At 61.2% G+C, this 170001-nt stretch carries 150 protein-coding genes, 2 tRNA genes and 5 pseudogenes; 76 read left to right on the top strand and 81 right to left on the bottom strand.

Annotated elements, in window-relative coordinates:
- Positions 1-98: 98 nt before the first annotated feature.
- Together F2S13_RS14275 and gltX are read right to left on the bottom strand one after the other, a co-directional pair.
- Positions 99-174 (bottom strand) — tRNA-Ala (locus tag F2S13_RS14275).
- Between the two features lie 328 nt (positions 175-502).
- Positions 503-1984: a glutamate--tRNA ligase gene (gltX, locus tag F2S13_RS14270; protein ID WP_166361824.1), complete on the bottom strand. Its 1482-nt coding sequence runs from the start codon at positions 1982-1984 to the stop codon at positions 503-505.
- Between the two features lie 231 nt (positions 1985-2215).
- Between gltX and F2S13_RS14265 the strand changes: the two genes are divergently transcribed.
- Both F2S13_RS14265 and F2S13_RS14260 read left to right on the top strand, forming a co-directional pair.
- Complete coding sequence (locus F2S13_RS14265; RefSeq protein WP_166361822.1) at positions 2216-3271, top strand: HlyD family secretion protein; 1056 nt, start codon at positions 2216-2218, stop codon at positions 3269-3271.
- Positions 3261-4811 carry an MDR family MFS transporter gene (locus tag F2S13_RS14260; RefSeq protein WP_484573266.1) on the top strand — a complete coding sequence of 517 codons (1551 nt, stop codon included), beginning with the start codon at positions 3261-3263 and terminating at the stop codon, positions 4809-4811. Before F2S13_RS14265 ends, F2S13_RS14260 begins: the two co-directional genes overlap by 11 nt.
- Positions 4812-4953: 142 nt before the next feature.
- Here F2S13_RS14260 and uvrB read toward each other — a convergent pair whose 3' ends face one another.
- On the bottom strand, positions 4954-6969 hold the full coding sequence (uvrB, locus tag F2S13_RS14255) for an excinuclease ABC subunit UvrB (RefSeq protein ID WP_166361820.1): 2016 nt from the start codon (positions 6967-6969) through the stop codon (positions 4954-4956).
- 340 nt (positions 6970-7309) lie between these two features.
- Between uvrB and F2S13_RS14250 the strand changes: the two genes are divergently transcribed.
- Positions 7310-8506, top strand: a complete 1197-nt coding sequence (locus F2S13_RS14250) for an amino acid aminotransferase (RefSeq protein WP_166361818.1) — start codon at positions 7310-7312, stop codon at positions 8504-8506.
- 65 nt (positions 8507-8571) lie between these two features.
- Positions 8572-8647 (top strand) — tRNA-Asn (locus F2S13_RS14245).
- A gap of 52 nt (positions 8648-8699) precedes the next feature.
- Here F2S13_RS14245 and F2S13_RS14240 read toward each other — a convergent pair.
- The 3 genes from F2S13_RS14240 to F2S13_RS14230 all read right to left on the bottom strand — a co-directional run bounded on the left by F2S13_RS14240 (position 8700) and on the right by F2S13_RS14230 (position 9872).
- Positions 8700-9170, bottom strand: coding sequence for a DUF2442 domain-containing protein (locus tag F2S13_RS14240; protein ID WP_166361816.1), 471 nt, complete (start codon positions 9168-9170; stop codon positions 8700-8702).
- Positions 9158-9388, bottom strand: coding sequence for a DUF4160 domain-containing protein (locus F2S13_RS14235; RefSeq protein WP_166361814.1), 231 nt, complete (start codon positions 9386-9388; stop codon positions 9158-9160). The genes F2S13_RS14240 and F2S13_RS14235 overlap by 13 nt, the downstream gene beginning before the upstream one ends.
- Positions 9389-9470: 82 nt before the next feature.
- A complete protein-coding gene (locus F2S13_RS14230) occupies positions 9471-9872 on the bottom strand; it encodes a cupin domain-containing protein (protein ID WP_166361812.1) in 402 nt (133 codons plus the stop codon).
- Between the two features lie 246 nt (positions 9873-10118).
- On the opposite strand from F2S13_RS14230, the gene F2S13_RS14225 reads away from it, so the two are divergent.
- Complete coding sequence (locus F2S13_RS14225) at positions 10119-11129, top strand: PI-PLC domain-containing protein (protein ID WP_166361810.1); 1011 nt, start codon at positions 10119-10121, stop codon at positions 11127-11129.
- A 34-nt stretch (positions 11130-11163) separates the two neighbouring features.
- On the opposite strand, the gene F2S13_RS14220 is transcribed toward F2S13_RS14225, so the two are convergent.
- The 4 genes from F2S13_RS14220 to F2S13_RS14205 all read right to left on the bottom strand — a co-directional run bounded on the left by F2S13_RS14220 (position 11164) and on the right by F2S13_RS14205 (position 14140).
- Positions 11164-11727 (bottom strand): DUF1285 domain-containing protein, encoded by a 564-nt coding sequence (locus tag F2S13_RS14220; RefSeq protein WP_166361808.1) that lies wholly within the window; start codon positions 11725-11727, stop codon positions 11164-11166.
- 10 nt (positions 11728-11737) lie between these two features.
- A complete protein-coding gene (locus F2S13_RS14215; RefSeq protein WP_166361806.1) occupies positions 11738-12340 on the bottom strand; it encodes a DUF4823 domain-containing protein in 603 nt (200 codons plus the stop codon).
- Positions 12341-12404: 64 nt separating this feature from the next.
- On the bottom strand, positions 12405-13373 hold the full coding sequence (locus F2S13_RS14210; protein WP_166361804.1) for a GTP 3',8-cyclase MoaA: 969 nt from the start codon (positions 13371-13373) through the stop codon (positions 12405-12407).
- 128 nt (positions 13374-13501) lie between these two features.
- Positions 13502-14140 (bottom strand): TetR/AcrR family transcriptional regulator, encoded by a 639-nt coding sequence (locus tag F2S13_RS14205; protein WP_166361802.1) that lies wholly within the window; start codon positions 14138-14140, stop codon positions 13502-13504.
- A 73-nt stretch (positions 14141-14213) separates the two neighbouring features.
- Here F2S13_RS14205 and F2S13_RS14200 point away from each other — a divergent pair, with 73 nt between their 5' ends.
- Positions 14214-15347 carry an aminotransferase class V-fold PLP-dependent enzyme gene (locus tag F2S13_RS14200; RefSeq protein WP_166361800.1) on the top strand — a complete coding sequence of 378 codons (1134 nt, stop codon included), beginning with the start codon at positions 14214-14216 and terminating at the stop codon, positions 15345-15347.
- A 243-nt stretch (positions 15348-15590) separates the two neighbouring features.
- On the opposite strand, the gene F2S13_RS14195 is transcribed toward F2S13_RS14200, so the two are convergent.
- The 12 genes from F2S13_RS14195 to F2S13_RS14140 all read right to left on the bottom strand — a co-directional run bounded on the left by F2S13_RS14195 (position 15591) and on the right by F2S13_RS14140 (position 25461).
- A complete protein-coding gene (locus F2S13_RS14195; RefSeq protein WP_166361798.1) occupies positions 15591-16370 on the bottom strand; it encodes a TatD family hydrolase in 780 nt (259 codons plus the stop codon).
- A 55-nt stretch (positions 16371-16425) separates the two neighbouring features.
- Positions 16426-17412: a DNA polymerase III subunit delta' gene (locus F2S13_RS14190; protein WP_166361796.1), complete on the bottom strand. Its 987-nt coding sequence runs from the start codon at positions 17410-17412 to the stop codon at positions 16426-16428.
- The gene (tmk, locus tag F2S13_RS14185) at positions 17405-18037 is read right to left on the bottom strand and encodes a dTMP kinase (protein WP_166361794.1); all 633 of its coding nucleotides are present in this window, start codon (positions 18035-18037) and stop codon (positions 17405-17407) included. The genes F2S13_RS14190 and tmk overlap by 8 nt, the downstream gene beginning before the upstream one ends.
- Before the next feature lie 19 nt (positions 18038-18056).
- Complete coding sequence (mltG, locus tag F2S13_RS14180) at positions 18057-19295, bottom strand: endolytic transglycosylase MltG (RefSeq protein ID WP_166361792.1); 1239 nt, start codon at positions 19293-19295, stop codon at positions 18057-18059.
- 3 nt (positions 19296-19298) lie between these two features.
- Positions 19299-20114, bottom strand: coding sequence for an aminodeoxychorismate lyase (gene pabC / locus F2S13_RS14175; protein ID WP_166361790.1), 816 nt, complete (start codon positions 20112-20114; stop codon positions 19299-19301).
- Positions 20114-21358: a beta-ketoacyl-ACP synthase II gene (gene fabF / locus F2S13_RS14170; protein WP_166361788.1), complete on the bottom strand. Its 1245-nt coding sequence runs from the start codon at positions 21356-21358 to the stop codon at positions 20114-20116. Before fabF ends, pabC begins: the two co-directional genes overlap by 1 nt.
- 112 nt (positions 21359-21470) lie before the next feature.
- On the bottom strand, positions 21471-21707 hold the full coding sequence (gene acpP / locus F2S13_RS14165) for an acyl carrier protein (protein ID WP_010165887.1): 237 nt from the start codon (positions 21705-21707) through the stop codon (positions 21471-21473).
- A gap of 195 nt (positions 21708-21902) precedes the next feature.
- Positions 21903-22643 carry a 3-oxoacyl-ACP reductase FabG gene (fabG, locus tag F2S13_RS14160; RefSeq protein ID WP_166361786.1) on the bottom strand — a complete coding sequence of 247 codons (741 nt, stop codon included), beginning with the start codon at positions 22641-22643 and terminating at the stop codon, positions 21903-21905.
- Between the two features lie 15 nt (positions 22644-22658).
- The gene (fabD, locus tag F2S13_RS14155; protein ID WP_166361785.1) at positions 22659-23597 is read right to left on the bottom strand and encodes an ACP S-malonyltransferase; all 939 of its coding nucleotides are present in this window, start codon (positions 23595-23597) and stop codon (positions 22659-22661) included.
- A gap of 126 nt (positions 23598-23723) precedes the next feature.
- Positions 23724-24734 carry a phosphate acyltransferase PlsX gene (plsX, locus tag F2S13_RS14150; protein WP_166361783.1) on the bottom strand — a complete coding sequence of 337 codons (1011 nt, stop codon included), beginning with the start codon at positions 24732-24734 and terminating at the stop codon, positions 23724-23726.
- A 3-nt stretch (positions 24735-24737) separates the two neighbouring features.
- Positions 24738-24920: a 50S ribosomal protein L32 gene (gene rpmF / locus F2S13_RS14145; RefSeq protein ID WP_008375086.1), complete on the bottom strand. Its 183-nt coding sequence runs from the start codon at positions 24918-24920 to the stop codon at positions 24738-24740.
- 13 nt (positions 24921-24933) lie between these two features.
- Positions 24934-25461 (bottom strand): YceD family protein, encoded by a 528-nt coding sequence (locus F2S13_RS14140; protein WP_166361781.1) that lies wholly within the window; start codon positions 25459-25461, stop codon positions 24934-24936.
- 97 nt (positions 25462-25558) lie between these two features.
- On the opposite strand from F2S13_RS14140, the gene F2S13_RS14135 reads away from it, so the two are divergent.
- Together F2S13_RS14135 and F2S13_RS14130 are read left to right on the top strand one after the other, a co-directional pair.
- Complete coding sequence (locus F2S13_RS14135; RefSeq protein ID WP_166361779.1) at positions 25559-26137, top strand: Maf family protein; 579 nt, start codon at positions 25559-25561, stop codon at positions 26135-26137.
- 277 nt (positions 26138-26414) lie between these two features.
- Positions 26415-26816: a hypothetical protein gene (locus F2S13_RS14130; protein ID WP_166361777.1), complete on the top strand. Its 402-nt coding sequence runs from the start codon at positions 26415-26417 to the stop codon at positions 26814-26816.
- Between the two features lie 11 nt (positions 26817-26827).
- On the opposite strand, the gene F2S13_RS14125 is transcribed toward F2S13_RS14130, so the two are convergent.
- Both F2S13_RS14125 and F2S13_RS14120 read right to left on the bottom strand, forming a co-directional pair.
- Positions 26828-27868: an alpha/beta fold hydrolase gene (locus F2S13_RS14125; protein WP_166361775.1), complete on the bottom strand. Its 1041-nt coding sequence runs from the start codon at positions 27866-27868 to the stop codon at positions 26828-26830.
- A 110-nt stretch (positions 27869-27978) separates the two neighbouring features.
- Positions 27979-29064: an aldo/keto reductase gene (locus F2S13_RS14120; protein WP_166361773.1), complete on the bottom strand. Its 1086-nt coding sequence runs from the start codon at positions 29062-29064 to the stop codon at positions 27979-27981.
- A gap of 200 nt (positions 29065-29264) precedes the next feature.
- Between F2S13_RS14120 and F2S13_RS14115 the strand changes: the two genes are divergently transcribed.
- Positions 29265-29852 carry a TetR/AcrR family transcriptional regulator gene (locus F2S13_RS14115; protein ID WP_166361771.1) on the top strand — a complete coding sequence of 196 codons (588 nt, stop codon included), beginning with the start codon at positions 29265-29267 and terminating at the stop codon, positions 29850-29852.
- A gap of 13 nt (positions 29853-29865) precedes the next feature.
- Here the strand turns inward: F2S13_RS14115 and F2S13_RS14110 are convergent, their stop codons facing one another.
- Together F2S13_RS14110 and F2S13_RS14105 are read right to left on the bottom strand one after the other, a co-directional pair.
- On the bottom strand, positions 29866-31074 hold the full coding sequence (locus F2S13_RS14110; protein WP_166361769.1) for an MFS transporter: 1209 nt from the start codon (positions 31072-31074) through the stop codon (positions 29866-29868).
- Positions 31075-31086: 12 nt separating this feature from the next.
- Positions 31087-31404 carry an isochorismatase family protein gene (locus F2S13_RS14105; RefSeq protein ID WP_166361767.1) on the bottom strand — a complete coding sequence of 106 codons (318 nt, stop codon included), beginning with the start codon at positions 31402-31404 and terminating at the stop codon, positions 31087-31089.
- 135 nt (positions 31405-31539) lie between these two features.
- Between F2S13_RS14105 and F2S13_RS14100 the strand changes: the two are divergent.
- Positions 31540-31746 (top strand): annotated as a pseudogene (locus tag F2S13_RS14100) (winged helix-turn-helix transcriptional regulator); the annotation flags it as partial.
- Between the two features lie 452 nt (positions 31747-32198).
- On the top strand, positions 32199-33131 hold the full coding sequence (locus F2S13_RS14095; protein ID WP_166361763.1) for a transporter: 933 nt from the start codon (positions 32199-32201) through the stop codon (positions 33129-33131).
- 294 nt (positions 33132-33425) lie between these two features.
- Here F2S13_RS14095 and F2S13_RS14090 read toward each other — a convergent pair whose 3' ends face one another.
- The 3 genes from F2S13_RS14090 to F2S13_RS14080 form a co-directional block, all read right to left on the bottom strand.
- Positions 33426-34748, bottom strand: a complete 1323-nt coding sequence (locus tag F2S13_RS14090; RefSeq protein WP_166361761.1) for an MFS transporter — start codon at positions 34746-34748, stop codon at positions 33426-33428.
- 90 nt (positions 34749-34838) lie between these two features.
- Complete coding sequence (locus F2S13_RS14085) at positions 34839-35915, bottom strand: C45 family autoproteolytic acyltransferase/hydrolase (RefSeq protein ID WP_166361759.1); 1077 nt, start codon at positions 35913-35915, stop codon at positions 34839-34841.
- 28 nt (positions 35916-35943) lie between these two features.
- Complete coding sequence (locus F2S13_RS14080; protein WP_166361757.1) at positions 35944-37671, bottom strand: amidohydrolase; 1728 nt, start codon at positions 37669-37671, stop codon at positions 35944-35946.
- Positions 37672-37778: 107 nt separating this feature from the next.
- Between F2S13_RS14080 and F2S13_RS14075 the strand changes: the two genes are divergently transcribed.
- On the top strand, positions 37779-38687 hold the full coding sequence (locus F2S13_RS14075; protein WP_166361755.1) for a LysR substrate-binding domain-containing protein: 909 nt from the start codon (positions 37779-37781) through the stop codon (positions 38685-38687).
- Positions 38688-38749: 62 nt separating this feature from the next.
- Here F2S13_RS14075 and F2S13_RS14070 read toward each other — a convergent pair whose 3' ends face one another.
- Positions 38750-39178, bottom strand: coding sequence for a hypothetical protein (locus F2S13_RS14070; protein ID WP_246237890.1), 429 nt, complete (start codon positions 39176-39178; stop codon positions 38750-38752).
- A gap of 55 nt (positions 39179-39233) precedes the next feature.
- Positions 39234-39551: pseudogene (locus F2S13_RS29415) on the bottom strand (hypothetical protein); the annotation flags it as partial.
- Between the two features lie 585 nt (positions 39552-40136).
- Between F2S13_RS29415 and F2S13_RS14065 the strand changes: the two are divergent.
- Both F2S13_RS14065 and F2S13_RS14060 read left to right on the top strand, forming a co-directional pair.
- Entirely contained in the window at positions 40137-40463 is a 327-nt protein-coding gene (locus F2S13_RS14065) for a DUF3077 domain-containing protein (protein WP_166361751.1), read from the top strand.
- Between the two features lie 456 nt (positions 40464-40919).
- A complete protein-coding gene (locus tag F2S13_RS14060) occupies positions 40920-41246 on the top strand; it encodes a DUF3077 domain-containing protein (RefSeq protein ID WP_166361749.1) in 327 nt (108 codons plus the stop codon).
- Positions 41247-41444: 198 nt separating this feature from the next.
- Here F2S13_RS14060 and F2S13_RS14055 read toward each other — a convergent pair whose 3' ends face one another.
- Positions 41445-41939 carry a PaaI family thioesterase gene (locus F2S13_RS14055; protein ID WP_166361747.1) on the bottom strand — a complete coding sequence of 165 codons (495 nt, stop codon included), beginning with the start codon at positions 41937-41939 and terminating at the stop codon, positions 41445-41447.
- Between the two features lie 27 nt (positions 41940-41966).
- Positions 41967-42893, bottom strand: coding sequence for a LysR family transcriptional regulator (locus F2S13_RS14050; RefSeq protein WP_166361745.1), 927 nt, complete (start codon positions 42891-42893; stop codon positions 41967-41969).
- Between the two features lie 119 nt (positions 42894-43012).
- Between F2S13_RS14050 and F2S13_RS14045 the strand changes: the two genes are divergently transcribed.
- Complete coding sequence (locus tag F2S13_RS14045) at positions 43013-43246, top strand: DUF2790 domain-containing protein (RefSeq protein WP_166361743.1); 234 nt, start codon at positions 43013-43015, stop codon at positions 43244-43246.
- 20 nt (positions 43247-43266) lie between these two features.
- Here F2S13_RS14045 and F2S13_RS29830 read toward each other — a convergent pair.
- The 6 genes and pseudogenes from F2S13_RS29830 to F2S13_RS14015 all read right to left on the bottom strand — a co-directional run.
- Positions 43267-43659, bottom strand: a pseudogene (locus F2S13_RS29830) (methyl-accepting chemotaxis protein); the annotation flags it as partial.
- A gap of 491 nt (positions 43660-44150) precedes the next feature.
- The gene (locus tag F2S13_RS14035) at positions 44151-45419 is read right to left on the bottom strand and encodes an OprD family porin (protein ID WP_166361741.1); all 1269 of its coding nucleotides are present in this window, start codon (positions 45417-45419) and stop codon (positions 44151-44153) included.
- A 42-nt stretch (positions 45420-45461) separates the two neighbouring features.
- Positions 45462-46673 carry a benzoate/H(+) symporter BenE family transporter gene (locus F2S13_RS14030; RefSeq protein ID WP_166361739.1) on the bottom strand — a complete coding sequence of 404 codons (1212 nt, stop codon included), beginning with the start codon at positions 46671-46673 and terminating at the stop codon, positions 45462-45464.
- Positions 46674-46692: 19 nt separating this feature from the next.
- Positions 46693-48036, bottom strand: a complete 1344-nt coding sequence (locus F2S13_RS14025) for an MFS transporter (RefSeq protein WP_166361737.1) — start codon at positions 48034-48036, stop codon at positions 46693-46695.
- A gap of 381 nt (positions 48037-48417) precedes the next feature.
- Positions 48418-48771: a BON domain-containing protein gene (locus tag F2S13_RS14020; protein WP_166361735.1), complete on the bottom strand. Its 354-nt coding sequence runs from the start codon at positions 48769-48771 to the stop codon at positions 48418-48420.
- 91 nt (positions 48772-48862) lie between these two features.
- A complete protein-coding gene (locus F2S13_RS14015) occupies positions 48863-49174 on the bottom strand; it encodes a hypothetical protein (RefSeq protein WP_166361733.1) in 312 nt (103 codons plus the stop codon).
- Between the two features lie 420 nt (positions 49175-49594).
- On the opposite strand from F2S13_RS14015, the gene F2S13_RS14010 reads away from it, so the two are divergent.
- From F2S13_RS14010 to mvaD, 3 genes are read left to right on the top strand one after another with little or no spacing between them, the layout of a single operon-like run.
- Positions 49595-50827: a hydroxymethylglutaryl-CoA reductase gene (locus F2S13_RS14010; protein ID WP_166361731.1), complete on the top strand. Its 1233-nt coding sequence runs from the start codon at positions 49595-49597 to the stop codon at positions 50825-50827.
- Positions 50828-50831: 4 nt separating this feature from the next.
- The gene (locus tag F2S13_RS14005; protein ID WP_166361729.1) at positions 50832-51896 is read left to right on the top strand and encodes a mevalonate kinase family protein; all 1065 of its coding nucleotides are present in this window, start codon (positions 50832-50834) and stop codon (positions 51894-51896) included.
- Entirely contained in the window at positions 51893-52891 is a 999-nt protein-coding gene (gene mvaD / locus F2S13_RS14000; protein ID WP_281354550.1) for a diphosphomevalonate decarboxylase, read from the top strand. The genes F2S13_RS14005 and mvaD overlap by 4 nt, the downstream gene beginning before the upstream one ends.
- A gap of 69 nt (positions 52892-52960) precedes the next feature.
- On the opposite strand, the gene ggt is transcribed toward mvaD, so the two are convergent.
- Complete coding sequence (ggt, locus tag F2S13_RS13995) at positions 52961-54688, bottom strand: gamma-glutamyltransferase (protein WP_166361725.1); 1728 nt, start codon at positions 54686-54688, stop codon at positions 52961-52963.
- 193 nt (positions 54689-54881) lie between these two features.
- Between ggt and F2S13_RS13990 the strand changes: the two genes are divergently transcribed.
- The gene (locus tag F2S13_RS13990) at positions 54882-55328 is read left to right on the top strand and encodes a cupin domain-containing protein (protein WP_166361723.1); all 447 of its coding nucleotides are present in this window, start codon (positions 54882-54884) and stop codon (positions 55326-55328) included.
- 69 nt (positions 55329-55397) lie between these two features.
- Here the strand turns inward: F2S13_RS13990 and F2S13_RS29825 are convergent, their stop codons facing one another.
- Positions 55398-56153 (bottom strand): methyl-accepting chemotaxis protein, encoded by a 756-nt coding sequence (locus F2S13_RS29825; protein WP_425500231.1) that lies wholly within the window; start codon positions 56151-56153, stop codon positions 55398-55400.
- Positions 56154-56255: 102 nt separating this feature from the next.
- Positions 56256-57224: pseudogene (locus F2S13_RS29820) on the bottom strand (PDC sensor domain-containing protein); the annotation flags it as partial.
- 519 nt (positions 57225-57743) lie between these two features.
- Between F2S13_RS29820 and F2S13_RS13980 the strand changes: the two are divergent.
- Entirely contained in the window at positions 57744-58478 is a 735-nt protein-coding gene (locus F2S13_RS13980; protein WP_166361719.1) for a DUF899 domain-containing protein, read from the top strand.
- Between the two features lie 184 nt (positions 58479-58662).
- Positions 58663-59145, top strand: a complete 483-nt coding sequence (locus F2S13_RS13975) for a GNAT family N-acetyltransferase (RefSeq protein ID WP_166361717.1) — start codon at positions 58663-58665, stop codon at positions 59143-59145.
- On the opposite strand, the gene F2S13_RS13970 is transcribed toward F2S13_RS13975, so the two are convergent.
- Together F2S13_RS13970 and F2S13_RS13965 are read right to left on the bottom strand one after the other, a co-directional pair.
- Entirely contained in the window at positions 59142-59633 is a 492-nt protein-coding gene (locus F2S13_RS13970) for a GFA family protein (RefSeq protein WP_166361715.1), read from the bottom strand. The genes F2S13_RS13975 and F2S13_RS13970 overlap by 4 nt on opposite strands.
- Positions 59634-59759: 126 nt before the next feature.
- On the bottom strand, positions 59760-60668 hold the full coding sequence (locus F2S13_RS13965) for a hypothetical protein (protein WP_166361713.1): 909 nt from the start codon (positions 60666-60668) through the stop codon (positions 59760-59762).
- Between the two features lie 401 nt (positions 60669-61069).
- Between F2S13_RS13965 and F2S13_RS13960 the strand changes: the two genes are divergently transcribed.
- Together F2S13_RS13960 and F2S13_RS13955 are read left to right on the top strand one after the other, a co-directional pair.
- Positions 61070-61696 (top strand): response regulator transcription factor, encoded by a 627-nt coding sequence (locus F2S13_RS13960; RefSeq protein WP_166361711.1) that lies wholly within the window; start codon positions 61070-61072, stop codon positions 61694-61696.
- A gap of 8 nt (positions 61697-61704) precedes the next feature.
- Complete coding sequence (locus F2S13_RS13955) at positions 61705-65007, top strand: transporter substrate-binding domain-containing protein (RefSeq protein ID WP_166361709.1); 3303 nt, start codon at positions 61705-61707, stop codon at positions 65005-65007.
- Here the strand turns inward: F2S13_RS13955 and feaR are convergent.
- The 4 genes from feaR to paaN all read right to left on the bottom strand — a co-directional run bounded on the left by feaR (position 64998) and on the right by paaN (position 69251).
- Entirely contained in the window at positions 64998-65912 is a 915-nt protein-coding gene (feaR, locus tag F2S13_RS13950; protein WP_166361707.1) for a transcriptional regulator FeaR, read from the bottom strand. The genes F2S13_RS13955 and feaR overlap by 10 nt on opposite strands.
- A gap of 78 nt (positions 65913-65990) precedes the next feature.
- Positions 65991-66914: a phenylacetic acid degradation operon negative regulatory protein PaaX gene (gene paaX / locus F2S13_RS13945; RefSeq protein WP_166361705.1), complete on the bottom strand. Its 924-nt coding sequence runs from the start codon at positions 66912-66914 to the stop codon at positions 65991-65993.
- A gap of 46 nt (positions 66915-66960) precedes the next feature.
- Positions 66961-67557, bottom strand: a complete 597-nt coding sequence (paaY, locus tag F2S13_RS13940) for a phenylacetic acid degradation protein PaaY (protein WP_166361703.1) — start codon at positions 67555-67557, stop codon at positions 66961-66963.
- Positions 67558-67559: 2 nt separating this feature from the next.
- The gene (paaN, locus tag F2S13_RS13935) at positions 67560-69251 is read right to left on the bottom strand and encodes a phenylacetic acid degradation protein PaaN (protein ID WP_166361701.1); all 1692 of its coding nucleotides are present in this window, start codon (positions 69249-69251) and stop codon (positions 67560-67562) included.
- Between the two features lie 375 nt (positions 69252-69626).
- Here paaN and paaF point away from each other — a divergent pair, with 375 nt between their 5' ends.
- The 18 genes from paaF (at position 69627) to F2S13_RS13845 (ending at position 88326) form a co-directional block, all read left to right on the top strand.
- Positions 69627-70397, top strand: a complete 771-nt coding sequence (paaF, locus tag F2S13_RS13930; protein WP_166361699.1) for a 2,3-dehydroadipyl-CoA hydratase PaaF — start codon at positions 69627-69629, stop codon at positions 70395-70397.
- Positions 70398-70444: 47 nt separating this feature from the next.
- On the top strand, positions 70445-71236 hold the full coding sequence (paaG, locus tag F2S13_RS13925; protein WP_166361697.1) for a 2-(1,2-epoxy-1,2-dihydrophenyl)acetyl-CoA isomerase PaaG: 792 nt from the start codon (positions 70445-70447) through the stop codon (positions 71234-71236).
- A gap of 4 nt (positions 71237-71240) precedes the next feature.
- Complete coding sequence (gene paaH / locus F2S13_RS13920) at positions 71241-72758, top strand: 3-hydroxyacyl-CoA dehydrogenase PaaH (RefSeq protein ID WP_166361695.1); 1518 nt, start codon at positions 71241-71243, stop codon at positions 72756-72758.
- Positions 72751-73191, top strand: a complete 441-nt coding sequence (gene paaI, locus F2S13_RS13915; RefSeq protein ID WP_166361693.1) for a hydroxyphenylacetyl-CoA thioesterase PaaI — start codon at positions 72751-72753, stop codon at positions 73189-73191. Before paaH ends, paaI begins: the two co-directional genes overlap by 8 nt.
- Positions 73188-74399, top strand: coding sequence for a 3-oxoadipyl-CoA thiolase (gene pcaF / locus F2S13_RS13910; protein ID WP_166361691.1), 1212 nt, complete (start codon positions 73188-73190; stop codon positions 74397-74399). The genes paaI and pcaF overlap by 4 nt, the downstream gene beginning before the upstream one ends.
- A gap of 241 nt (positions 74400-74640) precedes the next feature.
- Complete coding sequence (gene paaK / locus F2S13_RS13905; protein WP_166361689.1) at positions 74641-75951, top strand: phenylacetate--CoA ligase PaaK; 1311 nt, start codon at positions 74641-74643, stop codon at positions 75949-75951.
- 182 nt (positions 75952-76133) lie between these two features.
- Positions 76134-77123, top strand: coding sequence for a 1,2-phenylacetyl-CoA epoxidase subunit PaaA (gene paaA / locus F2S13_RS13900; RefSeq protein WP_166361687.1), 990 nt, complete (start codon positions 76134-76136; stop codon positions 77121-77123).
- A gap of 27 nt (positions 77124-77150) precedes the next feature.
- The gene (paaB, locus tag F2S13_RS13895) at positions 77151-77432 is read left to right on the top strand and encodes a 1,2-phenylacetyl-CoA epoxidase subunit PaaB (RefSeq protein WP_166361685.1); all 282 of its coding nucleotides are present in this window, start codon (positions 77151-77153) and stop codon (positions 77430-77432) included.
- Between the two features lie 8 nt (positions 77433-77440).
- Positions 77441-78196, top strand: coding sequence for a 1,2-phenylacetyl-CoA epoxidase subunit PaaC (paaC, locus tag F2S13_RS13890; RefSeq protein ID WP_166361683.1), 756 nt, complete (start codon positions 77441-77443; stop codon positions 78194-78196).
- Entirely contained in the window at positions 78183-78716 is a 534-nt protein-coding gene (gene paaD, locus F2S13_RS13885) for a 1,2-phenylacetyl-CoA epoxidase subunit PaaD (protein ID WP_166361681.1), read from the top strand. The genes paaC and paaD overlap by 14 nt, the downstream gene beginning before the upstream one ends.
- Before the next feature lie 34 nt (positions 78717-78750).
- Positions 78751-79827: a 1,2-phenylacetyl-CoA epoxidase subunit PaaE gene (gene paaE, locus F2S13_RS13880; RefSeq protein WP_166361679.1), complete on the top strand. Its 1077-nt coding sequence runs from the start codon at positions 78751-78753 to the stop codon at positions 79825-79827.
- A 131-nt stretch (positions 79828-79958) separates the two neighbouring features.
- The gene (paaZ, locus tag F2S13_RS13875) at positions 79959-82013 is read left to right on the top strand and encodes a phenylacetic acid degradation bifunctional protein PaaZ (RefSeq protein ID WP_166361677.1); all 2055 of its coding nucleotides are present in this window, start codon (positions 79959-79961) and stop codon (positions 82011-82013) included.
- Positions 82014-82259: 246 nt separating this feature from the next.
- On the top strand, positions 82260-85181 hold the full coding sequence (locus F2S13_RS13870) for a monovalent cation/H+ antiporter subunit A (protein WP_166361675.1): 2922 nt from the start codon (positions 82260-82262) through the stop codon (positions 85179-85181).
- Complete coding sequence (locus F2S13_RS13865) at positions 85181-85525, top strand: Na+/H+ antiporter subunit C (protein WP_166361673.1); 345 nt, start codon at positions 85181-85183, stop codon at positions 85523-85525. The genes F2S13_RS13870 and F2S13_RS13865 overlap by 1 nt, the downstream gene beginning before the upstream one ends.
- The gene (locus tag F2S13_RS13860) at positions 85522-87207 is read left to right on the top strand and encodes a monovalent cation/H+ antiporter subunit D (protein ID WP_166361671.1); all 1686 of its coding nucleotides are present in this window, start codon (positions 85522-85524) and stop codon (positions 87205-87207) included. The genes F2S13_RS13865 and F2S13_RS13860 overlap by 4 nt, the downstream gene beginning before the upstream one ends.
- Complete coding sequence (locus F2S13_RS13855) at positions 87204-87692, top strand: Na+/H+ antiporter subunit E (RefSeq protein WP_166361669.1); 489 nt, start codon at positions 87204-87206, stop codon at positions 87690-87692. Before F2S13_RS13860 ends, F2S13_RS13855 begins: the two co-directional genes overlap by 4 nt.
- Complete coding sequence (locus F2S13_RS13850) at positions 87689-87967, top strand: K+/H+ antiporter subunit F (protein WP_166361667.1); 279 nt, start codon at positions 87689-87691, stop codon at positions 87965-87967. The genes F2S13_RS13855 and F2S13_RS13850 overlap by 4 nt, the downstream gene beginning before the upstream one ends.
- Positions 87964-88326 carry a Na+/H+ antiporter subunit G gene (locus F2S13_RS13845; RefSeq protein ID WP_166361665.1) on the top strand — a complete coding sequence of 121 codons (363 nt, stop codon included), beginning with the start codon at positions 87964-87966 and terminating at the stop codon, positions 88324-88326. Before F2S13_RS13850 ends, F2S13_RS13845 begins: the two co-directional genes overlap by 4 nt.
- Before the next feature lie 4 nt (positions 88327-88330).
- Here the strand turns inward: F2S13_RS13845 and F2S13_RS13840 are convergent, their stop codons facing one another.
- Complete coding sequence (locus F2S13_RS13840; RefSeq protein WP_166361663.1) at positions 88331-89353, bottom strand: ABC transporter substrate-binding protein; 1023 nt, start codon at positions 89351-89353, stop codon at positions 88331-88333.
- 85 nt (positions 89354-89438) lie between these two features.
- Positions 89439-89906 (bottom strand): hypothetical protein, encoded by a 468-nt coding sequence (locus F2S13_RS13835; RefSeq protein WP_166361661.1) that lies wholly within the window; start codon positions 89904-89906, stop codon positions 89439-89441.
- Positions 89907-90313: 407 nt separating this feature from the next.
- Here F2S13_RS13835 and F2S13_RS13830 point away from each other — a divergent pair, with 407 nt between their 5' ends.
- Positions 90314-90562: a hypothetical protein gene (locus F2S13_RS13830; RefSeq protein WP_166361545.1), complete on the top strand. Its 249-nt coding sequence runs from the start codon at positions 90314-90316 to the stop codon at positions 90560-90562.
- Between the two features lie 44 nt (positions 90563-90606).
- Entirely contained in the window at positions 90607-90837 is a 231-nt protein-coding gene (locus tag F2S13_RS13825; protein WP_166361659.1) for a DUF2789 domain-containing protein, read from the top strand.
- Positions 90838-90897: 60 nt separating this feature from the next.
- On the opposite strand, the gene F2S13_RS13820 is transcribed toward F2S13_RS13825, so the two are convergent.
- From F2S13_RS13820 to F2S13_RS13790, 7 genes are all read right to left on the bottom strand, one after another.
- Positions 90898-91302, bottom strand: a complete 405-nt coding sequence (locus tag F2S13_RS13820) for a TraR/DksA family transcriptional regulator (RefSeq protein WP_166361657.1) — start codon at positions 91300-91302, stop codon at positions 90898-90900.
- 280 nt (positions 91303-91582) lie between these two features.
- Positions 91583-92356, bottom strand: coding sequence for an enoyl-CoA hydratase (locus F2S13_RS13815; protein ID WP_166361655.1), 774 nt, complete (start codon positions 92354-92356; stop codon positions 91583-91585).
- Between the two features lie 15 nt (positions 92357-92371).
- Complete coding sequence (locus F2S13_RS13810) at positions 92372-93499, bottom strand: acyl-CoA dehydrogenase (RefSeq protein WP_166361653.1); 1128 nt, start codon at positions 93497-93499, stop codon at positions 92372-92374.
- Positions 93500-93507: 8 nt separating this feature from the next.
- Positions 93508-94701, bottom strand: coding sequence for an acetyl-CoA C-acyltransferase (locus F2S13_RS13805; RefSeq protein WP_166361651.1), 1194 nt, complete (start codon positions 94699-94701; stop codon positions 93508-93510).
- 18 nt (positions 94702-94719) lie between these two features.
- Positions 94720-95487 carry an SDR family NAD(P)-dependent oxidoreductase gene (locus tag F2S13_RS13800; RefSeq protein ID WP_166361649.1) on the bottom strand — a complete coding sequence of 256 codons (768 nt, stop codon included), beginning with the start codon at positions 95485-95487 and terminating at the stop codon, positions 94720-94722.
- A 15-nt stretch (positions 95488-95502) separates the two neighbouring features.
- Positions 95503-97161, bottom strand: a complete 1659-nt coding sequence (locus F2S13_RS13795; protein WP_166361647.1) for an acyl-CoA synthetase — start codon at positions 97159-97161, stop codon at positions 95503-95505.
- Positions 97162-97251: 90 nt separating this feature from the next.
- Positions 97252-98286 carry an AraC family transcriptional regulator gene (locus F2S13_RS13790; RefSeq protein WP_166361645.1) on the bottom strand — a complete coding sequence of 345 codons (1035 nt, stop codon included), beginning with the start codon at positions 98284-98286 and terminating at the stop codon, positions 97252-97254.
- Positions 98287-98829: 543 nt separating this feature from the next.
- Between F2S13_RS13790 and glgA the strand changes: the two genes are divergently transcribed.
- The 8 genes from glgA to F2S13_RS13750 all read left to right on the top strand — a co-directional run bounded on the left by glgA (position 98830) and on the right by F2S13_RS13750 (position 112026).
- A complete protein-coding gene (glgA, locus tag F2S13_RS13785) occupies positions 98830-100395 on the top strand; it encodes a glycogen synthase GlgA (protein ID WP_166361643.1) in 1566 nt (521 codons plus the stop codon).
- Between the two features lie 13 nt (positions 100396-100408).
- Positions 100409-102190, top strand: coding sequence for a malto-oligosyltrehalose trehalohydrolase (gene treZ / locus F2S13_RS13780; protein WP_166361641.1), 1782 nt, complete (start codon positions 100409-100411; stop codon positions 102188-102190).
- Positions 102183-104264, top strand: coding sequence for a 4-alpha-glucanotransferase (malQ, locus tag F2S13_RS13775; protein WP_166361639.1), 2082 nt, complete (start codon positions 102183-102185; stop codon positions 104262-104264). The genes treZ and malQ overlap by 8 nt, the downstream gene beginning before the upstream one ends.
- Positions 104261-107047: a malto-oligosyltrehalose synthase gene (locus F2S13_RS13770; protein ID WP_166361637.1), complete on the top strand. Its 2787-nt coding sequence runs from the start codon at positions 104261-104263 to the stop codon at positions 107045-107047. Before malQ ends, F2S13_RS13770 begins: the two co-directional genes overlap by 4 nt.
- Before the next feature lie 14 nt (positions 107048-107061).
- Complete coding sequence (locus F2S13_RS13765) at positions 107062-107388, top strand: DUF2934 domain-containing protein (RefSeq protein WP_166361635.1); 327 nt, start codon at positions 107062-107064, stop codon at positions 107386-107388.
- Positions 107389-107473: 85 nt separating this feature from the next.
- Positions 107474-109648, top strand: a complete 2175-nt coding sequence (gene glgX / locus F2S13_RS13760; RefSeq protein WP_166361633.1) for a glycogen debranching protein GlgX — start codon at positions 107474-107476, stop codon at positions 109646-109648.
- Between the two features lie 201 nt (positions 109649-109849).
- Positions 109850-110632, top strand: a complete 783-nt coding sequence (locus tag F2S13_RS13755; RefSeq protein ID WP_166361932.1) for an endonuclease/exonuclease/phosphatase family protein — start codon at positions 109850-109852, stop codon at positions 110630-110632.
- A gap of 323 nt (positions 110633-110955) precedes the next feature.
- Positions 110956-112026: an autotransporter domain-containing protein gene (locus F2S13_RS13750; RefSeq protein ID WP_166361631.1), complete on the top strand. Its 1071-nt coding sequence runs from the start codon at positions 110956-110958 to the stop codon at positions 112024-112026.
- Between the two features lie 21 nt (positions 112027-112047).
- Here the strand turns inward: F2S13_RS13750 and glgB are convergent, their stop codons facing one another.
- From glgB to F2S13_RS13735, 3 genes are read right to left on the bottom strand one after another with little or no spacing between them, the layout of a single operon-like run.
- Positions 112048-114276: a 1,4-alpha-glucan branching protein GlgB gene (gene glgB, locus F2S13_RS13745; protein ID WP_166361629.1), complete on the bottom strand. Its 2229-nt coding sequence runs from the start codon at positions 114274-114276 to the stop codon at positions 112048-112050.
- Between the two features lie 3 nt (positions 114277-114279).
- Positions 114280-117597 (bottom strand): maltose alpha-D-glucosyltransferase, encoded by a 3318-nt coding sequence (gene treS, locus F2S13_RS13740; protein WP_166361627.1) that lies wholly within the window; start codon positions 117595-117597, stop codon positions 114280-114282.
- Positions 117598-117610: 13 nt separating this feature from the next.
- Entirely contained in the window at positions 117611-119635 is a 2025-nt protein-coding gene (locus tag F2S13_RS13735; RefSeq protein ID WP_166361625.1) for an alpha-1,4-glucan--maltose-1-phosphate maltosyltransferase, read from the bottom strand.
- 214 nt (positions 119636-119849) lie between these two features.
- On the opposite strand from F2S13_RS13735, the gene F2S13_RS13730 reads away from it, so the two are divergent.
- Complete coding sequence (locus F2S13_RS13730) at positions 119850-120044, top strand: hypothetical protein (RefSeq protein ID WP_166361623.1); 195 nt, start codon at positions 119850-119852, stop codon at positions 120042-120044.
- Positions 120045-120382: 338 nt separating this feature from the next.
- Here F2S13_RS13730 and F2S13_RS13725 read toward each other — a convergent pair whose 3' ends face one another.
- A complete protein-coding gene (locus tag F2S13_RS13725; RefSeq protein WP_166361621.1) occupies positions 120383-120889 on the bottom strand; it encodes an MgtC/SapB family protein in 507 nt (168 codons plus the stop codon).
- Between the two features lie 144 nt (positions 120890-121033).
- Between F2S13_RS13725 and F2S13_RS13720 the strand changes: the two genes are divergently transcribed.
- The 3 genes from F2S13_RS13720 (at position 121034) to mapR (ending at position 124256) form a co-directional block, all read left to right on the top strand.
- On the top strand, positions 121034-121273 hold the full coding sequence (locus F2S13_RS13720) for a DUF3203 family protein (RefSeq protein ID WP_166361619.1): 240 nt from the start codon (positions 121034-121036) through the stop codon (positions 121271-121273).
- A 120-nt stretch (positions 121274-121393) separates the two neighbouring features.
- Positions 121394-122806: a cytochrome c oxidase accessory protein CcoG gene (gene ccoG / locus F2S13_RS13715; RefSeq protein WP_166361617.1), complete on the top strand. Its 1413-nt coding sequence runs from the start codon at positions 121394-121396 to the stop codon at positions 122804-122806.
- A 40-nt stretch (positions 122807-122846) separates the two neighbouring features.
- Positions 122847-124256 carry a GntR family transcriptional regulator MpaR gene (gene mapR, locus F2S13_RS13710; protein WP_166361930.1) on the top strand — a complete coding sequence of 470 codons (1410 nt, stop codon included), beginning with the start codon at positions 122847-122849 and terminating at the stop codon, positions 124254-124256.
- Between the two features lie 176 nt (positions 124257-124432).
- Here the strand turns inward: mapR and F2S13_RS29630 are convergent, their stop codons facing one another.
- From F2S13_RS29630 to F2S13_RS13695, 3 genes are all read right to left on the bottom strand, one after another.
- Positions 124433-124807 carry a DUF6508 domain-containing protein gene (locus F2S13_RS29630; RefSeq protein ID WP_166361615.1) on the bottom strand — a complete coding sequence of 125 codons (375 nt, stop codon included), beginning with the start codon at positions 124805-124807 and terminating at the stop codon, positions 124433-124435.
- An 11-nt stretch (positions 124808-124818) separates the two neighbouring features.
- Complete coding sequence (locus F2S13_RS13700) at positions 124819-126018, bottom strand: ADP-ribosyltransferase (RefSeq protein WP_166361613.1); 1200 nt, start codon at positions 126016-126018, stop codon at positions 124819-124821.
- A gap of 260 nt (positions 126019-126278) precedes the next feature.
- Positions 126279-127025: an SDR family oxidoreductase gene (locus F2S13_RS13695; RefSeq protein ID WP_166361611.1), complete on the bottom strand. Its 747-nt coding sequence runs from the start codon at positions 127023-127025 to the stop codon at positions 126279-126281.
- Between the two features lie 173 nt (positions 127026-127198).
- Between F2S13_RS13695 and F2S13_RS13690 the strand changes: the two genes are divergently transcribed.
- Positions 127199-128089: a hypothetical protein gene (locus F2S13_RS13690; RefSeq protein WP_166361609.1), complete on the top strand. Its 891-nt coding sequence runs from the start codon at positions 127199-127201 to the stop codon at positions 128087-128089.
- Positions 128090-128148: 59 nt separating this feature from the next.
- Here F2S13_RS13690 and F2S13_RS13685 read toward each other — a convergent pair whose 3' ends face one another.
- Positions 128149-128607 (bottom strand): hypothetical protein, encoded by a 459-nt coding sequence (locus F2S13_RS13685; RefSeq protein WP_343047448.1) that lies wholly within the window; start codon positions 128605-128607, stop codon positions 128149-128151.
- 233 nt (positions 128608-128840) lie between these two features.
- On the opposite strand from F2S13_RS13685, the gene F2S13_RS13680 reads away from it, so the two are divergent.
- Positions 128841-129296, top strand: coding sequence for a DUF411 domain-containing protein (locus F2S13_RS13680; protein WP_166361605.1), 456 nt, complete (start codon positions 128841-128843; stop codon positions 129294-129296).
- 16 nt (positions 129297-129312) lie between these two features.
- Positions 129313-129747, top strand: a complete 435-nt coding sequence (locus tag F2S13_RS13675; protein WP_166361603.1) for a YqaA family protein — start codon at positions 129313-129315, stop codon at positions 129745-129747.
- Here F2S13_RS13675 and F2S13_RS13670 read toward each other — a convergent pair.
- Both F2S13_RS13670 and zapE read right to left on the bottom strand, forming a co-directional pair.
- Positions 129744-130286, bottom strand: coding sequence for a DinB family protein (locus tag F2S13_RS13670; protein WP_166361928.1), 543 nt, complete (start codon positions 130284-130286; stop codon positions 129744-129746). The genes F2S13_RS13675 and F2S13_RS13670 overlap by 4 nt on opposite strands.
- 43 nt (positions 130287-130329) lie before the next feature.
- Complete coding sequence (zapE, locus tag F2S13_RS13665; RefSeq protein ID WP_166361601.1) at positions 130330-131448, bottom strand: cell division protein ZapE; 1119 nt, start codon at positions 131446-131448, stop codon at positions 130330-130332.
- Positions 131449-131553: 105 nt separating this feature from the next.
- On the opposite strand from zapE, the gene F2S13_RS13660 reads away from it, so the two are divergent.
- Positions 131554-133701, top strand: coding sequence for a methyl-accepting chemotaxis protein (locus F2S13_RS13660; protein ID WP_166361599.1), 2148 nt, complete (start codon positions 131554-131556; stop codon positions 133699-133701).
- Here the strand turns inward: F2S13_RS13660 and F2S13_RS13655 are convergent.
- The 4 genes from F2S13_RS13655 to F2S13_RS13640 all read right to left on the bottom strand — a co-directional run bounded on the left by F2S13_RS13655 (position 133674) and on the right by F2S13_RS13640 (position 137376).
- Complete coding sequence (locus F2S13_RS13655) at positions 133674-134867, bottom strand: PQQ-dependent sugar dehydrogenase (protein WP_166361597.1); 1194 nt, start codon at positions 134865-134867, stop codon at positions 133674-133676. The two genes, F2S13_RS13660 and F2S13_RS13655, sit on opposite strands and share 28 nt — an antisense overlap.
- Positions 134868-134900: 33 nt before the next feature.
- Positions 134901-135197: a hypothetical protein gene (locus F2S13_RS13650; protein WP_218583925.1), complete on the bottom strand. Its 297-nt coding sequence runs from the start codon at positions 135195-135197 to the stop codon at positions 134901-134903.
- Positions 135198-135330: 133 nt separating this feature from the next.
- Positions 135331-136284, bottom strand: coding sequence for an agmatinase (gene speB / locus F2S13_RS13645; protein WP_166361593.1), 954 nt, complete (start codon positions 136282-136284; stop codon positions 135331-135333).
- A gap of 12 nt (positions 136285-136296) precedes the next feature.
- Positions 136297-137376, bottom strand: coding sequence for an extracellular solute-binding protein (locus F2S13_RS13640; protein ID WP_166361591.1), 1080 nt, complete (start codon positions 137374-137376; stop codon positions 136297-136299).
- 101 nt (positions 137377-137477) lie between these two features.
- Here F2S13_RS13640 and F2S13_RS13635 point away from each other — a divergent pair, with 101 nt between their 5' ends.
- A complete protein-coding gene (locus tag F2S13_RS13635) occupies positions 137478-138371 on the top strand; it encodes a LysR family transcriptional regulator (RefSeq protein ID WP_166361589.1) in 894 nt (297 codons plus the stop codon).
- Positions 138372-138468: 97 nt separating this feature from the next.
- On the opposite strand, the gene F2S13_RS13630 is transcribed toward F2S13_RS13635, so the two are convergent.
- Together F2S13_RS13630 and F2S13_RS13625 are read right to left on the bottom strand one after the other, a co-directional pair.
- Positions 138469-138876 (bottom strand): hypothetical protein, encoded by a 408-nt coding sequence (locus tag F2S13_RS13630; RefSeq protein ID WP_166361587.1) that lies wholly within the window; start codon positions 138874-138876, stop codon positions 138469-138471.
- Between the two features lie 34 nt (positions 138877-138910).
- On the bottom strand, positions 138911-139972 hold the full coding sequence (locus F2S13_RS13625; RefSeq protein WP_166361585.1) for a hypothetical protein: 1062 nt from the start codon (positions 139970-139972) through the stop codon (positions 138911-138913).
- Positions 139973-140254: 282 nt separating this feature from the next.
- Here F2S13_RS13625 and F2S13_RS13620 point away from each other — a divergent pair, with 282 nt between their 5' ends.
- Positions 140255-140476 (top strand): response regulator transcription factor, encoded by a 222-nt coding sequence (locus F2S13_RS13620; RefSeq protein ID WP_166361583.1) that lies wholly within the window; start codon positions 140255-140257, stop codon positions 140474-140476.
- Positions 140477-140483: 7 nt separating this feature from the next.
- A complete protein-coding gene (locus F2S13_RS13615; protein ID WP_166361926.1) occupies positions 140484-140678 on the top strand; it encodes a response regulator transcription factor in 195 nt (64 codons plus the stop codon).
- 35 nt (positions 140679-140713) lie between these two features.
- Here F2S13_RS13615 and F2S13_RS13610 read toward each other — a convergent pair whose 3' ends face one another.
- The 4 genes from F2S13_RS13610 to F2S13_RS13595 form a co-directional block, all read right to left on the bottom strand.
- Positions 140714-142306, bottom strand: coding sequence for a GMC family oxidoreductase (locus F2S13_RS13610; RefSeq protein WP_178119014.1), 1593 nt, complete (start codon positions 142304-142306; stop codon positions 140714-140716).
- Positions 142307-142387: 81 nt separating this feature from the next.
- A complete protein-coding gene (locus F2S13_RS13605; protein WP_166361581.1) occupies positions 142388-143272 on the bottom strand; it encodes a sugar phosphate isomerase/epimerase family protein in 885 nt (294 codons plus the stop codon).
- Positions 143259-144347, bottom strand: a complete 1089-nt coding sequence (locus F2S13_RS13600; protein ID WP_166361579.1) for a glycoside hydrolase family 3 protein — start codon at positions 144345-144347, stop codon at positions 143259-143261. The genes F2S13_RS13605 and F2S13_RS13600 overlap by 14 nt, the downstream gene beginning before the upstream one ends.
- A 9-nt stretch (positions 144348-144356) precedes the next feature.
- Entirely contained in the window at positions 144357-145526 is a 1170-nt protein-coding gene (locus F2S13_RS13595) for a Gfo/Idh/MocA family protein (protein WP_166361577.1), read from the bottom strand.
- A 558-nt stretch (positions 145527-146084) separates the two neighbouring features.
- On the opposite strand from F2S13_RS13595, the gene F2S13_RS13590 reads away from it, so the two are divergent.
- Positions 146085-146951 carry a helix-turn-helix transcriptional regulator gene (locus tag F2S13_RS13590; RefSeq protein WP_166361575.1) on the top strand — a complete coding sequence of 289 codons (867 nt, stop codon included), beginning with the start codon at positions 146085-146087 and terminating at the stop codon, positions 146949-146951.
- Between the two features lie 47 nt (positions 146952-146998).
- Here the strand turns inward: F2S13_RS13590 and F2S13_RS13585 are convergent, their stop codons facing one another.
- Positions 146999-148207: a thiamine pyrophosphate-dependent enzyme gene (locus F2S13_RS13585; RefSeq protein WP_166361573.1), complete on the bottom strand. Its 1209-nt coding sequence runs from the start codon at positions 148205-148207 to the stop codon at positions 146999-147001.
- Positions 148208-148679: 472 nt separating this feature from the next.
- On the opposite strand from F2S13_RS13585, the gene F2S13_RS13580 reads away from it, so the two are divergent.
- The 7 genes and pseudogenes from F2S13_RS13580 (at position 148680) to tli1a (F2S13_RS13550) (ending at position 156875) form a co-directional block, all read left to right on the top strand.
- Positions 148680-149840 carry an ABC transporter substrate-binding protein gene (locus tag F2S13_RS13580; RefSeq protein WP_166361571.1) on the top strand — a complete coding sequence of 387 codons (1161 nt, stop codon included), beginning with the start codon at positions 148680-148682 and terminating at the stop codon, positions 149838-149840.
- Positions 149841-150061: 221 nt separating this feature from the next.
- Positions 150062-150997: an ABC transporter permease gene (locus tag F2S13_RS13575; protein WP_166361569.1), complete on the top strand. Its 936-nt coding sequence runs from the start codon at positions 150062-150064 to the stop codon at positions 150995-150997.
- A gap of 38 nt (positions 150998-151035) precedes the next feature.
- Positions 151036-151827, top strand: a complete 792-nt coding sequence (locus F2S13_RS13570) for an ABC transporter permease (RefSeq protein ID WP_166361567.1) — start codon at positions 151036-151038, stop codon at positions 151825-151827.
- Positions 151828-151832: 5 nt separating this feature from the next.
- On the top strand, positions 151833-152906 hold the full coding sequence (locus F2S13_RS13565; RefSeq protein WP_166361565.1) for an ABC transporter ATP-binding protein: 1074 nt from the start codon (positions 151833-151835) through the stop codon (positions 152904-152906).
- 538 nt (positions 152907-153444) lie between these two features.
- Positions 153445-154005, top strand: a complete 561-nt coding sequence (gene tli1a, locus F2S13_RS13560) for a Tli1a family immunity protein (RefSeq protein ID WP_166361563.1) — start codon at positions 153445-153447, stop codon at positions 154003-154005.
- On the top strand, positions 153993-156317 hold the full coding sequence (locus F2S13_RS13555; protein ID WP_166361561.1) for a T6SS phospholipase effector Tle1-like catalytic domain-containing protein: 2325 nt from the start codon (positions 153993-153995) through the stop codon (positions 156315-156317). The genes tli1a (F2S13_RS13560) and F2S13_RS13555 overlap by 13 nt, the downstream gene beginning before the upstream one ends.
- Before the next feature lie 61 nt (positions 156318-156378).
- Positions 156379-156875: pseudogene (gene tli1a, locus F2S13_RS13550) on the top strand (Tli1a family immunity protein).
- A 331-nt stretch (positions 156876-157206) separates the two neighbouring features.
- Here tli1a (F2S13_RS13550) and hisD read toward each other — a convergent pair.
- A complete protein-coding gene (gene hisD / locus F2S13_RS13545) occupies positions 157207-158484 on the bottom strand; it encodes a histidinol dehydrogenase (protein ID WP_166361559.1) in 1278 nt (425 codons plus the stop codon).
- A 324-nt stretch (positions 158485-158808) separates the two neighbouring features.
- On the opposite strand from hisD, the gene F2S13_RS13540 reads away from it, so the two are divergent.
- The 3 genes from F2S13_RS13540 to F2S13_RS13530 are packed head-to-tail and all read left to right on the top strand — an operon-like array spanning position 158809 to position 162961.
- A complete protein-coding gene (locus F2S13_RS13540) occupies positions 158809-159474 on the top strand; it encodes a ThuA domain-containing protein (RefSeq protein ID WP_166361557.1) in 666 nt (221 codons plus the stop codon).
- A gap of 35 nt (positions 159475-159509) precedes the next feature.
- A complete protein-coding gene (locus tag F2S13_RS13535; protein ID WP_166361555.1) occupies positions 159510-161297 on the top strand; it encodes a thiamine pyrophosphate-binding protein in 1788 nt (595 codons plus the stop codon).
- A gap of 17 nt (positions 161298-161314) precedes the next feature.
- Positions 161315-162961, top strand: coding sequence for a GMC oxidoreductase (locus F2S13_RS13530; protein ID WP_166361553.1), 1647 nt, complete (start codon positions 161315-161317; stop codon positions 162959-162961).
- Positions 162962-163018: 57 nt separating this feature from the next.
- Here F2S13_RS13530 and F2S13_RS13525 read toward each other — a convergent pair whose 3' ends face one another.
- Together F2S13_RS13525 and F2S13_RS13520 are read right to left on the bottom strand one after the other, a co-directional pair.
- A complete protein-coding gene (locus F2S13_RS13525; protein ID WP_166361551.1) occupies positions 163019-164110 on the bottom strand; it encodes a LacI family DNA-binding transcriptional regulator in 1092 nt (363 codons plus the stop codon).
- A gap of 65 nt (positions 164111-164175) precedes the next feature.
- Entirely contained in the window at positions 164176-165303 is a 1128-nt protein-coding gene (locus F2S13_RS13520; protein WP_166361922.1) for an MFS transporter, read from the bottom strand.
- 346 nt (positions 165304-165649) lie between these two features.
- Here F2S13_RS13520 and F2S13_RS13515 point away from each other — a divergent pair, with 346 nt between their 5' ends.
- From F2S13_RS13515 to F2S13_RS13505, 3 genes are all read left to right on the top strand, one after another.
- Entirely contained in the window at positions 165650-166918 is a 1269-nt protein-coding gene (locus tag F2S13_RS13515; RefSeq protein ID WP_246237888.1) for an MFS transporter, read from the top strand.
- A gap of 102 nt (positions 166919-167020) precedes the next feature.
- The gene (locus F2S13_RS13510; protein WP_166361549.1) at positions 167021-167869 is read left to right on the top strand and encodes a mechanosensitive ion channel family protein; all 849 of its coding nucleotides are present in this window, start codon (positions 167021-167023) and stop codon (positions 167867-167869) included.
- Positions 167870-168123: 254 nt separating this feature from the next.
- Positions 168124-169827: an amidase gene (locus F2S13_RS13505; RefSeq protein WP_166361547.1), complete on the top strand. Its 1704-nt coding sequence runs from the start codon at positions 168124-168126 to the stop codon at positions 169825-169827.
- Positions 169828-170001 lie beyond the last annotated feature (174 nt).

Here is a 170001-nt window from a genome sequence, read left to right as displayed (position 1 = left end):
CCACTAGACGAAGGGGACGCAACCCTTCTACCACTTGACCAGGCCTTTGGCCTGATCATGCTCGAAGCCTCATTACAACCGACTTCGAACCTGGAATTTGGTGGAGCTAAGCGGGATCGAACCGCTGACCTCTTGCATGCCATGCAAGCGCTCTCCCAGCTGAGCTATAGCCCCACATAGTCGCTTTGAACTGAACCGCTTGGCTGGGTGCTTCGCGCTTCGTTTCGTTCATCGCTGTGGACGGGGCGCATATTAAGAGCGGATCGCAGACCTGTCAAACTTATTTTCAACAAAATCTGAATTTTTTTTCCGCGATAACAAACACTTACCGGTCTTTCTTTGTGCGAGCCCCGGAAAATCGGGGGTTTCACGGCTTAAGCACGCTGCAATTACTGTAGCCGCTGCCGCAGGCTGCGCTGAGGTCCGCAGGACCTCCAATGGCGCGATTGCGATTTTGCGCACGCTTTGCGCGCGAGCGCAGCCTGAGGGCAGCGGCTACGGGCTAGCCAATATCACCCAGCAGCTTCTCCCACTCCTTGTTTTCTTTCTTCGAAACGCCACCCAGCAGGTCCAGCGCCTGGCGCAAGCGATAGCGCGTCAGGTCCGGGCCGAGAATTTCCATGGCATCGAGCACCGAAACCGAGCTCGCCTGCCCGGTGATGGCGGCGAACATCAGCGGCATGGCATCGCGCAGCTTCAGCTCCAGCGAATCGACCACTGCCTGGATGCAGCCGGTGATCTGATCCTTTTCCCACTGACGCAGCGACTCGAGCTTCCACAGGATCAACTGCATCAACTGGCGCACCTGATCACCGGAAAGCTTCTTGTGCTCGAACAGCCTGGCATCGAGCTGCAGGCCACCGGCAAAGAAGAAACCACCCAGCGGTGCGATCTGGCTGAAGGTTTCCACCCTGCCCTGCACATGCGGCGCGATCTTCATCATGTACTCGGCGTTGAACGCCCACTTCTGCACGCGTGCGGCGAACTCTTCCACCGGCAGGTCGCGCAGCCACTGACCGTTGAGCCAGGACAGCTTCTCGATATCGAAGATCGGCCCACCCAGGGAGACCCGCGACAGATCGAAGTTCTCGACCATTTCCTGCAGGGAGAACTTCTCCCGCTCGTCGGGCATGGACCAGCCCATGCGGCCCAGGTAGTTGAGCATTGCCTCGGGCATGAAACCCATGCGCTCGTAGAAGGTCACCGAGGTCGGGTTCTTGCGCTTGGACAGCTTGCTCTTGTCCGGGTTACGCAGCAGCGGCATGTAGCACAGCTGCGGTTGTTCCCAGCCGAAGTATTCATAGAGCAGCATCAGCTTGGGTGCCGACGGCAGCCATTCTTCGCCGCGCAGCACGTGGGTGATGCCCATCAGGTGGTCGTCGACCACGTTGGCGAGGAAGTAGGTCGGCAGGCCATCGGTCTTCATCAACACTTGCATGTCCATGCGATCCCACGGGATCTCGACATCGCCACGCAGCATGTCCGGCACGACGCAGACACCTTCGCTCGGCACCTTCATGCGAATGACATGGGGCTCTCCGGCAGCCAGGCGACGCTGCACTTCTTCAGGCGACAGCAACAGGGCGCGACCGTCATAACGTGGTGTTTCGCCACGAGCCATCTGCTCGGCGCGCATCTGGTCCAGCTCTTCGGCCGTGCAGAAGCACGGGAAAGCGTGGCCCAGATCGACCAGTTGCTGGGCGTACTGCTTGTAGATGTCGCCCCGCTCGCTCTGCCGGTACGGACCATGGGGGCCGCCGACATCCGGACCTTCGCTCCACTCGATGCCCAGCCAGCGCAAGGCGTCGAAAATCTGCTGCTCCGATTCTCGGGTCGAGCGCAACTGATCGGTATCTTCGATACGCAGGATGAACTCGCCGCCGTGTTGCTTGGCAAAGCAATAGTTGAACAAGGCGATGTAAGCCGTGCCGACGTGGGGGTCCCCGGTGGGCGATGGCGCGATACGAGTACGAACGGTGGTCATTGAGGGTCTCGAGCTAGAGATGAAACAAAGCATGGATATTAACAGGCCAGACCGGACAGTCTCCAGTAACGCGCCACAATCCGGGGCACATCCGGCGTTTTCGTCGCTTGCCCTCGCAGCGATGGCTCTTGAATATCACCCTATCGCCGACGCGCATGATGCCCGGGCCGGCTAGGTGTTGGATCCAAAACACTGTTAAATTCCCTTACTTTTCCCTGAATACCCTTGCCCATGCCTGTCCAACTCAAACGTCGCCTGTTGACTTTTCTTACCCTGGTCGCACTGATCAGCCTCGCCTTCCTTGCCAACTGGTACTTCAAGGGACGCTTCTACGAGAGCACCGACAACGCCTACGTCCAGGGTGAAATCACGCGCGTATCCAGTCAGTTGGGCGCACGCATCGAGGCGGTACTGGTCGAAGACAACCAGCATGTGAACAAGGGCGACCTGCTGGTGCGCCTGGATTCCGATGATTTCCGCTTCGCCGTCGAGCGCGCCAGTGCCACCCTGGCGACGCGCCAGGCCGAACGCCTGCAGGCCGAAAGCAAACTCACCCAGCAAGCCAGCCTGATTGCCGCAAGCGAAGCCCAGGTCGCCGCCAACCAGGCCACCCTTGGCCGCTGGCAACTGGACCTGAGCCGCGCCCAGGCCCTGCGCAAACCCGGCTATGTTTCCGAAGAACGGGTCACCACCCTGGCGGCCGACAACAATGTGGCGCGCCTGCAGGTCACCAAGGCCCAGGCCGACCTGCAAGGCCAGCGCCAGCAGGTCAACGCCCTCACCGCCGAGATCAAGCGTCTCGACGCGCAGATCGCCAATGCCCGCACTGACCTGGCCCAGGCCCAGGTCAATCTGCAGCGCAGCGAGATTCATGCGCCGATCAGCGGCCTGATCGGCCAGCGTGTCGCCCGCAATGGTCAATACGTGCAGAGCGGCGCGTACTTGCTGTCGATCGTGCCGGACCAGGACATCTGGATCCAGGCCAACTTCAAGGAAACCCAGATCGGCCGCATGCAACCAGGCCAGCCGGCCAAACTGGTGTTCGACGCTTACCCCGACACCCCGATCGACGCCCGCATCGACAGCCTGTTCGCCGCCTCGGGTGCGCAGTTCAGCCTGTTGCCGCCGGACAACGCCACCGGCAACTTCACCAAAGTCGTGCAGCGAATCCCGGTCAAGCTGACCTTTGCCGCCAACAATCCCCTGCAAGGCAAGATCCGTCCGGGTATGTCGGTGACTGCCAAGGTGGACATCCGCGCCCAAGGCTTAGACGCGAGTGGCCGGTGATCAACTGATCCGCCCCGTCGGCGAGCCGAGCCGACGGGACTGGATCGCTGTGATGAGTGTCATGCTCGGCGCCTTCATGGCGGTGCTGGACATCCAGATCACCAACTCCTCGCTCAAGGACATCCAGGGCGCGCTGTCGGCCACACTGGAAGAAGGGTCGTGGATTTCGACCTCGTACCTGGTGGCGGAAATCATCATGATCCCGCTGACCGCCTGGCTGGTGCAGCTGCTTTCGGCCCGGCGCCTGGCGGCGTGGGTGTCGGTGGGCTTCCTGATTTCCTCGTTGCTGTGCTCGATGGCCTGGAGCCTGGAGAGCATGATCGTGTTCCGCGCCATGCAGGGCTTTACCGGCGGCGCGCTGATCCCCCTGGCCTTCACCCTGACGCTGATCAAGCTGCCCGACCATCACCGCGCCAAAGGCATGGCGATGTTCGCCATGACGGCAACCTTCGCCCCCTCCATTGGCCCGACCCTGGGCGGCTGGCTCACCGAAAACTGGGGCTGGGAGTACATCTTCTACATCAACGTCCCACCGGGCCTGATCATGATCGGCGGCCTGCTCTATGGCCTGGAGAAGAAAGCGCCCCACTGGGAACTGCTCAAAAGCACCGATTATGCCGGTATCGTCACCCTTGGGGTCGGTCTGGGCTGCCTGCAAGTGTTCCTCGAGGAAGGCCACCGCAAGGACTGGCTGGAATCGACCCTGATCGTTGGCCTGGGCAGCATTGCCCTGTTGAGCCTGATCACTTTCGTGATCCTGCAGCTTTCCAAGCCCAATCCGCTGATCAACCTGCGCATCCTGCGCAATCGCAATTTCGGTTTGTCGAGCATTGCCAGCCTGGGCATGGGCGTGGGCCTGTACGGCTCAATCTACTTGTTGCCGCTGTACCTGGTGCAGATCCAGAACTACAACGCGCTGCAGATCGGCGAAGTGATCATGTGGATGGGGATTCCGCAGTTATTCCTGATTCCGCTGGTGCCGAAGCTGATGAAAATCATCTCGCCGAAAGTTCTGTGCACGATGGGATTCGGCCTGTTCGGCCTGGCCAGCTTTTCTTCGGGCGTGCTCAACCCGGACTTTGCCGGAACCCAGTTCAACCAGATCCAGATCATCCGCGCCCTCGGCCAGCCGATGATCATGGTGACCATCTCAATGATCGCCACGGCGTACATCCTGCCCCAGGACGCAGGCTCCGCCTCGAGCCTGTTCAATATCCTGCGTAATCTGGGCGGCGCCATCGGCATCGCCTTGCTGGCGACCCTGCTCGATGCACGGACCAAGGTCTATTTCGATTACCTGCGCGAAGCGGTGGTGCCGAGCAATCCACAGGTGGCCGAACGGCTGGCGTTACTGACTGACAAACTCGGCAGCGAAGGTGCGGCGCTGGGCAGGATTAGTGAGATTACGCACCAGCAGGCGTCGATCATGGCCTATAACGATGCGTTTCATTTTGTCGGGATCGGGCTTGCGATCAGCATGGTGGCGGTGTTGTTGACCCGGGCGTTGCCGGCGGGGGTCACGGCCGGCGAGGTACATTGAGCCCGAGTCACATCTCGTTCCCACGCTCCGCGTGGGAATGCAGTGCCAGACGCTCCAGCGTCGACCAGGCCGGGCGCGACGCAGAGCGTCGGTGGAGGCATTCCCACGCAGAGCGTGGGAACGAGGTAGAGGTGAACCCGCCCTAAACGGTCAACAGCCGTTCACGTAACTTGGCAATCTCATCCCGCATCTGCGCCGCCGCTTCGAACTCCAGATCACGCGCCAACTGGTACATCTTCTCTTCCAGCTGCTTGATACGCTTGGCGATCTCGCCGGGCGAGCGCAATTCGTTTTCGTAGCGGGCAGCCTCCTCGGCAGCCTTTGCCATGCCCTTGCGCTTCTTGCTGCGCGAGCCCGGCACGGTGGCGCCTTCCATGATATCGGCGACATCCTTGAATACGCCCTTGGGCGTGATGCCATTGGCCAGATTGAAGGCGATCTGTTTGTCACGACGGCGTTCGGTTTCGCCGATCGCCCGCTCCATGGAGCCGGTCATGCGGTCGGCATAGAGAATCGCCCGGCCATTGAGATTACGCGCGGCACGACCAATGGTCTGAATCAATGAACGCTCCGAACGCAGGAAGCCTTCCTTGTCAGCGTCGAGGATGGCGACCAGCGACACCTCCGGCATGTCCAGGCCCTCACGCAGCAGGTTGATCCCCACCAGCACATCGAACGTCCCCAGGCGCAGGTCGCGAATGATTTCGACCCGCTCGACGGTGTCGATATCCGAGTGCAGGTAGCGCACCCGCACGTCGTGGTCGGCCAGATAATCGGTGAGGTCCTCGGCCATGCGCTTGGTCAGGGTGGTCACGAGCACACGCTCCTCGACCGCGACCTTTTTGCGGATTTCCGAAAGCAGGTCATCGACCTGGGTAATGGCCGGACGAATTTCCACCTGTGGGTCGACCAGACCGGTCGGCCGCACCACCTGCTCGATGACTCGACCGGCATGGTCGGCTTCGTAGGGTCCGGGTGTTGCCGATACGAAAATGGTCTGCGGGCTGACCCCTTCCCATTCGTCGAAGCGCATCGGCCGGTTATCCAGCGCCGATGGCAGGCGGAAGCCGTACTCGACCAGGGTCTCCTTGCGCGAACGGTCGCCCTTGTACATGGCCCCGACCTGCGGAACGCTGACATGGGATTCGTCGATCACCAGCAAGGCATCGGCCGGCAGGTAATCGTAAAGCGTCGGGGGTGGAGCACCGGCCGGCCGCCCGGAAAGGTAGCGCGAGTAGTTTTCGATGCCGTTGCAATAGCCCAGCTCGAGGATCATCTCCAGGTCGAAACGGGTGCGCTGCTCGAGGCGTTGAGCCTCGACCAGCTTGTTGGCATTGCGCAAGTACTCGAGGCGATCCTTGAGCTCTTCCTTGATCCCTTCGACCGCCTCCATCAAGGTTTCCCTTGGCGTGACATAGTGGCTCTTGGGATAAAAAGTGAAGCGTGGCAGTTTGCGGATGACCTCGCCAGTCAGCGGGTCGAACGCCGAAATGGTTTCCACCTCGTCGTCGAACAACTCGATGCGGATGGCCTCCAGGTCCGACTCGGCCGGGAAGATATCGATCACATCACCACGCACCCGGAAGGTCGCCCGGGCGAAATCCATGTCATTGCGGGTGTACTGCAGGTCAGCCAGGCGCCTTAACAACGCGCGCTGGTCGAGGCGGTCGCCGCGATCGACGTGCAGCACCATCTTCAGGTAGGTCTCGGGGCTGCCCAGACCATAGATGCAGGAAACCGTGGTGACGATGATCGCGTCCTTGCGTTCGAGCAATGCCTTGGTCGCCGACAAGCGCATCTGTTCGATATGGTCGTTGATCGACGCGTCCTTCTCGATAAAGGTATCGGAAGACGGCACATAGGCTTCAGGCTGGTAGTAGTCGTAGTAGGAGACGAAATACTCGACGGCGTTGTTCGGAAAGAACGACTTGAACTCGCCATACAGTTGCGCCGCCAGGGTCTTGTTCGGCGCCAGCACCAGGGTCGGTCGCTGCACCTGGGCAATCACGTTGGCGATGCTGAAGGTCTTGCCCGAGCCGGTCACCCCAAGCAGTGTCTGATGCGCCAGACCCGCTTCAATGCCCTCGACCATCAGGCGTATCGCTTCGGGTTGATCACCGGCCGGCTGAAAACGGGTAACGAGCTGAAACTCGGACATAACGAACCTCTGATTTCATCGCTTCCTGCCCTAAAACAGTGCAGCAACGAGAAAAATTACCGGCAACAGCAGTCGCCTGTATTTATAGACAGTATTTATACCCAAGTAATGCCATGAAACGCCAGTTTCAAGAGACGTTTGTATACATTGTCCGACCGACAGGTCCGAAAAAGACTAACGGTCGAAAAATAATCGCAAAAACCCGGGTAAAACCTGTCGCCACCTGTCGCCGCGCAAGATAAGCATCTCTATACTAACTCCCCGTTTGTGCACCGCTCTAGTGCATCCGGCTGGAGCGATGTGACCCCCTCTTTATTATCCATTCAGAGCCACGGTAAAAATGAGCCTGTTTTCTGCTGTCGAATTGGCACCACGCGACCCCATTCTGGGCCTCAACGAAGCTTTCAACGCCGATACCCGGACCAATAAGGTCAACCTGGGCGTCGGTGTTTACTGCAACGAGGAAGGGCGTATTCCACTGCTGCGTGCAGTGATCGAAGCCGAAACCACTCGCGCAGCCCAGCACGCCTCGCGCGGCTACCTGCCGATCGACGGCATCGTGGCCTACGACCAGGCCGTGCAGAAACTGCTGTTCGGCGCCGATTCGCCGCTGCTGGCAGCCGGCCGCGTCATCACCACCCAGGCCGTCGGCGGTACCGGCGCCCTGAAGATCGGTGCGGACTTCCTCAAGCAGATCTCGCCAAATGCCGTGGTTGCCATCAGCGACCCGAGCTGGGAAAACCATCGCGCCCTGTTCGAAACCGCCGGCTTCCCGGTCCAGAACTACCGTTACTACGATGCAGCCAGCCACGATGTAAACCGTGCCGGCATGCTCGAAGACCTGAACGCCCTGCCGTCGGGTTCGATCATCGTACTGCACGCCTGCTGCCACAACCCGACTGGCGTCGACCTGTCTCCAGCCGACTGGCAGAACGTCCTGGAGCTGATCAAGGCCAAGGGCCACATCCCGTTCCTGGACATGGCCTACCAGGGCTTTGGCGACGGCATCGCCGAAGATGCGGCCGCTGTGCGCCTGTTCGCCGAGTCGGGCCTGAACTTCTTCGTCTCCAGCTCGTTCTCCAAATCCTTCTCGCTGTACGGCGAACGTGTCGGCGCCCTGTCGATCATCACCGACTCGAAAGAAGAAAGCGCCCGCGTGCTGTCGCAGGTCAAGCGCGTGATCCGCACCAACTACTCCAACCCGCCAACCCATGGCGCCAGCATCGTCGCTGCCGTGCTCAACAGCCCGGAACTGCGTGCAATGTGGGAAGCGGAACTGGCTGAAATGCGCCTGCGCATTCGCGGCATGCGCAACGAAATGGTCGAACGCCTGGCCAAACTGGCACCTGAGCACGATTTCAGCTTCGTCGGCCGTCAGCGCGGCATGTTCTCCTACTCGGGCCTGAGCGTCGAGCAGGTCGCCCGCCTGAAGAACGAATTCGGCATCTACGCCCTGGACACCGGCCGCATCTGCGTGGCCACGCTGAACCAGAGCAACATTGATGTCGTGACCAAAGCGATCGTCCAAGTCCTGTAAGAATGGCAGGAGAAGTCAACCAGGGGTTGACTTCTCCTTACCAATCAGTAACATAGGCAACAGATTCCGCGATAGCTCAGTCGGTAGAGCAAATGACTGTTAATCATTGGGTCCCAGGTTCGAGTCCTGGTCGCGGAGCCAAATTCTCAAAGCCCCTCTTGTAGGGGCTTTGTTGTTTCTGGCGTTTAAAAAATCACCCGGTGCTCGCCGCTTGAGCTTTCGGCTGCTCTTCCAGCCGCTCCCACCCCAGGCAAGCCAACGCCAAGGTTCTTGGAACGACTTCGCGCCCATTGCTGTAACGACTGATACTGCGAGGTTTTACTCCAAGCGCATTCGCCGCCTGATCCAGCGTCATGCGATGGCGAGCGCGCCATGTCATGAAAATCCGAGTGTTTTCGTCCTTGGCCGCCTGAACCAATGAGTCAAGATAAAGCGTGTCGGCGCCAATCTGTATATCCAATGCCGGCCACTCGACCGTCCAACCGTTGTCACCCAGCACGACATCGCTAAAAGCCTTGCCCTTCAATGGCTTCAGCCCTTGGCACGTTTCAAGGTCATAACTCATGTCCAACTCGAATCTTTGACCATCGACAAAAGTCAGTTCAAGTCTGGCGTCCGGGAGAGCTTGCACAGCCTGCAGGCGCGGTCGCTTCATCGATGCCATTTCTTCCACTCCCTCAAAAGTTCGGCCTGATTAGCCTGAATCCAGGCCAAGGCCTCATTCAAGACTGCAGCGGGCGCCTTTCCTGCCACAACCTCGACAATTTCCAGATTGATCATAACCTCAACACCTCCGCCCGTCAGATGAACATGCGGCGGAAGATGTTCCTTTTCCCGCAGCTCAATGCGGTATTTTTCCCTGAGACGGTGTTTGGTCGACATTCAGGGATGATATCGCCAAATTGGCGATATCAAAAAAACCTGCCCATTACACCATGTAACCGAGCTGAATTCCTCTCCTTAATCATTCCTTGTATGGAACCGCCAGCGGATCCTTGTCATCAGTCAGGCTCCACACCAACAGCTTGGCCGGCTGCGTCTCGCTGGCATTGCGCGACATCAGGTGCACCGTGCCGGCTGGCTCGAACCAGTACTCACCCACCTTGTAGTTTTTTTGCTCCTGCCCCTTTATCTGGGAGATCACCTCCCCCTCCAGCACGTATGCCATCACCGCCCCGGGATGCTGATGGGGCAGCGAGCGCTGGCCCGGCGCGTAACTGACCGTGAGCATGATGGCTTTCTTGCCAGGGGCGTTGCTGAGCGCCTGCTCTTGCAGCACCATTCGCGTCTCCTTGCCGTCCTCACCGCCATGGGCCCAGGTGGCCGCACCAGCAAGGAGGGTGACGACGACGAGAATACCGGTCATGACATTTCTGCATTTCATCTTGCTCACCTCACAGGAAAGTATTTGCGCTGCGATGTCAGCGTAGAACGCCCCCACCGCCGGGCAAATAGCCAATCAAGAAGAAAAGCAGAAGTCCATTAACGGCAACCTATCAGGTTAAGGGAAACATTCCCTATGTATCTGCGCAGCATACGAACTTACTTTTATTGAACGGCGTAACTGACGTCGAATACGTTTCATTCATGCAGTATCAAATGGAGTTGACCAATGATTGATAAAAATGAACCAGCAGCAGAAATGGATATTACGCCTGAATACCGCGACCAAGACAGCAACCTGGGTATTTTAAAAACGCCTGCTTCTCTTCCGATCCCACGCCCGTCATCGGAAAGTGAGCCCACCCTGAATCTACCCAGCAACTCGCAAGCCACCAACATCCGCGATACCTGGATGTGGACTTACCGCAATGTCGGGTCCTTGAAAATAACCGAGACCATCCTGCCCGGCACTCACAACTCGGGCTTCGACAAAGAAGCCCCCTACACCCCAAGCGGTGACACCTGCCAGGATGTTTCGACCTTGAAGCAACTACTTGGCGGTATTCGGGTACTGGATCTCAGAGTGCAGTTCTTCGGCGGCCTGGGAAGTGGCGATGCTCGCCGATTTTCCATCTTCCACTCCACGACCTCCGGCAGGACCGTGCAGGAAATACTGCAAAATATTCTGACATTCCATCAGGCCAATCGCTCGAAAGAAATCATCATCGTAAACTTCCATCAATTCAAAAACTTCACGACTGCAGCCCATACAGAGTTAGCCAGCCTCATCAAGAATGCATTTAGTCAGAGTGCATACAGAAGCAAGTTGATCACGCCAAACTTGAAATCAATGACAATCAATAATATCTGGCAAAGAAACTTAAATGAAAACGTGGTCATCGCCTACAACACCAGCAACCGGGATTCCGCTTTCTGGCCCGGGGTCAATCAACGCTGGATTGGCGAAAATACACCTTCGACCGCCAAGTTGAAAAGTTTCATGGACCGCGTCGCACAGGAATCAAAACCTCAAGACGAGCTGAGGTCCATCCAGTGCGCCAAATACAGCCTACCGTTCCACGTTCCAAAAAACCTGTCAGGTGATATCAACACCTGGTTCAAGGCAGGAGAAAGCAAGAACGCCTACATTCAAAAGTTCTTCATCATCAACACAGATTGGTCATTGCGCTCCAATCTGGTTGATGACTGCATTTATGCCAACTACGTCAAAACGCGCTGAATCAAAACGTCAGGACGCCGGCCTGCCGGCGCACCTACGGTTCAAGGCCAATGGGGAAGAACTCGCCACCGCTCCAGACGCCCAGCCATTTACGCTGGTCGACTTCGCGCACCACCGCAAGGTCGACCAATTGATAAAACACGTTGCGATGAATCAACGCTTCAAGGTTGGCGCGTACATGAACATAGGGAGAGGGCTCCTGCGTCTGCGGGTCGATGACAAAGCGCATGGGGTGATCGGCGCCCGCCTCGACTTCTTCCTCGACGTTGGTGGTGAAGCGCAAGCGCTGCTCTTCCCCCTCGCCCTCGACCTGCAGGCTCACGGCGATAAAAGGCGCATCGTCGACCTTGATCCCGACCTTCTCGACCGGAGTAATCAGAAAGTAGTCATCGCCGTCACGACGAATGATCGTGGAGAACAATTTGACCATCGGTTTGCGCCCGATCGGTGTCCCCAGATAGAACCAGGTCCCGTCGCGAGCGATGCGCATGTCGATATCGCCGCAAAATGCCGGATTCCACAGGTGGACTGGCGGTAATCCCTTTTCTGATTTCGGAATCTGCGCCAGCAAATCGTTGGCCTTGCCCGGTCCACTCATGGTTTTCTCCTCAACGGCTCATGCCCAATAGGCTACGAGCGTAATCCTCAAGCGGCGGGCCGATCAAATCTTCCGGCCGGTTATCGTGAAACGTCAGTAAACCGCCACGGCTGTGTATGCGCGCTGTATCGATCAGATACCGGGTATTGGTTTCAATCAGCATCAACTGGATCACGCCACTGTCGATCCCCAGGCGGTCCACGGCTTGCTCATCGTACCAGTCGTTGCCATTGCCGATACGGTCATCGGCCTTGGCGAAGCGGGCGTAGAGCAAATAGTGCGCGCCGGCATCGCGCGCCTCGTTCAGGGCAGCTTCCAGCCCCAACGGCGCCCTGGCGCGGCGCACCAGTGGGAAGTATTCGACAAACCCATTGAACGCTTCTTCGGCAATGGCGTTAGGCCGCGGGTAATCGCCGCCCGGTGGCGCAAACGGCCCCTGGCCAATGAAAATGAAAGAGTCGGGCTGCAGGCGCAGCGAGATGGAGCGCTGCGTATCACTGTGATCCAGCAGGCCGGCATCGCTCATATGGTAGTGGGCAACCTCGCCCATATCGCTGACGTTCATGCAGCCGCCCAGCGACAGCACTGCCAGCAGCAAAACCAAGCTACGCATCTTCCCTCCAGAGGCCGGCGACGGAAAACCGGCGAATAGCCCCCGGATGCAGCTTTTAAGCCAGTTAGCCCCCGATGATTTTCATCACCGTTGCGCCGCCGGAAAATGCCACTTCCTGTTTGTCTCCAAGCGCCTTGACCAACAAGCGTTGCAGGGCTGGCAGGGCTTGATGGCGGGGCTTGTCGAGCAGGTCACCGATGTAATGCCGGTTGCTCGATGAGAGGCACCCGTGCAGCCAACCGGTTGAAGACAGACGCAGGCGCGAACAGGTGCGACAGAACGGGACACTCTCGTTGGCAATCACACCGAAGTACCCCTGCCCCGGAATCTGGTAGCGAATCGCAGTGGCATCAACGGGTGCATCGGCCTGCAGGTATTCGTAGCGCTCGCCGATCACGTCAAGCAATTGCTGCAGGCTGACAAATTGTTGCAGGAAGGCGTTCGAGTCGCGGGCCAGGTGCCCCATGCGCATCAACTCGATGAAGCGCAGTTCGTACCCGCGCTCCAGACAGTAATCGAGCAACGGCAGCACCTGGTCCAGGTTCTGCCCGCGTAGCGGCACCATGTTGACCTTGATCCTGATACCCGCCGCGCTGGCCTGCGCCATGCCTTCGAGCACCGTAGCGAGGTCGCCGCCACGGGCAATACTGCGAAATGCCCCAGGATCGAGGGTGTCCAGAGAGACATTGAGCCGGGCGATGCCGGCACTTACCAGCACAGGCAGCTTGCGCACCAGCAACTGACCATTGGTGGTCAGGCTGATGTCCTCCAGGCCCAATACCGAGACTTCCCGCATGAAGGTTTCAAGCTTGGGGCTGACCAGGGGCTCGCCGCCGGTAATACGCAGACGCTCGATGCCGGCAGACTCGATCAGGTAGGCGACGCCTCGGGCCATGGCCTCGGCCGACAGCTCGTCCTGGGCAGCAACCAGGCGCTTGCCATCAGGCACGCAATAGGTACAGGCGTAGTTGCAGGCGGAGGTCAGGCTGACGCGCAGATTACGAAAACGCCTGCCTTGACGATCGACGATCATGGATGACTCCGGCATGGGAAAAATCGGGCATGCAAAACCTGACTCAAAAATCAGGTTTTTGCAAGCCTCATACCTGAGTATATTCCTGAGGATCTCGATCCAGTAGCACTATAGGCTGACGAAATAAGTCAACTACTGGAGTTGTCGGGATCGCGCTTGCGCTTGTTGCCCATGCGCACGCCGATGTCCATCAGGAACTGGAAGAAGCCTTCCTGATCTTCCAGCACATTGCTCCAGAATGGCGAGTGATAGAGCGCCACTGCACCATGGACCAGCGCCCAGGAGGCACAGTAGTGGAAGTACGGCGGTACGTCCTCGAGCTTGCCTTCGCTGATCCGTCCCTTGATCAGCTGGGTCAGGCGCTCGAAGTTCGAGGCACGGATCTTGTGCAGCTCCTCGACCATCTCCGGCACCTGGTTGCCCTTGACGACCTTTTCCTCAAGGCGATCGAACAGTCGATAGCGCTGTGGATCGCGCATGCGGAACTCGAAGTAGGCGCGCGACAAGGCCTCCTTGTCACGGTCGACATCGGCAGAGTGGAGCAATTCGTTCAAGTCACGCTCGTAATCGAGCATCAGGCGCAGGTAGATCTCCGCCTTGGACTTGAAATGCTTGTAAATCGTGCCTTTGCCGATACCGACTGCATCAGCGATCATCTCGACGGTGACACTGTCTTCACCTTGATCGAGGAACAGCTTGAGTGCGGTATCGAGAATTTCCTGCTCACGGCGACGAAATTCACGGACCTTGCGAGGTTCTTTCTGCATATGAGGGACTGGATCAAAAAACGAAGCCGGATATTATGCCTAACTTGCGCCAAATTGCACGGATCATCCGACCATGTCTATGTTTCATGATGAGTTTGAACAGGCCAGCGGCCTGCGATATTTGAACCACGCAGCGGTGGCTCCCTGGCCGAAACGCAGCAGCGACGCGGTCCGGCGCTTTGCCGAGGAGAACGTTTTACTGGGTGCTAGGGACTATCCGGACTGGATGGCGCTTGAACAACGCCTTCGTGAACGCCTCATGCGACTGACGAACGCACCATCGACGGATGACATCGCACTGGTCAAAAACACGTCGGAAGCGCTTTCCTTTGTTGCCTTCGGACTGGACTGGCAAGCGGGTGACCAGATCGTCATCAGCGATGAGGAGTTCCCATCCAATCGCATCGTCTGGGAAGCCCTGCGCGGCCAAGGAGTCGAAGTGGTGCAGGTTAATCTTGCCGGCGACGATCCTGAAGCCGCGCTACTGGCCGCCTGCGGCCCGCAGACCCGCCTGATGTCGATCAGCGCGGTCCAGTATGCCAGCGGCCTGCGCCTGGACCTGCCACGCCTTGGCCAGGGCTGCAAGGAGCGCAACGTGCTGTTCTGCATTGACGCTATCCAGCAATTGGGTGCCCTGCCCTTCGACGTGCAGCAGTATCAATGCGATTTCGCCATGGCCGACGGCCACAAATGGTTATTGGGGCCAGAAGGTCTGGGCGTGTTCTACTGCCGCAGCGAAGTGCGACCGCATTTGAAGCTCAGTGAATACGGCTGGCACATGCTCGAACACATGGGTGATTACACCCGCACCGAATGGGAGCCGGCCCGGAGCGCCCGCCGCTTCGAATGTGGCAGCCCTAACATGTTGGGCGCCATGGCACTGGAGGCCAGCTTGTCGCTACTCGAAGAAGTCGGCATGGAACAGGTCGCCGCCGCCCTGGATGAACGTATTCAATGGCTGTATGACGGTCTGGGCAGCATCCCCGGCGTTGTTATCCACAGCCCGCTGAACTCGGCAAGACGCGCCGGAATTGTCTCGTTCAGTATCGACGGCATTGATAATAAACGCGTGCATGAGCTATTGAAGCAGGAACAGGTCGTTTGCATCCCACGGGGCCCCGGGGTGCGCTTTTCCCCGCATTTCTATACTGAAAAGCGCGTAATCGACGAAACTCTGAGCATCGTGAAAAAAATTGCATCGCGATGAGTGCTCAGCAGCGACGCGCGTATTCCAAATCTGTTTAAAAAACGAGCAGTGCTGAGTGGAATAGCGCCAATCCTGACCAATACTTGAAGTGTTGACGCGCCATACCCCCCAAGTGACGCGTCGATAAAGGTGTCAAAGGACAGCACGCCTTTGTTTTACTCCTAATGGTCTTAACCCGGATTCACCCCCCAGAACCCGGGTTTTTTTTGCCTCCAATCTTTTGCGATCTTCGCAATGCAACGCCTAGACCCTGGCCAGCGGGAACAACCGCTTGAAATTGGCCGTGGTCTGTTCGGCAAAGCGCGCATAGGACTCACCGCGCAACATCGCCAGGAACTCGGCCACTTCGCGCACGTATTGCGGCAGGTTCGGCTTGCCTCGATACGGAATCGGCGCCAGGTACGGAGAGTCGGTCTCGACCAGCAGGCGATCGGCCGGCACCTGCCGCGCCACATCGCGCAGGGCATCGGCATTACGGAAGGTGACGATACCGGAAAGGGAAATGTAGAAACCCAGGTCCAGCGCGGCCTTGGCCATGTCCCAGTCTTCAGTGAAGCAATGCAGGACACCGGCTTGCGCCAGGCTGGCCTCGCGCAGCAATGCCAGGGTATCGGCACGGGCGCCACGGGTATGGACGATGACCGGCTTGCCGGTCACGGCTGCCGCTTGCAGGTGCAGACGGAATGATTCCTGCTGCAACTCGGCCGCTTCCGGCTCGTAGTGATAGTCCAGGCCGGTCTCACCGATGGCGACCACCTGTGGGTGCTCCAGCTCCTGCAGCAACCAGTCGAGGGCCGGGGCAACGCCGGGCTGCAGATCGAGTGGGTGCACGCCGACCGAACAATCGACATCGGCATAACGCTCGGCCAGGCCCTTGACCGCCGCCGCATTCTCGGCGCTGACGCCGATACAGAGGAAATGCCCGACACCACGCGCACGCGCCGCATCAAGGGCGGCATCAAGGGAGCCGCCGTGCTGCGTGAGATCGAGACGATCCAGGTGGCAGTGGGAATCTACAAGCATGGGGGTATCTACAAGCATGGGCTTTTTTGACAACTGCATCAGATAAGAGAAACGATCAGCGCTGACCAGGCAGGGCCGACCAGGACACCAGCAAGGCTTCGAGCAACAGCACGCGATTGAGGTTGGCCTTGGCCAGGACCTTCTGGCGCTGCGCAAGAATCCAGTCCTGAATGCCGAGGACCTTGTCCTGGCCACTTTTTTGCGCGAGGTACTGCACCACCTTGCGCATGTCGCTCAAGCCTAAGCCTTCCTCGTCCTGCGTCAACTGATAGCGCAGGACCAGGCTCGACCAGTCACAGAACCAGTCGAACAATAATAACAATGGAATGGCATTCCAGCTTTCGGCCAGCTGACTGGGCGAGACCTGCTGCTTGAGCAGCTTTTTCACGCCTTCCACCACCGTTGCGCGCTGCTCGCGCACGCCCTGGGCCTGCAGGCTGACAGCTACCAATGGCGAGCCTGCGGCCAGGGTCAGCAACTCGAGTCTTTCCTGCTCATCGCAGTCGGGCAAGGCCGTGGCCAGCCATTGCAGGCTCTGAGCCTGACCTGGCAGTGGGCAGGCCTGTTGTACGCAGCGGCTCTTGATGGTCGGCAACAAGCGGCTGTGCTGATGACTGACCAGCAACAACACGGTATTGCCCGACGGCTCCTCCAGGCTTTTGAGCAAGGCGTTGGCAGCGTTGATATTCATGGACTCGGCGGGCTCGACCAACACCACCTTGCGTCCGCCGAGCTGCGCGGTCTGGACCACGAAATTGACCAGATCACGGACCTGATCGACCTTGATCGCCTTGTCCGCCTCTTCCGGTTCCAGCACATAGTTGTCCGGATGACTGCCCGCCGCCAGCAACATGCAGGACTTGCATTGACCACAGGCCTGAAGCCCCTGCGGGTTCTGGCACAGCAACAAGGCCATCAGGCGTTCGGCCAGTGCTCGCTTGCCGATGCCCTGCGGGCCATGCAACAGATAGGCGTGAGCATGCTGCTTGCGCCCGGCCAGCTGCTGCCAGAGCTCAGCCTGCCAGGGATAGGTCTCAGCCACGGTACAACCCCAGGATTTCCGGCAGCAGCCTGTCGAGCGCTTGCTGCACCTCGACCAATGGCAAGGCGGCGTCGATCAAGCGGTAGCGCGCAGGCTGCGCTTGGGCGCGCTTGAGATACGCGCTGCGCACCGCATCGAAAAATACCCGCCCTTCCTGCTCGAAACGATCCAGCCGACCGCGCGCCGAAGCACGGGCCAGACCCACTTCCACCGGTAGGTCGAACACCAGGGTCAGGTCCGGGCGCAGCTCCCCCTGGACGAAGGTTTCCAGCGTCGCGATGCGTTCCTGGGAGAGCCCGCGACCACCACCCTGATAGGCATAGGTGGCATCGGTGAAGCGGTCGCAAAGTACCACCGCGCCACGGGCCAGTGCCGGGCGAATCACTTGCGCCAGGTGCTGGGCGCGAGCGGCGAACACCAGCAAAAGCTCGGTATCGGCGTTCATCGGTTCGTCGCTGGGCGCCAGCAACAATTCACGAATCCGTTCTGCCAGTGGCGTACCACCGGGTTCGCGGGTCAGTACCACGTCGATACCGGCCGCACGCAGATGCCCTGCCAGGTACTCGCGATTCGTGCTCTTGCCCGCACCTTCCGGACCTTCCAGGGTAATAAACAAGCCGGTCACAGGCAGTCCTTAATCTTGATCATTGCGGATTCGCTTGAGCGCCTTGAGTCATATCCGGAGTCGATTCCGGAGGCGGCGCTGGTGTCGGTTCGGGTGTCGGTGCCGATTCGGGTACAGGGGCAGGCTCGGGTTGCGAATCCGGTGTCGATTCACTTTCCGGCGCCGATCCGGTTTCAGGGATCGACTGCTGCTGATCCTCCTCCGCTGCCGAATCGGACTCCGTCATCGGCCCCGGACTTGAGCGGTAGTCGGCGCGACGCTTGAGCTGATACTCGCGTACTGCGGCATTGTGAGCATCCAGGTCATCGGAAAAGACATGGCTGCCGTCGCCGCGCGCGACGAAATACAGGGCACTGCCATGGGCCGGATTCAAGGCGGCATGGATCGCTTCGCGACCGACCATGGCGATCGGTGTCGGCGGCAGGCCGGGTATCACATAAGTGTTGTAAGGCGTGGACTCACGCAGGTCGGCGCGGGTCAACTTGCCGTTGTAGCGCTCGCCCATCCCGTAGATCACGGTCGGGTCGGTTTGCAGCAGCATCCCGGTTTGCATGCGGCGCACGAACACGCCGGCAATCTGGCGACGCTCCCGCGGGACACCGGTCTCCTTCTCGACCAGCGACGCCATGATCAGCGCCTGATAAGGGTCGGTGTAAGGTGCATCGGAAGCACGGCCATTCCACTCCGTGAGCAGGATCTCCTCAAGACGCGAGTAGGCCTGCTGGAGCAAATCGACATCGCTCACGCCGCGGACGAAACGATAGGTGTCAGGGAAAAACCGGCCTTCGGGGAAAACACCGTGGTGACCGAGCTTGTCCATCACCTCACTGTCGCTCAGGCCGTCGAGCGTGTGGTCGATCTTTTCGTGCCTGGCGAGTGCGGCACGCACCTGACGGAACGTCCAACCTTCGACCAGGGTCAGGTTGTACTGCACCATCTCGCCGCGCTGCCAGACCCCGATCAGGTCGCGCACGCTCATCCCTGGCGCCATGCGGTATTCACCCACATGCAAGGGCGTACCGGCAAGGTTGAAGCGCCAGTACAGGCGCAGCCAGAAGGCGTCGTCGAGCACGCCGTTGGCCTCCATGCGGTAGAACACGCGCGTGGGCGTGGTACCACGAGGCACTTCAAGCAGTTGCTCTTGGGACACCTTCAAGGGTTGTTCCAGTGCCGAGTGCATTTTCCAGGCTGACAAGCCCAATGCCAGGCCCGCCAGAATCAGGCAGGTTTCCAGCAGCACCAAGAAATAACGTCTCACAAATCAAGCATCCAATAGCACACGGGCAATGCGTTGCAGTTTACGGGTGAGCGGACCCGCCGACCAGTTAAGAGATGCAAATGCCCGCACCGGCCAGATGCCATAGACACTGTTGCAGACGAAGATTTCATCGGCCTGCTCGAGATCCTGCAATACCAGGTCACCAATTCGCACCGCAATGCCTTCGCGAGCCGCAGCCTCCAGCAATGCCGCACGCATCACGCCGGCCACGCCGCAACGGCTCAGGTCGGCCGTGATCAACACTCCGTCCTTGACCAGAAACAGGTTGCTGTAGACGCCTTCGATCAGTCGCCCCGACGTGTCGAGCATCAAGCCTTCGGCATACTCACTGCCCTGCCACTCGGAACGGGCCATGACCTGTTCGAGCCGGTTCAGGTGCTTGAGCCCCGCCAGCAGAGGCTGTTCGGCAAGACGCGTGCTGCAGGGGAAGAGTTTGATGCCTTCCAGCGCATTGGCCTGTGGATAATTCGCTGCAGGGCTGGCCTGGAGGATTCGACGGGCAGCGGACCGCGGGTCGGCCGCATAGCCACGCGGACTGTCGCCGCGCGCGAGAATCAACTTGAGAACACCATCGCCCATGAGGGCGGCGTAGGTGCAGAGCTCACTGCGGACCAGCCCCAGGTCCACAGAGATCGACAAACGCGTGCAGCCTTCTGCCAGCCGACGCAAATGCAGCTCCAGCAAGAGGGGCTGACCAGCCTTGACGGCGATCGTCTCGAACAGACCATCGCCGTAGGCGAGCGCACGGCTATTGAGCGCTATGGCGTCCGCTGGCTGGCCATCGACCCAGCTGTGCATCAATCGGCGAACCGGCGGAAGACCAGCGAGCCGTTGGTACCACCAAAGCCGAAGGAGTTCGACAGCACCACATCGATCGGCATGCTGCGAGCCTCGTGCGGCACGAAGTCCAGGTCACAACCTTCGTCCGGCTCGTCCAGGTTGATGGTCGGCGGCGCGACCTGGCCATTGATCGCCAGGATGCTGAAGATCGCCTCCACGGCACCGGCCGCGCCCAACAGGTGACCGGTCATCGACTTGGTCGAACTGACCGCCAGCTTGTAGGCATGTTCGCCGAACACCGACTTGATCGCCGACACTTCCGCCAGGTCGCCCGCCGAGGTCGAGGTACCGTGGGCGTTGATGTACTGGACGTCTGCCGGGTTCACGCGCGCATCGCGCAAGGCATTGGTCATGCAACGTGCAGCACCGGCACCATCTTCAGGTGGCGAGGTCATGTGATAGGCATCGCCGCTCATGCCAAAGCCCACGAGCTCGGCATAAATGGTCGCGCCGCGCGCCTTGGCGTGCTCCAGTTCTTCGAGCACCAGGGCGCCTGCACCGTCGGACAGGACGAAGCCATCACGCCCCTTGTCCCATGGACGGCTGGCCCGGGTCGGCTCGTCATTGCGAGTCGACAAGGCGCGCGCCGCGCCGAATCCGCCCATGCCCAGGCCACAGGCAGCCATTTCGGCGCCACCGGCGATCATGACGTCAGCTTCGCCATAGGCAATATTGCGCGCCGCCATGCCAATGCAATGAGTACCGGTGGTACAGGCCGTGGCAATGGCGTAGTTAGGCCCCTGAACCCCCAGGTGGATGGACAGGAAGCCGGAAATCATATTGATGATCGAGCCAGGCACGAAAAACGGCGAGATACGCCGAGGGCCCTGCTCGTGCAAGGTACGGCTGGTTTCTTCGATATTGGTCAGACCGCCAATACCCGAACCCATGGCCACACCGATACGCTCACGGTTGGCATCGGTCACTTCGAGGCCAGCGTTACGCACGGCCTGAAAACCGGCCGCCAGGCCGTACTGGATGAACAGGTCGAGCTTGCGAGCTTCTTTGACCGACAGGTATTCCTCGACCTTGAAGCCCTTGACCGAGCCGCCAAAACGGGTGGTATAGGCAGAAAGGTCCGTATGTTCAATCAGACCAATGCCACTGCGGCCAGCCAGAATGCCCTGCCAACTGCTCGGCACGTCTGTACCCAGTGGCGACAGCATACCCATACCGGTGACCACGACGCGTCTACGCGACACAGCACTCTCCTTATTCGATGGACGACACTTCACTTCTCATCTAAAGAAAAAACCGCACGCCAGCGAAGGCAGTGCGGTTTTTTCCATGACAAGAAGCGACGATTACAAAGTCTTAAGCCTGGTGGCTAGTGACGTAATCGATAGCAGCTTGAACAGTAGTGATCTTCTCAGCTTCTTCGTCAGGGATTTCGGTCTCGAATTCCTCTTCCAGAGCCATCACCAGCTCAACGGTGTCAAGGGAATCGGCACCCAGATCTTCAACGAAGGAAGCGGTGTTGGTCACTTCTTCTTCTTTAACGCCCAGTTGCTCGGCGACGATTTTCTTGACGCGTTCTTCGATGGTGCTCATACCTTGTTTTCACTCCTAATGGACATATGTCAGGCAGCTGGCCGGTGTGTAAGTTTATAGAAAGAGCTCGGCTTTTCAAGCTGAAAGCGTTACTCGTTCTTCACACCCGCCCGCTGACTAGAATTTGGTTGCAGCTTTATAACGGATTTTAGACAGCTCGTATGACATTTTTTTGAAGCAATCCGTCACATTTGACTACATGTACATCCCACCGTTGACCGGGATTGTAGCGCCGGTCACGTATGCCGCACCTTCCGATGCCAGGAAAGCGACCACTTTCGCGATCTCTTCGGCCTGGCCCAGACGGCCCAGCGGAATCTGGGTTTGCAACGCTTCACGCTGGGCTTCGGGCAGCTCACGGGTCATGTCGGTATCGATGAAACCAGGTGCTACCGAGTTGACCGTGATTGCACGAGACCCGACTTCACGCGCCAGGGCGCGACTGAAACCTTCCAGTCCTGCCTTGGCCGCAGCATAGTTTACTTGGCCGACGTTGCCCATGGCACCCACCACCGAGCCGATACTGATGATACGACCCCAACGCGCCTTGGTCATGCCACGCAGCACGCCTTTGCTCAGGCGATACAGGCTGTTGAGGTTGGTGTCGATCACGTCATGCCATTCGTCGTCTTTCATGCGCAGCATCAGGTTATCGCGGGTGATGCCGGCATTATTGACCAGAATTGTCGGCGCACCGAACTGCTCCTGGATCTTGGCCAGGGTCGCGGTGACCGACTCATCGCTGCATACGTTCAGCTCCAGGCCGGTGCCTTCGATGCCGTGCTCCTTGAGGGTCGCAGCGATACGCTCCGCACCCGAGGCCGACGTGGCGGTACCAATGACAATGGCGCCCATGCGCCCCAATTCCAGCGCAATGGCTTGACCAATGCCGCGGCTCGCGCCGGTAACCAGTGCAACTTTACCTTGCAGGCTCATGCAAGTTCTCCTAGATCAGGCCAACGCTGCGCGGGCGGCAGCGAAGGCATCGGGGGTATTGAGGTTGGATGTCGACACGCCTTCGGCGCAGCGTTTGTTCAGGCCAGCCAGAACCTTGCCAGGACCGCATTCCACCAGCTCGGTGGCACCCTTGGCCGCCAGCGTCTGGACCGACTCGACCCAACGCACTGGCTTGTACAACTGCTCCAGCAGGTCGCGCTTGAGGGTTTCCAGATCGGCCGGCACATCGGCACTGACGTTCTGAACCACAGGGATCTGCGGCGCCTGCCAGTTGATCGCGGCGATGGACTCGGCAAAACGCTCGGCCGCCGGACGCATCAGCTCGCAGTGGGACGGCACGCTGACCGGCAGCGGCATCGCGCGCTTGGCACCACGGGCCTTGCAGCCTTCGATGGCGCGCTCGACGGCGGCCTTGGCACCGGCGATCACGACCTGGCCCGGCGAGTTGAAATTGACCGCGCTGACCACTTCACCTTGCGCCGCTTCTGCGCAGGCAGCCACGACATCAGCGTCATCCAGGCCGAGAATGGCAGCCATGCCACCCTGCCCGGCCGGTACCGCTTCCTGCATCAACTGGCCACGACGCTCGACCAGCTTGACGGCGTCGGCCAGGCTCAGGCTGCCCGCAGCGACCAGTGCGCTGTATTCGCCCAGACTATGACCGGCAACATAAGCCGGCTTCGCGCCACCCTCGGCCAGCCACAGACGCCAGAGCGCAATGGAGGCGGTGAGGATGGCAGGCTGGGTTTTATCGGTTTGATTGAGCTGCTCTTCCGGGCCCTGCTGAGTCAATGCCCACAGGTCATAACCCAAAGCGTCGGAGGCCTCTTTGAAGGTTTCGATGATCAGCGGATGCTGAGCACCCAGCTCGGCGAGCATGCCGAGGGACTGCGAACCTTGTCCCGGAAAGACGAATGCGAGGGATGCAGACATGTAACAAGCCCCTAATGATCTTGTCGACGGAGAGATGGCGAACAGCCAGGCTGAACGCAAGTAATTGAACGTTGGATGGCTATTTGTACCGGACGGTCACATTTACGCGCCCCAGGCAGGATATGCCTAAAGCAACAGGTCCTCCAGACGGCCATGCAGGCGTTCGGGCAGGTTTTCCTGAATCTCTATCACGGCCCGCTGGATGGCGCTTTGAAAACCCTGCACCCCCGCCGAGCCATGGCTTTTCACGACAATGCCCTGCAAGCCGAGAAAGCTGGCGCCATTATGTCGTGCCGGAGCCAGGTCAGCCTTCAGTCGCTTGAGCAACGGCAAGGCCATGGCTCCGACCATTCGCGCCGCCACACCACCCTTGAACAACGCCTCGATGCGCGCCGAAATCATGGTCGCCAGCCCCTCGCTGGACTTGAGCAGGATATTGCCGACGAACCCATCGCACACCACCACATCAGCCTCGCCACGGTAGAGCCCGTCGCCCTCGACGAAACCGATGTAGTTCATGCCACGGGCGCTCTGCAGCAGATTCGCCGCCAACTTGACCTGCTGATTGCCCTTGATGTCTTCGGTGCCGATATTGAGCAATGCCACGCGCGGGCGAACAATGCCCAGCGTTTCGGCCGCCACCGACCCCATGACGGCGAACTGGAACAGGTTTTCGGCACTGCAATCGACATTGGCCCCCAGGTCGAGCAACTGGCAATAACCGCGCTGCGTCGGGATAGCCGCAACCATCGCCGGACGGTCGATGCCCGGCAGGGTCTTGAGCACATAACGCGACAAGGCCATCAACGCACCGGTATTGCCGGCACTGACACAGGCCTGCACCTTGCCGTCACGCAGCAACTCGAGCGCGACCCGCATCGAGGAGTCCGGCTTGCCGCGCAGGGCCTGGGAAGGCTTGTCGTCCATGCCGATGACTTCCGTGGCTGGCACGATTTTCAGGCGTGCGCGATCCACAGCCGGCTGGCTGGCAATCAATTCTTCAAGAAGGGAGGGTTGACCGACGAGGGTCAGGTGCAGCGAGGGCGTAGCAGAAAGGCAAGCAAGGCTGGCCTGAACAATGCTGCGGGGACCGAAGTCCCCGCCCATTGCGTCAATCGCGATGACTTGAGCGGACAAGGATTACTCGTCAGCGCCCTTGTCGATCACTTTACGACCACGGTATACGCCTTCTGGCGATACGTGGTGACGCAGGTGAACTTCACCGGTGGTCTTTTCCACGGACAGAGTGCTAGCCGAGAGAGCATCGTGGGAGCGACGCATGTCACGGGCAGAGCGGGATTTTTTGTTCTGCTGAACAGCCATAATTGATTAACTCCTAAACGTTTGGGTCACGCTTTAACTGCGCCAATACACTGAACGGGTTGGACCGCGTTACCTCGTCCTCGCTCGGTTCGGGCTCATCGAGACCCGCCGGCTGCTGGCATTCTTCCGGATGATGAGCAGGCACAATGGGCAAGGCGAGCAGAAGCTCCTCCTCGATCAGTGACTGCAGATCCAAAGGATCTTCGCCCAGTTCCAGCACGTCATAACCTTTCGGTAACGACTGGGTATTCGCACCCTCTTTCACCACAGCGTAACTGCATTCGCTGTGGATCGGCAGGGTGACCAGCTCAAGACAACGCTGGCAAACCATTTTGACTTCGACGTCGATGGCGCTGTGGATAACCACGGCGTTACGCTCGTCGCGCTCAAAAACGAATTTCGCCTGCACCGTACCGACGTCGTCGGAAAGCGGGTCGCAGAGTCTCTCCAAATCGGCTAGCAGCACTTCCCCCTGGAGGGTAACGCCACGATCGGCCAATTTGCGCGGGTCAACGTGAGGTGGAATCGGGTCATTCAACATAGGCGCAGCATTCTAGGGATGCCCCCCTCACCTGTCAAAGGAAATTCAGTCTTGCACGCCATCAGCTAGAATCCAGGGACTTGTTCAGGAGTTACCCATGCTGCCCTTGCTATTGGCTTCCAGCTCACCCTATCGCCGCGAATTGCTGACGCGACTTCGGCTGCCCTTTACCTGCAGCTCGCCCGACATCGATGAACAAAGGCTGCCGGACGAAGCCGCCATCGACCTGGTCAAGCGCCTGGCCCGGCAAAAGGCCGAAGCCCTGGCCGACCGCCATCCCGCGCATCTTATCATTGGTTCGGATCAGGTGGCGGTGCTCGGCGAACAGATCCTCGGCAAGCCGCACACCTTCGACAAGGCCTGCGCGCAACTGCTCGAGGCCAGCGGCACCCAGGTCACCTTTCTGACCGGCCTGGCGCTGCTCAACAGCAGCACGGGTCGCTGCCAGGTCGACTGCATCCCCTTCACGGTCCACATGCGCGAACTGGACCTGCCGCGCATCGAGCGCTACCTGCATGCGGAACAGCCGTATGACTGCGCCGGCAGCTTCAAGGCGGAGGGGTTGGGGGTGAGTTTGTTCCAGAGCACCCACGGGCCGGACGCGACGAGCCTGGTTGGATTGCCGCTGATTCGATTGGTGGATATGTTGCTGGCTGAAGGGGTATCCATTCCCTGAGTCATAAAAAAACCGGCCTGAGTAAGCCGGTTTCCATGAGCAGTGCAAACCGGCGTAGCCGCTGCCGTCAGGCTGCGCTGGAGTCCCGCAGGGGCTCCCCGGCGCTCTTGAGATCCTGCGCCTGCTGCGCAGGCGAGCGCAGCCTTCGGCAGCGGCTACAGAGCGCCACGCGTTGCGGCTGTCGCTATTTATGCAGCGGGATCCTAGAACTTTTTCCTATTTATCGGTCTATGTGGATAGGCACATAAAGCTTGTCAATCAGAGGTTGTCTTCGCTCATGAAATTCTATGTCCCACGGATGGTGCTCCTCGGCCTGTTCGCGTTCGCGGCAGTGGGCTCGGCATCAGCAACACAAATGAAGACCTCAAACCCTGTTTTCGCAACTGCTGAAGTCGCAGCCGTTCAGGTCCCGGTCCAGGCTGCCGACAACCCTTGGCCGTCCCTGGCCAGCATGGCCGACAAGCAGCCGGGGCCGTTGCTTGCCCATGACGACCGATACTGGCACGACGACCATTGGCACGATCGTAGAGACGATTGGCGCCGAGACGAATGGCGTCGAGAAAACTGGCGCAGAGAGCAAGCCCGCCGGGAAGCCGAACGCCGCCGTTATTGGGAGCGCCATCATGAGCGGGCCATGCAGCACCGCTACGAGGACGATCACCGCTACTATCGACGCTAGTGCACTCGCGATCAGTATTTGTCGACATCCACGACGGCCTGCGCAAACGCCTGTGGTGCTTCCTGTGGTAGGTTGTGCCCGATACCGCCCTCCACAGGCCGGTGCGAATATTTTCCCGAGAACTTCTTCGCATACGCACTGGGGTCCGGATGCGGGGCACCGTCGGCGTCGCCTTGAAGGGTAATCGTCGGCACGGTGATCACGGGAAACCCTGCAAGCCGTTTTTCCAGCTCATCGAACTTCGATTCGCCTTCTGCCAGTCCGAGCCGCCAGCGGTAGTTATGGACGACTACAGCGACATGATCCGGATTGTCGAAGGCCGCCGCGCTGCGCTCGAACGTGGCGTCATCGAACTTCCATTGCGGCGACGTGTTCTGCCAGATCAGCTTCGCAAAGTCATGATGGTACTTGTCATACCCCGCACGGCCGCGCTCGGTGGCGAAATAAAACTGGTACCACCACTGGAGCTCATTCTTCGGCGGCAACGGCATCCTGCCGGCTTCCTGGCTGCCGATCAGGTACCCGCTCACGGACACCAACGCCTTGCAGCGTTCAGGCCAGAGCGCCGCGATGATGTCGGCCGTGCGTGCGCCCCAATCAAACCCGGCGAGAATCGCCTGGTCGATCTTGAGCGCATCCATGAGGGCGACGATGTCGGAGGCAATGGCCACCGGTTGACCGTTGCGAAGGGTTTCACCCGACAGAAAGCGCGTTGCGCCATAGCCGCGCAGATACGGGACGATCACCCTGTAACCCGCCGACGCCAATATTGGTGCGACATCGACGAAACTGTGAATGTCGTAGGGCCAGCCGTGGAGCAGAATCACGGCGCGGCCATCGGCCGGACCGGATTCAGCGTATGCGACATTCAGGACGCCGGCGTCGATGTGCTTGAGTTGATCGAAGGAAGTACTCGTCCCCGCCTTTACCGTCGGCGATTTTGTCTCGCCGGATTGCGCTTGCGCGGAACCGATGACGAGTTCGGCGGACGCGAGGGTTACTAATGTAGCGGCCAAAAAACGGCGCCGCCCAGAGTCGAATTCTTGTGACATAGATGCCTCCGTCCGGATTCAAACAGTGACACTCACAAAGCTGCCCCCTGACGAGCGCGAGCAGGTCTTCGTCGAATTGATTATAGGGCGACGCGAGGATCTCACCCGCCTCAGTATCGCGCGCTGTCGCTGGCGGGTGCCCCCCACCAGGCAGGCTGGGTCTGACCATTCACTGTCGTGCCGTGCTGGATGATCATGTCGGCCATCTCCGCAAGCCGGGATATGAAGGTCGTCGGCGGCAGCGACAAGCCATCCAGTTTGCCGATGTCTTCTGCCGACAGCTGCACGTCCAGTGCTTTGACGTTGGCGTCCAGATGGGCGAGCGTGCGTGCGCCAAGCAGCGTGGAACTGACACCGGCGCGCGAACGCACCCAGGCCAGCGCGGCGGCGGCCACTGTGGTCTCGCGCTGCTGCGCGATCTCGGACAACGCGTCGATGATGGCGAATTCGCGTTCTCCCAGCGGCACACCCAAATGGCTCGCCCGGGCGTCGCCGACGCGACCGCCATTGGCGCGCGTGTACTTGCCAGACAGAAGACCGTTGGCCAGCGGCGACCAGGGCACCACGCCGAGGCCCAGTTCCTGCGCCATGGGAATAATTTCGGTCTCGACACTGCGCTCCAGTAACGAATATTCGATCTGCACTGCGACGAGCGGTGCCCAGCCGCGCAAGGAGGCGATCGACTGCGCCTGCACTACCCGCCACGCCGCGGTGTCAGAAAAGCCGATGTAGCGGACCTTGCCCGAGGAAACAAGCTGCTCGAGCGTGCGCATGGTCTCCTCCAGGGGCGTGAACTTGTCCGTCACGTGCATCCAGTACAGGTCGATATAGTCGGTCTGCAGCCGGCGCAGCGAATGCTCGCACGCGCGCATGATGGCCTTGCTGCTTGCCCCGCCGCCATTGGGGTCACCGGGGTACATGTTGATGCCGAACTTGGTCGCGAGGACCAGGCGATCGCGCAGGTTGCGATCACCACCAATGAAGTCGCCGATGATCTTCTCGGAGTGCCCGCACGTGTAGCCATTGGCCGTGTCAATGAAGTTGCCGCCAAGGTCGAGGTAGCGCGCCAGGATGGCCTGCGAAGTCGAGACGTTGGCGCCCCAGCCCCATTCCTCGCCAAAGGTCATCGCGCCAAGGGCAAATGGACTGACTCGGAGACCGGAGCGGCCGAGGGAAACATATGAAGAGAGAGACATGATCGTTCATTCCAGGAAAAGTTGAACAATTCGCGGATACGTTGCCGACGCGCAGCGTTCTCCGCAGTTTGCGACTTCGCCGTGCAGTCACCCTCCGGTTGGCAACTACCGACGTTTTGTCGCTCTCAGTCACTCTGACATTTTTCGTCATTATGTCAATACCATCTTGACGTTTTTTGACCAATCGTTAGGATGACGCCATGCGAACTGATAAAGAAATTCAAGTGATCGAGGCGGCGTACGGTGTCTTCTTCCGCTACGGTTTTGCCCGCACCACAATGGGCGACCTTGCGAAAGCGGCACGTATGTCACGTCCGGCGCTGTACCTGGTCTATCCCGGCAAGCTGGAGGTCTTTCAGGCTGTTGCAGACTGGATGAGCGACAACATGCTCGAGTCCTTCCGGACCGATCTGAAAGCGCACTGGCCACTCGAACGCAAGCTCCTGCATGTGCTGGAGGTATGCATCGCCAAGCCATTCGAAGAGGTCAAGGCAAATCCCGATGCCTATGACCTTGTGGCCATGGACGGGCAGATGCCGGAGCTGCATCGGGTGTACGACAAGCTGCAGGCTTACCTGAGCGATTTGCTGGAAGATGCGGTAAAGCAATCCGGATTGAAGACTACCGCTTGCGAGCTGGCACGCACGCTGATGTCGGCCATGCGAGGTTTCAAGCTCGCAGCCAGGGATGGCAAGGATCTCCGGCAGTTGATGGCGCTACAACTCAGTCTGACGATGGCGGCGCTCGGACAGCCTGTTCAAGACGCCGGCATACGGCCAAACGAGTGAAGTCAGCGTTGACTCATGAGCAGACGTCGGCGAGCACAGTGCACGATCTACGGGGAGAAAGCGCATTGATCACTGCCGCCGCGATGGCGAACAAGGCGCCCACTGCTGCCAGACCCACCCAGCCCGCTCGCTGCGCCCCGTAACTTCCCAATGCAGCGCCGGCCGCCCCACCGAGGAAGTACGCCCCCATGAACACCGTGTTGAGGCGGCTACGGGCCTCCGCGCGCAAAGCGTAGATGCGCGTCTGATTGGCCACCAGGCCAGCACGATTGCCGAAGTCGAGCAGCACCATACCGACGATCAGCCAGCCGAGGCTGTGTCCGCCCGCGGCGATGAAGACGAAGCCCACGCAAAGGGCAATTGCACCCGCCAGGACCATGCTGCGCGTGCCGAGGCGATCGGCCAATGCTCCGATGCGTGGCGAGGCGACGATGCCCAGTAGCGCGACCAGGCCGAGCAAGCCGATGGCAGCAGGGCCGAATTCGTAGGGCGGCTGCGACAGCAGGACGGCCAGCGAGGCCCACAGTGCGCTGAACGCGGCGAATAGCATGAAGCCGCTTGCCGCGCTGATGCGTAGCATAGGCTCCTCGCGCACCAGGCTGCCCAGCGAGCGTAGCAGTGCGGCATAGCTAATCGAGGCCAGGTTCGCGGCTGTGGGCAGGCGCCTGGTCACGATGATCAGCAGCAACACATCGATGACGGCGGCCAGCGCGAAGACGGCTCGCCATCCCCCGTGCGCACCGAGGAAGCCGCCGATTGTGCGCGCCAGCAGCAGCCCGGCGGAGAGACCGCTCAGCAACGTGCCCACGACCCGGCCGCGCGCCGAGGGGGTCGCCAACGCAGAAAGTGCAGGAATGATGATCTGCGCGGTGATTGCCGTCATGCCGACGACGAAGCTGCTGGCGCACAACATGGCAAAGCTCGGCGCGGCGGCACAGGCGAGCAACGCGCCGGCGTTCGCGGCGATGGCCAGTGACGCGATCCTGCGTGGCTGCCGGCAATCGGCGAGAGGCACGATGAGCAGCAGTCCGATCGCATAGCCAAGCTGAGTCAGCGTGGTGATCAGGCTGGCCTGGGTTGGCACCAGGCCGAACGACGAGGCTATCTGCGACAGCAGTGGCTGATGGTAGTAGATGGTCGAGACGGCCAGCGCGCAGCACACTGCCATCATGGCAATCAGGCGACCGGAAATTCCGGTCGCGATCATGGAAGGTTCGGACATGGCGCGCGCCCTTCAGTGTTGTTGCAGTGCCAGGAGGAGCTCGCGGGTGTCGACGATGCTGTGTGCAAACGTGGGCCCGTTCAACTCATGCGCGGCATGCATCATCTCGTGGCGGAAGGCTGCCGTAGCGTCGCGTACCAGGGTGACGTGATAGCCGAGTTCCGAGGCGTAGCGCGCGGTCGATTCGATGCAGGTATTGGCCAGCAGGCCGACCTGCGCGGCGATGGGTTCTATGTGGGGATAGACTTTGCCGCCTTCGGAGAGGAAGTCGTTGTAGGGATCGACCAGCAGATAAGCCGTTGTAGCGATAGGATAGGCGGTGTGCGACATGATGGATTCCTCGCCGTTTGAGGGTGATCTGTCGTCCCTGGTTTGACAGCGTCCGTTTAAGCTATGAAAATCATATCATCAAAATCTGCAAATGGAAGTACCCGTGCCTGGCCCAAACAAATCCGTTGAAACCCTGAGGGGCTGGCGGTCAGGTTGATCCACAGTTGCGGGCAACCGGCGGGCCTGGGCCCCTTGTGCGACGGATGTGGCCAGTTGTTGCGGCGCGAAGACCTGGTGGGAGAGCAGAGCCCCGCATACGCCAACGAACGCGACAGCCGGCTCGAAGCCTTCAGAATCGCCAGGAGCACCAAGGGCGGGGTTCAGGAAGAGCAGGACTGCTAGAAACAGTCACTACCCCGCCCTGGTTATCGAGCCTGAAGCGTCCGATGGCCAAAGGCAGACCCTGATGCCTGGCCGCAGCCCCTGTGGGAGCGGGCTTGCCCGCGATGGCATCACCGCGGTGGTTCAGACAGACTGCGGCGTCTGAATCGCGGGCAAGCCCGCTCCCACAGGGTCGATGTCGAGTTGCCCTTTCAGCGTCCGCTTCGGGTCGCAGGCTGCCCTTCGCCATAGGCAGCACTCGGCCAAAAACTGCCCGTCGATTTCGTCTCAGGACACCCAGGCGATCTGCCTCTGCAGCGCCTTGTTATAGGAATTCGAGTTGTCCACGAAACCAGGTCCGATCAAACAGTAAATACGGCCACACAATGCTGGCGGCTGCTATAAGTGCTAAACGAATGCAGATGCACTACAACAATACATAGAGCCTTGAGGTCCTGACAGGAAGCGAGCGAATGTGGATGAAACACAAACTCTGTGTCGTCAGGCTGGCTCGGTTCGCATCCGCTTCGCTCATCATAGTAGCCCCCAGTGCAGTCGCAGAGGATCTCGAACCCAGGTCCTACGCCAATACGCCAGTCGGTATCAATTTCCTGCTCATGGGCTACAGCGAACTCCAGGGTAGCGTGACCGCCAACCCCTCAGTCCCGCTCGAGGATGCCAAGCTCAACATCAAGACTGTCGTGTTTGCCTTTGCAAGGTCCCTGGACGTCTGGGGCCGCTCCGGGAAGTTCGATATCGTCGTGCCTGAAGCCAGATTGACGGGCTCGGCTCTGTTCGCCGGTGAACCCAGGGAGCGAAATGTTACTGGGTTGATCGATCCAAGATTCCGATTCTCGGTCAACTTTTATGGCGCTCCGGCGATGTCCCTGGCTGAGTTCCCCAGCTACCAACAGGATGTGATTATCGGCGCCAGCCTGGCAATTACGGCGCCACTTGGCCAATACGACTCCAGTAAGCTGGTAAATCTCGGCAACAACCGCTGGTCATTCAAGCCCGAACTCGGGATTTCCAAGCGCCTGGGACCCGTGACCCTGGAATTATCCGGAGCAGGAACCTTTTACACCGACAATGACCAGTACCTTGGCGACCGTACATTTTCCCAGAACCCGACTTACCAGGCACAGGTGCATCTTATCTATGCCTTCAGTAACGGTGTCTGGGCCTCGCTGGATGGGACCTACTTCGCTGGCGGGAGTACCTCGGTCGATGGGGTCGGTAACCACGACTTCCAGGAAAATACACGCTATGGGGGCACCCTTTCGCTGCCGTTGAACCGAAACAACTCGCTAAAGCTGTTTGCGAGTGATGGTGCGCATACCCGTACCGGCAGCGAATACGATGCTGTTGGCATAGTCTGGCAGTATCGCTTCGGCGGAGGGCTTTGAAACTTGGGACTTACGCTACATTCCATTAATGCGTTCGTGAGACATTTGTCTGATGCTGGTTGTTACCTGCCATTTGTGACAGACAGGTATCGGCCAGAAGCAGACATCAATATAGGGGTACAACTCTGTGGGAGCGGGCTTGCCCGCGAAAGCAGCACCGCGGTGGTTCAGACAGACCGCGGCGTCTGAATCGCGGGCAAGCCCGCTCCCACAGTGCCCCGCCATTGGCAGCTTCGGGTCGCAAACTGCCCTCCCCCCCTTCTCCGGTCGCTGCAAATTCAGCGACCGGGTCCTTCAGTTGGCCGTAGAAACCGAAGGCGTCCAGACATCCTCATCGATCTGCGCCATGCTCAAGTGCGACGTTTCCCTGAGCAAGTACGAGCAAGTCGCCACGATGGCCAGTGCAAACGCCCCATAGAGCGCAACACCAAAGGCATTGTGATTGGTCGCAATGAGAATCGCCGTGGCCACGCTCGACGCAGTCCCTCCCCCCAGTGCCGCGCCGATCTGGTAGGCGGCGGAGATGCCCGAGTAGCGCATTTCCCGAGGGAACTGCTCGGCCAGAAAGGCGGGAATGGGGCCTTGGGTGGCGCCCATGAATGCACCGACTGCGACGTAGGCTGCGATCGAAACCAACAGGCTCTTGAGGCCGATCAGTGGAAAGAAGGCGAAAAAGCCGACCGCCATGATGACCGAGCCCAGGATCATGACGTTGCGCCTGCCGATCCTGTCCGAGAGCAAGGCAAACAACGGTGCGCTGATCACGATAGCCACGGACAGTGAAAAGTCGAATATCAGCGCTTCCGTGCTGCCGTAGCCGATCTGGGTGGCGTACGCCAGAAAGAAGGTACTGCCGATATAGGCGATGGTGACGTAGCCAAAGGCGATGCCCGTGCACAGGAGCATTTCCCTTGGGCGCGAGCGAAGGGCTTCGAGCAATGGAATGCGCACCTCGGCCTGCGCCTGGAGTGGCTGCTTGTTCGGGTTCTGCAGCCTGGCATAGAGCCCCACCAGCACCAGCACGCCGCCCAGCCAGAACGGGATTCGCCAGGCGATACCTGACAGGTCATCGTCGAAGGCAACACTCACGATGGCGAATGCGGCCGCGCCGAGGATGCCACCGATCCCGATGCCCATGCTGGTAAAACTCCCCCACAGGCCTCGCCGCCCGGGCGGCGCCGACTCGATGCCGAAGAGCGCGGCACCGCCCCACTCGCCCCCTGCCGCAAAGCCCTGTATCAGCCGCAGGAGTACAAGCAGTGCCGGCGCCGCCAGACCGATGGATGAATAACTCGGCAGGCAACCGATCAGCAGCGTACTGAAACCCATGAGCAGCAGGGTAATGACCAGCATTTTTTGCCGGCCGACCTTGTCGCCAAAGTGCCCGAAGACCATGCCGCCAAAGGGCCGGGCAAAAAAGCCCGAGCCGAACGCGGCAAAGGCAACCAGCGTTGCCATGAGCGGGTCCATCTCTGGAAAGAAAACCTTGGGAAATACCAATGCGGCAGCCGTGCCGTAGATCACGAAGTCGTAGAACTCCAATGCTGTTCCCATGCCCGAAACGAAAAACGTTCTGAGCGCGGATTGAGAACGCACGCCATTTTTGTCGTTAGCCATTTGCAGTGCTCATCTTGTAATTATTGACGACGTTGCCCATGGCGGGTCGCCACGGTAAACATGGCGACACGCCTGGGTTGCGGCTATGTGTCAGAAACGCACATGGCCTTTTTCAGCGAGTTGTTTTGGGTTACCTGCCGCGTATTCGAGGGCGAAATCCTCCGTGTCGATGCCGATGGTCAGCAGGGTTTCCCAGCGCTCTGTCGGCGGCATGCTCAGATCGGGGTGGAAGCAGATGGGCGCCTGCGCGCCGGCGGCGCCACACATGGCGTCCGCTCGCCTTCTCAAGTCGCCGTGGGTCATGCCGGCCAGCGCCCCATTCACATGGGCCAGGCGCGCATAGGTCGTGGAGGCATCCGGGGTCCGCTCGCCACGACTCAGGCCGCTGTCGAGGAAGTGGTTGGTGTGGGTGATCCAGCCATCCTCGCGCGGCAGGACCACCGCAGTTCCGGCAGCAGAGAGTTCGATGCTCGCTGCGCGCGGGCTGCTGTCTTGCCGCGAGAAGACCGTAAGGACCGTTGACGCGCTCACACGCGCCGACCGCGCCAGGGCGATGGCCTCTTCCACGTTGGTGGCCTCTTCCAGAATGCGGCGGGCAATGGCATGCACCGGCACACCCGCGACGGCATTGTCGCTGTCGTGGTGCAGGATATTGAAGTGCAGCCCCAGACCCGCACTGTTCACGCCGATTTTCCCCAGCATGCCGAACTCGGTAAAGAGTTTGACCGCGATACCGGATTTGCCAGTAAGTTGAAGCATCAGGCCATGGGGCACCAGGGAGTCGTGCCAGTCCCAGGTCTGGATGGTCCGGGGCGCGACTGGGCCCGTGGGTGCGAACACGGCCGTCGAACACTCCCCTTCGGTGGAAGCGGGCATCACGGCCAGAATTTCGGTACGGGCATTCAGGCTCGCCAGCTGCCAGCGCGCGATGCCGGCACCGTCGGCGATCGCAACCACTTCCTGGGCCAGGCTCGGGCTCCAGGCCTCAAGGGCATCGAGACTGGCTTCACCCAGTGAGCGAACCTGTGCCGGAGCAATATCCACCTGGGTGAAAAAATCGAGATACAGCGCCACCGTTTGCCCGATCTGTTGCGCCCAGGTTTCGCCTATTTGCCGTCCCCGAAGACTCGGATTTTGGGTGTCGGTGACGAAGCAATGAATGTTCACGTGTTGGATTCCTCTTTTGCATTAGCTGTCAGGGTTTGCGCGAGTAGATCTCGCGACCGGCGAAGTAGGTGTTGAGTACCTGGGTGTCACGCAGGGCTTCGGGCTTGACCTTGAAGACGTCGCGGTCGAGCACGATCATGTCGGCCTGTTTGCCGGGCTTGAGCGATCCGATCTGGTTCTCCAGGCGAAGGGTGCGCGCGGCATTGAGGGTGTAGGCCTGGAACATGGCCTGGCGATCGATGTCTTCGGCGGCATTGAGTACGCCTTTGGGTCCCGTGCGGCTCACCGCCTGGTAAATGGCCTTCCAGGGGTCAGGGGTGGTGATCGGCCAGTCGCTGGCACCGGCCAGGGTGGCGCCGTTCTTCAGCAACGAGTGGGTCGGGTAGGAATACTTGAACGCCTGAGCACTGACATAGGGCTTGACCAGATCCATGCTCGATTCATCGGCGCTGGCCCAGTAGAGCTGCATGGACGCGATGACATTCAGCGCCTTGAAGCGGGCGAAGTCCTTGGGGTTGACCATTTGCAGATGGGTGATGGAGTGGGCGATGCCGCTTTGCCGGTCCTTGCGCGCCCGCTCGATGCCATTGAGCGATTCACGCACCGCGCGGTCGCCGATGGCGTGGATGTGCACCAGCCAGCCACGGGCGTCAGCGGCACTGACCAGTTCGCCAAAGTGGGCAGGGTCGATCAGCAACTCACCGGACTTTTTCGAGTTTTTGTAGGGCTCCAGCATGGCGGCGCTCTGAGCCGGGACCTCGGCCACGCCGTCGGCAAAGATCTTGATGCCCGGCAGGGTCAGATTGGCGACGCCCAGAAATTGCTGGCGCACCTTGTCCAGGGCATCGAGATCGGCCGGCGTCGCCTTGGAGTCGGCCATCAACAGCGCCGCGACATGGGCCGTGAGCTCGCCGTTATCGGCCAGCGCCTTGTAGATCGGCAGCACCCCGACGGACGTATTGGTCACGTCCGCCCCGGGTACTTCGTTAGCGATCGGGTCCATCCAGCCAGTGATACCGAGGCTCTTGTAGTAGGCCAGCGCTGCACGGCCGCCTGCCATCAACTCTTCGTGGGTCGGCGGCGGCAGCAGTGCCTGCACCGGGTAGAGGCCGGCGTCGACCAGGAAACCGTTGGGGCGTCCGTCCGGATGATGACCGATGGTGGCCACGTCCTCGCCCTTCAGCGCCTTGACCCGGGAAGCGTCGATGCCAGCGCGCTTGAGCATGGCCTGGTTGGCCCAGCCGGTGTGCAGGTCCCAGCCAAGGAAGAGGATCGGCTGATCTGCCCACTCGCCCTGGTTGAAACGCTGCTCAAAGGCCTCCAGCTGGCTCCAGTAAGTCGATGGCAATCCGCCGACGCTGAGAATATCGCCATGCCTTGCCTTGCCGTCCTTCCGCCACTGACGCAGACGCGCCTCCATTTCGGCGAGCGGCAACATCTGCCCATCCAGGTTGGCCTGACGCAGTTGCAGCCCCCCCTTCACCGTATGGGAATGGGAGTCGATAAAGCCCGGCATCAACACTTTGCCCCCCAGGTCGATCACTTGGGTACCAGGCGCCTTGAGACCCAGGACTTGCGCATCGGTACCGACGGCTAGCACCTTGCCGTCCTCGACGGCTACCGCCTGTTGCAAAGGCTGACCCGGCTCGGCCGTATAGACCCTGGCGTTGTGCAGGATCAGGTCGACTGCCGCCATACTTTCCATTGAGGCACAGGCCAAGGCGGACGCTATCGCCAGCGGCAGTAGCTGCTTCATGAGTTTTCCTCTTTATTTTTGTTGATTCGCAGCGAAGAATAACCAAGCGGAATCAACAACTGAATGCCAGTTGCCGCACAACTTCTGTGCCTGACAGGAATAGATAAGTGGATAAAATGAGCGCCCTGACCATGTTCGTCGCCACCGCCGAACAGGGTAATTTCAGCCGTGCCGCCGACATGATCGGGAAGACGCCATCAGCCTTGACCAAGGCTGTGGCGCAATTGGAAGAGGAACTCGGGACCCGCCTGTTCGACCGCACCACCCGGCGCATGGCGCTGACCGAGGCCGGACACATTTATCTGGAAGGTGCGCGACAGGCGCTGATGCAGCTGCAGCTCGCCAGCGAGGGCGTGGAGCAACTGCAACACGAGCTACGGGGCGGCTTGCGCATCACCGCCCCGCCCTCCTTCGCGCCGGCCTTTCTCAATGAGGTGTGTTGCCGCTATCTGCGCGATCACCCGCAAGTTCACCTGGAAGTGGACCTGAGCGATACCTATGCCGACCTGGTAGACGGCAGCTACGACCTGGCCCTGCGCGATGGCCCGATCGACCTGCCAGGGGTGATCGCCCAGCCGCTGGTGGAGAATCGCATGCTGCTGTGCGCAAGCCCGACTTATCTGAAGCGCAAGGGCAAGGAGGTGACCCTGGACAATTATCAGCAGCATGACTGGCTGATCTTCCGCCACCCCCTGCTAAACCGGCATTTCTGGTGGGTCACCCAGGGGGACCAGCGCATTCGTCTCACGCAACCGACGCCACGGGTGGCCAGCGACAACTACGACTTTCTCCTGGCCTGCCTGCTCGACGGCCAGGGCCTGCAGTTTCTCCCGCAGTGGAGCGCCGCTCCCTACCTGGCACGGGGCGAATTGGTCGAGCTAATGCCTGAATACTGGCGCGAACCCAGCGCGTTCGGCCCCTGGATCCATGTGCTCTACCTGGCCCATCGCCGCAGTATGCGCAAGGTCAAGGTGTTCATTGAGTATCTCAAGGCGCATTGGCAGGAACGTGAATGAGGCAAGCCTTATGCCCATGGGTGTCGGCTTGATGAGTTTGAAAAAGCTATCCATGTGGCGCTTCAGGGTTGTACGGAGTCCAGATCAATGATCACGACAGCTGTCTGATCCTTCTTCCCATATACCGCCAGGCTGGAAAAGCTGTAGACGGTGTCTTGGGTGTGCGCCCTGATTCTGTTTCCCGAAACAGACACGATGGCGCCGGATTGGCGCGTGGCAAGAAAGGGAGACTTTTCCCGAAGCGCAGACAACGCACCCTCGTCACTCGCCTGGCGCTCCAGTACGTAGTAGAAGTAAACGAAGGGAACTGTGGCACCGCCAGAATCACTCTGCACTTCATAGACAAAGCCGTTCTGACCTATCGGCGTTTTGTTCACAACCTTGCTCAGTTGTGGAGGGCTTTCGCCACTGAAGGAAATCCAGGCTGCCTGGCCCAGTGTCGCCACCGTCAGCAGAGCAAGCAGCCATTTAGTAGCCGAGGGATTTCGCATAGGCGATACCTGCTTTGATCCATTCCTGGCCCTGAGGGTCATCTCCGTAAGGTTCTCATTCGTTAGGTTTCGAACTACCAGGTCGGTCACCCATACAGTCAGCCACGTTAGGGCCGACGGGGATCATTCCGGCAAATATTTCCCCTGAACCGCCTCCCCAAGACATTCGCCCGCCTGCCGATTCCAGGTCGTAGATTTTGGTTTCTGAAATTAATTCACCGCTACGATGATCATAGAGTCGAAAAAATCCCGGATAGCCCCACCATGGAAACCATTGTGGTTTATCCAGTTCGTCATGATGCACCCTTGGGTGAAAGATATTAGGCAGCACCCAAAACGGTTTGAATGTCTCGACTCGATAACAACCCCCGGGGCGATTCAACAACCGGGCGGCGTCATCTCCGATAGGCTCATTCGGATGACAAAACTATTGGTTGGATAAAATCGGAACTATCAGACGCTTCTGAACTTGGCTGCGAATTTTCTCGGGGATGGCCTTTTGGGCTGTCTAGCGGCCAATTTGCGCCATACCACAATCGTCGTAGCCGCTGCCGTCAGGCTGCGCTGGAGTCCCGTAGGGGCTCCCCGGCGATCTTGAAATCCTGCGCCTGCTGCGCAGGCGAGCGCAGCCTGCGGCAGCGGCTACAGGAGTCCGCCATAACTTCCGCTCATCACCGTTCATCCCCTGTTGCAGCTTCTCCCCGACCGCGCTAACCTTCGCCCGTCGCTGCCAAATCAGCGACCAGGTTTGGTCACCTGCTCAACGTTAGGCGCACAAGCGCCACCATTCTTATGCGGGCGTTTTTTTATGCCTGCATGAGCTTCATGGCGGCTGTGCGCGGGGCATCCTCGGATGCGCCGGGTGCCTAACGTCCCGGTTGACCAACCTGCGCACAGTCGCCACCCATCGTTTGGTCACGATGCGTGGAGATCCCGACAAGACGTTAGGAGATTCACCATGATTAAGATCGTCCCCGACCCACCACCCGCCGGCACTATTCTCAAAACCGTCACCACCCCCTTCGGCTCCTGCGACGCCGGCCACGAACCCTTGTTCGCCGTACGCGCCGGGATCAATGCCGAAGACGCGCTGGTCCATGCATCACTCTTTCTCAAATGCGCAGTCGATACGACTCACGCCGCCACCGAATGCTCCGGTGTCCACGAGAAAGGCCTGATATGGGCGACGATGCATTCGATCGAAACAGCCAAGGCCATTGTCGATGCGTTGCTGGATGGCGCTGAGGGCATGAGCCCTGAGCGTGAGGCTAGTAGCGGGCTGTAAGCAGATGGCATAGCGGCTATTATCTCGTTCCCACGCTCTGCGTGGGAACGAGGAAAAGGCTGCGCTCGACCGCGAAGCGGGCGCAAGTACTCAAGAACACTAGAGAGCCCCTGCGGGACTCCAGCGCAGCCTGCGGCAGCGGCTACAGGGGTCCGTGGCAGGCCTGCTGCTCATCCACTGTTGCACCCTCTCCCCGACCGCGCTAACCTTCGTCCGATCGCTGCAAATTCAGCGATTCGGGCTTGGCGGCCCGATACGAAGGCGCAACAGCGCCCCCATTCCATTTGCAGGCGCTATTTTTTTGCCTGCGATGTCGTGTTATGGCGGGTTGCGCATGGACTTCTTCGGAAGTGCCGGGGTTCCTTCGTACCGGTCCGCCAACCTTGCGCAATCCGTCACCCTTACCTGCTTGGCGGCAGGCGGTGATGGCTCCCATCTATACGAAGGAGTTTTACCATGATCAAAATCGTCCCCGATCCACCACCCGCCGGCACTATTCTCAAAACCGTCACCACCCCCTTCGGCTCCTGCGACGCCGGCCACGAACCCTTGTTCGCCGTACGCGCCGGGATCAATGCCGAAGACGCGCTGGTCCATGCATCGCTCTTTCTCAAATGCGCAGTCGATACGGCTCACGCCGCCACCGAATGCTCCGGTGTCCACGAGAAAGGCCTGATATGGGCGACGATGCATTCGATCGAAACAGCCAAGGCCATTGTCGATGCGTTGCTGGATGGCGCTGAGGGCATGAGTCCTGAGCGTGAGGCTGGTGGCGGGTTGTAAGCAGGTGGCGTAGCGGCTACCGCGTGCATCTTTTCTCGTTCCCACGCACTGCGTGGGAATGCCGTGCCANNAGGAATGCCGTGCCAGACGCTCTGCATCGACCCTCAAGAGCACGACGCAGAGCGTCTCTGGATGCATTCCCACGCAGAGCGTGGGAACGAGGAGGTCTCAAGACGCATTGGCAGGAGCTTGTATGAGTCAAGCCTCGCGCCCATGGGCAGCAGCAGCCAGTTGCCCGGTATCGACGCGAACGAAAATGGAATCGCCCACGGCCGTAAGCACGTCGCCCGCATAGACCTCGCAGATGACACGACTCTTGCGGCCCACCTCACCTTCCACCTTCGCCCGCAAGGTCAGCGGGACGCCCATGGGGGTCGGCTTGATGAACTTGATGCCGAGGTTGCCCGTGACGCAGTCGATACGCGGCAGGCTGCCCACCGCGCGATGCTCGGCACGGTAGTGGTAAGCCATGACCGTCCAGTTCGAATGGCAATCGACCAGCATGGCGATCAGCCCGCCGTAGACCAGGTCCGGCCAGCCGCAATATTTGGCATCCGGCAGATGTTCGGCCATGACGTGCACGCCATCTTCATGCCAAAAGCTTTTGATGTGCAGCCCGTGGGGGTTTTCGCTGCCGCAGCCATAGCAAACGCCTTGCGGCGCGGCGGTGTCTTGCAGGGAGAGGTTGTGCATGGCCAGGCCCTTCCGGTTGCGGAGAAATCAGCCAATCCTATCATCGACGATCCGCTCATGCTCGGCGAAAAGCCTGGGCAGTTCCTCCTTGAGAAAATCCACCCAGGTCCTGACCTTGGCATCCAGAAAGCGCCTGGACGGATACAGCGCATAGACATTGCGCTCCCGGAGCCGGTAATTACCCAGCACCCGCCGCAGTGTGCCTTCGCGCAGCGACCGGGTCGCGGTATAGAACGGCAACAGGCTGATACCCATGCCCGCCTCCGAGGCGCTGACCATCGCTTCGGCAACGTTGCTCTGGAAGGTCTTGCCGGGGATCACCGCGTGCTCGCCCGCCTCGTCATGGAATACCCACTCATCGCCGTACAACGGATCGATCATGCGCAGGCAGCAATGCCCATGGAGTTGCTCGGGGTGCGTGGGCAGGCCACGGCGCGTAATGTACGCCGGGGAGGCGCAGGGTACGCTGTAGATTCGACCGACCGCCTGAGCGACGAATTGCGAATCGGCCAGCGCCTGGGCAATGGAAATCACCACATCGTGCCCTTCTTCGAGGGGGTCGGGGTTGCGTTGCGACAATGTCAGCTCGACCACCACGTCCGGGTACAGCTCGCAATACCGGGCAATGAGCGGGGTCATCAGCACGCCCAGCCCCGTCAGGCAGTGCAGGCGCAATCGGCCACTGGGCTTGAGGTGAGCACCACGGGCCTCCTCGGTGGCTTCGGCCATGTCGTCGAGAATTTGCCGGGCCCGCAGCAGGAAACGCTCACCGGCCTCGGTCAGGCTCAGGCGCCGGGTGGTGCGCTGCAGCAGGCGTGCCTGCACGTGTTGCTCCAGTTCCGCCACCAGCCGGGAGACCTGGGCCGTGGAGAAATCAAGGCTTTGCGCAGCGGTGGTGAAACTGCCGGCATCGGCGACACGCACGAATACCCGCAGGTTGTTAAGCAAGTCCATGGGCCCTCCAGCGGCAGTGACTGTTGCATCTGACGTAACACTGCATCAAGCGCAGTCCCCTTTAACCATATCCCCACAGGAATAGAATTGACTCATCGAAACACCACGGAGAAAAAACAATGAAGACCTTGTTGAGCCTGTTGCTGGCCCTGACCACAAGCGCAGTCATGGCGGCCGAAAACGACCCCGCCCACACACCAAAATCGCAAACCCTGGACATCGCCAAGGTGGTATCGATCACCTCCACCTCGACCGCCTGCGACGTGGTTCCGGCGACCATGGTCTACATCGACCATCAGGGTAACACCCATGAACTGACCTACCAGGTAATGGGCAACTGCTCGGGCACCTGAGGCGCCGAGCAGTGACCTGTTCATGCCGCTATCCGGGTCGCCTGCACGGCCAATGCATGCAAACTGGCCAGGCGCTGCATGATGCGCTCCACCACTTCCACCCTGGCGACCGCGCCACTGCGCAACTCTCCCATCGACTGTAGCGCCACTTCGGCCTTGTCCAGGCCCAGGCGCGTCGAATCGGTCAACTGTTCGAGACCCTGACGGGCATCCTCCGCCGAGCGTTCCAGGCCCGTGGCGATCTGCCGGATCTGCGCACTGGAATCCGCGGCCTGACGCGACAGATTGCGCACCTCGTCCGCCACCACGGCAAACCCTCGGCCATGGTCACCGGCCCGCGCGGCTTCGATCGCGGCATTGAGCGCCAACAGGTTGGTCTGGCGGGAAATGTCCTGGATGCTGCCGACAATTGCACCGATACGCACCGACTGGCTGCCCAACTCATCGAACACCTGGTCCAGGCGCTGCAGGTACTGATCGAGATCGCCGAGCACGGCCGCCGAAGATTGCATACTCACAGCGCTGGCCTGTACCCGCTCGCCTGCGCCGCGTGCCAACTGGTCGGCAAAACGCATGTCGTCCTCGGTTTGCAGCACCAGCCGGGTCAGTTGTTCAAGTGCGCTCTGCACCTGGGCGCCCGGCCAGACCGGCTCGGCCACTGGTATTGGCTGTGGGGGCAGCAGCACCATCGGCGCCGGCGCAGGTTCGCGCTCCACGACAACCTCCACCACACGCACCGGCTGGCGGTGATAGAGCATGGCCGCCACCAGCAGCAAGCCGTTGATCGCTGCGGCACACAACAGTTGCGTGCCCTCGCCGCCCGCCAGCAGCACCACGCCGCCAGCGGCCACCACCAGCGCCGATCCCGCCCAGGCTTTGCGGGTCACGCCCGCTTCCAGGCGGCTCACAGCAGCGTCCAGGTGTAGCTGAAGATCAGCCGGTTTTCATCGATATCGCTGCGGTAGTTCGAGCGCGCCATGGCGTTGCGCACCCGCACGCCAAGCCCCTTGAAGGTACCGCTCTGCACTACGTAGCCCAGGTCCAGATCGCGCTCGCGATCCTTGCCTTCAAAGCCCTTGCCGGTGTCGACGTTGTTCCCGGTAATGTATCGCACAGTGCTGGTCAGGCCCGGTACGCCGAGGGCAGCGAAGTCGTAATCGTAGCGTGCCTGCCAGGAGCGCTCGTCGGTGGAGGCGAACTCGTAGGTCGGCACTTCGTTGCCCAGGGGCGAGATGTTGGCGAACACCCGCGGGAAGGCACTCTCACCGTAAATGCCCTGGTAACCGATGTAGAAGGTATGACCGCCGCGTTTGGCCGAGAGCAGGGAGTAGAAGGCCTGGTTGTCGATATTGCCCAGCAGGTCCTTGCCATCCTCCTTGGCGTCGAAGTAGCCGAGGTTGGCGCCCAGTGTCCACGCGCCCATGGGCTGGCTGTGCTTGAGGCCCAGGAAGCGCTGGTTGTAGATGTCTTCCAGTTGCCCATACCAGGCGCTGACGGTGGTGCGCTTGTCGTTGAAGACATAATCGCCGCCGCCATAGTTAAAGGCGTCACTGCTGGCCTGGCGTTGCGGCACGTAGCTGAGCATGGCCTGCATTTTCTCGTCGCCCGCTTCATTGCGCAGGTGGGTGGAGCTCAGGTGGCCGCCTTGCAGGGTCAGGCCGTTGATCTCGCCTGAGGTGATGCTTGCGCCCTGGTAGCTGGGCGGCAACAGGCGAATGTCACTGAAGACCAGCACCGGCAAGTTGGGTTGCAGCTCGCCGACGCGCAGTTCGGTCTTCGAATAGCGCAGCTTCAGGGTGCCTTCCAGGCGGCTGTACTCATCGGCGGCGCGGCCATCGCTGTGCACCGGCAACAAGCCGGTGTTGGTCCGGTCCGGGCCGCTGTCGAGCTTGATACCGAGCAGACCGATAACATCGACACCGAGGCCGATCGGACCCTGGGTATAGCCGGACCTGGCGTTGAAGATAAAACCCTGGGCCCACTCCTCGGCCTTCGATTGCTGATTGGCCCCAACGATGTCGGAGTAGTCTCGACTGAAGTAGTAGTTGCGCGCCTGCAAGGTGGCCGTGGCATCCTCGATAAAACCGCTTTCGGCGGCCATCAGCTGGCTGGAACAACCCAAGGCGACAGCCGTGGACAACACTGTACGAGTTGCATGAGAAGTCTGTTTCATCGATGTGCTCTTGTTTTTGTTATGGGTTGTAAAAGGACTGGATCAGCGCGCCGCCTCCCCGGCGCTGCGCGGTTGGCTGGCACGCGTGGGCCGCCGCGCACTCAGCAGCAGGTGCGCGGCCATGCCGAAAATCAGCCCCCAGAACGCCGCGGACAGACCGAACAAGGACATGCCCGAGGCCGTGGTGAGAAAGGTCACCAACGCCGCTTCGCGGTCGTTGGGTACGGCCATCGCACCTGCCAGGGCACCGGCAATGGCGCCGAACAGGGCCAGGCCCGCCAGGGCGGCGATCAGCTCTTTGGGAAAAGCCGTGAACAGCGAAACCAGGGTGGCGCCGAAGATGCCCAGCACCAGGTAGCAGAGGCCACCGACGACACCGGCGACATAGCGTTTGCCCGGATCTTCGTGGGCTTCGCGCCCGGTGCAGATGGCCGCGGTAATCGCCGCCAGATTGAGGCCATGGCAACCGAAGGGAGCCAGCAGCGCCGTGCCCAGTGCACTGCTGGCGATGATCGGGCTGGCCGGCGTGGCGTACCCCGAGGCACGCAAAACCGCCATGCCCGGCACGAACTGCCCGGTCAGCGCCACCATCACCAGCGGCAAGGCAATGTTCAACGCCGCGGCAAGGCTGAACTGCGGGGTAATCCACACAGGCGTGGCCAGGCCAATGACCAGGGCCTCGCTGTGCAATTGCCCCGTGAACATGGCAATCGCGCAACCCACCACCAGCACCGCCATCACCGCGTAGCGCGGCAGCAGCCGTTTGCACACCAGGTAGGTGGCGAACATCGCCAGCACCAGCACTGGCTGGCCTTGCAATGACACGAACAGACCCGTGCCGAACCTGAACAGGATCCCCGCCAGCATGGCCGCGGCAATGGCCCCGGGCAGCTTGCCGATGATGCGGTCAAAGGCGCCCGAGATACCGACCACAAAGATGATCAGGCTGCTGAGCAGATAGGCGCCGACCGCCTCATTCATCGAAATCCCCGGCAACAGCGTTACCAGCAGGGCCGAGCCCGGTGCTGACCAGGCGATGATCACCGGCACCCGGTAACGCAGGCTCAGGCCAATCCCCAACAGCGCACTGCCGATGGAAATAGCCCAGACCCAGGACGACAGCAGCTCCTGGGAGAGCTGCGCGGTTTGCGCCGCCTGGAAGATGATCACCAGCGGCCCGGCATAAGAGATCACCGTGGCGATGAAGCCAGCGACCGCGGCAGACAGGGAAAAATCGCGCAGCAGACCTTTCATCAAACAGCTCCTTATGGACTCAGGCCTGGGCCGCCGAAAGCGGCGCGGCAATCGTGGCTGCGCGGCGCTGGTTGCTGATGGCGAACAGGGTCATGGCGATGGCGGCCACCGCGCCCGGCAGGGCAAAGGCCATGAAGTTGAGTTGCAGGGGCAGACTGATGCCCAGCAGCGCACCGCCCAGCAAGGGGCCGACAATGGCGCCGTTACGACCGATGCCCGATGCCCAGCCAAGCCCCGTGGAGCGAATGGCCATGGAGTAGAACTGCGCCGCGCAGGCATACAGCAGGATTTGCGAACCGATGGTGGTGGCACCCGCAATGGCGATCAGTCCATACAGCACAGGAGTCGGACTCTTGAAACCGAGCAAGGTGATCGACACCGCGGCAATGGCGAAGAACACCGCCAGTACCCGTGGCAGATTGAGCTTGTCCCCCAACACCCCGCCGCCCACCGCACCAAAGATCGCGCCGAAGTTCAGCACCAGCAGGAAGGACAGGCTCGAGCCCAGGCTGTAACCGGCGTTGGCCATGAGTTTCGGCAGCCACGAGCTCAAGGCATAGACCATCAACAGGCAGCAGAAAAACGCCAGCCAGAGCATCAGCGTGCGCATGGCGCGGCCTTCGCGAAACAGCTGCAACACCGGTGTGCCGGTGCCCTTCACTTCTGCCATGTTCAGGTTATCGCCGGCCTGGGCGACATAGTTGCCGTCGACGCGCTGCAAGACCTTGCGCGCCTCGTCATTGCGCCCCTGGCGCAGCATGAAGCCCACCGACTCGGGCAGGAAGTACATGATCAAAGGCAACAGCAGCAGCGGCAGCCCCGCCACGTAAAACACCGCCTGCCAGCCGAAGCTGGGGATCAGCACAATGCCCAGGCCAGCCGACAACATGCCACCCACCGAGTAGCCGCTGAACATGATGGCAACCAGGGTGCTGCGGATTTTCTTCGGCGCGTACTCGTTCATCAGCGCCACTACGTTGGGCATTACCCCACCAATGCCCAGGCCGGCAATGAACCGGCAGATGCCAAAGCTGGTCGGGCTGCTGGCAAAGCCATTGATCACGGTGAAGCCACTGAAGAGCATCACGCAAAGGGTGATGGTTTTCTTGCGCCCGATCCGGTCCGACAACGGTCCGAAAAACAGTGCACCGAACATCATGCCGAACAGCGCATAACTGCCCAGCGCCCCGGCCTCCAGCGGGCTCAGGCCCCACTCTTTCATCAGCGTCGGCAAGACCACGCCATAGATCACCAGGTCATAGCCGTCGAAGATGATGATCAGGGCACACCAGAACAGCACCATCCAGTGAAAGCGGTTGAAGCGCGCGTTGTCGATCACCTCATGTACATCGATGTTTCGCATGGCATCGGTCTCTTGTTGTTATTTTTTTTGCTTGTTTGATTTGCTTCGTGCTGTCGTGGCCGATTGTTGCGCGCCATGCACAGCACTGTTACGCGGGATGCAATTGCAGGGTATGGAGGTGGCGCGCGGGGCAATATCCGCTTTGTGCAGATCGCTATCCGTTTTGTGCAGGGGGTGGTGCGGGAGGGAATTGCAGGTGTGCAACCGGGGCTGGCTGCGATGGAGACGGGGCTGCGTTAACCCTCGTTCCCACGCTCTGCGTGGGAATGCAGTACCAGACGCTCCGGCGTCAACGAATCTGAGCTCGACGCAGAGCGTCGTCCGATGCATTCCCACGCAGAGCGTGGGAACGAGGAGTAGAGCGTGGGAACGAGAAGGTTATTATGATTTGTCGTCTGGTTTGCCTGACGATTGCGACCGATACTCACGGCTTTCTTCGGCGTCGGGTGCCTCGGGAAAGCTACCCGGTGTGATCATGTGGGTCTGCAAGTCACTGGCATCGACGTCGATGACGCCATGCACCGAGTGGGCTCGACTTATGGCCTGTTCACACTGCTTATGGGTGGTGACGCGGCCGCTCAACGTCACCCTGCCGGCATGGGTCTTGACCGTGATATGCAGGTTGCGGGTCGGTTCGGACAATGCCAGGGCTGACTTCACCTTGGCGGTAATCCAGGTATCGTGGAAGACCATTCCCAGATCGTGGGAATAATGTTGGAAGGATTGGTTTTTCATCGCAGGACCCTCTTTCGCGTAAGTCCTATTGGCTGTGCCGCCTTGTGCCCATCGCGCGCGAAAACGCAGCGAAAATACGAGCACAGGTTAATTATAGTGCGGCTGGGGCCGGGGGGCAGAGACCCAGGAGCGATGGGTCGGGCATGTCACACTCGAACGTGATCCAGCCGCCATCCGGGGTGGCCTCGCCGCGGGCAATCGGGCCGTGATAGGTCAGGCCCTGGCTCAGTGTGACGCACATATGGGTGGGCTCATCGGGGGCGGCCAGTTTACCGGTGAAGTGCACTTTCATCACGCCTTCGGTCACGGTTTCCAGGCCAATGGCCACCTTTTCATTGTCGACCGCCTCGGCCTGATCACCCTCTTCGGCGCTGATAGTTACTGTGGCTATGTCTTGGTACATGCTGGAACTCCATTGACAGATGATCGGTGCCGGACACCGACAATCCGTCAGGGTAAAGCACAGGCCAGGCAAAGACCATGCGCCAAGGGATTTCCGTATTTTTGGGTCGATGATTGGAAAATGTCCTGATTACCCTCGCCCCCCCTCAAGTTAATTATCAGACTCGGCACTTTGCTCACGGCACACCACGGTCGGCGTAGCCGCTGCCGCAGGCTGCGCTCGCGTGCGAAGCAGGCGCAGGATTTCAAGATCGCCGGGGAGCCCCTGCGGGACTCCAGCGCAGCCTGCGGCAGCGGCTACAGATTCCCGCCAGCCCGACAACCGGTACCAATACCTATCATTTCTGCCAGTACCCCTTCCGGCCTATCTATAGCAGCATCACTGCAGAGTTGGCACGCCAACGCCTCCGAGTCCGCAGCCATGCAATCATCCCCTGACGCCACCAACGATCATTGGGTCAATGCGCTGATCAAAGGCGACATCCGCCTGCATCAGCTACCGGACGACCTGCCCTGCAACGAAGCCGCGCGCATTCGTCGTGAAGCGCTGCAACATTTGACTCATGCCTCGCTGCAAGCTACCGGCAATTACACATTCGACCCACGGCACGCCAAGTGCGAAAACTTCATCGGCGCCACGCAGATTCCTGTAGGGGTGGTTGGCCCCTTGCTCGTTAATGGCCAACACATCTGCGCTCAGGAACCGATCTACGTGCCAATGGCCACCACCGAAGGTGCTCTGATCGCCAGTATCGCCCGTGGTTGCAGCGCGCTGCGGGCTGCCGGTGGAGCAATCGTGCGCGTCGAGGATGTGGGCATTACCCGTGCCCCGGTCTTCCGTTCCAGCGGCATCGTGCAGACTCAGGAGTTTCTGAACTGGATCAACGAGCACTACCAGAACATCAAGGATGAGTGCGAGGCACAAAGCCGTTACCTCAAGTTGCTGGACATTACGCCGGCCGTCGTTGGTACATCGATTTACCTGCGTTTCAGGTTCAGCAGTGGCGATGCCATGGGCATGAACATGGCAACCCTGGCGTGCGATCGAGTGATCGCTAGTTTGATCGTGCCAGGCACTGGCGTGCAGTGCATCAGCATCTCGGGTAATCACTGTGTTGATAAAAAGCCGGCCGCCATCAACTTTCTCAATGGCCGGGGCAAACGCATCTTTGCCGAGGTTTGCCTCAGTGCCGACACCTTGCTCAAGACCCTGAAAACCCGGGCCGAGCCGCTTTGCGAGGTGCAGTACAGAAAGAACCTGCTGGGTTCGATCATGGCCGGAGCAAGCGGCTTCAATGCACACCACGCCAATATGCTTTCAGCGTTTTTTATCGCGACGGGCCAGGATGTCGCGCAGGTTGCGGAAAGCGCCATGGGGATTACCTGCATCGAAGCACGTGAAGATGGCGCGGTGTATGCCTCGGTATTGTTGCCCGATACCCCGCTGGCGACGGTTGGAGGCGGTACAGGCCTGTCCACGCAACGCGAGGCCCTGGCATTGCTGGGCATCAACCCCGGCGCCAGGGCGCCCGGTGTCGACACCCTGCGCCTGGCGGAAATCCTGGGGGCACTCGTCCTGGCTGGCGAGCTGTCGATCATGGCAGCGCAGGCTGCTCACCATCTGGCGCAGGCTCACGAGCGCCTGGGGCGTTGACGCCATGGTCGCAACCCAGGTGCAGGCCCACGCGCCTGCCAAGATCATTCTGATGGGCGAGCACGCCGTTGTTCACCATTGCCCTGCGGTGGTGGCGACCCTGGGTCTGTATTGCCACGTTCAGATACAACCGAGAAATGCGCAACTGGTAGAACTGTGTATGCCGGATGTGGACATCCATCGCTGCTACTCACGTCAGTCCGTACTGGATTACACCCTGCAGACACGAAAAGCGTGGCAGAACTATGTGCGCAATCCTGTTGCCAGCGCCTTTGCAGCGCTAAGGGGCCAGCAAACCGATCATCTGGTCAAATGCGCGATTGGCGAAACACTCCTGCACCTGGGGCCTGAATATGCGCAAGGGATGAAGGTCACCGTCCGTTCCGACATACCGGTTGGCGCAGGCCTGGGCAGTTCGGCAGCACTGGCAGTGTCCATTCCAGCCGCGATCATCAGCCACCTGAGTCGCCAGCCCGAGGCTGCGGTGGTTCAGTACCTGGCACGCAAGATCGAGCAGCGCCAGCATGGCCTGCCATCGGGTGTCGATCACCGGACTATTTTGCACGGGGGTATTGTGCGGTTCAGCCCCGACGCCAGCGGCGACCTCGCCCTGTCGAGTCTGCCCAATGCAAGGCTTGTCTTGAACGATCTGCGGATTTACACCACCGGTACCGCCAATGAGAGCACGGGCGCGGTCGTTACCAGCGTCCGGCAGAAACTGGCGGGTCGCAACAACCCCCTGCTGTCGAGAATGCGCCGAACCACCGAAGCATTCATTTCACTGCTGCAAGGACAACGTTGTGATCGTGCTCAGCTTTACTCCCTCATTAGTGAATACCAGCGCTCGCTCGAACAGCTGGGCGTCGTACCCGACCCCGTTCAATCCTTGATTCGGTACATTGAAGAGGCCGGTGGCGCGGCAAAGGTCAGCGGTGCGGGAGCATTATCCGGATCATCTGCCGGGGCCCTGCTGGTGTTCGGACCGATAGCCGTCACGGACTTGTTGCAGGACCTCCCCATGCTCACGGCAACCATTGCCGTCGACGGGCTGTCAGTGGACCGTCCATGAGCTCAGTCAGTGTGAGCTCACCCAGCAATATTGCGCTGATCAAGTATTGGGGGATGAGTGACGCCGAACAGACGTTTCCCGTCAACGCCTCGCTCTCGATGACGCTGAGTCGCTGCATAAGCACCTGCACATTGGAAACGCTGGATTGCGAGGCCACTGATGAGGTTTGGTGGAAAGGCGAAGATGGCCTGCTCGTACCCGCAAACGGCCCCATGCGCAAGGGGATATCCCAACACGTATTGCGCCTGCGCCATCACTTCGATTTCTGGCAGCCACTGCGCATCATCACCGCCAATACCTTTCCAACCGGTGCAGGCATCGCATCTTCGGCCTCGGGCTTTTCTGCCCTGGCACTCGCATTCGCTTCCCTTTGCGGCCAGGCACCCTCCACCGATCTTCTGAGCGCTCTGGCTCGTCTCTCCGGCTCAGGCTCAGCCGCTCGCTCCGTACTGGGCGGGTTCGTGCAATGGCCAGGCGATCCCGGTGATTTGCAAAGCCCGCCTCGACAGTTTGCGCCTCCTGATCATTGGCCTCTGCACGACCTGATCGCAGTGGTCGATCCTTCACCCAAATCGGTAAGTTCGCGGGAGGGCCATCGCCGCGCACTCAGCAGCCCCCACTTCCCGACACGCCAGAAACTGCTGCCCGAGCGCCTGAAGAATCTCCAGCAGGCCATTCTGGCGCAGGACTTTGCAGCCTTTGCCGATGCGGTCGAATGTGAAGCCATTGAGCTGCACATGATCGCCATGACGTCCGTCCCGCCTGTTTTCTACTGGCAGCCGGCAACGCTTGCGGTTTTTTATCACGTGCAGCAATTGCGCCGTGACGGACTCCAGGTATGCGCCACCTTCGATGCAGGGCCCAACATTCATGTGCTCTGTACGCCAGTACATCAGCCTGCCGTATCGGAGGCGCTGAGAAATCTGCCCGTTATTCGGCAACTGATTCCGGATCGAATTGGGGATGGGCCGTCCATTACAGAGATTCAACTGTAGTCATGAGAGCGGCACAGAGGATAAAACTGCGCCGCTCCACAAGTCCCGGCATCAGGACTTTTCTCTCACTCAATACCCCAGCGAAAGCCCCGTATTGCGCCGTGGATCGTTCGCCCCATAGAAACGGTTCTTGCCCACCGGCTTGCCGCCCAGCGAAGGCGCGCCGACCAGAATCGCCGCAAGGTGGTTGGCGTCTTGCGGAACCGTGAACTTGTGCCCCCAGCCTTCGAGGATCTTCAGGGTATCGGGGCTGACGGCGAATCGTTCCAGGTTGGTCTCTTCAGGCAACCACTGCTGGTGGAAGCGCGGTGCATCGACCGCTTCCTGGATGTTCATGCCGTAGTCGATCACGTTGAGCATGGTCAGCAGGGTCGCGGTAATGATCCGGCTGCCGCCCGGGGTGCCGACGACCATCACGACCTTGCCGTCCTTGGTGACGATGGTCGGGCTCATGGAAGACAGCGGCGCCTTGCCCGGGGCGATGGCGTTGGCTTCGCCCTGTACCAGGCCATACATGTTGGGCACGCCCACCTTGGAGGTGAAGTCGTCCATTTCGTCGTTGAGAATGACCCCGGTCTTGCTGGCCATGACCCCGGCGCCGAACCAGTCGTTGAGGGTGTAGGTCACCGAAACCGCGTTACCCCACTTGTCGACGATCGAATAGTGCGTGGTGTTGCTGCCTTCGTGAGGCGCCACGCCAGGTTTGAGCTCGCTGGAAACGGCGGCCTTTTGCGGGTTGATGGCAGCGCGCAGTTTCGTCGCGTAGTTCTTGTCCAGCAGGTGCGCTATGGGGTTCTTGACGAAATCGGGGTCGCCCAGGTAGCTGTTGCGGTCGACATAGGCATGGCGCATGGCCTCGATCTGATAATGCAGCCCCTGCGCCGAGTGAAAGCCCAGGTCAGCCAGCGGGTAACCTTCGAGGATGTTCATGATTTCGCAGATGATCACCCCACCCGAGCTCGGCGGCGGCGCCGAGACAATGTGGTAGCCGCGGTAGTCGCACTCGATCGGCGCCATTTCGCGGGTCTGGTATTTGTCGAGGTCGGCCTGGGTGATGATGCCCTTGCCGGCCTGGCTGGAATCAACGATGGCCTTGGCAACCCAGCCCTTGTAGAAGCCGTCGGTGCCCTTCTCGGAAATTTCCCGCAGGGTCTTGGCCAGGTCTTTTTGTACCAGCTTCTGGCCGGGCTGCATCGGCTCGCCATTGCTCAGGAAAATCGCGCCGGAGTCCTGCATGTCCTTCTTGAAGACGTCTGTCGCGGTTTCGAGCAGATCGACATCGCCCTGCTCCAGCACGAAGCCGTCTTCGGCGTACTTGATGGCCGGTGCGATGACGTCGGCCCGCTTCATCGTGCCGTACTTCTTGAGCGCCAGCTCCATGCCCGACACGGTCCCCGGCACACCGACGGCCAGGTATCCCCTGGTGCTCAAATCGGGGACGACATTGCCATCCTTGTCCAGGTACATGTTCGCTGTGGCCGCCAGCGGCGCCTTTTCGCGGAAGTCCAGGAAGGTCTTGCGGCCATCGGCCAGCTGGATCGTCATGAACCCACCACCGCCCAGGTTACCCGCCGCCGGGTAAACCACCGCCAGCGCATAACCGACCGCCACGGCGGCATCCACGGCGTTGCCGCCGTCCTTGAGCACATCCACGCCGACGCGGGAGGCCAGGTGCTGGGCCGTGACCACCATTCCATTCTCGGCGGCAACCGGAGCCTGGGATGCCGCCTGGGCACAGGAGCAGGCAATCGTCAGGGCCGTTGCTAACAATGATTTGGCAAGGGGTTCGAAAGTCATAGGTCGAGTCTCTTGTTATTCGATAAAAGTGCGTCAATGCACAAAGCCGACAGCCCATAGACTGTAGGACAGTTTTGGCGCGCCTGACCCACTAAAGCGCAGCTTTGCGCTTGACCTGAATTTTCCAGCGTGGGGTTTGCGCCAGGTGTACGCTCAATAACTACAGCACGGACTCTTGCCGCGGAGGTCCATCATGCGAACCGTTCACATCATCGAGGCGGATAAAACGCCCGAGCCGGTCAAGGTAGTGGGTGAAAAGGTCACTATTCTCGCCGGCGGAGATACCACCAAGCCTTTCGAAGTGCATATTCAGGAGGGCATCCAAGGCGGCGGGCCACCCCCGCACTTTCACCCCTGGGACGAGGCGTTCTACGTATTGGATGGCCAGGTCGAGGTGACCGTGGAGGGCAAGTCCACAACCGTAACCACCGGAGGTTACGTGCATATCCCCGCTGGAACCGTACATGCCTACAAGAACCTGAGCACCACCGCCAAAATTCTCGGCATTGTCTCGGATTCCAGAGGCGGCAAGTTTTTTGCTGCCGTGGATCAACTCAAAGTCCCTGAAGACCTGCCGCGAATAATGGAGATCGCCGAGCAGTACGAGCTCAGGTTTCTGGTGCCCACCAACGCCGAGTAAACTCGCATCCGGCGCTGTCTTCACGGATTGCTGGAGCCCTCTGGCGGGCTCCAGGTGCAGCGTTGCTCATCAGACGCGGAACTGATCCATCAGGCTCTGCTGCTGGTTGGCCAGGCTATTGAGGGACTGGCTGACCCGCGCCGATTCGTTGGCTTGCCCTGAGAGCGACTCAGTGACATCGCGGATGGCCGCCACGTTGCTGTTGATCTCCTCGGCAACGGCACTTTGCTGCTCGGCAGCGCTGGCAATCTGCAGGTTCATGTCCGAGATCACCGTGACCGCTTCGCCAATTCGCTTCAGTGCGGTCGCCGCCTGGTTGACATGCTCGACACTGTTTTGTGCCTGGAGGTGGTTCTTGCTGATGGAACTGACGACCTCCTGCGTACCATTCTGCAAATGCTCGATGACCAGCCGGGTCTCTTCGACCGACTCCTGGGTACGGCGTGCCAGATTGCGCACTTCATCGGCCACGACGGCAAACCCTCGCCCCGCCTCACCTGCGCGGGCAGCTTCGATGGCCGCATTGAGTGCCAGCAGGTTGGTTTGCTCGGCGATGGCCCGAATGGCTTCCAGCACCGAACCGATTTTTTCACTGCTGGTCGCCAGGCCTTCGACCTGAATCATCGCCGAGCTCATGTCGGCTGCCAGATTATCGATACTGTCAGTCGTCTGGCCGATCACCTTGAGGCCTTCGCGTGTCGCCACATCGGCATCTCGGGCTGCATGGGCGGCTTGAGCTGCGCTGCGGGCGACATCCTGGGCGGTGGCACTCATTTCATTGGACGCAGTGGCGACCTGATCCACCTGACTGTACTGCTGCTGCATGCCGGCGCTTGTCCGAGTGGCGATGCCGGCGGACTGGTCGGCAGTGTTGCGCGCATCCTGTACCGAGCGTTTCACGTCGCCGATGATGGGCTGCAGCTTGTCGAGAAAACGGTTGAACCAACTGGCCAACTGACCCAACTCATCGCGTTTGGCATAGTCCAGGCGACGGGTGAGATCGCCCTCGCCGCTGGCAATGTCTTCGAGCATGCGCGCAACGCCGAGGATGGGACGGGTCACGCTGCGGGCCATCAACCAGATCAGCAACAAACCGGCGATCGCGGCCAGAATGCCCAGGCCCAGTTCGATCTTCATGCCGTCGGCACTGCGCTGGTCGAGCTGCGACTTGAGTACTTCTGCGGGCCCCACCAGCGCCTTTTCCGGCACGTCCAGCAGCACACCCCAGGGCTTGCCATCCGGAATCGGCATGAACGAAGCGAGTACCTTCAAGCGTTGATCGGCATGCAGGCTTTGCACCCCGCTGCCGCCCGCCAGCAACTTGACGATTTCTGCGCCGTTGGCCGCGTCGACCTGATCGAGGCGTTTGCTCAGCTTGCTGGCATCCGGGCTGAAACCCGCCAGCAAGCCGGCCGGACTGATGATGCTGACAGCAGTCTGGCCGCTGTACAGGCTTTGACTGGCCTTCTGGCTGGCCGCTTGCAGACTGTTGAGGTTGATGTCGACCGACAGCGAGCCAATGAGCTTACCTTCCAGGAACAAGGGAAAGACGATGCTGGTCATCAAGACGTTCTGGCCATCGATCATGTAGAAATAGGGCTCGATGACGCAGGGCTTGAGTGTCGCGCGCGGGCAGGTGAACCACGCGTTGTTCGCTTCGCCGCTCGGGCCGATGCTGGTGTCGGCGATGTCTTTTTCAGGCAACGTCATGGAGGTCAGTTTGCCGGGGGTGGGCTGTGACCAGTACTGGGCAAAACGACCCTTTTCATTGCTGCCCAAATTGCTTTGGGTGAGAAAGAACTCGTCCTTGCCATCCAGCGCGTTGGGTTCGAACACCAACGAAATCCCGAGCAGATCCGGGTTGGCCTCGAGTGCGGACTTAATCTGGTGCGTCATGTCTTCGCGCACCACGAAGGCGTCGAGATAACGTTTCTCGGCCTGGTCGCGCAAAAACACGACCTGATGCGCAAAGCCCTTGCCGTACTGGTAGGCATCGATGAATTGACGACGAATCGTCAGCGCCTGCACGTCGCCCTGGGCCTCGATCCTCGATTGAGCCGACTCCTTGAGCATTTCCATGCTCGACTCTTTGACCAGCTGCGAACTGTGCTGCATGCGATACAGCGAGAGCCCCACCAACAGGGTAACGATTGCCGACAGACACAAACCGGCCAGCAGGGTGATTTTCCATTGAATGGAGAGCTGTCTGATCGACATGAAATTGCCTTTTGAAGGATAGAGAAAGCGGTATCCCTCGCTATCGACTGTCCAGATCGATTCTTTATCGGGGTGATCGAAAGCGGCGCCCCTGGGTATGCCTTTTGTCGCTTTTACACAAAGCCTTGTCACCGCTGTCGAATTCGATAGCCGCCAGACGACCAAAGGATAAGCGTCACCACCGAAGGAGAACCTGCCATGAGCACCGCAAAACCCACTGTGGTATCCCGAGAGCAATGGCTGCTGGCCCGCAAGCAATTGCTGCTGCACGAGAAGGCCTTCACCCACTACCGCGACGCGCTGAGCGCAGCCAGACGCGCCCTGCCCTGGGTCAAGGTCGACCAGAACTACATCTTCGAAGGCCCCGATGGGCGGCTGACCCTGGCCGACCTGTTCGCCGGGCGCAGTCAGCTGGCGGTCTATCACTTCATGTTTGCCCAGGGCTGGACCGAGGGATGCCCGGGGTGCTCGTTCCTGGCCGACCATTTCGACGGGGCCAACCTGCACCTGGCCAACCACGATGTGTCGCTGGTGGCGGTGTCCCATGCGCCCTTCGCCGAATTCCAGGCGTTCAAGCGGCGCATGGGCTGGCAGTTCACCTGGGTGTCATCCCATGGCAGCTCGTTCAATGAAGACTTTCAGGTGTCGGCCAGTGCCGAGCAACTTGATGCGGGTACGTTCACCTACAACTACGAAGCCAATAGCGGTCAGGAACGCGAGTTGCCGGGGCTGAGCGTGTTTTACCGCGATGATGCCGGTGAGATTTACCACACCTATTCGACCTATGCCCGTGGGTTGGACATTCTGGTGGGGGCTTACAATTTCCTCGATTTGATGCCTCTGGGCCGTAATGAGGGTGGGACCATGGATTGGGTGCGGCACCATGACAAGTATGAGGGGGCCAGGGTTGGGGAGCAGAGTTGCTGTCATTGACGGCCGCTGCGGCCGATCGCGGGCAAGCCCGCTCCCACAGGGTTGAGCGTTGTATATTCCCTGTGGGAGCTGGCTTGCCAGCGATGAATTCCACACAAAACTTACGAATGCAGCGAAAATCGACAAGCCCCCCAAGGCCCTGTAGCTTCTGCATCGACCGCATCAACCCCCGAGGGAGTTCCACTTGAATCTGACCATTCGCCCGGCCACGCCTGCCGACGCCGCGCAGATCCTGGCGTTCATCACTGAGCTGGCCATCTACGAAAAAGCCGAACACGAAGTCGTCGCCACGGTCGCCGACATCGAAAAGAGCCTGTTCAGTGCGGACGCCACCGCCAAGGCCCTTATCTGCTGCCAGGGCGACCTGCCGATCGCCTTCGCCGTTTATTTCTTCAACTATTCCACCTGGCAGGGCCGCAACGGGCTGTACCTTGAAGACCTGTACGTTTCCAACGAACACCGCGGCTGTGGCGCGGGCAAGCTGTTGCTGCGTCACCTGGCCCGCGTGGCCTGCGACAGCGGCTGCGGCCGGTTCGAATGGAGCGTGCTGGACTGGAACCAGCCCGCCATCGACTTCTACCACTCGATTGGCGCACAGCCTCAGGCCGAGTGGGTGCGCTACCGCATGGACGGTGAAGTGCTGCGCAACTTTGCCTATTCCGATTAAGGGCGGCTGAGCCCCAACCGCTCATGCCACTGGGCGATGGACTCTTCGGGGTATTCGCCGAACTGTTTATCGCCCCGGTGCGCATCCACCTCCACCCAGTCGGGCTTGTAGTCGAGCATCAGGTGCGTGTGCTCCGGCGGTACTGGCAGCGGCGTATCGATGACCGAGGCGAAGGGATGGATCAATTCGGGCCACTCCGGGCTGAACAGCCACAGTGCACTGCCGCATTCCTTGCAGAAATGCCGTTCGGCGCTGCTGGTGTGGGCGCGACGCTGCCCTTCGCTTCTGATTTTGGCGTGATAGACGGTGATGTGCTTGCTGCCGCGCACTTTGAGGCTGTTGGCGTCACCGGCAAGGTTGATGGAGTAGCCACCGCCGCCCTGTGTCTTGCGGCAGATCGAGCAGTAACAGCGTTGGTAGGGGTATGGGTGGGCGCTGGTCAGGCTGAAGCTGACGGCGCCGCAGTGGCAGGAGCCTTCGAGTTGCATGGGTAACCCTCCTGATCCTCGTTCCCACGATTGCAATCAATGCATGAACAAGGCAATCAGGATGATCACCGGAATTGGCACACCCAGCATGAACAAGAGTAATGAGCGCATGATAATTCTCCAGTATCAACGAACGGGAGCACTGACGTAGTCGTCAACGACCACGATCACTGCATCGCGACTACGACCGCCCCAGGTTGCCGCAAGGCTTGCACAGAACGCCCCGCACAACAGTGCGACGAACATCCACAAGGCCGTCCATGCCGCTGCTTTTGCAGCTTGGTCAGCAGCTTCCCTGGCCGCCGCTTTTGCGCTGTCCATCGCCTGGCGGGCCTGGGTGAAGACCTGGTCCACTCGTTGTTCGGCCTGGGCCGGGGTCAGGTTGGTGCGCTGGCTGACCAGTTGCGCCACCCAGGTTTTGTCTTCGCTGCTCAATTGACCGTCGTTGCCCAGAGACTTGGCCATGATGCGCGTGACCATGGCATCGGAGGCATCATCGCTGACCGCTGCGTTGGTATCGCTGCGAAACAGGGTATCGACGAAATAGCCGTAGGGTTCGGCTTTGCTGGCAGCGGCCGTGGTCGCTGCGCCTGCGGTACCGGCCACGACGCTTGCCCCCGCCTGCACACCGCCACCTATCATGCTGCTGACCGATCCGGCCACCAGGGTCGCGGTCACCAGGGTCGCAATGGCCCAGGCCAGAAAACCATGGGCTGTGTCACGGAAGAAGACCTCGTCGGTATGCACACTCGCCCATTTGACCCGTAACCGGCCTGCCAGGTAGCCGCCAAGACCCGAAGCGACGATTTGGGTAACGGCCAGCCAGACGATGGTTGAAATGCCCAGGGCCTTTGCGCTCACACCACTGCCCGCCCACGGCGACACCACCGCAAAACCGAGCCCGAAGCCGAGCAGGATGAGAATCAGCGATAACGCCGCCGCGCCAGCAGCGCCAGCCAGTATCGCCGCCCATGAGACACCGGAGTGGTTTTCCACTTCGGCGCTGTACAGATGCGTTTCGGAATTTGTAATCATTATTGTCGAGCTCCCGTCATCAACAGTGGGTGTTGAGAGGGAGGGGTGCATGGGCTGTGCCATCCCCAGGGATCGAAAAAGCCTCGCCGTTTCAAAAGGTTGCACAAGGCAAAAAAAAGCATCGTCATGCAAAGTGCATGATTCAAAGGGTCTGCCTCAGGCTTTCTGCATCCTCTCCCGAAGCGCACCTGCGAGCGTCGAAAGCAACAACTTGAAGCCTTTTTTTGCTGTTCACGCCATTTCCCTGTCAGAAAATTCTGATATCGCAGCGTAATTTTTCATCACTTCTATACTTCCGATACTCAATCCAACTGTTTCGACTTATCGTTGGAAACCTCCTCGGGCAATCGGAGGTACTCCCTCTCCAGGACACAACCACAGTAATGCCAAGGACTTCTGTAATGCATAAGGCGCTGATCGTCGATGACCATCCGGTGATCCGGCTCGCGGTAAGAATGTTGCTCGAACGCGAACAACTCGAGGTTGTCGGTGAAGCCGACAATGGCATCGATGCTCTGCAGATGGTGCGCAACCTGGCCCCCGACCTGGTTATCCTGGATATCGGCATCCCCAGATTGAACGGCCTGGAAGTGATCGCCCGGCTCAAGCACCTGCCGATCACCCCCCGCGTTCTGGTATTGACCGGGCAATCGGCCAGCCTTTACAGCAAGCGCTGCCTGCAAGCCGGTGCTTCGGGCTTCATCACCAAAAGCGACGACCTGAGCGACCTGGTTGCAGCACTGCACGCCGTGAGAAAGGGCTATGCCTACTTTCCCGACCTGAGTTTCTCGACTTCGTCCAACGACAACCTGCTGCTCAGCGAAGAGCAACTCTTCGGGCGCCTCTCGGACCGGGAAGTGCAAGTGCTGAAGATGCTCGCCGACGGCTGCAAGAACAAACAGATCGGTGAAGAAATTCATTTGAGCCCCAAGACCGTGAGCACCTACAAGACCCGGATCATGGCCAAGCTCAACGTGAAGTCGATGGTGGAAATGCTCGACCTGGCCAAACGCCTGACGGCCTCGTGAGTTGTCCCATGCATGCCTACCTGTTCATCGCCCTGATCACGCTCGGCATCCAGGGCATCGCCCCGCCTGCCCTGGCTGAGCCTGCGCAACCCCGACACTTGCTCGCCCGCTCGATGACCGACAGCAGGCCCGCACTGGCCAGCGCCGACCAGCTGTGGCTTGCGCGCAAGCAGGTGCTGCGCCTGGGCACCTCGGCCCCCGATTATCCGCCCCTGGACATCACCATCAGCGAGTCCGACTACGAAGGCCTGACCGCCGACTATGCCGGCCTGCTCGGCGATATGCTCGGGGTACGCATCGAAGTCTTGCGCTATGCCAACCGTGCCGAGGCCATCGAAGCCCTGCATGCCGGACAGATCGACCTGCTGGGCAGCGCCAACACCTTTGAAGTCGCCGATGCGGACCTGATCCTGAGCCTGCCCTATGCCGATGACCAGCCGGTGATCGTCACCCCCGTGGGCAAGACCCGCGATGCCGACGACCCGCTCGACGGCATCGACCTGGCCATGGTCGATCATTACTTGCCGCACGCGGAGGTCCAGGCCCTCTACCCCAATGCCCGCCTGCACCTGTACCCCTCGATCCAGAACGCGATTGCCGCCGTCGCGTTTGGCCGCGCCGACGCTTACCTGGGCGACGCCATCAGTTCCGACTACTTGATCAGCAAAAACTTCCTGGGCAGTGTCCAGCTTTCACATTTCATCAAGCGCGAGCAGAAGGCCTACGCCTTTGCCCTCAAACGCGATAACCCGACCTTGCTGCGGGTCATCGACGCTGCCCTGCACAGCATCAGCGACAGCGATCGTCTGAGCATTCTGCGGCGCTGGAGCGGTGGCAGCACCAGCATGCTGCTCAGCCGCACGGCCCTGCAGTTCAGCCAGGCCGAACGGCAGTGGATCGACAACCACCCGGTGGTGCGCGTGGTGATCAACGACAGCTATGCACCGCTGACGTTTTACGATGACGATGATCGCTTTCGCGGTATTACCGCTGACGTGCTGGAGCAGATCAGCCTGCGCACCGGCTTGAAGTTCGAGGTCAGTACCGCACGGTCGGTGCAGGCGATGATCGATCAGGTCCGCAGCGGCAAGGCCGACATGATAGGCGCCCTGAGCCGCAGCAATGCCCGCCAGCAAGACCTGAGCTTTACCCGGCCCTACCTGGCCAACTCCTATGTGCTGATCAGCAGTACCCGCAGCGACAGCCCGCAAGGCATCGAGCAGATGCAGGGCAAGCGCCTGGCCGTGATCCGTGGCACGCCGTTGATGCACTACCTCTCGCAGCATTATCGGCAAGTGCAGCTGATCGAGGCAGAAGATGCCCTCGATGCCATGGAAATGGTGGTGCGCAATCGCGCCGATGCCGCGCTCAACACACAGATCAGTGCCAACTACTTCGTCAGCCGTCTGTTCAAGGACCGCCTGCGGATCGTCTCGACCCTGGGCAATACGCCGGCGACCTCGGCGTTTGCCACCGCGACGGGCTCGACCGAGCTGCTGTCGATCCTGGACAAGACCCTGCTGAGCATCCCCCCCGACGAAATGACGCAACTGGCCAACCGCTGGCGCACCAATGCCGTGATCAGCGACAGCCTGTGGCGCAATTACCGCACCTTGATCCTGCAGATCGTGATCGGCGCGGGGCTGCTGTTGCTGGCTTTCGTGGTCTGGAACGTCTACCTGCGCAAGTTGATCAAGGAGCGCGCCCTGGCCGAACAGGCCCTGGAAGTCCAGCTCAACGAACGCAAGCGCCTGCTCGAAGCGCTGCATGTGGCCAAGGACCAGGCAGACGAGGCCAGCCGCGCCAAGACAACCTTCCTGGCGACCATGAGCCACGAGATCCGCACACCGATGAATGCGGTCATCGGCATGCTCGAAATCGCCATGAAAAAGGCCGACCAGGGTCAACTCGACCGCTTCGCCTTGCAGGTCGCGTTCGACTGCGCCAAGGGTCTGCTCGAGTTGATCGGCGATATCCTCGACATTGTCCGCATCGAGTCCGGCCACATGAGCCTGAACCCTGTGCCTGCCGAACTGCCGCGCCTGATCGAAGCCACGGCGCGCGTGTTCGAGGGCAACGCCCGGCACAAGGGTCTGCGCCTGCAGCTCGATATCCAGCCCGACCTACCCTCCTGGGTGCTGCTCGACCCGCTGCGCTTCAAGCAAGTACTGTCGAACCTGTTGAGCAATGCGATCAAATTTACCGACCGTGGCACCGTCCGTCTCACACTGGAAGGCGCCCTCCAGGGCGAAACCGACTCCGACCGACAACACCTGAAGATTCGCCTGAAGGTCGAAGACACCGGCATAGGCATTACCGCCCAGGACCAGGCGCGCTTGTTCAACCCCTTCGCCCAGGCCGCCGGACAGCCGTCGCGCCATGGCACGGGACTGGGGCTGGTAATCTGCCGGACGCTTTGCGAAATGATGGGCGGCAAGCTGACCCTGAGCAGCGCCCTGGGCCTGGGAACCCGCGTCGAAATCGCCTTGACCCTGCCATTGGTCGCAGCCCCCATGGCCTCTGCCACAGCGACGCCCGAGGCGTCGGACATGGCCACGGCGGCGTTGAGGATCCTGGTGGTGGACGACTATCCGGCCAACCTGATGCTGCTGGAAAAACAACTGAGCTTTCTCGGCCACAGCGTCAGCCAGGCCGAAGATGGCGCCCTCGGTTTGCAAGCCTGGCTTGCCCAACCGTTCGACGTGATCATCACCGACTGCAACATGCCGGTGCTGGACGGCCACGAACTGACCCGCGCCATTCGCGCCCATGAACGCGAACGTGGCCTGGTACCCTGTCTGATCCTCGGGTTTACCGCCAACGCCCAGGCCAGCGAGCGCGAGCGCTGCATGGCTTCGGGCATGAACGACTGCCTGTTCAAACCGATCGGGCTGGCCGAACTTGGCCGCCATCTGCAGACGTCTCCGGCGGCCAACACAGAACCGCCACCCCTGGCGCACACGGAGAGCGATTTCAGTTTCGACAATCTCAGGCAACTGACCCTGGGTGATCCGGCCTTGATCGAGCGCCTGCTCAAGGAACTGACTCGCAGCAATCAGCAGGAGCTTCTGGCGCTGCAGGCCTACCGGGGCGGCGAAGACCTCGAAGGCCTCGCGGATCTGGTGCACAAGATCAAGGGCGGCGCGCGCATGGTCAAGGCTCGTACCGTGGTCGGCCACTGCGAGCAGCTTGAGCAGGGTGTCAGCGCAGGCCTGGCGACGAGCGAAATCCGCTCATTGATCGCCACCCTCGAAAGCAGCCTGCAAGCCCTCGGCAATCGTCTGCTGCAGCACCAGCAGGCTCAGGCGTAGCGTTTGCGGTATTCACCTGGCGAAACGCCAAAGCGCCCCTTGAACGCTGTCGAAAAGTAGCTCGAATCGGTGAAGCCCCACGAATAGCCCAGCGCGGAGAGCTTCTGTTCCGCGCCGAACTGGCGCAGGGACTCGGCGCAGAAATCCAGGCGCCGGTTCTTGATGTATTGCGCCACCACCAGGCCCTTCTTGGCGAACAGGCGATAGAGCCCGCGCACCGACACCCCCACTTCCCTGGCCAGGAGCTCCGGGCAGAGTTCCTCGCTGCGAATATGCTGGTCGATGAAGTCCAGGGTCTTGCGCATGATGCGCTCGTGGGGGTCGACCTCTTCCTGGGTACGGCCAATGGCCGGGCGCAACAGGCTGACGATGGCTTCCAGGGTTGCTTCGCTTTCCGCAAGACTCAGGGTGGGCTGGCGGGTGGTTTCCATGATCAAGCGATGCGACAGCACGGCAATCGGCGAGCTGGCGCTGATCTTCTCGCCGCAACGCACCCGGGAAAAACGCAGTGCCTGCTCGACCATGTCATGGGGCAGGATCAGCGACAGCTGCCGGGAGTTGTCGCTGTAGGTGAAATCACAGGGCCGGTCGGCATCGATCAGGGTGATGTCGCCGCTGCCCAGTACCACCTGACGATCGTCCTGGGCCATCGCCGCGCTGCCGTCGAGCTGGAACACCGCGAAGTATTTACCACCTTCGCCGGCCGCCAATTCGCGCTCACTGCGATACAGCCGGGCCTGGCGGGCATCGACGAAACTGGCCTTCAGCGCTCCGCTCTTGAATTCGCGGATGTCGCCGCAGAATTGCGAGCCCAGCGCCTGGGCATCGAACGCCCCACAGATCCGGTTGATGCTGTGGAGCCAATGATCGAGCCGTTCATGGTTTAGTGCGGCAGAACTCATCATCGCCAACCTCTCGCGCCTATGCGCTGTTTTTATTTTTAACGCCCTGTTTTCCTGAACCCTGTGCTCCCTGCGCTCAGTTCATTTCAACCCGCCGAACCGCCGATAGAAACTTTCGCCCACATCCGGCAACGGACCGTCGGCGGTTTCCAGGGCGGTGCCCAGCCATTGTTCGGCCTTGGCATGGATCAGGCGGTAGATATTGCGGCACAGCTGCCGTGCGGCACGGCCTTCCCAGTCGCCCGGGAGCAGTTCGTCCGGCAACTGGGGGTCGCGCAGGAGCAATTTGCGGTACTCGTGAATCAGCAGGATGCGTGCCAGGAAGCAATCCTCCGGCGACAGCTGCTCCTGCTCGCGCAGTGCTTGCCAGAGCGGGCGGAACAGCTGGATGAATTCACTGTAGTGGGCCGCCAGTTCTTCGATGTTCCAGCTCTCGCGCACCTGCATGCGCAAGGCCTTGGAGGCCAGCACGTCCTGGGCGGTGGTCTCGAACAGGATGGTCTCTTCCTGCACGCCCAGGTCGACCAGGGTGGCATTGACGTCACTGCGGTCGGCACGGGGGCAGGCAAGAATCACCGGCGAAATCGCGCCGAAACCCTGCCATTCCAGTTCTTCGCGAACCTGCTTGCGCTTGTCGGCGGGCAATTGGGTAAGCATGGCCAGGCACCAGGAGCCGTCCCAGGCCTGGGGCGCGCTGCTGTAGACCCGCTTGAAGGCCTTGTCGAAACGACGCCTGCCGGTGCCGGTCAGGCTGTAATAACTGCGTCGCCCGACCTTTTCGGCGGTCAGCCAGTTTTCCTTGGTCAGGCGGAAGATCGAGGTGCGGATCAGCCGTTCGTTGATGCCCATGGGCTCGAGCAACTGGATCAGGCTGCCCAGCCACACCGTTCCCCCATGGGGCTCGATCGCATCGCCATAGAGGGTGATGATCAGCGAACTGGCGCGAATCGGCGTCTGTTGCTGAAAGCGGGTGATCAGGTAATTCAGTGGCGTTAGGGACGACATGGGCGTTCCGGACAGGAAAAAGGGGAAATATACCCGTTCTTGGGTCTCACGAAGAAGCAGCCTTGGGTCTAAAGCCACTGTCGCTGATCCGTGGCCGGTCGGGCTCTGGTTCCGCCAGCGGCTCGCACTCTTGCAAGCGGGTCAGGCAACGCTGGGCCAGCTCCTGATACTCACGAGTGCCGGCTTGCTTCCAGGCCACTTCCTGGTCGCTGAGCTGGCGCTTGATGATCGCCGGCGCACCCATCACCAGCGACTGCTCGGGGCAGGTGAAGCCGGCCTTGACGAAGGCCGTCGCCGAGACGATGGAGCGCGCGCCGATATGTGCCGCGTCCATCACCACCGCATTCATGCCCACCAGCGCATCGGCACCGATGCGGCAGCCGTGCAGCACGGCGCCGTGACCGATATGGCCATTGCGCTCGATCACCGTGTCGCTGTCGGGGAAGCCGTGCATCACGCAGGTGTCCTGCAGGTTCGCGCCTTCCTCGAGGATGATCCGGCCGAAGTCGCCGCGCAGGCTGGCCAACGGACCGACATAACAGTGGGCGCCGATGATCACGTCGCCGATCAGTACGGCCGAAGGGTGCACGTAGGCGGTCGGATCGATTACCGGGGTCAGGCCGTCGAGGCTGTAGCAGGTCATGCTTACTCTCCTGTGAGGGTCGCGTGCCGGCGACTTTGCACCACCACGAAACGCCTGGCAACGAAGGCCGCGTCGGTGATCGAAGCATTGGCCGCCGGGTTGCCGCCGGTGGCATGGAAATCACTGAAGGCCGCCGACTGGTTTACCAGCAAGCCGCCGTCGAAATTGATCGACAGCGCCACCGCCACGTCCAGCGCCAGCTGTTCGGCGCGCTCGATGACCGCGTCGTCGGTGGAGTAAACGCCCAGGGTCATGGCGCCCTTCTCTTTAATGACTTCACCGGCCAGCTGCAGGCTGTGTTCGGTGCTGTCGGTCGCCACGATGAAGCTGATCGGGCCGAAGCGTTCCTCGGCGAAGGCATCGCGCTGGCTGGCATCGACCTTGAGCAGCAGCGGTGTGCGCACCCGGGCCTCCGGGAATTGCGGGTGTACGCGGACCTGGCTGTCGAGCAGGATCTCGCCCAGATCGCGGCAGGCATCGACGCGCTCGAAGGTGACCTGCGACTGGATCGCCCCCAGCACGCCGCAAGCTCGGTCGTTGTCGCTGAGGAAGCCTTCGACGGCCTGGGCCAGGGTCTGGCACACCTGGTCGAAACTCAGCTGGCTGTCGCCGGCCTTGATCCCGGTGCGCGGTACATAGAAGGTTTGCGGCGTGGTGCACATCTGCCCGGAATACAGGCTGAGGGACAACGCCAGGTTACCGGTGGCGGCCTTGAGATCGGCAATGCTGTCGATGATGACGCTGTTGACGCCGGCCTTTTCGGTGAAGACCTGGGCCTGGCGGGCATTGTTTTCCAGCCAGTTGCCGAAGGCGTTGGAACCGGTGAAGTCGACCAGCTTGATTCGTGAATCCAGGGCCAGCACCTGGCTGACAGGTGCCTCGACCGTATCGACCACCAGGCTCACCAGCGCCGGGTCCAGGCCCAGCTCCGCCAACACCTGCTGGGCCACCTGGACGGTCATCGCCACCGGCAGGATGGCGGCCGGGTGCGCCTTGATCAGCACCGGGTTACCGGTGGCCAGGCTGGCGAACAGTCCAGGGTAAGTGTTCCAGGTCGGGAAGGTGGCACAGGCCACCACCAGCGACAGCCCGCGCCCGACCACATGCCACTGCTTGTCCAGCACCAGGGTCTGCTTGCCGACCGGCTTGTTCCAGCGCGCCGCATCCGGCACTTCGGCCATGGCCCGGCTGGCATAGGCCAGCGCTTCCAGGCCGCGATCCTGTGCGTGGGGGCCGCCGGCCTGGAACGCCATCATGTAGCCCTGGCCGGTGGTGTGCATCACGGCATAGGCCATTTCCGCGCTCAGGTCATTGAGCCGTGCCAGCATTTCCAGGCAAGCGCCGAGTCGCCCCTGGGCGCCAAGATCACGCCAGCTCGGCATGGCCTGGCTCATGCGCTCGAGCAGGGCCTCTGCGTCGTACTGGTCGTAGGTGATACCCAGATCGAAACCATAGGGCGAACGCTCCGCCCCCGCCCGGGACACCGCTGCCGGGCCCTGCAACTGGAAGTGCTTGCCCATCAGCGCCTGGAAGCCGGCCTCGGCACCCTGCACCTTTTCCTGCGGGTACTGCTTGATGTTCTCGGGGTAGGCCGACCAATGGCCGCGCTCGGCAATCGCCTGGACGGCGCGCTCGAGGGTCTGACGGTGATGTTCGAACAATTCGAGGGCAGCGTGACGAGGCGACATTGGCATGAAGGTGGTCCTTGATAGACGGCGCTCTGCGGATTGCGCTGCAAAGCGATATGATTTTGTGATTATTTTGTATCACATCGATTTGTTTCAGGAAAGCGGTCAAAGCTGTATCAGATGAAAAACCCGTCGGTCGATTCTTTAAAACCTGCCAGTAAAAGCGCTTACACCCAGTAAATACGGACACATTGCCTGAATCAAAGACACCTCTCCCCCAACCCAAACCCGCACGACAAACCGACAACAGGACACGTTATTTAATTTTTGACTTGTTGTTTTGTATCGCTTTATGCGTATACTCCAGCAAAACGGCCACCCCCGCCGCCCCAACCATTGAGCCAGCCCTGATGTCGGGCCTGCCCCGCGAGGACAGTTTTCATGCCACAAACCCTTGCCGTGCAAACGCACCAGGCCGTTCGCCTGATCACCCTGCAGCGTCCCCAGGCGCTCAACGCCCTGAACACCGAGCTGCTGGGCGAGCTGGCGGCCGAACTGGACGCCGTGGAAAACGATCCGGCCATCGGCGCCGTAGTCATCACCGGCAGCCGCAAGGCCTTCGCCGCCGGTGCCGATATCAAGGAAATGGCCGAACGCGACCTGGTCGGCATCCTCAACGATCCGCGCCTGGCCCACTGGCAGCGCATCGCTGGCTTCAAGAAGCCGCTGATCGCCGCGGTCAACGGTTTTGCCCTGGGTGGCGGCTGCGAACTGGCCATGCACGCCGACATCATCATTGCCGGTGAAGACGCCCAGTTCGGCCAGCCGGAAATCAACCTCGGGATCATGCCCGGTGCCGGCGGCACCCAGCGGCTGTTGCGCGCAGTCGGCAAATCCCTGGCCACGCAGATGGTCCTGACCGGCGAAGCCATCACTGCCCGCCAGGCCCAACAGGCCGGTCTGGTCAGCGAAGTCACCCAGCCGGAACTGACCGTCGAGCGCGCCCTGCAGATTGCCCAGACCATCGCCGCCAAGGCACCGCTGGCCGTACGCCTGGCCAAGGAAGCGCTGCTCAAGGCCTTCGACACCGACCTTGCCAGCGGCCTGCGCTTCGAGCGTCACGCCTTCACCCTGCTGGCCGGCACCCGCGACCGCGAGGAAGGCATCCGCGCCTTCCAGGAAAAGCGCCGCGCAACGTTCACCGGGCAGTAAGCCCTAACGCCATCCGAATCGATCGACCTGTGAGAGCGACAGCCACCATGAATTTCGAGCACATCCTGTTTTCCATCGAGGCTGGCGTTGCCACCCTCAGCCTGAACCGCCCGGACCAGCTCAACAGCTTCAACGCGCAGATGCATGGCGAAGTCCGTGAAGCCCTCAAGCAGGTTCGCCAGAACAGCGAAGTCCGCGTGCTCCTGTTGACCGGCGAAGGCCGTGGCTTCTGCGCAGGCCAGGACCTGGCCGACCGCAACGTCGCCCCGGGCAGCGCCGCGCCGGATCTGGGTGAGTCGATCGAGAAGTTCTACAACCCGCTGATCCGCCAGTTGCGCGACCTGCCGATGCCGGTCATCTGTGCCGTCAACGGCGTGGCCGCCGGCGCGGGCGCGAACATCCCGTTGGCCTGCGACCTGGTCCTGGCGGCGCGTTCGGCCAGTTTCATCCAGGCGTTCTGCAAGCTGGGCCTGGTCCCGGATTCGGGCGGTACCTGGACCCTGCCACGCCTGGTCGGCATGGCCCGGGCCAAGGCCCTGGCACTGCTGGGCGAACGCCTGAGCGCCGAACAGGCGGCGCAGTGGGGCCTGATCTACCGCGTGGTGGAAGACAGCGAACTGCGTGAAGAAGCGCTGAAACTGGCCCGTCATCTGGCCACCCAGCCGACCTACGGCCTGGCCCTGATCAAGCGCAGCCTCAACGCCAGCTTCAACAACAGCTTCGACGAGCAGCTGGACATGGAGCGCGACCTGCAACGCCTGGCCGGGCGCAGCGAGGACTATCGCGAAGGCGTCAGCGCCTTCATGGAAAAACGCAGCCCAAGCTTCAAGGGGCGCTGAGACCATGCCAGCACTCAACAGCAACGCCATCGTCGCCGTGATCGGCGCCGGCGCCATGGGCGCCGGCATTGCCCAGGTCGCGGCCCAGGCCGGCCATCCGGTCAAGCTTCACGACAACCGTCCGGGCGCCGCCGCCCAGGCCATCGCCGGGATCGAGCGGCAGTTGGCCAAACGGGTCGAAAGCGGCAAGCTGGCCGCCAGCGCCTATTCGGCCTGCATGGCCAACCTGCAACCGGCCGATGCCATTGCGGACCTCGCCGATGCGAGCCTGGTGATCGAGGCCATCGTCGAGAACCTGCAGGTCAAGCGCGACCTGTTCCGCCAGCTGGAAAGCCTGTGCAGCACAGACTGCATCCTGGCCAGCAACACCTCGTCGCTGTCGATTACCAGCCTTGCGGCCGAGCTCGCCCACCCCGAGCGCATGGTCGGCATGCACTTCTTCAACCCGGCGCCGATCATGGCCCTGGTCGAAGTGGTCTGCGGCCTGGCCAGCGATGCCAATGTGGCCGCCACCGTGCACGCCACCGCGCGGGCCTGGGGCAAGAAACCGGTATTCGCCCGCTCAACCCCAGGCTTTATCGTCAACCGCGTCGCCCGCCCCTTCTATGCCGAAAGCCTGCGCCTGCTGCAGGAAGGCGTGGCCGATTGCGCCACCCTCGACGGCTTGCTGCGCGAGGCCGGTGGCTTTCGCATGGGCGCTTTCGAACTGACTGACCTGATCGGCCACGACGTCAACTACGCCGTGACCTGCTCGGTGTTCGACGCCTATTACCAGGACATGCGTTTCCAGCCCTCGCTGATCCAGAAGGAATTGGTCGATGCCGGCCATCTGGGCCGCAAGAGCGGACGTGGTTTCTATGACTACAGCGAAGGCGCCGAGCGCCCGCAGGCCAGAACACTGACCAGCAATGCCAAGGTGGAGAGCGTGATCGTCGAAGGCGATCTCGGCCCACTGACCCCTCTACTTGAGCGCCTGTGCCAGCATGACCTGCCGATCATTCAGCGCGACGGCCCAGGCCTGCTGCGGGTCAGCGATGCGGTGCTGGCCTTGAGCGATGGTCGCCTGGCCAGCCAGCGCGTGCGCGAAGACGCCCTGAGCAACCTGATTCTGCTGGATCTGGCGCTGGACTACGGCACGGCAACCCGCTTGGGTATCACCTGGTCGGCCGGCACCAGCCAACTGGCCATCGACCAGGCCGTGGCGCTGCTCGCCCATATCGGCATTGCCGTCAGCCCGCTGCGCGACAGCCCTGGCCTGTGCGTGTTGCGCACTGTCACCATGCTTGCCAACGAAGCCGCCGACGCCCAGCTGCAAGGCGTCGCCTCGGCCGCCGACATCGACCTGGCCATGTGCGCCGGGGTCAATTACCCGCGCGGGCCGCTGGCCTGGGCTGACAGCATCGGTATCGGCAATGTCACCGCGGTGCTGGCCAACCTGCAGGCCAGCTACGGCGAAGAGCGCTATCGCCCTTCGCTGCAACTGCGCCGTCAACTGGCCGAGGGGAAGCCCTTCCATGAATGACGCCATGAACCTCGCCAGCCGTTGCGCCCAGTCGCTGTTCGACCGTGACCAGGCCAGCCAGCGCATGGGCATGCGCCTGCTCGCGGCCGGACCGGGCACAGCTCGGGTCGCCATGGCTGTGCGCGAAGACATGCTCCAGGGCCACGGCACCTGCCACGGCGGCTACCTGTTCGCCCTGGCCGACTCGGCCTTTGCCTTTGCCTGCAACAGCTACAACGACGCCACCGTCGCCATCGGCTGCAGCATCGACTATGTCGCCCCGGCCTATCTGGACGACACGCTGACCGCCGAGTGCATCGAGCAGAGCCGCAGCGGCCGCACCGGCAACTATGACGTACGCATCGCAAACCAGCAGGGCCAGTTGATCGCCCTGTTCCATGGCAAATCCTACAAAGTGCGCGGCACCGTGCTGGCGCAGGAGACCACCGAATGAAAGACGCCCTGATCATCGATGCGGTACGCACCCCCATCGGTCGCTATGCCGGCGCCCTGAGCAGCGTGCGCGCCGACGACCTCGGCGCGGTGCCGCTGCGAGCCCTGATGGAGCGCCACCCGCAAGTGGACTGGAGCGCCGTTGACGACGTCATCTACGGCTGCGCCAACCAGGCCGGCGAAGACAACCGCAACGTCGCGCGCATGTCGGCCCTGCTCGCCGGCCTGCCGGTCAGCGTGCCGGGCACCACCCTCAACCGCCTGTGCGGTTCGGGCCTGGACGCCATCGGCAGCGCTGCCCGCGCCATCCGTTGCGGTGAAGCCGGCCTGATGCTGGTCGGCGGCGTCGAATCCATGTCCCGCGCGCCTCTGGTAATGGGCAAGGCCGACCAGGCCTTCTCGCGCCAGGCCGAGCTGTTCGACACCACCATTGGCTGGCGCTTCGTCAACCCGCTGATGCAGAAGCAGTACGGCATCGACTCCATGCCGGAAACCGCTGAAAACGTCGCCGAGCAATTCAACATTTCCCGCGCCGACCAGGACGCCTTCGCCCTGCGCAGCCAGCAACGCGCTGCCGCCGCCATGGCCAACGGCCGCCTGGCCAAGGAAATCGTCCCGGTGGAAATTGCCCAGCGCAAAGGGCCGGCCAAAGTGGTGTCCCAGGATGAACACCCACGCGGTGACACCACCCTGGAACAGCTGCAGAAACTCGGCACGCCGTTCCGCGCAGGCGGCAGCGTCACCGCCGGCAACGCCTCGGGCGTCAACGACGGCGCCTGCGCCCTGCTCCTGGCCAGCGCCGAACAGGCACAACGCTACGGCCTCAAGGCCCGTGGCCGCGTCGTGGCGATGGCCACCGCCGGCGTCGAGCCTCGCATCATGGGCATCGGCCCGGTCCCGGCGACCCGCAAGGTGCTGGAGCTGGCCAACCTGAGCCTGGCCGACATGGACGTGATCGAACTCAACGAAGCCTTCGCCGCCCAGGGCCTGGCGGTATTGCGCGAGCTGGGACTTGGCGACGACGACGCCCGGGTCAACCCCAATGGCGGCGCCATCGCCCTGGGCCACCCGCTGGGCATGAGCGGTGCGCGCCTGGTGACCACGGCATTGAACGAACTGGAAGAACGCCGGGGCCGCTACGCCCTTTGCACCATGTGCATCGGCGTCGGCCAGGGCATCGCACTGATTATTGAAAGGCTACAGGACTAGGGTTTGCACGAAAAGTCGCCGAGCGGCGATCAGGCAAGGCAAAAACAGGCGAGGAAGCGCAGTTTACTGGTTGTAAATGAGCATTCCGAGCCTGTTTTTAACGCAGCATGATCGACGCGCAGGCACTTTTCGTACAAAGCCTAAAGAATCGCGTTTGCCCATGGATGGTGGCGTATTCTAGCTCCCATGCACTCAAGCCCGTGAAAACGGGCTGCTACACAAAAACAATTCGAGTGAACTCATGAACATGCAAATTTCCAATGCCACCGTGCTTGACCCGATGGAAACCGCCAGCATCGACGAGCTGCGCCATCACCAGCTCGAGCGCATGCGCTGGAGCCTGAACCATGCCTACCAGAACGTGCCGATCTATCGCCAGCGCTTCGACGAACTGGGCGTGCACCCGGACGACCTGAAAACCCTGGAAGACCTGGCCAAGTTCCCGTTCACCACCAAGTCCGACCTGCGCGACAACTACCCCTACGGCATGTTCGCCGTGCCCATGCATGACGTGGTGCGCCTGCACGCCTCCAGCGGCACCACCGGCAAGCCGACCGTGGTCGGCTACACCCAGAACGACATCGACACCTGGGCCAACGTGGTGGCGCGCTCGATCCGCGCCGCTGGCGGACGCAAGGGCGACAAGGTGCACATCTCCTACGGCTACGGCCTGTTCACCGGCGGCCTGGGCGCCCACTACGGTGCCGAGCGCCTGGGCTGCACGGTGATCCCGATGTCCGGCGGCCAGACCGAAAAGCAGGTCCAGTTGATCAAGGATTTCCAGCCGGACATCATCATGGTCACCCCGTCGTACATGCTCAACATCGCCGACGAAATCGAGCGCCAGGGCATCGACCCGCACAAGCTGGCCCTGCGCCTGGGTATCTTCGGCGCCGAGCCGTGGACCGGCGAGCTGCGCAGCGCCATCGAGGCGCGCATGGGCATCACCGCCCTGGACATCTACGGCCTGTCGGAAATCATGGGCCCGGGCGTGGCCATGGAATGCGCCGAGACCAAGGACGGCCCGACCATCTGGGAAGACCACTTCTACCCGGAAATCATCGATCCGGTGACCGGTGAAGTGCTGCCCGACGGCCAACTGGGCGAGCTGGTGTTCACCTCGCTGAGCAAGGAAGCGCTGCCGATGATCCGCTATCGGACCCGCGACCTGACCCGCCTGCTGCCCGGCACCGCCCGCCCGATGCGCCGCATCGACAAGATCACCGGGCGCAGCGATGACATGCTGATCATTCGTGGGGTCAACGTGTTCCCGACGCAGATCGAAGAGCAGGTACTGAAAGTCAAACAGCTTTCCGAGTCTTACGAGATTCATCTGTATCGCAACGGCAACCTGGACAGCATCGATGTGCATGTGGAGCTCAAGGCTGAACATCAGCACCTGGGTGAAGACCAGCAGAAAGCGGTATGCGCCGAGCTGAGCCGGCACATCAAGACCTATATCGGGATCAGCTCGCGTATCGTTTTGCAGCCGATGTTCTCGATCAAGCGGTCTGAGGGCAAGGCTTGTCATGTGTATGACAACCGCAAATAAGACATAGATTCGGACTTTTGCCCCGCCTTGGCGGGGCTTTTTTTTTGCCTGTTCGGTCGAGCACCCGCCCAAAGCGATACAAAAAATTATTACGACACATCATTTTGTGTTTGATATTTTTTTCTGTATCACTTATAAATATCTCCAGGCTAAAGACCCCCCTTCAACGCTGGAGACACAGCATGTACGCACAACTGGTTGAGACTGGCGTGAAACGCGTCAAGACCCTGGACGAGATGTCCGCGCAAGAGCGCGACTTCCAGGAAAAAATCGATGCGGAAATCAAGATCGAAGCCAAGAACTGGATGCCCGATGCCTACCGCCAGACCTTGATCCGGCAGATCTCCCAGCACGCGCATTCGGAAATCGTCGGCATGCTGCCGGAGGGCAACTGGGTGACCCGCGCCCCTACCCTCAAGCGCAAGCTGCAGCTGATGGCCAAGATCCAGGACGAAGCCGGCCACGGCCTGTACCTGTACAGCGCCATGGAAACCCTGGGCGCCGACCGCGACGAAGAAATCGCCAAGCTGCACAGCGGCCGCGCCAAGTATTCGAGCATCTTCAACTACCCGACCCTGAGCTGGGCCGACATGGGCGCGGTGGGCTGGCTGGTGGATGGCGCAGCCATCGTCAACCAGGTGGTACTGCAGCGCACTTCCTACGGCCCGTACGCCCGGGCCATGGTGCGCATCTGCAAGGAAGAGAGCTTCCATCAGCGCCAGGGCTACGAAATTCTCCTGACCATGATGCGCCACGGTACCCAGGCGCAGAAGGACATGGTCCAGGACGCGATCAACCGCCTGTGGTGGCCGTCGCTGATGATGTTCGGCCCGAGCGACGAACACTCGCCCAACAGTGCCCAGTCCATGGCCTGGAAGATCAAGCGCCAGGGTAACGACGAGCTGCGCCAGCGCTTCGTCGACCAGACCATCCCGCAACTGGAACTGCTGGGCTGCACCGCCCCTGATCCGGACCTGAAGTGGAACGCCGAGCGCGGTCACTACGACTTCGGCGAGATCCAGTGGGAAGAATTCTACGAAGTGCTCAAGGGCAACGGCCCATGCAACCAGGAGCGCGTCGCCACCCGCCGCAAAGCCATCGAAGACGGTGCCTGGGTGCGCGCCGCCGCTGTCGCCCACGCCCGTAAAAAACAAAACAAGCACGCCGCCTGATTGGCCGTCTGACCTGGAGAATCTGTCATGTCCGAGTGGACTCTTTTCGAAGTATTCGTACGCAGCAAGCACGGCCTGAACCACAAGCATGTCGGTAGCGTGCACGCCGCTGATGCCGCCATGGCCATCGAGAACGCCCGCGAGCTGTACACCCGTCGCAGCGAAGGCGTGAGCCTGTGGGTGGTGCCGTCGGCGCTGATCACCGCTTCCTCACCGGACGAGAAAGACCCGCTGTTCGACCCTTCCGACGACAAGGTCTATCGCCACGCGAGCTTCTACGAGCTGCCCGCCGAAGTCGGACACATGTGAGGTCGACCATGAATAACGATCTGATCCAATACCTGCTGCGCCTGGGCGACAGCGCCCTGATCCAGGGCCAGCGCCTGTGCGAATGGTGCGGCCACGCCCCGGCCCTGGAAGAAGAGCTGGCGCTGATGAACGTCGGCCTCGACCTGGTCGGCCAGGCCCGCAACTGGCTGGAATACGCCGCCGAGCTGATCAACGACGGTCGCGACGCCGATCACCTGGCTTTCCGCCGTGACGAGCGCTCGTACCGCAACCTGTTGCTGGTCGAGCAACCCAATGGCGACTTCGCCGTCACCATGACCAAGCAATTCCTGTACGACGCCTGGCACTTCCAGGTGTTGCACGGCCTCAGCCAGTCCAGCGACGAACGCATCGCCGGCATCGCCGCCAAGGGCCTGAAGGAAGTCACCTACCACCTGCGCCGCTCCAGCGAATGGATCGAGCGCCTGGGCGACGGCACCGAAGAGAGCCATCAGCGCATGCTCGCGGCCATCCCGCAGGTCTGGCGCTTCACCGTCGAGCTGGTCAACAGCGACGAGGTCGAGCAGCGCCTGCACCAGGCCGGCATCATCGGCAACCCGGCCGAAGTCGCCGTTGCCTGGCAGAGCAAGGTCGCCGACATTTTCGCCAGCGCCACCCTGCCCGTTCCGGCACCGGCCAGCCATTTCTACTTGAGTGGCCGCCAGGGCCTGCACAGCGAGCACCTGGGCCTGCTGCTGGCCGAAATGCAATACCTGCCACGAGCCTACCCCGATGCGACCTGGTGAGCTGATCGGCAGCGACCGCGGCGCGCGTGCTGCCCAGCCTGGCGATTTGCGCCAGGCCTGGGCGGTGCTCGAGCAGGTCATGGACCCGGAAGTGCCGGTGGTCAGCGTGGTCGACCTGGGCATCGTCCGCGACCTCGACTGGCAGGCCGGCCACTTGCACGTGGTGGTCACCCCGACCTACTCCGGCTGCCCGGCCACCGAGGTGATCGAAGACGACATCCGCCAGGCACTGGAACAGGCCGGTTTCGCCGCGCCGAAACTGGAACGCAAGCTGACCCCGGCCTGGACCACCGACTGGATCACCGACAGCGGCCGCGAGCGCCTGCGCGCCTACGGCATCGCGCCGCCCGAAGGCAGCAGCAGCAAGCGCAGCCTGCTCGGCGAAAGCCCCCTGGTGTGCTGCCCGCAGTGCGGTAGCGCCCACACCGAACTGCTCAGCCAGTTCGGCTCCACGGCATGCAAGGCGCTGTACCGCTGCTGCGACTGCCGGGAACCCTTCGACTATTTCAAGTGCATCTGAGCGGCGCGCCCGCCGTGCCTGCTGGAGAACGACCATGAGCAAATTCCACAGCCTGACCGTCAAGCAAGTACGGCCAGAAACCCGCGACGCGGTATCCATCGTTTTCGACATCCCGGCCGACCTGCAGGAAAGCTTCCATTTCACCCAGGGCCAGCACCTGGTCATGCGCACCGAGCTCGATGGCGAAGAAGTGCGCCGCTCCTACTCGATCTGCACCGGTGTCAATGACGGCGAACTGCGCGTCGCGGTCAAGCGCGTGGCCGGCGGGCGTTTCTCGGCCTACGCCAACGACGTACTCAAGGCCGGTCATGTGCTGGAAGTGATGCCGCCGTCCGGGCATTTTTCCGTGCCGCTGGATCCGGCCCGTCATGGCCAGTATCTGGCCGTCGCCGCCGGCAGCGGCATCACGCCAATCCTGTCGATCATCAAGACCACCCTCGAGACCGAGCCCCACAGCCGTGTCACCCTGCTCTACGGCAACCGCTCCAGCTCCGGCGCCCTGTTCCGTGAACAGCTCGAGGACCTGAAGAACCGTTACCTGCAGCGCCTGAACCTGATCTTCGTGTTCAGCCGCGAACAGCAGGACGTGGACCTCTATAACGGCCGCATCGACGCCGGCAAATGCGACCAGCTGTTCAGCCGCTGGCTGGACGTGAAAGCCCTGGACGCCGCCTTTATCTGCGGCCCGCAGGAAATGACCGAAACCGTGCGCGACGCCCTCAAGGGCAAGGGCATGCCGGCCGAGCGCATTCACTTCGAGCTGTTCGCCGCCGCTGGCAGCGAAACCAGGCGCCAGGCCCGCGAGGCCGCTCGCCAGGTCGATTCGGCAGTGAGCCAGATCACCGTGATCAGCGATGGCCGCGCCCTGGCCTTCGACCTGCCGCGCAACACCGTCAGCGTACTGGATGCCGGCAACGCCATCGGTGCCGAACTGCCGTACTCGTGCAAGGCCGGGGTCTGCTCGACCTGCAAGTGCAAGGTGATCGAAGGCGAAGTGGAAATGGACAGCAACCACGCCCTGGAAGACTACGAAGTGGCGGCTGGCTACGTGCTGTCCTGCCAGACCTTCCCGGTCAGCCAGAAAGTCGTGCTCGATTTCGACCAAATTTGATGCGCACCCCCTGTAGCCGCTGCCGCAGGCTGCGCTGAGGTCCGCAGGACCTCCAATTGCGCCCGCGTCGCGGGCGAGCGCAGCCTTCGGCAGCGGCTACAGGTGCGAACCACCCTACTTGAGGAACCGTGATGTCTCACGCCCCTACGCTGCAAAGCTTCATCGCCGGTCGCTGGATCGGTCAACACGGTGCACAGGCCCTGCGCAGTGCCCTGGACGGTCACGTCCTGGCCTACTCCCATGAAGAGCGCCCGGACTTCGCCGAAGCCATCGACCATGCCCGCCAGCAAGGTCTGCGCGAGCTCATGGCCATGGACTTCCAGCAGCGTGCCGCCCGCCTCAAGGCGCTGGCCCTGTACCTGGCCGAGCGCAAGGAACAGCTCTACGCGATCTCCCACCACAGCGGCGCGACCCGTGCCGACAGCTGGATCGACATCGAGGGCGGCAACGCTACCCTGTTCACCTACTCGGGCCTGGGCTCGCGGGAACTGCCGTCGGGCAACATCGTCCATGAAGGCCCGGCCATCCCCCTGGGCAAACTCGGCAAATTCGCCGGCAGCCACATCCTGGTACCGCGCGGCGGCGTCGCCGTGCACATCAACGCGTTCAACTTCCCGATCTGGGGCATGCTGGAAAAGTTCGCACCGAGCTTCCTGGCCGGCATGCCGTGCATCGTCAAGCCCGCCACCGCCACCAGCTACCTGACCGAAGCCGTGGTGCGGATGATGCACGAGTCCGGCCTGTTGCCGGCCGGCAGTCTGCAGCTGGTCATCGGCAGCACCGGCGACCTGCTCGACCGCCTGCAGGGCCAGGACTTCGTGACCTTCACCGGTTCCGCCGACACCGCCGCCAAGTTGCGGGTCAACCCGAACCTGGTGCGCAACTCGGTGCCGTTCAACGCCGAAGCGGATTCGCTGAACTGCGCCATCCTCGGCCCGGATGTCACCCCGGACGATGAAGAGTTCGAGCTGTATATAAAGGAAGTGGTCCGCGAAATGACCACCAAGGCCGGGCAGAAGTGCACCGCCATCCGCCGCGCCATCGTTCCGGCCAAACACATCGACGCCGTGGCCACGCGCCTGCGCGAACGCCTGGCCAAGGTCGTGGTGGGTGATCCTTCGGTGGAAGGCGTGCGCATGGGCGCCCTGGCTTCCCATGACCAGCAGGCCGACGTCGGCGAACGCCTGAACAGTCTGCTGCAAAGCTGCGACCAGCTGTTTGGCGCCCAGGACGGTTTCGCCCCGCGCGGCGAAGGCGTCAGCGAAGGTGCGTTCTTCGCCCCGACCCTGCTGCTGGCTCGCGACCCGCACGCCGAAGGCGGCGCCCACGACATCGAGGCGTTCGGCCCGGTCAGCACGCTGATGGCTTACGACGACCTCGACGAAGCCCTGGCCCTGGCCGCACGCGGCAAAGGTAGCCTGGTCGCCAGCCTGGTAACCAAGGACCCGCAAGTCGCGGCCAAAGCCATTCCGGTCGCTGCCGCCTGGCACGGCCGCCTGCTGGTGCTCGACAGCGAAGCCGCTGCCGAATCCACTGGCCACGGCTCGCCATTGCCACAACTCAAGCACGGCGGTCCAGGCCGTGCCGGTGGCGGTGAAGAGCTGGGCGGCCTGCGCGCGGTCAAGCACTACCTGCAACGCGCTGCCGTACAGGGCTCCCCGACCATGCTCGCCGCCGTCACAGGCGAACACGTGCGTGGCGCCAAAGTCATCGAAACCGACGTGCATCCGTTCCGTCGTTACTTCGAAGACCTGCAGATCAGCGAGTCCCTGCTGACCCACCGGCGCACCGTCACCGAATCCGACCTGGTCAACTTCGGTTGCCTGTCGGGCGACCACTTCTATATGCACTTCGATGAGATTGCCGCCAAGGAATCCCAGTTCGGCAAGCGCATCGCCCACGGCTATTTCGTGCTGTCGGCGGCGGCCGGTCTGTTCGTCTCCCCGGCGCCGGGCCCGGTGCTGGCCAACTATGGCCTCGACACCCTGCGCTTCATCACGCCGGTGGGCATTGGTGACACCATCCAGGCAAGGCTGACCTGCAAGCGCAAGATCGACCAGGGCAAGAAGAGCCCGCAGGGCATCCCGCAAGGGGTGGTGGCGTGGGATGTGGAGGTGACCAACCAGTTGGGTGAACTGGTGGCCAGTTATGACATTTTGACGTTGGTGGTGAAGCGGGAAGGCTAAACACCTGTTACCTCGTTCCCACGCTCCGCGTGGGAACGCCTCTCCTGACGCTCTGCGTCCCTTTGCTGCGCGTCTGCCACTGCATTCCCACGCGGAGCGTGGGAACGAGACCCTTCGCCCGCAAAGAAATGTCATAAAAAATCTGCTAGATGTAAACGTGTTGTACGATCCCGGCACAGCTTCTGCCTTGGTGATCGAAGGACCGACACGTATGATCTGTTACAAACTCCTGCAGATTAGAAGCCTATGTCATTGATAGTTCTACTGCTTCTGCCCTTCGTCGGCAGTTGTCTGGCAGCCGTGCTGCCGCACAACGCACGGAACAGTGAATCCCTCCTGGCCGGCCTGATCGCACTGATCGGCACGGTGTCGGTCGCCATGCTGTACCCGCAGATCGCCAACGGCGGGGTCATCCGCGAAGAATTCTCCTGGCTGCCGAGCCTGGGCCTGAACCTGGTCCTGCGCATGGACGGCTTTGCCTGGCTGTTCTCCCTGCTGGTGCTGGGCATCGGTACGCTGGTATCGCTGTATGCGCGCTACTACATGTCGCCGAATGACCCGGTGCCGCGCTTCTTCGCCTTTTTCCTGGCGTTCATGGGGGCCATGCTGGGCCTGGTGATTTCCGGCAACCTGATTCAGATGGTGTTCTTCTGGGAGCTCACCAGTCTGTTCTCGTTCCTGCTGATCGGTTACTGGCACCACCGTGCCGACGCCCGGCGCGGCGCCTACATGGCCTTGATGGTCACTGGCGCCGGCGGTTTATGCCTGCTGGCCGGGGTACTGCTGCTCGGCCATGTGGTCGGCAGCTACGACCTGGACAAGGTGCTCGCGGCCGGCGACCTGATCCGTGCCCACGCCCTGTACCCGATTCTGCTGCCCCTGATTCTGATCGGCGCGTTGACCAAGAGCGCACAGTTCCCCTTCCACTTCTGGCTGCCCCACGCCATGGCGGCGCCGACGCCGGTGTCGGCCTACCTGCACTCGGCCACCATGGTCAAAGCCGGGGTATTTCTGCTGGCGCGCCTGTGGCCTTCGCTTGCGGGCAGCGAAGAATGGTTCTGGATCGTCGGCGGTGCCGGGGCCTGCACCTTGATGCTCGGCGCCTACACCGCCATGTTCCAGAACGACCTCAAGGGCCTGCTGGCGTACTCGACCATCAGCCACCTGGGCCTGATCACCCTGCTGCTGGGCCTGAACAGCCCGCTGGCGGCCGTGGCCGCGGTGTTCCACATCCTCAACCACGCCACCTTCAAGGCCTCGCTGTTCATGGCCGCCGGGATCATCGACCACGAAAGCGGCACCCGCGACATTCGCCGCCTCAGCGGGCTGTTCCGCTTGATCCCCTTCACCGCCACCCTGGCCATGGTCGCCAGCGCATCGATGGCCGGCGTCCCCCTGCTCAACGGTTTCCTGTCCAAGGAGATGTTCTTCGCCGAAACCGTGTTCATTTCCTCGACCGCCTGGGTCGAGGCCGGGCTGCCGGTGATCGCCACCATTGCCGGGACCTTCAGCGTGGCTTACGCCCTGCGCTTTACCGTCGATGTGTTCTTCGGCCCGACGGCCACCGACCTGCCGCATACTCCCCATGAACCACCGCGCTGGATGCGCGCACCGGTGGAACTGCTGGTACTGACCTGCCTGGTGGTGGGGATTTTCCCGGCGCAGGCGGTCGGCCCCCTGCTCGCAGCCGCCGCCCTGCCGGTGGTCGGCGGCACGTTGCCTGAGTACAGCCTGGCCATCTGGCACGGCTGGAATGCACCGATCATCATGAGTCTGATCGCCACGTCCGGCGGCATCCTGGTCTATCTGCTGTTGCGCAAGCAGCTCAAGGGCGGACGCTTCCCGCACCCGCCCTTCGTCTATCGCCTCAACGGCAAACGCCTGTTCGAGCAAAGCCAGATTCTGATGCTGCGCCTGGCCCGCCGCCTCGAACACAGGATCAGCACCCGTCGCCTGCAGGTGCAACTGTTCATGCTGGTATTGGTGGCCCTGCTCGCCGGCCTGATCCCGATGATCCACCACGGCCTGAGCTGGGGCGACCGACCGAAAATCGCCGGTTCTGGCGTGTTCGTCATCCTCTGGCTGATCGCCATTGCCTGCGCCCTCGGCGCGGCCTGGCAGGCCAAGTACCACCGACTGGCGGCCCTGACCATGGTCAGCGTGTGCGGCTTGATGACCTGCATCACCTTCGTCTGGTTCTCGGCCCCCGACCTCGCCCTCACGCAACTGGTGGTCGAAGTGGTCACCACCGTGCTGATCCTGCTGGGCCTGCGCTGGTTGCCACGGCGGATCGAAGACGTCTCGCCACTGCCAGGCAGCATCGGCCGGGCGCGGGTTCGCCGGGTCCGTGACCTGCTGCTGTCGGTACTGGTCGGCGGCGGCATGGCGGCGCTGTCCTATGCCATGCTGACGCGCCCGACACCCAACGACATCTCCTCGTTCTACCTCAGCCGCGCCCTGCCCGAAGGCGGCGGCAGCAACGCGGTCAACGTGATGCTGGTGGACTTCCGTGGCTTCGATACCCTGGGCGAGATCACCGTGCTGGTGGCCGTGGCCCTGGCGGTGTTCGCCCTGCTGCGACGCTTCCGCCCGCCCAGGGAAAGCATCCAGCTGCCGGCCCAGCAACGCCTGCTCGCGCCGGACGTGGTCACCGACCTGGTCAACCCGCGCAGCGCCAGCGATACCGCACTGGGCTTCATGATGGTCCCGGCGGTGCTGGTACGCCTGCTGCTGCCGGTGGCGCTGGTGATCTCGATGTACCTGTTCATGCGCGGCCACAACCAGCCCGGTGGCGGTTTCGTCGCCGGCCTGGTGATGTCGGTGGCGTTCATCCTGCAGTACATGGTCGCCGGCACTCAGTGGGTCGAAGCGCAGATGAGCCTGCGGCCGCTGCGCTGGATGGGCACCGGGCTGTTCTGTGCCACCCTGACCGGCGTGGGTGCACTGGCTTTCGGCTATCCCTTCCTGACCACCCACACCGCACACCTGCACCTGCCGCTGCTGGGCGACTTCCATATCGCCAGCGCCCTGTTCTTTGACATCGGTGTATTCACCGTGGTGGTCGGCTCGACCCTGCTGATCCTCACCGCCCTGGCACACCAGTCGGTGCGCAGTCATCGGCCGGGCAGCCTGCCCAAACCCATTGCATCTTCAGGAGGCGTCGCCTGATGGAAGAAGTCATCGCAATCGCCATCGGCGTCCTGGCGGCCTCGGGGGTCTGGCTGATCCTGCGGCCACGGACCTTTCAGGTAATCATGGGCCTGTGCCTGCTTTCATATGGCGTCAACCTGTTCATTTTCAGCATGGGCAGCCTGTTCATCGGCAAGGAACCGATCATCAAGGACGGCGTGCCGCAAGACCTGCTGCACTACACCGACCCGCTGCCCCAGGCGCTGGTGCTCACGGCGATTGTCATCAGTTTCGCCATGACCGCCCTGTTCCTGGTGGTGTTGCTGGCTTCGCGCGGCCTGACCGGAACGGACCACGTCGATGGCCGGGAGCCTAAAGAATGAGCTGGATGCAGCATCTGATCATCGCCCCCATCCTGCTGCCGCTGCTGACGGCATCGCTGATGTTGCTGTTGGGTGAAAGGCACCGCCCGCTCAAGGCGCGCATCAACCTGATCTCCAGTCTGCTCGGGCTGGGCATCTCGGTCCTGTTGCTGCTCTGGGTCCAGGCGCAAGGCCAGGCCAGCTCCATTGGCGTGTACTTGCCGGGCAACTGGCCGGCACCGTTCGGCATCGTGCTGGTGGTCGACCGCCTGGCAGCACTGATGCTGGTGCTGACCGGGATCATCGGCGTCAGTGCCCTGCTGTTCGCCATGGCCCGCTGGGACCGGGCCGGGGCCAGCTTCCACGCCTTGTTCCAGATCCAGTTGATGGGCTTGTATGGCGCATTCCTGACGGCGGACCTGTTCAACCTGTTCGTGTTCTTCGAAGTGTTGCTGGCCGCCTCCTATGGCCTGATCCTGCACGGTTCTGGTCGCGCCCGGGTCTCGGCGGGGTTGCATTACATCGCGATCAACCTGCTGGCCTCCTCGCTGTTCCTGATCGGTGCGGCGATGATCTACGGCGTGACCGGCACCTTGAACATGGCCGACCTGGCCGTGAAGATCCCACTGGTGGCGGAAGCCGATCGTGGCCTGCTGCATGCCGGCGCGGCGATTCTGGCCACGGCGTTCCTGGCCAAGGCCGGCATGTGGCCGCTGAACTTCTGGCTGGTGCCGGCCTACAGCTCGGCCAGCGCCCCCGTGGCGGCCATGTTCGCGATCATGACCAAGGTAGGCATCTATACCGTTCTGCGCTTGTGGACCCTGCTGTTTTCCGACCAGGCCGGCGCCTCGGCGCTCTTTGGGGGTGACTGGCTGATTTACGGGGGCCTTCTGACCATCGCCTGCGCCGCCCTGTCGATCCTCAAGGCCCAGCGTCTGGAGCGCATGGCCAGCCTGAGCATCCTGGTGTCGGCCGGCATCCTGCTGGCCGCCATCGGTTTCGGCCAGGCCGCGCTGACGGCCGGTGCACTGTTCTATCTGGTCAGCTCGACCCTGGCCCTGTGTGCCCTGTTCCTCCTCGCCGAACTGATCGAGCGCTCGCGCTCGGCCAACGAACTGGCGCTGGACGATGACGTCGACTCGCTGCCACCGCCCCTCGAATCCCTGCACCCACCCAAGGGCATCAATCTGGACGACGATCTGAAGGCCGTGGTCGGCCAGGTGATTCCCTGGACCATGGCCTTCCTGGGCCTGAGTTTTATCGCCTGCACGTTATTGATCGTTGGCATGCCGCCCTTGTCGGGCTTTATCGGCAAGTTGAGCCTGATCAGCGCGCTGTTCAATCCGCAGGGGCTTGGCGTTGCGCCCGCGCAGCCATTGCCCCTGGCGGGCTGGATCCTGCTGGTGCTGCTGATCCTGTCCGGGCTGGCTTCGCTGATCGCCATGGTCCGCGTCGGCATCCAGCGCTTCTGGACGCCGCAGGAGCGACCGTCGCCGCTGCTGCACAACTATGAATGCGTCCCCATCATCGCCCTGATCGGTCTCTGCGTACTGCTGACCCTGCGCGCCGAACCGCTGCTGCGCTACACCGCCGACACCGCTGCCAGCCTCGGCGATCCGCAGCAGTACGTGATGTCCGTGCTCGGTACCCGGCCGGTGCCCAATCCGCCAGCGCTGCATGCCGGTGCGCAGGTGCAGCCATGAAGCGACTGTTTCCGGCACCCTGGTTGTCGTTGGTCTTGTGGGGGTTGTGGCTGTTGCTGAACCTGTCGTTGAGCGCGGGCAACCTGTTGCTCGGGGCGGCGCTCGCGGTACTTGCGCCCCTGCTGATGGCGCCCTTGCGCCCCTTGCCGGTGCGTTTGCATCGCCCCGGGGTGATCATTGGCCTGGTGCTGCGGGTCGGCGCCGATGTCGTGGTGTCCAACCTGCAAGTGGGCTGGGCCGTCTGGAACGCCGGGCGGCGACCACCGAATTCGGCTTTCGTGAAAGTCCCCCTGGACCTGCGCGACGCCAACGGGCTGGCCGCACTGTCGATGATCTGCACGGTGATTCCCGGCACGGTCTGGTCGGAGCTGGCCCTGGATCGCAGCATCCTGCTGGTGCATGTGTTCGATCTGGCCGATGAAGCGCAGTTCATCGAGCACTTCAAGACGACCTATGAACGCCCGTTGATGGAGATCTTCGAATGACTGGCCTGCTCGCCAATACCCTTCTGCTCAGTCTGTTCATCTTCGCAGTGGCCATGCTCCTGACCCTGCTGCGCCTGTTCAAGGGCCCCTCCGCCCAGGACCGGGTACTGGCACTGGACTACCTGTACATCCTGGCCATGTTGATGATGCTGGTGCTGGGCATCCGCTATGCCAGTGACACCTACTTCGAAGCCGCGCTGCTGATCGCGCTGTTCGGCTTCGTCGGCTCCTTCGCCCTGGCGAAGTTCCTGTTGCGTGGCGAGGTGATCGAATGAGCGAGTTCATTGAACTGCCACGCTGGGCCGAATGGCTCACGGCAGCCCTGGTGCTGTGCAGCAGCCTGTTCGCCCTCAGCGGCGCATTGGGCCTGCTGCGCATGAAGGATTTCTTCCAGCGCATGCACCCGCCCGCCCTGGCCTCGACACTCGGTGCCTGGTGCGTGGCGTTGGCCTCGATCGTGTATTTTTCCGCACTCAAGGAAGGACCGGTGCTGCATGCCTGGCTGATCCCGATCCTGCTTGCGATCACCATGCCGGTCACCACCCTGCTGCTGGCCCGTGCAGCCCTGTTCCGCAAGCGCATGGCCGGTGATCCGGTACCCGCTGAAGTGAGCAGCCGCCGTAACGACGGCTAGACACTCATTTCAGGCTCGCGCTGACCTTGGCGGCAATGTCCTGGGTCAACCAGGGCTGCCAGATGTCCGGATGTGCCTTGAGGAAGTCCTCGCTGGCCTGGCGCGGGTCCTGATGCTTCTCGCTCATTTGTGCCAGGGCCTTGTTCAGCGGCTCGATCGGGATTTCTACCTTGGAGAAGAATGCCGTGATCTGCGGATACTGCTGCTTGAAAGGCGCAGAGACGCCGATCGACAGCTTCGACGGCAGCGAACGGGTCGGTTGCGGATCGGGGTTGGCGGGGTCGGTCAGGGTTGCCCAGGCCTTGGCATCGAACGGCGGCTCCTCGAGCTGGATCAGCTTGTGCTTGCCCAGCAAAGGGGTCGGTGACCAGTAGTAGAACAACACCGGCTTGCCGCGCTGGATCGACGAGCTGATCTCGGCATCGAGGGCTGCGCCCGAGCCGCTGCGAAAGTTCACGTAGCTGTCGTTGAGGCCATACGCCTTGAGCTTCTGCCCGTTGACGATTTCCGAGGTCCAGCCGATCGGACTGTTGAGAAAGCGGCCCTTGCTGGGCGCCTCCGGATCCTTGAAGACATCCTTGTAGCGCGACAGGTCGCTGACACTGCGCAGCTCCGGCGCCAGGGCCTTGATGCCACGGGCCGGATCGCCCTTTATCACGTACTCCGGCACCCACCAGCCCTCGGTCGCGCCCTTGACCGTGTCACCCAGGCTGAACACCTTGCCTTCGGCTTCTGCCTTGACCCAGACCGGGCTGCGGCCGGCCCACTCTTCGCCGATGACCTGAATGTCGTTCCTGGACAGCGCCGTTTCCAGGGTAATGGTCGTGCCCGGCAACATGTCGGTGGGGAGCCCGTAACCCTTCTCGACGATGTGGCGCAGGATGCCGGTAATCAGGCTGCCGCTTTCCCAGTTCAGGTCGGCGAAATGAATGGGCGTCTCGGCGGCCTGCAATGGCGCGGACACAGCGGCCAATGCCAGGCTCAGAGCCGTCATGGCACTGATCAGCAATGTACGTATCGCTCGCATACTCGTTTTCCTCGAATGGCGTCGGGCAGCAGTTCAAATGACTGTAGCCGAGGTTCATTTATTCGAGGGGTAACTGCAGTAACGCTTATTCGCTGGCCTTGAAGGTCAACTCACCCTTGCGCCATTTGGCGGCCTTGGCGGTAACGGCTTTCAAAGTCTTGGTCAGCCCTTCCTGCAATTGTTGGTTGGCGGCGAAGACCAGTACCACGGTATGACCTTCCCTGAACAGGATGCCATGCCCATCGGCCGTGGTGACAAAGGCATAGTCACCCAGGCCGTAGACCGTCAACTTGATCTCGCGGAACTTGATTTCCATCTTGCCGCCTTCGCGGCTGGGCAGTACCGCTGCGCGAAAATGATCACCGACTTTCAACTCAAGACGCGGCTTGTCGTCGACTACCAGTGCGGCCTCGGTATCGATTTCCGCCATGTAAATGCCTTCGGCACTTTGTTCCGTGACATATACAAAACGCGATTGAAACTGTTTGACCAATTTGGCCCTAAGATCGCCCAGCACGAACAAGGCGTGCATATCGAGATTACTGACTGCCAATGAAAAATCCTCAATACATAAGAAAACCCGCCCGCGCAGAACCGGGCAGCAAAATAGTGATGACCCCACACGATGACAACCGCTGTAAAAAACGGCAGTACGAAACAAACCTCCACGAACCCGACAGCCTGACCGGATAGAACACGGGCAGGACCTGCTGGTGGCGGGTACCCCAAGCCGGCGTCAGAAGAGACTAGTGGACATGAACACGTCAGGTCTCGACCGATAGACATCCAGGCTTGAGGGAAAACACGCTTTCCGTTGTCGGCGAACGCCAGACAAAGGATTTTCGGCAGAAGTCCTCATTCAAGGTCGCTTTTTCTGACAGCAAAACTGGATGAAAAATGCGATAGCTGAATGACTGGTCCCGGACAGGCCTATACCGACAAATACGCAAGGAAACGAATATGCACGAAAATACAGAAACCCGTCGAGCCCTTATCGCCAATGGCACTTCGCCACAGACTGCGTTCGACAATTCATTTTACCTGCACCTGACCCATCGCGGCCAGACACCCTCGCCCCGTTTCAAAGTCGTACCAGCAGGTGTAGGCTTTTTTCATATCACTGACCACGCCACCGGTCGGGTCATGGGCTTTCGACGCAGCCATGACGACGCTTGCGCCCTGGCGCGCAGGCTTGAATACAGCAATTGATTCGACGTTCAATCACCGGCAGCCTGGCCTGCCAAGGAGCTGACATGAATCTGCAACCCCCGACACTGAGCATGCTTTTCGCTCAACTGGGCCTGGCTTCGGACGAGGCCGGTATCGAGGCGTTCATCGACTCGCATCACCTGCCCCCGGACATCAAGGTTTCCGAAGCCCCCTTCTGGACAGATGTACAAAAAAATTTCCTGCGGGGCTCAATGAACGCGGACGGAGACTGGGCCAGAGCCGTCGATGAACTGAACGAGTGCCTGCACGCGTAACCCACCCAAACGCAAAAAGGCCCGCAGGTAAACCTGGGGCCTTGGGTGGCACGGCGCAGGTCAGGCCTGGCGCTGGTGCTTGTCGATCTGCTCGTGGCGCTCTTGCGCTTCGATGCAGTACTTGGTGGTCGGGCTGATCAGCAGGCGTTTGAGGCCGATCGGCTCGCCGCTGTCGTCGCACCAGCCGAAGCTGTCGTCGGCAATGCGGCCCAGGGCCTGCTCCAGTTGCGGCAGCAGACGCTGATCGCGATCGATCACGTTGACCAGCCAGTGGCGCTCTTCTTCAACCGATGCGGCGTCGGCAGGATCGGCAGGCGTGTCCAGGCTTTCGATGGCTACACGGTTCTGCTCGATACGCTCATGGGTCTCGACCTTCAAGGCTTGCAACAGCTCAGTGAAGAAAGCCAGTTGCTCGGCATTCATGTAGTCATCGGCCGGCATCGCCAGCAACTTTTCCTTTGTCATTGATTTCTCTATAAAAAATACGTGCATCTAAGGCGAATCGGGTGCATCTGGCGACCGGGTCGCCAGGCGCGGAATTCTTCAAGCACCATCCGGCACTCAATTTACAGGGGGCGGCAGTCTAAGGCCGACTTTGGCTCGCAGCAACTGAAATGACAGGGATTTTGTCGGGAAGCTGGCTGGGCGGGGAGTACAGCGGCTGGCTTGAGGGCCTCATCGCTGGCAAGCCAGCTCCCACAGGGGCTCTGTGGGAGCTGGCTTGCCAGCGATGCAGGCGACGCGGTCAGCAATCCTTGAACTGCGGCTCCCGCTTGGCCACGAACGCCGCCATGCCTTCCTTCTGGTCATGGGTGGCAAAGGCCGCATGGAATACCCGACGCTCGAAGCGCACGCCCTCGGACAGGCTGACTTCGAAAGCCCGGTTGACGCTTTCCTTGACCATCATCGCCACCGGTATCGATTTGCTGGCGATCTTCGCCGCCACGGCCATGGCTTCCTCGACGAGCTTGTCCTGGGGCACGATACGCGCGACCAGACCTGCGCGTTCGGCTTCCTCGGCATCCATCAGGCGGCCGGTCAGGCACAGCTCCATGGCCTTGGCCTTGCCCACCGCGCGGGTCAGGCGCTGGGTGCCGCCCATGCCCGGCAGCACGCCGAGGTTGATTTCAGGCTGGCCGAAACGGGCGTTGTCCGCTGCCAGGATGAAGTCGCACATCATCGCCAGCTCACAGCCGCCACCCAGGGCGAAACCGGACACCGCGGCGATGATCGGCTTGCGCCGGCTGGCGACCCGGTCGCTGTCGCTGAACAGTTCGTCCACATAGGTCTGCGGGTAGGTCAGTTCGGCCATTTCCTTGATGTCGGCACCGGCGGCAAAGGCCTTGGCCGAACCGGTCAGGACGATGCAGCCGATGTTGCGGTCGGCTTCCAGGCTGTCGAGCGCCACGTTCAGTTCACGCACCAACTGCGAGTTCAGGGCATTGAGCGCCTGGGGGCGGTTGAGGGTGATCAGGCCAACGCGATCACGGACTTCCAACAAAATGGTTTCAAACGTCATCGAAACAGTCTCCCTTCAAAGATTGCGCGCAATGACCATGCGCTGAATATCGCTGGTGCCTTCGTAGATCTGGCAGACGCGCACGTCGCGGTAAATCCGCTCCAGCGGGAAATCGCTGAGGTAGCCATAGCCACCCAGGGTCTGCAAGGCCGAAGAACAGACCTTCTCGGCCATTTCCGAGGCGAACAGCTTGGCCATCGACGCTTCCACCAGCGCAGGCTTGCCGCTGTCGCGCAAGGCAGCGGCATAATGCACCATCTGCCGCGCCACGGCGATGGAGGTCGCCATGTCGGCCAGGCGAAACGCCACGGCCTGATGCTCGATGATCGCCTTGCCGAAGCTTTCCCGCTCGCGGGCATAGTCACGCGCCACTTCGAAGGCTGCGCGGGCCATGCCGACCGACTGGGCGGCAATGCCGATGCGTCCGCCTTCGAGGTTGGCCAGGGCGATCCTGTAGCCTTCGCCCTCCTCGCCCAGGCGGTTGGCCACCGGCAGGCGCACATCTTCGAAGAGAATCTGGCAGGTATCGCTGGCATGCTGGCCGAGCTTGTCCTCGACGCGCGCGACTTTATAGCCAGGCGAATCGGTGGGCACGATAAAGGCGCTGATGCCACGCTTGCCCGCCGCGGGGTCAGTGACCGCGAACACAATCACCACCCCGGCGTTCTGCCCCGAGGTAATGAACTGTTTGCAGCCATTGAGGATGTAGTGATCGCCGTCGCGGCGGGCACGGGTCTTCAAACCGCTGGCGTCGGAGCCGGCCTGAGGCTCGGTCAGGGCAAAGGCGCCGAGCATGGCGCCACTGGCCAGCGGTGGCAGGAACTGCTGCTTTTGCTGGTCGTTGCCGAATTTCAGGATCGGCACGCAACCGACCGAGTTGTGCACGCTCATGATGGTCGAGCAGGCGCCATCGCCGGCGGCGATCTCTTCCAGGGCCATGGCGTAGGCCAGGTAGCCGGTGTCGCAACCGCCCAGTTGCTCCGGCACCAGCATGCCGAAGAAGCCCAGTTCCGCCATTTCGCCGATCGCTTCACGGGGGAACAGGTGTTCGCGGTCCCATTGCTCGGCGAAGGGGCGCAGGCGTTCCTGGGCGAACTGGCGGGCCGCTTCGCTGATTTGCAGTTGCTCTTCATTGGGTAGCATGGTTCACCTCAGTACAGGCACTCGATGGCCATGGCCGTGGCTTCGCCGCCGCCGATGCAAATGGCCGCCACGCCGCGTTTCAAGCCTTTCTGGCGCAGGGCCGAGAGCAGCGTAACCAGAATCCGCGCACCCGATGCACCGATCGGATGGCCCAGGGCGCAAGCACCACCATGGACGTTGACCTTGTCATGGGGCAGTTCCAGCTTGCTCATGGTCACCAGGGTGACCACTGCGAAGGCTTCGTTGATTTCAAACAGATCGACCTCGTCCAGGCGCCAGCCGGTACGCTTGATCAGCTTCTCGATGGCACCGACCGGGGCCACCGGGAACAACCCCGGGGCATCGGCAAAGGCTGAATGACCATGGATGACGGCCAAGGGTTTCAAGCCGCGCTTGTCAGCCTCGGAGCGGCGCATCAGCACCAACGCAGCGGCTCCATCGGAAATGGAGCTGGAGTTGGCCGCGGTGACCGTCCCACCTTCGCGAAACGCCGGCTTTAGCTTGCCGATCTTGTCCAGGCTGGCCTTGGGCGGTTGCTCGTCGTCACTGACCAGGCGCTGCTCCTTGCCGACCGTGACTTGCAGCGGGACGATCTCGGCGGCAAAGCTGCCGTCCTTGATCGCTTGCTGAGCGCGGGTCAGCGAGGCGATGGCGAAGTCGTCCTGGGCCTGGCGGGTAAAGCCGTTGGTTTCGGCGCAGTCTTCGGCGAAGGTGCCCATCAGACGGCCCTTGTCATAGGCGTCCTCCAGGCCGTCGAGGAACATATGGTCGATCACCTTGCCGTGGCCCATGCGGTAGCCACTGCGGGCACGGTCGAGCAGGTAAGGCGCGTTGGACATGCTTTCCATGCCCCCGGCCACGACCACGTCGGCGCTGCCGGCCAACAGCAGGTCGTGGGCCATGATGGCCGCCTGCATGCCCGAGCCGCACATCTTGTTCAAGGTGGTGCAGGTAGTGGCCTTGCTCAAGCCCGCGCCGAGCGCGGCCTGACGTGCCGGCGCCTGGCCCAGGCCGGCCGGCAGCACGCAACCGAACAGCACTTGCTCGACGCTGCCGGCGTCGACACCGGCGCGTTCGACCGCGGCGCGGATAGCGGCAGAACCCAACTGCGGGGCGCTGAGGCTCTTGAGGTCACCCTGAAAGCCGCCCATGGGCGTACGCACGGCGCTGACGATAACAACTGGATCATTGATGAGGGTCATGACGAATTCTCCTGTCGATTACTTGGCGGCCATGCGCAAGGCGCCGTCGAGACGGATCACCTCGCCGTTGAGCATGCTGTTTTCAATGATATGCCGCGCCAGCGCGGCATACTCCCGAGGCTTGCCCAGCCGTGGCGGAAACGGCACGCCAGCGGCCAGGGAGTTGCGCACTTCGTCGGTCATGCCGGCCATCATCGGCGTTTCGAAAATGCCCGGGGCGATGGTCATCACACGGATGCCGAAGCGTGCCAGTTCGCGCGCCGCCGGCAAGGTCAGGCTGGCGATGGCGCCCTTGGAGGCGGCATAGGCAGCTTGGCCGATCTGGCCGTCATAGGCGGCGATAGAGGCTGTATTGATGATAACCCCGCGCTCGCCCTCTTCGCTGGCTTCCCCTTCGGCGATCGCCGCGGCGGCCAGCCGCAGCAAGTTGAAGCTGCCGATAAGGTTGACGTTGATCACCCGGCTGAAGCTTTCCAGCCCATGGGGGCCGTTCTTGCCGAGAATCTTTTCGGCGCCCACGATGCCGGCGCAGTTGACCAGGCCATTGAGCCCACCGAATGCGCTGACCGTCGCCTCAACCGCCGCCTGGGCCGCCGCTTCCTGACTGATGTCGGCGACCACATGGCGTGCGTTGGCACCCAGGGCCGCGGCCTTGGCGGCCACGGCGTCGGCGTTGAGGTCGACCAGCATCACCCGGGCACCGGCTTCGACCAGCATTTCTGCGGTCGCGGCGCCAAGGCCTGATGCGCCGCCGCTGACGAGGAAAATCTTGTTGGCAATTTGCATGGTGGTTTCCTTGGATCAGGCGCTGGCCGCGTGTGCGGCGTCAGCTTGTTGTTTGGCGATTTCCTGGTTGCGCAAGATAAAGCGTTGCAGCTTGCCGCTCGGGGTCTTGGGCAATTCGGTGACGAATTCGATTTCACGGGGATAAGAATGCGCGGCCAGGCGCTGGCGTACATGCAGGCGGAGGGTTTCGGCCAGTTCCGGGCTTGGCGCGACGTCCTTGGCAAGCACCACGAAGGCCTTCACCAGCTCGGTACGCTCCGGATCCGGCTTGCCGATCACGGCCGCCTCGATCACGGCCGGGTGTTCGATCAATGCACTTTCTACATCGAAAGGGCCGACGCGATAGCCGGAAGTGGTGATCACATCATCGCTGCGACCCACGAAACTGATGCTGCCGTCGGCGTTGAGCTCAACGGTGTCGCCGCTCAGGTAATACTTGCCGACGAAGGCCTTGGTCGTACCGCTCTGGTAACCACCGAACCAGCACAGGGGCGATTGCTCCCGGTCTACCGCGAGGATGCCCGGCTGACCGGCCGGCAGCTCCTGATTGTTCTCGTCGAGCACCACGATGCGATGGCCCGGCACGGCAAAGCCGGCTGCGCCCAGGTGTACCGGATGCTGCAGACCGTGGTGATTGCACAGCACCATGCCCAGTTCGGTCTGGCCATAGTGATCGTGAATGGTCACCCCGAGGTTATCGGCGAACCAGCGGATCACCTGCGGGTTGAGCGGTTCGCCGGCACTGCTGACCACCCGCAGGCAACCCTTGATGCCTTCAGCGAAGGTTTGCCCGGCAGCGATCAGCAGGCGATAGGCGGTCGGTGAACCGGCCAGGTTGGTAATGGCGTATTTGTGGATGATGCGGCAGGTGCTTTCCACGCTGAACGGGCCATCGTAGAAGGTCGTCGAATGGCCCAGCGACAAGGGACCGGTGACCGCGTAGTAAAGGCCGTAGGCCCAGCCCGGGTCAGCCAGGTTCCAGAAGTTGTCTTCAGGGCGCAGGTCGACGGCATCGCGCATGTAACCCTGGAACGCCACGATGGCGCGCAGCGGCACTTCCAGGGGCTTTGCCGGGCCGGTGGTACCCGACGTGAACATCAGCAGAAACGGCGCATCGGCGCCCAGCAGGACTGGCTCGCAGTCGGCCGATTGTTGCGCCAGCTGATCCCGGAAACCGAAATCGCCCGCACGCTGCTCACTCGCTTCGGCAACCGTCATGATGCTCGGGCAACCGTTGACTTCATCGAGCTTGCTGCGATTGGCGCTGTCGGTCACCACCAGTCTGGCACCCGAGTTGCTCAGGCGGTGTTCGATGGCCTTGGGCCCGAATGCAGTGAACAGTGGCTGGTAGACCGCGCCCACGCGCCAGGTGCCGAGGATGGCAACGAGCAATTCGGCAGTGCGTGGCAGAAGACCCGCGACCTTGTCACCGGGGCCGATGCCCTGGGCCTTGAGGAAGTTGCCGAAACGAGCGGCCTGCTGTTGCAGCTCGCCGAAGCTGTAGCGGGCACTGCTGCCATCGCGGCCTTCCCAGTACAACGCCGTGCGCCCGCTGGCCACGTGCCGGTCGCAGCATTCGATGCAGGCATTGAGTGCGGACAGGTCGCCGTCGAGGGCCTCGGCAGCGGTTTGCAGGTAGTCGAACTGTGTCGCCGCGGTGGTGTAATCGCGCATCGCCAGAATCCTCGTTTTTTATTTTTATCAAACAACGAATGTTCTGTAGATAGTCGCGCCAGAGCCCTCCCCGGACAATGGTCAAAGCTGTCAATCTGGATGACTGGTTTGGCCAAAACTGTTGAGAATCAGGCTACGGTAATGCCCCGGGTTGGACCCGGACCACTTGCGAAACGCCTTGTAGAACGAGCTGGTGTCGGCAAAGCCCAGGCGCGTGGCGATTTCGGCAAAGCTGACCTCCGCTTCAGCCAGCCAGACGATGGCCAGCTCCTTGCGCACGCTGTCCTTGAGGCCCTGGTAAGTCTGGCCTTCGTCGGCCAGGCGGCGGCGCAGGGTCGAGGCCGAGATGCACAGTCGCGCCGCCTGACCTTCGGTCTCCGGCCAGTGTTCGGCGGGGATCTGCCGCAGGTGCTCCTTGATGCGCCGGGCCAGGCTGTCCGGGTCGCGGTACTTGACCAGGATGTTGCCCGGAGCCTGGGCCAGGAAGCGCTGCAACTCCTTCTCGCTGCGACGGATCGGCTGCTCCAGGCAATCGGCGGCAATGATCATCCGCGTGCGCGGCCGGGCAAAGCGCAGGTTCTCGGAAAACATCACCCGATAGTCGTCGCAGAAGTCCGGTTCGATGCAACGCAGCTCGATGGCCAGGATCGGGATGCGCCGTCCGGCCAGCCAGCAGGCGACGCCGTGCACGATCATCCAATAGGTGAAATAGGTGAAGGGCCGGCGTGCCTCCTGTTCGTGCTCCAGCAAGACGATTTCGGCCAGGCTCTGCTGTTGCACCAGCTCGGCCTGCAGGTGCTCGAAAGTCAGCGAGAGATACGCCAGGACCATCTCCAGCCCCTTGGCCAGGGTTGGCTGGGCCATCGCTGCGCGACACAGGAATGCCAGGCTGCCGGACTTCATGCGGCGGGGGTCCATGCCGAAGAATTCGTCGTCCTGTCTGCGAGCCAGCAACCGCCACAACCGGGCGTAGGAAGACGCTGCCACGCGTGCGTCGAGCTGCTGTAGCAACGCCGGATCGATCCCGGCCTTGAGCAGGACTTCCTCGGTGGCGCCGCCGGGGGCACAACTTTGCAACAAAGCTTCTCGCACCAATTGCATGGAAATCGTGTCTTTTTCAGACATGGGGGAGTCGCGCCTTTTCCTTGTTTGGGGACATCTTAGGGCGATGTGGGGTCAATACCAAGCGAGCGCTTCGCACTCGAGCGCAGCCTTCGGCAGCGGCTACACAGTCGGCGTTGCGGCGTACTTTTGTAGCCGCTGCCGAAGGCTGCGCTCGACCGCGGAGCGGGCGCAAAACGATTGCATCCGAAGCAGATAACAAAGGACGTCCGTACCAAGTCGCAGAGCCTCCGGACACCGTCAGTCGCTCAAAAAAATTAATGTATTCCCCCCGTGCCACTATCTCTCCTACACTCAGATTTCGGCCCCATTACCGCTCGGATAATTCGCCTTTAAAAAGTCGAAACTTCTGAATAACCGGTAGGTCAGCTTTAAGGTAGGCGATCGCTTCTGGAGTACCCAAGCGCTGCCGACCCACCCCAATCCGTCTACTCGCACCGGGCACTTTCTTCGCCCAGTCGCGTTGCGCTTTTGCGCTTGGAACCGGGGACCCAAGGACAATAATTCAGGTGCTTTGCCACACGTATTAATGCACGGGAGAAAACAATGATCAGTGCCGCTGTCGAAACTCACGGAGAGCATTTCAACAAGGTAGGTAGCGAGACCGCGATGCCGGATCTCGCTTCGACGGGCAAGGCACTGCAAGGGCAGCAGCGGGAAAATCCCAACAAACAGAAAGTTCTGTTCGTGACTTCCGAGATCGCCGATCTGGTCAAGACCGGAGGTCTGGGCGACGTTTCCGCAGCCCTGCCCAGAGCCATGCGTCACCTGCATGATGTTCGCGTACTGATTCCTGGCTACCCGCAGGTATTGGCCAGCGACAATCCCATCCACGTCGTCGGCGAACTGGGCGGCCACGCCGCACTGCCGCCATGCAAGATCGGTCGTATGGACATGCCTGATGGACTGGTCATCTACGTCCTGATCTGCCCTGAATTGTACCAGCGCGAAGGCACGCCTTACGGCGCCAACAATGGTCGCGACTGGCCGGACAACCACATCCGCTTCGCCCGCCTGGGCCTGGCCGCTGCCGATATCGCCGCAGGCGAAGGCATGGTCCACTGGAAGCCGGACCTGGTCCATGCCCATGACTGGCCGGCCGGCCTGGCACCGGCGTACATGCACTGGCGCGGCCTGAAGACCCCGACCCTGTTCACCATTCACAACCTCGCCTACCAGGGTGTGGTCAGCCGGGCCTGCTGCCCTGAGCTGGCGATCCCCGAACATGCCTTGCAGCAGGAAGGCATGGAGTTCTACGGCAAGTTGTCGTTCCTCAAGGCCGGCATGGCGTACTCCAGCCATATCACCACGGTCAGCGCCACCTATGCCCAGGAAATCACTACCCCGGCCTTCGGCTGCGGGCTCGACGGTTTCCTCAGCAGCAAGGCCCTGCACGGCCTGCTCAGCGGCATCCCCAATGGCATCGACGAAAGCTGGGACTCGGCCACCGACACGCATCTGGTCCACCCCTTCAGCCTCAACGACTGGGAAGGCAAGGCGGTCAATGCCCAGCATGTCCGCGAGCTGTTCAAGCTGGAACCTTCCGAGGGCCCGCTGTTCGCCGTGGTGTCGCGCCTGGTCTACCAGAAGGGCCTGGACCTGACCGAAGCCGTGGCGCAATTCATCGTCGCCAATGGCGGACAGATTGCAATCATCGGCCGGGGCGAGCCGGAGGAAGAACAGTCCATGCGTGAACTGGCCAAGCGTTTTCCGGGCCAGGTCAGCGTGCGTATCGGCTTCAACGAAACCGACGCCCGGCGCATGTTTGCCGGCAGCGACTTTTTGCTGATGCCGTCGCGCTATGAACCCTGCGGCCTGAGCCAGATGTATGCCCAGCGTTTCGGCTCCTTGCCGGTCGCCCGCAACACCGGCGGGCTGGCCGACACCATCGAGGACGGTGTCACCGGTTTTCTGTTCGACCAGTCCACCGTGCAGAGCTACGAAGAGGCACTGCGCCGGGCCTTCTATGTCTTCGGCAAGCCCGACCTGCTCAATGCCATGCGCTGCCGGGCCATGACCCAGCCGTTCAACTGGTGCCAGGCAGTCGAACCCTACGCCAAGCTCTATGAAGAACTGGTCCAGCGTGCGGTAGGTGCCAACCGCCCCTATTGAGAGGTTGGATGGGATGCCCTTTCGGTCAATGGAAACCTGGCCCCACGGGGCAATCATGGTAGATACGGAGCACACCCGCTTCGCCCTCTGGGCGCCTGACGCGTATTACGTCAGCGTGGAGCTGGAAAACGGCCAGTCACTGCCCATGCTGCCCCAGGCGGATGGCTGGTTCGTGATCCAGACGCGGTGCTCGGCCGGTACCCGCTATCGCTTCAATATCGATGGCGAACTGGACGTGCCCGACCCCGCGTCACGGGCCCAGGCCGGTGACGTGCATGGGCCCAGCGTGGTCGTCGACCCGCAGGCGTATACCTGGTGCAACAGCCATTGGCGCGGCCGGCCCTGGCATGAAGCGATCATCTATGAGCTGCATGTGGGGGCCATGGGCGGCTATGGCGAGGTCGAAAAGCAGTTGTCGCGCCTGGCCGAACTGGGCATCACCGCCATAGAACTGATGCCTGTGGCCGAGTTTCCCGGCGATCGTAACTGGGGCTATGACGGCGTGCTGCCCTACGCCCCGGAAGCCTCTTATGGCACGCCCGAACAACTGAAAAGCCTGATCGACTGCGCCCACGGCCTCGGCCTGATGGTGCTGCTCGATGTGGTCTACAACCACTTCGGTCCGGACGGCAATTATCTGGGGCGCTACGCCAAGGGTTTTTTTCGCGAGGACAAACACACCCCCTGGGGGGCGGCCATCGACTTTCGCAAGCCCCAGGTACGCAATTTCTTCATCGACAATGCCCTGATGTGGCTGCTGGAATACCGCTTCGATGGCCTGCGCCTGGACGCCGTGCATGCCATCGATGACACCAGCTTTTGCCTTGATCTGGCGCGGCGGGTACGGGCACAGATCGATCCGGGACGGCATGTCTGGTTGACCCTGGAAAACGAACACAACCAGGCCCGGCTTCTGGAGGAGGTCTTCGACGGGCAGTGGAACGATGACGGGCACAACGCCCTTCACGTATTGCTGACCGGCGAGCGCGAAGGCTATTACGCCGACTTCGCCGACCGCCCGATCGAAAAATTGGCCCGTTGCCTGGGCCAGGGTTTTGCCTGGCAGGGCGAAGTGACCCGCAAGGGCAGCCCACGCGGGGAGCCCAGCGCCCATCTGCCGCCGGGTGCCTTTATACTTTTTCTGCAGAACCATGATCAGATCGGCAATCGTGCCTTCGGCGAGCGCCTGAGTCAGCTGTGCCCGCCGCAAGCCTTGCGCGCAGCCACCGCCCTGCTGTTGCTCTCGCCGATGGTTCCGCTGTTGTTCATGGGCGATGAGTGGGGGGCCGACGAGCCCTTCCTGTTTTTCACCAGTCACACGGGTGAGCTGTCACAGGCCGTACGCGAGGGCAGACGAAACGAGTTCGCCAGTTTCGCGACCTTTGCCGACGAGCAACAGCGGGCGCGGATACCCGACCCCAATGCGCTGCAGACCTTCCTCGATTCACGCCCGGATTTCACCCGATCGCCCCACGACAATGACTGGCAGCGGCTCTACCGCGCGCTGCTGGCCATTCGTCGGCACACGCTGTTTGCAAGGCTGCCGGGCAGTCGCTCGCTGGGTGCCCAGGTGCTCGCCGAGAAGGCGCTGAGCGCCCGCTGGCAACTGGGCGATGGCAGCGAACTGCGCATTGACCTGAACCTTGGCGAACACGCCGTGTCGACCGCATTGCCAACGGTGGAGCATCGGTTGTTCCACAGTTCACCCGAAATTGCATCCGACACACAGTTGCCGCGCTTTACCACCCTGGTCAGCCTGACCCCATCCTATGTACCGGAGCCGACCCATGAGTGAAGAGCAACTGCATTTACTGGCACAACGGGCGGGCCTGGCCGTGGACTGGATCGATGCCAACGGCCGCCCACAGCGGGTACAGCCTGCGGTATTGCGCCGAATCCTGGCGGGGCTGGGTCACCCGGCCGACGACGCCGGCGCAGTGGAAACCAGCCTGCAAGTACTGCAAGCCGCCCGGGAGGGTCACAAGCTCCCGCCCCTGCTGACCGTCGAGGTTGGCCAGGCATTGAACCTGAGCGTTTATTTCGGCCCGCAGACGCCCTGCCGCGTGAGCCTCGAAGACGGCACCGCGTTCGATCTGCACCTGGACGACCAGGCGGCCCTGCCCGGCGTGCTGCCGGTGGGTTATCAAGTAGTGACTCTGGGCGACCAGCAATTTACCCTGGCCGTCGCCCCGCCCCGCTGCTGGAGCGTGGCCGATGCCGCCGGTGAACCGACACCCCGTATCTGGGGCCTGAGTGCCCAGTTGTACAGTCTTCGCCGCATTGGCGACGGCGGCTTCGGCGATACCCGGGCCCTGGAGGTCCTCGCCCGCAGCGCTGCCGAACGGGGTGCCGATGCCCTGGCCATCAGCCCCATGCATGCGATGTTCAGCCATGATCCGCAGCGCTACAGCCCCTACTCCCCCTCCAGCCGCCTGTTCCTCAACAGCCTGTATGCCGCACCCGGCGTCATCCTCGGCGAGCGTGCGGTGCGCATCGCCATCGAAGATGCCGAACTTGGCAGCGAGTTGCATCGTCTTGAGCAACTGCCCCTGATCGACTGGCCGGGCGCCGCACAGGCCAAGCAATTGCTGCTGCGAACCCTGTATGACGGTTTCTGTGCGGGCGAGCATCCCCTCCACGAGGATTTCATCAGCTTTCGCCAAAGCGGTGGCCAGGCCCTGGAAAATCATTGTCGCTTCGAAGCACTGCAGGCCCACTGCGCCGCCGAGGGCAAAAGTCAGGACTGGCGCCAATGGCCCAGCGACTGGCACGACCCGCACAACCTGGAGATTGCTCAGTTTGCCGCTGAGAACGCCGATGAAGTCGGCTTCCATGCCTTCAGCCAATGGCTGGTGGCCCGCAGCCTCGAGCGGGCCCAGGACGCCGCCCGCAGCAGTGGCATGCGCATCGGCCTGATCGCCGACCTTGCCGTTGGCGCCGACGGCGCCGGCAGCCAGGCCTGGAGCCGGCAGGATGAATTGCTCAGTGAGCTTACCGTCGGCGCGCCGCCGGATATCCTCAACCGCAGCGGGCAAAGCTGGGGGATTTCCGCGTTTTCGCCCGAAGGCCTGCAACGCAAAGGCTTTCGGGCCTTCATCGAAATGCTGCGGGCCAATTTCGCCCATGCCGGGGGCTTGCGCATCGACCATGTCATGGGCCTGCAACGGCTGTGGGTCATCCCTTTGGGTGCGCCGCCCAGCGAAGGTGCCTACCTGCACTACCCGGTCGATGACCTGCTGCGCCTGCTGGCGCTGGAGTCGGTGCGGCACAAGGCGATCGTCCTCGGCGAAGACCTGGGCACCGTCCCCGAAGGCCTGCGCGAGAAGCTCGCGGCCCGGGCTATTCTCGGCATGCGCGTGCTGCTGTTCGAGCAGTATCACGCCGGTCATTTCAAACCGATCCTGGAGTGGCCGGACAATGCCCTGGCCACCAGCACGACCCATGATCTGCCGACCCTCGACGGCTGGTGGCGCGCGCGCGACATCGACTGGAACCACAAGCTCAAGCTTATCGACGCCGACACCGAACAGCATTGGCGCCAGACCCGGCATCACGAACGACTGGGCCTGCGGCACATCCTGGCCCAGGATCATCAGAATTTTCGCGGCGACGCTGAAGAGGCCGAGCAGCTCATCGATGCCAGCGTGCGTTTCCTCGGCCATACCCGTGCGCCACTGGTGCTGCTGCCGCTCGAAGATGCCCTGGGCATCGAAGAGCAGCCGAACCTGCCGGGCACCCTCGACACCCACCCCAACTGGCGTCGGCGCTTCAGCGCGGAAAGCGAGGGCCTGCTCGACGACCTGGATGCGGCACGCCGCCTGGAGTTGCTGGCACAGGCGCGCGAACAGGCTAGCGAGCGAGATCGATGAAGCCCCTGAGCGCGAGCGTACGGCTGCAGTTTCACCAGGGCTTCACCCTGGATGATGCGGCGGGTCTGGTACCTTATTTCGCCGCGCTCGGTATCAGCCATGTCTACGCTTCGCCTTTGCTGCGCGCCCGGCCGGGCTCGATGCACGGCTACGACGTGGTCGACCCGACCTGCATCAACCCCGAGCTCGGTGGCGAAGCGGCGCTGGAACGCCTGGTCGCCGCCTTGCGTCAGCACGGCATGGGCCTGATCCTCGACATCGTCTCCAACCACATGGCCGTGGGCGTGCACAATCCCTGGTGGCAAGACCTGCTCGAATGGGGGCGACGCAGTCCCTACGCCGAGTTTTTCGACATCCAGTGGCACTCGCCGGACCCTCTGCTGGAAGGGCAACTGTTGCTGCCGTTTCTCTCCAGCGACTACGGCAGCGTGCTCCAGGCGGGGGCAATGCCCCTGCGCCTGGACGCCGACCGGGGTGCCTTTTTCATCGAGCACTACCAACACCACTTCCCGATCTGCCCGGTGGACTATGCGCGGATCCTCTGCGCCGGCGGCGATGCACGCCTGAGCGAACTCGGGGCGCGCTTCGCCGCTCTGCAAGACCAGCGCCAGGCACGCAGCAAGGCCGTCGCCTTGCAACAGGAGCTGGCGGACCTTGCGCGCACCCCCGCATACGTCCACGCATTGCAGGTTGTCCTCGACCTGTTCGATTCACGCGACGCCGACGGTTTCGAACGCCTGCACGCATTGCTCGAACAGCAACCCTATCGCCTGGCCAGCTGGCGCACGGCGGCCGACGACATCAACTGGCGTCGTTTTTTCGATATCAATGAACTGGGTGGGCTGCGCGTGGAGCGCACGGCCGTGTTCGAAGCGACTCACGCCAAGGTCTTCGAGCTGATTCGGCGCGGCCTGGTCGACGCTCTGCGGATCGATCATATCGACGGCCTGGCCGACCCTCGCGGTTATTGCCGCAAGCTGCGCCGGCGGGTCACCGCCCTGTTGGCCGAGCGGCCACTGGCAGCGGCCCTCGATCACTTGCCGATCTATGTCGAGAAAATCCTCGGCGCCACTGAGCAGCTGCACCTGGACTGGCAGGTCGACGGCAGCACCGGCTACGAATTCATGAACCAGGTCTCCCTGCTGCAACATGACCCCGAGGGCCAGGCCAATCTCGGCGAACTCTGGAGCAGCCTCACCGGCCGCCCTGCCGACTTCAGCGAAGAGGTCCGCCTGGCCCGGCACCTGGTGCTCAATGGCAGCCTGGCCGGTGACTGCGAATCGGTGGCCCAGGCCTTGCTGCAGGTGGCACGTGACGACCTGCTGACCCGCGACCTGACCCTGGGCGCCATACGCCGGGCCTTGCAGGAATTGGTCGCGCACTACCCGGTCTACCGCACCTATATCCATGCCTGTGGTCGCCCGGTCGAGGACGAAGCGTTCTTTACCCGGGCCGTCGCCGGCGCACGCAGCACCCTGGGCGAGGCCGACTGGCCGGTGCTCGAGCATTTGCAGCGCTGGCTGGGTGGCGAACGCTGGCGTCGCCTGCCACCCGGACGCGAACGCAAGCGCCTGCGCCATGCATGCGTGCGCTTCCAGCAACTGACTTCGCCGACCGCTGCCAAAGCCGTGGAAGACACCGCCTTCTACCGCTCGGCAGTCCTGCTGTCGCGCAATGACGTGGGCTTCGATCCCGAACGCTTCAGCGCACCACCCGAGGACTTCCACGCCGCCTGCCAACAACGCCTGGCGACCTTCCCGGACAACCTGCTCGCGACTGCGACCCACGACCACAAGCGTGGCGAGGACAGCCGCGCACGCCTGGCGGTGCTCAGCGAACGCAGTGCCTGGTACGCAACGCGCATCGACCTCTGGCACGAGCTGGCCGCGCCGCTGCGCACGGCCATGTGCGATGACGTCGCGCCCAGTGCCGGCGATGAGCTGGTGCTCTATCAGACCCTGCTCGGCAGCTGGCCGCTGGACTTGACCGCCCAGGACCGCTCAGGCCTGCAGGCCTATGCCGAACGCCTGCGTGCCTGGCAGCAAAAAGCCCTGCGCGAAGCCAAACTGGCCAGCAGCTGGAGCGCACCCAACGAGGTCTACGAGACAGCCTGTCGCGAATTTCTCGACACGCTGCTGTTCGACCCGCAATGCCAGCAATTGCGCCAGTCCATCGCCGCCGCCGCCCAGGCCATCGCCTGCGCCGGGGTCATCAACAGCCTCGGCCAATGTCTGTTGCGCATGACCGCCCCGGGGGTCCCGGACCTGTATCAAGGATGCGAGTTCTGGGACTTCAGCCTGGTCGACCCGGACAACCGCCGCGCGGTGGATTTCGCCGCCCGGCGCCAGGCCCTGGACGATACGCTGGGTGCCGCGCAGTTGCTCGAACACTGGCGCGACGGCCGCATCAAACAGGCGCTGATCGCCCGTACCCTGGGCCTGCGCGAACAACATGTGGAACTGTTCCGGCGGGGTACTTACCAGGCGCTCGAAGTACATGGCAGGCACGCCGAAAAGGTGCTGGCCTTCCTGCGTGAAAGCGACGACCAACGTGCTATCGTCCTTGTACCCAGGTTGGCCTGCCACTTGCTTGGCAATGCCACTTCACCGTTGATCCCGGCACAGAACTGGGAAGACACCCGTCTAATCCTGCCATCAACCGATTCGCTACACACCTGGAAGGGACTTTTCGGCGAAACCATAGTCACAAAAAAAAGAGAACTATGGCTGGATACCGCGCTGAGAGACTTCCCTGTCAATCTATTCATACAAAATGAGTTGTGATCAGGAGCGTTGAAATGAGTGCTGACGACAAGCGTATTCGCGAATTCGCCTATCAAATCTGGGAGTCGGAGGGTAAGCCGACAGGCCAGGAACACCGTCATTGGGAAATGGCGCGCAAGCTGGCGGAAGCCGAAGCCTTGGCACCGAACAAGACACCCACCCGCAAGCCTGCCGCCAAGACCAGCCCGGACGCGCCGGCTGCTGCACCCAAGACCAGGGCCGCCGCCAAGCCTGCTGCCAAACCCGCCAGCAAGGCTGCTGCCAAGCCGGCATCGGCCGCTGCCGCAAAACCCGCTACGGAGAAAAAGCCACGCGCGGCGAAGAAGCCACCAGCCAACTGACGCCCGAGCCTTCGGTCGATCCCATCACGCACCCTCCCGAACTGGACGGAGGGTCGTGCATGTCTGAGCAGAGAAAGGACTGAGCATGACTACTCGACCAAAGAATTCCTCCAGGAAAACCGAACCCAAACCTGCGGCTGAACCCTCGCGCATCCGCGAGGGCCTGCCCTTCCCGCTCGGCGCTACCTGGGATGGCCTGGGCGTGAATTTCGCGCTGTTTTCCGCCAATGCCACCAAGGTCGAGCTTTGCCTTTTCGACTCCAGTGGTGAGGTGGAACTCGAACGCATCGAGCTGCCCGAGTACACCGACGAGATCTTCCACGGCTATCTGCCCGACGCGCATCCAGGACTGATCTACGGCTACCGGGTGCATGGCCCGTACGACCCGCAGAACGGTCACCGTTTCAACCCCAACAAATTGTTGATCGACCCCTATGCCAAGCAGTTGGTCGGTCAGTTGCGCTGGTCCGAGGCGCTGTTCGGCTACACCATCGGCCACCCGGATGCGGATCTCAGTTACGACGAGCGCGACAGTGCGCCCTTCGTGCCCAAGAGCAAGGTTATCGACCCGGCCTATACCTGGGGGCGCGACCAGCGCGTCAGCGTGCCCTGGGACCGCACCATCATCTATGAAACCCATGTGCGCGGCATCAGCATGCTGCACCCCTCGGTGCCCGAGGATGAGCGCGGCACGTTCGCCGGCCTGATGGTCGAGGATGTGCTCGATCACATCCGCAAGCTCGGCATCTCCTCCATCGAGCTGTTGCCGATCCACGCCTTCGTCAATGACCAGCACCTGCTGCAAAAGGGCCTGAACAACTACTGGGGCTACAACAGCATCGCCTTCTTCGCCCCGCACCCGCGCTACCTGGCCAATGGCAAGATCGCCGAGTTCAAGGAGATGGTCGCGCACCTGCACGACGCCGGCCTGGAGGTGATTCTCGATGTGGTCTACAACCACACCGCCGAAGGCAACGAGCAAGGCCCGACCCTGTCGATGCGCGGCATCGACAACGTCTCCTACTATCGCTTGAACCCGGAAAACAAGCGCTTCTACATCAATGATTCGGGCACCGGCAATACCCTGGACCTGAGTCACCCCTGCGTGCTGCAGATGGTCACCGATTCGTTGCGCTACTGGGCCAGCGAGATGCACGTGGATGGCTTCCGCTTCGACCTGGCAACCATTCTGGGGCGCTACCATGAAGGCTTCGATGAACGTCACAGCTTCCTCGTGGCGTGTCGCCAGGACCCGGTCCTGCGCCAGGTCAAACTGATCGCCGAACCGTGGGACTGTGGCCCCGGCGGCTACCAGGTCGGCGGCTTCGCCCCGGGCTGGGTGGAATGGAACGATCGCTTTCGTGACACCGTGCGTGCCTTCTGGAAAGGTGACGACGGTCAGCTCGCCGACTTTGCCGCGCGCATGACGGCCTCGGGCGAACTGTTCAACCAGCGTGGCCGGCGCCCCTATTGCTCGGTGAACTTCGTCACTGCCCATGACGGCTTCACCCTGCGCGACCTGGTGTCCTACAACGAAAAACACAACGAAGCGAACGACGAGAACAACCAGGACGGTACCAACCACAACATTTCCTGGAACCACGGCGTCGAAGGCCCCACGGATGACCCCGAGATCAACGCCTTGCGCCTGCGCCAGATGCGCAACTTTTTCGCGACCCTGCTGCTGGCGCAAGGCACGCCGATGATCGTTGCCGGCGACGAATTCAGCAGAACCCAGCATGGCAACAACAACGCCTATTGCCAGGACAGCGAAACGGGCTGGGTGAACTGGGAGATGGACGAAGACGGCAAGTCCCTGCTCAAGTTCGTCAAGCGCCTGACCAAATTGCGCCTGACATACCCGGTGCTGCGGCGTGCACGCTTTATGGTCGGCGACTTCAATGAAGATATCGGCGTCAAGGACGTCACCTGGCTGGCGCCCAATGCTAGCGAGATGACCACCGAACAATGGCACGACCGCCATGGACGCTGCCTGGGCATGCTCATGGACGGCCGCGCCCAGGTCAGCGGCATCCGCCGCCCGGGCGCCGATGCCACCTTGCTGCTGATCGTCAATGCCCACCATGAGGTGGTCAACTTCACCCTGCCCCAGGTGCCCGAGGGCGAGAACTGGAATTGCCTGCTGGACACCGACAGGCCACTGCTGCGCGGGCGCGAACCGTGGGAGTTCGGCAGCGCATTTGCGGTGACGGGGCGGTCGTTGTTGTTGTTTGAGCTGGTGCTTGAGGAGGAGCAGTAAGGCCGGGGGATATGTGTTGGATTCATCGCTGGCAAGCCAGCTCCCACAGGGATGACCCACAGAGGCATGTGGTGAACTCTGTGGGAGCTGGCTTGCCAGCGATGCGGTCGCAAATTCACCGGAACTGTCCGGGCCAAAACCAGTCGCAATACTATTGGGCTCAACGATTGAGGAACGACCGTGACAGCCGACCCTGCGGGTATCAGCAGCACTGACCAGGACGCACAAGCGCAGCCCCCGGCTATCCATCGTCTGCGGGTACTGACCGTCAACACCCACAAAGGCTTCACCACCTTCAATCGCCGCTTCATCCTCCCGGAACTGCGCGAGGCCGTGCGCAGCACCGGGGCCGATATCGTTTTTCTTCAGGAGGTGCTCGGCGAACATGACCGCCACGCCTCGCGTGTCAGCAACTGGCCGTTGACCTCACAATATGAATTTCTCGCCGACAGCATGTGGAACGACTTCGCCTATGGGCGCAATGCCGTCTACCCCAATGGCCACCATGGCAACGCGCTGCTGTCCAAGTACCCGATCATCCACCACCGCAATCTCGACGTGTCGATCACCGGCCCCGAGCGCCGTGGCTTGTTGCATTGCGTGCTGCAAGTACCCGGGCATCAGGAGGTGCACGCCATCTGCGTGCACCTGTCGCTGCTGGAATCCCATCGTCAATTGCAACTCGAGCTGCTCTGCCGCCTGCTGGACTCCTTGCCCGGCAATGCGCCCGTGATCATCGCCGGCGACTTCAACGACTGGAAGTTGCAAGGCAATGTCACCCTGGCCCAGCACGACTACCTGCATGAAGCCTTCGAGCGCCACCATGGCCTGCTGGCCAAGACCTACCCGGCACGCTGGCCGCTGCTGCGCCTGGATCGCATTTACCTGCGCAACGCCAGCAGCCATTCGCCAAAAATTCTCGCAAATAAACCTTGGACGCACCTTTCCGACCATTTGCCACTTGCTGTGGAGGTCCATCTTTAAATTCATTCGGCATAGCCACCCCGGTTTAAAGCGCGCGGGGGGCTATGAAAGGAGGATAAACAAGCCATTTCAATAGCTTGCAATGGCAAATTTGCAACTACCACCCATCGTGCATTTTCTTGACGCAAGGCCAGTACTCTCCTTGACTTCAAGTAACCAACTTACTCGCACGAGTACTCTTGCCACGCCTCTAGCACGCGCCTTCTGGCCTGCCGCGGATGCCTGGCCTGCTGGCTTCGGCCGCCCTCTGTTTTGTGAAGTCGTACAGCCGGCGTGTCTCCTGGCCAGACCCTTGGCTGTTACATTCAGAGGAGATATTTGTCATGAGAAAAACGCCCGCTCCCTTCGGCCTCGACTACGCTTTCTACGCCCTGTCCACTTCGTTGCTGCTGTCGATTCCCGTAGAAACCCTTGCGTTGGGCCTTGCCGATGAGGATCCCTTCTCGGCCACATCACTGAGCATGCCGCTTTTTTCGCTGAACAGCCCTACCGCATCCGGCCTGACCTTCAACGCTCTGGCCTCCCTGCAGGACCGCCTGGACCAACGCAATGCACCGGATCTACCCGGAGACATTGCCAGCCACTTGAACCAGTACTTCCCCGTGGCACTCAAGCCAGGCAGTGCCGGCCCACAGGAAACACGCTTCGATGGGACCAACAACAACATGCAAGTCAGCCCGGACCTGTTCATCCGTGAATCCGGCGAGAATACCCATCGCGCAGGCTTCTTCATTGGCCACAACAGTTTGCAAAGCGGTAGCGACGGCATGCGTCCATACACCAGTGATAGCAAGGGGACGGTCAAACTCGAAGGCGAAAGCCTGGGCGTTTACTGGAGCGTGAATCACGGCCAGGGCTGGCATGTGGATGCCGTGGCCATGGGCACCCGTTTCGACGGCAGCGGACGCACCGACAGCGGCGACCGCATCGACGGCAATGGCCATGCGCTGACCTTGTCGGTCGTAGGTGGCTTCCCCATTGGCATTACCAAGAACTGGGTGTTGGAACCGCAAGCGCAATTGATCAACCAGCAGTTCTTCCCCGGCGCCCAGGACCAGACCGCTGCGATTGCCGCCTATGACTCGATGCCGACCTGGACCGGCCGTGTGGGTGCGAAATTGAGTGGTAGTTATTCAGTGCGTGGCATGCCGTTCGAACCCTATGTACGGACCAACGTCTGGCACGAGTTCTCCAACAGCCAGACCGTCAGCCTCGACCAGGTCGACAAGATCAGCAGCAGCCGCAACTCCACTACCGTCGACCTGGGTTTGGGCCTGGTGGCGAAGGTTTCACAGAAACTCAGCTTTTTTGTCAGCGCCGACTACAGCAGCAACGTCGACGACAACGACTTGAACGGCCTGATCGGCAACCTGGGCGTGCGCGTGAGGTGGTAAGCCTCACACGCATCAAGCAGGTTATGCTTCCGGGCGCAGGATCAAAACCGCCAGGGGTGGCAGATTGAGTGACAGCGAGAGGGGTTGGCCATGGCTGGGCGTCGGTTCGCTGGCCACGCCCCCACCGTTGCCCAGGTTGGAACCGGCATACACATCGGCGTCGCTGTTGAGCACCTCGCTCCAGCGCTCGGCGAAAGGCACGCCGATGCGGTAGCCGTGACGGGGCACGGGGGTGAAGTTGGCGACGATCAGCAGCGGATCGCCATTTTTACTCCAGCGCAGCCAGGCAAACACACTGTTGGCCGCATCGTCGCCGATCAGCCACTGGAAGCCCTGGGGTACGCAGTCCTGCTCATGCAGGGCTGCTTCGCTGCGATACAGGCGGTTCAAGTCACCGACCAGCTTCTGCACCCCCAGGTGTTCCGGATACTGCAACAGGTACCAGTCCAGCTCACTGTCGTGGTTCCACTCGCGCCACTGACCGAACTCGCAGCCCATGAACAGCAGCTTCTTGCCCGGATGCGCCCACATGAATGTCAGATAGGCACGCAGGTTGGCGAACTTCTGCCATCGGTCGCCGGGCATCTTGTCGATCAGCGAATGCTTGCCATGGACCACTTCGTCATGGGAAATCGGCAGGATGAAATGCTCGGAATAGGCATAGATCAGGCCGAAGCTCATTTCATTGTGGTGATGGGTGCGGTGAATCGGGTCGTTCTGGATGTAATGCAGGGTGTCGTGCATCCAGCCCATGTTCCACTTGTATTGGAAGCCCAGCCCACCCTGCTGGGTCGGCTGGCTGACACCCGGCCAGGCGGTGGACTCTTCGGCAATGATCAACGCCCCCGGCACTTCCAGCGCGACCACGTCATTGAGGTGGCGCAAAAAGTCGATGGCTTCCAGGTTCTCGCGCCCGCCATGGCGGTTGGGTACCCATTCGCCTGCCTTGCGCGAGTAATCGCGATAGAGCATCGAAGCCACCGCATCAACGCGCAATCCGTCGATGTGGAAGTGCTTGAGCCAGTGCAGCGCCGAAGCCAGCATGAAGCCATGCACCTCGGTGCGCCCCAGGTTGTAGATCAGCGTGTCCCAGTCCTGATGGAAGCCTTCCAGCGGGTTGCCGTATTCATACAGGGACGTGCCGTCGAACTGGGCCAGGCCGTGAACATCCGTCGGGAAATGTGCCGGCACCCAATCCAGGATCACGCCGATGCCGGCCCGGTGGCAGGCATCGACGAAGGCCGCGAAGTCCTCGGCCGAGCCGTAGCGCGCACTGGGGGCGAACTGCGACAGGGGTTGATAGCCCCAGGAGCCGCCAAAGGGGTGCTCCATGACCGGCATCAGCTCGATGTGAGTGAAGCCCAGTTTGAGGATGTAAGGGATCAGGCGGTCGGCCAGTTCGCGCCAGTTATAAGGGCGCACCACTTCGCCGATATCGTCCATCTCGCATTGCCAGGAGCCGGCGTGCAGCTCGTAGATCGACAAGGGCGCGCTGGTGCGGTGATGCTCGCCGCGCTCCTGCAGCCACTGCTGATCCTGCCAGTCGAACTGCAGGGGTTTGGCGACTTTCGAAGCGGTGTCCGGCGGCAGCGCCGTGGCCAGTGCAACCGGGTCGGCCTTGAGCGGCAGAATGGCATCCTTGCCAAGGATTTCGTACTTGTAGGTTTCACCTGGCTGCAGGCGGGGGATGAAGATCTCCCAGACCCCGGCCTGATGGCGCAGGCGCATCGGATGACGCCGGCCATCCCAGATGTTGAAATCCCCGACCACCGAAACCCGCCGTGCATTCGGCGCCCAGACCGCGAAGCGCACACCCTCGACACCGTCGATCGTCATTACTTGCGCGCCCAGGCAACTGCTCAGGTCGCGATGATTGCCCTCGGCGAACAGGTAAAGGTCCATCTCGCCGAGCAGTTGGCCAAAGCTGTAAGGGTCTTCGCTGATCTGCTCGCCACCGGCCCACTGGATCTGCAGCAGGTATGGCAGCTGCCTTGGGAAATGCCCGGCGAACATGCCCGGTACCTCGCCCTGCTCCAGGGCACCGATCAGTTCACCGTTGGTCCTTTCCAGCACTTGCACACGCAAGGCATTGGGCAGATACGCACGAATATATTGCCCGCCTGCACCATCACCGTGCGGCCCGAGGATCGAAAAGGGGTCATGGTGTTCGGCCCGGACCAGCGCCTCGATGTCGGCTTTGTGCGGGAACGCCCCACTCTGGGCCCTGTCATGTTCTCTGTGCGCATTCATCTACTACTCTCCCCAGGTACTCAATAGCCCATACAGTCCATGCAAAGGCACGGCCAGCCAGTGTGGGCGATGCTCTGCTTCGTAAATAATTTCGTAGGCGGCCTTTTCCAGGCTGAACAATTCGAGGGCAGCACGCTCGCCTTCAGCGTCTTCCCAGGCATGCGGCAGGTTGGCAGTGGCCAGGCCGTAGGCCTCGATAAAGGCATGCCGGGATTCATGCAGATAGTGCCGGGAGACCCGCTGGCGGGCTTGCTGGGCCTGTGCCGAGGTATCGGCGCTCTGCACATTGCGGGTGGCCGTGGCCGCGGCATAATCGAACGAGCGCAGTACCCCGCTGACATCCTTGTAGGGGCTGTATTTACCCCGCCGTTCCTGCAACGGTCGCGCCGGCTCCCCTTCAAAGTCGATCAGGTAGGCATCACCCTGCACCACCAGCACCTGGCCCAGGTGCAAGTCGCCGTGCACGCGCATGATCAAACCGCCCACCGCCTGCTTGCACAGGGCATCGACGTGGCCAAGCATCTCGTCGCGCTGGCCGAGCAACTCATCCACCAATTTCTGCTCGTCCTGGGTCAGATTGCTGCGGTGGTGTTCAAGCAAGTACAACGCACGTTCCAACTGCGCACTGATGCTTTTGCTCCACGCCTGACTCTCCTTGCCGGTGCTGGGGTGGGCACGAAACGCTGCATTACGGGTCGGTGCGGCCAGCAGCACGTGCATCTCGCCCAGGCGCTGACCAAGCAAGGCAGCGAAACCGGCAAGCTCGGCCAGCGCATTGGAGTGCTGCTCCTGCTCAGAACGGGCCGGCGCCATTTCGTCGCGGATGGCCCGCTCCAGGTTGTTCTGGGTCCAGTCCCAGGCATCGCCCTGATTGCTCAGGTAGCCCTGGGCGATCATCAACAGGTGCGGCACGCCCTGGCCATCGATCCGGCTGACTGCACCGAGCAAGGGCGAAATATTGGTGAACCCGGCCGCGGTCAGGTAAGCGCCCATTTCCAGTTCCGGATGAATACCGCCACTGACCCGGCGAATCATTTTCAACACCAGGCTGCCGCCGACCACCACCGAACTGTTCGATTGCTCGGCCGCCAGGTAGCGCACCGGGGCGTCGTCGGCCAGGCCAAGCTGCGCCAGTTGTTCGGTCGGTTCGAAGACCAGCTCGCCATCGTCACCGAGCAGCCGCGTGTGTGCCTGCAACCCCTGCACCACCGCCCGGACAAAACTCTCGAGGCTGAAGGCATCGGTGATCAAGCCGACCTGCCGACCACGCCGCACCCGCGCCAGGGCCAGTTGCTGCGGCAAGGCACTGCTGATCTGATCCTCGCCCAGAAAGCCGAACGGCAACTGGTAGCGGCTGATCTCGCCACCGCTGCTGACCTCGATCTCGCTGAGCAAGACCGGGAATGGCTGAATGTTGAAGCGCACGCCATAGGCGATGCGAATCTGCTCGATGGCGGTGTCCTTGCCGGCGAACCAGCGCCGTTTGGGCAGGTATTGCAGCAGGGCGTTTTTTTCCAGCGTGCTGCGCGAGGGCTCCTCGAGCAGCTCTTCCATGCGTTTTTTCAAGACCAGGGTGTTGAATTCCGGCAGGCTCTGCGCAGGCTCCACGTGCCAGCTCGGCATCTGGTTTTCCGGGGCCAGCAGGAACCAGTAGAAGCCATAGGGCGGCAGGGTCAGCATGAACGGCAACTGGCCGATCGGCGGGAAGGCGCTGCCGCCGAGCATTTCCACCGGCACCATGCCGGCATAGTGCGACAGCTCCAGCTCCGCCGCTTGCGCAGCACGCGAGACGTTGGCCACGCACAGGATGATTTCGGTCTTGCCGTCGCCATCTGCGTATTCCCGGGTGTACGCCAGGATCCGCCGATTGCTTGGCGAAAGCATGGTCAGGCTGCCCCGCCCGAACGCTTTTTGCTGCTTGCGCACGGCCAGCAGGCGCCGGTTCCAGTTCAGCAACGAGTGCGGGTCACGGGACTGTGCTTCGACATTCACTGACTGATAACCGTAGAGCGGGTCCATGATCGGCGGCAGCACCAGGCTGGCCGGGTCGGCACGGGAGAAACCACCGTTGCGGTCGATCGACCATTGCATGGGCGTGCGCACGCCGTCGCGGTCGCCCAGGTAGATGTTGTCGCCCATGCCGATCTCGTCGCCGTAATACAAGGTCGGCGTACCCGGCATCGACAGCAGCAGGCTGTTGAGCAGCTCGACCCGGCGCCGGTCGCGCTCGAGCAACGGTGCCAGGCGCCGGCGAATGCCCAGGTTGATCCGCGCGCGGCGGTCGGCGGCGTAGTAATTCCAGAGGTAATCGCGCTCGCGATCGGTGACCATTTCCAGGGTCAGCTCATCGTGGTTGCGCAGGAAGATCGCCCACTGGCAATTGGCCGGGATCTCCGGGGTCTGGCGCAGGATATCGGTGATCGGGAAGCGGTCTTCCTGGGCCACTGCCATGTACATGCGCGGCATCAACGGGAAATGAAAGGCCATGTGGCACTCATCGCCATCGTCGCTGCGGGCATCGCCGAAATACAGCTGGGTGTCTTCAGGCCACTGGTTGGCCTCGGCCAGCAGCATGCGGTCAGGGTAGTTGGCGTCGATCTCGGCGCGGATCTGCTTGAGCACCTGGTGGGTCTCGGGCAGGTTCTCGTTGTTGGTGCCGTCGCGTTCGATCAGGTAGGGAATCGCATCCAGGCGCAGGCCGTCGATGCCCATGTCCAGCCAATAGCGCATGACGCCGATGACCGCCTTCATCACCTGCGGGTTGTCGAAATTGAGGTCCGGCTGATGGGAGTAGAAGCGGTGCCAGAAATACTGGCCGGCGACCGGGTCCCAGGTCCAGTTGGACTTTTCCGTGTCGAGGAAGATAATCCTCGTGCCGTCGTACTTCTGATCGGTGTCGGACCACACGTAAAAGTCCCGGGCCTTGGAGCCGGGCTTGGCGCGCCGTGCCCTCTGGAACCAGGCATGCTGGTCGGAGGTATGGTTGATGACCAGTTCGGTGATCACCCGCAGGCCGCGCTTGTGCGCTTCGGTGATAAACCGCTTGGCGTCGGCCATGGTGCCGTAGTCCGGATGCACCGCCTTGTATTCAGCGATGTCATAACCATCGTCGCGTCGTGGCGAGGGGTAGAACGGCAATAGCCAGACGGTGTTCACACCCAGTTCGGCGATGTAGTCGAGCTTGGCGATCAGCCCCGGGAAATCGCCGATACCGTCGTTGTTCGAATCGAAAAAGGACTTCACATGCACCTGATAGATGATCGCGTCCTTGTACCAGAGCGGATCATCGATAAATGCGGCCGCGCGCGCTTTCTTCGCCATGGTCGACTCCATTCTAGAGGGCATTCTCGATGCGCCAGATTCCGAATGGCAGGTGCCAGGGTTCGATGCGCATCCATTGAGTCTTGCCGTTCCAGGTCCAGCGGTGCCCGGTCATCAGGTCTTCACCGCGGGTTTGGGCATCGTCGTCCAGCCCCAGCTCCCACAGCGGCAGCTCGAAACTGGCCTCCTGGGCGTTGTGCGGGTCGAGGCTGATGGCCACCAGAATGAAGTTACCCCGATCGGCGGTGCGTTTGCCGAAGTAAAGGATGTTGTCGTTCCAGGCGTTATAGAACTCGATGCCCAGGTGCGTCTGCAGCGCCGGGTTCTGCCGGCGGATGCGGTTGAGTTGAGCGATCTCGGCGATGATATTGCCGGGAGCGCTGAAGTCGCGCGGGCGAATCTCGTACTTCTCCGAATCGAGGTATTCCTCCTTGCCCGGCAACGCCGCCGACTCACAGAGTTCGAATCCTGAATACATGCCCCAGAGCCCCGACCCCATGGTCGCCAGCGCGGCACGGATCAGGAATCCGGCACGCCCGGACTCATGCAGAAAGAACGGGTTGATGTCCGGTGTATTGACGAAGAAATTCGGTCGATAGCAATACAGCCAGGGCGGCTGGTTCAGTTCGCTGAAATAGCTTTGCAGCTCGGCCTTGGTGTTGCGCCAGGTGAAGTAGGTGTAGCTCTCGGAAAACCCGACCATGCCTAGGCGCGCCATCATCGCCGGGCGGGTAAAGGCCTCGGCGAGGAAAATCACTTCCGGGTGCTGGCTGCGGACATCCTCGATCAGCCACTGCCAGAATGGCAGCGGTTTGGTGTGCGGATTGTCGACCCGATAGATCTTCACGCCCTCCGCCACCCAGCAGAGGATGACGTCGCGCAGGGCCAGCCACAGGCTCGGTATCGCCTCGGCGGCATAGAAATCGACGTTGACGATGTCCTGGTATTTCTTCGGCGGGTTTTCCGCGTAGCGGATAGTGCCGTCCGGTCGCCAGGAGAACCAGCCCGGATGCTCCTTGAGCCACGGATGGTCCTGGGAGCACTGGATGGCAAAATCCAGAGCGATTTCCAGGCCATGATCGGCTGCTGCGGCGACCAGGCGGCGAAAATCCTCGCGGCTGCCCAGTTCGGGATGAATCGCCTCATGCCCGCCCTCTTCGCCACCAATGGCATAAGGACTGCCCGGATCGTCGGGCCCCGCCTGCAGGGCATTGTTCGGCCCCTTGCGGAAGCTGCGTCCAATGGGATGGATCGGCGGGAAGTACAGCACGTCGAAACCCATGTCGCGGATCATCGGCAAACGACTGTGCACATCGTTGAATGTGCCGTGGCGCTCGGGGTCATCGGTGATCGAACGCGGAAAGAGCTCGTACCAGCTGGCAAACTGGGCGCGCTCGCGCTCCACGTCCAGGGGGAATTCATGGCTGCGGCTCAAGTAGGCTCGATGGTCGGCCTGGGTCATCAGGGCGGCCGTTTCGGCCTTGAGCAGGGTAGCGACCTGGTCCGCAAGGGGCATTCCGGGCAAGTCGTCATGCAGGCGTTGCAGTTGCTGACGCAGCGAGCCTTCACTGCGCTCGGCGCTTTGCAGGATGAGCAGGCGACCTTCTTGCAGTTCCAGGCTTACCGGTACCCCAGCGCTGAACTTTTTCTCGAGCTCGTAGCAGTAACTGGCGAAGCGATCGATCCAGGCCTCAATGGAAAACAGCACGCGGCCCACTTCCTGGACACTGAAGTGAGCCTCCCAGAGGTCGTTGCCACGGTCGGCCATGGGCATGCCGTGCCAGCTTTCGCTGCGCGCCGCACGCCAGCGCAGCATGACTGCCAGCTTGTCGTGACCATCGGCAAACACCTTGCTGGTGACCGTGATTGCCTGCCCGACGATCGCCTTGGCGGCATATAGCCCACCCTCGATCACCGGTGCCGTGTCTTCGATCACGATGCGCGGCAACAGCAATGCCTGGGACAGCATCAACGGCTGTTCGGCGGCGCTGCTGTCTTGAGCTCCCTGTCCCGTTTCAAACGGTTCATCGATCGTCATCGAGCCTCTCTCCTTCGCCCTTTTGGGCGCTCCTGTGCCTGGATTACGCAGTGTCCTGGCGCCAATACACCTGGCGAACCCCGCTTAAGTTCCGAGCCGACGGCACGTTGAAAAGTTCAGATGAAATGAGCACTTCCCTTGCCCCCCGAAGAAAAACGAATCAATCGCCCTGCAGATCGTCCAACCCTTCATACCCCCTTGGGAGATCAGCTCAATGAATATTCCATACCCTGCCGAAACACCTGATCCGAACATTGACGACCCGACGCTGCCGCCACCCGATCCGGACCAGGAGCCCGATGAGCTGCCGCTCAAGCCAACGGTTCCACCGACTGTCGGCGATCCGCCCAGCGACGATCCGCCCGTGCTGGGTTGGCAGGCAATCCCTGAGCATAGACCGGTCTTGTGACAATGTGACTGAATAGTCACGACTATTTACGAACAGGCGTTTGCTCGGCTGAGCGTGGGATTTTTCACTCAAGCAACTCAGCCGCTTCCTAAGCCCATGCGCGACATACTTCGGCACCCTGAATCTATGCAGGGAGCTGCAGGTCGAGATGCGCATCAAGCTATTCAACTATGAAATTCACCTTTTCAACCGTGACAGGCAGGCCCCACGGACCCGGGAGCTTGCCGATTCACAGGCCGCAGCGCTCGTGCGCGCCCTGCACGAGTCCAGTACATTGATGGACGATGTATTCGCCCAACCTGACCTGGAAGTCGCTGAGCCGCAACCGACGACAGATATCAGTCCGAATCCTTGTCCGGATGCTCAAACCGCCCCACCACCCAAGGCATCACCCCAAGAATGATCAGCGCCAGCAGCGTACTCAGCAGCGCCGTCGCCTCCCGGCCCATGCCGGCGCAAACGCCGATGGCCGCGGTCATCCACAGGCCAGCGGCGGTGGTCAGGCCCTTGACGTGTTCTTCGTCCATGTCCTTGCCCTTGAGGATGGTGCCGGCGCCGAGAAAACCGATCCCGGCGACGATACCCTGCACCACCCGGCTCAGGGCCGCTTCGCCGGCCCCGGCCATCTGCGGCACCAGCACGAACAGCGCCGCGCCCAGGGCCACCAGCATGTGCGTGCGTACACCGGCGGCCTTGCCCTTGCGCTCGCGTTCGAAGCCCAGCACCCCGCCGAGCAGCGCCGCCATGAGCAGGCGCACCGAAACGCGAGTGATTTGTCTGGCGTCGGTGATGTCGGCGAATTCGGCCATCAGGGTCAACCACACTTCGTGCCACCAGGCGTCCATGGCTGCAGCCTCTGTACAGGGGATTGATCAGTGGACCGCAGCGATGCGCGCAAGTGCGTCGATGACCGTTGATCAGTCGATGCAGACACTCCTGCGCTGCAAAGGTCACAGGTTTAACTCCCCCTGAAAACCGAGGGCATGGCCATGACGGTTCATACCAATCAGGAAACACGGCGCTGTACTTTCACAGTTTGCGATCAGGGCTTCGATGTTGCGGCAGAGGACCTCACCATCACCACCGATGAGGGCCTGCGAATGTCGGTTATCTGGGTGGACGGCTACAAGGTCCCCATCACTGAAGACGAAGCCGACACCCTCACCGTGGCGGGTGCGGTGGATGGTCGCAGGCATTTGATGGTGACCGAGCCAGGCTCCGTGATTTAAGGCTTTGCGAGGATTTCCGGCTCATCTGATACGGTTTTTATTCAAATACCTGAGCCTGTTATGCAAACAGATGGGACGCCATAGTGCTCATGCCTGATAGAGGCTGATGAGCGACGAACCATGAGCGAACGAATTCCCGTCAAGATCGTTGAAATAGCCGAGCCTTCCACTTTCAAGAAGAAGCCCGCCACTAGCGACCGACAGATCCACACCCGCAGCTTCACCGGCTTGTTCCGCAACTTGCGCATAGGCGGCGCGGGACTGCTGTTTGTCCTGTTTTTCGGCACCGTCTGGTTGAACTGGGGCGGTCGCCAGGCCGTGCTCTGGGACCTGGCCGAAAGCAAGTTCCACATTTTCGGCGCGACCTTCTGGCCGCAGGATTTCATCCTGCTGTCGGCACTGTTGATCATCTGCGCCTTCGGCCTGTTCGCCATCACGGTGTTCGCCGGGCGCGTCTGGTGTGGCTACACCTGCCCGCAAAGCAGTTGGACCTGGATTTTCATGTGGTGCGAGAAGATCACCGAAGGCGAGCGCAACCAGCGCATCAAGCTCGATGCCGCACCCTGGGGCCTGAACAAGCTGATGCGGCGCTCGGCCAAGCACACCCTGTGGCTGGCCATCAGCCTGCTCACTGGCCTGACCTTCGTCGGCTACTTCACGCCGATTCGCCCGCTGACCAGTGAACTGCTGAGCCTGCAGTTGAGTGGCGTCAGCCTGTTCTGGGTGCTGTTCTTCACCGGCGCCACCTACATCAACGCCGGCTGGCTGCGCGAAGCAGTGTGCATGCACATGTGTCCCTATGCGCGCTTCCAGAGCGTGATGTTCGACAAGGACACCCTGACCGTCACCTACGACTACACCCGTGGCGAGAACCGTGGCCCGCGCAAGCGTGACGTGGCCCCGGCAAGCCAGGGCCTGGGCGACTGTATCGACTGCCAGATGTGCGTGCAGGTCTGCCCGACCGGCATCGACATTCGCGACGGGCTGCAAATGGAATGCATCGGTTGCGCGGCCTGCATCGACGCCTGCGACTCGATCATGGACAAGATGGGCTATGCCCGTGGCCTGATCGGCTACAAGTCCGAACGCCAGGTGGAAGGTGGCAAAACCCACCTGCTGCGCCCGCGCCTGCTCGGCTATGCAGCCGTGTTGCTGGTGATGATCGCAGCCTTGGTAATCGCCCTGGACCAGCGCGCGATGGTGTCCCTGGACGTCAGCAAGGACCGTGGCCTGTTCCGGGAAAACAATCTGGGTCAGATCGAGAACATCTACACCCTCAAAGTCATCAACAAGACCCAGCAACGCCAGGACTACCGCCTGCGCCTGGTCGATGCCGACGGCTTCGAGTTGCATGGCAAGACCGAGTTCAACCTGGCAGCTGGCGAGATCAGCGACTTCCCGGTGTCGGTGGCCATGCTGGCCGACCGTCCCGACAGCAGCTCCCGGACCATCACCTTCGAGATCGTCGACAGCGATGACCCACACGTGGTGAGCCTGGCCAACAGCCGCTTTGTCGCGCCATTGAACCGCTGATCACATACACTGCCAGGCAATCAGAAAGCACCGAGCCATGATGAAACGTTACGAGAAATTCGCCGATGATATCGCCGAGCTGATCCGCTCCGGGGTGCTGGGCCCCGGCCAGCGCGTGCCGTCGGTGCGGTATGCCAGCCAGACCCACGGGGTCAGCCCCTCGACCGTGTTCCAGGCCTATTACCTGCTGGAGCGGCGTGGGTTGATCCGGGCGCGGCCGCGCTCGGGATATTTCGTCAACGCGCACACGCCCACGCAGTTCAGCGAGCCGCAGATCAGCCATCAGGACAACGAGTCCACAGAGGTGGATGTCAGCGAGTTGGTGTTTTCGATTCTCGACTCGATCAAGGACCCGCAGACCGTACCCTTCGGTTCGGCCTTCCCCAGCCCGAGCCTGTTCCCGCTGCAGCGCCTGGCCCGCTCGCTGGCCAGCGCCAGCCGCGAGATGGACCCGCGCATGGTGGTCACCGACCTGTCCCCGGGCAACCCGCAATTGCGCCGGCAGATCGCCCTGCGCTACATGGTCGGCGGGCTGATGCTGCCCATGGAAGAGCTGCTGATCACCAACGGCGCGCTCGAAGCCTTGAACCTGTGCCTGCAGGCGGTCACAGAGCCGGGCGACCTGGTGGCCATCGAAGCACCGGCCTTCTATGCCTGCCTGCAGGTGCTGGAACGGCTGAAGCTCAAGGCCGTGGAAATCCCCGTGCACCCGCGCGAAGGCATCGACCTGAATGTACTGGCGCAAACCCTGGAGCGGCACCCGATCAAGGCGGTCTGGTGCATGACCAATTTCCAGAACCCGGTGGGCGCGAGCATGCCCGAAGCCAGGAAGCAGCAGCTGGTGGAGTTGTTGCGCCAGCACCAGGTACCGTTGATCGAAGACGACGTCTATGCCGAGCTTTACTACGCCCAGCAAGCACCGAAACCGGCCAAGGCCTTCGACACCGAAGGGCTGGTGATGCATTGCGGCTCCTTTGCCAAGAGCCTGGCGCCGGGCTACCGCATCGGCTGGGTGGCTGCCGGGCGCTATGCGCAGAAAATCGAACGGCTCAAATTGATGACCTCGCTGTGCGCCTCCATGCCGGCCCAGGCGGCCATAGCCGACTACCTGCAGCATGGCGGCTACGACCGTCACCTGCGCAAGTTGCGCTATGCCCTGGAAGAACAGCAAAGCGCCATGCTGGCGGCCATCGCCCGCCACTTCCCGGCGCAGACGCGGGTCAGCCAACCGGCCGGCGGCTATTTTCTGTGGCTGGAACTGCCGGAACAGATGGATTCGTTGAAATTGTTCCAGATGGCATTGGCCCAGGGTATCAGCATCGCGCCGGGGCCGATCTTTTCGCCGACCCAGCGGTTTCGTAACTGTATTCGGTTGAATTACGGTAGCCCGTGGACGGAGCAGTCGGAGAAGGCGATGGAGACGTTGGGGCGGATCGTGCGGTCGTTTTGAGGGTTTGCGACCGCCTTTTCTCGTTCCCGCGCTCTGCGTGGGAATGCAGTGACAGACGCTCCGCGTCGCGACGCGGAGCGTCAGGAGAGGCATTCCCACGCGGAGCGTGGGAACGAGGGGGCAAAGGCACCGCGTACCCCTTGCAGGAGCTGGCTTGCCCGCGATAAGGCCCGACTTCAAGGGGATACATTCAACGCTCGAAGTCGATTGAGCGCACGCTCCAGATAGCCATCGCGAATAATGGCATTTAAGTGCCCCTCGCAAAATCGGTCTGCTCTCACATGCGCAATCAAAAGCTTGCGCACCGTTTCGGCGTCTGCGGTGTCAAGCAATGACGCATCCTGCATCACTGCACGGTTGTTGCCGGAAAACTCTTGCATCCAGTTGAAGGGTGACATGAAGTTAGTGGCGTACAACACCCTCAGAAAAATATATATCTTATCATTCCATTGAGGACTCTTTTCGCCGAACTGCCTCAGGGTGGCCGCCGAAGGGGCGTACTGAAGCACATAGCCCAAAGCTTTGTCTGGAAGGGGCGGTAATTTTTTCACGATGGCAAGCCTCAGAGATGCAAGGAATCAATATTGGTTGAGTTATACAAAACTTGTGCAGACCGATATGTCGTGATTTCCTTCTCACCTATGGTCTCAACCTCCTTATCTGTAACCAAGTGCCACATATCACTCTCAAAAAGCACTTCCTCTTCTCCCGGAAACACCGAAATAGGCGCAATGTACTTCCCTATACTACTTTGTATTGCGAGCCTGTATTCACCAGGCCCACCCCCACCGAAGGACACTATGGTGGTACTTGTAAAAGAAAGCTCTCGGGAAATTTCACCATCGCTATACCGTTCCTCAATACCCTCAAACCAATTGAGAGCACGATGAACCGGCTCTTCATCACTGTAATTTCCCAATAGAGACAATCCTGTATTAATTGCCTCAATTGCCGCGTGATTTAACGCATAGCGGGGGTCAGTCACCTTACAACTACGCAACACGGTGTTCAATGGCGTGTAGTCCGAAAGGGTATAACCCTGAATAGCCCTATACTGCCGCTCTGTCAGGTTGAGTTCTTGCGCAGCCCGAGCAATATCGACAGAGACAGAAGGAATGGCGCACTCACTAGCGATTGAGTCGACCACCGCGTTAAGCTCACTATCAAAACCTACCGGCGGCCTTATATACCGCTCTTTCAATAGCGCAAATTCGTCAACTACTGTTTCCTCTACTCTATTTTGCGCTATCAATTTAGTCGCACGCCATGGGACTCTAGCGCCAAGGCTGGCCGCAGCAAAAAAATTCATCCTGAGCAAAATCGAAACCCATTCCTTACTTTCCGCAACGTGGACGGCCAGCGTTTTCGAAGCGTCTGCGCCGCTGAACAAACGCAACGCCTGATACGCTTTCCAAGCCTGCTCCGCTGCATCCTCCCGTGTATCTTCTGGTTCAAACACTACCAACCTTCTAAAACCAATATTCAGTTCATCAGGAATGGGTTGCGAGATCCAGCATGGCAAAAACGGACGAAAATCCATTGCGGGCCGGCGTGCAAGCTCAGCCACCGAAATATTGCGCCGATACAGCCCGTAAACAACTTCATTGGCTAGACTGTCGGAATAATCCCCTAGCTTGCAAGTAACCAAAAAAAAGTCCACCGGGTCATCCGCAACAACATCAAACACATCACCAACATACAGAAGAATTTCTCTGTCATCACCTCCAAGGTGATCAACATCCATTTGATCTTTATGCATCATAACCAGCCCCACCATAAAAATATTAGACAACAGCCCTAGACTACCAACAATCGGTGTAAGCAATAGCTGATAGAGCAGACAGGTAGACACCTTTGAGGATGTGGGAGTATTTTTATGGGTTGAGATTTAGTAACTGTATTCGGTTGAATTATTTCTCGTTCCCACGCGCAGCAAAGGAATGCAGTGACAGACGCTCTGCGTCGCGACGCGGAGCGTCAGGAGAGGCGTTCCCACGCGGAGCGTGGGAACGAGGGGTCAGATCAGCGGCCGCCGCCCAGATCAATGAACGTCCCGGTCGAATACGAAGCCTTGTCCGACAGCAACCAGATGATCGCCTCCGCCACTTCACTGGCCTGCCCGCCCCGGCCCATGGGAATACCCGACTCCAGCTTGCTGACCCGGTCGGCATCGCCGCTCAGGGCGTGGAAATCGGTGTAGATGTACCCCGGCCGCACCGCGTTGACGCGGATGCCTTCGCCCGCCACTTCCCTGGAAAGTCCGACCGTGAAGGTATCCAGCGCACCCTTGGAAGCGGCGTAGTCGACGTACTCGGCCGGCGAACCCAGCCGGGCCGCCACCGAAGAAACATTGACGATACTGCCGCCCTGCCCGCCATGCTGCGTCGACATGCGCTGGACCGCATGCTTGGCGCACAGGATCGGCCCCACCACATTGGTCTTCATGATTTTCAGCAGGCGGAATTCGGACATTTCATCGACCCGGGATTTCTGCCCCACGGTGCCGGCGTTGTTGACCAGTGCCGTCACCCGGCCGAGCTCGGCGTCAACGCGGTTGAACAGGTAGGTCACTTCGTCTTCGACACTGACGTCGGCGCGTACGGTAATGGCTTGCGCCCCCAGTTCGCGCACCTGGTCGAGCACGCGGTGCGCCGCCTGTTCGTCGGCCTGGTAGTTGATGCAGATGCGATAACCCTCGCGGGCGGCGAGCAGCGCAGTGGCGGCGCCGATGCCGCGGCTGGCGCCGGTGATGACGATGACTTTTTCCATGGACAGTACTCTGGCCTCCGTGTGGTGATGGGATTGAAGGCTAGCGCATGTTGGTGCGCTGCCGGAAGGACCTTTGGAACGAAACCCTGCTCGGGCAGTCCCCTGAAGTAAGAGGCCGGCTCGAGCGCCTCTGAGGAGAGGCTGTGACGCATCAAGCACCCTTGGCTGGACATATGAGCCGTTTCACATGGCTTCGATGGCTGCTGCTCTCGATCCTGGCTTGTATACCCCTGGGGTATGCTCAAGATGCCCAGACTCTCAAGGCACGTTATGTCGCGCTGCAGGAACAGTTGACCAACAATCCGTTTCAACGCCCGCTTTACCTCGAGTCGCGTGAAGCGCAAAACAACCTGACAGGCGACATCTATGCGCTGACCGAGCAACCCTATGCTGTCGTCAGCTCGGCGTTGCAGGGCATTGACCAATGGTGCGATATCCTGATCCTGCATCTGAACGTAAAGAACTGTCGCGCCTCTTCCGAGGCCGAGCACACCTTGAGCGTCGATATCGGGCGCAAGTCGGACGAGTCGCTGAGCGATACCTATAGATTCGACTTCTTGTATCAGGTCGTCGTGGCCACACCCGACTACCTGCGCATCATGCTGAGCGCCCCGCAGGGACCGCTCGGAACCAGTCATTACCGTATCGAGCTGGAAGTGCTGGGGCTCGATGCGCAGCGCAGTTTCCTGCATTTGTCCTATTCGTACGACTACGGCATGGCCGCGCGCATGGCCATGCAGAGCTATCTGGCGACGAGCGGCCGCAACAAGGTGGGTTTCAGCATCGTTGGCCAGGCGGCCGATGGTCAGCCTGTCTATATCAAAGGCATGCGTGGGGTGGTGGAGCGCAATTCCATGCGTTATTACCTGGCGCTCGAAGCTTACCTCGGCGCATTGTCAAAACCTGAGTCGCAGCAGCTGGAAAAGCGATTGAGCGACTGGTATGCCGGTATCGAGCGTTATCCTCGGCAGCTGCATGAGCTCGAGCGCAGCGAATACCTGGCCATGAAGCACAAGGAAATCCAGCGCCAGCAGAACATGAGTGCGACACCGACGGCGCAGTAGGTGCCTGACGGCCTGCGGTTTCGAGTGCCTGAGGATCGCTCAGGCACTCATGCCCTGCATCAGTGATCGTTTTTGGACGACGATACACCGGCGTGGCTCAGACCCTTCGAATTGTGCGTGCCCGGCTTGCTACCAGCGATCGCCGTTGCCTTGGCCAACCCACGAGTGTCCCTGGAGTGGGCAATTGCGGAAGTCGTCGTGCCACGCCCCTTGTCACTGTTACGGTCATTACCGTAATGATGGCCGCTCACTCCGTGGTCCCTGACAGACCGGCTTTCGTGTGCATCGCTCAGGCCCTTGCCGTGGCCCTCATTGGCCTTGTCACCTTTATGCCCGGCACCGCCGCCAATCCCGCCGCCGATGCCGCCACCATGGTCGGCACCATGGCCGGCACCGTTGCCAGCGCCGCCACCATGACCACCACCATTGCCACCGCCGTTACCACCAGCTCCGCCGCCGCCGTGACCACCACCCTCCTTCGCTTCAGCAGAAGCGATGAAAGACACACTGGTCAGCATGGAAACAGCTGTGAAAGCCATCGTGCATGCGGTCAGCGCTACCAGGATTTTCTTTTTTATCAACATAAGTCCCCCAGACCAATCGGATCAGCGTGAGTTGGACTATTCCTGTGGTAGGAGGTTCACAGCGACGACCAGTGGTCGATGCACCTTACAATTTTGTAATACTTCCCTCAGCTTGCCGACAGCCGCCGCTGCTACCCTGCACGGTTGCCCACACAGGAGAATCATCCATGCTGCAATCCCACCCGCTGCGGCGCCTCGCATTGCTGGCACTGCTGGCGACCAGTTCCCTGGCCCAGGCGGCCGAATCGCTGAACATCGACGTCTACCGCGATCCCAACTGTGGCTGCTGCAAGGCCTGGATCAAACACCTGCAGGAAAATGGTTTTACCGTCCAGGACCATGTCGAACCGAACATGAGCCAGGTCAAGCAGGACCTGGGCGTCGCGCCGCGACTGGCGTCGTGCCATACCGGGAAGATCAACGGCAAGTTCGTCGAAGGCCATGTACCGGCCGACCAGGTCAAGGCGCTGGCCGCCCGTGACGACCTGCGCGGGCTGGCCGTGCCGGGCATGCCGATGGGTTCGCCGGGGATGGAAGTCGACGGACGCCAGGATGCCTATCAGGTGATCGGACTGACGAAGGGTGACACTGATGTAGTGGTGGCCGAGTACCCCGCCAAATGAGGCTCGACCCTCATTGATGCTGAGTTATGGGAGCCTGTTCCTCGCGGCGTTCGGGGCGGCGACGCTGCTGCCCCTGCAATCGGAAGCCGTACTCGTCGGGCTTTTGATCAGAACACCGTCCGCCGTGGGCTGGCTGCTGTTGATCGCAACCGCCGGTAATCTGCTGGGTTCGATCGTCAACTGGCTGCTGGGACGCTCCATCGAACACCTGCGCGACCGGCGCTGGTTCCCGATGAAGCCGCAGCAGCTGGAAAAGGCCCAGCGCAGTTACCAGCGTTACGGCCACTGGTCGCTGCTGCTGAGCTGGGTGCCGATCATTGGCGACCCGCTGACCCTCATCGCCGGCGTGATGCGCGAACCCTTCTGGCGCTTCGTACTCATCGTTGGCCTGGCCAAGGGCGCGCGCTATGCCGTGTTGGCGTTGTTGACGCTCAATTGGAGCGCTTTCTAACTCCTGTTCCAGATCTGGGCTTCGCTCCAGCCCAGTTCGGCAAAGTCGTCGGCGCGCCGTCTGGCGTCGTCCTCGCAGAAGAACTCATCGAGCTGGGGCGGCTTGACCCCGGTATCGCACAGCATCGCGTGCACCTGCCCGCGGTGGTGGATCTGATGCTCGAACAGATGCCCGAGCAGGCGCAGACGCTGTTCGCGCTGCACCCGGTCCGGGCGCACGATGCTGACGTAGCGGTTGAGGTTCTCATCGTGCAGCGAGGAGCAGTAGGCGATCAGGCGGTGGTCGGCCTGGGCCTGCTCGCGCTGCAGTTGCTCGCAGTCGTCGAATTGTTCTTCAGGGTCGACGAATGGCTCTGGCGCCTCGCCGGCCTGCTCGCTTTCCAGGGCCTGCAGGTACAGCCAGTCGACAATCAGAATATGATTGAGGGTGAGCTTGATCGATGGAAAAAAGCTGCACCTGGGTTCGACGAATTCGTCCTGGCTCAGCTGCAGGCAAGCTTTGTACAAACGATGATTGGCCCAGGCATTGTTGTAGGCCATGCTCAGCAGATAATGCGACAGTTGATTGGCCACGGCGGTGTCCTCAGCAAAACCGTTGCAATTGCATTTCCCGTAACCGGCTCAGCGTACGCCTGAACGGAAATGACAGATACCCTTGAGTGTAGAGTGCTTCGAGCGGAACTTGCGCTTCTAGGTACAACGGCACCTTGCGGTCGTAACATTCATCGACCAGGGCGATGAAGCGCCGCACGCTGTCATCATGTACCGACAGCTCGGGCAGCTCACGGTCCCCGGCCTCCACCCGCTCCACACCATCTTCGGTGCCCCGTGCAATTTTCGCCGCACGCTGCTGTGCACTGAGGTCCGGCACCTCGCCGAGCAGGATGGCCGTGAAGCGATCGCACAAGGCCATGAAGTCCATGGCCGCCAGCGGCGCTTCGCACAGATCGGCATAGCGGCACCACAGCACCTTGTCGCTGGCCCGCACCACATTGAGGCAACGATGGCCTACTGCCAGTGAATCGCACTGCGAGGGGGCATTGCCGCTCAGCTGTCCAAAGACCTGGGGCAACTGGCTGGGCTGACCGTCGGCACTCACCCAATAGCGCTGCACCCCCACGCCCGGGTGCAAACGGTGGTCCTGCTCGCCGGCCACGCTCACCACCTGCATGCAGCGCTCGATCGCGGCAATCGCCGGGACGAAGCGCTGGCGGTTGAAACCTTCGCTGTAGAGCTGCCGCGGCGGCTGGTTGGAGGTGGCGACCACCACCACACCGGCCTCGAACATGACCTCCAGCAGGCGCCCGAGAATGATCGCGTCGCCAATGTCGCTGACGAAGAACTCGTCGAAGCAGAGCACGCGGATCTCCTCGCTCAGCTGCCGGGCCAGGGCCTGCAAGGGATCGCTGGTACCGGTGAGCTGGAACAGGCGCTGGTGCACCCAGCTCATGAAGTGATGGAAATGCTGGCGCCGTGCCGGTACCTGCAAGCATTGGTGGAACTGGTCCATCAGCCAGGTCTTGCCGCGCCCCACCGGCCCCCAGAGGTACACCCCGCTGGCGCGCCCGCCGCTGCGCAAGGCTTCAAAGCACTGCTGCAAGGCCTGCACGGCGTGCCATTGGGCGTCATCGGCGGCGAACCCGCGCTGGTCGATGGCGTGCCGGTAAGCGGCCAGTGGCGAGTCAAAGGTAGCGCTGGGCATGGGGCTGGAAAAATCCTCAAATCGATCAAGCGCCAGACAGAGTCGTTAGCTGGCTTGGTAATTGCTAAAGGCCATTATCCCTGCAGTCAGCATTAAGGAAGGTCCATGTCCCTGCGAAGCGAATCGATGCAGCTGGGTGCCAGTGAACGTCGCTGGCTGCCCTGGTTTGGCAAAACCGGCAAGCTGGCCATGGGCTGGGCCTGCCGTCTGAACCAGTCAGCTTATCCGATCATCGAGAAGACTTTCGAGGCCATCGCCGAAACCCGGGTCAAATTACTGCACGACTGGGCCCGGGACCACTGGGAGAATCTGGCTGAACTGGCCGCGAGCCTGGCCCAGGATTTCGCCCATCTGGACAACGCCCTGCTCAATGAAAAGCTGGGCCAGACCACGGACATCAGCGAGTTGCTGGTGGTCAGGGCCGATGGCCAGATCATCGCCTCGAGCTTTGCCGGCCATTGCAACGCCCGCGACCTGAACCCCCGCGCATTGGCCGAAGGCTTGAAGCAACCCTTTCTGCACGGCCCCTACAGCGACCCGTTGACCTTGCAGATCGGCCCTACGACCTCGCGCTTTCACGACGAAGTCACGCTGGTGTTCTACCAGCCGCTCAAACACGCCGGCAAAGTGCTGGGCTGCCTCTGCGCGCGGGTGCCCAATGACGTGCTCGGCGACTTGATCCAGCGTGAAGCCGGGCACATCTACCCCGAATCCGGTGACAACTACCTGTTCATGGTGCGCGCCCATTTCGATTCGACCATTGCCCCGGGTATCGCCTTGTCGCGCTCGCGGTTCGAGGACAACACCTTTACCCACGGCGAAAACCTCAAGAGCGGCGTACACACCGCCTGGGGCAGCGTGCGGATCAACCGCCACACGGAACTGGAGCTGCGCTTCATCGACCCGGCAACCGGGCAACTGCACCCCGGCGTGCGCGAAACCATCCGCACCGGCTCGAACCTGTTCGTCACCTACCCCGGGTATGCCGACTACCGGCATATTCCGGTGATCGGCAAGGGCGTGACCTTCCAGCTGCCCGGTTCGCCCGACCGCTGGGGCATGATGTGCGAAGCGGACCTGGAAGAAGTCTACCGCCGTCGCTCCCTCAGCCACGGTCTGATGAAGCCTTACCTGGCGACCATGGTCGGCTTGTTCGCCTGCAATGTGCTGGTGCAACGCTTCAGTGGTCTGGAACAGCTGTGGGTCGATGGGGTGCAGGGCGTGAGCATGTTGTTGGCGGCGCTGCTGTTCTCGGCCCTGGGGCCCAGGCGCCTGGCCACGCGCCTGAACGACATGACCGAGGTGGTGCGCGCCATTGCCGAAGGCGAAGGCAACCTGCGCCAGCGTCTGGACACCGCCACCATGGCCAATGATGAAACCGGCGACATGGGCCGCTGGATCAACAGTTTCATCGACAACCTCGATGCCGTGGTCGGCCAGGTCATCAGCGCTTCCCATACGGTCGGCCAGACCAACGAGACCATGCTCGGCCGCAGCCAGGCCGCCAGCGCCACGTCGGGCGAAGTCGCCGACGCGATTCATCGCATGATGATCATCGTCGAAGGCCAGCTGGGCGAAATCCAGCAGGCCTCGCTGACCGCCGAAGACATGAAAAAGGCCATGGACGAGGTGGTGCTGCGTGCCCGCGAGCAGTTCGAGGCGGTGCAGACCGGCACCCAGTCGATTCGCGATGTGGTCGCCCGCTCGGCCGCCAGCGTGCAGCAACTGGACCAGCGCATGGTGGAAATCGGCACCTTTACCGGCCTGATCACCGACATTACCAACCAGACCAACCTGCTGGCGCTCAACGCGGCCATCGAAGCGGCGCGCGCCGGCGAGCATGGCCGTGGCTTCGCCGTGGTCGCCGATGAAGTGCGCACCCTGGCGACCCGCACCGCCAGCGCTGCCCAACACATTCGAGAAATGATCGAGGGACTGCAGGGCGAGACCCGCAAGGCAGTGGCGTTCATGGAAGGGGGCGTTGAGGATGTCGACAACAGCCTGCGCCTGGCCGAAAGCGCCTCCTCGGAAAACCTGCAGTTGCACCAGGCGGTCGACAACCTGTTCGGCATCATCCAGCAGCTCAACGAGAAGAGCCTGGACTGCGGCCAGACCATCAAACAGGTCGACCAGTCCTGCGGTGACATGCGCCAGACTGTGGTGGTGCTGCAAAGCAGCGCCGAACGGGTGCGGATCAATGCCAACAAGCTGCAGAAGCTGGTCGGTCAGTTCGAGGTCAGCAGCGTGGCCTGACCCGAGTCGACCTGCTCCAGGCCAACCTTGAACAAGACCCCGTTGTCCTCGTCGGTCAGCACGTACAGATAGCCGTCGGGGCCCAGGCGCACATCGCGGATGCGCGAGTTGAGCTCGCCCAGCAAACGCTCCTCATGAACGACCCGGTCACCCTCCAGTTGCAGGCGAATCAACTCCTGGGAGGCCAGTGCGCCGATGAACAGATCATGTTTCCAGGCCTTGAAACGGCCGCTGTCGTAGAACGCCATGCCGCTGATGGCCGGCGATTTTTCCCAGACATGGTGTGGGTCCAGCGCGCCCTCGACGGATTTGCCCCTGGCTTCGGGAATTGGCGCGCCGGAATAATTGATGCCGTTGGTTGCCAGCGGCCAGCCATAGTTCTTGCCACGTTGGATGATATTGATCTCGTCGCCGCCACGGGGGCCGTGTTCATTGGTCCAGAGCTGGCCGGTCCAGGGGTTGAGGGCGGCGCCTTGCTGGTTGCGATGGCCGTAGGACCAGATTTCCGGGCGCACGCCTGCCTGGCCGACAAAGGGATTGTCATCGGGCACCTTGCCATCGGGGTAGATGCGCAGCACCTTGCCCTGGGTTTTGTCCAGGTCCTGGGCGGCCTTGCGCTGATTGTTTTCGCCCAGGGCAATGAACAGGTAACCGTCGCGGTCGAAGACCAGCCGCGAGCCGAAGTGAAAACCCACCGACAGCTTGGGTGCCTGGCGAAAGATCACCTTGAAATCCTGCAGCTGGGTCAGGTCGCCGGACAAACGCCCGCGCCCGACTGCCGTACCCGCGCTATCGTCCTGACCACCGCCTTCGGCATAGGACAGGTAAACCATACGGTCCTGCTTGAATTGCGGCGAGAGCGCCACATCGAGCAAACCGCCCTGCCCTTTGGCCCAGACCGCCGGCACCCCGCTGATGGGCGCGCCGATCTTGCCGTCGAAGGCGACCACCCGCAGATTGCCGGGACGCTCGGTCACCAGCATGCCCTGGCCGTCCGGCAGAAACGCCAGGGCCCAGGGGTGCCGCAGGCCCTGGGCGACCGTCTCGACGCTGACCTGGCCGCGCTCACTCGGGTAGCTGCGATAGGTTCCCGCGACGGCAGCCAGCGCCAGAAGGGTGCCAAGGGCAAAGGCGCACATCGTCATCAGCAGGTTTCGGCAAGGCATGGAAGGCTCCTTCTCGGTGCTGGCGACGAGCGCTTATTGAGTCCGGTCATCGGTCTGATGCTGCGAACGCGGGGTGTTCGACGGGGGTGTCGACTGTTCACGGCGCAGGTTGTCGCCATTGCCGACGCCCCGGTTTTCCACGGTCGGCTGCCTGACAATGGGCACGGTCGAAGGCCCACGCACGGGCGGCATGGGCGATACGCTGCCCTGACGGCTATTGGGATTGGCATTGCGGATGGGGCTGTTGTAAGGGGTGGTCGTACCCGCCGCCAACAGCTGCAGCGGGTTGATCAACAGGACGCCCAGCAGCAGCGTGGCCAGGCCTTGCAAAGAGCGCTTCACAACGATCACCTCATACGCGATGTCGAGTCCCCTGGCGTTTGGAACGCCTCGGGCGAAGCAGGTTCGATCGGAACCCGGACAGTCGCGCAGAGATGAAGCGTGTTGTGTCTGAACGACCTCGCTAGAGTTTATGCCGAGCCGCGTACAAGCACAGCATTTCCATCGCCAGGGTCGCTGCCGCCAGTGAGGTGATGTCGGCGTGATCGTAGGCCGGCGCCACTTCCACCACGTCCATGCCCACCAGATTGATGCCACGCAGGCCACCGATGATCTCCAGCGCCTGCACCGTGGTCAGGCCGCCGCACACCGGGGTGCCGGTGCCGGGCGCATAGGCCGGGTCCAGGCAGTCGATGTCGAAGGTCAGGTAGACCGGGTTGTTGCCGACGCGCTGGCGTATGGCTTCGATAATCTCCTGGCAACCGCGCCGGTGCACCTGGCGCGCGTCGAGGATGGCAAAGCCCTGATCGTCGTCATTGGTGGTGCGCAGGCCGATCTGCACCGAACGCGAAGGGTCGACCAGCCCCTGTTTCGCAGCATGGTAGAACATGGTGCCGTGGTCGATGCGCTGGTCATTGTCATCGTGCCAGGTGTCGCTGTGGGCATCGAAGTGGATCAGCGACAGCGGACCATGTTTGCGCGCATGGGCCTTGAGCAGCGGATAGGTGATGAAATGGTCGCCGCCCAGGGTCAGCATGGCGCAGCCGGCCGAGAGAATATGCTCGGCATGGGCTTCGATCACCTCGGGCGTGGCCTGGGGCGTGCCGTAATCGAAGGCACAGTCGCCGTAATCGATCACCGCCAGATGGTCGAAGGGGTCGAACTCCCATGGCCAGTGCCGTTCCCAGGCCGATTGCACCGAGGCGTTGCGAATCCCGCGCGGCCCGAAACGCGCGCCCGGGCGGTTGCTGGTGGCAGTGTCGAACGGCACGCCGCTGACCACCACATCAACGCCTTGCAGATCGCGGCTGTAACGCCGGCGGGAAAAGCTGGTGATGCCGGCATAGGTGCTCTCCGCCGCCGTGCCGTAAAGGCTGCTGCGGGTGATGGCCTGGTCGTTCTCTACTTGTTGATCCATGGGAAGGATTCCTTATTGGCGGCTACGGAAAGTGGTCCACAGGCGGGTGCGCTGGCGCATGTCGGGCAAGGCCATGCTCTGGTCGGCATACAGGCGTGCACGGACTTCGGCCGGCGGATAGATATCGGGGTTGTCACGGATCGGCGCATCGACCAGGGGCGTCGCCGCCTGGTTGGCGTTGGCGAAGAACAGGGTGTTGGTCAGTGCCGCCACCGATTCGGGGCGCAGCAGGAACTCGATGAAAGCCTTTGCCGCTTCCAGGTGCGGGGCATCCTTGGGGATGGCCAGGTTGTCCTGCCAGATCAGCGTGCCTTCCCTGGGAATCCGATAGGTCACTTCAAACGGCTTGCTGGCACGCCGGGCCTGTTCGGCGGCGGTGCTCGCATCGCCGTTGTAGGTCAGGGCCAGGCATGTGGTGCCATTGGCCAGGTCGCTGATTTGCCGACCATTGGCAACGTATTGCACCGAGGGCTGCAATTGATGGAGCAAGGCGCCAGCGGCCTCCAGGTCTGCCTTGTTGCGGCTGTAGGGGTCCTTGCCCAAATAATGCAGGGCCAGCCCAATGACTTCCTGGGGCGAGTCGACGAGTGAGATCCCGCAGTCGGCCAGCTTGCTGGCATATTCAGGTTTGAACAGCAGATCCAGGCTATCGAGCGCCACACCGGGCAGGCGCTTTTGCACGGCCTCGACATTGATCCCCAGGCCCAGGGTGCCCCAGGTGTAAGGGACGGCGTACTGGTTGCCGGGATCGATCCGGGCGAGCTTGTCCAACAGGTCGCCGTCGAGATTGGCATAGCCCTGCAGCGCCGCCGCCCCGGTGGTGCGCAAGGCACCGGCGGCCATGGCCCGGGCCAGCACGCTGGAAGACGGCACGACCACGTCATAGCCGCTGCCGCCAGTGAGCAGGCGGGTTTCCAGTACTTCGGGGGTGTCGAAGGTGTCATAGCGCACGGTGTAGCCGGTTTCCTGCTGGAAGCGCTGCAGGGTTTCGGGCGCGACATAGTCGGCCCAGCCGTAGATATTGACGACCTTCTCCTCGGCCACTACGGGCAGGGCAACGACCAGGGACAGCAATAAACAGGACGAACGCATGATGAGCACCTCGACGCAGGGAGTGCCCACAGCATGCCCGCCGGGTTACATTGGTAAAATAGCAAGTCAATTATCCTGACATTCTCAGAGACCAATGTTTAATGCTCGGACAACTGCATGACCTGGACCTGCAACTGCTCAGGCTGTTCGCCAGCGTCGCCCAAAGCGGCGGATTCAGTGCCGCCCAAGGGGTGCTCGGCCTCAGCCAGCCGAGCATCAGCCAACAGATGGCCAAGCTGGAGACGCGCCTGGGCTACCGCCTGTGCAGTCGCGGCAAGGGCGGCTTCAAGTTGACGCCCAAGGGTGAAGAACTGCTCAAGGCCACCAAGGTGCTGTTCGAATCCATCGAGTCCTTTCGCCATCAGGCCAATGGCGTTGCCGGGCGCTTGCTGGGCGAGCTGCGTATCGGCTGTTCCGAGGCGCTGGACCCGTCGGTGACCCTGCGCCTGGCCGAGGCCATCGCGCGCTTTCGCCAGCGCGATGAAGCGGTGTGTATCGAACTGATCAGCGCCATGCCGGCCGACATGGAACGCCTGCTGCTGGAACAACGCCTGGACCTGGCCATCGGCTACTTCTCGGGTACCCAGCGTGCCTTCGACTACCGCCTGCTGTTCAGTGAAACCCAGCATCTGTACTGCGGGCTGGGGCATCCGCTGTTCAACGCCGTCGAGATCGACGAACAGGCGCTGGCCGGGGCGGACCAGATCGAACATCCCTACCGTTTTCTCAAGAGCGACGAGCCTTATCGCGGCGGGTTCTGCTCGGCGCGTACCGAGCAGGTCGAAGGGGCGCTGGCGTTCATTCTGTCGGGGCGGCACATCGGCCACCTGCCCCGCCACTTTGCCCAGCCCTGGGTTGAGCGGGGTTTGTTGCGGGTGTTGTGCGAAGAGACATCGAGCTTTGAAGCCCCCTTTCACCTGGCCCGGCATCGGGGGCAGGTGCCGGGAGATGCGCAGCAGGCGTTTGAGGAGGATTTGTTGGCGGTGTTCGCTTGAGGGCCCTATCGCTGGCAAGCCAGCTCCCACAGAGGATTTGTGTACACCTCAGTATCCCTGTGGGAGCGGGCTTGCCCGCGATGAGGCCATCAAACACTCAGAGCAACCCCGGCGCCTGCCACTGCGTGGTCACACTCTGCCCATCCACCAACGGCGCGGCATAGTGGTTGCACAATCCAGCGCCGTCGGTTGACCCGCGGAACCCCGACGCATTCTGGATCACGGTGTAACGACCTACACCAGTCCAGGTGACAATCCAGGGTATGCGCACCGCCATGTCGAAATTGGCATTGGCGCCGTAGATCGGGATCCTGTCGCGGATTGTGCCCAGGGTCACCGGGTACATGAACATCACCGTGTTTGGATATTTATGCTCGAACTCCTCGACCCGCGCCTGCAACACAACTCCCGCATAGCGGACAACATCGTTGTAGTTATCCTGAATATCGCCGGTTGCCAGGTTCCTGACGTGCCGGGTCAAAAAGTCTTCCGTGCAATTGAACATGACTGAATCCTCTCGTTGAGCCGCATGCAATGGGTCAGTGTTCGATGTCCTTGGCCTGGGTCTTGCCGGGCCAGACACCGGTCATCTGCACCTCGCGCCGACCGGTCAACCACTGCCCCAGGGGGCTGGGCCAGCTGAAGGAGTAATGGTCGCTGTTGATCATCCCTTTGAAGGTCACCTGCGCCCGCAGATTGGTGGCGCTGAGTGGAATATTGCCGACCGTTTTCGACAGTCCCCCGCTGAGGCTGAACTCGTCGTGGCGATGCCCCTGGGGGGTGTCGTAATCGAGCTGGATCTGAGTGATGTAGGTGCACCCCGGCACGTTGTTGAACAGAATTTCGAAAGCCCCCAGGCGCGTCACCCAGTTAGGGATCAACAGGGAGCCGTCGAACGAGGCGAAGGTGAAGGCGATGGGGATCGGCACGGTCGCCAGGGTCTCCGCCTGGTAGGGCCACAGGTGCTGGTCGACGCTCTTGGTCTGGTTGGTGGAGACGAATGAGCCTTTAGCGGTGGCGCTGCCCAGCATGTCTTCGATGGCACTGACGGAGCCTGTGATCGAGAACGAGGAACTGTTGTCCTGGGAACCGATATTCAGGCCACTGGTTGCGTAAATCACGCTGGTGACGACACCGAAGCCCTGGGCAATGGCATCGTTGCCGCCCATGCTGACACTGGCCGCCTGCTGCTTGAGCAACTGCAGGGTCTGCGGTTGGGTCAATTGCGTCATATCAGTCAGAAACGACTCGGAGGCGATACCGAATTCCGACGCGATCGACCCCAGGGCCGAGAAGTCCCACTTCACTTCGGTTCCGGCCTTGATCTTGACGCCCGTCTCCGGATCGGTGGCCGAGCCATCGAGCTCCACATTGGCCTGGGTGCGCTGCACGTTGCTGGACGAGAGTTTCCACTGGTTCGGCGCGCCTCGACTACCGACCGTCAAGCCCGGCGTATCTTCCTTGACCAGGGTGAAGTCTCCGCTGTCGGGAGAAACAAAACCGACACTGCCCACCTTGATCTTCTGATCAAGCGTCCAGTTGCCCCAATAGGCAGGACGCCCATTGCGGATCAGGTCGGTAAACGAACGATTCCAGTTCATGGTTCCAATCCTTCTCGATGGTTGTTGACCGGGCTCGTCCGCCACATGCGGCGAACCCCCGCCAGACACCTGCGCTTGCGGCACTCTCCAGTGCCGGTCCAACTGCCAAGCCGTGAGCGTCGGCAAGTCGATGGTGCGGCCAGCACAAACATCAAACCATTCGGCAAATGCGGTATTGATCACGATATGGGAGGACGTGGTTTGACAGCCCATCGGCTGTTCCTAGGCTTCGCCTTGCAGGTCTCACGGTGAACGGAAAACCACGACAGGAACGTCAATGGAATGGAAATGCACCTGACCGTCCAGGAGGTTCGAGTCTTGTCGTTGATCGCCCAAGGGCTCACGGACCGCGAGATTGCTGCCCGGCTCTCGGTGGCTTTTTCTACGGCCCGCAAGCACCGGGAGAACCTGTTGAGAAAACTGCAGGCGAAAAAATCCACGGCGCTGGTGGCTCACCATTTCGCCCTGATGCAATTCCAATCAGAAAGGCGCCTGCCCCGATGACTCACCGCTGTCGTCACGTGAACATGACGTGCTCCACCTGCTCGCCCAAGGCCTGAGCGACAAACAGGTGGCGCGACAGCTTGGCATCAGCGACCTGACGGCCCGCAAACACCGCACCAACATGCTCAGGAAAACCAATGCACGCAATCTATGCGCTTTGCTGTACCGGGCCATCCTGAGCGGCTGGCTGGCGTACGCATGACCACTATGCGCAGTATGCCCCCCTGACCAGAAGGTTTACTGGCCCTGCCTGCCACGAATCATGTCGGCAGCTTTCTCGCCAATCATGATGCACACCGAGTTCGGGTTTCCGGATATCAGCGTGGGCATGATCGAAGCATCAGCGACCCTCAAGCCTTCGATCCCGTGAACGCGCAGATCCGGCCCTACCACAGAGTTCTCATCGACCCCCATCCGACAGGTCCCCGACGGATGCAGCGCAGCGTGGGCTTCCTGATGGCAGAATTTTTTCATGGCGTCACGGGTCCTGACCACACCATCGGGTACGTGACGCCTGGCCACGAACGGTTTGAAGGCCGGTTGCGACATGATTTCTTCGCCCACCATGCAACCGTCGACCAGGCTCTCGATATCGTAAGGATCGGAGAAGTAATTCGGCACGATTCTCGGCGTGGCCATTGGATCGGGCGAATGAAGCTCTACATAGCCCCGTGACCTTGGCCTGATCTGCCCCAGATTCAAGGTGCAGCCATTGCCGCCTGGTACCGAGTCAACGCCTTCCTCGATGCCCGCCCCTACCACCATGAAATACTGGATATCCGGTGTCGCTGCCGCCTTGTCGCCCCACCAGAACGCCCCGCCCTCGATCAGGTTGGATGCGGCCGGGCCTTGCCTGAACAAGGCATACTGCAGCCCCGCCATGGCCTTCCAGTGCGGTTTTTTGTACTTGTCATAGCTGTGAGGGCCGGTGAGCTCGTAAATCAACGAGATCTCGATGTGGTCCTGCAGGTTCTGACCGACACCGGGCAGATCCTGAACGACAGGGATTCCCTGTTTCTTCAGGTGAGCCGCCGGGCCGATACCCGAAAGCATGAGCAAGCGCGGAGAGTTGATCGCGCCCGCCGACAGAATCACTTCCTTTTCGGCGAAAAGTTCCCGGCGCTTGCCGTTCTCGATGTATTCAACTCCTCGCGCCCTGTTTCCTTCCATCAAGATCCGGGTGACGCGGCAAGCCGTTCTTACCTTTAGGTTTTTTCGTGATTTGGCCGGTCCCAGGTAGGCGACCGCTGCACTGCTGCGAAAGCCATTCCTGGCCGTGATCTGGTAGAGGCCACAGCCGGCTGGATCACCGGAGTTGAAGTCCTCGTTATAGGGTAATCCATACTGCTGGCATGCCTGCAGCCAGACCTTGGTCAGCGGATGAATGTTGATGGGGTCCGAGACGCCGAGCGGACCACCGACGGCATGCACCTCATTGCAAAAACGCTCGTTGTGCTCGGCTTTCTTGAAGTACGGCAGCACGTCCTGGTATGACCAGCCTTTGGCGCCCTGCTCGGCCCAACCATCGTAGTCGGACGGAACACCACGGATGTAGATCATCGCATTGACCGAGCTGCCGCCTCCCAGCACGCTTGCCTGCACCATGGTCGGGGAGTCGGTACGCTCCTGTTCTGCGGTCGGCTCCCAGGGGTAGCGCTTGAGCAAAGGACCTTGCGCCGTTTTGTAGTAAGCGCCGGGGATATGGATATACGGACTGCTGTCTCGCGGCCCTTCCTCGAACAGGACGACCGATGCAGTTGAATCTTCGCTGAGCCTCGAGGCGATTGTACAGCCCGTGGAGCCTCCGCCGATGACGATGAAATCGACCATTGCGATCATTGACCTTTATTTGAACTATCAACACTGCAATCCCCTGAACGGAGATCACCCAGTCATTCACTTGAAGTCGGCTCAGTTTCGAACGAGACGCTCGAGCAAGCCCTTCAAGTCCTTTGCCACCGCATAACTGTTTTGTTGTTGCTGCTTCTTGCAGAAAAGCTCGCAGCTCCACCAACCGTCATAGCCGGTGGCCTTGACCGCATCCGTCCACTCGCGCAGGTCCAATACGCCACTGCCTGTCGGCACGTCCCTGAGTATTTCTTCATTGGGGATGCCGCCCTCGAACTGCAGCGAATCGCACACATGCACGCCGTAGATCACGTCCTTGTTCATCCGGGCAACCACCTCGGGCGTTACCCCCGAGGTGTAGCAATGCCAGTAATCGATGACCATCCTGACGTTGCTGCGCTCGGCACGGTCCAACAGTTGCAGTTGCTGCTCGATGCTGTTCAACGGGGTCCAGGACAATGCCTCGAGGTACAAGAGCAGGCCAAAGTCCTTTGCCATATCCGCCAGCAACCGAAGATTCCCGGCAGTCAACGCGGACTGCTCGGCCTCGGTATGCCCCAGCAGGCCCGCGTAATGAGAGGTTCGACCTTGTTGCCGATAATCGATGACCGCTTGCACATTGATAGGGCCGGTCAGTACCTGCACGCCCTTGGCCCCTGCCAGACTGGCCAGGGTGAACAGCCTATGCGCTTCTTTCAGAAGGTCGCCGGTTGCGCTCCCCTGCCGTTCAATATCGCGCAGGTAGCCGATACCTGTAACGGTGACGTCACTCAGCAGCGCCTTGAGCTCCTGCTCGCTGTGACCTGCGGCCAAATAGCCTTCCAATTTGCCACTGTTGATTTCAAGGGCATCGAAACCCGTATCCCTTGCGATGTCGATGTCCATCGCCAAGGTCGAGTACCTGGCGACAGTCGAGTGCAGGGCCAGAATATTTTTAGAGGATTCCATATTTCGCTCCTGCACCTTCCGGCGCAAAGGGAATGGTTGTGGGGCAATCGTTTTGATCTGCGTCTTTGCCGACAGCCTCGGCCAATGCACGAACCTTCCCGGACGCAGCCAGCAGGACCTGCCGCTGCAACCGGCCCTGTTCAACAGCAGCCACGATGGAATCGGCAAGGGGATCAAGCCCGGCCTCACTCGATACCAGCAACAAATGCGCCCCAGCGGCCAGTGATGCGATAGCGGTATCGCTAATGGAATTGCCACGCAGGATGGAGGCCGCATCCAGGTCGTCGGAGATGATCAAGCCGTCGAATCCCAGGGTGTCACGCAGCAGGCCTATGACCTTTGCCGAAGTCGAAGCGGACTGATCCGGATCGATAGCGGGAAAAACGGCCGGCCCCGGCATGATCGCTTTGACACCGGTTGCGATCACTTGCTTGAAGACCTCCAGCCCCTCCTGAAGACTCTCGATCGAGCCGGGGACCACCGCTTCAGCGAGCGCAGGATCATTTTCCGTAACGTAATGCCCCGGGAAGTGCTTGGCCGTGGCTATGACGCCAGCCCGCTGCACGCCGCGAATGTAGGCGCATGAAACCCGGCTGACTTCGGCGGGGTCCGAGCCCAGGTGGCGGTTGTGCAACCAGGGATTGGCGCCGCTCACCACATCGACGATGGGGGCCAGGAACAGGTTTATCCCCATGCCCCGTGCGGCACTGGCCATTGCAAAACAGTTCGCTTCGATTTCTTCAGCACTGAGATCCTTGAGTGCTTCTCGGGACGGCATTTCAGGTACCAATTGGTGCAGGCGTTCAATGCCGCCAAGCTCCTGATCGACAGCAATCAATACGTTTGAGCCGGCGTACGAGGCGGCTTGCTGGGCGACGCGTTTGAAGTGCTCTTGTGTTTCGCTGCGCCTGCGCTCCGGGCTCATGCTTCTTGCAACATATTCCTCACGGGTTTCTCCCAGCAAAACGGAGGCTCCGCCGCGGCTCAAAAACCGGCGCACGCTTTCATCCAGCGCCAGCCCGGAAAAGGCCGGTAGGAGTACCGAATAGGCAGCTCTGTGAAGTTCGTTTGACATCGACTTGCCTCAAGTTGGTGGAAACGGCAGCCAGGCGCGCCTTGCATTGGACTCGACGCAAACCTGCGACAGGAACACACCACGCACACCGTCATGAATATCGGGGAGCGGCACTCGGGTTGCCGATCGCCAGTGCTGCCCGGCGTCGAGTGCCTCGGCGAAGTCGGCATACAACACCGCGAGCGCTTCCAGGTAACCCTCGGTATTGCCGGCGGGCAAACTGGTGAACTCGAGTGTCTGGGGGACGTTATCGCCCTGCCCCCGGCGGTAGATGCGATCCGCCGCATCTATGGGTGTGAACAGCAGCGTCTCGGGCGCCTCCTGGCGCCACTCGATCGACGCCTTGCTGCCGACGATCTTGAAGCGCAGCCCATTGCGGTGCCCGGGCGCGGCGAAACTCGCCCACAGCAAGCCATCCACACCACCCTCGAATTCGAGTTGAACCACACAGGTGTCGTCCAGCCCCCAATCCGGTACGACGGTGGTCAGCTTGGCGTTCAGATTTGTGCAGCGTTTGCCAGAGAGAAACTCCAGCATATTGAATGCATGGGTACCGACATCGCCCAGCGCACCTGTGGGGCCGGCCTTGGCGGGGTCGCCGCGCCAGGCCAGGCTCTTGTTCAGCGTGGCGACGCCTGGGGCAAGCCATTCGAGCAGATACTCGACATACATGAAGCGGATTTCGCCAAGCTCCCCAGCCAGGACTCGACTGCGGGCGTCCCTGACCATCGGATACCCCTGATAGGTGTAGGTCACCGCGAAAAAGGTATTTTGTCGCTCGGCAATGCGTGCGAGCGTATGGGCCTGCTCGGGGTCGTTCACCAGGGGTTTATCGCAAATGACCGGTATGCCTGCTTCGAGAAAAAGCCGGCAGGGCTCGAAATGCAGGTGGTTCGGGGTGACGATGACAACGACGTCGATGGGATCCGGGCGTTGTGATTCCACTGCCGCCATTTCTTCAAAAGTTGAATAGATCCGGTCCTTGGCAATATTCAACGCCGTGCCGGCTTCCAGACACTTTTCAGGAACGGAAGAAAAAGCGCCAGCCACGATATCGAAGCGATTGCACAGACGCATGGCGGCGCGATGAAAACTGGCGAAGTACGCACCTTGCCCACCGCCGACCATAGCGGCCTTGAATCGCCTTTTTCCGGGAATGTCGCCGGTTAATCGTGCCATTTCTGAACCGCTCCAAAATCAGGACAATCAAATCGCACTATAAAACTCGAGCAGGTCTTATTTGCCGACACAACCAACCAATAAAACTGTATCGCCGCTCAAACCTTTAAGCTTGACGTTAATAAAGTTCGCGCTCCAATACTCCAGGGCAAAAAAAAGAGACCGGCAAATGTATTAAAAACTCTCTATTGGATTGAGTATCAGCCCACGACCGCCATTGCACAATTTCGCAGATCCGCTCGCAGATGACGCAGACTGACGCACTCCAATGAAAAGGGGCCCTCGGACGTTCAGCAGCGCCCCGCAAACCCAAGCGATTGCCCGAGTTGCAAGGCACCGCCGTCCACACCCCTGCCGCTTGCCGGTGTGCCAAAACCTCAAAAAGCGCTTACAATTTGACGCACGGGCCCGGCTCCACGATGGTGAACCCCTTATTTTTTTTATATGCTGTAAATCACCTGAAGCGCAGCTGGGAATAACTACTATATAACCGCCCTTGTGCAAGCTCATGGATTGTAATCAAGATACAGAATGCACCGCTGAGGAGATCTGACTGTCATGCCTACAACTGCTTCAACTTCGCATCCTGAGCGCCAACAGATCCGCAGCGAACTGCAAGTCAACGTTCAAAAAAACTTGAGTACATTGGTCGACTCCTGCCGATCCGTTGCGGACATGTGCCGAAAAGTCGATGTCAACCGGCAGCAATTCAACAAGTATCTGGTTGGGCAACACGTTCCCTCGCAGAAGATCCTGCAAAAGATTGGCCGATACTTCATGATGGAGGCGGAAGATCTTTTCCGGCCACCTGCCGAGTTCAAGAAGTTCTATGAGGGGTTTGAAAACGAGTTACCGACGGACTTGCGTGCCTCGACGCAATTCAATCACTTCCTGCCCTTGGCCAAAAGTTCGGCCGACCTGCTCGAAGATTATCTGGGCGTGTATTACCGCTACCACAACTCGTCTATCTACAAAGGGCGCATCCTGCGCTCCGTGACTTGTCTGTACCGCGCCGAGTCCATGGTGCAGTACGTCACCGTAGAGCGCTTTCCGCTGCTCGATGGCAGCGGAAAAATCGGTTACTCGTTCACCTATCACGGCTTCTGCCTGCTGCTGGGTGATCGGCTGTTCATGGTGGACTTCGAAGGCAAGCAGCGCAACGAAATGACCTTTTCGATCCTGACGCCGCAACACAGAAGACCGATCCGCTTTCTGTATGGCCTGGTGACAGGCGTCGCGTCCTCGTCGTTTCGTCAGCCGTTTTCCACGCGCATGGCGCTGGGGCTCGTCGACAAAGGCAAGATCCGCAAACAGCACTTGCGCAACGCAACGGTTCTGCTTCCCAGCGACTTGTCCTTGCCACTGGAAGTACGTGAGTACATGACCGGAGACAACGCTTCGATCATTTGGGGTGGCCAGGCCTGATCAATCGTCAGGCCCATGGCGTTCGGGCCCGACACTGTGCGTGGTGGCTAGGCGCTGCTTTCGCTAGGCACCTCGCGCGCGGTGATGATTTCCACCAGCGCAGGGCCTGTGCTGTTGAGTGCCTTGTTCAGGGTGACGTGCAATTGCGAAGCATGTTCAACCCGCCAGGCTTCGAGCCCGAAGCTTTTGGCTATCACGGCAAAGTCCGGAGAATAAGGCTTGCCGTCGGGCAGGTTGAAACCAATGCCGGGATGATGCTCGGCAGCTGCCGATCGCACGTCGCTCAGGGACGTATATCCGCTGTTGTTGAAGACCATGAAGACGACCGGGATGGTGTGCATCATGCATACCGCCATCTCTTGCATCGACTGCAGGAAGTCGGCATCACTTACAACGCACACGACCTGGCGTGCCGGCATGGCAAGCCTGGCACCGATGGCCGCCGGTACTGCCCAGCCAACGGCGTCGACGCTGCCCGCGCACAGTTGGCTTCTGGGCAGGAACACGGGAAACAGCTGACGAACCGCAGCATGAATGCTTCCCGCACCGACGACCAGAATCGCATCCCGGTCCAGGACCTGCCGTAACTCGGCCAACGGGCGCTGCGCGACCAGTGGGGACGCATCGCTGCGCCAGTCTTCGCTCAAGTGGAATGCGCATTCCTCGCGCGCCATGCAAAGCGCTCCTGAAGTGCGATCGTTCGAAGCAGGTTCAGGAACCGCGGGCGTATTGAAGATGCGCGTCGGGGCTGGAATACCTGCAACCTCGAGCAACTCCTTTTGTATGCACACCGGAATGCCCACATTGACCGGGCCTGCCCGGCCGCTGAGCATCGCATCGAACGCGTGGTGAATGCCCTCTGAAAGTGTCTCGATCGAAGCAATGCAAAACCGGTCCTTGCCAACCCTGGACGGCTTCGAACTCACCGCGTCCGGAGCATCATCCGGCTCCCCGCCACTGATCACCAGTGCAGCCGAGCCATCTGCCAACGCAGTCGCTATCGCGCCCAACGCCCTGGACTGGCTCAACGGGGTTGGCAGCAATGCCGCCATGGGCCGCCCACACGCACGGAAATAGCCGTCGGCCATATGCACGGCACTCTGCTCTTGCATGACCTGTATGAATGGAATTTCGGTACCGCGAGCGTACAGCGCATCGACCAGCGCCCGCGAACCGTACCCGGGGATTCCGGCGACGTAATGGACGCCGTGCGCCTTAAGCGCCTTTGCAACTATCTGGCTACCGGAAAGCTTCACAGAGAACTCCAATCAGGCAGAGGGCTGGCCAAGGTTCGAGTATTGGCCGGTGAGCGCCTCGACTCAATTTCGCACCCACGGCAAAAGCGACGCACCTTGACGCATTTTTCTGGCGTCCACCGGGTGCGCCGCTTAGGTCACATGAATGCGTCAGAGTGCGTCGCTTTTCAAAGCGGTGCGAAATTGAGTGCATTGGCAGCCGAGCCAATACTCAAGCCATGAAAACAACAAGCCGAGCCTATCAAGCGCTGGGCGCGATCAAGGGAGCCGATACTGTGCAAGTACCCGGACTCCACGCGCAGCCCAGCCACAGAAGAGTCAATCGGAACCGTGGAAGCGCAACGCGCACGCTGTCTGCCAACCAGCACAGTGCCGCACGCCGCTCCAGCAGGAAGGACACCATGCTGGCCATAACACTGCCGATGTACAGAGTCGTTAATTGCTTGAACACCACCCTAGGCAGGAACTCAGAATGAAAAAAGAATCAGAGATGGGTTATGGATCATCCGGCGTCGATCTGCTGGAGTCGATAACAATGAAGCGGCGTACATTCTTGCTGGGCGCTGCAGCCTCGGCAGCCGGGCTGTACATCGGCTCGTTCGCACCGGGTGTAATGGCTGCCGACGGGCATCTGGAGATTCTGGGCTGGGAAGGTGAGACCGGCGACGCCGAATTGGCCGACTGGCGCAAAAACCGTGGCATCACCGTGCGCTCCAGCTATGCGAGCACCCAGGATGACATTACCGCGCGCCTGGCCGGGACCGATCCGGTTCAGTTGGACCTGACGATGTATGCACTGGGTTATGAAACCATTTACAAGGAAATGGACATTCTGACCCCGATCGACACCAGCAGGATTCCCAACTATTCACCTGACAGCACCATCCCGCTGTTCTACAAAGGCAACCGCTGGTACTGGGACGGCAAGCAATGGGGCATTCCACTGTTGTGGGGCATGAACACCATTGTCTACAACGTCAAGAATGTGAAAAAACCCAAGGTCTACAAGGACCTGCTGGATCCCAAGTTGAAAGGCAAGTTGACCTTCGTCGATGACGGCCTTTCTACCTGGTCGATCATTGCCATCATTGCAGGCTATGGCGACAAGTTTCCTAACCTGACCCGCGCCGAGTTCGATGACGCCTTTGAAAAGCTCAAGCCTTACCGGGATCAATGCCGGGTCTTCGCCTCCTCGGCAGGTGACGCGGTCTCGCTGCTGGCGTCCGGAGAAGTGGATGCGGTGTTCTCGCTTTCCGCGTTCGCCCCGACCGAAACGGCCAAGCGTGGGGTAGAGACGGCCCTTTCCGTTCCCGAGGAAGGCGCAGCGCTCTGGTGTGACGCGTTGTTCATTCCCAAGACGGCCAAAGACGTGCCGTTGGCGCTGGAGTTCATCAACAAGGTACTTGAGCCGGAAACCCAGGCAAAAATGGCGACGACCATGTTCTCCGCCGTCACCAATCAAAAAGCCATCCCCCTGCTGCCTCCCGCACTGCGAGAGACGTTCGACTACAACAACCTCGACAGCTTCTTCCAGAAGTCGAAATTGTACGGCCAGCCCCCGCTGAGTTCCGACAAGTACGTCACCTATGCTGAATGGGTGGATCAGTGGGCGAACTTCAAGGGTTCGTTCTGAGCCACAAGGCCCGGCGATCCGCTCGTTATATACCGCGCATGAGGCGACCGCAAAACAGGCGTCGCCCCTGCATGCGCCCTTTACAGCCTGAAGGATGCGATGCGGTTGGCGCACGATGCGCTGTTACCTGGTGAATGCCCATGTTGTCGCCAGTCAGGCATGCCCGTTAGTGCGCCAAGAACCTCATCCTCAACACGAATAAAAGCAAAGGCAAGGTAGACATGAACGCTGTCAATCAAAGCAAGCCCGTTGTCGTGGGCGCTGAGGCCTCGGTGCCGATAAAGACCGTGAGTATTGATAAGAAGGCTCTCTCGGGCTATTTGCTGGCCACCCCGCCTCTGCTCTTCCTGATCATATTTTTTCTGGTGCCGTCCATCCTACTGTTTGTCGCCAGCTTCTGGACGTCGAAAACCTTCACGATGATTCCGGCCGCAACCATCGCCAACTATGCACGCACCTTGAGTGCCAGCGGCTTCTATGACTCGCTGTGGATCTCGATGCAAAACGGCTTCTGGACCGCAACCCTGTCGACGGTCATCAGCGCGCCGGTGGCTTACTACATTGTCTACAAGACCCGTTCGAACGCGGTTTTGTACCTTGCCCTGGTGTCATGGTTTTCCAGTTACCTGGTACGGGTTTATGCCTGGCGCACGATTCTCGGTACCACCGGTGTCATCAACTCGACCCTGCAACAGTTCGGCATCATCGATCAGCCGCTGGAGTGGCTGGTGTTCAGCAAGTTCTCGGTGATCATTACCCTGGTCCACATCATGTTGCCGTTCACCCTGCTGCTGTTGGTCTCCGGGTTGCGGGACATCAAGAAGGACTACCTGGAAGCATCGGCGGATCTTGGTGGCGGCGGTTTCACGACCTTGTGGAAAGTCATTATCCCAATGGCTCACAAGAGCATCGTCAGTTCGTTCATGTTCACCTTCGTATTGGCCGCCAGTGACTACATCACGCCACAACTGCTGGGTGGCCGGGACGCAATGACCACCGGCCTGTTGATCGCCAACCAGTTCCGCTCCGTAGGCAACTGGCCGCTGGGCGCGGCAATGGCCTACCTGCTGCTGGCCGTTTTCATGCTGGTCTACGCCACATTGCTCGGTGTGCTTCGGGCCGCCAACCTGGCGCCCGGCAAACGCTATCACGACTGATATGACTGCAGAAAACAGAGCCCCTGAGGTGTTCCGCCATGATTAGATTATTCACCTACATATACATGCTCTTCCTTTATGCGCCCGTTGCGCTGATCGTGTTGTTCAGCTTCCACTCCTCGCCGTCGCTGTCGTTCCCGTTCGAGGGGTTCTCCATGCGCTGGTACGAGCAACTACTCGGCAGCTATGACTTCATGACGGCGCTGCGCAACAGTGCCATCGTGGGCGGCGCTTCGGCTGTCCTGACGACGATCCTGGGCACCTTTTCGGCGCTGGCCCTGATGCGGATGAAGGGGCGTTTCAAGTCGATATTTGCCTTCCTCAACTTCGCGCCGATCGCCCTGCCCGGCCTGTTCCTGGGCATCGCCCTGGTGATTCTGTTTTCCCTGATCGGCTTGCCCCGTTCGCTGCTGACCGTGATCATCGGCCACACCCTGTTCACCTTCCCGTTCTTTGTCGAGTCCGTGCGTTCGCGCCTGGAGTATTTCGATCTTTCGTACGAGGAAGCGGCTCGCGACCTTGGTGCCTCGCCTCTCAAGGCTTTCTGGTTGGTCACCTTGCCAATCATCGGCCCAACCATCGCCGGTGCCGCCATCCTGGCCATTGCACTGTCGCTTGACGAGTTCCTGATCACCATTTTCGTCACCGGCAGCGAGACCACACTGCCGCTGTTGATCCTGTCGATGATTCGCCGGGCCGTTGACCCGAGCATCAATGCCGCGTCGGTGTTCATGCTCACTCTTACCATCGCCATTATTGCCATTGCCGGCCTGGTCATGACCATGCGCCGCCGCCGTCTTGAACTTGAACGCGCTGAACCTGCGGAGTAACTACCATGACCAACAGCATTGAATTGACCGGCATTTCCAAGAGTTACGGCAGCCTGACTGCGCTGGGCAAAGTGGACCTGACGGTAAAGCGTAACGAGATCCTGACCCTGCTCGGCCCAAGCGGCTGTGGCAAGACCACCCTGATGCGTATCATCGCCGGCTTCGAACAGCCCACCACCGGCAAAGTGGTGATCGATGGCAAGGACTCAACCTCGCTTGCGCCTGAGCAACGGCCGGTCAACATGGTGTTCCAGAAGTACGCCCTGTTCCCCCATCTCGACGTCTTCGACAACGTCGCCTTCGGCCTGCGTTTGAAGAAAACACCGAAGGATGTGATCAAGCGCGAGGTGATCAAGGCACTGGAGCTGGTGCAGCTGGAAACCTACAAGAACCGCTGGATTTCCGAACTCAGCGGCGGCCAGGCACAACGTGTCGCACTGGCACGGGCATTGGTCAACCGGCCGGCCGTGCTGTTGCTCGACGAGCCGCTGGCGGCGCTCGACCTGAAGATCCGCCACCACATGCTCAACGAAATCAAACGCATCCACGAGGAAACCTCGACCACCTTCGTTTACGTCACCCACGACCAGGACGAAGCCATGATCCTGTCCGACCGGGTGGTGCTGCTGAACAAGGGCGGCATCGAACAGATCGGGGGGCCGGAAGAGATGTACTGGTCGCCCCGCACGCTGTTCGCCGCCAAGTTCTTCGGTGATACCAACATCGTTGGCGGGACCTACGGCGCCAGTACCGGCGAGGGTCAGATCCAACTGCCCTTCGGTCGTTTTGCTCACGCGCCCAAGGTCGCCCTGCAAGCGGGACCGGTCAATGTCTCCATTCGCCCGGAAACGCTGAGCCTGGCGCCTGCCCACGGCCATCTGGCCGAAGGCGAATTCCTGGGTAAAGTGAAAGACACCTCGTTCATCGGCAACCGGGTGATTTACCGGGTAGCTGTGGCCGGCGGAACCCTTGACCTCAAGTGCCAACAGTTACCCACTCCCGGTAGCCACACGCTGCCGCCAGGTGCTGACGTTTCGCTCAAATGCAAACCCGAAAGCTTCGTGGTACTGCCGGCGTGAGCTTCAGCCAAGGCTGATTGATAGAGAGCAATCGCACTATCCGCGCCGGGTCATCCCGGCGCTTTTTTTGGCTCATCGCAAGTTAGTGTGAAACAGAAGGGAGCTACGCTGGTGGGAGCGGCCCCGGCCGCGAAGGGTTGCGAAGCAGCCCCAGTCCCGATCGCAAAGCAAACCGTAGCCCCTGAAACAGGGGCCGCTATGCGTCCCTTCGCGGCCAGGGCCGCTCCCACGGCTGATCGGCGATGAGCCAAAAAAACGGCCCGTTTTCCTTTTCTCCAGCCCCCGTACCCATCTATCTGATCGGGAAACTCCAGCGACTCTGTATGGAAAGTGTAATTAGCCCTTCATGCTTTCCGAACATTGCGTAGCTGATTTCCCAAAGGCATCGCAGCGGGCTGCCCCCGTGGCGCTTTCTCTGCACACTGGCTGCCCACGCATCAAGGGCACCCTCGCAACGAGCAATGACGGCCCTTGACTCATTTCGTATGAGGGGCCGCCCCATGGATGGAGGTTCCCCATTGCCGCATGGAGGGACCTCATGCCCCATGAACTGCGCATCTTCCTCGACCGCAACCGCTACAAACACCGTGTCCGCGGTGCCGACGCACTGCTCGGTGCCCTTTGCGGCTTGGGCGCCTTGCTCGCCCCAAACGCCCAGGCCAGTACCCTCGTAGGCATCAACCACACCCACTGGGCCATCAACCATTTCAGTGTCGACGGCCGTTCCGGTATCGACATCATCGGCCCCTACCAGGGCGGCGGTGGAGGCTGCTGCTATATCGCGCCGCCGCGCTGGCAGCCGGGGATGACGGTGCGGGTCGACTGGGAAACCGGCGTGGCTTACTCCGATGACTTTCCTGGCTTTGCCGATTGGCCCAAGTATTTGACTTGGAAGGAAAAGGTGAACGCACAAAAACTTAGGCACAGCAAAGTGGTACCCGTGCCGGACTACACCAACCAAAAAGTCTGCGGCATCACCGTGCACTTCCTGCCTTGCGATGACCTTCAGGTCACCACCTCCTGCTACGCCTACGGCAGCCCCGAGTACCCGATCAAGACCCCACTGCACTTGCCGGAGCCCCAATCATGTCCGAAGTGAAACACGCCCCCCTTTGGTACCCGCCCCAGTTTCCAGCTCAGGGACGCTTGCCCAGCCAGAGCTGGCAAGTTCATCAGAATATCCAGCGCCAAAGCCAGCTGGAGTCGGATTACCACGATTCCCTGTGCCTGGCGGCCGGACGCCGGGTCATGCGGCCGTGCTGCAAGACCTTGCATATCAGCCTGTGCTTCGACGGTACCGGCAATAACCTCAACAACGACCTCTACCTGTCGGACCCCAAACACCCGACCAATATCGCCCGGATGTTCCGCGCCAGCATCGGCGACGGCTATGCCGGCGGCACCGCCCACAGCAGCCAGGCCGGGAGACTGACTGATGCCGTGGGCTCCGGCTTTGGCCAGTACTTCAAGTACTACATGCCCGGCGTGGGCACACCCTTCCCGGAAGTGGGCGACCTGGATTACGGCATCCCGGGAATGGCCTTTGCCGCTTACGGCGAAGAGCGGATCAACTGGGGCCTGTTGATGATCATCGATGCCCTACGCGGGATGTTGCGTCTACCCCGCCTGGACAACGCGGCCCAGTTGGCGGCGGTCAAGGCCATGGGCACCTGGCCGGGACTGGAGTGGAGTACTGGCCGCGCCAATCGCAGCCGTGAATTTCACAAGCAGCTCGGGACACTGGCCAAGCCATTGCGCATTGCCGTGACCCAGCCGTCGCCCGGCTGGCCCAAGCTGGTGGGCGTCAAGCTGTATGTCTATGGGTTTTCCCGTGGGGCGACGGCGGCGCGGGCCTTTGTCAGTGCCTTGAATCAGCTGTTGTCCCGCTCCGAGTCGACGCCGTCGTTGAGTTTCCTCGACCTGAAGTTGCCCATCAGCGTGGAATACCTGGGACTGCTGGACACGTTGGCTTCGGTCGGTCTCGCCGATATCGTGCCGGGGGCGAAAGGCCATATGAGCTGGGCCGACGGTAATCAGCAGCTGCCCGAAGGTGATCTGGTCAAGCGTTGCCTGCATATCGTTGCCGGTCACGAACAGCGCCTGTGTTTCCCGTTGGAGTCCATCCGCCGTGAGAGTGGCGGTTATCCGGCCAATGCTGTGGAAGTGATTTACCCCGGGGTGCACTCCGATCAAGGGGGTGGTTATCCGCCTGGGGATCAGGGCAAGGCCATTGGTGAAAATGATGGTCTCTTGCTGTCACAGATTGCCCTGCACGATTTGTACGCCGATGCCTTTGCTCATGGCGCCCCCTTGAAAGTACCGAAGGGTGCCCAGCCAAAAGATTCGTACCGTGAGTTGTGGCGGGCGATGGAAGATGATGTATCGCAAGAGTTTGAAGTTGCACCATCACTGATTGACCGCTTCAACGCTTGGCGCCAAGTAACGCTGGACCTACTCTCCGCGCCAGAGCCGTTACCCACAGAACAAGTTGAGCGCTACGAGCCTCTACCCGCCACTGACAGCCTGGAGCAGGCACTGCGCGAACAGATGGACTGGCTCACCGCCTGGCGCATCGACCGCTATGCCTTCGCCAGCCTCAAGCAAGCCGATTTCTATCTTCAGGCGAAAGATACCCAGGCCCCCATGGACGTGCGCCAGACCGCCAAGAATGAGCGCGACAGGCAACAGGCGGCCGTCAAAAAACGCCGCGAGGAACAATTGGTCCGCGAGCGCTTCGAGCGCGCACCAAAAATGTCACTGGAACCCGGGGTCAAGGATTTCGACCCGGACATGGCGCAAACCCAGTTGCGCGAAGCGGCCGAAGAATTCGGCGCGGACTTCCGCGGCCCCGGTGTGCACGCAGCTATCGCGATTCGCGTGGCAAGACTGGCGCTCATCCCCGGCTTGGTCGCCTACCAGGCCAGCGCCGACGCACGGGCCGAACGTCAGCGGATGAAGGCGGCAGGCTGGGCCAGGGTGAAGCAGTTGTTTCCGCCTCCGCAGCGAGAGATCAACTACCTTGACGAAAACCGGCGCGGCAATGTCGACGAAAGCCGCAACGCCAGCCTACCCGAGGGGCTGTTGCGCGCGCTGTTCGACGATCAGGTCCACGACTCCCGTGCCTGGTTTCTCTACTCGATGGGGCGTGAACCGGGCGGCAGTTATTTTGGCGATCGCATGGTGTTTTTCGGCGATGCCAATAGAAGAGATCTGGCGCTGTACAGCGAAACGGAGGGGGTGATGCTGGCTAACGCCACGAGCTTGCCGGATTCTGCACCGACCAATGCAACGCAGCCGCTAGGTATGGACGCCGAGCGTCGGGCTGAGGTCCAGCAACGAATAGCCGCAGTTTGGGAGGCCCACTACGCCAAAGTCGCCAAGGCTGCCGAGGTGAACGATGAGCAAGCCTGAGTCTACATTCCGACGTCCTGCACAAGGAGCCCGCCCCATGTCCAAGCCCACTCCGTGGCGAATGCTGGTCGGTGTCCTTTGTAGCCTGGCCGGCACCTTGCTCGCCCAGGGAGCCCAGGCCAGCACCCTCGTAGGTATCAACCACACTCACTGGGCCATCAACCGCTCAGTGTCGATGGCCGTTCCGGTATCGACATCATTGGCCCCTTCCAGGGCGGCGGGGGAGGTTGCTGCTACATCGCGCCACCGCGCTGGCAGCCGGGTATGACGGTGCAGGTCGACTGGGAAACCGGAGTGGGCGGTACGAAAGGTTTCCCTGGCTTTGCCGATTGGCCCAAGTATTTGGCCTGGAAGGAAAAGGTGAACGCACAAAAACGCCAGCACAGCAAACTAGTGCCAGTACCGGACTACACCGGCCAAAAAGTCTGCGGCATCAGCGTGCACTTCCTGCCCTGCGATGACATCCAGGTCACCACCTCCTGCTACCCCTACGGCAGCCCCGAGTACCCGATCAAGACCCCGTTGCATTTGCCGGAGCCCCTGTCATGCCCACGGTAATGCGTCAGTGGGCGCTTGAGCACAATTAGTGGGCGATGCGCTTATTGCCTCGGATGCAGCCCATAAACCTTTTTTTGCCTGGGATTTATGCAGAAGCAAGACTACTGGAAAGCCGTGGGAGCGGCCCTGGCCGCGAAGGGACGCAGAGCGGCCCCAGATTCAGGGGCTATATGGTTTGCGACCGGGAAACCGGGCTGCTTCGCAACCCTTCGCGGCCAGGGCCGCCCCCACCAGAACCACTACACTGGCCCGCCCCCTCACACCAGCCCAAATAAAAAAGGCTTCCCTTGCGGGAAGCCCTTTTCAATGGCGCTGAACGATCAGCCGATACTCACTTCTTGTAGCGACGAATTCGGATGTCGGCCTGCTCCTTGTGCCCTGCAAAGCCTTCCATGCCGCACAGGCGCGAGCAGTACTCGCCGACCAGCACCGATGCCTCGTCGGTCAACACGCGCTGATAGGTGCAGGTCTTGATGAACTTGCCGACCCACAGGCCACCGGTGTAGCGCGCCGAGCGCATGGTCGGCAGGGTGTGGTTGGTGCCGATGACCTTGTCGCCATAGGAGACGTTGGTGCGCTCGCCCAGGAACAAGGCACCGTAGTTGGTCATGTGCTCGAGGAAGTACAACGGATCGCGGGTCATGACCTGAACGTGCTCGGAGGCAATCCGGTCGGCTTCCTGCACCAGCTCATCTACCGTGTCGCACAGGATGATTTCGCCATAATCGCGCCACGCTACAGAGGCAACCGGAGCAGTCGACAGAACGGCCAGTTGACGCTCGATTTCCGCTGGCAGCGCTTCGGCCAATGCAACGCTGTTGGTCAGGAACACGGCAGGCGAGTTGACGCCATGCTCGGCCTGGCCCAGAAGGTCGGCGACGATGATTTCCACATCGGATGAATCATCGGCGATCACCAGGGTTTCAGTCGGGCCGGCAATCAAGTCGATACCGATCTTGCCGAACAGCTGACGCTTGGCTTCGGCCACATAGGCATTACCCGGGCCGACGATCATGTCCACCGGGCTGAATTCGTCAGTGCCCAGGGCCAGTGCCGCGACAGCCTGCACACCGCCCAGGCAGTAGATTTCATCGGCACCGGCCAGATGCATGGCGGTCACGATCGCCGGGTGCGGCTTGCCGTCGAAAGGTGGGGCGACTGCCACCACACGTTTGACACCCGCCACCTTGGCCGTCAGCACACTCATGTGCGCCGACGCCAGCAACGGGTACTTGCCACCTGGGATATAGCAACCCACCGAGTTCACGGGAATATTGCGATGGCCGAGGATCACGCCTGGCAGGGTTTCGACTTCGACGTCGTGCATCGAAGCCTTCTGCACTTCGGCGAAGCGGCGAACTTGCGCCTGGGCGAACTTGATGTCGTGCAGCTCCTGCTCGGACAGGCTGGCGACGCATGCAGCCACCTCTTCATCGGTCAGGCGAAAGGATTGCGGGTCCCACTTGTCGAATTGCTTCGAGTATTCGCGCACAGCGGCGTCGCCATTCCTGGCCACGTTCGCAATGATCTGTTCAACCGTATCGCGAACTTGGGTGGCAATCTCGGCTTGAGCTTCGACAGGTTTGCTTTTCTTCAGGTATCGGATCATCACAGCGCTCCAGGTAGTTCTTGATGCACACGGTATGCACTCAGCATTGGCGTTCATCTTTTCCTACCCCCCGCCAACGGACAATTTCGCAGCCTCACTATTGATGACGCAATCTGACGCAGCACAGACGCATTGCTGAAGCACTTGTCCAGGCCTGGGCCGACTTAGAAGCAATGTCGCCTACAGCGGCACGCCCAAGGACGTTATTCGTATAACCTTTTTACTCAATGGGGATTGACTTGGTCATTTTGAGTGATAGCTTAAATAGCAAGTTATACGTATAACCCAACGACTACACCCAACCATAAAAAGAGGTGACCTACCGTGAGTCGAGTCCTGTATCTGTATGGTGGCTGGCCGGGCCACTACCCTTACGAAATCGCTGCCTGGGCCCGGACGGTCTTCCAGGAACTGGATTTCGACGTTGAAGAGTCAACCGACATCTTCACCCTGGACCGCGACCTGACCGGTTATGACCTGATCGTGATCGGCTGGAACAACGCAGTCACTACCGAAACACTGACCGCCTCACAGGAAAAACGCCTGCTCGAAGCCGTCGAAAGCGGCACTGGCCTGGTCGGTTGGCACGGCGCAGGCGCCGCATTCCGAGCCAGCCTGAAATACCACTGGGTGCTCGGCGGTTCATTCCTCGAGCACCCGATGGGCGAAGGATTCCCGCACCCCTATCAGGTCAATTTCATCGACCGCGAGCATGAAGTCACCCAAGGCGTGGAAGACTTCGAAGTGCGCTCCGAGCAGTACTACATGCAAGTCGACCCGAACGTTCACGTGTTGGCCGAAACCACCTTCGACGGGAACCCCTTCCCTTGGCTCGAGGGCCATCGCAGCCCGGTCGCCTGGGTCAGGCAGTGGGGCCAGGGGCGCGTCTTCTACCACTCGATCGGCCACGACACCAGCAACCTCGCCGACCCGAATATCCGCCGCCTGACCAAGCAAGGCTTGAACTGGGCGACCCGCGGCCGGGCCTGAAACACACTACTTTCATCAACCCAAGGAGTCCTGTCATGAGTAAATTGACTGGCAGCCAGATCGTGGCTCAAACCCTGAAGAACTACGGCGTCGAGTACGTCGCCGGCATCCCCGGCCACGGCATCTGGACCCTCACCGACGCCTTCCTCGAAGAAGACTCGAAGATCAAGTTCATCCAGGTGTTTCATGAACAAAGCGCCGTCCATCTTGCCGATGGCTACTACCGCGTCGCGGGCAAGCCAATGGCGGCGGTCACCTCCATCGGTGCCGGCGCCAGCAACACCGTCATCGGTCTGGCGACCGCCTTCACCGACTCCACCAGCCTGATGCTGATCACCGGCGGGCCACCCACTCACATGCGTGGCCACGGCCTGCTGCAGGAACTGGAACGCTACACCGACAACGACTTCCCGAAGATCGCCGAAGCCGTGACCAAGCGCCATTGGGTGGCCACTCGCGTTGAAGAACTGCCCTTCATGATGCACCGCGCCTGGAGCTCGATGGTCACTGGCCGCCCAGGCCCCGTGCATCTTGAGATCCCGATGGACGTGCAGGCCGAAGCTGCCGAAGTGACACTGCATGCACTCGAGGAACGCACGCCGATCGGCAAGGTGTTCCCTGACCCTGCCGCGACTGCCCGTGCGGTAGAAGAACTCAAGGCCTGCAAGCGCCCGGTGCTGGTTATCGGTGGCGGCGTGATCACTGGCGAAGCCAGCGCCGAAGTATTGGCTCTGGCCGAAGCCTGGCAGATCCCGGTGGTCACCACCTGGAACGGCAAGAGCGGCTTCCCCGAAGACCACCCGCTGTTCGCCGGCAGCGTTGGCCAGACCGGCACCATGTGCGGTAACAAGGTCGCCTCGACTGCCGACGTGATCATTGCCGTAGGCTGCCGTTTCACCGACTGGTCCTCATCCAGCTATGCCAAGGGCGTGACCTTTGCGATCCCGCCATCGAAGCTGATCCATATCGATATCGATCCGCACGAAATCGGCAAGAACTATCCGGTAACCGTGGGCATTTGCGCCGACGCCAAGCACGCCCTGGCACATATCGTCGAAGGCTTGAAAGGCCACGCGGTAGACCGCGAGGAGTACATGCGCGACCTGCAAGGCTACCAGGCCGAGTGGGAAGACAAGCTGGCCAGCCGCCGCGATTCCGACCGCTTCCCGTTCACCTCGCAACGCCCGTTGGGCGCCTTGCGCAAGGTCTTCCCGCGCGACACTATTGTGGTCGTCGGCTCGGGCAATACCCAGGGCGCGGTCAAGCAGACCTTCCCGGTCTACAGCCCGCGTACGCACCTGACCTCCGGCGGCTTCTCGTCCATGGGTTGGGCAGTGCCGGCAGCCATCGGTGCTAAACTGGCCGCACCGAACCAGCCTGTGGTGTGTATTTTGGGCGACGGCGACTTCCTGATGACGTCGCAGGAAATCGCGATCTGCGTCACCAACAACATTCCGGTCGTGTTCATGATCCAGAACAACGCCGGTTACATGTCGATCCGTGGTGGCCAACGCAAACAGACCAGCCGCCATATCGGCACCGAGTTCAATCACCCGGACGGCACGCCCTACAGTCCGGACTTCAAGGCAGTCGGTGAAGCCTTCGGCCTGAAATCCTATCGCGTAGAGCGTCCTGAAGACCTCGAGCCGACCCTGCAGGAAGCACTGGATCTGAACGTTCCCGTCCTGATCGAGATCCCGACCGACCGCGACGCGGCCGGCCCCTGGGTTCCGGGCTGGTGGGACTTCCCGATCCCGGAATACATCACCGACGAGCGTCAGGACGAGTACTGGGAAATCCGGAACTCCGAACAACACCTCTAAAGCGCGGAGCGGCTCAAATGAGCGATGCATCGATTTCGCATCATGCAGAGCTGAATCCACAACCGGGGGCGCGCGATCAGCGCGCCTTCGGCGTGGTGACACCTGATGCAGATGGCAATATTGACTGTGATGTAGTGATCATCGGTTCGGGCATGGGCGGGTCGACCTTTGCCCATGCGCTGCGCGACACCGGCTTGAACGTTGTCGTGGTCGAACGCGGCGATTTCCTGCCACGTGAAATACAGAACTGGAGCGCCGAAGCAGTATTTGGCCAGGGCCGATACCGCAATGCCGAGCGCTGGCTCGATCAATCCAACCAGGCATTTACGCCTGGCGTCTTCTACTACGTGGGAGGCAACACCAAATTCTATGGGGCGATGCTGCCACGCTTTCGCGAAGCAGACTTCGGCGAGATCCAGCACGCCGAAGGCGTCTCCCCGGCATGGCCCATCACCTATGCCGAAATGGAGCCCTGGTACGCCGAAGCCGAAAAACTTTACCGCGTGCATGGCCAGGCCGGTGTGGACCCCAGCGAACCCTGGCGTTCAGGGCCGTTTCCCCATCCTGCGCTTGAGCATGATCCGGCACTCGTCCCACTGGAGCAGAGCATGCGGCGCTCAGGGCTCAAGCCTTTCGTCATGCCAGCGGCTGTGGACTATGGTGAAGGCGGCGGCTGTGTACTGTGTTCGACCTGCGATGGCTATCCCTGCCTGGTCGAGGCCAAGGGCGATGCCGAAGTTTCGGCACTCAGGCCCGCCTTGCGCAACGGTACCACTCACTTGCTGACGCGCACCCTGATCAATCAGCTGGTCACCAGTGCAGACGGTCGTACCATCACCGAAGCCCGGGGCACCCGCGATGGCAGAGCCGTCACCCTACGCGCCAAGCGCTTCGTGCTCGCTTGCGGCGCCGTCAACAGTGCCGCACTGTTGTTCAAGTCAGCGAACGAGCAACACCCTCAAGGCCTTGGCAACAGCTCGGGGCAACTGGGCCGCAATTACATGGTGCACAACAGCACCTTCATGCTGGCAGTCGATCCACGCCGGCTGAACAAGGTGATGTTCCAGAAAACCCTGGCGATCAACGATTGGTACAGCGCCAGCGCGAACAACTTGTTCCCGTTGGGCAACGTGCAGATGCTCGGCAAGATCCGCGAACCCATGATCACGCCAATGCGTCCCTGGCTGCCGAAATTCGCTTCGCGCTACGTCACTGACCACAGTGTCGATTTGTACCTGACCTCGGAGGACCTTCCGACCCAGGAAAACAGGGTGACTTATGACAAGGCACGCGGTGCGATCAAGGTGTATTGGCAGCCGAACAACCTCACGGCCCACAAGGGCCTGGTGCGCAAGATAAGCAAGGTCATGCGCGATGCGGGCTATCCAATCGTGCTGACCGAGCGCATGGGCATTGCGACGAACTCGCACCAGTGCGGCACGGCTGTCATGGGCAAGGACCCGCAAAGCAGCGTCCTGGACGTCAACTGCAAGATGCACGACCTGGATAACGCCTGGGTGGTGGACAGCTCGTTCTTCCCCTCCTCGGCCGCCGTCAATCCGGCGCTGACAATCGCGGCCAATGCATTGCGCGTCGCCGAGGTGTTCAAGGCATCAGGCATTTTGACACGGCTGCTGCAGCAACCTCTGGCGCAACTGAAGTAATCACCTTCCCCTTACCCAGCCCTCCTCGATCGGGGGCTGGGCCCTCGCCTGCTGGCTCTATCCGGTTACCCGGGCGGTGGAATGCCGGACAATCAGCCGAGTGGGGAATATCTTCTGCCGAGGTTCCAGGTGCACACCAGCGGGCGCGTTCAATTGCTCGGTCAGCATCTGCGCGGCAAATACGGCCTTCTCGACCATTGGCTGGCCGATGGTGGTCAAGCCTGCCTGCACCGCTTCGGGAATATCGTCAAAACCAATGACCGACAGCGTCTGGGGCACAGGCCGTTGCAGCGCATCTGCGGTCTTCATGCAGGCCATGGCCATGACATCCGAGCAGGCCACGACGGCCGTCACGTCATTGGAGGTCAGCAAGGTGAATGCAGCCGTTTGCCCGGACGTCGAATCCAGGCCACCGGCTTCGATCACGCACAAGTCGTCAAAGCCAAGTCCTGCCGCTTCAGCCGCTTCAACGTAGCCTGTCAGTCGCTCGCGCACGATACGCTCGCTCGCGGTTCTGAAGCGCTGCTCATTGATGGGCCCCCGGTAGCCATCCGGGTTGAGGCGGTCGATGATGATGCCGATCTTGCGGTGCCCCAGGTCGAGGAGGTGCTGAATCTGGGTCCTGGCGGCGCCCCGGTCATCGATGCCGACGAAGAACGTTCCATCGACCAAGGGCGAGTCGATGATCACGAACGGGAGCTTCTGTTTCAGCGTTGCCAAAACGGCCGGGTGATTGTCCGGCAGGGTCGAGATAATCAAGCCGTCGACCAGCCCGCGCAGCGCCAGGCTACCCTCGTTGGTCGCTTCCTTGGCGCTCTCGAGTCTTTTGTTGTTCAGGGGAAACAAGGTCAGGGCGACATTTTCCAGTTCGCCGATCTCGCTGATCCCCCGCAATACGGCAATGGCCGATGGGTCGGCGAAGGCGACCGAGAGTTTGTCCATCATCATCAGGCCGATGGCCCCGACCTTGCCGGAGCGCAGGCTGCGCCCCATCACATTGGGGCCTGGATAGCCAAGCTTTGCCGCGACTTCAAGAATATGCTTGCGCTGGGCTTCGGAGAGCTTGGCCGGGCGGTTGTACGCATAGGACACAGCGGGTTGAGAGACCCCCGCCGCCAGCGCTACATCCTTCATCGAAACAGTTGCCATCGCTTTTCCCAATCTTTTCAAGAACCTCACAGGATACAAGGCTCGTAGCAGTAATGGCCATCAACTCAATGACGGTGATGGCCGGTTGGCCGAGACACCAGCGAGGTCGCGCTGGCAATGATGGCGATCATCGACAGGGCTGTGGCGGACAACGCCCAACTCAAGCTGGTCACGTGCGCAAGAAACCCGATCAGCGCCGGCCCCATCAGGATGCCGAGATAACCGATGCTGGTTGCCGCCGCGATAGCCAGTTCTCCCGGCATGCTCCGTTGCGCCCCGGCGAGAGACAGGTAGACGGGTGCGATGTTGGAGATCCCCAGGCCGATCACCGCGAAGCCCAGCAGATTGATCCGCCATTCATCCATCAGGATGACCAGCACGAAGCCGGACATGGCAATCAGCCCGCTGAAGATCAATACCCTGCACGCCCCCAACCGGGCGCCAATGCGATCGCCATTGAGACGTCCCAACGCCATCATGACCGCAAACGCTGCATAACCAAGACCGGCGATCGAAGGGTCGACGCCGCGCCTGTCCGCGAGAAATACGGCACTCCAGTCCAGGATCGCGCCTTCGGCCAGAAATGCCAGCAAGCAAAGCACCCCGAGTACCCATACCTGCCGGGAAGGACGCACAAAGGCCGGACTGCCCTTCTCGCCACTGCGGCCGAGCATCTGCCGCCCGCAGGTGAACACAAAGGTCAATAGTGCTGCGATGACTGCGCTGCCGGCGAGCAAGGGCGTCGCGCCCAGCCAGAGCAGCGCGGTGACGCCCCCGGCGCTGACGATGGCACCGAGGCTGAACAACCCATGGAAGCCCGACATCAGCGACCGCCGAGTATGCCGCTCGACCATCACCCCCTGAACGTTCATGGTGACATCAAGCAGGCCGCAGCCGGCGCCGAAGAGCGCAAGTGCCCCCATCAGCCCGATAAAGGACTGCGTTGTGGCCAGCAATGGCAACGTCAGGCAGACCAATGCGATGCCGACATTGGCAGAAAAACGGCAGCCCTTTTGGCTGTTCAATACTCCAGCCAGCGGCATCATCACCAGAGAGCCGAGTCCCAGGCACAGCAGCAATACGCCCAATGCACCGTCATCTATGCCCGCACGTGCACGGGCATAAGGCACCAGAGGCGCCCATGCGCCCATGCACAGCCCCGTCATCAGAAAAGTCAGCCGGTAAGTCAGCATGTGGGGTGTCGAGACGGGAGACAGGATTTCTTGGGACGACACGTAGACCTCTGGGCTTGAAAACGCGGCTGCGGGAAACGGCTGGGCGAACAGTCCTGCTTCAAAGCCTTTCACCGAAGGTTATACGTATAATTGAAAACTCAACGCATTGCTACTCAATTGATTGGAGTGCGTCGAACCAAGCCCATTTCACATTCATAATTCCCGGATGAATGGCCAGTTTTTAGTCGAAAACAAATTGACAAAGACGCCAGGGGCAATGGTACCGTAATCACGGTTATACGAATAACTTAACCATCATTTCCAAGACCAGCCAATATCCCAAGAATAAGGAAGGCAAAGGGCAATGAACTCTCGCGACAACTCACTGGTGACGGCCCGCATTCGCAAGGCCCGCCTGGCAACCATCCTCGGCTTCATGATGATCGGGGCCATGATGTACATCTGGTCTACCGGGGTCAGCGTGTTCAGGGAACAGTTAGGCCTTTCCGGTACCCTGGGGGATGCCGACTTCGGCCTGATTGCCCTTGGCGTGGGTGTGGGCTCGGCGGCAGGTTCGTTGCTGATCGGTTATCTGCTGGATGCTTTCGGTGCGAAGCCGGTCATTACCATCTGCGCCCTGGCCTACCCTCTTTCCATCATCCCGCTCGGCTACGTGACCGGCTTCTGGTTTGCCTTGAGTTTCGGCGTTCTGCTCGGGTTATTGCGCGGTGCGCTGGATACCGCCCTCAATGCCCATGGCGTGCAGGTCGAACGGTTTTACCAGCGCTCGATCATGTCCGGATTCCATGCGTTCTATTCTTTCGGCGGCTTTGTCCTGGGAATGGTCTGCAGTTGGCTGACGAGCCTCTATACCGACAGCGTTCGAGTGCCCTTTACCCTGCTGGGTCTTGCAATGTTCATCATGGGTTGCGTGTTCAGCCGGTGGCTGCTGAGCAAAAACGATGTACCCGAATTGTCGTTCAACACAGCACAAGTCAGCGCCGGTGAATCGCGCAGTGACAACGCGGCTCCAAAAACCGGGACGCTGCTGGTGATGGTCGCTTTCGGCTTGCTCTTGCTGGGCAGCATGATCGGCGAGAACGCCATTGCCGACTGGGGACAGGAATACGTACGCCGTGAACTCTCCGCGTCAACTTCCATGGCGGGCATGGCGGTGTCTATTTTTGTTGGAGCTGTCTGCTTCGGGCGTGTTTTTGGCGATAAATTGGCCCAGGTATTCGGCAATGCCCGGGTGGTCTTTGGCTGCGGTGCCCTGTGCGTGCTTGGCATGACCATCACAATTGTCGGCAACACCACCGTTACCGGCATCATCGGCTTTGCGTTGTTCGGGTTGGGCCTGTCCTCGATCGCCCCGCTGATGCTTTCTGCCGCCGGCCGCAAGGATCCTGAAAACGCCGGGCGCAATATCGGCATCGTCAACTGCATCGGCTTCTCCGGCATGTTGGTGGGCCCCGCCGCCATCACGGTGATCGTCGGTCACTTCGGTCTGGGTTCGCTGATGTTCTTCCCGCTGATCATGCTGGGCTTGCTGGCAACCTTCGGGCCAATGCTGATGCGCGTCAGGGAAGAAAAGACGGTAGCTCCCGCAGCAGCGGCAGTTTCGAGTCGATAAGCTCCCCAGGGCACTTGGAGACAGCGCGTCAGCCAATGGACTGGCACCGCACGCTGGCTGTGCTAGCGTCTTGAGGTCATCCCTCATTTGCGAGCCTCAGCAATGGACGCGACTATCGTTAATGTGACCACCGCCAAGTTCGACGCGCTGATCGCACTGGTACAACAATACGGTGCCGCGTTCGCGGTCAAGATTCTTTCCGCCATCGCCTTCTGGATCGTCGGGCGCTGGATGATCGGCTTTGCCGTGGGCATGGTGCAGCGGGCCCTGGGCAGGCAGAAGGTCGACCCGACCGTGCTGCGCTATGTCGGCTCGGCGATCACCGTGACGCTGAACATCATGTTGGTGATTGGCATCCTCGGTTACCTCGGCATGCAGACCACCACCTTCGCTGCGCTGCTCGCCGCGGTCGGTCTGGCGATCGGCATGGCCTGGTCGGGGCTGCTGTCCAATCTGGCGGCCGGCGCCTTCATTATCGTTTTGCGTCCGTTCAAGGTCGGCGACTTCATTTGCGCCGGCGGAGTGACCGGCACGGTCATGGAGATCGGCCTGTTCGCTACCGCGATCAACACCCCGGACAACGTGCTGACCCTGGTCGGCAACAACAAGATCTTCAGCGACAATATCCAGAACTTCACTCACAATCCGTTCCGCCGCGTCGAGCTGAAAGCACAGCTGTCTGGCGCGGCCGACTGGAAGGCAGCAGCGGCCTTGCTCAAGCAGCGCATCGCCGAGATCCCCAATGTGCTCACCGAGCCTGCGGTGGATGTGGAGATTCTGGAGTTCAACCTGGTCGGCCCGGTGTTGGCGGTGCGTCCGTACTGCCACAACGAGAACTATTGGCAGGTTTATTTTGACACCAATCGCGTCATCAAGGACGCCCTCGGCGAAGCCGGCTTCCCGGCTCCAATGCCAGCGCAGACGGTGATCATCCAGCAGCAAGCCGGCTAGGCCGCGCCAGACGCGGCTTTCCAGCAAGCATCCGGTGCTCCGCGAAGCCGCTGCGGCAGGAATTCCATTGCGCCTGAATCCTGTCCGAGTGTTAAATATAATAATCACCCTGTAAGATCCAGCCTTGTCGCGTAATGCAGTGCAACGAGAACAGTTATGAGCAGCCATTTTGAGAAAAGTGATGTCCCAACGCCCAGCATCCAGCGTGATGGAAGCCGATTCCCTGTCACCCACCGGCAATCGGCGGTAGCAGCATGATCGAAGTCACCGAAGTTTCCATTGCCCAACTGCGCGCTGCGCTCGAATCCGGCCAAACGACGGCGGTCGAGCTGGTCCAGGCCTATCTGGCCAGGATCGATGCCTACGACGGGGCCGACACACCCACCGCACTCAACGCGGTTGTGGTTCGCAACCCCGATGCGCTCAAGGAAGCCCAGGCGTCCGATGACCGTCGGGCCAAGGGCCAGACGCTGGGTCCGCTCGATGGCATCCCGTATACGGCCAAAGACAGTTATCTAGTGAAGGGACTCACCGCCGCCTCTGGCAGCCCTGCATTCAAGGACCTGGTCGCCTATCGCGATGCGTTCACCATCGAGCGGCTTCGCGCCGCCGGCGCGATCTGCCTGGGCAAGACCAATATGCCGCCCATGGCGAACGGCGGCATGCAGCGCGGGGTCTATGGCCGTGCGGAGAGCCCGTACAACGCGGACTATCTCACTGCCCCCTTCGCTTCGGGCTCATCCAACGGCGCAGGTACTGCAACCGCAGCCAGCTTCGCGGCATTTGGCCTGGCTGAAGAAACCTGGTCGAGCGGACGCGGTCCGGCCTCGAACAATGGTCTGTGTGCCTACACACCTTCGCGTGGGGTGATCTCGGTACGTGGCAACTGGCCGTTGACGCCGACCATGGACGTGGTCGTGCCCTATGCCCGAACGATGGCGGACCTGCTCGAAGTGCTCGATGTGGTGGTGGCGGATGATCCCGACACGCGGGGCGACCTGTGGCGGTTGCAACCCTGGGTGCCCATTCCGAGTGTCGCCTCGGTGCGTCCTGCCTCCTATCAGGAACTGGCCGTGAAGTCCGATGCACTCGCGGGCAAGCGCTTGGGCGTGCCCCGTATGTACATCAACGCGGATCCCGAAGCGGGCACCTCGCATGCCCCGGGTATCGGCGGTCCGACGGGCCAGCGCATCAACACCCGCCCTTCCGTGATCGGGCTCTGGGAACAAGCGCGCAAGGCACTCGAAGCCGCGGGTGCCGAAGTGATCGAGGTCGATTTCCCGCTGGTTTCCAATTGCGAGGGTGATCGTCCTGGTGCACCGACGGTGTTCAATCGGGGCCTGGTGTCCAAGGAGTTTCTCCATCATGAACTGTGGGACCTGACGGCATGGGCCTTCGATGATTTCCTGCAGGCCAACGGCGATCCCGAATTGAACCGTCTGGTCGACGTGGACGGACCGAAGATATTCCCGCACGACCCGGGGACCCTGCCAAACCGTGAGGGCGACCTTGCCGCGGGCATGGACGAGTATGTGCGCATGGCCGAGCGCGGCATCACACCGTGGAACGAGATCCCCACGGTGCCGGACGGTCTGCGCGGCCTTGAACAGACGCGCAAGATCGATCTTGAGGACTGGATGGACCGGCTGGGACTCGATGCCGTGCTGTTCCCGACGGTAGCCGATGTTGGGCCGGCAAATGCCGATGTCGATCCGCAGTCTGCGGATATCGCATGGAGCAACGGCATCTGGGTCGCCAACGGCAACCTCGCCATCCGCCACCTGGGTGTTCCCACGGTCACCGTGCCGATGGGCGTCATGCCGGATATTGGCATGCCCGTGGGGCTGACTTTTGCCGGTCGTGCCTATGACGATTCAACGCTGCTGCGCCTGGCTTCGGCGTTTGAATCGACAGGGTCGAAGCGAATGATCCCTCCTCGGACCCCTGCACTGCCATAGAAATGGCGGGATTGGGGCGGTGCATGCCCCAATCCCATCAATAGACGACCTAATGAAATGATCACCCCTCCCACCCTGTGGGAGCGGCGGTGCGACGACTCGACTTGCCCGCGAAAGCTTCACCGCAATTCGCCTGATGTACCGCGTCGCCTGCATCGCGGGCAAGCTGAACTG

Source organism: Pseudomonas akapageensis (assembly GCF_011355085.1).
Lineage (GTDB): Bacteria > Pseudomonadota > Gammaproteobacteria > Pseudomonadales > Pseudomonadaceae > Aquipseudomonas > Aquipseudomonas akapageensis.
Note: the sequence above shows the minus strand (reverse complement) of the source record. Positions and strands in the feature narration are given on the sequence as shown.

Coding starts and splice junctions, on each gene's coding strand:
- F2S13_RS13800 (WP_166361649.1), bottom strand. CDS start 95,487: ATGCAAATTGCCAACAAGATTTTCCTCGTCAGCGGCGGCGCATCAGGC.
- F2S13_RS14045 (WP_166361743.1), top strand. CDS start 43,013: ATGAAGACCTTGTTGAGCCTGTTGCTGGCCCTGACCACAAGCGCAGTC.
- F2S13_RS13795 (WP_166361647.1), bottom strand. CDS start 97,161: ATGCGCGATTACACCACCGCGGCGACACAGTTCGACTACCTGCAAACC.
- F2S13_RS13510 (WP_166361549.1), top strand. CDS start 167,021: ATGGACGCGACTATCGTTAATGTGACCACCGCCAAGTTCGACGCGCTG.
- fabD (WP_166361785.1), bottom strand. CDS start 23,597: ATGTCTGCATCCCTCGCATTCGTCTTTCCGGGACAAGGTTCGCAGTCC.
- F2S13_RS13750 (WP_166361631.1), top strand. CDS start 110,956: ATGAGAAAAACGCCCGCTCCCTTCGGCCTCGACTACGCTTTCTACGCC.
- F2S13_RS14065 (WP_166361751.1), top strand. CDS start 40,137: ATGATTAAGATCGTCCCCGACCCACCACCCGCCGGCACTATTCTCAAA.
- F2S13_RS13630 (WP_166361587.1), bottom strand. CDS start 138,876: ATGTTCAATTGCACGGAAGACTTTTTGACCCGGCACGTCAGGAACCTG.
- F2S13_RS14110 (WP_166361769.1), bottom strand. CDS start 31,074: ATGTCCGAACCTTCCATGATCGCGACCGGAATTTCCGGTCGCCTGATT.
- F2S13_RS13640 (WP_166361591.1), bottom strand. CDS start 137,376: ATGCGTTCGTCCTGTTTATTGCTGTCCCTGGTCGTTGCCCTGCCCGTA.
- F2S13_RS13555 (WP_166361561.1), top strand. CDS start 153,993: ATGTCCGAAGTGAAACACGCCCCCCTTTGGTACCCGCCCCAGTTTCCA.
- F2S13_RS13990 (WP_166361723.1), top strand. CDS start 54,882: ATGCGAACCGTTCACATCATCGAGGCGGATAAAACGCCCGAGCCGGTC.
- F2S13_RS13680 (WP_166361605.1), top strand. CDS start 128,841: ATGCTGCAATCCCACCCGCTGCGGCGCCTCGCATTGCTGGCACTGCTG.
- malQ (WP_166361639.1), top strand. CDS start 102,183: ATGAGTGAAGAGCAACTGCATTTACTGGCACAACGGGCGGGCCTGGCC.
- pabC (WP_166361790.1), bottom strand. CDS start 20,114: ATGCACAGCTGGGTCGATGGCCAGCCAGCGGACGCCATAGCGCTCAAT.
- F2S13_RS14135 (WP_166361779.1), top strand. CDS start 25,559: ATGCTGCCCTTGCTATTGGCTTCCAGCTCACCCTATCGCCGCGAATTG.
- F2S13_RS14195 (WP_166361798.1), bottom strand. CDS start 16,370: ATGCTTGTAGATTCCCACTGCCACCTGGATCGTCTCGATCTCACGCAG.
- F2S13_RS13840 (WP_166361663.1), bottom strand. CDS start 89,353: ATGCGAGCGATACGTACATTGCTGATCAGTGCCATGACGGCTCTGAGC.
- F2S13_RS13600 (WP_166361579.1), bottom strand. CDS start 144,347: ATGTCAAACGAACTTCACAGAGCTGCCTATTCGGTACTCCTACCGGCC.
- F2S13_RS14050 (WP_166361745.1), bottom strand. CDS start 42,893: ATGGACTTGCTTAACAACCTGCGGGTATTCGTGCGTGTCGCCGATGCC.
- hisD (WP_166361559.1), bottom strand. CDS start 158,484: ATGATCCGATACCTGAAGAAAAGCAAACCTGTCGAAGCTCAAGCCGAG.
- F2S13_RS13530 (WP_166361553.1), top strand. CDS start 161,315: ATGAGCGATGCATCGATTTCGCATCATGCAGAGCTGAATCCACAACCG.
- pcaF (WP_166361691.1), top strand. CDS start 73,188: ATGAAAGACGCCCTGATCATCGATGCGGTACGCACCCCCATCGGTCGC.
- paaG (WP_166361697.1), top strand. CDS start 70,445: ATGAATTTCGAGCACATCCTGTTTTCCATCGAGGCTGGCGTTGCCACC.
- F2S13_RS13525 (WP_166361551.1), bottom strand. CDS start 164,110: ATGGCAACTGTTTCGATGAAGGATGTAGCGCTGGCGGCGGGGGTCTCT.
- F2S13_RS13965 (WP_166361713.1), bottom strand. CDS start 60,668: ATGATTACAAATTCCGAAACGCATCTGTACAGCGCCGAAGTGGAAAAC.
- F2S13_RS14095 (WP_166361763.1), top strand. CDS start 32,199: ATGTGGATGAAACACAAACTCTGTGTCGTCAGGCTGGCTCGGTTCGCA.
- ggt (WP_166361725.1), bottom strand. CDS start 54,688: ATGACTTTCGAACCCCTTGCCAAATCATTGTTAGCAACGGCCCTGACG.
- F2S13_RS13520 (WP_166361922.1), bottom strand. CDS start 165,303: ATGCTGACTTACCGGCTGACTTTTCTGATGACGGGGCTGTGCATGGGC.
- uvrB (WP_166361820.1), bottom strand. CDS start 6,969: ATGTCCGAGTTTCAGCTCGTTACCCGTTTTCAGCCGGCCGGTGATCAA.
- F2S13_RS14010 (WP_166361731.1), top strand. CDS start 49,595: ATGCAATCATCCCCTGACGCCACCAACGATCATTGGGTCAATGCGCTG.
- F2S13_RS13730 (WP_166361623.1), top strand. CDS start 119,850: ATGAATATTCCATACCCTGCCGAAACACCTGATCCGAACATTGACGAC.
- F2S13_RS14115 (WP_166361771.1), top strand. CDS start 29,265: ATGCGAACTGATAAAGAAATTCAAGTGATCGAGGCGGCGTACGGTGTC.
- F2S13_RS14070 (WP_246237890.1), bottom strand. CDS start 39,178: ATGCGAAATCCCTCGGCTACTAAATGGCTGCTTGCTCTGCTGACGGTG.
- paaY (WP_166361703.1), bottom strand. CDS start 67,557: ATGACCTGCTACAGCCTCGACGGCCTGACCCCGGTAATCGATCCGACC.
- paaE (WP_166361679.1), top strand. CDS start 78,751: ATGAGCAAATTCCACAGCCTGACCGTCAAGCAAGTACGGCCAGAAACC.
- paaC (WP_166361683.1), top strand. CDS start 77,441: ATGAATAACGATCTGATCCAATACCTGCTGCGCCTGGGCGACAGCGCC.
- tli1a (WP_166361563.1), top strand. CDS start 153,445: ATGCCCCATGAACTGCGCATCTTCCTCGACCGCAACCGCTACAAACAC.
- zapE (WP_166361601.1), bottom strand. CDS start 131,448: ATGCCCAGCGCTACCTTTGACTCGCCACTGGCCGCTTACCGGCACGCC.
- F2S13_RS13960 (WP_166361711.1), top strand. CDS start 61,070: ATGCATAAGGCGCTGATCGTCGATGACCATCCGGTGATCCGGCTCGCG.
- F2S13_RS13720 (WP_166361619.1), top strand. CDS start 121,034: ATGACGGTTCATACCAATCAGGAAACACGGCGCTGTACTTTCACAGTT.
- F2S13_RS13625 (WP_166361585.1), bottom strand. CDS start 139,972: ATGAACTGGAATCGTTCGTTTACCGACCTGATCCGCAATGGGCGTCCT.
- F2S13_RS13980 (WP_166361719.1), top strand. CDS start 57,744: ATGAGCACCGCAAAACCCACTGTGGTATCCCGAGAGCAATGGCTGCTG.
- paaZ (WP_166361677.1), top strand. CDS start 79,959: ATGTCTCACGCCCCTACGCTGCAAAGCTTCATCGCCGGTCGCTGGATC.
- glgX (WP_166361633.1), top strand. CDS start 107,474: ATGACTACTCGACCAAAGAATTCCTCCAGGAAAACCGAACCCAAACCT.
- paaA (WP_166361687.1), top strand. CDS start 76,134: ATGTACGCACAACTGGTTGAGACTGGCGTGAAACGCGTCAAGACCCTG.
- F2S13_RS14225 (WP_166361810.1), top strand. CDS start 10,119: ATGATTGATAAAAATGAACCAGCAGCAGAAATGGATATTACGCCTGAA.
- F2S13_RS14060 (WP_166361749.1), top strand. CDS start 40,920: ATGATCAAAATCGTCCCCGATCCACCACCCGCCGGCACTATTCTCAAA.
- paaF (WP_166361699.1), top strand. CDS start 69,627: ATGCCACAAACCCTTGCCGTGCAAACGCACCAGGCCGTTCGCCTGATC.
- F2S13_RS13850 (WP_166361667.1), top strand. CDS start 87,689: ATGACTGGCCTGCTCGCCAATACCCTTCTGCTCAGTCTGTTCATCTTC.
- paaK (WP_166361689.1), top strand. CDS start 74,641: ATGAACATGCAAATTTCCAATGCCACCGTGCTTGACCCGATGGAAACC.
- F2S13_RS13620 (WP_166361583.1), top strand. CDS start 140,255: ATGGAAATGCACCTGACCGTCCAGGAGGTTCGAGTCTTGTCGTTGATC.
- F2S13_RS13605 (WP_166361581.1), bottom strand. CDS start 143,272: ATGGAATCCTCTAAAAATATTCTGGCCCTGCACTCGACTGTCGCCAGG.
- F2S13_RS14105 (WP_166361767.1), bottom strand. CDS start 31,404: ATGTCGCACACCGCCTATCCTATCGCTACAACGGCTTATCTGCTGGTC.
- paaB (WP_166361685.1), top strand. CDS start 77,151: ATGTCCGAGTGGACTCTTTTCGAAGTATTCGTACGCAGCAAGCACGGC.
- F2S13_RS13855 (WP_166361669.1), top strand. CDS start 87,204: ATGAAGCGACTGTTTCCGGCACCCTGGTTGTCGTTGGTCTTGTGGGGG.
- F2S13_RS14205 (WP_166361802.1), bottom strand. CDS start 14,140: ATGCAGAAAGAACCTCGCAAGGTCCGTGAATTTCGTCGCCGTGAGCAG.
- speB (WP_166361593.1), bottom strand. CDS start 136,284: ATGGATCAACAAGTAGAGAACGACCAGGCCATCACCCGCAGCAGCCTT.
- F2S13_RS13700 (WP_166361613.1), bottom strand. CDS start 126,018: ATGATGCATAAAGATCAAATGGATGTTGATCACCTTGGAGGTGATGAC.
- F2S13_RS14020 (WP_166361735.1), bottom strand. CDS start 48,771: ATGAAAAACCAATCCTTCCAACATTATTCCCACGATCTGGGAATGGTC.
- F2S13_RS13690 (WP_166361609.1), top strand. CDS start 127,199: ATGAGCCGTTTCACATGGCTTCGATGGCTGCTGCTCTCGATCCTGGCT.
- F2S13_RS13655 (WP_166361597.1), bottom strand. CDS start 134,867: ATGCCTTGCCGAAACCTGCTGATGACGATGTGCGCCTTTGCCCTTGGC.
- F2S13_RS13790 (WP_166361645.1), bottom strand. CDS start 98,286: ATGTCTGAAAAAGACACGATTTCCATGCAATTGGTGCGAGAAGCTTTG.
- F2S13_RS14215 (WP_166361806.1), bottom strand. CDS start 12,340: ATGCGTAGCTTGGTTTTGCTGCTGGCAGTGCTGTCGCTGGGCGGCTGC.
- F2S13_RS13675 (WP_166361603.1), top strand. CDS start 129,313: ATGCTGAGTTATGGGAGCCTGTTCCTCGCGGCGTTCGGGGCGGCGACG.
- mapR (WP_166361930.1), top strand. CDS start 122,847: ATGAAACGTTACGAGAAATTCGCCGATGATATCGCCGAGCTGATCCGC.
- F2S13_RS14250 (WP_166361818.1), top strand. CDS start 7,310: ATGAGCCTGTTTTCTGCTGTCGAATTGGCACCACGCGACCCCATTCTG.
- F2S13_RS14030 (WP_166361739.1), bottom strand. CDS start 46,673: ATGAAAGGTCTGCTGCGCGATTTTTCCCTGTCTGCCGCGGTCGCTGGC.
- F2S13_RS14200 (WP_166361800.1), top strand. CDS start 14,214: ATGTCTATGTTTCATGATGAGTTTGAACAGGCCAGCGGCCTGCGATAT.
- F2S13_RS14055 (WP_166361747.1), bottom strand. CDS start 41,939: ATGCACAACCTCTCCCTGCAAGACACCGCCGCGCCGCAAGGCGTTTGC.
- F2S13_RS14235 (WP_166361814.1), bottom strand. CDS start 9,388: ATGTCGACCAAACACCGTCTCAGGGAAAAATACCGCATTGAGCTGCGG.
- paaD (WP_166361681.1), top strand. CDS start 78,183: ATGCGACCTGGTGAGCTGATCGGCAGCGACCGCGGCGCGCGTGCTGCC.
- F2S13_RS13825 (WP_166361659.1), top strand. CDS start 90,607: ATGAATCTGCAACCCCCGACACTGAGCATGCTTTTCGCTCAACTGGGC.
- paaH (WP_166361695.1), top strand. CDS start 71,241: ATGCCAGCACTCAACAGCAACGCCATCGTCGCCGTGATCGGCGCCGGC.
- F2S13_RS13970 (WP_166361715.1), bottom strand. CDS start 59,633: ATGCAACTCGAAGGCTCCTGCCACTGCGGCGCCGTCAGCTTCAGCCTG.
- F2S13_RS13515 (WP_246237888.1), top strand. CDS start 165,650: ATGAACTCTCGCGACAACTCACTGGTGACGGCCCGCATTCGCAAGGCC.
- glgB (WP_166361629.1), bottom strand. CDS start 114,276: ATGAATGCGCACAGAGAACATGACAGGGCCCAGAGTGGGGCGTTCCCG.
- F2S13_RS14210 (WP_166361804.1), bottom strand. CDS start 13,373: ATGATCGTCGATCGTCAAGGCAGGCGTTTTCGTAATCTGCGCGTCAGC.
- F2S13_RS13685 (WP_343047448.1), bottom strand. CDS start 128,607: ATGCTGACCAGTGTGTCTTTCATCGCTTCTGCTGAAGCGAAGGAGGGT.
- F2S13_RS13815 (WP_166361655.1), bottom strand. CDS start 92,356: ATGACGTTTGAAACCATTTTGTTGGAAGTCCGTGATCGCGTTGGCCTG.
- F2S13_RS13595 (WP_166361577.1), bottom strand. CDS start 145,526: ATGGCACGATTAACCGGCGACATTCCCGGAAAAAGGCGATTCAAGGCC.
- F2S13_RS13955 (WP_166361709.1), top strand. CDS start 61,705: ATGCATGCCTACCTGTTCATCGCCCTGATCACGCTCGGCATCCAGGGC.
- F2S13_RS13695 (WP_166361611.1), bottom strand. CDS start 127,025: ATGGAAAAAGTCATCGTCATCACCGGCGCCAGCCGCGGCATCGGCGCC.
- F2S13_RS13845 (WP_166361665.1), top strand. CDS start 87,964: ATGAGCGAGTTCATTGAACTGCCACGCTGGGCCGAATGGCTCACGGCA.
- F2S13_RS13505 (WP_166361547.1), top strand. CDS start 168,124: ATGATCGAAGTCACCGAAGTTTCCATTGCCCAACTGCGCGCTGCGCTC.
- paaI (WP_166361693.1), top strand. CDS start 72,751: ATGAATGACGCCATGAACCTCGCCAGCCGTTGCGCCCAGTCGCTGTTC.
- F2S13_RS13610 (WP_178119014.1), bottom strand. CDS start 142,306: ATGGTCGATTTCATCGTCATCGGCGGAGGCTCCACGGGCTGTACAATC.
- F2S13_RS14220 (WP_166361808.1), bottom strand. CDS start 11,727: ATGAGTGGACCGGGCAAGGCCAACGATTTGCTGGCGCAGATTCCGAAA.
- fabG (WP_166361786.1), bottom strand. CDS start 22,643: ATGAGCCTGCAAGGTAAAGTTGCACTGGTTACCGGCGCGAGCCGCGGC.
- F2S13_RS14080 (WP_166361757.1), bottom strand. CDS start 37,671: ATGAAGCAGCTACTGCCGCTGGCGATAGCGTCCGCCTTGGCCTGTGCC.
- F2S13_RS13805 (WP_166361651.1), bottom strand. CDS start 94,701: ATGACCCTCATCAATGATCCAGTTGTTATCGTCAGCGCCGTGCGTACG.
- F2S13_RS14035 (WP_166361741.1), bottom strand. CDS start 45,419: ATGAAACAGACTTCTCATGCAACTCGTACAGTGTTGTCCACGGCTGTC.
- F2S13_RS13660 (WP_166361599.1), top strand. CDS start 131,554: ATGTCCCTGCGAAGCGAATCGATGCAGCTGGGTGCCAGTGAACGTCGC.
- F2S13_RS13725 (WP_166361621.1), bottom strand. CDS start 120,889: ATGGACGCCTGGTGGCACGAAGTGTGGTTGACCCTGATGGCCGAATTC.
- F2S13_RS14005 (WP_166361729.1), top strand. CDS start 50,832: ATGGTCGCAACCCAGGTGCAGGCCCACGCGCCTGCCAAGATCATTCTG.
- F2S13_RS13590 (WP_166361575.1), top strand. CDS start 146,085: ATGCCTACAACTGCTTCAACTTCGCATCCTGAGCGCCAACAGATCCGC.
- F2S13_RS14120 (WP_166361773.1), bottom strand. CDS start 29,064: ATGTCTCTCTCTTCATATGTTTCCCTCGGCCGCTCCGGTCTCCGAGTC.
- F2S13_RS13865 (WP_166361673.1), top strand. CDS start 85,181: ATGGAAGAAGTCATCGCAATCGCCATCGGCGTCCTGGCGGCCTCGGGG.
- F2S13_RS13870 (WP_166361675.1), top strand. CDS start 82,260: ATGTCATTGATAGTTCTACTGCTTCTGCCCTTCGTCGGCAGTTGTCTG.
- paaN (WP_166361701.1), bottom strand. CDS start 69,251: ATGCCAATGTCGCCTCGTCACGCTGCCCTCGAATTGTTCGAACATCAC.
- F2S13_RS13565 (WP_166361565.1), top strand. CDS start 151,833: ATGACCAACAGCATTGAATTGACCGGCATTTCCAAGAGTTACGGCAGC.
- F2S13_RS14240 (WP_166361816.1), bottom strand. CDS start 9,170: ATGGCATCGATGAAGCGACCGCGCCTGCAGGCTGTGCAAGCTCTCCCG.
- gltX (WP_166361824.1), bottom strand. CDS start 1,984: ATGACCACCGTTCGTACTCGTATCGCGCCATCGCCCACCGGGGACCCC.
- acpP (WP_010165887.1), bottom strand. CDS start 21,707: ATGAGCACCATCGAAGAACGCGTCAAGAAAATCGTCGCCGAGCAACTG.
- F2S13_RS13575 (WP_166361569.1), top strand. CDS start 150,062: ATGAACGCTGTCAATCAAAGCAAGCCCGTTGTCGTGGGCGCTGAGGCC.
- F2S13_RS14230 (WP_166361812.1), bottom strand. CDS start 9,872: ATGACCGGTATTCTCGTCGTCGTCACCCTCCTTGCTGGTGCGGCCACC.
- F2S13_RS14125 (WP_166361775.1), bottom strand. CDS start 27,868: ATGTCACAAGAATTCGACTCTGGGCGGCGCCGTTTTTTGGCCGCTACA.
- F2S13_RS13860 (WP_166361671.1), top strand. CDS start 85,522: ATGAGCTGGATGCAGCATCTGATCATCGCCCCCATCCTGCTGCCGCTG.
- rpmF (WP_008375086.1), bottom strand. CDS start 24,920: ATGGCTGTTCAGCAGAACAAAAAATCCCGCTCTGCCCGTGACATGCGT.
- F2S13_RS14130 (WP_166361777.1), top strand. CDS start 26,415: ATGAAATTCTATGTCCCACGGATGGTGCTCCTCGGCCTGTTCGCGTTC.
- feaR (WP_166361707.1), bottom strand. CDS start 65,912: ATGATGAGTTCTGCCGCACTAAACCATGAACGGCTCGATCATTGGCTC.
- F2S13_RS13765 (WP_166361635.1), top strand. CDS start 107,062: ATGAGTGCTGACGACAAGCGTATTCGCGAATTCGCCTATCAAATCTGG.
- F2S13_RS13735 (WP_166361625.1), bottom strand. CDS start 119,635: ATGACGATCGATGAACCGTTTGAAACGGGACAGGGAGCTCAAGACAGC.
- F2S13_RS14090 (WP_166361761.1), bottom strand. CDS start 34,748: ATGGCTAACGACAAAAATGGCGTGCGTTCTCAATCCGCGCTCAGAACG.
- F2S13_RS14015 (WP_166361733.1), bottom strand. CDS start 49,174: ATGTACCAAGACATAGCCACAGTAACTATCAGCGCCGAAGAGGGTGAT.
- F2S13_RS13635 (WP_166361589.1), top strand. CDS start 137,478: ATGCTCGGACAACTGCATGACCTGGACCTGCAACTGCTCAGGCTGTTC.
- F2S13_RS14025 (WP_166361737.1), bottom strand. CDS start 48,036: ATGCGAAACATCGATGTACATGAGGTGATCGACAACGCGCGCTTCAAC.
- F2S13_RS13670 (WP_166361928.1), bottom strand. CDS start 130,286: ATGGCCTACAACAATGCCTGGGCCAATCATCGTTTGTACAAAGCTTGC.
- treS (WP_166361627.1), bottom strand. CDS start 117,597: ATGGCGAAGAAAGCGCGCGCGGCCGCATTTATCGATGATCCGCTCTGG.
- F2S13_RS29825 (WP_425500231.1), bottom strand. CDS start 56,153: ATGCAGCAGCAGTACAGTCAGGTGGATCAGGTCGCCACTGCGTCCAAT.
- F2S13_RS13570 (WP_166361567.1), top strand. CDS start 151,036: ATGATTAGATTATTCACCTACATATACATGCTCTTCCTTTATGCGCCC.
- F2S13_RS14140 (WP_166361781.1), bottom strand. CDS start 25,461: ATGTTGAATGACCCGATTCCACCTCACGTTGACCCGCGCAAATTGGCC.
- F2S13_RS13580 (WP_166361571.1), top strand. CDS start 148,680: ATGAAAAAAGAATCAGAGATGGGTTATGGATCATCCGGCGTCGATCTG.
- treZ (WP_166361641.1), top strand. CDS start 100,409: ATGCCCTTTCGGTCAATGGAAACCTGGCCCCACGGGGCAATCATGGTA.
- F2S13_RS13810 (WP_166361653.1), bottom strand. CDS start 93,499: ATGCTACCCAATGAAGAGCAACTGCAAATCAGCGAAGCGGCCCGCCAG.
- mvaD (WP_281354550.1), top strand. CDS start 51,893: ATGAGCTCAGTCAGTGTGAGCTCACCCAGCAATATTGCGCTGATCAAG.
- F2S13_RS13830 (WP_166361545.1), top strand. CDS start 90,314: ATGCACGAAAATACAGAAACCCGTCGAGCCCTTATCGCCAATGGCACT.
- F2S13_RS13535 (WP_166361555.1), top strand. CDS start 159,510: ATGAGTAAATTGACTGGCAGCCAGATCGTGGCTCAAACCCTGAAGAAC.
- F2S13_RS14265 (WP_166361822.1), top strand. CDS start 2,216: ATGCCTGTCCAACTCAAACGTCGCCTGTTGACTTTTCTTACCCTGGTC.
- F2S13_RS13770 (WP_166361637.1), top strand. CDS start 104,261: ATGAAGCCCCTGAGCGCGAGCGTACGGCTGCAGTTTCACCAGGGCTTC.
- F2S13_RS13820 (WP_166361657.1), bottom strand. CDS start 91,302: ATGACAAAGGAAAAGTTGCTGGCGATGCCGGCCGATGACTACATGAAT.
- paaX (WP_166361705.1), bottom strand. CDS start 66,914: ATGTCGTCCCTAACGCCACTGAATTACCTGATCACCCGCTTTCAGCAA.
- ccoG (WP_166361617.1), top strand. CDS start 121,394: ATGAGCGAACGAATTCCCGTCAAGATCGTTGAAATAGCCGAGCCTTCC.
- glgA (WP_166361643.1), top strand. CDS start 98,830: ATGATCAGTGCCGCTGTCGAAACTCACGGAGAGCATTTCAACAAGGTA.